Raw genomic sequence first — 230686 nt, 5'->3', positions numbered from 1 at the left:
TTGATATTTTTGGTGTAAAAAATCGGTGTCAATGAGTAGAAGATGAAAAAATAATAACCAAAGGTTACTAAATCAAGGATGTGCCGATGAAAGTTAGCTATGACGTTGTCATCAAAAGTGGTGATCAAGAAGTTGATATGGAGTATGGCCTTGATACCCTCTCTGGAACGGCTGAGGTGACATGCATACTAGCAGAGGCAATACTCAGAAAAAAAATTATTAAGCGCCGCACTCATGTTAACCCTGCGCGAGCGGTTCTCAAACAAAGCTTTAAAAGTTCTTATGGTCAAAACTTCGACTTGATTGTTAATGAGCCGGAATTAGCTGCCGAATTAAAAAAAATGACCCGTTCTGTGTTCTCGGAAGTCATGGGGTATTTTATTTCTGAATCTCTATATCTGGAAACTAAGGAGCTATCTCCAAAAGCTGCAGGAATTATTGAGGAGCTTGAGGAAATTGAAGATGAACTTATTGATCGTATCAGACAACCTTTGGTAAGGATGCATAGGATAAATCTTCAAAAAAACTTTGATGTTGAACTTAACTATAAAAAACCTGCTGGCGAACAAAGAATAGCAAAGTTAGACACAATGACTGCTACAAACTTGACACAATCAAAAATAAAGCCCGGTCAAGTTAATATTAACGCAGTTATTACTCGATTTAATGCGAGAACTGGAAATGGTAGGTTAGTTATCGAAGGTGAAGATGATACAGTAGCCTTTGGTTTTTACATGCCTTTAAAGTCTATACCCGCCGCTCAAAAAAGATTGGTCTCATTAAATTTACACAATAATAATGGCAGGCAAGATAACTACACATATCTAAAACTTACTGTTAGCAAAGTTGTAGTAAAAAGTGGTGATGTGGTGAAATATCTAATCCGTATGGTTGAAACTGTATGAGAAAGGTGTTGCTGTCTTCGGCTGGCGTGATTGTAGCTGTGTGCGCCTTGTATTACTTCAACTTCGGAGTAAACGGACATTTATCCAGCAAGACTGATGTTTGGGCGCAGTTTGGTGATTATTTGGGTGGTGTCGTCAATCCTATACTTTCATTTATTACAATTTACCTCCTTATAAATTCAATAAAACTTCAAAGGGAGGCTAATTCCAGCCTGATCGATGAAGTAAAAAGGCAAGAATCTTTAGAAGAGTATAAAAAATTTGAAGTGAGATTTTTCCATTTGGTTGAATGTCAGGATTCTAACTTTGAAAGGTTTTGTGTTCAAGTTGGTGATGTTGATGGACAAACTGACGGGGTGATCGAAGAATTTACAAGTGGTGCAGCCGTAACTTATCTTGAAGATAATATTGTAATTTTAGTTAAAGCCAAGGTAAAAAAAGAGGTAATAACAAAGTGGTTAAGTGAAGTGGATGCTAATGATTGCATTTTTTCAGTGGTGCGCCGCTTTTATTTGATTGTGAAGTTGATAGATAATTGCGGGGTTGAACGGGAAGATTATTATGAAACATTAGTTAACTTAACTGACATAAAAATAATATCTTTAGTTGCAATGGCTTGTACATACTACGAGTGGGATATCGTAAAGTATATCCATGACAGTAAAATACTTGAACGAGATGGAGTTAAAGAGTTTGTTTCGCAAATATCCACTCACGATTGAGAGCCGCCATGCTGGCGGCTAGAGTGGTGATTATTCCGGGTTATCGAGGGTGTACTCTTTGAACCTGATGACCTCCATGCCGAGCCAGTCGTTTACCTCCCTGAACCTGTCCTGTAGCGGCGACAGCTCATTGCGCACAAATACCTTTGCCACCTTCTCAACGTCACCGAGTGAGCCAATATTCTCGGGCTTGCCGCCCATTAGCTGGAACGGCACGCGGTGCGCATCCATCAGGTCAGCGGCACTGGCTTTCTTGATATTGAAAAAGTCATCCTTTGTGGCGACCTCGCTCAGTGGCACGATTTTGATGCCGTCCGGTTTTCCGCCGGGGGCGTAGAAAAACAGGTTCTTAAAGTTGCCGAGCCCTTTCGAGTTGCGCATCGCCTCGCGCAGCGATTCGACGTCGGTCGCGCTCTGCGCCGGGTCGGTCACATACATGATGTAACCCGCGTGTGCACCGTTCTGGTAATACTTGCGGCGGAACAGCGTTGCGGATTCATTCAGCCAGGCAGAATTAAGCGCGCTGAGATATTCCGGCAGGCCGTAAATCTCCTGATTAATGTCAGGCTCCAGCAGATGAAACACGGTATCAGGCGCGAACTCATGCGGCTGAGTGAAGTTTTCCACAAACCAGAAAATTGAATCATCGACCCCACGGCGGGTGTATTTTGCTGGTGATGTCAGCAACTTGATTAACTGGCCGGTGACGCTGTGGCGCTGCTCAAGAAAGGCGTTGCCGAAGACCAGATAGTCGAGCGCAAAACGGCTGAAATCCTGACGGGATAACAGCGGGTGCGGAATGTAGGTGCTCGCGAGTACGTTGCGTTTAACGTAAATCGGTGAGCTGTGATGTACGGCAGAGCGCAGGCTCTTTGCCAGCCCGGAAAAGCTGACCGGCGGCTCGTACCATTTGCCGTTACTGATGCACTCGACGTAATCCAGAATATCGCGCTTATCGAGCACCGGAACTGGCTCACCGAAGGTGAACGCTTCCATTTTTTGCGGTGCGCTGGCTTTCAGTTGCTGTGGTGCGCGTGTTTTCTGCGCGGCGGCTTTGCGGGATTTTTGCTTACCCATTAGTTGAACTCCAGAATAGATTTAGGCTGCATGCCGCTACCGGCAGAAAGCGGTTCGTTTAACAGGGCGTGCATGGTCGCCCATGCGATATCGGCGTGACTGGCTTCCTCGGTGCGGCTGGCCTCATAAGTTGCGCTGCGCCCGCTGCTGGTCATGGTTTTGCGAATCGACATAAACGACTGCGTGACGTCGGTTGCCCCGGCGTCGTACTCCAGACAGCCGCGGCGAATAGTGTCTTTTGCCTTGAGCACCATGGCGGTTTTCATTTCAGGTGTGTAACGGATGCCGCGTGCCGCCGGGTAGAATGAGCGCACCAACTGGAACACGCCGAGACCGAGGCCGGTTGCGTCAATGCCGATGTATTCGACGTTGTATTTCTCAGTCAGCTTGCGGATGCCCTCTGCCTGCGCGGCAAAGTCCATGCCTTTCCACTGGTGGCGCTCCAGCATGCGGAACTTGCCACCCGAGACCACCGGCGGTGCGAGCACGACGCACCCGGCACTGTCGCCAGTGTGCGACGGGTCGTAGCCAATCCAGACCGGGCGAGAGCCGAAAGGATGGTCGGCGAACGGGGCAAAATCCTCCCATTCTTCCATCACATCGACCATGCAGCGCTGCAGCTCCTCGAACGGGAATACCGATGCCTTATCGTCGACAAACTCGCACATAAACAGGTTTTTAAAATCATCATCACTGTTTTCGCGTTTGAGCTGGTCGAGGTCGAACAGGGTGCAGCCCCCGGCAAGGGCGTCCTCAATGGTGACAATCTGCCGCCACTGGCCATCATCGCAGAGCTGACCACCGGCGAGTGCGCGGTGACTGATGTCGATTTCGATGCGGTCAGCGGCACTGGCGCGCCCCTTGTTGAACAGCTCACCCGACCAGAAGGGGTAAGCCCCGTGCGCCAGCGTTGAGGGCGTCGAAAAGTAGGTTGAGCGCAGGTGCTTCTGCGATGCCATGCCCGAGGCGACTTTGCGCAGTTTCTGAAAGTTCGGGATCCAGAATATTTCATCGACATACAGGTCGCCGTTATGGCTCTGCGCGGTGTTGGAATTGGTACCGAGAAAAATCAGTTTTGCGCCGTTGTTGCCGATGACAATCGGGTCGCCGGTCAGGTCGACGTCGACCAGTCGCGCAAACTGGATGATGTATTCGCGGAACACGTAAGCCTGCGTTTTACTGGCTGACAGAAATATCTGGTTATGGCCGGTTTTGAGCGCGCGCAGCAGCGCCTCGCGGGAGAAATAGAACGTCGCGCCAATCTGGCGGGATTTGAGAATGTCGCGAATACGGTGTTCCAGCCCTGCGCGGTACCACTGCAACTGATACTCGAAAGACTGGTCGAAAAATAATTCTTCCAGTTTCTCGATAGCCTCGTCGCTGAAAAAATTCTTTTTCGGCTTTTTGCGCTCCCCTTTGTTGCGGTTGGCGACGTTGGGGTTAAGGTCGGCCTCGTTGCCGGTCTGGCTATAGCGGTTGACGCGCGCCAGCCGTTCAATCTGCCGTCCGAGCAGGTCAATCTCTTTGAAATCGCCGCCTGTCTTTTGCGGCTTGGCGATGAGCTGAATCAGCCTGGCCTCAAGGCTGCTTTCAACGCGGGAAATCGGCGCGATGCCGTCCCAGCCGTCGCGCTGCTTCCAGCTCTGCACGGTCGGGCGCTTGACCTGCAGCATTTCGGCAATCTGTGGCACGGAAAACCCCTGCCAGTAAAGCAGCGATGCCTGTCGTCGCGGGTCATGCAACAAGGTTGTATCGGTGGAAATGGTCATTGATGCCTCGCCGTAGTGGATTCAGGGCAAGGCTACTTAATGGCCGTCAGTGATTCGCTAAGGTGCTGTTGTGTGGGGGATTGTCCAGCCGTCATCGGTGGTCTGGTGTGCCCTGAGTCTGGAAACTGGCGTTGACCAGTAACCCTAACCTCAGGACTCCTGACAATGGCAAAAAAAGTCTCAAAATTCTTTCGCATCGGCGTCGAGGGTGATACCTGCGACGGGCGCATTATCAGCGCCAGTGATATTCAGGAAATGGCCGACACGTTTGACCCGCGCGTCTACGGTTGCCGCATCAATCTTGAGCACATCAAAAGCGTGTTTCCTGATAGCCCGTTCAAACGCTATGGCGATGTGGTCGAACTGAAAGCGGAGAAAATCGAAGATGACTCCGCGCTTAACGGAAAGCTGGCACTGTTCGCAAAAATCAGCCCATCTGACGATTTAGTCGCAATGAATAAGGCACTCCAGAAGGTTTATACCTCAATGGAAATCGCGCCGAATTTCAGCAACAGCGGCAAATGCTATCTCGTTGGTCTGGCCGTGACCGATGACCCGGCAAGCCTCGGCACCGAATACCTCGAATTCTGTCGCAATGCAAAACACAACCCGCTTAACCGCTTTAAGGCTAACCCTGAAAACCTGATTTCAGCGGCAACGCTTGCAGAGCTTGAGTTTGAAGACCAGCCGGAAACGGTATTTACCGCCCTGACTGACAAAGTGAAAGCCATTTTCAGCCGTAAGCAGGTCAGCGACGATGCGCGCATGAATGATGTGCATGAGGCGGTGACCGCCGTCAGCGAGCATGTGCAGACCAACCTCACTGCGCAGGATAAGCGTATTTCCGATATGGAAACCGCGCTTGCCACCTTCAAACAGGAACTGACCGGCAAGGTTGAGGAAACCAGCCAGGCATTTTCCGCCCTGAAAACCACCCTCGATAAAACCGAAAGTTTCAGCCAGCCGCGACGCACGAAAGCCAGCGGCGGTGGTGGCGATGAGCTGCTGACCGACTGCTGATAAGCCGCAAACCAGAAACCGGGCGGCAACCCCGCCCGATGCAGTGACTAACCGATAAATTCAAACAGGAAATACTATGCGCCCGGAAACCCGTTTTAAGTTCAATGCCTATCTGACCCGCGTCGCTGAGCTGAACGGCATCAGCACTGATGATGTCAGTAAAAAATTCACCGTCGAGCCGTCCGTCACGCAAACGCTGATGAACAAAGTGCAGGAGTCATCCGCGTTTCTGCAGACGATTAATATCCTGCCGGTCGCAGAAATGAAAGGTGAGAAAATCGGCGTTGGTGTGACCGGTACTATCGCCAGCACGACCGACACCTCGGGTGATGATGAGCGTAAGACCGCAGACTTTACCGCGCTTGAGTCCAACAAGTACGAGTGCGACCAGATTAACTTTGACTTCCACCTGAAATATAAAACCCTCGACCTGTGGGCGCGTTTTCAGGACTTCCAGCGCCGTATCCGTGACGCCATCGTCAAGCGTCAGGCGCTCGATTTCATCATGGCCGGTTTTAACGGTACCACCCGCGCCGCCACCTCTGACCGCACCAAAAATCCGATGCTGCAGGATGTGGCCGTCGGCTGGCTGCAGAAATACCGCAATGAAGCCCCGACGCGCGTGATGAGCAACATCACCGACGCTGACGGTAAGGTCGTTTCAGCAGTGATTCGTGTCGGTCGAAACGGCGACTATGAGAACCTCGACGCGCTGGTGATGGATGCGACCAACAACCTGATTGACGAGGTTTATCAGGATGACCCGAAACTCGTTGCCATCGTTGGCCGTAAGTTGCTGGCCGACAAATATTTCCCGCTGGTGAACAAGCCGCAGGAAAACAGCGAAGCGCTCGCGGCAGATATCATCATCAGCCAGAAGCGAATCGGCAACCTGCCTGCTGTGCGTGTGCCGTACTTCCCGGCGAATGCCGTGTTAGTGACCACGCTGGAAAACCTCTCTATCTATTTCATGGATGAGAGCCACCGCCGCAGCATTGATGAAAACCCGAAAAAAGACCGTGTGGAAAACTACGAGTCGATGAATATCGACTATGTGGTCGAGGCGTATGCCGCCGGGTGCCTGCTGGAAAACATCACCCTGGGCGATTTCACCGCACCTGCAGCACCGGAAAGCGGAGCCTAAACCATGACGAGTCCCGCACAGCGTCACATGATGCGGGTCTCGGCCTCTCAAGCCGCGCAGCGGGAGCAAGCCCCGCTGCGCCATGCAACCGCCTATGAGCAGATGCTGGTTAAGCTGGCCGATGACCGCCGCACGTTAAAAAACATCCGTTCAAACGAACGTAAAGCCGAGAAAAAGCGCGAGCTGCTGCCGTTCTATGCGCCGTGGGTCGCCGGTGTGCTGGCTGATGGCCGTGGTGCGCAGGATGACATTGTCATGACCGTCATGCTGTGGCGTCTCGATGCCGGTGATATCGCTGGCGCGCTGGAAATTGCCCCCTACGCGCTGAAATACGGCCTCACCTCTGACCATCGCCGCACAACACCTTACATGCTGGTTGAGGAAGTGGCGCTTGCCGCGCAGCGCCTGCGCGATGCCGGTGAGTCTGTCGACCTTTCCTGGCTGCAGACCACTATCGACCTGACCGACGGCGCTGACGTTCCCGACATGGTGCGCGCCCGTCTGCATAAGGTGACAGGCCTGACCCTGCGTGATGCCGGTATGAATGCAGAGGCGCTGGCGCAGTTTCAGCGCGCGATGCAGCTCGACCGCAATGCCGGTGTGCGCAAGGAGATTGAGCGACTGGAACGGGCATTGAAGCCAAAGCCAGAGACCGCACTCCGTAAAACGACTAAACCGCGCACGCGCAAACCTGCCAGCAAACCGGCAGCAAAGCGCGGGCGTCCACCAAAGGCGGCAAAAACCGCCGGTTAACTGAACGCTCCCCGAGCCGGGCGGCACGCCGGTCAAAGCAGGCAAAGACCTGACGGCGACCGGCGTCCACCGCCCAACCTGATGAGGTTGTCATGACGACAGTGATACTGAACCAGCCCGACGAGCCGCAGGACGTACCGGGCGTGGTGATTCCCGCACCGGAAACGGGCGGTGCAGTGATTAAAAACACATTCTTTTTCCCTGATGTGGATCCGAAGCGCGTGCGCGAACTGATGCGCCTTGAGCAGACGGTTTCCGATGCGCGCCTGCGCAATGCCATCAAGACCGGCATAGCCGAGACCAATGCGGAGCTTTACGACTACCGGCTGCGCCAGACTGCCGCAGGGTTTAAGCAACTGGCCGACGTGCCTGCCGAGGAAATCGACGGCGAGAATGTGCGTGTTTTCCACTATCTGAGTGCCGTGACGGCGATGGCAACCGCCACCCTGTATGAGCGCTATCGCGGTGTTGAGGCCACCGGCAAGGGTGACAAAAAAGCCGACAGTGTGGAAACCACCATTGATGACCTGTGGCGGGATATGCGCTGGTCAGTTGCGCGTCTGCAGGACAAGCCGCGCTGCATTGTGGGTCAGCTCTGATGAAAGTCAGGGCAATGCAGGGCGACACCCTCGATGCGATTTGCGCCCGGTATTACGGGCGCACTGAGGGCGTGGTCGAGACGGTGCTGCAGGCTAATCCGGGTCTGTCTGAGCTGGGAGTCATTCTGCCGCATGGTACCGAGATTGACCTGCCCGATGTGCCGTCTTCACCAGTAACTAACACTATCAATCTTTGGGAGTAAACCATGACAGAAGGGGAAAAAGGCGTCCTGTCACTGTTTGTGATTGGCGTGATGATTGTTGTCGGGAAAGTGCTGGCAGGTGGTGAGCCTATCACCCCGCGCCTGTTTGTCGGACGCATGCTGCTCGGCGGTTTCGTTTCGATGGTCGCCGGTGTTGTTCTGGTGCAGTTTCCTGATATGTCACTGCCTGCCGTGTGCGGGATTGGAGCCATGCTCGGCATTGCCGGTTATCAGGTGGTGGAAATCGCCATACAGCGCCGCTTTAAATCACAGAAGGGGGAAAACGATGCCGGTCATTAATACTCACCAGAATATCGCCGCCTTTCTGGACATGCTGGCGTATTCCGAAGGAACGGCGAACCATCCGCTGACGAAAAACCGTGGCTATGACGTCATTGTCACCGGCCTTGATGGTAAGCCAGAGATTTTCACCGATTACAGCGACCACCCTTTCGCACATGGCCGACCACCGAAAGTGTTTAATCGCCGTGGTGAGAAATCCACGGCATCGGGGCGTTACCAGCAGCTTTATCTGTTCTGGCCGCACTATAAAAAACAGCTCTCGTTGCCTGATTTCAGTCCACTGTCGCAGGACAAGCTCGCGATCCAGTTAATCCGGGAACGCGGTGCTATTGACGATATCCGGGCGGGGCGTATTGAGCGTGCTGTTTCCCGTTGTCGCAATATATGGGCGTCATTACCGGGTGCCGGTTACGGCCAGCGCGAGCACAGTCTCGAAAAGCTGGTCACTGTCTGGCGCACGGCTGGCGGGGTGGTGGCATGAAAGTCCTGATAACGCTGCTTGTGCTGGCTGTGCTCGGGTTGCTGTGGTTGCGCCATGAGAACGGCAATTTATCCCGCTCTTTTGAGGCGGCAAATCGTGTCGCGAGCGAGCAAAAGACGACGATTGGCATGCTGAAAAATCAGCTCAGTGTTGCCGGTCAGCTCGCCAGACGTAATGAATCCGCGCAGGTGGCACTGCGCGAACAGCTCGCAAAGGCAAGTGCAGAAGCCAGCCGCCGTGAGCAGACGATAACGAGGTTACTTAATGAAAATGAAGCCTTTCGCCGCTGGTATAACGCTGCTCTGCCTGATGTTGTGCGTCGGCTGCACACCCGCCCCGCCTGCGCCAGCGCCGGTGATTGTGGTCAACGGATGCCCGAGGGTGAGCCTTTGCCCGATGCCGGAAAGTGACCCGAAAACGAATGGTGACCTGAGCGCGGATATTCGCCGTCTTGAGGGCGCGCTGACTGCCTGTGCGCTGCAGGTCAAAACTGTCAAACACTGTCAGGATGAACTCGATGCAGAAGCACAAAAGCCTGCGCAAAGCGCTGATTAACGCCGTGCCGCAGCTCCGAAATAACCCCGATATGCTGCGCCTGTTTGCCGACAACGGCCATACCGATTCCCGACTGGCGAGCTCGCTGTCATTTGAAAAGGTGTATGTGCTTAACGTGGTGGTGACTGACTTCACCGGCGACCTCGACTTGATATTCGTGCCGGTGCAGGCGTGGCTGCGTGAACATCAGCCGGACATTATGACCACCGACGACGGGCGGGAGAAAGGATTCACCTGGATGATTGATATCAATAGCGACGATTCGCTTGATATCAGTATCAGCCTGAGACTCACCGAGCGCACGCTCGTCAGAGAGGTCGACGGCGCGCTGCATGTCAGTTATGCCCCTGAGCCGCCGCTGCCTGAGCCGGTGACGCGCCCGGTCGAGCTGTACGTTAACGGCGAACTGGTGAGTAAGTGGGATGAGTGAGTTAACCACGTTGCAGGAACGTCTTGCCGGTCTGATTGCCAGCCTGTCACCGGCGGCGCGTCGTCAAATGGCGGCTGAGATTGCGAAAAAGCTGCGTACCAGTCAGCAACAGCGCATTAAGCGCCAGCAGGCACCCGACGGCACCCCGTATGCCGCGCGAAAGCGCCAGCCTGTGCGGAGCAAAAAAGGCCGCATTAAGCGTGAAATGTTCACCAGACTGCGCACTAACCGCTTTATGAAAGCCAAAGGCAGCGACAGTGCGGCGGTGGTGGAATTTACCGGCAAAGTGCAGCGCATGGCGCGGGTGCATCAGTATGGCCTCAAAGACCGGCCAAACCGCAACAGCCGTGAGGTGCAGTACGAGGCGCGCCCGCTACTCGGTTTCACCCGCGACGATGAGCAGATGATTGAAGACGTCATTCTCAGTCACCTCGGCAAATAAATATTGTGTGAGCCATCACCGGAGCCGCGCGAATTGGCGCGGCTCCAGACCAGAGGCATCCTTGCACTATGAATACGTTATCCACTCTACAGGAGCTCGCGCGCGCAATTCGCAACCTCATCCGCTCAGGTGTGGTGACTGAGGTCGATATTGTGCAGGGGCTGTGCCGTGTACAAAGCGGCGGGATCCAGACTACATGGCTGAACTGGCTGACTACCCGCGCCGGTCGTTCGCGTACATGGTGGGCTCCCTCGGTCGGTGAACAGGTGCTGCTGCTGGCGATTGGTGGCGAGCTTGATACCGCTTTCGTGCTGCCGGGGATTTTCTCAGATGAGAACCCCGCCCCGTCTGCCTCGGCGGATGCGTGGCATGTGGTGTTCCCTGATGGCGCGGTTATGGAGTATGAACCGGAAACCGGTGCGCTGACGGTCAGCGGCATCAAAACTGCCGACGTGACGGCATCGGAGTCCATCACCGCCACCGTGCCGGTGGTGCTGGTGAAAGCAGAAACCCGCATCACCCTCGACACCCCGGAGGTGGTCTGCACCAACAAACTGACGACGGCGACGCTTGAGGTGCAGAAAGGCGGCACCATGCGTGGAAACATCGAACATACCGACGGTACGTTTAAATCAAACGGTGTGCAGGTTGATGACCACGGTCACGGCGGCGTGCAGCGGGGCGGGAGCTGGACGGAGGGAACCAAGTGACGGCGCGCTATATGGGGATGAACCGCAATTCCGGCCTCGCTATCCGTGACAGTGAGCATATCAGCCAGAGCATGCGCGACATTCTGCTGACGCCGGTCGGCTCGCGGGTAATGCGTCGTGAATATGGCTCGTTCCTGTCTGCGTTGATTGATATGCCGCAAACCCCGGCGCTAAGGCTGCAAATCATGGTGGCGTGCTATTCCGCGATCCAGAAGTGGGAACCACGCATCAGGCTTACATCCATCAGTTTTGAGCGCGGCGACACTGGCGAAATGTATGTCGATATTACCGGGATGCGTACCGATACCGGTGCGTCAGTTTCAACCACTGTTTCACTGAGTTAAACCACTATGGCAACTGTTGACCTGAGTCTGCTACCTGTTCCCGATGTGGTCGAGGAACTGGACTATGAAACTATCCTTGCGGAGCGCATTGCGACGTTGATTTCGCTCTATCCAGAAGACCAGCAGGAAGCCGTCGCCAGGACGCTCGCGCTTGAGTCTGAGCCGGTTGTTAAGCTGCTGCAGGAAAACGCCTACCGTGAGGTTATCTGGCGTCAGCGTGTCAATGAGGCTGCACGCGCGGTCATGCTGGCATATGCCATAGACAGTGACCTCGATAATATCGGGGCGAATTTCAATGTTGAGCGCCTTGTCGTCACGCCTGCTGATGACACCACCATTCCACCCACCCCGGCAGAGATGGAACTCGACGCCGATTATCGTCTGCGCATACAACAGTCATTTGAAGGAATGAGCGTGGCGGGCTCTACGGGTGCCTATGAATTTCATGGCCGCAGTGCTGACGGGCGTGTCGCTGATATTTCTGTTATCAGCCCCTCCCCCGCGTGCGTCACGATATCTGTGCTCTCGCGTGAAAATAACGGCGCGGCGTCTGATGAACTTCTGAGCATTGTACGCAATGCGCTTAACGGTGAAGACGTGAGGCCGGTTGCTGACCGTGTAACGGTGCAGTCAGCTCAGATTGTTGATTACCAGATACGCGCAACGCTTTTCATTTATCCGGGGCCGGAAAGTGAGCCGATTCGCGCAGCGGCTGAGGCGAAGCTCAAAGCCTATGCCAGCGCTCAACACCGGTTAGGGCGGGATATTCGCCTGTCGGCCATCTATGCCGCGTTACATGTTGAGGGGGTGCAGCGTGTCGAACTGGCGGCGCCAGTGGCTGACATTGTGCTTGATAAAACGCAGGCCTCCTTTTGCACTGACTATCAGATAGTGATTGGTGGCTCTGATGAGTGATGCGCGCCTGTTACCTGTAGGCTCATCACCTCTTGAGGTGGCTGCTGCCCGTGCCTGTGCAGATATTGAAAATACCCCCATTCCGTTACGCCGCCTGTGGAGCCCTGACTCCTGTCCTGCAAACCTTTTGCCGTGGCTGGCGTGGGCGTTTTCCGTTGACCGCTGGGATGAGAAATGGCCGGAAGAAACCAAGCGTGACGTTATTCGCAGTGCGTATTACATCCACTGCCACAAAGGGACGATAGGCGCAGTCCGGCGTGTGGTTGAGCCGCTCGGTTACGTCATTAACGTTACTGAGTGGTGGGAGAATGACGACCCGGCAGGCACTTTTCGTCTTGATATCGGTGTACTGGAAAGCGGTATCACCGAAGAAATGTATTTAGAAATGGAGCGGTTAATTGCGGATGCAAAACCCGCAAGCCGTCACCTGATTGGTCTGAATATTATCCAGGACATAGCTGGCTATATGTACACCGGCGGTGTGGCATATGACGGCGACATTATTACGGTTTACCCGGATGAGTGAGGAATAATGAGCAAAAAATTTAAAACAATTATTACCACTGCCGGTGCTGAGAAACTGGCAGCAGCCACTGTGCCAGGCGGTAAAAAAGTGAACCTTACTGCGATGGCTGTCGGTGATGGTGGCGGCACGCTGCCGGAGCCGAACGCCGGTCAGACAAAGCTCATTAATGAGGTCTGGCGTCATGCGCTGAATAAAATCAGCCAGGACAATAAAAATAAAAACTATATCGTGGCAGAGCTGGTCATCCCTCCTGATGTGGGAGGTTTCTGGATGCGCGAGCTGGGTCTGTATGATGATGCAGGCACACTGATTGCCGTTGCCAACATGGCCGAAAGTTACAAGCCGAAGCTGGCCGAGGGCTCGGGGCGTGCGCAGACCTGTCGCATGGTGATTATTGTCAGCAGCGTCGACTCGGTGGCGTTGTCCATTGATGCAACAACGGTGATGGCCACGCAGGATTATGTCGACGACAAACTCGCCGAGCATGAGCTGTCCCGCAATCATCCTGACGCCACGCTGAACGAAAAAGGTTTTGTGCAGCTCAGTAGTGCCACCGACAGCACGTCTGAGAGCCTTGCAGCGACGCCGAAAGCGGTTAAGGCGGCCTATGACCTTGCCGATGGTAAATATACGGCTCAGGACGCGAGCACAGCGCAAAAAGGTATTGTGCAACTGAGCAGCGCAACTGACAGCAGTGACGAGGCTCAGGCCGCGACGCCGAGGGCGGTTAAAATCGCGATGGATAATGCTAACGCGCGTCTTGCTAAAGAGCGTAACGGTGGAGATATTCCGAATAAACCTTTGTTTGTTCAGAATATTGGTTTGCAGGATACGGTTAACAAAGCTGCTGGCTCATTGCAAAAAGACCAGAACCTGAATGATATCCCGGATAAGACGAAAGCCCGTTCTGCGCTGCAACTTGGTACAGCCGCGACGCTCGACGCTACAACATCGAGAAATGATAATACTCTCGGCCATGTATTAAAGGTTGGCGACCGGAATTTGGGGGTGACTGTAATTCCCGCTTCGCGCGGCTTTAATTTTAATTCATATGAGTTTGCAGCAGGTGAAACCCTTTTCATTGAAGTAAATGCAGCAATCAATTTCCCCGCGGGAATGCCTGAGTTTGCAAATACGTTTGTGTATGTGAATGTTATCGGCATCCGTGATTCGGGTAATGATTGTGCGCTTTTGCTTTCCAGATACGATACAAATATAAGTTATCTGGCGTGGAGAGTTCACGAAGCAAACACTTCGATAAATTGGCGGGTACTAAAAATCCCGACAGCCGCCGCTGATATTCGTGCCATTCCTAAAGACCCCATTGGGACAATTGGAAATAACGGCAGGATGGCTTCTGCCGACACGCCGGGGTGGTGGTTAGTGAGTGTTGCAGATGCTGGTACGGTGGCTGATTTCCCCAAATACCCAAATGGTAACAAGCTGTATGGTTACGGTTTTATGTTCGTTGCGCGTTCAGGAGATGTATGGCTGCAGCAATATTTCAGCCATACCGGGGCGAGCGCCAGTCGTCAGACATGGAATGGAGATATGTCTGAACAGACTCCATGGGTTATAGACTACAACACGGCAAATAAGCCAACAGCCAGTGACGTAGGCGCATTGCCTATTACTGGTGGCGGGTTGAATGGCAATTTGGGTATCGGAACAAATAGCGCTCTCGGCGGTAACTCAATTGCTTTGGGCGACAACGACACTGGTTTTAAACAGAACGGTGACGGCATTCTGGATGTTTATGCCAACAATGTTCATGTTTTCCGTTTTCTCCCCGGCTCTATTGAAAGTGCGGTGCCGTTGAAAGTTGGTGGCAGTGAAGTTGCAACTCAGGCATGGGTATTACAGAACTTTGTCCAGAATATTGACCTGACAGCACCTGCTGAAGTTGGATTCCGGGATGGTTGGGGATATCCACGTGGGACAGATGGCGCAGCAATGTACAATTTTAATATGGTTGGCGGTAGCAGTAACGTTGGTAATTTTATTATTCGCTATACGCGAAAATGTGTGAATAACAACTGGTATGTCATTAACTAAAAGGAAATAAAATGCAGAGGTTTGGTAAATTCACTCCATATACTCCCGACACCACTGACAGACCCAAAATTATTGACGGTCAGAATGTTCTGTTTTTGCAGGATGATAAAGGTAATGACTGGTATGACGTTGTTGATTTATTTGATGAATCCACAACACTGAAAGTTGGTTATGACGAAGATGGCCGCGTAAGAACATTCACGACAAATATTCATGCGCTTTTTCCGGTTAATCTGAGTGTTGTTGAGCTTCCGGCAACAAAAGCTAACCTGCGCGTCACGCTTGGGGACGACTGGTTTTATAAAGACGGGAAATTGCAGCAAATTCGCGACTATCTGGCTGACGCTGAAACAGAACGCAACAGCCGCATGAATGAAGCGACAGTGCGTATAAACTGGCTGGAGGATGCTCAAAAGGATGGCGATATCTCTGCAGAGGAAGCGGCAGAGCTTACAGAATTACGTGCTTATCGTACTGCGTTACGTCGTCTGGATCTGAGCGCTGCCCCGAAAATTAACTGGCCTGACGCGCCGGTATGAAAGAAGCGGGTTAAACCCGCTTTCTTTTTACCCTGCTGTTGTACCACCCCTTACCCAACGCCGACAAATAGCCCACCGTTACAGCACAACAGAAAATACGCTCACCCCTTAACCATGGAGTTAACCGGATGAGTGATTTTCACCACGGCGTGCAGGTGCTTGAAATTAACGACGGCACCCGCGTCATTTCCACAGTTTCGACCGCTATCATCGGCATGGTCTGTACGGCCAGTGATGCGGATGCGAAGCTATTCCCCCTCAATGAGCCGGTACTGATTACCAATGTGCAAAGCGCCATTGCGAAAGCCGGTAAAAAAGGCACTCTGGCAGCCTCTCTGCAGGCCATCGCCGACCAGGCTAAACCTGTCACTATTGTTGTGCGCGTTGCCGAAGGTACCGGAGACGACGCAGAAGCGCAGACCGTTACCAACATCATCGGTGGCACGGATGAGAACGGCAAATACACCGGTATTAAAGCGCTGTTGACTGCCGAAGCGGTTACCGGCGTTAAGCCGCGTATTCTCGGCGTGCCGGGTCTCGATACACAGGAGGTGGCGGTCGCACTTGCGTCAGTCGCTATCAAACTACGCGCATTTTGCTATGCCAATGCGTGGGGCTGTAAAACCATTTCCGAGGCGATGGCCTATCGCGAGAATTTCAGCCAGCGCGAACTGATGCTTATCTGGCCTGACTTCCTCGCATGGGATACCACCGCGAACGCCACCGCCACGGCATATGCCACCGCCCGCGCGCTCGGTCTTCGTGCCTACATCGACCAGACTATCGGCTGGCACAAAACCCTGTCTAACGTTGGCGTGCAGGGCGTCACCGGCATCAGCGCCTCAGTCTTTTGGGATTTGCAGGCATCCGGCACCGATGCTGACCTGCTCAACGAGGCCGGAGTCACAACGCTGGTGCGCAAGGATGGTTTCCGCTTTTGGGGGAACCGCACCTGTTCTGATGACCCGCTTTTCCTGTTTGAGAACTACACCCGCACCGCGCAGGTACTGGCCGACACAATGGCTGAGGCGCACATGTGGGCGGTCGATAAGCCCATCACCGCATCGCTCATCCGTGACATTGTCGACGGCATTAACGCCAAATTCCGCGAGCTGAAATCTAACGGCTACATCGTGGACGGTGAATGCTGGTTCGATGAGGAATCGAACGACAAGGAAACCCTCAAGGCCGGGAAACTGTATATCGACTACGACTATACACCGGTTCCCCCACTGGAAAGCCTGACCCTGCGCCAGCGCATCACCGATAAATATCTGGTGAATCTGGCCGAATCGGTCAACAGCTAAGGAGCCTGAAACAACATGGCACTACCCCGCAAACTTAAATATCTGAACATGTTCAATGACGGCCTTAGCTACATGGGCGTTGTTGAGTCCGTGACGCTGCCGAAGCTGACCCGCAAGCTCGAAAACTATCGCGGCGGCGGCATGAATGGCGCGGCGGCGATTGACCTCGGTCTCGATGATGATGCCCTCACTGTTGAATGGTCTGTCGGTGGCCTGCCTGATGTGGCGCTGTGGGCGCAGTATGCCGCGCCGGGCGCTGATGCCGTGCCGCTGCGTTTTGCTGGCTCTTACCAGCGTGACGACACTGGCGAAATCGTTGCTGTCGAGGTGGTCATGCGTGGCCGTCATAAAGAAATCGACGGCGGCGAGAATAAGCAGGGTGAAAACACCTCGACCAAACTGTCGACCGTTTGCACCTATTACCGCCTCACGATTGATGGTAGCGACATTATCGAAATCGACACCGTCAACATGGTCGAGAAGGTGAACGGCGTCGACCGTCTGGAACAGCACCGCCGCGCAATCGGGCTGCTGTAATTCCCTGACCGGTCAGCACCGCTGGCCGGTTATTACTCCCATTCAAAGCAGAGAAAAAACATCATGGCAAAAGCACCACGCAAAACCCCTGAATTTGTTGATCCGGCTGGCAATGAAATTGACACCGTAAACCCGAACGTCGTGACCCTCGACAAGCCGATTAAGCGCGCCGGTCAGACGATTGAAAAGGTCACCCTGATTGAACCGAACGCAGGCACTTTGCGCGGCGTCAGTCTGGCGGCGGTGGCGCAGTCCGAGGTTGATGCGCTGATTAAGGTGCTGCCCCGCATGACCTACCCGGCACTCACCACGCAGGAACTCACCGCGATGAACCTGCCCGATATGCTGTCACTGGCCGCTAAGGTGATTGGTTTTTTGTCACCGGATTCGGCGGAATAGATTTCCCGCCCGGCCTGTCGACCGATGACCTGATGGCGGATATCGCAGTGATATTCCACTGGCCGCCATCAGAGCTCTATTCCCTGAGCCTGAGCGAGCTCATCACATGGCGCGAAAAGGCGCTGCAGCGTAGTGGAAACCACAATGAGTAATAACCTGAGGCTTGAGGTATTGCTGAAAGCGGTCGACCAGGCGACCCGACCGCTTAAATCTATCCAGACCGCGAGTAAAACCCTGTCGGGTGATATTCGTACCACACAAAAAGGGCTGCGTGACCTGAATGGTCAGGCGGCGAAAATCGACGGCTTTCGTAAGACAAGCGCGCAACTGGCCGTAACCGGTCAGGCACTTGAAAAAGCGAAACGTGAAGCCGAGGAGCTTGCCACCCAATTTAAAAATACCGAACGGCCAACGCGTGCGCAGGCGCAGGTGCTTGAATCGGCAAAACGTGCGGCTGATGGTCTGCAGGTCAAATACAACAGCCTCACCGAGTCGGTAAAACGCCAGCAACGCGAACTGGGTGCTGCCGGAATCAATACCCGCAACCTTGCTAATGACGAGCGAGGATTAAAAAACCGCATCAGTGAAACGACAGCACAACTCAACCGGCAGCGCGAGGCGCTGGCGAAGGTCAGCGCACAGCAGGCGCACTTAAACCGCGTGAAAGAACGATATAAATCAGGTAAGGAGCTTGCCGGTAACATGGCCGCAGCAGGCGCTGCCGGGGTGGGTATTGCGACAGCGGGAACGATGGCCGGGGTTAAATTGCTGATGCCCGGTTATGACTTTGCGCAGAAAAATTCCGAGCTGCAGGCTGTGCTCGGGGTCGATAAGCAGTCGCCAGAAATGGAGGCGTTACGCAAACAGGCTCGCCAGCTCGGCGACAATACTGCAGCCTCTGCAGATGACGCAGCGAGCGCGCAAATCATCATTGCGAAAAGCGGCGGTGACGCTGCTGCTATTCAGGCGGCGACGCCGGTCACACTGAATATGGCACTGTCAAACCGACGCTCGATGGAGGAAAACGCTGCGCTGCTGACCGGGATGAAATCAGCATTTCAGCTTTCAAACGACAAGATTGCGCACATTGGCGACGTTCTCTCGATGACGATGAACAAAACCGCCGCCGATTTTGACGGACTGAGCGACGCGTTGACTTATGCCGCGCCGGTGGCAAAAAATGCCGGGGTGAGCATCGAACAAACCGCCGCAATGGTCGGTGCGCTGCACGACGCCAAAATCACCGGGTCAATGGCGGGCACGGGTAGCCGCGCCATTCTCAGCCGCCTGCAGGCTCCCACCGGAAAAGCGTTTGAGGCCATTAAGGAGCTCGGCGTCAAAACGTCCGACAGCAAGGGGAACACGCGCCCGATATTCTCCATCCTGAAAGAAATGCAGCGCAGCTTTGAGAAAAATAACCTCGGGACAAGCCAGCGCGGCGAGTACATGAAAACCATTTTCGGCGAAGAGGCCAGCTCGGCGGCGGCGGTACTGATGGAAGCAGCCTCAAGCGGCAAACTTGACCGGCTCACCGAAGCGTTTAAAGCCTCGGACGGTAAAACCGAGGAACTGGTTAAGGTCATGCAGGATAACCTCGGCGGCGACTTTAAAGAGTTCCAGTCTGCTTATGAGGCAGTCGGTACCGACCTGTTTGACCAGCAAGAGGGCTCGCTGCGTAAACTCACCCAAACCGCCACGCAATACGTGTTAAAGCTCGACGGCTGGATCCAGAAGAACAAAGGGCTGGCGACAACCATCGGCATCATCGCCGGTGGCGCACTGGCTCTGATTGGTATCATCGGCGGTATTGGTCTCGTTGCGTGGCCGGTTGTTATGGGGATTAACGCCATTATCGCTGCTGCTGGCGTGCTGGGTACGGTATTTACTGTCACCGGTAGTGCCATTGTGACCGCGCTCGGCGCGATTACCTGGCCGATTGTCGCAGTTGGGGCGGCGATTGTGGCCGGGGCGCTGCTCATTCGTAAATATTGGGAGCCCATCAGCGCATTTTTCTCGGGGGTGATTGAGGGGGTCATGAGCGCCTTTACCCCTGTCGGAGAAATGTTCGCGCCACTGGCACCCATTTTTGACGGTCTCGGTGAGAAACTACGCGGTGTCTGGCAGTGGTTTAAAGACCTGATAGCACCGGTCAAGGCCACGCAGGAAACGCTCGATAGCTGCAAAAATGTTGGCGTCATATTTGGTCAGGCGCTGGCCTCTGCTTTGATGGCTCCGCTCAATGTATTTAACAAGTTGCGCAGCGGTGTCGACTGGCTTCTCGAAAAGCTCGGTATCATCAACAAAGAGTCAGACAGCCTCGACCAGACTGCCGCCAAAACCAACGCGGCCACGCAGAGTAATTCTTATATCCCGGCAACCAGTACATATGGCGGTTATCAGGCTTATCAGCCAGTAACCGCACCGGCGGGACGTTCTTACATCGACCAGAGCAAAAGTGAGTACAACATCACTTTACCGGGGGGTGTTGCGCCCGGGCATCAGCTTGACCGACAGCTACGCGACACACTCGAACAGATCGAGCGTGAGAAGCGTGCACGGCAGCGCGCCAGTATGAGCCATGACTGAGGGGGAATAAATAATGATGCTTGCACTTGGAATGTTTGTGTTTGAACGCCGCACCCTGCCTTATCAGTCGATGCAACAATCGAAGGATTACCGCTGGGTGTCTAATGACAGGGTTGGTAAACCTCCCGCTTATCAGTTTCTCGGTGAGGGGGAAACCTCTATCCAGCTTGCCGGTACGCTTTATCCTGCCATTACCGGAGGTCGTATATCACTGAGGGCAGTTGAACTGATGGCCGACGAGGGCAGAGCGTGGCCGCTGATTGAGGGTACCGGCAATATCCTCGGGATGTATATCGTCGATAAAGTCTCGACTACACACACCGAGTTTTTCAGTGATGGCGCGGCCAGAAAGATTGATTTCACACTTTCGCTGAAACGGGTCGACGAATCACTGGCGGCGATGTTTGGCGACCTGAATAAGCAGGCCAGCGAACTGCTTGACTCTGCCGGTAATCTGACCGATAAGCTGCAGGGTATGCTCGGAGGGCTGACCGCATGATGACGGGCATGACCATTGATGCCGGGGCGAGCCTTGCACCGGCATTTATGCTGACGCTGAACAGCCAGGACATTACCAGCAATTTTAGTGATCGGCTGATTTCTCTCACCATGACCGACAACCGGGGTTTTGAAGCTGACCAGCTCGACATTGAGCTCGACGATACTGACGGCAAAGTCGAGTTACCCCTGCGCGGGGCGGTGCTGACGCTGTGGCTTGGCTGGCAGGGTTCGGCACTTCTGAATAAGGGCGATTTCACGGTTGATGAGATTGAGCACCGGGGCGCGCCTGATACGCTGACCATTCGTGCGCGTAGTGCAGATTTTCGCGGAACACTCAATTCACGGCGTGAGGAATCATGGCACGACACCACTCTCGGTGAACTGGTCAGTGCCATTGCAAAACGCAATAAACTGACGGCCAGCGTCGCGGATTCGCTGAAAAAAATCCCGGTACCGCATATCGACCAGTCGCAGGAATCCGACGCAGTATTTCTGACCAGACTTGCTGAGCGGAACGGGGCAGCAGTATCAGTGAAAGCGGGGAAACTGTTGTTTCTGAAAGCAGGTAGCGCAGTGACGGCCAGCGGCAAACCCGTCCCACAAATGACACTGACCCGCAGTGATGGTGACCGCCATCAGTTTGCTATTGCCGACCGCGGGGCTTATACCGGCGTAACGGCAAAATGGCTACACACCAAAGACCCGAAACCGCAAAAGCAGAAGGTCACGCTGAAGCGTAAACCAAAAGAGAAGCACCTGCGCGCACTGGAACACCCGAAAGCAAAGCCAGTCAGCAAAAAGACAAAGGCTAAAAAAGAGCAGGAAGCGCGCGAGGGTGAGTATATGGCCGGTGAGGCTGATAACGTGCTGGCGCTGACGACGATTTACGCTTCAAAGGCTCAGGCGATGCGAGCTGCTCAGGCTAAGTGGGATAAGTTGCAGCGCGGTGTTGCGGAGTTTTCAATTACACTGGCGCTTGGTAGGGCTGATTTGTTCCCTGAAACACCGGTGCGCGTGTCGGGCTTTAAGCGCGTCATAGACGAGCAGTCTTGGTTAATCAGTAAGGTAACTCACAATCTGAATAATAATGGATTCACGACGGGCTTAGAGCTTGAGGTTAAGCTCTCCGATGTGGAGTACAGCTCAGAGGAAAGCAAGAACTGAAAAAGCAAATCAAAACTTGCAAATGCAACCTTAGGGTTTATTATTCCCTCAGATACGCCAGCAGGGGGAATAATTATGATGCACTGCCCGTTATGCCAAAACGCCGCACATGCTCGCACTAGCCGGTACCTTAGCACCGAAACAAAAGAACGTTATCACCAGTGCCAGAACATAAATTGCGGATGTACATTCATCACTTTTGAGACGCTATCAAGATTCATTGTGAAACCGGGTACTGTTGATCCTGCTCCGCCCCACCCCATCAGGAACCAACAACAGCAACTTTGGCTTTAAACCTGCTTCGGCAGGTTTTTTTATGTCTGTCGCCATCGCGCCAATCTCTGCCGCCAATTTGCCGCCACCGTCAATAAAAAAGGGGTCGGCAATTCGCCAACCCCTTGTTTTACAACACGCTTTGGATGTAGCGTGAATGCGTTATCAGTTAAGACGCTCTTTGATACGAGCAGACTTACCAGTGCGCTCACGCAGGTAGTACAGTTTAGCTTTACGAACAGCACCACGACGTTTAACAGCAATGCTGTCAACTACCGGAGAGTGAGTCTGGAAGACACGCTCAACGCCTTCGCCGTTGGAAATTTTACGAACAGTGAATGCAGAGTGCAGACCGCGGCTACGAATAGCGATAACCACGCCCTCAAATGCCTGCAGACGTTTTTTGGAACCTTCAACAACCCATACTTTCACTTCCACGGTATCACCCGGACGGAAGGAAGGTACGTCCTGCTTCATCTGTTCTTGTTCAAGTTGCTTAATAATGTTGCTCATAATTTAATCTCTTATCCTGGGTAAACTGATATTGGGGGCTTACGCCTGCCCATCATGTTTATGTTGCTGTTGTGCGTGTTCCTTTTTGAACTCCGCCAGCAACCTTGCTTGCTCTTCAGTCAGAGCCAGGTTTTCCAGAAGTTCAGGTCTTCTAAGCCAGGTCCGGCCCAGCGACTGCTTCAAACGCCAGCGACGTATCTCAGCGTGGTTCCCCGACAGTAACACTGCCGGTACTTCCATCTGCTCTAACACTTCAGGTCGGGTATAGTGTGGACAGTCCAGCAACCCGTCAGCAAACGAATCTTCGATTGCTGATGCTTCATGACCCAGAACCCCCGGAATAAACCGGGAAACGGAATCGATCAGCGTCATTGCCGGTAACTCACCACCGCTGAGGACGTAATCGCCGATTGACCATTCTTCATCAATTTCGGTTTGAATCACGCGCTCATCGATACCTTCATAGCGACCACACACCAGAATCAGCTTTTGATTCGTGGCCAGTTCGCTGACGCCCGCTTGATCAAGCTTGCGTCCCTGAGGTGACAGATAAATCACCTTTGCGCCTTCACCAGCCGCAGCTTTTGCCGCATGAATGGCGTCCCGTAAGGGTTGCACCATCATTAACATCCCCGGTCCGCCGCCGTAAGGACGATCGTCCACGGTACGGTGCCGGTCATGAGTAAAGTCTCGAGGACTCCAGCTCTGGATGTTCAGCAGGCCATTTTTTACTGCCCGGCCAGTTACCCCGTAATCGGTAATTGCGCGGAACATTTCAGGAAACAGGCTAACGATACCTATAAACACAAGCCAATCCCCATAACGCCGACTTTTACCGTTTATCCGGTGGTTTAAAAACCAGGATCCCAATCTACTTCGATAGTACGAGTAGCGAGATCGACTTTCTTGATAACCTGCCCATCGAGGAACGGTACAAGACGTTCCTTGATACCAAACGCATCTTTCAGGTTTGCCTTGATGACGATGACGTCATTCGAACCGGTTTCCATCATATCGACGACTTTACCGAGATCGTAGCCTTCAGTGGTCACTACCTGGCAGCCCATAAGGTCTTTCCAGTAGTAGGAACCATCTTCCAGCGCTGGCAACTGCGAGGAATCCACGACAATTTCGCAATTGGTCAGTAGATTCGCCGAATCACGATCGTCAACGCCTTTCAGCTTGATGATCAGATCCTGATTGTGGTGCTTCCAGCTTTCCAGCTGTACTTGCTGCCACTGACCCGCCTTCTGGATAAACCAGGGCTGATAGTCAAAAATGCTTTCGGCGTCTTCAGTGGAAGAAAACACTCTGAGCCAACCACGAATACCGTAAGAAGACCCCATTTTCCCCAAAACGATGGGTTCCACAGGAGCCTGCGCGGCGAGTTGCTTGCTCATCATGACCACCGTGACAGATTAAGCTGCTTTGTTTGCTGCTTTGATCAGCGTAGCTACGCGATCAGAAATAGTCGCGCCCTGGCCAACCCAGTGAGCGATGCGATCCAGATCCAGGCGAGTGCCTTCTTCTTTTTCGCTAGCGATTGGGTTAAAGAAGCCAACGCGCTCGATGAAGCGACCGTTGCGTGCATTACGGCTGTCGGTGACAACAACCTGGTAGAACGGACGCTTTTTAGCGCCGTGACGAGCTAAACGAATAGTAACCATAACATCCTCTTGTGTGAATAAAACACCGGGCCCCATCGAGGGAAGGGACCCGGTGTCATATTAAAAGCCCGAAAATTTTACTGATTTCTGGGAAAAAAGCAATCAACATGTGATGAAGCTTGATTCCAGGGCGTGACCGTTGCAGCCAGTTTGGCGTCGGCGTGCGCGCAGAAAGCGGAGCGTACACGCAGTACGTGAGCATTTCGAGCACACTCCGGCGTCAAAATGGCAAATAAGGTAGCCCGATATATTTATCTACCCGGGAAGCCTGGCGGCATCATCCCCTTCATACTCCGCATCATCTTCGCCATCCCGCCTTTCTTCATTTTCTTCATCATGCGCTGCATGTCGTCGAACTGTTTCAGAAGGCGGTTAACGTCCTGTACCTGCATACCGCAGCCGGTAGCAATACGGCGTTTACGGGAACCTTTGATGATTTCCGGCTTAGCGCGTTCTTTCATCGTCATCGAGTTGATGATGGCTTCCATACGCACCAGCACTTTATCGTCCATCTGCGATTTCACATTGTCAGGGATCTGCCCCATACCCGGCAGTTTGCCCATCAGGCTTGCCATACCGCCCATGTTTTTCATCTGCTTGAGCTGCTCAAGGAAATCGTTGAGATCGAAGCCGTCGCCTTTTTTCAGCTTGCTGGCTAATTTCTCTGCCTGCGCGCGGTCAACTTTGCTTTCGATATCTTCGATCAGCGACAGCACGTCGCCCATGCCGAGAATACGTGAAGCAATACGATCCGGGTGGAACGGCTCCAGCGCTTCGGTTTTCTCGCCGACGCCGAGGAATTTAATCGGCTTGCCGGTGATATGACGAATGGAAAGCGCCGCACCGCCACGAGCATCACCATCAACTTTGGTCAGCACCACGCCGGTTAATGGCAGCGCTTCGTTAAAGGCTTTTGCGGTATTGGCGGCATCCTGACCGGTCATCGCATCGACGACAAACAGCGTTTCTACCGGCTTGATAGAAGCGTGGACCTGTTTGATTTCGTCCATCATCGCTTCGTCAACGTGCAGACGACCGGCGGTATCCACCAGCAGCACGTCGTAGAATTTGAGTTTGGCTTCTTTCAGCGCGGCGTTGACGATATCGACCGGTTTTTGACCGACATCCGACGGGAAGAAGTCCACACCAACCTGCTCGGCCAGCGTTTCCAGCTGTTTAATCGCCGCCGGGCGATAAACGTCCGCGGAGACCACCAGCACTTTCTTCTTGTGCTTCTCTCGCAGGAATTTCCCCAGCTTACCCACGCTGGTGGTTTTACCTGCCCCCTGCAAGCCCGCCATCAGCACGACGGCAGGCGGCTGAGCAGCCAGATTCAGGGTCTGGTTTTCTTCGCCCATTGCCGCAACCAGCTCGTTACGGACAATCTTGACGAATTCCTGACCCGGCGTCAGGCTTTTGTTAACTTCATGACCAACCGCTTTCTCTTTTACGCGATTGATAAACTCACGCACTACCGGCAGCGCTACGTCAGCCTCCAGCAGCGCCATGCGCACTTCGCGCAGCGTCTCTTTAACGTTGTCTTCAGTAAGGCGTCCACGGCCACTGATATTGCGCAGCGTGCGCGACAAACGATCGGTTAAATTATCAAACATTGTCTCTCGCCTGGGGTGGAAACGGTCGGTCGCGACAGCGACACATCAACAGAAATTTGTCGCAGTATAACATGAAGCCGCCTTTGTTGTTATGCAACGGTTGGAGCAGCGGTCACGTAACGCTATACTGCTTTTCTTTATCACTGGCCAACTGTCGACACCTAATATGCCCGTTTTTGCTCTGCTCGCCCTTGTCGCCTACTCAGTCAGCCTCGCGCTGATTATTCCCGCTCTGCTGCAAAAAAACAGCGGCTGGCGGCGTATGGCTATTCTTTCTGCGGTCGTCGCGCTGGTAAGCCATGCTATCGCCCTGGAAGCGCGTATCCTGCCCGGCGGTGAAAGCGGACAAAACCTGAGCCTGTTGAACGTTGGCTCGCTGGTTAGCCTGATGATCTGCACGGTAATGACTATCGTCGCTTCACGCAACCGTGGCTGGCTATTACTGCCCATTGTCTACGCCTTTGCTCTGATCAACCTCGCCTTCGCGACGTTTATGCCTAACGAGTTCATCACCCATCTCGAAGCGACACCGGGCATGATGATTCACATCGGGCTATCGCTGTTTGCTTACGCCACGCTGATTATCGCCGCGCTGTATGCACTGCAGTTGGCCTGGATCGATTATCAATTGAAAAACAAAAAACTGGCGTTCAGTAATGAAATGCCACCACTGATGAGCATTGAGCGGAAAATGTTTCATATCACCCAGATCGGCGTGGTTCTGCTGACGCTCACTCTGTGTACTGGCCTGTTTTACATGCATAACCTGTTCAGTACTGAAAATATTGATAAAGCCGTTCTTTCTATCGTGGCATGGTTTGTCTATATCGTTCTGTTGTGGGGGCATTACCATGAAGGCTGGCGCGGACGTCGCGTCGTATGGTTTAACGTCGCAGGCGCAGTCATTCTGACGCTGGCCTATTTCGGCAGCCGTATACTGCAGCAGTTCGTGAGTTAAATCTTTAAGGAACCCTACGTGGAACACATCTCCACCACCACGCTCATTGTCACGCTTCTCATCATGGTGGTCATTTCCGCCTATTTTTCCGGTTCTGAAACCGGAATGATGACTCTGAATCGCTATCGTCTGCGGCATCGGGCCAAGCAAGGTAATCGTCAGGCAAAACGCGTTGAAAAGTTACTTCGCAAACCGGATCGCCTGATAAGCCTGGTACTGATCGGGAATAACCTGGTGAATATTCTGGCCTCCGCGCTTGGCACTATTGTCGGTATGCGCCTGTATGGCGATGCCGGCGTCGCCATCGCCACCGGGGTGCTAACGTTTGTGGTGCTGGTTTTTGCCGAAGTACTGCCAAAGACCATTGCCGCGCTGTATCCAGAAAAAGTCGCCTACCCGAGCAGTTTTTTGCTGGCCCCCCTGCAAATCATCATGATGCCGCTGGTCTGGTTGCTTAATACCATCACCCGTCTGCTGATGCGCATGATGGGTATCAAAACGGATATCGTGGTGAGCGGTTCGCTGAGTAAAGATGAACTGCGAACGCTGGTGAATGAATCACGCTCCCAAATCTCACGTCGTAATCAGGATATGCTGCTGTCCGTGCTGGATCTGGAAAAAGTCAGCGTCGATGACATCATGGTGCCGCGCAGTGAAATCATCGGCATTGATATTAACGACGACTGGAAATCAATCGTGCGCCAGCTTTCGCACTCCCCTCACGGTCGTATTGTGCTGTACCGCGACTCACTCGACGATGCCATCAGTATGCTGCGCGTACGCGAAGCCTGGCGATTAATGGCGGAGAAAAAAGAGTTCACCAAAGAGACCATGTTACGCGCGGCTGACGAAATTTATTACGTCCCGGAAGGTACGCCCCTCAGCACCCAGCTCATTAAATTTCAGCGCAATAAGAAGAAAGTGGGTCTAGTGGTCAATGAATATGGCGATATTCAGGGGCTGGTCACGGTCGAAGATATTCTGGAAGAGATTGTCGGCGATTTCACCACATCAATGTCACCGACGCTTGCCGAAGAGGTGACGCCGCAGAATGATGGCTCAGTGATCATTGACGGCAGCGCCAACGTTCGTGAAATCAATAAGGCGTTTAACTGGCACCTGCCGGAGGATGACGCACGTACCGTGAACGGTATTATTCTTGAAGCGCTGGAAGAGATCCCGGTTGCCGGCACGCGAGTGCGTATTGGGCAGTACGATATCGATATTCTCGACGTGCAGGACAATATGATCAAACAGGTACAGGTGTTGCCGGTTACACCGCTGCGCGAGAGCGTATCGGACCAGTGAGAGGAGTCCGGACCGGGTAGCGCATCAGCATTACCCGGCCCGAGGCTGATTAGCCTTTGGCTTTCGCCACGGAGACCATCGCCGCACGGATGGTACGTCCGTTCAGGGTATAGCCTTTCTGCATGACCATCAGCACATTACCGGCAGCAACGTCGTCAGACTCTACCATTGCAATGGCCTGATGCACGTTCGGGTCCATCGGCACATCGATATCCGCAACCACCTGCACACCAAACTTCGCCACCACATCCAGCATTGACTTACGCGTCAGCTCAATACCTTCAATCATCGGCGCCATCGCATCATTGTCTTTGTCCGCCACTTCCAGCGCACGATCCAGACTGTCCAGCACCGGCAGCAGCTCGTTGACGAATTTTTCCAGCGCAAATTTATGCGCTTTTTCTACGTCCAGTTCGGTACGACGACGCAGGTTTTCCATTTCCGCTTTGATACGCAACACGCTGTCGCGCTCGCGAGTTTCGGCCTCAGCAAGCTGAGCTTCCAGATTCGCAATTTTTTCATCGCGCGGATCCACCTGCTCAGCAGAAGCGTCTGGTTCAACCGCCTCAACTTCTTCGTGCTGATCCATGATAATTTCTTCCGGGGCTTGCCCCTCAGGCGTTTTCTGTTCTTTACTACTCATGAATTTCTCCGCGTTTTTTTCGCATTCATCTCGCTAACCTGGATTATTATGGGGATAAGATTCAGGGTTTCAAGGGAAGTACTCACATTGTCACTAATCTTCGTTACAAGGACCTCGAGAAAATGAACAATCATTTCAAGTGTATTGGCATTGTGGGGCATCCACGTCACCCCACTGCACTGACCACACATGAAATGCTCTACCGTTGGCTGTGCACCAAAGGTTATGAGGTTATCGTGGAGCAACAAATCGCTCACGAGCTACAGCTGAAAAATGTGAAAACCGGTACGCTCGCGGAGATTGGCCAGCAGGCAGACCTCGCCGTAGTCGTCGGTGGCGACGGCAATATGCTGGGCGCTGCGCGCACCCTGGCACGTTATGACATCAAGGTTATCGGCATTAACCGTGGTAACCTCGGTTTCCTCACCGACCTCGATCCAGACAATGCCCACCAACAATTAGCCGACGTGCTGGAAGGCCACTACATCAGCGAAAAACGCTTTTTACTCGAAGCCCAGGTATGCCAGCAGGATTGCCAGAAGCGCATCAGCACCGCAATCAACGAAGTGGTACTGCATCCAGGCAAAGTGGCGCACATGATTGAGTTCGAAGTGTATATCGATGAAATCTTTGCCTTCTCTCAGCGTTCCGACGGGCTAATTATCTCCACGCCTACCGGCTCTACCGCCTACTCCCTCTCTGCCGGAGGCCCAATTCTGACGCCATCTCTGGATGCTATTACGCTGGTACCGATGTTCCCGCATACGCTTTCTGCGCGTCCGTTGGTAATCAATAGCAGCAGCACCATTCGTCTACGTTTCTCGCATCGCCGTAGCGATCTGGAGATCAGCTGCGACAGCCAAATCGCCCTGCCGATACAGGAAGGGGAAGACGTATTGATCCGCCGCTGTGATTATCATCTGAACCTGATACATCCAAAAGATTACAGCTATTTCAATACATTAAGTACAAAACTGGGCTGGTCAAAAAAATTATTCTAATTTAACGCCAACCTCTTTACTGTATAGAAAACCAGTTTATACTGTATGTAATTACAGTTATGGTTTTTCATACAGGAAAACAGCTATGTTGGCACAACTGACCATCAGCAATTTTGCTATCGTTCGTGAACTTGAGATCGATTTCCAGAACGGCATGACCGTCATCACCGGTGAGACAGGTGCGGGTAAGTCCATTGCCATTGATGCTCTCGGTTTGTGCCTGGGCGGGCGCGCAGACGCTGACATGGTGCGCGCAGGCGCTGCGCGAGCCGACCTCTGCGCCCGTTTCGCCTTAAAAGACACCCCAGCAGCTCTGCGCTGGCTGGAAGAGAACCAGCTTGAAGATGGCCGTGAGTGCTTGCTGCGTCGCGTGATCAGCAGCGACGGCCGCTCCCGTGGCTTTATTAACGGTACCGCCGTTCCGCTGTCACAGCTTCGTGAGCTGGGCCAGCTGCTGATTCAAATCCACGGCCAGCACGCGCACCAGCTTCTGACGAAATCCGAACACCAAAAATTCCTGCTTGATGGTTACGCCAATGAAGCATCCCTGACCCAGGAAATGACCGCGCGCTATCAGCTATGGCACCAAAGCTGCCGCGATCTGGCGCATCATCAGCAACAAAGTCAGGAACGCGCAGCACGGGCGGAACTGTTGCAATATCAGCTAAAAGAATTGAACGAATTCAACCCGCAGCCGGGCGAGTTTGAGCAAATTGATGAAGAGTACAAGCGTCTGGCTAACAGCGGGCAATTGCTCACCACCAGCCAGCAGGCGCTGGCTATCCTCGCGGATGGCGAAGACATCAATCTGCAGAGCCACTTGTACACCGCAAAGCACCTGGTCACTGAACTCGCAGGCATGGACGGCAAACTTTCCGGTATCCTGGATATGCTGGAAGAGGCAACCATTCAGCTCAGCGAAGCCAGCGATGAACTGCGCCACTATTGCGATCGTCTGGATTTAGACCCTAACCGTTTGTTCGAACTTGAGCAGCGTATTTCAAAGCAAATCTCGTTGGCACGTAAGCATCACGTCTCCCCGGAAGCGTTGCCGCAGTTCTATCAGTCTTTGTTAGATGAGCAACAGCAACTTGACGATCAGGCCGACTCGCTCGAAACCTTAACCCTGGCGGTGAACAATCACCACCAGCAGGCGCTGGAAACAGCAAAAAGGTTGCACCAACAGCGCCAGCATTATGCGCAGGAACTGGGACAATTCATTACCGAGAGTATGCATACCCTTTCGATGCCGCATGGTCTCTTTTGCATTGATGTAAAATTTGATGAGCACCATCTTAGCGCGGACGGTGCCGATCGCGTGGAGTTTAAAGTTACCACTAACCCGGGTCAGCCGTTACAGCCGATCGCGAAAGTTGCTTCTGGCGGCGAGCTGTCGCGCATCGCTCTGGCTATTCAGGTTATTACCGCACGTAAAATGGAAACCCCGGCGCTGATTTTCGATGAGGTTGATGTGGGCATCAGCGGTCCGACGGCTGCGGTCGTGGGCAAAATGCTGCGTCAGTTGGGGGAATCAACCCAGGTTATGTGCGTAACTCACCTGCCGCAGGTTGCTGGTTGTGGTCATCAACATTTCTATGTCAGCAAGGAAACTGACGGCGCAATGACGGAAACACACATGCAGCCGCTTGATAAACGCGCGCGTCTGCAGGAGTTAGCCCGCTTACTTGGCGGAAGCGAAGTCACGCGCAATACCCTCGCAAACGCAAAAGAACTGCTGGCGGCATAAACTTTTTTCCCTTGTGAAGGTCTGAGTTCAACATAAAATCGCCGACCGACCCGACAGCAAAAGGTTTTAAAGTGGTGAAAGGTCTATTATCATCGGCATATTACATATGAGCCGCGTACTGCTCGGGCCCGAAAAGGAATCAAATCACTATGCGCTGTAAAACGCTGACTGCTGCTGCAGCAGTACTACTGATGTTGACTGCAGGCTGTTCCACTCTGGAGCGAGTGGTTTACCGTCCTGACATCAACCAGGGAAATTATCTGACACCGACCGATGTCGCCAAAGTGCGTACAGGCATGACGCAACAGCAGGTTGCTTATGCTCTGGGTACCCCGATGATGTCCGATCCTTTTGGCACAAACACCTGGTTCTATGTGTTCCGTCAGCAACCTGGACATGAAGGCGTAACTCAGCAAACGCTGACGCTGACCTTTAACAGCAGCGGCGTATTGACCAACATTGATAACAAACCTGCCCTGACCGACAACAAGTAGGTTTGAGAGATCAAAAAAAGGTGCTCAATGTGCACCTTTTTTATTGTCTGTTATTTTTTAGCGGATTTCTCTGCTCGCTGCCTGCGCAGCTCTTTGGGATCGGCAATCAGCGGCCGATAAATTTCCACCCGATCGCCGTCATGCAGAACATCCTCAAGCTTTACCGGACGGCTGTAGATGCCCACTTTATTTTTGCTGAGATCGATATCATTACGCAATTCCAGCAGCCCGGAAGCGCGGATAGCCTCTTCCACCGTTGCGCCCTGCTGCAGCGTTACGCGCTGTAAATACTGTTTTTCGGGCAGCGCATATGCCACTTCAACGACAATTTTAGCCGACGCTGACACTGTAAACCTCTTTCGCGCGAACCGTGAAAGCCTGCACCATATTCGAAGCCAGCTCTTTAAAGATGCGGCCAAACGCCAGCTCGATGAGTTTATTCGTGAACTCGAAATCGAGATGAAACTCAATGCGACACGCGTCCTGGCTTAACGGCGTAAACTTCCAGCCGCCAATCAGTTTTTTAAACGGTCCATCGACCAGATGCATCAGGATGCTCTGGTTACTGGTCAGTTGGTTACGCGTGGTGAACGTTTTGCTAATCCCTGCTTTGGAGACATCCACTGCGGCCGTCATTTGTCCCGGAGTCGACTCCAGTACGCGGCTACCGGTGCATCCCGGTAAAAACTGGGGATAGGATTTAACATCATTCACTAACTGATACATCTGCTCCGCACTGTAAGGTACTAAAGCGGTCCGGCTAATCTGAGGCATAACAATTTCCATCAATATCAATCACACAAATAATACCATTTATCACTCGCTAAAAAAAACGCTATAGCCCAACTCGTGCTAAGATAGCGCCTTGCGCCCCGCTGGATGAAATGGGGTGTTTTTCGATTCCAGATTACCTATACTGAGCGGCATTATGACGAAGAAAAAAGCACACAAACCTGGCTCAGCCACAATCGCGCTTAACAAACGCGCACGACACGAATACTTTATCGAAGAAGAGTTCGAAGCAGGACTCGCTCTGCAGGGCTGGGAAGTCAAATCCTTGCGCGCAGGTAAAGCTAACATCGGCGATAGCTACGTTATACTCAAAGACGGCGAAGCGTTCCTGTTTGGCGCCAACTTCACACCGATGGCCGTTGCCTCAACACACGTGGTATGCGATCCCACCCGTACCCGTAAGCTACTATTAAACCAGCGCGAACTCGACTCTTTGTATGGTCGTATGAATCGGGAGGGTTATACCGTAGTAGCACTGTCGCTGTACTGGAAGAACGCCTGGTGTAAAGTAAAAATTGGCGTCGCCAAAGGTAAGAAACAACACGACAAGCGCTCCGACGTAAAAGAACGCGAATGGCAGGTGGATAAAGCACGTATTATGAAAAATGCCGGGCGATAACCTTCTTTTCTCTGTGGCCAGTCTATCACCATGATGACTGGCCTTTATTTTTTAGTTATTGAAAGTCGCACAATACATTCATAGTAATTATAGATTCCATTGCTGAATCGTTCAGTTAAAAATACGAACCCCAGCCTGCAGGCAAGCAGTAGTCCAATAAAATAAAACTTCAAGTACTCCCGCGCGCTATTTTTCATCTTTCAAAATAGCATTATTATTACTGTTGTTTATTATTAACAATAAATAACAAAAAACAACAATTACAGCAACTTATAAATAAAACCTATTTATCGAAACGTTTAACTCATTTCGATGCAAAATATCACCATATGTTTTTAATATCTGGACATTGCAGAAAGTTTTCTTTCTGACTATATCATCTAATACGAAAGAACTATTTTGGTGCTCAGACTACGACTTAATTTTTTCAGAAACTGATACCAGTAAATCTTATCCATGAAATTACATGTGTAAGTTCATCATTATGATGAACGAGGCACCTGTCTGCTCATTTTCCCGGCACGCCGTTGCGGATTAATACTCCCGACCTGCCATCAGGAGTGAACATATGCGTCTACTCGCCGTTGTATCGAAGTTGACTGGTGTTTCTACCAATGTTGAAGCCTCTGAAATTACACTCAACTCACCTTCTATTGTGAAACTGTCCGTTTCACGTGAGGAGGTCAGCCAGTTGACTCGTGTTAATCAGGATCTGGTTGTCACACTCCGTTCAGGTGAAACCATCACCATTAAAAATTTTTACGTCGGAAAAGGTGATGCGCAAAACCAGCTCGTTCTGGAAGACAGCAATGGCGCGCTATGGTGGGTTCAGGATACGGATGGTGCTTTCCATTTTCAGCACCTGGACGATCTCACGCCGCTGATGACGGCCGAAGGCAGTCATGACGGAGGCGCAATCTGGCCCTGGGTCCTTGGCGGGGTTGCGGTCGCTGGCGGAATTGGCCTCGCTGCAGGAGGTGGCGGTGGTGGTGGTGGCGGCGGCGGGAGCGATTATAATGCCGGAAACGGTAATGGTAGCGGCGGCAACGGTAATGCCGGAAACGGCAATGGTAACGGCGGCAGTGGTAGTGGCGATGGCGATAACGGCGCGCCGCCAACAACAACCCCCAATATGCCAGACATGCCCGTCATCACCAGCGTAATTGACGACCAGGAGCTTATTACCGGCCTTGTCAATCAACAGGAGTCCACCAACGATAATACGCCCGAACTCCAGGGTACCGGCCCGGCAAATGCCACATTACATATTTTTGATAACGGCGTCGAAATAGGCCAGGTTACTATCGATGCCAACGGCCACTGGTCGTTTACCCCCTCATCCCCTCTTGCAGACGGCACTCACCAGTTTACCGTCAGCGCGTCAAATAATGCGGGTAGTAGTGGGATGTCAGACAGTTGGGTGATTATTGTCGATACGCTTGCCCCTGATGCCCCCGTGGTTACTCAGGAAATCGACAATGTCGGTTCCATTACCGGTCTTATCGCCAATGACGGTGAAACCGACGATGCCACGCCAACTCTCACTGGTACTGGCGAAGCAGGGAGTACCATCAGCATCTATGACAATGGCATCCTGATTGGTATGGAGCCAGTAGATGACAATGGTAACTGGACCTTTACGCCTGATACGCCACTCAGCGACGGCGTTCACAATCTGACGCTGACGCAAACTGACGCCGCAGGTAACGTGAGCGCGGAAACGAGCCTGCCGACATTTACCGTTGATACGACCGCGCCTGCAGGCGCGGTGATTTCCGCCGTAAACCTCGAAGGCACCACGGTAACGGGTAGAGCGGAAGCAGGAAGTCTGGTCACTATCATTGGTAATAATAGCCAGGTTTTAGGGGCAATAACGGTCGATCAAACCGGCAATTTCGTCATCGCGATTTCCCCCTCACAGACGCACGGCGAAGCGTTGCTCGCGAAGATTCAGGATAAGGCGGGCAACATCGGGCCAGATACCCCATTTTATGCCACAAATTCCGGCTATCCGGGCGTACCCGTTATCGTCAGCGTTATGGATGATGCCGCACCGTCAACCGGGTTATTGAGCAACAATCAGGCCACCAACGATCAAACGCCAACGCTCTCTGGCACTGCGGACGCTAACAGCACCGTTAACATTTATAACAATGGTGCGATTATCGAAAGCGTGGTTGCCGACGCCAATGGCAACTGGAGCTGGACATCCGCCACGCCGTTGCCGGAAGGGCCGCACGCTTTCAGCGCCACGGCAACAAACCAGCTAGGGACAGGCGGTATGTCGCCAACATTTAATATTAGTATCGACATACAGCCGCCGTCGCCACCAGACGAGCTCAGCGTCTCCGCAGACGGCAGCGTTGTCACCGGGACGGCCGAGCCGGGCAATACTGTCGTTATCACCGACAGTAATAACACTCCGATCGGCAGCGGCGTCGCCGGAGAAGATGGATCATTTACCATCCCCATTACCCCGCCACAGACCAATGGCGAAACGATTACCGCCATCGCGACCGATCCGGCAGGCAACCCAAGCCAGCCAGAAACCACGCTCGCGCCAGATATCACGGCCCCGCAGCCGCCTGCTAACCTGATGATTAATCCTACGGGCGATCAGGTTACCGGCACCGCAGAACCCAACAGTACGGTACATATTCTGGATCCAGATGGCGCGATCATTGGAACAGCAACTGCTGGCCCGAGCGGAGATTTCACCGCCACGCTGGTTCCGCCGCAGACTAACGGTGAACGCCTTAACGCGAATGCAACGGATGCAGCAGGCAATACCAGCGGTAACACTCCGATTACCGCACCAGATACCACAGCACCTGATGCGCCAACCGGCGTCATCGTCGCCGGGGACGGCGGTTCTGTAAGCGGACATGCCGAAGCGGGAAGCACCGTCACCGTCAAAGACAGCAACGGCAATCAGATTGGTGTTGGTCAGGCTGACAGCGGTGGCAACTTCACCGTGTCGATTACACCGTCACAAATGAACGGCGAAACGGTAAAAGTCACCGCAACTGACAGCAATAATAACGAAAGTCTGCCAACCTCGGCGCTGGCACCGGATATCACCGCACCAAACCAGCCGATTATCATTGCCGTGACGGATGATGTCGCGGATGTCATCGGCCCCATCAGTAACAACGGCTTAACTAACGACGATAAACCTAAACTCGAAGGCACTGCCGAGGCCGGAGCTCAGGTTAAAATTTACGATAACGGCGAACTGTTAACGACCGTCACCGCTGATCTCAACGGTAACTGGAACTACACGCCCACAACAGCGTTGACCCAAGGCGCGCACATATTTACGGTGACGGCAACCGATGCCGCCAGCAATACCAGTAGCGCTGCAAGCTGGAAAATAATTGTCGATAGTCTCGCTCCGACCGTCCCCGTGATTACGCTGATTAACGATGATGTCGGCAGCATCACAGGTAGCGTCGCGAACAACGGTTGGGTCACCAACGATAATACGCCAACCATATCAGGCACCGGTGAACCCGGTTCTTTGGTGAGCCTGTACGATGGCAGTTTGCTGATGACAGTCATGCTTGTCGATAGCACCGGAACCTGGAGTTATACCGTTCCGGCAAATCAGGCGCTCAGCGACCGCATCCACCAGTTTACAGTCTCTGCTACAGATGCCGCTGGTAACGTCGTCACCTCCTCCACCGTGGTCAGCGTTACCGTAGATACCCAACCGCCAGGCAATCCTGTCATTTTGACTGCCACCGACGACGTCGGGAATGCGCCGATTGATCTGTCCACCGGTAGCCGCTCAAACGATACTTTGCCGCTGCTGAAAGGGACCGGGACAGCCGGTTCTACCATCACCCTCTATGATGGCGCCACGTCGATTGGTAGCACAACGGTATTACTTGATGGCACCTGGAGTATTCAACTCAGCCAGCCGCTCAGTGAAGGTCCACATAGTTTGTCAGCAATTGCGACAGACGTTGCAGGCAACGCCAGTAACCCAGGTAATTTCACGCTGACCATTGATACCACCCCACCGCCAGCCCCGGTTATCAGCTCAGCAGAAGGTCTGATTGGCACAACCCTACAAACGTTGAGCAACGGTGGCAGTACCAAGAGCACGACCCCTGAACTGTCCGGAACCGGCGAGCCAGGCGCGACGATTACCCTTTACGATAACAACGTTTTTCTTGGTACCACCACCGTTCAGCCAAATGGAAGCTGGACATATACGCCGACAGGTCCACTGCCGGACGGTCCGCATAAATTTACGGCGACGGCGACCGATGTGGCTGGCAACACGGGGATCCCGTCAGCAGGTTTTACGCTGACGGTAGATAACCTGCCGCCAGCAAAACCAGAGCCGCCAACCATAACGGATGACGTCAACCCGATAACCGGCATCATCACTAACGGCATCACTAACGATACCACGCCAACCTTTAGCGGCACGGGCAACCCTGGCGATCTTATTTCTATCTACCTTGATGGCAACACTTCACCGCTGGGTACTGCGACCGTTGGCGCAGATGGCTCCTGGAGCTTTACGCCCACCAGCCCCATTAATCCGGACAATTATCAGGTCACCCTCACCGCAACCGATCCTGCTGGTAACGTCAGTCCACGTTCGGATGCTGTTGCCCTGGGGATTGATACGACACCTTCAGCGCCGCCGGTGATTATCGCCGCTAACGATAATGTCGGCGACGTCCAGGGCGATGTTGCGGCTAACGGCGTGACCGATGACACCACGCCAACCATTCGAGGTACTGGCACCGACGGGGATATCATTACGCTGTATAACGGCGGTACGGTGCTCGGCACAGCAACGGTGGCAGGCGGAACCTGGAGTATTACGCCCGGGACGGCACTGACCAACGGGAGCTACACGCTGATCGCCACCGCAACCGATCCGGCCGGTAACATCAGCGACAGCTCAAACAGCATTTCGTTTACGGTTAACAACACGAAGCTGACCCTACCGCTGGTCACGGATATTCAGGATAACGTCGGCGTCTTTACCGGTTCGCTAATCAGCGGCAGCGTGACGGACGATACAATGCCAACCATTAGTGGGACCGGCACGCCGGGCAGTACGGTGTTAATTTACGATGGCAACAATCCCATCGCCATTGCGACGGCTATCGTTGCCGCGAACGGCAGTTGGAGTGTCGAAGTTCCCCTTACGCCCAACGCTACTCACACATTGACCTTCGGTGCCCAGGATGGGGCCGGTAACGTACTGGCGGCAGATAATCCGCTAACGTTGATTATCGATACGCAGCCTCCTGCCATTCCAGTTGTTACCAGCGTAGATTCTGATGGGACGAAAGTAAGCGGCACGGCAGAAATTGGCAGCACGGTAATTATCCGTAGCGGCAACACCGTTCTTGGCCAGGGAGTGGCTGACGGTTCCGGGAACTTTACTGTCACGATCTCACCGGCACAAACAACGGGTCAGGCGCTCACCGCTATTGCCCAGGATCCTGCAGGCAATCAGAGCGATCCTGCGCCGTTTAACGCCGCCATCTCCAACGTGCCACATCCCCCGACTCTTGAGATTGTCGATGACATCGCGCCCATCATGGGGGTGATTGGCAACGGTAAAACCACTAACGACACCTTACCGCTGCTGCAAGGAACAGCCACCCCTGGGGCGACTGTTAATATTTATATAGATGGTGTGTCACCTGCCATTACAGTGACCGCCGATGCTGTTTCCGGTGCCTGGAGTTATCAGTTACCCACTGCGTTGACTAACGGCACAACCTATAACTTCACGGTGTCACAAACTGTAGGCGGCACCACCAGCGGTTTATCGCCCAACTACGCCATCACCATCGACACCACCGCTCCGCAGGTGCCAACTATCACCAGCATCATTGACGATGTTGCCCCAGGCACCGGATCGTTGGATAAAGGGCAAATTACCAACGACTCACGCCCGACATTCAACGGAACCGGCGAAGCAGGCGCAACCATCACCCTTTACGATAAGGGCGTTGCTTATGCCACAACCACGGTAAACAGCAACGGTTTCTGGAGCTTTACCCCGACCGATCCTCTGGGAGAAGGCGACCATCTCTTCACCGCTCGCGCAACAGATGCCGCAGGCAACCAGGGAGATCCGTCCAGTGATTTCCGAATCATTGTCGATACCCTGGCGCCGGATGCCCCCTCCATTGTGACGGTCACAGACAACGTTGGTACAACTCAGACCCTGACCTCTGGACAGTTGACCAACGATAATACCCCAACGCTCGCGGGCACCACTGAAGCGGATTCGGTTGTGACCATCCGCGATAATGGCGCAGTGATTGGCACAACCACCAGCGATGAAAACGGCAACTGGAGCTTTACGCCTGCGCCTGCTCTCGGTGAAGGCAGCCACTCACTGACCGCCTCCGTCACGGATGGCGCGGGCAACATCAGCCCGGCCACGCCACCGTTTGTGGTCGTCGTCGACACGCTTCCCCCTGCTGCGCCAGTCATCACCTCGGTGATTGACGATCAACCCGGTAATACGGCGCTAACTAACGGACAGTTGACCAACGATGCGCTGCCAACGCTGAACGGTAAAGGTGAGATCGGCGCCATCATCACGATCCGTGATAATGGTAGCGACTTAGGGACAACTCAGGTGGATGCGTCGGGCAACTGGAGCTTTACGCCAGAAACGCCCCTGGGCCAGGGTCAGCATATTTTCACCGCCGTTGCCACCGATCGGGCCGGAAATACGGGCGGAGTATCATCATCGTTTACGATTGAACTGGACTCTATTGCCCCGTCAATACCGGTCATCAGCACGGTGCAGGACAACACCGCCCCGACAACGGGCCCAATAACCAACGGCCAGACCACGAACGAATCCCGTCCGGCCCTGAGTGGCACCGGTGAAGTTGGCGCGACGATTACTGTCCTGAGCGACGGTCAGCCCATCGGCACTACGACCGTTGGCGCGAACGGTACCTGGAGCCTAACCCCAACGGCTGCACTCAGTAACGGGCCACATACGCTGACCGTCACCGCTACAGACAGCGCGGGTAATACCAGCCTTCCATCCAATGGCTTCGCACTTATCGTCGACACGGTGTTGCCGGGGACGCCGGTCATTACTCAGGTTGCGGATGATGTCGGTCCGGTAACCGGTAATCTGAACAACGGCCAGGCCACAAACGATACACAACCCACACTCAACGGCACAGCTGAAGCCAATTCGACGGTCAAAATTTACGATAACGGAACGTTTATCGGTTCAACCACAGCGGATGGGACGGGCGCCTGGAGCTTCACGCCGCCAGCTCTGGGCAATGGCAACCACGCGCTGACAGCAACCGCGACGGACGTTGCCGGAAACGTCAGCCCAGCGTCCGCTGGATTTAACATCGTTGTTGATACCGTCGATCCCCTGGCGCCAACCATTATCCAGGCTTTTGATGACGTGTTGCCGGGTACCGGAACGCTGTCAAACGGAGCCTTTACTAACGACACCCGTCCATTACTCAACGGCTCGGCGGAAGCGGGCGCCCGAGTGGCCATCTACGATAATGGCACGCTGCTGGCGACGGTGACTGCGGCGATAGACGGCACCTGGGAATATCTGCCCGCCACGCTGGGCAACGGTCAGCATGTGTTTACCGCCATTGCCACCGACGCCGCCGGCAACGTCAGCCCGGCGTCGAGTGGATTTACTATTAATGTCGACACGCTTGCGCCAACTACCCCGATACTGGTCTCGGTGGTCGATGACGTCGCAGGCGGCGTGTTCAATGCGGTGCTCAGCAACGGGCAACTCACTAACGATGCGCGCCCAACGCTGAACGGCACCGCTGAAGCAGGCAGCACCGTCAGTATCTATGACGGGAGCACCCTGCTGGGAACGGCACTGGTGCAGAGCAATAACAGTTGGTCGTTTACCCCAACCACGCCGTTGGCGAGTGGATCGCACACCTTCACCGTCACCGCCACCGACGCGGCGGGCAATACCAGCGGCGCGACGGCCGGTTTTAGCGTCGTGGTGGATACTACCGCCCCGACGCTGCCTGCAATCAGCAGCATTATTGATGATGTCGGACCAAACACCGGCGCGATTGGCAATAATCAGCCAACCAATGACGCACGCCCAACGTTAACCGGCACCACCGAAGCCAATGCGCGGATCGATATTTATGATAACGGCATCTTCGTCATCAGCGTGACGGCGGACGGCAGCGGCAACTGGAGTTACACCCCGCCCACCGAGCTGGCACAAGGTCCCCACTCCTTTACCATCACCGCAACGGACAGTGCAGGTAACACCAGCGGCACATCGGCTCCCGCAGCGATAGTGGTCGATACCGTCGCGCCAGGCATTCCTGGCGGACTTTCAGTAAACGCCACCGGCACGACGCTCACAGGCGTTGCCGAGCCCAACAGCACGGTCATCATTACCTCTAACGGCGGAACGGTGCTCGGTACGGCAACCGCGAACGCCTCCGGTAACTTCACCTTCACGCTGAACCCACCGCAAATCAGTGGGCAAACGCTGTTGGTTAGCGCACAGGATGCCGCGGGCAACATCGGTACAGCAGGCAACGTTCTGGCACCCTTTACCGGTGTACCGCCTGCGCCCGTTATTGCCAGCGTGTTCGATGACGTCGGCTCGGTCACTGGTCTGGTCACGGCGGGCAAAACCACCAATGACACCCTGCCAACGCTCAGCGGAACGGCGCAGGCTAGCGCCGTGGTCCGACTGTATAACAACGGGGTGTTCATGGGCGCCACGACCGCAGATGGCAATGGGCTCTGGAGCTTTACCCCAACCGGCGCGCTCAGCGAAGGTAACCACGCGTTTACCGCCACGGCAACAAATGCCAACGGCACCAGCGGATTGTCCGGTTCGTTCAGCGTGATTGTGGATACCACCCCGCCATCCGCGCCAACAATACTGATCAGCGCCGATGGCGGAACCGTGAGCGGCGTCGCCGAAGCGGGAAGCACGGTCACAATCTCTCTACCCGGCGGCACCAGCGTGACGGCCATCGCCAACAGCAGCGGTGTCTATAGCGTCAACCTGCCGGTTCGCCAGATTGAAGGTCAATCGCTGTCCGCCACGGCGACCGATGCAGCGGGTAATACATCATCGCCTACAAGCGTTATCGCCCCGGTATTGCCGTTGCTGGCCGAAGACAACATTACCCGTCTGCCGCTACAGACTGATGTGATCGTCAGCACCGAGCATAAAAGCGATTATGGTTTCCTGTTGGTCAACGCGCTGGGTAATGTGGCGAACGTGCTGGGAAACGATACGGCAACCGTCAATTTTAATATCGTCTCTGGCGGCAGCGGATCCATTACGATCAATGCAGCCGCGACCGGCGTGGTCCTGTCACTGCTAAACACGCTGGAGATCGTGATCCAGCGCTTTGACACTACGCAGAATGCCTGGGTGACGGTAGTGGATACCGGCCTACCCAACTTTGCCAGCCTTCTCACCTTAGGCGCTTCTGGCGTAACGCTTAATTACAGCGGACTGACGGGGGGTGATTACCGTGTCGTAAGCTATAACACCAACCTGCTGGCAACGGGCTCTTACACCAGCCTTGATGTCGCGGTGGTGAAAAGCAGCGCCGGGACCATCATCGGCGGTACGACGGAATCTGGCAACATCATCACGGATATCGATCCCACCAACGGGCAGGATAACGCGCCGTCTGGCACGCTGGTCACCTCCGTAACCGACGGTAACGGCAACATCGTGAGCGTCCCGGCGGGCGGTATTGATGTGCAGGGGAAATACGGCATCCTGCATATTAATCAGAACGGTAGCTATACCTACACCCTGACCAATACGTCAATTTCAGTGTATGGACGCTCCGAAAGTTTCACCTATACGCTGACGCATGGCGCAGATAGCTCATCGGCAAAACTGGTGGTAACGCTGGGCCAGCCCCCAGCGACCAGTACAGTCACAGCAGCAGATGATATTGCCGCGCTGACTTACGGGACACAGGTCATTGCGATCGATAATGGAACGTCAAAACAAACCGGCTTCACGCTCGTTAACGTTGGACTGGGTAATGTGCTGGACGTCAGTCTGGTTAACGGCCTGACCAACCCTATCAAATTCAACGTGGATGATGGCGCAACCCGCACGCTGACCGTGCAGGCGAATGTTCTCGGCGTGACGGTGGGCGGTTTTGATCTCTACATTTATCGCTTCAATGAGTCTATTCAACAATATGAACAGTTCCGTGTGAAGCCCAATTGGGTCACCGCGGTGTTAGCCGGCGGCTCTACGGAATACACCATTACGCTGCCTGGCGGAGACTATCTGTTCCTGCTTAACGCTTCCGGCGGTCTGGCTCTGGCAACCACCTATACACTGGACATTAAGGCGGATCATACCTACGCCGTAGACAGCCTGAGCGCGTCGACCAACGGAAATCTGTTGGTCAATGACTCGGCTCCGGCCAATACCGTTATTACCGAGGTGAACGGCGTCGCCGTTAATGGGACGGGCATCACAACCATAAACGGGCAGTACGGCACGCTGACTATTGATGCGAAGGGGAACTACACCTACACGTTAAAAAGCGGGCTGGGCGCGGACGGCATCAACATCCCTGACAGCTTCGTGTATAAGGTCCGGGCGCCAAACGGCGACACCGGCAGCGCGTCGCTGAACATTACGGCAACCCCGCAGGCACTGGATGCCGTCAATGACATCAGCCCCCTGATGGCGGTCACCACGCAGGCGGATACATCCCGGTCGTTCACCGATAATAGCGTCGGTAACGCCAGTTGGAACGCCCAACTCTTGTCAGCAACGTCACAAAATGGCACAGGAACTATTGAGGTTGCAGCGGGAACGGCGGTGCAAAATGCCATCCTGCATTTTAACGTCGCTTCAGGTCTGACGCTGGGCGGACTAACCGTCACCTGGACACTGTACGACAGTAATAACGTCAAGGTGACTAACGGCTCGTTCAACGGCGGATTGCTGGTTGGCGGCAATATTGATATTGCCCTGAGCGGGATTGTACTGCATAGCGGTAACTACCGCCTCGACTACACCGGCAGCGTCGGGGCTCTGGGCTTGGGGAATATCACCATCACCCCAAGCGTAAAAGGCACGATAATCGATCTGCAAAACTTCGAGACCTCCGCCGCAAACAGCGTCACGGGCAATATCTATGACGGAGACCATATTGCCAGCGTGCATACCCTGCTGACGGTGAACGGCACTGGCGGTAGCACTGCCACATTGGATCCGCTTGGCAACACGACCAGCGCTATCATTAACGGTCTGTACGGCAAACTGACCATCGGCATAGACGGCCATTACACCTATGCCCTCAACAGCGATGTATCACTGGCCTCCATCACGACCAAAGAGACGTTCAACTACACCCTCAACGACCAGCAAGGCCATACCGATACCGCCACGCTGACCATCGACATGAATCCGCAGGTCGTGAGCACCGCGGATGCCGATCGTCTGACCGGCAGCGCATACGGCGATACGCTGATTTATCACCTGCTTAATGCCAACAACGCAACCGGAGGGAACAACAGCGACAGTTGGACCAACTTCTCGATGGCCCAGGGCGACAAGATCGATATCCACGAACTGCTGAGCGGATGGAACCATCAGGCTTCTACGCTTGGGAACTACGTACAGGTCACCACCAACGGATCCAACACCGTGATTGCCATCGACCGCGACGGCACGGGGGGAACTTATCAATCCACCAACCTCATCACCCTGGAGAACGTCAACACCACGCTGAATGAACTGCTACAGAACAACCATCTCATCACGGGTGGTTAATCCATAAAGCTCCGGGCGCCATGACGCCCGGAGCAACTGCCGTAACGGTTGTATTTTGAAAGGGATGAGATATGGGAAAAGTCATGCCCGTGGCATTACTGCTGGCATTAACACTGTGTTCCATGCGGGTGAATGCCGAAGATGAGCCGCAAGTTATTACGCCGGAAGGGTTGGCGAACAGCCAGATGCTTCCAAGCCTTGACGGCTCCGTCGCCGATCTGCCGCTAAGCCCTGCCGCCCCCGGTACTCTGACGCTGAACGATGCCGTGAGTCGTGCCGTGAGCTGGCACCCTACCATTCGTGAATCTATCGGCAAACTACTCTCACAGAATGAGCAGATAGACGTGGCGAAATCGAAATATTACCCGCAGGTAACTGCCGGAATGAACAACGGCTACAGCAATACTTACACCGACCACGGTTTTAGCCCGGCCCTGGTTATTTCGGTGTCACAAATGCTGTATGACTTCGGCAAAGTGGCCAGCCAGGTCCGCGCTGAAACCGCAGGATCCGCGCAACAACAGGCTAATGTGTTACTCAGTATTGATACCATCGCCCACGCGACCGCCAACGCGATAGTCCAGGTGCAGACGTGGCAGCAAATGGTGGACGCCGCCGAGGAGCAACTCTCCGCTCTGAACGGCATTGGCCGATTGACCCGGCAACGCAATGATGAAGGCGCAACCTCACTATCAGACGTGGTGCAAACCGATGCGCGTATAGAGTCCGCGCGTTCGCAACTGGCGCAGTACCAGGCCAATCTCGACAGCAGCAAGGCAACGCTGATGAGTTTTCTCGGCTGGAACTCGCTCAACGGCATCAGCAATGAATTTCCCGGCAAACTGGACAGCAGTTGTGATGCCGTTAAACCCGACGATAAGCTGGTTCCTGCCGTGCTGGCGGCGTGGGCGCAGGCGAATGTGGCGCAGGCCAATCTCGACTACGCCAACGCGCAAATGACGCCGACTATCTCTCTGGAGCCGTCGGTTCAGCACTATCTCAACGACAAATACCCCAGCCATGAGGTGCTCGACAAAACCCAGTACTCCGCATGGGTAAAAGTTGAAATGCCGCTGTATCAGGGAGGCGGACTTACCGCCAGACGCAACGCCGCCAGTCATGCGGTTGAGTCAGCCCAGTATTCCATTCAACGAACCCGGCTTGAGGTACGGCAGAAATTACTGGAATCCCGCAGCCAGGCGATGAGTCTCGCCACCGCTCTGCAAATTCTGCGACGCCAGCAGCGACTGAGTGAACAAACGCGCGAGCTGTATCAACAGCAGTATCTGGATCTTGGCTCTCGCCCGTTGCTCGATGTGCTTAACGCCGAGCAGGAGGTGTATCAGGCGCGTTTTGCTGAACTCCAGACCCAAAACCAGCTACGCCAGTTACAGCTGAACTGCCTCTACAACACCGGCTCGCTACGCCAGGCATTCGCCTTAAATAACCGCAGCATTCAATCGGTGGAGATACAGCTATGAGCGACGTCGATTCACATGCGGAAGAGGCCATTGGCGAACAGGCCCTGAGCCAGTGGGCGCAGGCGATGACCTATATTGCCAGCCACTATCGCGTTGCCTGCTCCCCCGGCGCAATCCAGGCCAACGCTCCATGGTTTGCAGGAAAAAACCGCACCCTCGCGCTGACGCAACTGGCGCGCCAGGCAGGCCTGTCATTTCACGCACTGGATACCACAAAGCAGGCGTTCAGCCAGTGGCGTTTACCGGTAGTGGCTGAACTGCGCGACGGCCAAATCATGGTGCTAGAACATTTCAACGGTGACGATGCGCTGGATGTTTTTATCATCGCCGAAGAGGGGCAGCGTAACCGGCTGACGGTTGCAGAGCTTGTGCCGGAGATCGTAAGCATTACCGCGCTGCGTCCGCTTTCGGCGCTAAAAGACAGTCGGGTAGACCGCTATATTTCTCGCTTTAAGCCCGACTGGATGCGCGAACTGGTTTTACAGGATATCCGCCCTTACCTGCCGGTGATGGTTGCCGCTTTTCTGATTAACGTTCTGTCGCTCGCTGGGATTATCTTTTCGATGCAGGTCTACGATCGGGTGATTCCGGCCCAGTCGTATCCGACGCTGTATGTTCTCTCAACCGGCGTTCTGGTGGCGGTACTGTTTGGCTTTCTGCTGCGCGAAGCACGTACCCACATTATGGATCTGCTGGGTAAACGCGCCGATATGCGCATTTCCGATCGGGTGTTCAGTCATGCCCTGCGGCTGCGTAATAGCGCCGTACCTCGCTCTACGGGGAGCTTTATTTCTCAACTCCGCGAGCTGGAGCAGGTTCGCGAGATGATCACCTCCTCGACTATGTCGACTATTGTCGATCTGCCTTTTTTCTTTCTGTTTATCGTGGTATTGGCCTGCATTGCCCCGCCGCTGGCATGGATAGCGCCCGTCGCCGCCCTGCTGATGATCCTGCCAGGTTTACTGTTACAGAAGAAGCTGGCGGTGCTCGCCAACCAGGCCGCACATGAATCAACCCTGCGCAACGCGGTACTGGTTGAAAGCGTTCAGGGGCTGGAGGACATCAAGCTGATGCAGGCGGAAAACCGCTTTTTACAGCAGTGGAACAGCTACATCCGCATTACCGGAGAGTCCGGACTGCGCACGCGCAAGCTGACTCAGGGGCTGATTGGTTGGGGCATGTCGGTACAAAGCCTGGTCTACGCCGCCATTATTATGTTCGGCGCGCCGATGGTCATTGAAGGCACGATGACCACCGGGGCCGTGGTGGCCGCCTCCATGCTCGGTTCCAGAATGATTGCCCCAATGGCTAACCTGTGCGGCGTGCTGGCCCGCTGGCAGCAGGTCAAAGCAGCGAAGATGGGGTTGGACAGCATCATGCAGCTCCCCACCGAAACGCAGTACGATGAAGATCGGGTACATCAGGAGATTCTTCACGGTCATTATCTCTTTGAAAACGCGCACTTTCGCTACCACAGCGACGATCAGCGCGTGCCGCTGCGTATCTCACGTCTGGAGATCATGCCCGGGGAACGAATAGCGCTCCTCGGTCGTAACGGCGCGGGGAAATCAACGCTGCTGCAGGCCATGGCGGGCGGCGTGGAGATTATTCAGGGTGAGGTCCGACTCGATAACCTAAGCCTGGCGCAAATCGATATGGCCGATTTACGCCGCAACATCGGTTTTCTCAGCCAGAATGCGCGGCTGTTTTTCGGCACCCTGCGTGAGAACCTGACTCTTGGCGCGCCGCATGCCAGCGACGCGCAGATATTCGACGCGCTGGAGGTCAGCGGCGCAGCGGCTTTCGTTAAACAACTCGCCAAAGGACTGGCGCATCCGATTATGGAGGGCGGCAACGGTCTGTCCGGTGGACAGCGGCAGTCGATTTTGCTGGCAAGAATGCTGCTGCGCTCGCCCAATATCGTGCTACTCGATGAACCCAGCGCTTCACTGGATGAACATACCGAGCGGGAGTTTATTCAGCGGCTAAACCTCTGGCTGGGCAACCGTACACTGATTGTCGCCACCCATCGCGTGCCGGTTCTGGAGCTGGTCGAGCGCGTGGTGGTATTGAAAGAAGGCCAACTGGTGATGGATGCCCCGAAAGCGCAGGCGTTGAGTGCGAGTCGGGCACCTGTACCTACTCACGGTCGGGAGTGGAAAAATGAAAACCAATCCGCATGACGCCGCCATGGACGATCTGGATATCCGCCGCGAACACCATTTTTCCGGGGCCAGCCGCATTATTCTGCTCAGCACGCTGTTATTTGCCGTGCTGGGTATATGGGCGTATTTCGGTAAACTTGATGAAGTCTCGACCGGCAGCGGGAAAGTGATCCCCAGCTCACGTGAGCAGGTATTGCAGTCGCTGGATGGCGGGATCCTCGCCGAGCTGACGGTACGCGAGGGCGATAAGGTGCAGGCCAATCAAATCGTAGCGCGCCTCGATCCTACCCGCTTAGAGTCCAACGTTGGGGAAAGCGCCGCCCGTTATCGCGCCTCGTTGGCTTCCAGCGCGCGGCTTAATGCTGAAGTTAACGATCTGCCGCTGACCTTTCCCGATTCACTACGCGCCTGGCCGGATCTCATCGCCTCCGAAACACGTCTGTATAAAAGCCGCCGCGCGCAGCTTGCTGATTCCATGGCGGAACTGCAGGACGCGCTGGTCTCAGTCAATAAAGAGCTGGCCATTACCCAACGTCTGGAGAAAAGCGGCGCCGCCAGCCATGTGGAAGTGCTGCGCCTGCAACGACAAAAAAGCGATCTGGGATTAAAAATCACTGACCTGCGTTCCCAATACTTTGTGCAGGCGCGTGAAGCGCTGTCTAAAGCCAACGCCGAAGTGGATATGCTGGCGGCCATTTTGAAAGGACGTGAGGATTCCGTCACCCGGTTGACCGTGCGCGCGCCCATGCGCGGCATCGTGAAAAATATCCAGGTCACCACCATTGGCGGGGTTATCCCACCCAATGGCGAAATGATGGAAATCGTGCCAATAGACGATCATCTACTCATTGAAACCCGTCTGTCGCCGCGTGATATCGCATTTATTCACCCTGGCCAGCGTGCGCTGGTCAAGATAACCGCTTATGACTACGCCATTTATGGCGGTCTGGAAGGCGTAGTTGAAACCATCTCTCCGGACACTATTCAGGATAAAGTGAAACCGGAAATCTTCTACTACCGCGTGTTTATCCGTACCCATCAGGACTACCTGGAGAACAAACTGGGTCGCCAGTTCTCCATCGTACCGGGCATGATTGCCACAGTGGATATAAAAACAGGTGAAAAAACCATCGCCGACTATTTAATCAAACCGTTTAATCGGGCTAAAGAAGCGCTACGCGAGCGGTAAATCCTTGAGGATTAGGGGTTGCGGGGGCTGGTCACGCGTGTCACAAGTCTGTTATACTTGCTCTAACACATTGGGGCTGATTCTGGATTCGACGGGATTCGCGAAACCCAAGGTGCATGCCGAGGGGCGGTTGGCCTCGTAAAAAGCCGCAAAAAAATAGTCGCAAACGACGAAAACTACGCTTTAGCAGCTTAATAACCTGCTCTGAGCCCTCTCTCCCTAGCTTCCGCTCTTAAGACGGGGATCAAAGAGAGGTCAAACCCAAAAGAGATCGCGTGGATGCCCTGCCTGGGGTTGAAGCGTTAAAACTAATCAGGCTAGTCTGGTAGTGGCGTGTCCGTCCGCAGGTGCCAGGCGAATGTAAAGACGAACTAAGCATGTAGTACCGAGGATGTAGGAATTTCGGACGCGGGTTCAACTCCCGCCAGCTCCACCAAACATTCATTCATGATGCATCATGAACCTTAAAAAAGCCTGTAACTTCAACGAGTTGCAGGCTTTTTTGTTGCATGTGTGGTCATGATCTCTGTATGAATCTTGAGCATTATGTATCTTGTTTTGCACCGCGTTGCCTGAACGCTAAAAAAACAAGGTGCAAAAACATGCCTAAGGTATTGAAATCCCTAACCAATACCGAGATCGCTGCCGCCAAGCCGCAGAAGACTGAGTATATGCTGCGCGATGGCGACGGACTGGCGTTGTTGATTAAGCCATCCGGCAGAAAGATCTGGTACTTCGAATACACTCCCCCGGCGCTGAAAAAACGGACCAAAATCAGCATTGGCCCCTACCCGGTAGTCACCCTCGCCATGGCGCGAGATTTCAGGTTGCAATACCGGCGTTTACTCGTGCAGGGCATTGACCCGCAGGCCCATCTGGAGCAGGTTGCAGAGGAGCAACGACTCCAGAATGAATGCACGCTGGAAAAAGTGGCAGAACAGTGGCTCAAAGAGAAAAAACGGACCAGCGATCTTAGCGAAGATCACGCCAAAGATGTCTGGCGCTCGCTGGAAATGCACGTCTTCCCCTCTCTGGGTAACACACCCGTTACCGAGATCCGCCCGAAGATGCTCAAGGAACACCTCACACCGCTGGAAGAACAGGGCATCCTCGAAACGCTGCGGCGAGTTATCTCACGACTCAATGAAATCTTCCGCTTCGCCATCTCCGAAGAGCTCATCGAGTTCAATCCGGCTGACAACCTGGTCGCCCGCTTCAAGAAACCGAAAAAGCAGAATATGCCCGCCCTTCACCCCAGCGAACTGGGGAGGCTAATGCTGGCGCTACAGAACGCCTCTATCCGCAAGGAAACCCGCTGCCTTATCGAATGGGAGCTACTGACCTGGGTTCGCCCCGGCGAGGCCGTCAGCGCCCGCTGGTGCGACATCGATATGAAAAAAGCGGAATGGCGCATCCCTGACACCTTTATGAAGATGAACCGCTCGCACACGGTGCCGCTTAGCAAACAGGCGCTGCGCGTTCTTCAGATCATGGAGCCCGTCAGCCGCCATCGCCCGTGGGTGTTTCCCAGTATCCGTAAACCGCTGGAGCATATGCACCAGCAGACCGCTAACGCCGCGCTTATCCGTATGGGGTTTGGCGGTGAACTGGTCGCCCACGGCATGCGCAGCATCGCCAGGACCGCAGGCGCAGGTCATTTCCCCCGTGAAGTCCTGGAATCTGCACTGGCGCACCAGAAAGAAGACGAGATCGAAGCGGCCTACAACCGCAGCGATTACCTGGAACAAAGGCGACCGCTCATGCAGTGGTGGGGAAACTACGTTGATGCCGCCAGACGGCAGGCGCTGCTCGGTGCAGAAGAACCGCTGCAGATCGTGGAAGGAGAATAATGTGATCAGTCCCATTCGTCAGAATCTGTTTGAACGGGAATGTGATATGCCGCTGCTGGAAGCGCGGCATCTCGCTCTTCTGCTTCTCGGCCTCGATGCTTCCCAACCTGCAAACGCCCTGCCGGAAGAACATCAGGAAAATTACCGTATCCTGCACGACGCCATCAGCCGCACCATCAAAGCCACTGGCATGGTTAGCGCCCCGGCGAACAAGCGCATGTTCTATGCCGATGAAATGTTCGCGCTGGCCTGGCGGCTTATTGATGATGAACTCACGCCGCCAGAAATTAAGGCCCGCAGCCTGAAGGCGGTGATGAAACTGTCGCGTAACAGCCGTGGCCGCAAGTGGCTGAAGACGCTCGGCGACGATGCGCTGCCGGATCTCACGGCTTCAGCACAACCTTCCCTGCGTGGAATGCATAAACGCGACAAGGCTCGGGAGAATACTGCTCGACTCTGCTGGCTGCTTGTTCAGCTTCTGGTTGAAGAGACTGACGGGCGTTATGGGACGACTGATAAACCGGCTTCGGATCGGATACTTCGTAAGCTGAAAACGTTGGCGCAAGAACGGGAAGCCCCATCAGACGGGCTTGGGAGAGGAACGTTTTATGAGGTGTTGAAGATGGGGCGGGAGAAGAGAACGTAGGTAGGCGCTCCCAGTGTCGGATGTAGAGAACCGATTAAGCTCTGAAACTTCAGGCGTATAGTCGGCTTCGTGCCAAAAGCAGATGCCTAATCTTTATATAACAGTTAAAAGGGGGGAGGTGATTGATTTCAAATTAATTGAAAGTTATATTTTCAGGCACCTAGTTTTTTTGGTGGGATGACATTTACTTTGATCTCGAGGCTAAAGTATAACTTATGGTTTCGATAAATATAAACTTGTTAAATAAATAGGATTGAGGCATGAGTACTTATGGGTGTAGGATGATTTCTGAAATAGATGATGCTTTAAATTTGATAAATCGCCATACAATTAATGGCTATAGCGACTCCGATATTAAAAATATACTCTCAGCAGTGGCGTCAGCGACTGAGTTATTTCTAAAGCGTGATATTTATCCAAATAAAAGTGATAGAGATAATTTTCACTCATTCATTGAAGAGTTAAAAAACAATGGTATTAGTCAGGATAGAGTGAATTTCATTCATGATATTAGGGTGGAATACAATAATGCCAAACACAATCCAAATAAACTAGCAAGTATAGTTGAAGTAAAAAAAATATTATTAAATCTCAGGTTAGCTATCGTTGACATTGCAGCTTTATCAATAGGTCGTGTTGCATCACCTATACGAGTTGCGACAACAAGAGCTTTTTGGATATGTGCTTGGGACCATTATACAGGTGGAGTCACAGAAGTTACAATATTCTTACCCAGTGAATATGATGGATGGCTTGGTGCGCACTCAATAGACCAAGTATTTATTCATGGGATGAAATGGGATGAATTCAAAAACGATCTTCCAAATTTTGGGGGAGTCCATAAACATGAAGATCTTATAAGTAAAGAACAGGTGGACTTCTGGTTTTCGCAAGGTGATTGCTTAACCCCTTTTGTATTTGAAGGTGAGTATAAATCTTTGATAGTTTGTCTTTCGAAGTATTTAAAAGATGTTGATTTACTTCCTGGATTGGCTAGAGAAGATGATAAAGTTAAGTTATTACAGACCGCCGTAATGGCTGTTAGTGATGCTTACGCTAATAACTCAATTGATTCTAAGGAAAATCAAGCGATCTACGCGCTTACTTTAGCAAATTCTCAGTATGCTATTTTACCAAAATTTAATAATCGCATTCTGTTTTTCATTCAAAAAGTGATTAATTTAGTTGACAAGACACCAATTGATATCAAATCTTCTTTAACTGGGCCAATCTGGGTCTCAAAAGAGACCTATGAAAGGAATAAATCAATCTATCGTGATGACACAATTAGAACTCTTATTGACTCAAGTAATCGCATTGTTCTTGGCATTCAAAATACATAGAAAGAGAATTATAAAATAATAAGATTACTGTGAAAATAACTTAAATCCATAGCGGGCCTATCTCACTTATTGTAAGATACTTGTCTGAGGTGGCCTGTTGATGGATGTTACACCTTCCAATTTATTAAGATATCTCGCCGTAAGTACGAACTCGCAATTTCCGCTCCTCGCACAAGACAGCCTAGCATGAAAACTCAACGTAAGATATTTTTCGTTCTCCAGACAGGTGTTCCTATAGGATAACAGGCAACTCGAAGCTTGAGGCAAGACTGATACTCTTCCCGATCCACCAATATAATTGGTTGGCTCGCTAGATTTGGCTTCAGGTGAACTGTAAATAGACCCGTTTTAGTTCCATGCATTTTTTGAGATCCCGGCCAAATAATGGTGCTGTCGGTATTCCTCCGGTGTCATATTGTTCAGTGATTCATGAGGGCGTTCACAGTTATATTCTGACACCCATCTTTCCGTGATTTCCCGCACTTCATTCAGCGTTCTGAACAGATAAAAATCGAGTATTTCTGTACGGTATGTTCGGTTAAAGCGCTCAATAAAAGCGTTCTGTGTCGGCTTACCCGACTGGATAAACTCCAGTTTTACTGCATGTTGCTCTGCCCATTCAGCCAGTGCAAGTGAGATAAATTCCGGACCATTATCCATGCGTAGCATGACAGGATAGCCGCGATTTGCCGCGATCCTGTCAAGCACACGGACCACGCGCAGAGCTGGCAGATTCAGATCGATTTCAATCGATAACGCCTCACGGTTAAAGTCATCAACGACATTGAACGTGCGAAAACGACGTCCACAGACCAGGGCATCATGCATAAAGTCGACAGACCAGCTCTGGTTCAGCGCTTCCGGTGTGGCCAGTGGCGAGGGATTACGCACCGGCAACCGCTGTTTGCCTTTACGACGAAAATTCAGCTTCAGCAGACAATAAATACGATGGATCCTTTTGTGATTCCACGGGTATCCTTGCCGCCGCAAAACCTGGAAAAGTTTTGGAAAACCGTATCGTGGGTATCGCTCTGCCACTGCCTGCAACGCGACAATAACAGGTTCGTCACGCGTGGTATCCGGACGGTAATGGTAAACCGTTCTGCTCAGGTTCAGACTCCGGCAGGCCTGACGGATACTGAGTCCAAATGTCGTTATCAGATGAGTGACCAGCTCACGCTTAAAGGCTGGTTTTAAAGCTTTTTTTCGATAACGTCTTTCAGCGCCCGGTTCTCAAGGCTCAGGTCGGCAAACATCTGTTTGAGACGCCGGTTCTCGTCCTCAAGGTCCTTGATCTTTTTAATATCAGAAGCCTCCATGCCGCCATATCTGGACTTCCAGTTGTAGTAGGTGGCTTCAGAGATACCAGCCTCCCGGCAGACATCTTTAACGGTTCGTCCGGCTTCAACCGACTTAATCACAGCGATGATCTGATTCTCAGTAAAACGGGCTTTACGCATCGCGATCTCCTTCGTTGGAAGATTGATTATGCCGGATGATCTCTAAATATGAATGGCACGATTATGCGGGATACTTACATTATCACGGGTAAATAACACCGCTGGCTCCTCAACGCGTTGAGTGAGCATATCCAGGGTGACGAATTTCAGATCAACATGAAGGAGTTCAGGGCCATACAGGCATATAAGCAGACGAGGCTCTCCGACATGTTCCCCGGTGAAAGCATGCAGCAGATGGCCTAATGTTCCGGCGAGTGCCCTACGCTGCGCCATGATTTCGTTGTAGTAGAGGGGATCTACGACAACGACAAAATCGAGATCGGAGTATTTATCAAATCCGCCGTGAACAATCGAGCCACCAGCAAGAAGGGAATGGATTCGCGAATCCGACTGAAATTTAAGCTTGAGTTGCTCTGCAAAACTTCTGTGTAAATCGGGTAACGTACTAAGCATACTTTTTCCTGTTCACAAAAAATACAAAGCATTTCAGAATATCGAGTAGTTTATATTCAGGCCAGATATTTTTTGCAGGAACAGTCATGTCCTTTGAAGACGCTCACTTAGCCGCATGCCCACTATTGGTGGGGAAGACCAGGGAGCGAAGTGCAGCGTTTAGCTGGGGGAACGTTTGATCGTCTGCATTGGCAACGTCCTCAGATTCCATCGAATGGTGAAATCCAGCCCACCTTTCAGTCGTATTGCTAGCACAGTTTTAGTACGTCCTGTCAGAACGAGTAGCGGATATGCAAGCCAGGATAAAATGTAGTTAGTCAAACCATCAACAAGTAATCTGCCGACACGGGAAAATACGCCATAAGAATTGCTACTTCATCGCGTCTATAAATGTTCAGGAGGGTTCAATGTCTTCATCTTTTCAACATCGTTTCATTCTTACAGGTGGCCCTGGGTCAGGCAAAAGCACGATAATTGATACCATTAAAAAAAGAGGTTTTTGGTGTTCTAAAGAAGCTGGACGAGGTGTTATACAAGACCAGGTTAACATCGGCGGTGATGCATTGCCATGGGCCAATCAAACTGCGTTCGCAGAGCTCATGCTATCCTGGGAAATGCGTTCATGGCACGAAGCAGAAGGGCAAACAAGACCCTGCTTCTTCGACCGCGGTGTTCCTGATGTTGTAGGTTATTTACGTCTTTCAGAGCTTACCATACCGAAGCATTTGGAAAACGCCATCGAGAGATTTCGCTATAACCGAACAGTATTTATAGCCCCCCCCTGGCGTGACATATATGTACAGGATACCGAGCGCAAGCAATCTTTCGATGTCGCCGTCGCGACCTATCACGCAATGGTGCAAACATACCGTATGTATGACTATCAGTTGATTGAATTGCCATGCCTTTCTGTTGAGGAGCGTGTGGATTTTATCCTTTCCAGGATAGTATGCTGATAAAACAGCAACTACGCGTAATGGTGAATCCCCCTGCCTGAATCGGCCATCGTGACATGAAAATACATTCTCTATGCGCGCGCTTGCAGACTGCAATTTATGTTTGTATGAAAATCCGCAATGAGGGTTTAAATTTTATTTAAGAGGGAATAAATGCGTACTCGTCCATCCTCTCGATTGATAGTCCTTTCACCTGAAAATCACGTTCTGCTCTTTAGGTTCTGCCATAAAGATGATGCTCTGGATGGAAAAACTTACTGGGCAACGCCAGGGGGAGGAGTTGAGCACAACGAGTCTTTTGAGCAGGCGGCGTTACGTGAATTATTTGAAGAAACGGGCCTGACAAGAAAAACGGCGGGACCACAAATCGCCTCCAGAACCTTTCCTATGATGTTGCCAGGTGGTGAGAACGTTCTTGCTGAAGAACGTTTCTTTATTATTACTGCAGATAAATCAGATATTGACCGCTCAGGTTGGAGTAACAACGAAAAAGAAGTCATTCGCGAGCACTACTGGTGGAGCTTAGAAGAGCTCAGACAAACTAATGAAATCATCTTCCCACTCGATTTGATAATTAACATACTCGAAGGTTCCCCCTGCACTTAACTCTCTGAAACGGCTTAGATGTCCACTTCTGACACGAAGTGGACAAGTTACCTGAGCTGAAGGTCCGCTGTGAGCGAGGAACGGACATTTGCGATTCCCTGGCTAGCGCGTTAACTAACGCTGTTAGTATTATTTCAATAATTTTGCCATCAACTCAAAAAACATAGGCAGGTCGCGGCTGAAAGAGAAGGATGCGTTTATAGCCTTACGCGCGATTAAACCGTCAATAAAGGCAAAAAGAATAATCGTGACTTCCTCAAGGCTAATGTCCCGACGAAACTCTCCCGCTGCAATTCCGTCTACGATAATTCCCGCAATACTTTGCCGCATGATGGTATCACTGGATATATACGTTTTCTGCAATTCAGGGTTCCGCGCAGACTCCGCCATGATTTCAACCCACAGTTGATGCGTAACTGGGTAACCTACATCGCTTATGCACGATGTAACCTGCGCGCAAAGGCGCTCGAAATAAGTACCGTTAGACGGAGCATTGTGAGCGGTCAACGCTGAATTCTGCTCTTCAAGAACGATTGCCTTGATGAGGTCATCCTTGCTTTTGAAATACGTGTACATCGCTCCCTGGCTGATCCCTGCCCGGTTAGAAATTTCACGCACGCTTGTCGCACTAAAGCCTTTTTCTGCAAAACAGGCAGCGGCAGCGGTAATCAGCTTATGGTAGGTTTCGGTTTTCTTTAACATGTTGACTATTATGTTTAATCCAGGGCCCAGACTTTAGCGCGCTTTTTATCCTGGAGCCAGTATTGAACTCTGACCCCAGAATCAGACCTTACTTCATAAGCGGCAATGCATTGAGCATGTTCTTCAGATTCAGCATATCCCAGGGTAAATGTTCAGCAAGTGTAAGGCCGACAGGTTCCGCTTTTGAGGTTGCCTGATCTACCAGATTTAGAACATCTGCAATAGATAGTTTACCTTCGGCGACATCACCAAAGTCATGTTCTCCTCTGCCAGGCCTGGCGAAAAGAACCGAACGGAAAAGTGACGGATCGAGAACGTCCAGATCAATGTGTATTGCCAGATGTTCAATATTTTCTCTCTCTACCCATTCCGCGACATCTTTCGCGTCGTTTTTAACCTTTTCAGGACCTATTGTCTCAATGCGATGACTAGCCAGATACTCAGCTTCATAAGGCAGCGGATCGTGGATACCTGCAATCATTATTTTTGAAGGGTTGAGTCTGGTGGATACATGAGCAACTAAATCTTTATCACCTGTCCCAATTAGCGCGCCAAGAACATGGGCATGGGCGTTTGGATATTGTTTGGAAGTCTGCACATCAGGATGAGAGTCAATCCAGAGCACCCCCAGTTTATCACCGTATTTATTGAGCAGATGGGCAAAAGGAGCCAGTGATACCAGGCAATCGCCACCAAAAACGACGATTGAATCAGGATCATATTTCTTAATCAGAGCGCCTGCATCGGTAAGCTGACTGATAATTTGAGGTTTGGCTGTGATGCCATCCACTTCGGCCTGTGGCTCCGTTGTGGGCTCATCAACCGGAACAGACTCAAAAGGGCCATCTGATTCGGGGGAAAGATACGAGAGAAGCAGCGAGCCAAGATGATAGGCTGGATTATTGCCACCTTGCCATTGAGGGAATAAAAGTCTGAGCGTTTTACTGGTCATAATTTGCCTGTGCCTATTTATAAACGAAATGATTTGCGTGAAGTAATTACCCGCAAAATGAATGAACGTTCATTCATTTTTGATCAGTCGTTGATCCTTCGCAAGCAGGGCAGCACGTTTAGTAAATTAAAAAAGGGAAAGAATCTTTGCAGTCTTATTTCAACCAAAGTCCACTTCTGGCACTAAGCTGACGACCAACAGAATCATGGGCCGTGACAAGCAACGCGCGAACATAGTTTACATCTCTACTGTTTATAGTAACGCTGAGTGGATGCTGGGTGCCGCAGGAGGGATGCTTCGGGGCGTATTGGACGTCGCACCAGCTCCCCACCGCAGTTCGGGCACTGGCCATTAAGTCGTTGGGTCACGCAATCTACGCAAAATGTGCATTCGAATGAACAGATGTAGGCCCCTTTTGATTCAGGTGGCAGATCTTTATCACAGCATTCGAAATTAGGACGGAGTTCAAGCATGGTGCTCTCTTATTGTTAAAGGCACATCATTGGACATACCAAAAGCCCTCTATCGGTATCACTTTTGTGATAAACGACGTTATTGTTTATGCCCGTATTAAATAAGCATGGTCTACAGGCCGGAAAAATCAAGAGAGTGAATTATTTGATAGAAACGCTCACCTCCGGAAACGAACGACAAGCCTATAACGCCCCAATCAATCACATAAAAATCAAACAGATAACACTTTTTATATCAACATTATCACTACGCTTTTTGCACCTTTCCTATCGCGCAAAAAAACAAAACCCGCAACAAAAATAACCGTATTAATTGCTCACAGCTGCACTAAATGGATAAATAACGTTATCAGCACTTACAGTTTTTTCCTAAAGTCAGCGCTTCGTTTGTATGCCATGCTTCATTACGCTAATAACTTATAACGCTAAGCGAGGATATTATGAAAAAGACAATTATCGCATTATCTGCCATTCTGCTGGCTTCTCCTGTTATTGCCGCAACAACACACGCAACCGATAATGATGTAGCCGCCGCGCACGAAAACGCGAATACTGCAAAAGAAAAACTGCATCAGGCGCAGAATCAGGGCGAAGAGCAAAAATTAAAAGCAAAACATGCTGCTGAAGGTAAGCAAGATGACCTGAGCAGCAAGGTGAGTGAAGGTTCACAAAAAGCCTGGAATGATACCAAAGAAGGTACAGAAAAAGGCTGGAATGCAACAAAAGAAGGTGCAGAAAAAGGCTGGAATGCAACAAAAGAAGGTGCAGAGAAAGGTTGGAATAAGACCAAAGAAGGTGCAGCCTCCGTTGAGAAAAAAATCAGCGAATAATCCTCCAGCCATTCAATAATAATAAAGCCGCGAAAGCGGCTTTTTATTAGTAGCATGATCCATCCTGCACAGCGTTGACACGTTCCTGACTTAAATCCGCAGAATGTGATGATGACAGCGTTCAAACGGACCCAACATGATGCCATGATCGTCACCGGGTGATAACCTTGTGGCGCCATCACCATCACGGTTGTAGACTGTCATACACTCATCCAGCGCCCGCTAAAATACTGTCTGTTATTACCATAAGCTACAATTATATTAATTTTAGATAATCAGCCTCGCGCCTGCTGACAATAATGAGTAAAGGTTTACTATAGACCTGTCTTTTTTTAGCAGGAAAGTAAAATGAAAAAAACAAAAGGGTTGCTGATTATTGCCCTTGCTTTCACTCTGGCATCATGTGCTTCAATTCCTGAAAATATCAAAGGTAATAATCAACCAGATATACAAAAAAACTTTATCTCCGTGCATAACCAACCGGGGTTATATACAGGCCAACAGGCTCGATTTGGGGGTAAAGTCATCAATGTAATTAACACCAAAACGGATACGTTACTGGAAATCGCCGTTCTGCCGCTGAACAACAACGCTAAACCACAAATAGACGCCAGCTATCAGGGACGTATTATTGCCCAACAGAAAGGTTTTCTCGACCCGGTAAACTACAGAAACCACTTCGTGACTATTTTAGGGACAATTCAAGGGGGTGAACAAGGATTCATCAACAAAATCCCGTACAACTTTGTTAAAGTTGATTTACAAGGTATTCAGGTTTGGCATTTAACTGAGTCCGTCAATACGACCTATAATATGTGGGATTACGGTTATGGCGCGTTCTGGCCAGGACCGATGTGGGGAATGCCCTACTCCGCAAATACCGTAACCGAGGTTACTCCAGAGCTAGTGAAATAATCTCTGTAGTACGATGACGCGAATAGACTCAGGAGCCGAGTGTTTGCCAACACGCTTTCTAATCACTCCGCGTTTAGCTTATTGCGTCATCGTGCTCCATGCGATCCTTCGCTAAATATTCATTGTTTCTGTTACATATAATTTTAACCGCTAACTTTTAGCGCGGAAATGGGCGTTACTCTTCTCATGCCTGACCATCTTCTGTTATTTACCGATAACTCCCCCACCCTGCATGCCATAAAAAACATTTGTGCTTACGAATTCTTCAGGGATTACTATGAACAGAAAATGCTTACTGTTGATACCACTATTTTTTAGCAGCGTCATTATTACCGCCTGCGATAATAAACCTGCAGTAAAAACCACTACGATGGAACCCGAGGTCGGCGTTGTGACCTTAGCGCCTTCCTCGGTGAATATTAAAAGTGAACTTCCTGGCCGCGCGGTTTCATTTGAGATCGCCGAAATCCGCCCTCAGGTTGGTGGGATCATCATTAAACGTAATTTTATTGAAGGTGACAAAGTCAGCAAAGGAGAGTCACTGTATCAAATTGATCCCGCCCCGTTGCAGGCCAGGCTGGATGTAGCCAGAGGCGCACTGGCAAAGGCGCAGGCGGCGGCCAATAATGTGCGACTGACATTAAATCGGCAGTCAGCATTAATAAAATCCAATTACGTCAGCCGCCAGGACTACGACACGACGCGCTCACAGCTTAATGAAGCAGAGGCCAATGTCGCCGTCGCAAAAGCGGATCTTGAGCAGGCTACCATCAACCTTCGTTACGCCAATGTCACCTCGCCAATTGAGGGTATCAGCGGTAAATCCTCCGTAACCGTGGGCGCGCTGGTCACCGCGAATCAGGGAAACGCGCTGGTTACCGTGCAAAGACTGGATCCAATTTATGTTGATTTAACGCAGTCAGTACAAGACTTCTTACGCCTGAAAGAAGAAAAAGCCAGTGGGAAGATTGCCCAGCAGAAGGGCAAAATTCCGGTTGAACTGATGCTGGAAAATGGCAAGCCCTATCGCTATACCGGCACGCTTGAGTTTTCCGATCCAGCCGTCGATGAGACTACCGGTTCCGTGACCTTGCGCGCCGTATTCCCCAATCCGCAGGGTGAAATTTTACCCGGAATGTACGTCACTGCATTGCTGGATGAGGGCAACCAACAAAATGTTTTAATGGTCCCACAGCAAGGGATTACGCATAACGCGCAGGGAAAGGCCACTGCATTAACCCTCGATCAAGAAAACGTGGTGCAACTGCGCGAAATAAACGCGGTGAAGGCTGTAGGCAATCAATGGTTGGTGACGACAGGATTACATCCCGGCGATCGGGTCATTGTGTCCGGATTACAAAGAATCCGTCCGGGAATCAAAGCCAGAATCCTCGCTGCAAAACCAAACACACCTGACACGGTAACTGAACAGTAATATTTCAGGTATTAAGGACACTTTCTTCATGGCTAACTTTTTTATTGAGCGCCCGGTTTTCGCCTGGGTGCTCGCTATTATCATGATGTTTACCGGCGGTATCGCGATAATGAACTTGCCCATCGCGCAATATCCGCAAATTGCTCCCCCCACCATTACCATTAGCGCAGCCTACCCCGGTGCAGACGCCAAGACCGTTGAAGACTCGGTGACTCAGGTGATTGAACAGAATATGAACGGGCTTGATGGCCTGATGTATATGTCATCCACCAGCGATGCGGCCGGTAATGCGTCGATTATCCTGACCTTTAAAACGGGGACCTCACCTGATATAGCGCAGGTTCAGGTACAGAATAAGCTACAGCTGGCGATGCCTTCCTTGCCACAAGAAGTCCAGCAGCAAGGGATCAGCGTTGATAAATCCAGCAGCAATATCTTAATGGTTGCGGGTTTTATCTCTGATAATAACAGTCTGAGCCAATATGATATTGCTGACTATGTGGCGTCGAATATTAAAGACCCACTGAGCCGCACCCCCGGGGTCGGGAGCGTACAGTTATTCGGTTCGCAATACGCCATGCGTATCTGGCTGGATCCGCAAAAGCTCGACAAATATAACCTTACGCCGCAGGACGTTATTACCCAGCTCAAAGTACAGAATAACCAGATATCGGGCGGACAGCTGGGAGGAATGCCGCAATCAGCCGACCAGCAGTTAAATGCGTCGATCATTGTTCAGACACGCCTGCAAACTACCGATGAATTTGGCAAGATCTTCCTTAAGGTTCAGCAGGATGGCTCCCAGGTTCTGCTGCGGGATGTCGCTCGTATTGAGCTGGGTGCGGAAAATTATGCCACGGTGGCACGTTACAACGGAAAACCCGCCGCCGGGATTGCAATTAAACTTGCCGCTGGCGCCAATGCCCTTGAAACATCCCAGGCCGTTAAACAAGAGCTGAACAGGTTATCAGCCTGGTTTCCGGCCAGCATGAAAACCGTTTATCCCTATGACACTACCCCCTTTATCGAGATTTCAATTCAGGGTGTGTTTCATACATTGATCGAGGCAATCATCCTGGTATTCCTCGTCATGTACCTGTTTTTGCAAAGTTTTCGCGCGACGCTTATCCCCACTATCGCGGTTCCGGTTGTTATTCTCGGAACCTTTGCGATACTCGACGTCGCCGGTTTTTCGATCAATACGCTCACGATGTTTGGCATGGTGCTGGCAATAGGACTGCTAGTTGATGATGCCATCGTGGTGGTTGAGAACGTAGAACGTATTATTGCCGAAGAGCATTTGTCACCCAAAGCGGCGACGCATAAAGCGATGGGGCAGCTCCAGAGAGCGCTGGTTGGTATTGCCGTCGTTTTATCCGCCGTGTTTATGCCAATGGCATTTATGAGCGGGGCTACGGGTGAAATTTTCCGTCAGTTTTCCATCACCTTAATTTCCTCCATGCTGCTGTCGGTATTTGTGGCGATGAGCCTGACGCCCGCACTCTGCGCTATGCTGTTGAAATCCCACGAGGGAGAAAAAGAAAACACCCATTTTCTGTTTACCCGTTTCAATCACTTCATGGAGAAATGCACCCATCACTACACTGACAGCACCCGTAGGCTATTACGTTGCACCGGCCGCTATATGGTAGTCTATTTAGTGATTGGCGCTGGCATGATGGTGCTGTTTCTCCGTACTCCCACCTCCTTTTTGCCTGAAGAAGATCAGGGCGTGTTCATGACCACGGCACAATTACCTTCCGGTTCAACGATGGTAAATACCAGCAAAGTGCTTGGGGAAATAACGGATTACTATCTGACAAAAGAACAGAAAAATGTTGCGTCTGTTTTTACCGTTGGCGGATTTGGCTTCAGCGGACAGGGGCAAAATAACGGTCTGGCATTTATCAGCCTGAAACCGTGGTCAGAACGCGTTGGCGAAGAAAACTCGGTTACCGCCATCATTCGACGGGCAATGATGGCCTTAAGCACCATTAATAATGCCGTCGTTTATCCGTTCAATTTACCCGCAGTCGCCGAATTGGGTACCGCTTCAGGTTTTGATATGGAATTGCTGGATAACGGTAACCTTGGGCATGAAAAGATGATGCAGGCCCGCAACCAGCTCCTGGCTTTGGCCAGCCAGTCACCCGATGAAGTTAACGGGGTGCGCCCAAATGGGCTGGAAGATACGCCGATGTTTCGCATTCACGTCAACGCGACAAAAGCAGAGGCGATGGGTGTGGCATTGTCGGATATCAACCAGACCATCTCTACGGCGTTTGGTAGCCGCTACGTCAATGATTTCCTTAACCAGGGGCGTGTTAAAAAAGTGTATGTCCAGGCCGATACGCCGTTCCGTATGTTGCCGGACAATATCAACCACTGGTATGTACGTAACGCCTCCGGCGCGATGACGCCGCTTTCAGCCTACTCATCAACCGAATGGACCTACGGCTCTCCCCGTCTTGAACGCTACAACGGACAGCCTGCAATGGAAATTCTCGGCCAACCGGTCGCAGGGAAAAGCAGCGGCGATGCGATGAAATTTATGGCATCACTGATTAATAAACTGCCCGCGGGCGTCGGTTATGCCTGGACGGGGCTGTCGTATCAGGAGGCGCTGTCCACCCACCAGGCACCAATGCTGTACGGCATTTCTCTGATCGTCGTATTTCTGGCGCTGGCGGCATTGTATGAAAGCTGGTCAATACCATTTTCCGTAATGCTGGTTGTACCAATTGGGGTGGTCGGTGCTTTGCTGGCGACCGATCTGCGTGGCCTGAGCAATGATGTTTACTTTCAGGTTGGCCTGCTCACCACCATGGGACTTTCAGCTAAAAACGCTATTCTGATCGTCGAGTTTGCTGTCGAGATTATGCAAAAAGAAGGAAAAACGCCGCTTGAAGCCGCGGTGGAAGCTGCGCAAATGCGTTTACGTCCTATTTTGATGACGTCATTGGCCTTCATTCTGGGGGTTATCCCACTGGCAATAAGTGACGGCGCTGGCTCTGGCGCGCAAAACGCCGTCGGTACGGGCGTTATCGGTGGAATGCTGGCCGCGACCGTGCTGGCGATCTACTTTGTTCCGGTCTTCTTTGTTCTTGTCGAAAACATGCTGGCGCGATTTAAAACCCGACATTGATTCCCTGCCCTTGTAAGTGCTTATCCCTGGGATCGGGTAATAAGATCCCAGGATGGCGCTTCGCTTATCAGACCTACAGTAGTTAGCAGACACAGCTATCCAGCGAGTTTCCTCGTGGATAGCTGAGCGAGTTATTTTATTGTGAGGGGAAATGTGGGTGTGGGGACAGAGGTTGTCAATTCTAACTAAAGCCAGGCTATCGAAACGGTTAATCAGTAGTGCAGACCGGCCCCCTTCAGATTTACGGTCAGTTCGCCTAATTTCGTATCCGGGTGTTGATGACACATGTTAATCATTTTCGGAACAGCGACAGTTTCCACCTCATGCAGCGGAACATAATCATCGCCTTTAAAGTCAGAATTTTTATTAACGATCACAAAGGCAATTGCCGTCATGTATTGCCGACTCATATCAGCAAACTCTTTACAGGTCATATCTTGTGGCGCAGCTTCGGTTGCCTGAGTAGCAAACGCACAGCTCATCGGTGCCAAAACAGAGGTCATAATAACAACAGCTGAAACCATCATTTTAATATTCACGATACACTCCAGAGGCAGTATTAATGGTTATTGGCAAGTTTGTCTGTTGCTACCAACTTCGTATTCCTGCGCAGACTGATAAAAGCCAAAGAACTGAAGATCATCTCGACCCCAATAAAAATCGAGGTAAACACGTAAGACTTGTCGGGATCCATATTCAGCCATACGCCAGCAATAAGCAGATCTAAAATGCCGATAAAAATGTTCCAGCCATAACCCGGACTGCGGAACATTTGAACTCCGGAAGCCACACGAAAAATACCGCCAAGAATAAACAAGCAGCAAAAAACCATAGCCAACGAATTCATGCCAATCACCGGGTTAACAAGGAAACAATACCCCAGCAGTAACCATGCGATAGCAAAAAACGCATAGGTAAATTTGGCTTTCAACTGCTTCTTCCCAGCGCTAAACAGGCTATAAATAGAATAAAAACCGCACACCAGGAACATAAAACCTGTCGCATAGCTTAAATAAACGCCAGCAGCGATAGGATAGATTAAGCAGCAAATACCACATACCAACAAAAGCACCGCCATAATTGTTGCGTGTCTTTTATAATGAGAAAGTGTTTTTTCATTAAACGTTCTCAGGGCTTGCTGATTAAAAATGAACATACATCCTCCGTTACATGTAAACGTAATGTAACCTACTAATAAAAGAGTTAATACTCACACAATACATATCACTTACAATGAAATAATAAGACTTCAGATAAGGATGCGTATATAAGAAGAAAGGAATGTTGTTATCCGTTTAATCCTACACATGTCAGACGTCTGACACCTGTAAGATTAAGCGCTCATTATTCTATCCTGGCTCTGATTCCTCTCTTTAAACTTATTTAATATGATTATTGCGTTTGGTGAACAATACCAACTTTATTCAGGAGAACGTAATGAAAAAGATTATTCTTGCAGGTCTGCTTGCAACTATGATGGGCTCAGCTCCGGTAATGGCATCTGCCACTACTACCACTGCGGCACAAACAGCCACAGCCAATGTACAAAAAGAAGCAGCCGATATTATGCAGGTCGCCGTAAAAGGTGCCAATGCGATGCGCGATATTCAACTGGCTCGTCTGGCTCTGTTTCACGGACAGCCTGACAGCGCAAAAAAATTAACCAATGACGCCGCTTCCCTGTTGGCAGGCGACAGCAGCGACTGGGCGAAATTTGTCAAAGCAGCGCCTAAGGCGAAGATGATTGACGATCAGTACGTAATTATTAACGCTACGATCGCATTATCAGAAGACTATATTGCTACGCCGGAAAAAGAATCTGCTATCAAAACCGCGAATGGCAAAATGGCCAAAGGTGACTGGAAAGGTGCAGTGGATACCTTGCAACTGGCTGGGATCAGCGTGCTTCAGACCCAATACCTGATGCCTTTGAATCAGACGCGTAAAGCCGTTGCCAGCGCCCAAAAACTGCTGTCCACGGGTAAATTTTATGAGGCTAACCTTGTGTTAAAAGGTGCTGAAGAAGGCATTGTTATTGATAGCGAAATGGTGGGTGCAGGCCAGTAATACTCTGTACTAACGAGTGATGAATCAAGACATTTCTCTCCGGATCGGGCTGCTACGGCTACCCGATCCGGGGGGATTAATGGCTCATCAGACTGTCGATCTCAATTTCAATTTCTCGCATGACAGCAACAATTTTCTGTAATGCCTGCTGCCGTACAGCCAGCGGAAGATCGTCATGTCGCATAGACTCAAAAGGTTCGCACAGCGTCTGAAGCGCGGTGATACCCAGAATTTGCGCCGAACCATGCAACCGATGAAGCGCCCGTAAAAACAGCTGCGGCTCATCTTGCGCAACGGCTTTCTCAGCCGCTTGTAAATCACTCAGCGTTGCTTCGCGGAATGTTTCGAGTATCTCGTTCATTAATACGCGATCGCCACCGGTATTTTCAGTCAGTACATTGAATTTTAAATGCCGGATTGCACAAGGTGACGCATAGCCCGTGTCGATTTTGCTCAGTTCATGCGTCAGCGTCTGGATTGACACCGGCTTAAACAGACACAAATTCATACCGTTTTGCAGACATCGATCGCGTGACTGCGGGAGCGCACTGGCCGTCAGCCCCCATATTTGCAAATGAGGTTGTTGACGACGTAGTGAAGCCGCGAGATCAAAACCGTCTTTCTTCGGCATATTCACGTCGGTTATCAACAGGTCGTATGATTTTTTGGCCAGTTTGGCTTCGGCTTCCTCGCCATCACAGGCCTCATCCACGCTGTAGCCAATGGTATTCAACTGGCGTTTAAGCAGCAGGCGATTAGTTGGGTTATCGTCTGCGATCAGAATCGACAGACACGGTAGCGGTAGCACAGCGCCAGGGGTATCCCCATCCGCTACTATCGACTGTCGGGCAGTTTCAACCGGCAGCGTAATCGTGAACGTGGTTCCCTGAGCCGGAATACTCCTCAGTTCCAGCGTACCGCCCATCAGCGTTACCAATTCTTTGCAGATAAATAACCCCAGACCAGACCCCGTTTGTTGACGTCCGCAACGCCCCTGAGCATAACGATGGAACAGTCCAGCCTGCTCTTCTTCGCTAATGCCACAACCGGTATCACTGATGGCGATTGTCAGGGTGCCGTGATTATCTGTGTCCGGAGTCAGTCGGGCCGTAACATGAATACTGCCCTGCGCCGTAAACTTCAGCGCATTTCCCAGCAGATTGGTGAGAATTTGCCGCAAAGCCTGCTGATCGACAAATACCCGCTCATTTACTGGCAACTGGCTGACACAGGCAAGCGATATACCTTTCTGCCTGGCCAGGGCATCGAAAGAGTGGCACTGCAATTCAATAAGCTGCGAGAGATCGGTCCACTGGGGAACAACCTCATATTTTCCGGATTCAATCTTATCAACGTCCAGAATCTTACCAATCAGTCCCAGCAATGATTGAGCCGTCGCCCCAGTCAATGCAATGGCCTCTTTGCGTTGTGCCGGACTGAGCTCAGAGCTTGAGAGTAATTCCACAAAACCAACAATCGAGCTTACCGGGGTACGTAACTCATGACTCATGCTCGCCAGAAAACGGCTTTTGGCTTTTGTAGCGGCAATCGCTTTATTCTTTTCGCTCTCCAGCTCTTGAGATAAGACCTCTTTGAGATGTAACTGTTCTTCCAGTAACCGCTGCGATTGCTTTCTTTTACGGACTTCACGGGAGAGTGATATCCCCCAGATCAGGCTAATAGCAATAAGTACCAGCGCAAATACCACCAGTTGATAGAACTGTTTGCTATATCGGCTCCAGATATCAACCTGGGTATTGGAAATCTTCGACCACTTCTCCGTCATCTGTAAAATTTCACGCGGAGGTATGGCTTGCAGGGCCTTATCAATGACAGACTTCAGCATCGGCTCATGAGAAGAAATAGCAAAACTCACCGCTGCACCTGGCATATCAGGAAGCCGGAAGAAGTGCATATTATTCTGGTAGTAATGATCGGTAATGAACTTTGCCGACAATTCGGTCGCGATTGCCGCATCAACGTCGCCCTCCTTGACCATAGCCATTGCAGCGCTACCGGTATCCGCATTCACCCAGGTCACCTGCGGATACTGTTGTTTGAGGCCACGTTCCAGAATATGTCCGGCAGGCAGAGCAATACGTATCGGTTTTCCCAGCAGCGAGTCGGCTGTTTCCTGGCGCGATGTGATAACCACGAATGCAACATTCATCAGCGGATCGCTCAATGCCGAATCGTCCTGGTTTTGGTTAGTCGGGGCGATCGTCGGATACATATCCCACTGCCCACCACTGATGAGTTTGGTCTGTTCACTTCTGGACGTGGCCAAAACAGGTTCAAAATTAAGACCCGTTTGCAGATGAATAATATTCAGCAAATCGCCAAGAATACCACGTAACTCGCCGCTGCTATCTACCAGCGTATAGGGTGGGTAATCCGGGTTGATCAAAATGCGGATAGTATGTTTATTCTTCAGCCATTCTTTTTCCTGATGACTGAAAGGAATGGGCGCATTCAGATAAGCAAGATTACCGCGATTTAACCAGTTCTGCATCACCTGCATATGGATTTCATTACTTATTGACGTAATAAAACCATCAAGAATATTTCTTAATAGCGGTTGATTTTCATTAACCACAAAATAATTATATTGTTCCTGCTTATCAAAATAATGCGTAATAACCAGGGATTGCGAGAAATACCGCGAGATACAATGACTAGTGGTAATATTGTTACCAATATAATATTGGTTATCATCGTTCACCACCGACGCCATTGCCTGATACTCGTCGTCATAAAATGAGACTTTAGCATCAGGAAAAGCGTCCTGGATAACGTTAAGAAAAGGGCAATCCCGCACACAGGCGACGCTGACCTTATGGTTCGTCATCAGCGGTAGCATCGTGTTTTTTAATGACGTCACAAGCGTCGGCCACGTTGTGAGTAATGCCGATGTGCGCAGTAAATGCCCGCCGACATCCTGCCGCCGGGAAAGCTGGGTTATCAACGTATCAACATCATTACTGGCGAGTGCGGCAAGCGCCTGCTGCTCGTTATCGTATTGCTTTATAACAATTTTTACATTGAGACTTTTTTGCATTAGCGCAAGGTAGTCCGCGTTAACGCCCCGATAATTTTCCCCGCTGTTTTGATAGACAATAGGTGAGACTTCCGGTAACCAGGTGCCAACCACTAATGTTTTTTTATGCGCCAACCAGTTTGTTTCTTCCCTGTTTAAGCTGATATTTTGCACCGCAGTATTATAGTTACTTTTTAGTTCAACCTGGCGCGCTGAACTCACATCCGTAGATAATCCGATGGTAAATATGACCATCAAAAAAATAAATAAGCGTTCCAGCATTACTCTACCCTATTTTATTTCTTTGCGCGTAATCATAAATTTCCATTAATGAAGAACAATCTAATTTTTCCATTAAACGACTTTTATAAGTACTGACCGTTTTATTACTGATATTCATTTTACTGGCAATCGTACTGTAATCCATACCATTAAGGATATAACGCAACACTCTCATTTCCTGTGTTGATAACGTATCAAGTTTATCCTGTTCGCTGGCCGATGAACCAGTAAAGTGTTCAAGGGAGAAAGGGAAATAACTATAACCATTTTTGGCGGCTTCGATGGCGGCAAGAATATTATTCATGCCTTCTTTTTTACTCACAAATCCGTTAGCACCGTATTCAGCACTACGTTTACCATAAAAATATTCATTTTTTGCTGAAATGATAATGATCACACCAGCATAGTGCCGCTTGCGTAATTGTTCCAGCACCTCGATGCCACTGATACCAGGAATATCCACATCAATAATTAGCAGTTCAGGTTTGTTTTTTTCAACCACCTGTACGACTTGCTCGCCACTGTCGAGTTCAGTGGTCACAGTGATACCATTAGTATCGAGTAAGTTGCGAATGGCAATGCGGGCCAAAGGGTGATCATCAACGATTATCGCGTTCATTGCGTATAAGAATCCCGATAAATAAAGAGAGGCGATGGCTATAGTGCAGGTGAGTCTTCAATATTACTGATTTATAAGTGCAAGACCCAGGACGCAAATTCTAACATAGTCACGTGTATATTTTATGATTTTTTCATAATCAAGATGAATAAATCATAAAAATAACATTTAGATTTACAAGAATTAAACCTTGAGCCTTTCTGTAGATCAAATCATTAACACATTATAGAGGGAATATTCCTACACATGTAGGACTGGTCTTTCATTTATTATGCTTAATTCTTAATAAGGAGAGGAATAGAATTGCAGTGGTAACTGTACATCTGGCGGGAAATTCAGTTATTGCGTGTTATTAAACGTTGATGCCCGTCAATCCCTGTGGCTCTGAAACAGCAGAGCCACAGGAGACAGACATTAATCAAGCCTGACTGGGTAATGCTCCAACCGCGCGCGAGTTTTTCACGGTCAGCGTAACGACGGCAGAACATAACAGTGCGGCAATCATAAAGATAAAGGCGCTGTTATAGCTTCCTGCGCTGCTTTGGATCAGCCAGCCGATGATAGGTGCAGAAACAACGCCCGCCATCTGACCGCCAAAGTTAACGATCCCCGACGCCCGTCCCATAATGTTGCTGGGGATGGTATCCATCAAAATTCCCCAGAACGTCGCCATAGCGAAGAACATGAACAGGGCTGAAATACACTGATAAACCACCGCCATATCTGCGCTGCTCACGCTGAAGGTCAGGTACAGGAAGCCTGCGGCAATGACTGAGGTTACGACGTACAACGTTTTACGCATCGGTTTGAATTTATCTGAACAGTATCCGCCTAACAATGTGCCTCCTGCGCCAAACAGAAAGGGAATTGCCGCCATTACGCCGGTCTTGGCCAGAGAAAATTCACGTACGGTGATCAGATAACTGGGCAACCAGGTTGAAAATCCCCAGAAGGTGATATCAAACAAAAACCAGATACTTGCCATTTGCCAGAGCACCGGCATTTTGAGTACGTCTTTAAACGCGATAGCGCTGGTATTTTGCAGCCCACCCTGATCGTCAACGGCCAGTTCCGCCAGATCCTGCTGCGTAATGGCGGGGTGATCTTTCGGGTTGTCACGCGTAAATAAGTAGATCCCTGCGGCAATAAACAGTCCAGGAATACCCAGCACGATAAAAACCATATGCCAGCCAAAAGCCCCAATAATGCTGGCTGCGACCACAACCGCCAGCGCCGGGCCTAAGGTGTTCACCGTTGATTGAATCGCCGTCGCGCGCCCGCGCTCTTTCGACGGGAAATAGGTCGAAATCATCTTCCAGGAGGCCGACGGGAAGCACCCTTCGCCGATACCAAAGAAGAAGCGCACTGCCAGCATTAGCGGTAGCGTCAGCACAGCGCCGGTTAAGCTGGTGAAAACAGACCACCAGGCAATACCAATAGCCATGATTTTACGCGAGCCAAACTTATCCGCCAGTAAACCACCGGGAATTTGAAACGCGGCATAACCAATAAAAAAGGCGCTAATAATTAAACCTTGTTGGGTGGTATCCAGATTTAAATCTTTGCCGATATAAGGGAGCGAAACGCTCATGACCATTCTGTCGAGAAAAGAGAGGAGCCACGCCAGCCAGATCAATGTCAGGACGGTATATCTTGCTTTCCAGGTCTTTGGTTTACCTGAAGGTAAAGATGTTTGTAGGTTCATTGTGATGTCCTTAGGGTGTAGTGATCTACCGCGGCCATAAATAGTCGCGATAGATCAATGCGTGTTTAGCGTTATTTATTAATATTGTTTTCTTATAACCGTACCGCTACAGGCATAACTTTCCGTGCCATTAATTAAGGCAATGCGCCCATTAACCATGACAATTTCAATCCCTTGCGGATACTGATTAGGTTCAACAAACGTGCCCCTATCAGCGATAGTGTTCGGATCGAACATCACAATATCCGCCGCGTAACCCACCTTCAGCAGCCCGCGATCCTGCAGGCCCAGCACCTCAGCAGGTTTACCCGTCATTTTGCGAATTGCCGCTTCCCAGCTCAGACATCCCTCTTCACGCACGTATTTACCGAGCACACGTGGGAATGCGCCGAACACGCGAGGGTGCGGTTTTCCGGCCCCCATTAAACCGTCGGTACAAACGTTTTGCTCTGGCCGACAGAGAAACTTAATCACATGCTCTTCAGTGCCGTAGAAGTCGACCATTCCGACGGCGTTTTCTTCTTCATAAAGCAGGTCGAAGGTGGCGTTGTAGGGGTCTTTCCCGCGCAATTCACCCAACTGGACGAGGTTCAGACCAACGGCATCCTGATTTTTGGCCGTTTTCACGCTGGTAACAAAAATCTGGTCCAGACCGGCAAAATCGATAAAGTTATCCCAGCCAGGGATGCCCTGCTGAATATCCTCGATCATTTTGGCGCGCAGTTCAGGTGAGGCCAGGCGTTCCAGTAATTTGTCTGTTCCACCGGAGTGGACCCATGGCGGCAGGATCACGCCGAGCATCGTGCTGCCCGCCACATAGGGATACTGGTCGAAAGAGATGCGGATCCCCTCTTCCTGCGCCTGCTCCAGCATCCCCAGCATTTGGTCGATCAGTCCCCAGTTTTTCTTTCCGCAAACCTTCATATGTGAAATATGTAGCCAGACGCCTGTGGCTTTGGCGATATCAATCAGCTCCTGCGTTGAGTTGATAATATCGTCAGCTTCACTGCGCTGATGTACCACAAAGATCCCGTTATATTTCGCCGTGACCTTGCACAGTTCAATCATTTCGGCAGTATCGCCAAAGGCGCAAGGCATATAGATAAGCCCGGTGGAAAGACCAAACGCGCCCGCTTTTAATTCCCGCTCAAGAACTTCGCACATCTTCGCCACATCTTCACGGGTCGAAGGCCGCCCATCCAGCCCCATCGCCTCCATGCGCACGTTGCCATGCGGAACTAAATAGGCAAGGTTTGTCGCCGGATGTCGTGATGCCAACAGATTGAGATAACCGTCCGTATTTTTATATTTCCAGTCTATTTTGTCGGTATCGCCGTCCAGTCCGGCGATATTTTTACGCCACGCCGGAATATATTCTTCCGGCAACGGTGCTAACGCGACGCCATCCTGCCCCAGCAATTCAGTGGTAATTCCCTGGCGAATTTTTGCCGACAGCGCGGGGTTAATAATCGCCGACAGGTCAGAGTGCGTATGGGTATCAATAAAGCCAGGACAAATAATTTTTCCCGTGGCATCAATAACCTGTTCATTGACGCCAACTTCTATTTGACCGATTGCGACAATACGTCCGTCATCAACGACCACATCAGCAATTCTGCCTTCACTGCCCGTCCCATCGATCACATTTCCGTTTTTGAAAATGGTTTTCATCGTTATTCTCCATTGCGGCGGCGCTGCGCGGCACCGCCTGTAAGGTAAGAGGATTTTTATCGTTCTTTTATTGGCGATAGAGTGTCTGGATGATGCTGTAATAGCCGCTGGCCGAACCGGTTAACTGATCGATCTCGATATACTCATCAATGGTGTGCGCCAGATTTTCACGCGAAGGTCCGAAGCCGATAGTTTTAATTCCCGCTTCGCCCGCATAGTGACTACCGTTGGTGCAAAATGAGTATTGCGTGATGGTCGGATTAAACCCGGCCTCGCGGACGCCAGCCAGAGCGGCTTGCACGAATTCGTCCGACTCGTCATACACCCAGCCCGGGAAGAAGCGCTCCCCCTCAATGGTGGCACCGGTATAGCAAGACTCCTGGCCCACAGCGTAGGAGACACGGGCCTTAAACTGCGGATCCTGCGTGATGAATTCTGCCAGGACATTTTCCAGCGGGGCAATGACGCTTTCTTTGGTTTCGCCCACCAGCAAACGGCGATCGTAGGTTGCGCGGCAGTAATCCGGCACGACCGAGGCACCCGGGTACGGCGAAGATTTAATGTCGGTCAGTTCGAGAATGCCAGGCCCGAGTACTGGGTGCGTTGGCGGGGTAATGGTGCGAATTTTGTCGATCAATTGCGCCATTTTATACACCGCATTAATCCCTGCCTGCGGGTTGGCGGAGTGCGCAGGTTTACCAAACGTTTCAACCACAATTTCAGCACGTCCACGCTGGCCAATTTTCAGGTTTAGCTCGGAAGCTTCACCGATGATTACGTAGTCTGGCTTATAGCGCTCGCTGACCAGACGAGCGGCAATGCCTTCAAAGCACTCTTCATGCACGATACAGGCAACGTAGATTTTCCCGGCGAAATTACGCTGGTTGTCCTGGCCGAAAAAACCCACGGCAGAGATCATTGCCGCCACGGCGCCTTTCATATCGGTCGTACCGCGACCATAAATCTTGCCATCTTCGATATCACCGCCGTACGGGTTGCGGGTCCACTTCTCTTCGTTCACCGGTACAGTATCAATATGTCCATCAAGGACCAGCGTTTTCCCTGGCTGATTACCCACGATACCGCCAACAATGTTGCCGTACTTATCAACATGGATGTCATCGAACTGGTAATGCTGCATCATTGTTTTTATGGCATTAACCACTTCCCCTTCCTGACCGGAATAACTTTTTTGTTGGATTAGCGCCTGACAGTTTTTAATCACTTCTTCAATACGGTTTGCAGATAACATGGGTTTCTCCGTTCTTATTCTCAATCAGGAAATTATTTGTTGATGCCCGGGTACTGACCGCCCCAGACAATATCCAGATACTGTTGTGGGTCAGTGTCACCCTCAGTACTTATCAACAACACGCGGGAATGCTCATCCAGTCCCAGTTGCGTACGCGTTTGCGCCAGTTCAGGCGAGGACATCAGCAGTGACAGCAGGCCGGTCGTCACCGCCCCGGACTCACCAGAAACGATCTGTGGATCGCCTGCCAGCGGATTACCCAACATGCGCATGCCAAGCGCCGCAACCTCATCCGGGCAGGAGGCAAATGCAGTGGCATAATCACGCAACAGCTTCCAACCAATGCTATTTGCCTCACCGCAGGCGAGACCAGCCATCACGGTTTGCAAATCTCCGCCCACCGCTATGGCATCACCCTCTTTCGAGCGGGCGGAGCGGTAGAGACAATCGGCAATTAACGCCTCGGCGACGATCACTTTCGGGCGATTTTCTCCCCATGCCGCCGTCACCATTCCCTGAACCATGCCGGCAAACGAGCCAACGCCTGCCTGAACAAAAATATGCGTCGGCGCAACCTGATGCAGCTGGTCGATCGCCTCCAGCATCAGCGTGCCGTAACCCTGCATAATCCACTGCGGGATCTTTTCATACCCTTCCCAGGCGGTATCCTGCACCACTATCCAGCCATGCTTTTCCGCCTGTTCCGCGGTCATGCGAACCGCATCGTCATAGTTCATATCGACGATTTCGGCGGTAGCGCCTTCGTTACGGATCGACGTCAGACGTTGCTGTGAAGAACCTTTTGGCATGTAAACCACGGCATTTTGCTTCAACTGTCGCGCCATCCAGGCAACGCCACGACCGTGATTGCCATCGGTGGTGGTAGCAAACGTAACGGTTTGCAGATCGCGGCGCACCTCTTCGCTGGTCATCACATCAAACGGTAATTCGCTGATATCTTTACCGACTAATTCAGCGATATGGCACGCCATCGCATAGGAACCGCCCAGCGCTTTAAAGGCTTTCAGGCCAAAACGCTGCGACTCATCTTTGAGGTAGATATTTTTTACGCCCAGTTTTTGTGAAAGTGCCGGCAGCGTATACAACGGCGTTGGGGAATATCCCGGAATAGACCGATGAAAATTCAACGCTTTGACCAACTCCTGGCGGCTAAACGGAGCCAACGGCGCGTTCGGATGTTCGGTAAACGGTGTCTGGTTGATAAAAAATGATAAGTTTTCCTGCATCATAAAACCTCATTGTGCTGGTAATCCATTCCCTGCAATTGATGTCATACAGAGATATTTCCGCTATCGGTAATGCCAATAGAGCAAAATGCTTACCAGCTTTTTATTAATTGAGTAAAATCTTATGAATAATTTAATAAACACTTAAATTTCAATTAAATAGACAGAATTCAAGATTTGCAGCCAAAAATATCATCGCGTTAGTTTATCGTTTCATTTTGATAAATTCTCACAATTGATAAATAGTGTGATCGCGGAAGATAAAATAAAAAAAACATACTAAAACAGAGCGGTAGATTGATTTTTCGCAAATCATTTTTGGATTAGTTCGCCTATTTATCATTTTCCATGAGAAATGCGATACGCGCCGGAGAAGTAGCATGATTTCAGTACTCAGCAATATTCAGGATGATATATGCAATTATGCCGATGCTATTTCTGGCATCACCGGAACGGATGTTGAGATCATTGATGAATCTTTAATGCGCATCGCTGGCACCGGTAAATACCGGCATATGCTCAATGAAAACGTGGCAAAAAATGGCTACATCTACCGCCACGTTTTGCAGGTGCGGGAAACGGTGCTGATCAAAAATCCTGGCGAACATCCACTGTGTCAGTTATGTGAAAAACACCACTATTGTTCTGAAATGCTGGATTTGAACGCACCAATTTTTCTCAACAATCGCGTCATTGGGGTGATCGGGATTATTTGCTCAACCCAGGCGCAGCGCGACACCCTCCTGAGCCAGATTGAGAAATTTGTTACTTTCATTGAGCAAATAGCCGTGATGATCTCCAGTAAGGTTTTTGAATGTCTGGAACGTTTACGCGCGCAAGAAAGGCTGGGCGCATTTCGCCGTCTGATCGATGCCATGGACCGCGGCGTCGTGGCAATCGATGGTGATGGTCTTGTCTGGCATGCCAACCATTCAGCCGATCGCATTCTCAATCGCGAGGTTCAGGGATTACCGTTGACCATTGAAACAACCGGGGACAGTTTGTATGGCGATGAGGAGGCCTGGCTGACGCTCGAAGGTCAGAAATACCATGTACTGTGCAAGCAAATTTCGCTCTCGTCTTTGGATAACGATCGCTTAACCATGATTATCTTTCGTGACGCGCACGACTACCTGAGTACCCTTCTTCCATCGTCTTATGAGGCCGACACCCAGGTGCGGTTGATTGGTCACTCCCCCTTGATGGAACAGCTCAGAAGCACCATCGGTAAAATCGCCAACAGCTATGCCAGTGTGCTTATTACCGGCGAAAGTGGCTCAGGAAAAGAGGTCGTGGCATTTGCCATTCACCAGAGCAGCCCCCGTAAAGCCGCCCCCTTCGTAACAATCAACTGTGCTGCCATTCCCGAACAGTTGCTGGAAAGCGAACTGTTTGGTTATGTGCGCGGCGCATTCAGCGGGGCCGACCCCAAAGGCCGCGTGGGAAAATTTGAACTGGCCAACGGCGGCAGTCTGTTTCTGGATGAGATCGGCGATATGCCGCTTCATCTGCAGGCTAAGCTGCTCAGGGTTCTGCAGGAAAAAGCGATCACCCGCGTCGGGTCTAACAACACCATCAATATTGATGTACGAATTATTGCCGCGACTAACAAAAACATTAACGCGATGGTGGAGAGTAATCAGTTTCGCGAAGATCTTTTCTATCGCCTGAACGTGGTCCCTTTGGTTCTTCCCTCGTTGCGCGAACGGCGGGCAGATATTGCGGTCCTCGCGCAATATTTTGCCGATGAGTTTTCGGTCAGTTATCAGCGACCATCACAAAAACTTCCCGATGACGTCATCAACCGCCTCTACGCCTGGCACTGGCCTGGCAACATTCGTGAATTACGTAACGTTATCGAATATATTTTCGTGATGCGCGGGGAAGCCGCTGGAATCAACGCCAGCCATCTGCCTCCTTACCTGCTCACCGCAGCTGACAGCAGAAAAACGTCGATGACAGCCCAGCCTCAGCAGCTTGCTAATAAGGGAAAACAAGCGGAAAGGGAGGCCATAGAAAATGTCATCCAGCGTTTTGGCGCAAGCGTGGAGGGGAAAAAACAGGCAGCGACCGAACTGGGGATCAGCATTGCCACGCTTTATCGAAAAATAAAGCTGTACGGGTTATGAAGCTGACCTTACTTAACGAAAAAGCCCGCGTAATGCGGGCGTCCAGCAGGCACAACAGAACCAATTAATTCCGTGGCGAATCAATCAAACACGCCATTAATAACGGCAGTGACAATCGCCGTGCTCAGTGCAATCAACACCAGATTGTCGCCAACGACCTGCCATTCATAACCAGGATAATACGGCAGTTGATTCAACATAGAAGGTGGGACGCTTTTTTTAGCGATCCCCGGAGGAAGCGGTTTTCCTCGCGCCAGATTTTTGGCAATGCCTGGCGGCAGTGATTTATACCCCGTCAAACCATATCTGACAGCATACTGCCTGGCCACGTTATAGCTGATGTCGCTATCCACATGATCCGGCTTGCCATAATTTTTACGCTGTTCTGTATGTGCATTATTTTTTTGGCCGGCGTTTCCTTTCTGGCTGTTACCACTATTACCCTTGTTTCCGCTATTACCATGGTTGCCACTATTACCATTGCCGTTACCGTTACCGGGGTTTGCGAATACAGGGGTGGCGCACATCGTCATCGCGGCAACGGCGACTAAAGCCGTTGCTAAAGTACGGAGTCTGGACATGATGATTCCTTGAGGTGTGGATACATATAAAAATGTAAGGTATTCCATGATGACTGGCTATCGCTATAACTCCGATTTATTGGCAAAAAAGCGATGTCATTTTGCCAGGCGTAGGCTTGCGAATGTCCCCATTTGCAGTCTACCCCCGCCATCTGTTAACTCAGAACGGCAGAACGCATATCACATTTCACCCTCGCTACGGTGGAGAAAAATTAGTCAAAAATGTTGCGAAACTGCTATAAACTCTTTCGCTTCTGTCGGCTGGTGTTAAACTGGAAAGTGTGATCTTCATCATAACCTGCTCAAACAGAGAAAAGAGACACTGCTATGCAACATATCATTGAGGGCTTCCTCAACTTCCAAAAAGAGATTTTCCCTCAACGTAAGGAACTCTTCCGCAGCCTGGCATCCAGCCAGAATCCAAAAGCGCTTTTCATCTCCTGTTCCGATAGCCGTCTGGTGCCAGAACTGGTGACTCAGCAAGAGCCCGGGCAGTTGTTCGTTATCCGCAACGCCGGCAATATCGTCCCCTCTTTCGGACCGGAACCCGGTGGTGTCTCCGCCACCATCGAATATGCGGTAGTCGCACTCGGTGTGACGGATATTGTCATCTGTGGCCATTCCAATTGTGGCGCGATGAAAGCCATTGCTGATAGCCAGCCCCTCGATCCAATGCCCGCAGTGGCGCACTGGCTGCACTATGCCGATGCAGCTAAGGCCGTGGTCGAGAAGAAAACCTGGGATAATCCCATCGATAAAGTTAACGCCATGGTGGAAGAGAACGTTATCGCTCAGTTGAACAATATTAAAACGCACCCTTCCGTTGCTGTTGGACTGCGAAATAATGCGCTGCGTCTGCATGGCTGGGTGTATGACATCGAAAGCGGTGAAATTCGTACCCTGGATAAAAACAGCAAAACCTACGTTTCCCTTGCTGACAATCCGCAGGTGCATTTCGAGTAAACCCTCCACTGGAGCAAGGATGCTCTGGATAATTATTTCCTACTTTTGTGCTATAGACAAAAAACACACCCGGACCTAATTTTTAAAAATAGCCTTTGATGTTTCTGCATTAGTTTTCGCGCATTCATTCAACATTACGACAGATATCATGTACGCAGCAGCAAATTAGCTGTTCGTATGAGATTTTTGTTAAGATGCAGGTAATTAAAGGAGTAGGCGCGAATGCAAACGAAAATAAAAAAAATAATTAAAACATTTTTCTATCATGAGTCGTGGGACATCATGATTCTAAAGGATCATGGCTCACACTTATTCCCCGATAACACTCTGGAAATACTGAGTAAAACTACTGCCCAGCAGTTAAAAAAGAAATATACGTTTCAGGCCGACCCTTTTATTGTTGAAAAGGCCGATAAACTGTATGTTTTTTATGAAGCCTTTAGCTTTCGAAATTCGAAAGGTGCGCTAAGATGCCGCGTCCTGGATCGTGAACTGACTGAAATCGATGATGTTAAACTTGAGGGCTTTGACGACTTAAAATGTCATTTGTCATTCCCTTTCCTGATTCATATCAACGATCAGCTTTTCATGATCCCTGAGTCTTCAGAAAGAAAAGAAGTCATACTGTTTCAGTCGGTAGAATTCCCGGCTCGCTGGAAGAAAATCAAAGTCTTAATATCGGATACTGAATTAACAGATAATGTGTTTCTCACAATTAATGAAACCTGCTATCTTTTATCCACCACAATGGATAATGAAATCATTATTCACTCTGCTGAGAATATCTTTGGGGAGTGGCAGCGGATTGCCCCCTCACTGAAGGTGAGCAACCATCACCACCGGGGAGCCGGCGCGCCTTACCTTGTCGATAACAAAATGTACTTCCTCACCCAGGAGTGCACACCTGAAACCTACGGAAAATCCATCTACATCAAAGAATTAGTTACATTGAACGATACTGTTTTCGATGAAAGCCTGATCGAGAAAATCAATTCCTCGATCAACCACAGTGATGGTGTCCATACACTAAACTTCTCAAATAACTATATTGTTTATGACTCAAAAATAAACAAGTTCAGTTTTTTATCTATACTTAAAAAAATATCTTATAAATGTATGGTGAGATATCGTAACTACAACCTTACCAGACTTCACCAATAGCATGTTTTCTATGGTAGTGGCGTGAATCAATGCCCGTTTTGATAGCATAAATCTGGAGTCTGTATGGCAATTCTTGTCACTGGTGGCGCAGGTTATATTGGTTCACATACGGTTTTAACACTACTGGAAAGAGGCGATGATGTCGTTGTCATTGATAATCTGTCGAACTCTTGTCAAGTCTCGCTGGACAGAGTCGCGGAACTCGCCGGAAGGAAACCGACTGTCTATATCGCCGATATTTTGGATCGGCAGGCGTTAAAGAACATTTTCACCCGCCATAACATCACTGATGTCATTCATTTTGCGGGACTCAAATCGGTTTCGGAGTCGATAAAAGAACCCCTCGCCTACTATGAAAACAACGTCACGGGTACGCTGGTATTACTTGATGAGATGCGGGCCGCAGGCGTGAATCGTTTTATTTTTAGCTCATCGGCCACGGTATACGGTAATCCGGAAAGCGTGCCGCTAAGCGAGCAGTCGCGCACGGGCGGTACGACCAATCCGTACGGCACGTCTAAATTAATGGTCGAACAGATTCTGGCCGATTTTTCACGCGCACAGCCCGATTTTCGCATCACCTGCCTGCGCTATTTTAACCCGGCCGGTGCCCATCCATCGGGTCGAATTGGCGAAGATCCTAACGGTATTCCCAATAATCTGGTCCCGTATATCTCCCAGGTCGCGATTGGTAAACTTGAGACCGTGTCGGTATACGGTAATGACTACCCAACCTCCGACGGTACTGGCGTTCGTGATTATATACACGTCATGGATCTGGCGACCGGCCACTTAGCCGCGTTGGATTCCCAGAACAAAGGCGCCGCTTACAAGGTGATTAATCTTGGTACCGGAGTCGGGTACTCCGTACTTGACCTCATTGAGGCGTTTGAAAAAGCGGCGCAGACAAAAATTAATTATCAGTTTGTCGCCAGAAGACCCGGAGACATCGCCGAGTGTTGGTCAGACCCTTCTCTGGCGCGAAAAGAGTTAGGCTGGCAGGCTATCTATAGCCTTGATGAAATGATGCGCGACACGTGGAACTGGCAAAAAAATAACCCGAATGGTTATAACCTGTGATGTTCTCAGCCACGAGCCTGGTCGCCAGGCTCGTGGCTTTACCAGGCTAGCGTGACGTTATTGTTGATACACGATACCAGCCGTTGCTCTGCTTCCCTTCATTGGCCAGGTTGATTCTCGCGGTACCAGATTTATCCAGCATCGCAACCTCAATCGCATATTGCCCTTTCGCCAACTGCTCCGGCATAGGCAGCGCATAACTAACCTGATGAATTCCAGGGAGCCAATGTCGTATATCATCCGCCGCATTGCCCTGCGCCACCACCTTATTCGCACTGTCTACTACACGAAATGCCAGCGTATAGGACAGGTAGATCGGTGCCACTCCATCGTTATACCAGGTACTGTTCAACGTCAGAGTTTGTCCACTGTTCCACACTGACTCATGGCTCAGGGACGCTAAGCGAAATCGGTAGCCCAGTTTGGTCAGTGCATCGTCGACAATCGGTCGATAATCGCTGGGTATCGCTCTCGATTTCAGGTTGATGGTACTGGCATGCTGCTTGAGCGCCCAGTCAAAAATCCCCTGCACTTCGGCGCGCGTATAATGAAAAGAATTCTTCCAGTCCTGCATATACGAACAGATTTCCAGACTCACCGGCGCGCGTTTCCAGGCATCGTTAAAGCCTGCATAACTTTGCTGCGCTGCCAGTAATCGCTGAGGATAGTCATCTTGCATATGATTCCACGAGTCTGAAAACACGCGCAGGTCGCCCCAACAGTCCGCTCGCCACCCGGCCCCACGCGCCACCGCATTTGCCAGGCTTTGCCCACCGCTTATCAGCATAATTTTGGGCGTTTTGGGAAAGGCAGAAAAGTGCATCGCAACGTAGCGATCCAACTGTCCGGTGGTGTATCGCTGCATGAGTGGCTGCAGGTCGGGGAAGTTGCTGTTATGCCACTCTCCCCACGAACCCACCATGCCGATATCAACAAAAGCGAGATTCTCATTACCATCGTAGCGCTGACCCAATGCGTTGAGCAGTCGCTGGCTGTATTCGATAAACAGAGGGTCATCTAAATCTGGCACAAAAGCCTTATTATCAGACGTCCAGGTCCCTTTTACGCCTTTTTTAATCAGCCAGTCGGGAATTTTAGTACCGTCCGCCGGGTCGGCAAGCGCCATAAATCGTAGCCCGACATTCATCGCGGGACGCTGCGCCGCTGCGTATTTAAAGGCATCATCCACCAGCGCAAAATTGTACTGGCCCTCAACAGGTTCCAGATCTCGCCAGTAAAATCGCTCATACTCGAACCCGGTATTGGGATAATCCGCCAGACTCAGCGTTTCACCGTATCCCTGATGAAAACTGGCAACGCCAATCCCCGGATTAGTTAACGGCCCTGTCAATGCTTTGGGAGTTACGGTCGTTAATGCGGCCATGACCGACAGCGGGAGGAACATACCCAATAGCGCAGAAACCCATTTACTCTTCATCGCAGTAACGCCCCCCACTGGTTTAATCACGCTAGTGGTTTTTCTGATTTAACCACCAGTCCCAAATACCGACGTGAAAATTTTGGAATACATCAATACCTAACGCTGATTTGATCATATACAACGTCAGCAATACGCAGCAGGTGACGAACAGCACGGCGATCAACAGCAAAAAAGTGAGCAAGATCCGCGACAAGGTCGATTCCTGGCGATGCTGGCGGCGTAAATCTCTGCCAAACAAAAAAACCAGATAAAAACGTTTACTGAAAAAAGGAAAACTCCGGCGAATATCAATCTGATGCCGTGACGCCAATGTCGAGGCCAGGATCGCGTTTTCTACCCCTGCTTTTTGTTCCGGGGTCAACCCCGCCGCTATTTGCTCATCAAGGTGAGCGTAGAATCGCTCGATGACGGGAGGACGATTTTGAGGACTGGTCAAAATTAACCTATATCTTTATCAATTGAGTGATAGACGTTGACTGTCTTTTTGGCGATTTCATACCAATTATAGTTTTGCAAATATACACGATAGTCCACGCGATTGGCTGTCACCCACTGGGTTAATTTCTCGGCCAGACTGTTCACATCCCCGACCTTAAAATAGGCTGCGGCAGGTAGCTGAACTTCCAGGTTCGCCGGAATATCACTGACCACGGCAGGAAGAGAAAAGGACATCGCTTCCAGCAACGCAATAGGCAGACCTTCGTGATATGAAGGCATCACAAACAGTTTCGCCTGTGAAAATACCGCCTGCAGCTCATCACCGCGTAAAAATCCGGTCATCACGACGCCTGGCGTGTCGGCGGCCTGCTTTTTGAGGCGAATGCTGTATTCAGTCGGATGATCCGCATCGCCAATTAACACCAGCGGCATGGTCAAACCGCTTTGTTGATAAGCGGCGATGGCGTCATGCATCCCTTTTTCTTCGACAAATCGTCCAACCACCACAAGATAATTTTTCGGCTGTAGCCTAAAGCGGGAGAGCGTATTTTCGATAGTCAGCTCAGATAATAACCGCGGATCGTTCACGCCATTGTGAATTAAATGCGCGTCATAGCGACCATGTTTTTTCTGGATCAGTTGATTAATCACCTCAGAAATCACAATCACCTCGTTGGCGTATCTCACCGCCCAGCGTTCACCCAGCAACAGTATTTTTTTGGCAATGAAACCCCATTTCTGACGATCGTAGTCAGGCCCATGGTGGGTAAAAACGACCTTTTTGCCTAAAACACGTAATAATGGGATCACAAGGCCTGGTCCGATAGCATGCACATGCACAATATCCGAATGGTCGAAAACTGTCCTCAATGCCGCCAAAACGGAATGAACAATCGCTTCCAGCGAACGTTTTTTGGGCGCCCACAGCGCATAGGTTTCGACTTTCTTATACGTTGACCGTTTGTAATTCACATACGGTGAGCGAGCGATAACACAAATATCAACATCGAGCTGCTGCTTTATAGCAGGATAAAGATTCTGGCAGTGAGTCTCCACGCCACCCAACACATCCGGAATACCTCGTGTGCCAAAAACCGTTATTTTTTTCATACTATGGCCTGCTCAGCAGTTCTTTATACAGCGCCAGTAAGGTATCCATATGTTTGCTTAGCGCATATTTTTCACTTAACCGCGCACGACCATGTAACCCCATAACCCGCGCTTTCTCTGGTGCGTCAGCCAGCGTATCCATCGCATTCGCCAACGCTTGCGCATTGCCCGGCTCGAATAAAATCCCTTCGATACCGTCACGAATTTGTTCCGGGATCCCGCCAATGCGCGAACCAATCACCGGCTTGCCTAAAGCCATCGCTTCTAATATCGCCATGGAACAGTTTTCATAACATTCAGAAGGAAGGATCACCGCCCGCGCATGCTTAATAAGCTTATCGAGAGCCTCCCCTTGCTGCACATAACCTAAAAACTCGACATCCGGGTATTGGGCGACTAACTCGTCATGTAGCGGACCGTGGCCCACAATTTTTAAGGGTGCCTTGTTCTGCATTTTCTTATGTGCCGCCAGCAGCGTTGCCACCCCTTTTTCACGGCTCAGGCGACCAAAGAACAACATATAGCCTTCATCGCTTGTCTCATCCAGAGGACGGCTGTCATCGACCCCATTAACGATCACATCAATGCGGGAATTCGGCAGCGTACGCAACAACACGCCGCGTAAAAAAACGCTCGGCGAAACAATCACATCCAGCACCTGGTAATTTTGCGCAATGTATTGCCAGGTTGCCTCCAGAGAGAGCAATAAGCTTTTTGAGGCGGAACCTTCCTGACAACGATACCTGAAGGCATTAAAAACCGTGCCGGTGATACAGGCATCACACACTTTGCCGTCGCGCAGCATGGAATATGCAGGACATACAATCTTATAGTCATGCGCAGTCAGTACCGTTTTGCAGCCAAAATTGCGCGCAACTTTAATTATCGCTGGCGTTAACTGGTGGTAGATATTATGAAAATGCACGATATCCGGGCGCTCTTTTTGCAATAACGCCAGCATTTTTTTGCAGGCCTGCGAATTATGAATAAAGTTAACCGCCGTTTTGAGCCCGCCCAACAAATTACTTTCTTTGTGGTAGTCCACATTGCTGACAAAATAATCCGCATAGTCCGAAGGGAAATTTTTCTCATGCTGCATCGAGAAATCAATCACCTGCACTCCGGCCTGTTTCAGCATATCGCGCTCTTGAAAATAAACTGTTTCCGCGCCGCCTTTGATGAAAAAAAACTTATTTACTAATAAAACTTTCATGGCGTCTGCCTTAGTTATTCATGAATGATTTTACTGTCAGGCGGAGTCAACGGATCGCGTAGCGGATGTGTCAGCCCTATAACAAGTCCCGCAGAAAGCACAGCTAAGTTCATCACGCTTTGCAGGCCGTTCAATAACGACCGATTCTGCACGGTTTTCAGTATGACAAAGGCAAGCAATGGCAGAAATGCGATATCGAAAAGCTCGAGATTAAAGGTCACCGCCGCAATGAACAAAGCGACCAGGTAAACAGCAAAAATCGCCTCATTTTTAACCATCTTTAACGCGTTGATGAAATAGGGTTTTCCCCAGGCGCAGCGTAAAAATTCGCCCGGCGCCTGATAGTATTTGCTTTTCCAGCGATGCTTCAGCATCTGAAAGGTCGGCATGGTATGCGAAGTATGAATGAAATACGGAATATTCAGACGACGTAGTTTATAACCCGCATCAAGTAAACGCAGGCCGAGTTCGGCTTCTTCATAAGCGTGCAGATTACGGTTGGTAAGATAACCAACTTTCTCAATGGCGGAGCGGCGATATAGCCCCCCGCCGCCTAAATGGTCGCTGTCCCCTACGGGATAGATTTTATTAATGCGTTGCTTACGCGATTTAAATTCATAGTTAACGGCATCGTCCATTTCGACGGTTCCCGCTACGCCTGCATATTCCGGTTCAGCCTGCAAAAACGCGACAGCCTGATCCACAAACCCTTCTTCCAGTTCCATGTCGCCATCCATCAGCAACAGATATTCCCCCTCACTATAAAGGTAACCCAACTGATGTCCGACGCCACAGCAACGATCGCCAGGATCGGTTAATGACACCACAGTCACCCCTTTATCAATCGCCAACTGCTGGGTGTTATCCGTTGACAGACTATCTGCCACAATAATTTTATGTGGATAATCAACAAGCTGTTTCCGGATACTATCAATTGTTTTCTCAATACATTCAGATTCATTGAGCGTTTTAATACTCACTGAAATAAACGGTTTATTGTCCATACAATTACCCTACGCAGCGAAGGACGGTTCGACGAATCACTAAACTTGATCCTAGTGATAAATAGAACAGGAATTGTAACATCGGTATAATCATCAGTATCTGGCTGTAAGGTAAGCTAATTAAGCAAGCAATCGCAAAAGCATTAAATGCCGGAGCAAAGCTCAACAACTGAAGATCCTGCTGGTCCAGTTGTTCAAGCATCAGTAAAGGCTTGGGCTGACATATTTTCAGGATATAAATGAATAAGCTAATGAAGAGTAACGTGCCAATCACCCCCACTTCCCACAGCAGCATACTCAGAGAAGTCGAGTCGAGGATTAAGTTATAAATAATATTCAGAAAGCCTGGCGAAACCGTACTACCACTGTTAGTGGCGTTGAGTCCATAGCCAAATAACGTTCCTGAAAGTCCCCACAGATCGTTATTTTTTAGCCAGAACAGGAAGGTCGTAAAGCGCCCTAACTCCCCGGTAGACATAATGTAGTTTGGGTCAAAAATATAGCTCAAAGAGTCGATGAAAATACTCAACGAGCTTTTCGACGGATCGCCGCCAAACGCAGTAGAATAATAATACGCAAGGATCACTATCGACAGGCTAATCAGCAGCAACATCCCTGCCACAATAACCAATAACGTCTTCAGATTAACCTTGCTAACGTCTTTAACGTAGCTCGGTGAGATCCACACCCACGCCAGGAACAGCGGCGATAGCAGGATAACGAACTTTACTTCGCCAATAATACATAGCCCGATCCCGAGAACAATGTGTAACGCCATGGATTTAAACGTGGTCAGTCCGTGCTTATACTCAGAGACCTTTAACAACATAATCAGCAGGCAAAACAGGCCCATCGCAGCAGTGTTACCGCCCCCCATCGGGTCGCCGCCAAACGTACCCACCACGGAATCCCATTTTTCATCTTCACCACGCACCGCGACACGCTGGGGAACAACCAGTAAAACCTGATAAATCATTACCGGGATCTGCGCGTAGAACACCCAGTACAAATAGCGAGTCACGCGATAAATCTGCGACTCCCGGCAAAATCCCAGTAGTAAACAGATCATCACCAGCGACAGTGCGATTTCATTTTTAAAGGCCACAATCGCGACGGTGATCCCGCCCTGAATCAGAGTTGAAGCCCCGGCCAGTATCAGGAATGAGAAATACAGCGCCAGCACAATCGTCTCCTGCGCATCCAGACGCAGCGAGCCATCCCGCGTCTGCATCACCAGTAATCCCACCATCAACAGGGTCAGAAAAAAGGGGATCCATAGCACCGACTGTATGCCGGTAAAGTATTGCACCAGGCCACACAGGATCAGGGTAACGAAGGTATAACCTTGTAAATAATATCCGGTATTCAGCGTCATAGTATCACCGGCCTGTCTTTCAGCAGATTAGCCCGCTTGTTCATTTTCAAATAAATAAAGGCGTAGCGAATAAATGTCAGTGAAGAAAACAAAATCACCGACGTTGCATAGTCTTTATAAAAATAGGGCGTCACGACAAAAGCGAATAGCACAATCGCCAGTTGCTCCAACTGGATGCGCAGAAAATAGCGATGTGAGCCAAAAATAAGCTCTATGACCGTCAGGGGGCTTATCGCCAGCGCCGGGAACAGGTAGGGTAGCATGTAGCGTGACGTTTCAATGGAGTTAATCCAGTCTTCGCTAAAACCAAGGCGCATCACAATCGGGTAGAAAATAAACACGCCAAGAGTACAGATAACCCCCAGCACCAACAGCAGCATCCGTACCCGGGTATATTCCTGATAATTAAAGGTGTTATTTCTAAAATCGATAGACCACTTGGAAAAAATAGTATTACGCACCGCGTTCCCGATGATCACCACCGGCGCCAGGCAGAAGCGGCTGACCACGGAAAAATAACCGGCTGTCAGCGCCGAAAACCAGAAGTTAATCAGCATAATCGGCAGATTGCTGCTGGCCATCGCCAACACCTCAGCGCTGCCAACTTTAGTGATGTGATGAATATTCTGTTTAAAAAAATGCCAATTGCTGGCGGGTCGCAAATGTTGGGCCGCCACCAAACGAATATCAAACGAATGCAAAATACAGCTGATGGTCAGTACCATCGTCGCGCAGGCCCATGACCAGTAGAACAGTTGCACATGGTGCGTAACCAGTATCGAAAGTAATACCACCACAGAAACAGAAATGCGCTGGAAGATCAGAAAACGAAAGTTAGCTGTGCGCAGCGACAGGTTTTCCGAGATCAGAACCCATGCCGTAGCAAGCGTCAGTAAATAGAGAAACAGTATGCTCTGGTGAAACAACCACGCGGTCAGTACAGCGTAGGGTAAGGCGATAATCGTGCTTTGTATCAGGCAAAACACAACATTCTGTACCAGTTCGTCGTCCTGCTGTTTAGGAATTAACAGCTGTGACGCAAAAGTACAGACCTGAGCGCCCACCACGGCAATACTGTAGTTGAGCGCATAAAGCCCCACTTCAGCCATATCGTACTTGTGTGAGATCAACCAGATAGACAGCGCACCAATCAACTGCGAGATGACTGATGAACCGGCTATCGTGGAGGCGCTCTTCAGTAGACTCATACGCGGCCTGGCGTTGTCATCAGTTGATCGGTGCTGAAGTTCAGTGAACGCAGGCCCTCTTGCGTTTCAAGGTCCTTTTCTTCAACCGCATTCAGCACAGCGCCAATCACAACGCCATCATTTTCCTCGATCTTATCCAGCGCGTTGGCTATATGTCCCGCCGAACCCGAGCCGGCTTTCACGATGAAAATAACGCCATCAACGGCGCGTTTGATCAATTGCACGTCCTGACTCTGATTTACCGCAGCCACATCGATAATGATGCGTTGATAGTGGGATTTCAGTTCGTGCATTAAAGGCTCAAGGTGCCCGGACGACAACATCAGCAGAGAAGAGATGGTGGTCTTCCCGTGCGGGATAAAATCGAGATTATCACTGAGCTTGATCCGCGCCTGTTCAAGCTGGGTCTCCCCACGCAGCAGTTCCGCTACGCCTGCGGACGTTGCCGATGCCAGCTCGGATGAGAGTCCGTCAGTATTGAAGAAATCCGCATCAATAAGCAGCGTTTTCTGATCGAAACTAAAGGAATTTGCTAACAGACTCGCCAGCAAAGAGCGCCCTTCACGGTGCTCCGTCGACGCCACGGCGAGCGTCTGTAACGGTCGATTATCCAACATAATCCGGGTACGGATACCGTGCACAATATCGGCATTCAGCGGGTTCTTCAGGATCATGTCCCGCACCTGCGCGCGCCCTGAGGTTCCGCTAAAACGACGGATTTCGCCCAGCGGAGCAACGTTCAGGCGTTTTTTCATACGACTCAACGTACCGATTGAGTTGTCCATCGCCGCTTTGACAATGAAATACATGATACTGAACACCACCACCAGCAGGACCACCATCACCAACAAGAGGGATTTATTCGGCTTCGCTGGTTTTAGTGCGGGAACGGCAGGATCATATAACACCGCGTCGGCATTTACGCCGGACAGCGACAGTTCCTGAGTACGTTGATACAGCGATTTATACAGATCTTCCATTTTATCTAACGACAGCTTTTGGCTATTCCAGGCATCACGTTTTGAGGCCATTTTCTGGAAGATCTCTTTCTGTTGCTCCACCTGCTGCTGATAGTTCTTTTCATCCGCCAGCGCCGCCAGATATTGCTGACGTAACCCCACTTTCAGCTCACCCAGAACCCGTCCGGTTTGGCTTTGGATCGACTGGACATCAGCTTCTGCTTTTAAAATAGCGGGATTTTTTGGCCCGTATACTTTGCGCAGTTCAGACAACGTGCGCTGCGCCTGAATTAACGCGATACGTAAATCCTGAATCTGGGCGTGGTTAGAGACCGAAGGTAGTGAGATAACGCTCTCTACCGACCGCCCTCCGCTGTTCACCTCGTTATAGACAGATTCTGCGGCAACGCGACGCTGGGTCGCATCAGCCAGACGATTGGTGACAATACTTAACTGCTCGGTTTCAAAACCATCGATACCGCGAAAAGTCAGCAGCCCGGCGTTTTTCAGATAGCTGTCCATTTCCTCTTTTTGTTTCGCTATCGACTTCTGAATCTCTTCCATTTTTTCAAAATTCAGTTCGCGGGCTTTCTCTACTTTCAGGCGCTTTTGCTCAACCGTATAGTTGATGAACGCCTGCGCGACGCCGTTGGCAACGTCAGCAGCCATCAGCGGCGAGGGGGATTCATAGGTGATAGACGCCAGGTTCGTTGTACGAATACCGATGACATTCAGGTTTTTCGACAACGTTTTCAGCGCTTGCTCCATCCTCAACTCCCGGCTCTCATTGCTTTCCGCTCCCTGGGTACCGACTTTTTCCCCGGTAAATTCCGGGTTTTCATCCAGTTTCATATCGCGGACGGCTTGCTCAAGCACAATACGCGAATGCATCAACGCATATTGCGTTTCATAGTAACCACTGCGCGTTGAATCGAAACCATCAACCTGTGGGAATGGAGAAACGTTATCGGCCTGGGCTTTAATCAGTACCGTCGCCGTTGAGACATACTTTGAGGACATCATGCTGATTAATGGGTATGCCACGACCCCGGCAACGATACCGGCCAGTGCGATTTTCCAGGCGTTCTTTTTCAGCTCTTTGGCAAAGCGGGAGAATTCAACCGTACTTTCTCGTTTTTTGCCGTTTTCCACTATAGATAGTTTCATCGTCAGAAGAACCCCATGCCAATAATCACGACATCCCCAGGATGAACAGAGTGCGTTAAATCGACATTCTCAAGCAGCTGATTGCTCCCCGACAGGCGAATGTTGATATCTTTTCGGTCAGCACGATCTGTAAATCCGCCCGCCTGCGCAATTGATTTCTCGACGGTAAGACCTGGCTCCCAGGCAAATCCGTTCGGGCTTTTCACTTCGCCCGAAACATAGTATTTACGGAATTCGGCAATACTTACCGTCACCATCGGCGTGGTAAAGTAATCTCCCGTCAGCCGTTGAGTTAATTCGTTAGTCACCTGTTCGACAGTTTTATCTTTTAATTTAAGAGCGCCCACAAACGGGAAATTAATCTCCCCGCTCTTATCCAAAATAAACCGCATCGTCATATCAGGTTGACCGTGAACAGCGATATTGACAGTATCCCCCGCCCCAAGCCGGTAATCCTGCTGAACAGTAGCAGGATCATCCATTAATCTCGGGCTGGACGTTGTGCATCCGACCACCAGGATACTGAATAGCAAAAACGCGCACAGTTCTATTATTTTCATTTTAGATCTGAACCTTAGCTTTAAGCATAATCATAGAATTATCATAACCCAACGTTCTAATAACTTCCTGGTTGTCGTTGGGACCGATATAAAACGAGTCAGTATCCTTATTCGAATTCAATGTATCTAATTGATATTTAATCTCAAAATTAACCGATGGCGTATAGTCGTAGCTCATGGTTACACTAAATACCCCATCTTTATCATGCCGATCCTTGTTCTGTTTTTTATAGTCTTCCGCAGTGTATGAATAATCCAGCAAAGTCGAAAAACGATTCCCTAACCAGAAATGCTGGTAAGAAATGCCATACTGGGTCACTAAAATGTATCCCCCAACCTCCGACGGGTCTTTAATACTTTGTGCCGAGTGGGCTGTGAAAACCGACTGTTGCAGCGGCTTCCACTCTGCTTTTATGTCCCAGTTGAGGCCATTAAAATCATGCGAATTTGTGCTGTTTTCAAATGTTTTGTACAACCATGAAATATTCATGTCGACGTTAGTTTTTCCGGTCAACTGCGACTTCATGCCGTACAGCAAATAGTACTCATTAGTATCTTTTTCTGAGTTGTTGTCATAGCGACGCTGGTTAGTAATAAAGCTATAGCGAAAGCGTGTTCTGGATGTGTATTGGTCAAAAATTTCCGCTACCAGACTATTTTCGTGCCATTCCTGTTCCTGAATGTAATGGTAGAAATCCTCACTGGTATCCTGCACATCAGAAGTATTACCGAAAGTCAGTTTTTTGTATAACAACGCCAGTTCCGCTTTGCCACGCCCCTCTGGCGCGCCGTAGCTGTAGCGTAATTCACTGTTGATGAAATTTGTCGTCAACGGTGATTTAATCCCATACTGCTCGAACTGGCCCGGTAAAAAGCCCTCGGTAATGCCGCGGCCACGGGATTCATGTCCAAGCGAATCCTCCAGATTGAGGGTTAAGCCATGCTTGAGTCCATAACGCCAGGCCCCGTTAAAACGGAAAAAATGATCGGTGTAGTTATCAGCAGAATCGCTCGAGTAGTTACGGTAATCCCCAGAGTACATCAGTAAATACTTATCCTGACCGCGCTCGCCGATCATACTCAGCACTGGCGCTGCGCTCTGAAACGAGGAACCGACAGCATCGCTGTTATGTGGCTGATAGGTCACGTTATCATTATAACCATAATCCACAGCAACCTTGCCCTGGAAGTCGATCCCCGCAAAGCCTATGTGTGATTTCGGTGTTAAATCAGCCCATGCGGACTGCGTTATCACGATTCCGGCAATAACGATTAATTTAGTATGCATTCTTACCGACAAATCCTTTGAAAATGGTTTTAATGATAATTTTTATATCCAGCCATAATGACCAGTTTTGAATGTACTCAATATCGTACTGAACCCGTTTTTCCATCTTATAAAGCGCATCGATTTCCCCACGAAAACCGTTAATCTGCGCAAGTCCGGTGATGCCAGGCTTTACCTTATGGCGGATCATGTAATTTTCGACCTGTTTACGATACTGCTCATTATGCGTAACCGCATGGGGTCTGGGACCCACAATCGACATACTTCCCTGCAATACGTTAATAAATTGCGGAAGTTCATCCAACGATGTACGACGTAAGAAGCTACCGAATTTCGTCACCCGCGGATCGTTTTTCGTGGCCTGAATTACCGTCCCGGAATTCTCCATAACGCGCATAGTGCGAAATTTCCAGACCTTAATTTTTTGCCCACTCAGGCCATACCTGTCTTGTTTAAAAAAAACCGGCCCACGAGAAGTGAGTTTGATACCAATAGCAATAACCAACATCAGCGACGAAATCATCAGCATAATGATACTGCCAAGCACCAAATCTTCCGCCCGCTTAATAAACGAACCCGCCCCTTCAAACGGTGAGCTAAAGATACCGATGGTTTGCAGGTTGTGGATAGAGCGTAGCTTGGACATATTGTTGCTGTAGGTATAAAAGTCAGGAACAATATAGGTATCTACGGTGGTGTCTGACATCATAGCCAGGAAATGGCGGATGCGGTGCAGCGCCACCATCGGTAAAGCGATATATATTTCGTCAATATTTCCCAGTCGGGCTTCCTCAACCAGATTAATCACCGGGCCACGAAAGGGGCTTTTGATCTTATCAACGATGTCGCCACAGCGCGATAACGCCCGCTCATCATAAAAAGCCAGATCCAATTTGATATTGGCGTACTCATACAGTAACGCACTTTCCGCGGCCAGACCATTATCGGTCAAACCAATAATCGCCACGCGCATACTCTTTTTCGTTGAATATTTAAAAATAAAAAAGCGAATGTAATAAAGAAAAGGTAATGGAATGAAGTACCAGTAAATAATGGCAGAATAAAAAGGCGAAGGTAAGCGGTCTAAGTAACCGAGGGACGCCGGTTCTGCCACTGTCATACTCACCAACTCGTTAAAAAAAATAGCCAGCAGCGTACAAAAAAGTAACCGTTTTTGATTACGTAAACCAATCGTTTTAATTTTTTGCTGATAAATCTTGATATATTCAGCAAACAGCAAAAAAAAGACTGAAAACAGAATGCTCAGAATAGCAATGGTGTTAAATGGCATCAACCCCAGCAGATGGGCACTAAAAATTAGCGTCACATTAATAACGATAAAATCAACCAGTTTTAAAAAGACTGGATATCCTTGACTGCTAATCTTTAGCGATTTTTTTAGCATATCTCAGCCCATTATCTATTGATATTTAATTATTTTTTTCTCATTTCATGTTGCTAATTATATCACAAGTCTAAAAAACGCAATGACCCATTGTCAGTAAATGTAAAAAATAATGTTTATTAGTGTGATGCAAACCACTCATTCATTCTCATCATTATGATTTTAAAGAAAATTAATGCAACATAAGTTTTAACCACCAAATCAAAAAAGTTCATTTTTTACAACAAAATCATCATTGACAATTAACAAAACATGGTCTATGAAAAAAAATTTTATGTATGACAAATTTCACTACGGCTTTGCTTGATTTATTCTGAACCCACCTTTCATTGTGGCTAAACGCTGTAATTAAATAACAACAAATACCTTATAGTGATATTTAAAAACGCAACAATAACAAAGTTAATTACTTTTAATTATATTTGAGTGCCGGCGCCACAATAAAAACATATCAGGCAGCAACGCTTAAAAAGCGCACCCGCACGCTTAACCCACCTAATGTTTCGCTGCGTGCCAGCTGCGGATGCGTCCGGTGTAAGCGAGCAATGTCGTTAACCAGCGCCAGACCAATTCCTGCGCCAGGGACATTGCCAACGTTATCAAGTCGATGAAACGGTAGCATCGCCTGATGAACCATCTGGTCATCTATACCTGGCCCGCTATCCTCAATCATCAGCACCACGGCTTCGCCTTCACGCTGCAGTCGGGCAGTCACCACCCCATGCGCAGGGGTGTATTTCAGGGCGTTATCCAGTAGATTTCCACACAGCTCGCCGAGCAGGACTTCATCGCCCTCAATCCACACCGCGCCCTGTTCCCCCTCATAACCCAGATCGATAGCTTTACTGCGCGCCTGCGCCAGCCGGGTAAAACAGCTGCTTTGCACCACCTCATACAAATTAACCGGTGAGAAGTGCTTTTCTTCCTGCTCTTTGCGCTTAACAGCCGACAGTTGAAGCAGCCTTTCCGTCAGCTGAATAGTGTTATCCAGAGTCACGCTCATGGCCTGTAAACTCTCGAACCATTGCTGAGGCTGCGGGCTGGCGAGGGCTACCGCCGCCTGAGTTTTCAGTACCGCTAACGGCGTTTTTAGCTGATGGGATGCGTCCGCGCTGAAGCGTTCCTGACGAGAGATAAGGCCACGAAGTCGGTCCAGATAGCGGTTGAATGCCACAATCAGCAGACGGGTTTCCGACCACGGCAACAGCTCCGGCAACGGCGTCAGCAGCCCAGGCTCACGACGCACCATCAGCGATGACAACTGGCGCATCGGACGTAGCACCCGACGCAGCAGCCAGCCAACCAGCACCAGCGTGAGCATTACCAGCAGTCCTTGCGAAACCCACGAGGAGAACAGCAGCTGTCGCGCCAGATACCGCCGCGATTGTAGCGTTTCAGCGACATAAATTTCCGCCATACCGGTAATGCCGCCCTCGTTGACTGGCTGAAGAAGACGTGCCACGCGGATTGCCTCGCCGCGATATTCAGTGTGATAAAACCACGCCAGCGCCGGATAAAGCCGGGTGCGCGAGGTTGCAGGCGGCATCGCAGGTAAATCGTCATAACCTGATATCACCTTCCCCGCCGGGTCGACCACTTTGTAATACAGCCTGTCATTCATATTCAGTTCAAAACTGTCCAACACCACCCACGGCACATTCACTTCCAGTCGTTTATTACGTACCACTAACCGCTCAGAGACGGTTCTGGCGGACGAGAGCAGGGTCCGATCATACGCCTGCGTCGCCGCCTGTAACGCGCTGACATAGCTGTTAAATGCCGACAGTCCCCACAGCAACAGCAGCGGTAATCCCAGAAACATCAGCAGTTGCAGATACAACGACTGGGGCTTAACCCATTTCATCGCTACGCTCCAGCACATAGCCCAGACCACGTAACGTGGCGATGCGCACATCGCTTCCCTGAAGTTTTTTACGCAGACGATGGATGTACAGTTCGATACTTTCGGGGCTGACCTCATCGCTTAGACTGAAAACCTGTTCAAACAACTGCTGGCGCGAAACCGGACGCAGGCGACGGTACATCAGCACCGTCAGCAGAGCCTGTTCACGCGGCGTAAGCGCCAACGGCTGTCCCTGTAACATAAAATAGCCTTCATCGTGAAACGCCAGCTCCCCCAGTTGCTGTATGCCTTGCACCTGCCCCGCGCTGCGACGAAGCAAAGCCCGCAGGCGGGCATCAAGCTCTTCGATTTCAAACGGTTTTGCCAGATAGTCATCGGCCCCGACGTTTAACCCTTTCACCCTGTCGGCCACCGCGCTGCGCGCCGTCAACAGCAGAACGGGGAGCGTCTGACCGCGCTTGCGCAGCCGTTGGACGACTTCAAGACCGTCCAGCCCCGGCATATTGATGTCCAGCACCGCCAGCGCATACGTTTCGCTATGTAAAAGATGGTCGGCCGCCAGGCCATCAAAAACGCAGTCGACGGCAAAACCGTTTTGCACCAGCGCTTTCTCCAGCCAGTGAGCTAACTCACGGTTATCTTCCGCTAATAAGAGACGCATATCACATCCTGTAAAGTTTCTGCCGCATTGAAAGGGAATTGAAAGGTTAATGTTTTAACAATCACGCAACCGAACTGCTACACATCGGCTCACATAATCACAAAAATCTTCTTCCGTACCCGAAAATCCGGTTTTCCGGTGTGAGGATAAACAATGAAAAAACAATTACTTCGTACCCTTACTGCAAGCATTTTACTGATGAGTACCTCTGTTCTGGCAGAACAAGCGCCATCGCGCACCGAATGTATCGCCCCGGCGAAACCCGGCGGTGGCTTCGATCTCACCTGCAAGCTGATTCAGGTGAGCATGATGGAAACCGGCGCTATCGAAAAACCGATGCGCGTAACCTACATGCCCGGCGGCGTTGGCGCTGTGGCCTATAACGCAATCGTCGCTCAACGCCCGGCTGAAGCGGGTACCGTGGTGGCTTTCTCCGGCGGCTCCCTGTTGAACCTGTCACAAGGTAAATTTGGTCGCTATGGCGTGGATGACGTGCGCTGGTTGGCAAGCGTGGGCACGGATTACGGCATGATAGCAGTACGCCAGGACTCACCATGGAAGACGCTGAAAGATCTGCTGACGGCAATGGAAAAAGATCCTAACAGCGTAGTTATTGGCGCGGGTGCCTCAATCGGTAGTCAGGACTGGATGAAGTCGGCGCTGCTGGCGCAAAAAGCCAACGTCGATCCGCACAAGATGCGCTATGTGGCCTTTGAGGGCGGCGGCGAACCGGTTACCGCGCTGATGGGCAATCACGTGCAGGTAGTTTCCGGCGATCTCAGCGAGATGGTGCCTTATCTCAGCGGCGACAAAATCCGCGTGCTCGCGGTGTTCTCTGAAGAACGCCTGCCGGGTCAGTTAGCCAATGTGCCAACGGCCAAAGAGCAGGGTTACGACCTGGTGTGGCCGATCATTCGCGGCTTCTACGTTGGACCAAAAGTCAGCGATGCCGAATACCAGTGGTGGGTCGATGCCTTTAACAAACTCCAGCAGACTGAGGAATTTAAAAAGCAGCGCGATCTCCGCGGCCTGTTCGAGTTCAACATGAGCGGTAAGCAGCTCGACGAGTACGTGAAGAAGCAGGTCACGGATTATCGTGAGCAGGCGAAAGCCTTCGGTCTGGCGAAATAAGCGCAGAGGCAAAGATGATGAGCGATCGTATTTTTGCAGGTATCTGGCTGTTGCTCTGTATAGCCGGGCTGTTCGTGGCCTGGCAAATCACCAGCGAATACAGCTATGAGCCGGTTGGCCCGCGTCCCTTTCCGCTGGGCATTATCAGTCTGATGCTGTTATGCGCCGTGGCGCTGCTGTTGCGCCACCCGGACACCATCAGTTGGCCTCGCCGCCATGTGCTGCAAAAGCTGCTGACGATGGTGATTGTTCTGTTGATGTACGCCTGGGGTTTTGAATGGCTCGGTTTTCCCATCGCCACCGCCATTCTCACCGTGGTGATTGGCATGCTGTTCGGCGCAACCATTCCGGCTGCGGGTATTTCCGGCGCGGTACTCGGCATTCTGTTGTGGTATGCCTTCGACCGGCTGCTTGACGTCACCTTACCACTCGGCGCCTGGCTGGGTTAACGGAGAAACGATGGATACCTGGATTTATCTTTCTCAGGGTTTCGCGGTGGCGATGACGCCGGAAAACCTGGTTATCGCCTTGATTGGCTGCTTTGTCGGCACCATCGTCGGGCTGCTGCCCGGCCTCGGGCCGATTAACGGCGTGGCGATCCTGCTGCCGCTGGCTTTCGCTTTGCACCTGCCGGCTGAATCTGCGTTGATCCTGCTGGCGACGGTCTACATTGGTTGTGAATACGGCGGGCGTATCTCCTCGATCCTGCTGAACGTGCCCGGCGATGCGGCAGCGATTATGACCGCGCTGGATGGCTACCCGATGGCGCAGCAAGGGCGTGGCGGCGTTGCGCTCTCTATCTCGGCGGTCAGCTCATTCTTTGGTTCGCTTATCGCTATTGGCGGCATCATTTTGTTTGCCCCAGCGTTAGCCCAATGGTCGCTGTCCTTTGGCCCGGCCGAATACTTCGCCTTAATGGTTTTCGCCATTGCCTGCCTCGGCAGCATGATGGCGCAAAATCCGCTGAAATCATTTCTGGCAGCGCTTATCGGTCTCGGCCTCGCGACCGTCGGCGTGGACGCCAACACCGGGGTTTATCGCTTTACCTTTGACAGCGTTCATCTCTCCGACGGTGTGCAGTTTATCGTGGTGGTGATTGGGTTGTTCTCTGTCTCAGAAATACTGTTAATGCTGGAACATACCAGCAGCGGCCAGACGCTGGTGCGTAAAACGGGCCGCATGTTGTTCAACGCCAAAGAAGGCGCACAGTGCGTAGGCGCAACCCTGCGTTCATCGGTGATTGGCTTTTTCGTCGGCGTTCTGCCTGGCGCAGGCGCCACCATTGCCAGCGCTATCACATACATGACCGAGAAAAAGCTCAGCGGCAACAGCGACAGCTTCGGCAAGGGTGATATTCGCGGTGTGGCGGCACCTGAGGCCGCGAACAATGCCTCGGCCTGTGGCTCTTTTATTCCGATGCTGACGCTCGGCGTTCCAGGCTCCGGCACCACGGCAGTGATGATGGGCGCGCTGACCCTGTACAACATCACCCCTGGCCCGGCGATGTTCACCGAGCAGCCGGATATCGTTTGGGGACTGATTGCGGCGCTGCTGATTGCCAACGTGATGCTGCTGGTGATGAACATCCCGCTGATCGGTCTGTTTACTCGTATGCTGACTATCCCGCTGTGGTTTTTGGTACCGGCTATCGCGGCAGTCTCCGCGGTTGGCGTGTACGCCGTTCACAGCACAACCTTTGATCTGGTGTTGATGGTCGCCCTTGGCGTACTGGGCTACATTCTGCGTAAGATGCACTTCCCGATGTCGCCGCTGATTTTAGGCTTCGTTCTCGGGGAAATGCTGGAACAGAACCTGCGACGGGCGTTGTCTATCAGTAACGGCAGCATGGATATTCTGTGGGCCAGCGGCGTAGCGAAAGTGCTGCTGGTGATGGCGGTACTGGTTATCGTTATCCCGCCGGTGCTGCGCCTGATCCGTAAGCGTAACAGCAAACCGCAGGTGGATATCGGTTAGTAATATGCCGGATGGCGCTGGCCATCCGGCATTTTCATCTTAATTCCTGAACTGCACTAAGAACGTGCTCGACAAACCGCGTCAGCTTCGGCAACGCACGCAAATCTTGCCGCCACAGCAGATGAATGGGTCGTGGCTGCGGCGTAAACGCCTCCAGCACCCGCACCAGCCTGCCAGTAGCTAACTCTTCCGCCAACAGCACCTCCGGTTGTAACAACAGCCCCGCCCCCGCCACTGCCGCCATACGCAGGCCATGACCATCGTTACAGCGCAGGATCGCATCGCGTTTCCATCGAACTTCGCCCCCCGCGCCCGGTAGCATCCATTCGTTGCGGGCCGTCCACACGGTGTGGGACAGGCACAAATGATCCACCAGATCCGCGGGCGTGAAGGGGGTGCCATGACGAGCGAGATAATCCGGTGACGCGCAAATCGCCATACGGTACGGACACAGGTATTTCGCCACTACATCAGTCTGATGGATATCGCCAATGCGGATCGCCAGGTCAACCCCTTCATTCACCAGATCGACCATCCGATTGGTCAGATCCAGTTCAATGCGCACTTCCGGCCAGGCCTGTAAAAACGAGGCGGCCAACGGCGAGATAACGCAGGCGCCAAAAGAGGTTGGCGCGCTGATGCGCAGCGTCCCCGCAGGCGCCAGCCGCAGACGCTCCACTGAGCGTTCGGCTATCGACACCTGTTCCAGCACACGCCGGGCTTCTTCAAAATAGACACGACCGGCATCGGTCAGACTCTGGCGACGTGTGTTGCGCTCCAGCAGGCGCGTACCGAGTTGCGCTTCAAGGTGGGTGATATACTTCCCTACCATCACCGCAGACATTCCCAGTCGCGTGGCCGCGGTGGTAAAGCTCCCGCTCTCCACCACCGCGATAAACGTTTCCATGCCGCGCAGTTTATCCATATTGCAAACCTCTGGTTAGTAATCATCTAACTTTTGGCCAGTTTATCCGATTTCATTTTCATTAAAGAATAGCGGCTCACACTATTGCGGAGGTGGTTATGAAAATCGTTATTGTTGGTGCCAGCGGTACGGTGGGTCGCGCAGTTACGGAAGCATTAAGCCGTAAACATGAAGTGATCCGTGTGGGCCGCACGCAGGGAGATTACCAGGTTGATATCACCTCCCAGGAAAGTGTCGTGGCATTGTTTGAAAAAGTCGGACGGGTAGATGCGATCGTTTCCGCCACCGGCAATTTGTTCTTTGGGCCGCTGTCGACGATGACCGACGAGGACTTCAACCAGGGGTTACAGGATAAGCTGTTAGGCCAGATTCGTCTGGCATTAACCGGGCAGCATTTTCTCAATGATGGCGGCTCAATTACGCTCATTAGCGGCATCATCGCCCATGAACCCATCGCGCAGGGGGTGAATGCGGCAACGATCAATGCCGGTCTGGAAGGATTTGTTCGCGCGGCGGCCTGTGAGCTGGGGCGTGGGCTGCGTATCAACCTGATTAGCCCAACCGTGCTCAGTGAATCCGCCGCAGCCTACGACGATTTCTTTCCGGGTTTTGAAAGCGTCCCGGCCGCTACCGTTGCCAACGCCTATCGCCGCAGCGTGGAAGGCATCCAAACCGGGCGTACTTATAAAGTAGGTTACTAATAAAAGCATGACCTCGCCTCTTACGTCATCAGTAAGAGGCAAGCCACTGCCTATTTTCAGACACCCGTTTCGTTTCTTATTCGCGCATTAATATATTCCACGGCCTGAGTGACATCCATAATGCCGTTAATTGCATTCGTCACACCTTGCCCGATAATAATCTCTGCCTGGCGCAGGTTGAAAGGTTCACCTTTACTTCCCTCAGACTCCCTTATTCCCGTCATGCCTTTTTCATTCAATAAATTAAACCACGGGTAGAGATTGAGAACGTTTTGATCGTGACATATTCCAGACCAGGCGCTATTTCCTCCCAGCAAAACCAGATGGCGCGCAATTTCATCGGAATAAAGCCAATGAAAGAACTGCTCAACCTGTTTTTTCTTTTTACTGTAGCGGGACATTCCAATGGAACCGCCCCCCAATTGTGGAAGTTGCCCCGGAACGGGAGCATAGCCAATAGTGGGCGCTATGGCCGTGTGCGCCACATCGTTGAACAAATTGAGATACATGATCAGCATGGCAAGATTTCCACGCTCAAACTGTTTTACCGCGTCACTCCACCACTCACCGGGCAGATTCACGGCGATAGAAAGCTGTTGTAGATATTGTTCGAGTGCAGTTGCGGCAAGTGAAGGCTCGAGTTGTACCGGCTCGCCTTCGCGCACCAAACGCCCACCGAGCGCGTAGTAACGCAGCAGATACTCGGTAGCAATAAGCCCCGAGCTTCCCAGCGTCACCGCTGTTCCCATCGGGCGCTGTCTGTTTTCTGGCTGATGTAATTGACTAAAGAAAGCCGCTATCTCATCAAATTGCGCAAAGCTCTCTGGCAGCGTTAACTCTTTTCCCGTTGCTTCATAAAACATCCGTTTAATCGTCGCGTCTTCAAACAGATCTCGTCGATAAAACAAAAGCTGCATACTGGCATCAAAGGGTATTGCCCATGCGGTCCCATTCACCATGCTGAAGTGCTGTTGAATTTGCTCAGAGAAATTTTCCAACAGCAATGGAAGCTCAGAAGAGACGGATTCCAGCGGCAAGAGAGCTTTCTCTGCAAACCACGGAAAACACGCCATATCGATTCGCAGTAAATCGTAATAAGGATGTAGATGAAGGTGGGAAAGGATTTCAAAAACTTCATCATAGGGATAAACCGCAAGATTTACCTTAATACCGGTCTGGCGATAAAAGTGGGGTAACAGTTTCTTCAACGCATCAGTCGAAGGACTCGGTAAAATTAACATATTCAGCGTCGCCTCTGTTTCAGGCGGCGGCACGTACTGTCCATTCCAGGAAAAACCGCAATTTGTCAGAATACGATGCTTTTCTTTACTTTTAGGCAGGCGAATACTGGAGGCAATAGTTGTCCCCAGGCGACCATAATCCATCTGGTAGCTGGTGATCCCGTCGAAGGATGCAGGGAGATTATCACTCAGTTGCAATATCGGCGGGCAGGACTGGGAGCTACCAAACCAGGCTGCTTGCGTCAGTGCTCGCGTTCTCTCAGAGTCCTGGACAATAAACAGATCGGGAATTGCCCCGCGAAAAAAGTCAAAAGCGACGGTGTTAGCTTCACTGGCATGTGCAGGTAAAATCGTAAGCTTCGTATGCGGACTTAATTCCCGGCAGGTTTCCTGTATCGCCTGAGTAAAGCTCGCGCTATGGGAAAATTCCAGACGTTCGCAAAAAACACCAATATGGCCCGGCTGCTGCGCCAGCGCCCTCCTCGCTATTTCTTCGCCTGCAGTGACATAGTCAAGGCTAAAATAACAAACTGCGCCGACAGGCTGGCGATATGCAAACAAAATATTTTCCGGGGAAAGCCTGAGCAAGTCGTAATAGGGCTGACTGTCATTCAGGCAACTGACCGAGACAACAGCCTGATAAGACTTTGCCGCCAGCGTTTGCAGAATCTCGAGCTCAAGATTAGGCAGATCGTTGGTCAGGTAAAGGTCGATCGGTTCGCTTAATGAAGGCTGCCAAACCTGATGCAATCCCCGATAGAGTTGAAAGTACTGTTCGGCATTGATGTCGGGCAGAATCAATGCCACTCCCTGACTTTTGCTGGCTCTCAACGATTGCGCCTGCGCATTCAACTGATAGCCAACTTCTCGGGCTGCACGTTGAACCGCTTCAATCTTCTCGACGCTTACATTCCCTCTGCCATTGAGCACATTCGAGACAGTCCCATGCGACACACCGGCAATTCTTGCTATGTCTTTGATAGTTGGCATTTTTACATCCTTCCCCTGATGCTTTGATGCTAGCACGGCGCTCATCAGGAAACTATCTTCAGCACTAAAATTTGAACGTTACAATATTAAAAAGTGCATTTTATAAGCATGTCAAAATAAAAGCCTGACGCTATTGATAGACACACCTCATTCACGTAAAAACATTAACACAATGAAATATATGTATAAATTTTATAATTTTTGAAGAGGATCACTTCTGAGGCAAAAGATCGTTGTTCATATAAAATACTGGAACCATAATTGACACGTTCCAATTACGTTTTATTACATAAACGTCTAAAAAAACAACAATCACATTTGTCATTAAGAGGGAAACATGAAGATTCATTTTCTGGGTACCGCTGCATCTGAAGGGATCCCCAATCCTTTTTGCCGTTGTGAGCACTGCCAGCAAGCCCGCATTCGTAAAAGTAAAGACTTACGCACACACTCTTCAGCGATTATCGACGATGAACTGCTCATTGACGTGGCGCCTGAATTCAGCCAACAACTGCTGCGAGATGGCCTGGATGCAACAGAGATCAGATCGCTATTGTTCACACATACTCATCCCGATCATTTCAACGTCGGCGATCTTTTTAGCCGTATGGAAGGGTATGGATTTGAAATTACTCATCCGTTGCACATTTTCGGTAATGACCGTGCAATTAACGGTGCTGCGGAAGTATTACCAGGCTACAGCGCTGAAAGATTTGCTTTTCATTGCCTGGTGCCCTTCGTGACCGTTGAAACTCGCGGATACCGCATCACTCCGCTGCTGGCTAACCATGCCAAGTGGGAGCTTTGTTATACCTGGTTTATTGAAAAAGAAGGCCAGTCAATTTTCTACGGACATGATTCAGGCTGGTTTCCTGAGCTCACATGGCAGTGGCTGAAAGGGAAAAAAATCGATCTGGCTGTCCTGGAGTGCACCTACGGTTTTAATGGTGATAATCGTACAAATAACCACATGAGTCTGGAAACCGTCTTCGCCGCCAGAGACAGGCTTGCGGAACTCGGTTGCCTTGAGAAAAATAGCCAACTTATCGTCTCGCATATATCACACAGCGGAGGTCTGCTGCACGACGATCTCGTTGCGGCATGCGACAAAGAGAACATTCTTGTCGCCTGGGACGGGCTTAACCTGAGCATCAACCAGTAAGGATATGCAATATGGACCTTAATAAAACACCACGCCTGTTGATTATGATGTTCATACAATATTTCATGCAGGGTGCCTGGAATATGACCATGGGGCTGGTATTGAGCACCTATGGTATGGCAACAATTATTGGCTCATCCTATGCTTTGCTTGGCCTGGCGACTATTCTTTCCCCGCTATTTATTGGCATGGTCGCCGACCGCTTCTTTGCGTCACAAAAAGTCATGGCGATCCTGCATTTAATTAATGCAGGTGTACTGTTGTTTGTTCCGCAATTTATTGAGGCACAAAACACAGGTATGACGTTAACCATGATTTTCCTGGTTGGTCTGCTGTTTTATCCAACAACTGCGCTGGCGAACAGTATCAGTTTCAGCCACATTAACGGAGTAAAATATTTCCCATTTATTCGTGTATTCGGCACATTTGGCTTTATGGTCATCGGCTTTATCATTGGTGAAATGGGTTATTCTGGAAATACCATCACCTGGTATATTGCGTCGGCCTCCGGTGTTGTTCTCGGCCTGTACTGTTTTACGTTGCCAAATACCCCGCCGAAAGCAAAAGGAAGCGTGTTTACGCTTCGCGATCTGTTATGTCTGGATGCTCTGGCGCTCTTCAAAGACCGCAGCTTCTCGGTTTTGATGCTCAGTATTTTTGTCCTGATGATCCCCAAAACGGCTTATTCCGCCTATATCCCGGTCTTTTTAAAAGCGCTTGGATTCGATAACGCCGCCTCAATGATGCAGGTTGGCATCGCCTGTGAAGTCATTTTCATGTTCCTGCTGTCGTTCTTCTTACTGAAAGCTGGCTTCAAAATCACGCTGATGTTAGGCGCCGTCTGCTGGATCATCCGCACACTATTATTTGCTAATGCCTCGCTGGATGCCAACATGATGTTTGTGCTGATCGGCCTGATGTTACAAGGATTCTGCTGGGACTTTTTCTTTACCGTGGGCGACATTTATGTTGACCGTAAAGCAGCGCCAGAGATTAAAGCACAAGCCCAAAGCTTGCGATTTATCGTCTCCAACGGCGTTGGTCTGCTATTTGCCTCCACCGTATGCGGGCAAATCTTTAACAACACCGTGACGGAACAAGGTCCAGAGGCGTTGCCACAATGGGAAACATTCTGGCTAGTTTCAGCAGGCGTTGCCGCAGTGGTCAGCGTATTCTTCCTGATTTTCTTCCGGGACGATATTTCGAAACGCAAAACGGACCTCACATTGAAAAAAGCAAACTCCTGATCGTTAAAGACTCTCTCATTAAGGTAATTGCATGAATAATCTGGCCGCCATCATCAATGAGCAAGGATTGTTGCCTTTAACTACGATCATCAAAATCAGTATTGCATTTATTCTGGGTGGCATTATTGGCCTGGAAAGAGAATCGAAAGGGAAACCGGTCGGCTTCAAAACCTGCGTTATTTTATCCGTAGCCAGCTGTGTATTAACTGTCGTATCAATACAATCTGCTGAATACTATGCAGAAATTTCGATGAATATCCGTAGCGATCCTATGCGCCTGGCGGCGCAGATTATCAGCGGCGTTGGTTTTCTCGGTGCGGGAGTCATTCTGCACCGACATGACGATGCTATCTCTGGTCTCACGACTGCGGCAATTGTCTGGGCATCTGCAGGGGTGGGAATCACCTGCGGAGCCGGTTTTTATTTTCATGCTGTTTTTGCCACGGCTTTATTTTTATTAGCGATCAAACTAAGCCCATTCATTATCTTCTTACAGACCAGAAACCAGTTTCCCGGAAAAGTGAAAGTGCGGGTTATTCTTGATGAACGAAACGCTGTGGAAAGTCTGATAACCCGCATTCATCAACAGAAAAACATTATCGAAAACATCACTATCAGGGATATCAAGAAGGGCAAAATTGAAGTTAATCTCAAAATCGTAATTCGTCAAAAGATGACCTTGCCCGACTTATATCACGATCTGACTCATGTGGAACACGTCTGCGCCATCGCCCTGGAACATTAATACACCTTATCTTCCTCTTTAAAATCAGGGGCTTTTGCCCCTGAAATAGCCACTCAGTATCCATCCAGCTTCTAAATCCTCACCTTTTGCAATGTTAAATAATTGTTGTTTTTGATCACAAATAAGAAACAAACAAGCTCATTGTGTGCGCGTTTTTCAAAAATGTAGATATTTTTAATTTATGGCTACGAAACGAGCTGCGCCATATCTCCCTGACAATCTACTGAGAGGATCGATTTGATGAACGCACTGACTGCCGTACAACCGAACGCTGAAGATCCAGCCCAGCACTACAGAGGTTTCACACTGAAACCATCAGTCCAGTCTCCACGTCTGCTGGAGCTGACTTTTTCTGCCGAGACCACTGAGCAATTTCTACAGGCCGTCGCGCAGTGGCCGGTGCAGGCCCTGGAATACAAATCTTTCCTGCGCTTCAAAGTGGGCAAGATCCTCGATGATTTATGCGGCAACCAGTTGCAGCCCCTGCTGCTGAAAACGCTGCTCGATCGTGCCGAAGGCGCGCTGCTGATTAACGCCGTCGGCGTGGATGATGTGGCCCAGGCTGAAGAAATGGTCAAACTGGCGACGGCGGTCGCGCATCTGATCGGACGCTCCAATTTTGATGCGATGAGCGGTCAATACTATGCCCGTTTTGTGGTGAAAAACGTCGATAACTCAGACAGCTACCTGCGCCAGCCGCACCGTGTTATGGAGCTACATAACGACGGAACCTACCTTGAAGAAATCACCGATTACGTGCTGATGATGAAGATCGACGAGCAGAACATGACCGGCGGTAATTCGCTGCTGCTGCACCTCGACGACTGGGAACATCTGGAGCAGTACTTTACCCATCCGATGGCGCGTCGCGCGATGCGCTTTGCCGCGCCGCCAAGCAAAAACGTCAGCAAGGATGTGTTCCATCCGGTATTTGACGTTGACCAGCAGGGCCGCCCGGTAATGCGCTACATCGACCAGTTCGTCCAGCCGAAAGACTATGAAGAAGGCGTCTGGCTGAGCGACTTGTCCGATGCGCTGGAAACCAGCAAGAACATTATTTCCGTTCCGGTTCCCGTGGGTAAATTCCTGCTGATCAACAACCTGTTCTGGCTGCACGGCCGCGATCGCTTCACCTCGCATCCTGACCTGCGCCGCGAACTGATGCGCCAGCGTGGTTATTTCGCTTACGCGAGCAACCACTACCAGACCCATCAGTAAGGGCGAAGGAAAAAAGCGGATGTATGATTTTGTGATTATTGGCGGCGGCATTATCGGCATGTCGACCGCCATGCAACTGATTGATGTCTATCCGGACGCCAGAATCGCGCTGCTGGAAAAAGAGTCCGACCCGGCCTGTCACCAGACGGGCCATAACAGCGGCGTGATTCATGCCGGGGTTTATTACACGCCCGGCAGCCTGAAGGCGCAGTTTTGCCTGGCCGGAAATCGCGCCACCAAAGCCTTTTGCGACCAAAACGGCATCCGCTACGACGTCTGCGGGAAAATGCTGGTTGCCACCTCCCCTCTGGAAATGGAGCGTATGCGCGCGCTATGGGATCGCACCGCTGCTAACGGCCTGGAGCGCGAATGGCTGAATGCGCAGGAGCTACGCGAGCGTGAACCCAACATTACCGGACTGGGCGGCATTTTCGTCCCGTCGAGCGGGATCGTCAGCTACCGCGAAGTAACCGCCGCGATGGCGAAGATTTTCCAGGCCAAGGGCGGTGAGATTATTTACAACGCCGAGGTCAGCGCGCTGAGAGAACACGCCGCGGGCGTGATCGTCCATACCCGTCAGGGGCACGAATATGAAGGCGCAACGCTGATAAGCTGTTCCGGCCTGATGGCCGATCGACTGGTGAAAATGCTCGGCGTTGAACCCGGTTTTATCATCTGTCCGTTCCGTGGCGAATACTTCCGTCTGGCGTCAGAACATAATCAGATAGTCAATCATCTGATCTACCCGATCCCCGATCCGGCGATGCCGTTTCTCGGTGTGCATCTCACCCGCATGATTGATGGCAGCGTCACGGTGGGCCCCAACGCGGTACTGGCATTTAAACGCGAAGGTTACCGTAAACGCGATTTCTCACTCAGCGATACGCTGGAGATCTTCGGCTCTTCCGGCATCCGCCGCGTGCTGCAAAACAACCTGCGCTCCGGGCTTGGCGAAATGAAGAATTCGCTGTGCAAAAGCGGCTATCTACGGCTGGTGCAAAAGTACTGTCCGAGTCTGACGCAGAAAGATCTGCAACCGTGGCCTGCGGGCGTGCGGGCGCAGGCGGTGTCGCCGGACGGCAAGCTGATCGACGATTTCTTGTTTGTCACAACGCCACGCTCCATTCATACCTGCAACGCCCCTTCTCCGGCAGCAACGTCAGCGCTCCCTATCGGCGCGCATATTGTCGGCAAAGTACATGCGCTGCTGGAGAGCCAGAGTAATCCCGGACGCACGCTGCGTGCGGCACGTAGCGTGGAGACATTACACGCCGCATTCACCCGTTAACATGATTAAGACAGGAAGTAATTATGCAACTAAACGATCCAACCTTATTTCGCCAACAGGCGTTGATTGACGGCAACTGGCGTGACGCCAACAACGGCGAGACCATCGCAGTAACGAATCCCGCCAATGGTCAGCAATTGGGTAGCGTACCGAAAATGGGGGCGGATGAAACCCGTGAAGCCATTAACGCCGCGAACCGCGCTCTACCCGCCTGGCGTGCGCTGACCGCCAAAGAACGGGCCAATATTCTGCGTCGCTGGTTCAACCTGATGATTGAACATCAGGACGATCTTGCTCGTCTGATGACCCTGGAACAGGGTAAGCCGCTGGCGGAAGCCAAAGGCGAAATCACCTATGCCGCCTCATTTATTGAGTGGTTTGCCGAAGAGGGCAAACGCATTTATGGCGACACGATCCCCGGCCATCAGGCTGATAAGCGTCTGATCGTCATCAAGCAGCCGATCGGCGTTACCGCCGCGATTACGCCGTGGAACTTCCCGGCGGCGATGATCACTCGCAAAGCCGGTCCGGCACTGGCGGCGGGTTGCACCATGGTGCTTAAACCGGCCAGCCAGACCCCCTATTCCGCGCTGGCGCTGGCAGAGCTGGCTAATCGCGCCGGCATCCCGGCTGGCGTATTCAGCGTGGTGACCGGTTCAGCAAGCGCGGTCGGCAACGAACTGACCGGCAACCCGCTGGTGCGCAAACTGTCATTTACCGGCTCCACCGAAATTGGCCGTCAGCTGATGGAACAGTGTGCCAAAGACATCAAGAAGGTGTCGCTGGAGCTGGGCGGCAATGCGCCGTTTATCGTCTTTGATGATGCCGATCTCGACAAAGCCGTGGAAGGCGCGCTGGCGTCGAAGTTCCGTAACGCGGGGCAAACCTGCGTCTGCGCCAACCGTCTGTACGTGCAGGACGGCGTATATGACCAGTTTGCCGAAAAACTCGAGCAGGCGGTGAGCAAGCTGCGCCTCGGTGATGGTCTGCAACCAGATGTCACCACCGGGCCGCTGATCGACGAGAAAGCGGTTGCCAAAGTGCAGGAGCATATCGCCGATGCCCTGGATAAAGGCGCACGCATTATCGCTGGCGGTAAACCTCATGCGCTGGGCGGGAACTTCTTCCAGCCCACCATTCTGGTCGATGTACCTGCCAACGCGAAGGTCGCCAAAGAAGAGACATTCGGCCCGCTGGCGCCGCTGTTTCGCTTTAAAGACGAAGCTGACGTCATCGCCCAGGCCAATGACACCGAGTTTGGCCTGGCAGCCTATTTCTACGCCCGTGATTTAAGCCGCGTCTTCCGCGTTGGCGAAGCGCTGGAGTACGGCATCGTCGGGATTAACACCGGCATCATCTCCAACGAAGTCGCCCCATTTGGTGGGATCAAAGCCTCCGGTCTTGGCCGTGAAGGATCGAAATACGGCATCGAAGACTACTTAGAAATCAAATATATGTGTATCGGCCTTTAATAAAACAAATACTGGAGAACACCTGATGAGCACCAACAAAGAACTCATGCAACGTCGCAGCAACGCCGTTCCCCGTGGCGTAGGACAGATCCACCCTATTTTTGCCGAGCGGGCAGAAAACTGCCGGGTCTGGGACGTTGAAGGCCGCGAATTCCTCGATTTTGCTGGCGGTATTGCGGTGCTGAATACCGGTCACCTGCACCCGCAGATTGTCTCTGCGGTAGAAGCGCAGTTGAAAAAACTGTCGCATACCTGCTTCCAGGTGCTGGCCTATGAGCCCTACCTGGAGCTGTGCGAAATCATGAACAAGAAAGTGCCGGGCGATTTCGCCAAGAAAACCCTGCTGGTGACCACCGGTTCTGAAGCCGTGGAAAACGCGGTGAAAATTGCCCGCGCCGCCACCAAACGTACAGGTACGATCGCCTTCAGCGGCGCTTATCATGGCCGTACCCACTACACCCTGTCGCTGACCGGGAAAGTCAACCCGTACTCCGCCGGAATGGGGCTGATGCCGGGCCATGTTTATCGCGCACTTTTTCCTTGCCCGCTGCATGGCATCAGTGAAGATGATGCTATCGCCAGTATTCACCGCATCTTCAAAAATGATGCCGCGCCGGAAGACGTTGCCGCCATCGTCATTGAACCCGTCCAGGGCGAAGGCGGTTTTTACGCGGTCACCCCGGCATTTATGCAGCGTCTGCGCGCCATTTGTGACGAACACGGGATCATGCTGATTGCCGATGAAGTGCAGAGCGGCGCGGGCCGCACCGGTACGCTGTTCGCCATGGAGCAGATGGGCGTTGCGCCCGATCTTACCACCTTCGCCAAATCTATCGCTGGCGGCTTCCCGCTGGCAGGGGTAACCGGTCGCGCCGACGTCATGGACGCTATCCCGCCGGGTGGCCTGGGCGGTACCTATGCCGGTAACCCGATTGCCTGTGCCGCCGCGCTGGCGGTGCTGAACATTTTCGAGCAGGAAAATCTGCTGCAAAAGGCCAACGAACTGGGGCAAACCCTGCGCGAAGGCCTGCTGGCTATCGCCGAAACGCATCGCGAAATTGGCGACGTGCGTGGGCTGGGGGCGATGATCGCCATCGAACTGTTCGAAGACGGCGACCATACGAAACCAGACGCCAAGCTGACCGCAGAAGTGGTGGCGCGCGCACGTGATAAAGGGCTGATCCTGCTCTCCTGCGGGCCTTACTACAACGTGCTGCGCATCCTTGTCCCGCTGACCATTGAAGATGCGCAAATTCGCCAGGGGCTGGATATCATCGCCCAGTGTTTTGCTGAGGCGAAGCAGGGCTAACTATACAAAAAAGCAATCCGTAGGCCGGATAAGGCGGAGCCGCCATCCGGCACATAGGGTCAATAACAATAATACGCGTGCCCCGGCGCGGGAATGCCGGGGTGCTCTCCCAAGTGAAATACTTTCGAGAGGTTTACAAGATGGGGCAAGTGTCACAATCACATGATTTAGGGGGCGGGCTGAAATCACGCCACGTCACCATGCTGTCTATTGCCGGGGTTATCGGCGCGAGTTTATTCGTAGGTTCAAGCGTGGCGATTGCAGAAGCCGGTCCCGCGGTATTATTAGCTTATCTGTTTGCCGGACTGTTGGTGGTGATGATTATGCGCATGCTGGCCGAAATGGCCGTCGCCACCCCGGATACCGGCTCCTTCTCCACCTACGCCGATAAAGCCATTGGCCCATGGGCAGGTTATACCATCGGCTGGTTGTACTGGTGGTTCTGGGTGTTGGTTATCCCACTGGAGGCCAATATTGCCGCCATCATTCTGCATTCCTGGATCCCAGGCATACCTGTCTGGTTATTTTCTCTGGTTATCACGCTGGCATTAACCGGCAGTAATTTGCTGAGCGTCAAAAATTACGGTGAATTCGAATTCTGGCTGGCGCTGTGCAAAGTGATTGCCATTCTGGCGTTTATTGTCCTCGGCGCGGTGGCGATTAGCGGTTTCTATCCTTATGCTGAGGTTAGCGGCGTTTCACGCCTGTGGGATCAGGGCGGCTTTATGCCGAACGGTTTTGGCGCCGTACTCAGCGCGATGCTGATCACCATGTTCTCCTTTATGGGTGCAGAGATTGTTACCATCGCCGCCGCCGAGTCCGATACCCCGGATAAACACATCGTCCGCGCCACCAACTCGGTTATCTGGCGTATCTCCATCTTCTATCTGTGCTCCATTTTCGTGGTGGTGGCGCTGATCCCATGGAACATGCCGGGGCTAAAAGAAGTGGGTTCTTACCGCTCGGTACTGGAGTTATTGCATATCCCACACGCGAAGTTGATCATGGACTTCGTCATTTTGTTGTCGGTGACCAGTTGCCTGAACTCCGCGCTGTATACCTCATCCCGTATGCTCTATTCCCTGAGCCGTCGTGGCGATGCCCCCGCCTTTATGGGGAAAACTAACCGCAGTAAAACGCCTTACGTGGCGGTGTTGCTGTCTACGGGGGCGGCATTCCTCACCGTGGTGGTCAACTATTACGCCCCGGCCAAAGTGTTTAAATTCCTGATCGACAGCTCCGGCGCCATCGCCCTGTTGGTTTATCTGGTGATCGCGATTTCCCAACTGCGGATGCGCAAAATTCTGCTGGCGCGAGGCGGTGAAATTAAACTGAAAATGTGGCTTTATCCGTGGCTGACCTGGCTGGTTATCGCCTTTATTATCTTTGTGCTGGTGGTTATGCTCTTTCGCCCGGCGCAACAGTTGGAGGTTATCTCTACCGGGTTGTTAGCCATAGGAATTATTTGCACGGTGCCCATTATGGCACGCTGGAAAAAACTGCTATCGTGGCAAAAAGCACCCTTGCAAAATACGCATTAAATCTGTTCCCGGCACACGCCGGGACATTTATTCAGGAGTAAGACCATGACCGCCATTCCCCAACCGACGGCCATTGATGGATACCGCTGGCTCAAGAACGACATCATCCGCGGTATTTATCAGCCTGATGAGAAACTGCGTATGAGCCTGCTGACCTCGCGCTATGAGCTTGGCGTGGGACCGCTGCGCGAAGCGCTTTCACAGCTGGTGGCGGAGCGACTGGTCACGGTGGTTAATCAGAAAGGATATCGTGTCGCCCCGATGTCCGCGCAGGAATTGCTCGATATTTTCGATGCCCGCGCCAATATGGAGGCCATGCTGGTTGCACTGGCCATCGAACGCGGCGACGACGCCTGGGAAGCGGAGATTCTGGCACGGGCGCATATGCTCAGTAAGCTTGAAGCTGTGGACGCCAGTGAACAGATGCTTGATGAATGGGATCAGCGCCATCAGGCCTTTCACTCGGCGATTGTCGCCGGCTGCGGTTCCCAATATCTGCTGCAAATGCGCGAACGATTGTTTGATTTAGCGGCACGTTACCGGTTTATCTGGCTACGTAAAACGGTGCTGTCAGTCGAGATGCTGGAAGATAAACACGATCAGCATCAAACGCTGACCGAAGCGATTCTGGCACGCGATGCCGTGCGCGCCAGCGAATTAATGCGCCAGCACCTGCTGACGCCGATTCCAATTATTCAACAGGCGATGTCCGGCAAGCTGCTGACGGAATAAGCCCGCACATCATTATTCTTCCGGAATACGTAACACCTGCCCGGGATAAATTTTATCCGGGCTTTTCAGCATCGGTTTATTCGCTTCGAATATTTTATTGTACAGGTTAGCGTTACCGTAAACCTGTTTGGCAATAGCGCTCAGGGTATCGCCCGCTTTCACGGTATAAAACTGGCTTTCACTCGCGGGTGCAGAGGTTTTAACCTGATCGTCCACGCTGGCGATACCGGAGATATTACCAATCGCAATCAGGATTTTCTCTTTCGCTTCCTGGCTTAATCCATCGCCAGAAACGGTGGCCTTGCCTTCGTTAATTTGCACGTTCACCTTATCTGCATCAGGGATGCCGGTTTTATTCAGGTGTTCCTGCACCTTCTTCACCAGATCGGCCGTGTCATGATTTCCGGTGACCGCATCCCAAAGTTTTTCACCTGCATCTTTCACAAAATTGAAGAGTCCCATATCCACCTCGGTTATTAACAAGCAACACCAGGAAGTGTAGCAGAGGAGAGAGGACGGCAAAGAAAACGGCGCAAATGCGCCGTTTATGAAAGGAAGTATTAATTACGCGTCTGTACCCAGAAGGCGTGGATCAAACCAGGAATGTAGCCCAGCAGCGTCAGAACGATATTAAGGATAAACGCCCAGCCGAATCCTTTTCCCAGCAGTACGCCAAGCGGGGGCAGAATAATAGTAAAAACGATTCTCCAGAAACCCATACACACTCCCTACAAGCAAAAAGTTAATCATTGTTTAAAAAGAGATTTTATCTCTAAGAGTAGCCATTCTACTCAAATCCGCCAGCCTTCCCCTGCTGTTTTACCCTCCTTTACGCTCTTTACGCTGGCGTACGTTGGCTTTTTATTTTAGAATTTGCTTAATTTAGATTATGCTTAAATACATATGACTGAACTTGAACAACTCCAGGCCAGCGCTGAACAGGCTGCCGCTTTGCTTAAAGCGATGAGTAACCCGAAGCGGTTGCTGATTTTGTGCATGCTCTGCGGTTCGCCCGGTACCAGCGCGGGCGAGTTAGCACGCGCTACCGGACTGAGTCCTTCCGCCACGTCCCAGCATCTGGCACGTATGCGTGAAGAAGGTCTGATAGACAGCCAGCGCGATGCCCAGCGCATCCTTTATTCCATTAAAAATGCGGCTGTGAATTCGCTGATCGCCACATTAAAAACACTGTATTGCCCATAAGGAGCCATCATGACCATTGGGAAGATTTCCCCGCGCGAGGCGCAGACGCTGGTCGCGCAAGGCGCGAAACTGATTGATATCCGCGATGCCGACGAGTATCTGCACGAGCATATTCCTGAGGCGCATCTGGCACCGTTACCCACGCTTGAGCAGGGATCGTTGCCTGCGAATTTACGCGCCGAGCAGGTGATTTTTCACTGCCAGTCAGGCAAACGCACACAAAATGCAGCGAACAAACTCAGCGCCATTGCCGCGCCTGCGCAGGTCTGGTTGCTGGAAGGTGGAATTGATGGCTGGAAAGCCGCAGGTTTACCGGTGGCAAAAGACAGTTCACAACCACTGCCGCTGATGCGTCAGGTGCAGATAGCCGCAGGTAGCCTTGCCTTACTCGGCGTCATTCTCGGATACGCCGTCAACAGCGCCTTCTTCCTGCTGAGCGGTTTTGTGGGTGCCGGGCTGATACTCGCTGGCCTCACCGGCTTTTGCGGCATGGCGCGATTGCTGGACAAAATGCCCTGGAACCGGCGTACTCATTAAGCGGTAATACCTGAAACAGCGCTGTACCCGTCGATTGACGTGATCTATGGTGAGTTGTGCGATAAATAAAGGAGCGCAATATGTTTAAACCTGGCGATCTGGTTCAACCACGCATGGGCGGACCTAAACTGAAAGTAGTCGAAGTCAACGAAGATCAAATTGTGGCGGTACAAGCCAGTAATGAAAGCGGTGAAAAATTCACACTGAAAGCAGCTGACGTGACGCGATATACCGAAGACGGTGATTTCGGCGTTTGCTGAAAACAGGCGGTGAGGTCACCCTCACCGCATTTATAATTAGATTAAAAAGTCATCAAGAGATTTACCGGCAGCCAGCGCCTGGGCAATTGGCTTTGGTGTCCGACCTTGTCCGGTCCATGTTTTTGTTTCACCGTCGAAATCGGTAAAACGATATTTCGCCGGGCGTGGTTGACGTTTTTTGACTGCCCGCGATGTCGCTGGGGTCATACTCAGCAGCTCTTCCGGATTGATCCCATCGGCCTGCATCAGGGCCAGCAAATTATTAATTTTTTCCTGCTGTTCTGCACGCTGGCGCTGTAGCTGTTCTTCTTCATCGCGGCGTTCTTTAGTCACTACTCTGAATTTTTCGAGCATATCTTCCAGCACATCAACGGAAAATTCACGTGCCATTACACGCAGCGAGCGGATATTATTTAAGTTTTTTAACATTGAACTCATATTAACAAAACCTCTTTAACGTAAAAATGGTATCACGCTAAATATTGTATGCAACTGATTATTATTTTTCCAGTCTAATTTTTTCGAAGATTATAAAACAAATAGCCAATCCCGTTATTTAAATGGCTATCCTGAAACCTGACATCAAATATTTTATATTCCCAGGATAGTCACTGTAAATATACTCGCATGACGTCTCAGCACATCGTCTGATAAACACATCACTTTATTGCCCGGGGCCGGCACGCGCACATTCTGAACATCAGTCAACTTTCAGAAAAGGAGCGCAAAAAATTCAGAAAAACAAGTCTTCATAACCTATTGATATAAAATACTTTTAATCAGCAGAACAACGAAAACACCAAAACGAACAAAAATCAAACCAATGCAGAGCATTTTATCGACAAAAAGACAATAAATAAAAATTTTAAGCTAGTTGCTAGTTATTATCCAGGCAGATATCCTATTGAAACGCGAAAGCAGCAAGACAAATCACTAGCATTAAAGGTATTCAAAACCTTTTTTCCCCTTTTTACAAGGAGCATTAACATGTTCTCTCCGCAGTCACGCTTGCGTCATGCTGTAGCAGACACGTTCGCGATGGTTGTTTATTGTTCTGTCGTGAACATGTTGATCGAGATATTCCTTTCTGGAATGAGCTTTGAACAGTCACTGTACTCCAGACTGGTGGCCATCCCTGTCAATATTCTGATCGCCTGGCCATACGGCATGTACCGTGATTTGTTTATGCGCGCGGCACGTAAAGCCACGCAGGCAGGATGGGCAAAAAACCTGGCGGACGTGCTGGCTTATGTCACCTTCCAGTCGCCGGTTTACGTGATTATTCTGTTGACGGTTGGCGCGGACTGGCACCAGATTACGGCTGCGGTAAGTTCGAACATCGTGGTATCGATGCTGATGGGCGCAGTATACGGCTACTTCCTTGATTATTGCCGCCGCCTGTTTAAGGTCAGCAGCTATCACCAGGCTAAAGCCTGACACGCCTCTTCGCGACTGGCCCTGCCAGTCGCGTTATTAGTTAGCGTTAACGTCGCCAAATAACCCACTCAGATAACGCTCAAGTGCAATACGCGAACTGAAGCCGTGCGGAATACCATAATGCTCATGGGTCTCTCCGGCTAAATACAACGGGAATTGCTGGTAGTGATCGCAGGTTTTAATGTCTGTCGCAGGTTCCGCCAGTGAAGAGCTGCGCTCTTTAAGCGTGGGATGGATGACTAATGCGGTACGTCCCATACGTGCTTCCCGGTTAACGTACACATAATTTTCACCACGTCGATAGCCGTACGTTTTCGGCGTCACTACATCAACGGTAAAGCCCACTTTTTCAAGTACGCGCGCCACCTCATCAGGTCGTAAATACATATTATTTTCCTCGTTATCTTTTACTGCGGGCTTACCTTACCTGATTCAGCATTAGCAACGCTTTCAGAAAAGTCCATAAACGAGTGAAGACGGTGGGACTAATATCTTAAGAACCGTGCAGATTTATGTCAGCGCCTGCCGCAATTGATAGGCCGCCTGCTGCGCCATTTCCGCTGAGCTAATATTGGTAAATGACAATAATATTCCCCCTTGTCCGTTCGGCGTTATACGCCACTGGCTCAAGGCCTGTACGGCCAGACCTGCCCGATTCGCTTTACGTACTAACGCAACATCGTCTGCGTCTACACTCATCACCAGTTGGATCCCACCCTCTTGCGGGAGCACGCTAAAACCGTGTTCGGTCAGAGCATTTACCATCCACTGACGTCGCTGGGCATAATGTTGACGCATGCGTTTTAAGTGCCGCCAGAAGTGCCCCTCGCGCATAAAATCCGCCAGCGTTTGTTGCCATAAAACCGGAACGCTACAGGCCGCCAGCGCCACCTGCTGGCGAAAATGCTCGACCTGAGTCATGGGCACCACCAGCCATGCCGTGCGTAGCGCAGGAAACATTGATTTGCTGAACGTTCCGGCATAAATCACCCGCTGCGGCGCATCCAGGCTTTTCAACGGCGGCAACGGTTTACCGTGGTAGCGAAATTCACTGTCATAGTCATCTTCAATAATCCATGCCTGGGTGCGGGCCGCCCACTCCAGCAACTGATGGCGACGCTCCAATGAAAGGGCCACACCCAGCGGGCTTTGATGCGCGGGTGTAAGCAAAACAAAGCGCGCCTGCGGGTAATCGCGGATCCCAGCGCAGACATCCAGACCATTGGCATCAACAGGAACCGGCATCAGCGCAATTCGCTCCTGAGCCACCACCGGTCGGATCAACGGAAACCCGGGATCTTCGACCCACATCCCTTCACCGGGTTGAGACAGCGCGCGCAGAATTAACGTCATCGATGCCGCATAGCCAGAGGTGATAAAAACCTGCTCCGGCTGGCACTCAATGCTGCGTGAAACGCGCAGGTAATCAACAATCGCCTGACGCAGCACCCTTTCGCCGCAAACCTCCCCCACCGCCAGATCAAAACGCGTTTGGGTGCGTAAACGTCGGCCCATCACCCGCGCCCATACTTCACGCGGGAAGAGATCGAGTGCGGGTAGCCCCATCTGAAAAGGTTGGGGTCTGGGATTTTCTCCTGCGAAGATAGCGGGAGCCGCAGGCGCGGTCTCTGGTCGCAATTGCTCACTGACAAAAGTTCCCGCCTGCCCACGTCGAGCCAGCCAGCCCTGCGCCACCAGCTCGGCATAGGCATGTTCCACCGTCGAACGCGAAACACCGAGTTCCTGGGACCACGTCCGGCTGGAGGGCAATCTTGCGCCTGGTTTGAGTTCACCTGTCTCAATGGCATTTTTTAACTGGCGGGCGATTTGTTGATAGCGCGGCATTTATGGTCTGCTTTTTTTGCAAAAATATGGCCCTCTGTAGCAGTCCATTATAGTGCTACATTGCAGGTTATCCAAACGAGGAGAAATACCATGACAATGTTACGCCAGCCCTATTATGAACTCAGTCCTGAAATCTATAACGCTCTGGTTCAGGCCAGCAAAGCGCTGGAAAATTGCGCACTGGAACCTACGCTGACGGAACTGGTTTACCTGCGGGTCTCGCAAATCAACGGCTGCGCATTTTGCCTGGAAATGCACAGTAAGGCGCTACGCAAAGCAGGCGTTGCGCAGGCCAAACTCGACGCGCTGGCAGGTTGGCGAGTGAGCCACCACTTCAGTGAACAGGAACGTGCGGCGCTGGCGTGGGCCGAATCGGTCACTCATATCGCCAGCACCCACGCGGAAGATGATGTTTATCTGCCGCTGCTCGACCATTTTAGCGCGAAAGAAATCAGCGATCTGACGTTTGCCATCAGCCTGATGAACTGCTTCAACCGCCTGGCGGTTGGGATGCGCATGTAATTCTGCCCTGCCGGATGGCGGCAAAAATGCTTTCTCCGGCCTGGGATGTGTTCTCCTGTAGGCCGGATAAGACGCGACGTGTCGCTGTCCGACACCCCGTCATGCTACACAACCCGGCCCCCGTCACGCTCATCACCCTGCCCTTCATCAATCTAAAATTACCATATCTTGTATGGTTGAATATTTTTAAGACTACATCTAGTATCACTCCTATCAAGACACCTACAATCCGACGCTATCAATCGCGTCGATCTTTTATCTATAAATGGAAATACGAATCATGCGTATTATTGTTTACACTCGTAATAACTGTGTTCAGTGCCACGCCACTAAGCGTGCAATGGAAAGCCGCGGGTTTGACTTTGAGATGGTAAATATTGATTTGCAGCCCGCTCTGGCTGACAGCCTGCGCGATCAAGGCTTTCGTCAGTTACCGGTCGTTGTCGCCGGGGAAACCAGTTGGTCCGGGTTTCGCCCGGACATGATCAACCGTCTGCGCCCACAACCCCATATGGCCAGCGCATGAGTCAGCTCGTCTACTTCTCCAGCAGCTCCGAAAATACGCACCGCTTTATCCAGCGTCTGGGGCTGCCTGCCATCCGCATTCCGCTTAATGAACGCGAGCGGATCCGGGTCGACGAACCTTACATCTTAATCGTGCCGTCCTACGGCGGCGGCGGAACGGCAGGCGCGGTTCCGAGACAGGTGATCCGCTTTTTAAACGATCCGCACAACCGGGCGTTAATCCGTGGGGTGATTGCTTTCGGCAATCGCAATTTCGGTGAAGCCTATGGCCGCGCGGGTGAAGTCATCTCACAAAAATGCGGCGTGCCGTGGCTCTGGCGCTTTGAGCTGATGGGCACCCAAAGCGATATCGACAACGTTCGACAAGGAGTGAGTGAATTTTGGCAACGACAACCGCAGAACGCATAACCCAGCCAACGCTGGATTATCACGCCCTGAACGCCATGCTGAATCTGTACGATAAAGCTGGACGCATTCAGTTCGACAAAGACCATCAGGCGGTGGAGGCTTTCTTTGCCGCCCACGTCCGCCCCAACTCGCTGACGTTTGCCAGCCAGCAGGAGCGCCTGGAAACGCTGGTTGCTGAAGGCTACTACGACGAAAGCGTATTAAGCCGTTACGATCGCGCATTTGTAATAAAGCTCTTTGCTCACGCCCACGCCAGCGGATTCCGGTTCCAGACGTTCCTCGGCGCATGGAAGTTCTACACCAGCTATACGCTGAAAACGTTCGACGGTAAGCGCTATCTCGAAGATTTTGAGGATCGGGTCACGATGGTGGCGCTCACGCTGGCGCAAGGCGATGAAATGCTCGCCATGCAGCTTAGCGATGAAATGCTCTCCGGGCGCTTTCAGCCCGCCACGCCAACCTTCTTAAACTGCGGCAAACAGCAGCGCGGCGAGCTGGTTTCCTGCTTCCTGTTACGCATTGAAGACAACATGGAGTCCATTGGCCGGGCGGTTAACTCTGCGCTGCAACTTTCCAAACGCGGCGGCGGCGTAGCGTTTTTGCTCTCTAACCTGCGCGAAGCAGGTGCACCGATTAAACGCATTGAAAACCAGTCATCCGGCGTGATCCCGGTAATGAAAATGCTGGAAGATGCGTTTTCTTATGCCAATCAACTCGGCGCGCGTCAGGGCGCGGGCGCGGTGTATTTGCACGCGCATCATCCGGACATTTTGCGTTTTCTGGATACCAAACGTGAAAACGCCGACGAGAAAATCCGTATCAAAACCCTGTCGCTTGGCGTGGTGATCCCGGACATTACCTTTAAACTGGCCAAAGAGAATGCCGACATGGCGCTGTTCTCGCCCTATGACGTGGAACGCATTTACGGCAAAGCGTTCGGCGATATCGCCGTCAGTGAACGCTATGACGAACTGCTTGCCGATGGACGCGTGCGCAAAAAATACATTAACGCCCGCGATTTCTTCCAGCGGCTGGCTGAGATCCAGTTTGAGTCCGGCTACCCTTACATCATGTTTGAAGATACGGTGAATCGCGCGAATCCGATTGCTGGTCGTATTAACATGAGCAATCTGTGCTCCGAAATTTTGCAGGTTAACAGCGCCTCCACCTACGATGAAAATCTCAACTACGCGCAGACCGGACACGATATCTCCTGCAACCTCGGCTCGCTGAATATCGCCCATACCATGGATTCCCCGGATTTTGGTCGTACCGTGGAAACGGCGGTTCGCGGCTTAACCGCCGTTTCGGACATGAGTCATATTCGCAGCGTGCCCTCGATTGCAGCCGGAAACAGCGCATCGCACGCGATTGGTCTTGGTCAGATGAACCTGCATGGCTATCTGGCGCGGGAAGGCATCGCCTATGGCTCGCCGGAAGGGCTGGATTTCACCAATATCTACTTTTACACCATCACCTGGCATGCGCTGAATACGTCAATGAAGCTCGCCCGCGAACGTGGTAAAGCCTTTGCTGGATTCAGGCAGTCTCGCTACGCCAGCGGCGAGTATTTTAGCCAGTATCTGCAGGGTGACTGGCAGCCAAAAACCGACAAAGTTCGCGCACTGTTTGCCGCCAGCGGCATTACGCTGCCGACGCGTGAGATGTGGGCGCAGTTGCGTGAAGATGTCATGCGCTACGGCATTTATAACCAGAATTTACAGGCAGTTCCGCCAACCGGCTCTATTTCCTACATCAACCATGCGACGTCAAGTATTCACCCGATCGTGTCAAAAGTGGAAATTCGCAAAGAGGGCAAAACCGGGCGCGTGTACTACCCTGCTCCTTTTATGACCAATGAGAATCTGGCCTTGTATCAGGATGCCTACGAGATTGGCCCACAAAAAATTATCGATACCTATGCTGAAGCGACGCGCCATGTCGATCAGGGACTGTCGCTGACGCTCTTTTTCCCCGATACCGCCACTACCCGCGATATTAACAAAGCGCAGATCTACGCCTGGCGTAAGGGCATTAAATCGCTGTACTACATCCGACTGCGTCAGCTGGCGCTGGAAGGGACCGAAATCGAAGGTTGCGTGTCATGCGCGCTGTAAGGAGGAGATCATGACATTATCCCGCGTGAGCGCCATCAACTGGAACAAGATTGAAGATGATAAAGACCTGGAGGTATGGAATCGCCTGACCAGTAACTTCTGGCTACCGGAAAAAGTCCCGCTTTCTAACGACGTCCCGTCCTGGCAAACGCTGAGCGCTGCCGAGCAGCAGTTAACTATCCGCGTTTTTACCGGGCTAACGCTACTCGACACCATTCAGAATGTTGCCGGTGCGCCAGCGCTAATGGCGGATTCATTAACACCACACGAAGAAGCGGTGCTGTCGAATATCAGCTTTATGGAAGCCGTTCACGCCCGCTCATACAGCTCTATTTTCTCCACGCTTTGCCAGACCAAAGATGTGGATGCCGCCTACGCCTGGAGTGAGGAAAATATCCCGCTCCAACGTAAGGCGCAGATTATTCTGGCCCATTACGCCAGCGATAATCCGTTGCACAAGAAGATTGCCAGCGTGTTTCTGGAATCATTCCTGTTCTATTCCGGCTTCTGGTTGCCGATGTATTTCTCCAGCCGCGGCAAACTGACTAATACCGCCGATCTCATTCGTCTGATCATTCGTGATGAAGCGGTCCATGGGTATTACATTGGTTATAAATTTCAAAAAAGCCTGGAGCATATTTCCGAATCCGCACGCGAGGAGTTAAAGAATTTTGCCCTCGACCTGCTCATGGAGTTGTATGATAACGAAGCGCGTTATACAGAAGAATTGTATGCAGAAACCGGTTGGGTGGATGACGTCAAAGCCTTCCTTTGTTACAACGCCAATAAGGCATTAATGAATTTGGGTTATGAGGCGTTATTCCCGTCAGAAATGGCGGAGGTTAACCCGGCAATCCTTGCCGCGCTGTCGCCCAACGCAGACGAAAACCACGATTTCTTCTCAGGTTCTGGCTCATCTTATGTGATGGGTAAAGCTATCGAAACCGAAGACGACGACTGGAATTTTTAACTCTCATTTTCACGGGAAATACCGTACATTTTTCGCGGTAATATTTTAACAGGATCACACTTTTATCGTGCAATTATAATTGTGTGATCTACACTCAATATCAGCCGCATTATTCGCCTGCATTACACCAATTCAGGCGCTTTTTCATTGGCGTTTACAAAAAATATCAGTTAACGCACATTCACGCTCAGCCCTTATATCACGGGAAATTCCGCCGACTGACCTTCGGCAATATTCATGCCACAACTAAATTCAGGGTTGTCTCAGATTCTCAGTATGTTAGGGTAGAAAAAGGTCACTATTTCCATCAGGTAACATATCGATATAAACAAATAACAGGAATCATTCTATTGCATGGCAATTAAATTAGAAGTGAAGAACCTCTATAAGATATTTGGCGAGCATCCTCAGAGAGCGTTCAAATATATTGAAAAAGGACTTACAAAAGAGCAAATTCTGGAGAAAACAGGGCTATCGCTTGGCGTTAAAGACGCCAGTCTGGCCATTGAAGAAGGCGAGATATTTGTCATCATGGGATTATCCGGCTCGGGTAAATCCACAATGGTACGCCTTCTCAATCGCCTGATTGAACCCACCCGCGGACAGGTACTGATCGACGGCGTAGATATCGCCCGGATCTCCGATGCCGAACTCCGCGAGGTGCGCAGAAAAAAGATTGCGATGGTCTTTCAGTCCTTTGCCCTGATGCCGCATATGACGGTGCTGGACAATACGGCATTTGGCATGGAATTAGCCGGCGTCGCCGCGGATGAACGTCGCGAAAAGGCGCTGGATGCGCTACGTCAGGTCGGTCTGGAGAATTACGCTCACAGCTACCCGGATGAACTTTCCGGGGGGATGCGCCAGCGTGTAGGCCTTGCCCGCGCATTAGCCATTAATCCTGACATCTTATTAATGGATGAGGCCTTCTCAGCCCTCGATCCATTAATTCGTACCGAGATGCAGGATGAACTGGTAAAACTCCAGGCGAAGCATCAACGCACCGTGGTCTTTATTTCCCATGATCTCGACGAAGCTATGCGTATTGGCGACAGAATTGCCATTATGCAAAACGGTGAAGTAGTACAGGTCGGTACACCGGATGAAATCCTGAATAATCCGGCTAATGATTATGTACGCACCTTCTTCCGCGGCGTTGATATTAGCCAGGTGTTCAGCGCGAAAGATATTTCCCGCCGTAGCCCCGAAGGTTTAATTCGTAAAACACCCGGTGTAGGCCCTCGTTCGGCGCTGCAATTATTGCAGGACAAAGATCGCGAATATGGTTACGTGATCGAACGTGGCAATAAATTCGTCGGCGTCGTCTCTATCGACTCACTAAAAACCGCGCTTAGTCAGGCGCAAGGTATTGAAGCGGCGTTGATCAATGAACCGCTGGCTGTCGATGCACAAACTCCTCTCAGCGAGTTGCTTTCTCATGTCGGCCAGGCACCGTGCGCGGTACCGGTAGTTGACGAGGAACAGCAGTATGTGGGCGTTATTTCAAAACGCATGCTGTTACAGGCTTTAGATCGTGAGGGGGCAAACAATGGCTGATCAAACTAATCCGTGGGATACCACACCAGCGGCCGATAGCGCCGCACAAACCGCCGATGCGTGGAGCACACCATCCTCCGCGCCTACTGACGGCGGTAGCGCAGACTGGCTGACCAGCGCGCCCGCGCCGGCACCAGAGCATTTTAATATTATGGATCCGTTCCATAAGACGCTGATCCCATTGGACAGTTGGGTCACCGAGGGGATCGACTGGGTGGTTACCCATTTTCGTCCGGTCTTCCAGGGCATCCGTGTACCGGTGGATTACATTCTCAACGGCTTCCAGCAAATGCTGTTAGGTATGCCAGCCCCCGTGGCGATTATCCTGTTCGCCCTGATCGCCTGGCAGATTTCCGGCGTTGGAATGGGTGTCGCGACGCTGATTTCGTTGATTGCTATCGGCGCCATTGGCGCGTGGTCGCAAGCGATGATCACGCTGGCGCTGGTGCTGACCGCGTTACTGTTCTGTGTGGTGATCGGTCTGCCGATGGGCATCTGGTTGGCGCGCAGCCCTCGGGCGGCAAAGATTGTTCGTCCGCTGCTGGATGCGATGCAAACCACCCCCGCTTTCGTGTATTTGGTGCCGATTGTCATGCTGTTCGGTATTGGTAACGTCCCGGGCGTAGTGGTGACGATTATCTTCGCCCTGCCGCCAATCGTCCGTCTGACCATTCTGGGGATTAACCAGGTGCCGGCCGACCTGATTGAAGCCTCGCGCTCGTTTGGCGCCAGCCCGCGTCAGATGCTGTTTAAAGTGCAGCTCCCGCTGGCGATGCCCACAATTATGGCCGGGGTTAACCAAACGCTGATGCTGGCGCTCTCGATGGTTGTCATCGCCTCGATGATTGCCGTTGGCGGATTGGGTCAGATGGTTCTGCGCGGAATTGGTCGTCTGGATATGGGATTAGCCACGGTTGGTGGCGTTGGGATTGTGATCCTCGCCATCATCCTGGATCGCCTGACGCAGGCCGTTGGTCGCGATTCGCGTAGCCGGGGTAACCGTCGCTGGTACACCACCGGTCCCGTTGGACTTATCACTCGCCCTTTCACGAAGTAATACACCCGTTGCCCGGTGGCGCTGCGCTTACCGGGCCTACACGTCCCTCCAATAATTAAGGAACAACGATGCGACAGAAAGTTATTATTGCCACAGCGTTTGCCACCCTTGCCTCCACCAGCGCTTTCGCTGCCGACCTGCCGGGCAAAGGCATTACCGTCCAGCCAATCCAGAGCACTATCTCTGAAGAATCCTTCCAGACGCAGCTGGTCGCCCGCGCGCTGGAGAAACTGGGTTACACCGTTAACAAAACCAGCGAAGTTGACTATAACGTCGGCTATACCTCCATTGCCTCTGGCGATGCAACTTTTACCGCCGTGAACTGGCAGCCGCTGCATGATGATATGTACGCCGCGGCGGGCGGAGACAAAAAGTTTTATCGCGAGGGGGTATTCGTTACGGGTGCCGCACAGGGTTATCTGATCGACAAAAAAACCGCTGAGCAGTACAAAATCACCAACATCGCCCAGTTAAAAGATCCCAAGATCGCTAAAATTTTTGACACCAACGGCGACGGCAAAGCCGATATGATGGGCTGTTCGCCAGGCTGGGGCTGTGAAGCGGTGATCAACCACCAGAACAAAGCCTTCGATCTGGAAAAAACGGTCGAGGTCAGCCACGGTAACTATGCGGCGATGATGGCAGACACCATCACCCGCTTTAAAGAAGGCAAACCCATTCTTTACTACACCTGGACGCCGTACTGGGTCAGCGACGTGATGAAGCCGGGCAAAGATGTGGTCTGGTTGCAGGTACCGTTCTCTTCCCTGCCGGGTGAGCAGAAAGATATCGATACCAAATTGCCAAACGGCGCTAACTACGGCTTCCCGGTGAACACCATGCACATCGTCGCCAACAAAGCCTGGGCGGAGAAAAACCCGGCGGCAGCGAAACTGTTCGCTATCATGAAATTACCGTTGGCGGATATCAACGCACAGAACGCGATGATGCATGATGGTAAAGCGTCTGAAGCCGATGTTCAGGGTCACGTAGACGGCTGGATCAAAGCCCACCAGCAGCAGTTTGACGGCTGGGTGAACGAAGCGCTGGCTGCGCAGAAATAACCCACTCGCAGGTCTGATAAGCATAGCGCCATCAGGCACAGTAACCGCACCATTGCCGGATACGCTAACGCTTATCCGGCCTGTTTCCCTCTATCCCACCTAAACCGCACAATCCATCACCCAACAAATCAGCAACAGTTAATCACTTCCGTTATGATTGTTTTCTGCAACCCATTATTCAGTTGAAAACCATGACGAAAACCACTCAGGGACTTAGCCCTTCGCTGATCCTGTTAATGTCTATCGCCACCGGCCTTGCCGTCGCCAGTAACTATTACGCGCAACCGCTGCTCGACACCATCGCCCGCAACTTCTCACTGTCAGCCAGTACAGCAGGATTTATCGTCACCGCGGCCCAGCTCGGCTATGCCGCAGGTTTGCTATTCCTGGTACCGCTTGGCGATATGTTTGAGCGACGGATGTTGATTGTCTCCATGACGCTGCTGGCGGCTGGCGGCATGCTGATTACCGCCAGCAGCCAGTCGTTGGGCATGCTTATCCTCGGCACCGCCCTGACCGGACTGTTCTCGGTAGTGGCGCAGATCCTGGTTCCACTGGCGGCAACGCTTGCCACCCCGGACAAGCGCGGGAAAGTCGTCGGGACGATTATGAGCGGCCTGTTGCTGGGTATTCTGCTGGCGCGTACCGTAGCCGGGTTACTGGCGAACCTTGGCGGTTGGCGCACCGTATTTTGGGTGGCATCGATACTGATGGCATTGATGGCGATTGCGCTGTGGCGCGGTCTGCCGAAGATGAAATCAGATACCCATCTTAACTATCCGCAGCTGTTAGGTTCCGTATTCAGCCTGTTTACCCATGATAAATTGCTGCGTACCCGCGCAATGCTGGGTTGCCTGACTTTCGCCAACTTCAGCATTCTGTGGACCTCAATGGCATTTTTGCTCGCCGCGCCGCCGTTTAACTATTCTGAAGGGATGATCGGTCTGTTCGGTCTGGCGGGAGCCGCGGGGGCGTTAGGCGCACGCCCGGCGGGTGGTTTTGCCGATAAAGGAAAATCACATCTCACCACTACCGTCGGCCTGTTGTTACTGTTGCTCTCGTGGCTGGCTATCTGGCTCGGACATACTTCGGTGCCAATGCTGATTATCGGTATTCTGGTTCTGGATCTCACCGTTCAGGGGGTGCATATCACTAACCAGACGGTTATCTATCGCATTCATCCGGATGCGCGTAACCGTCTGACCGCCGGCTACATGACCAGCTATTTTATTGGCGGGGCCGCTGGTTCGTTGATTTCGGCCTCCGCCTGGCAACATGCCGGTTGGGCTGGCGTTTGTCTGGCGGGTACGACCGTTGCCGTACTCAACCTGTTGGTCTGGTGGCGAGGTTTTCACCGTCAGGAAGCCGTAAATTAAGCGTATAGCGCTTGTTTACCGCTGATTGGGCTCCTCAGGGTGTTAAGGAGCCCATCAGTCTGCTAAGGTTATAACTCATTGAACCAAGTTATATTAATTTCGGTAATGAAACCTATAACCCTATGGAAAGCCCTATACCCCAGTCCGGATCCCGTTCGGCGACGTTAACGGAAGGATTCAAAGACAGTCTGCCGATAGTTATCAGCTATATTCCGGTCGCTTTTGCATTTGGTCTAAATGCTACTCGCCTTGGCTTTACGCCGGTCGAAAGCGTCTTTTTCTCCTGCATTATCTATGCGGGAGCCAGCCAGTTTGTCATTACCACCATGCTTGCCGCAGGCAGTTCTCTGTGGGTCGCCGCACTGACCGTTATGGCTATGGATATCCGCCATGTTTTATACGGTCCCTCCCTGCGCAGTCGCATCACACAGCGCCTGAACAAACCCAAAAGCGCGCTGTGGGCCTTTGGCCTCACCGATGAAGTCTTTGCCGCCGCAACGGCTAAACTGGTCCGGGATAATCGGCGCTGGAGTGAAAACTGGATGATTGGCATTGCGCTATGCTCCTGGGCTTCCTGGGTATTCGGCACAGTGATCGGCGCGTTTTCCGGTAGTGGTTTACTCAAAGATTATCCCGCGGTTGAAGCGGCACTGGGCTTCATGCTTCCGGCGCTATTTATGAGTTTCCTGCTCGCCTCTTTCCAGCGTCAACAGGCGCTCTGCGTGACTGCCGCACTGGCAGGCGCGCTGGCCGGGGTAATACTCTTTTCTATCCCTGCTGCCATCCTTTTGGGCATCATCTGTGGATGCCTGACCGCGCTGCTCCAGTCATTTTGGCAGGGAGGACCTGATGAGCTATGAAGTTTTACTGCTCGGCCTGCTGGTCGGCTGCGTGAATTATTGCTTTCGCTATTTACCGCTCCGTCTTGGGGTAGGGAATGTTCGCCCGACAAGACGCGGTGCGACGGGCATATTACTTGACACCATTGGCATTGCATCAATTTGCGCCCTGTTGGTGGTGTCTACCGCGCCAGAAGTGATGCACGATGCTCGTCGGTTCGTGCCTACGCTGGTAGGGTTTGTCATACTGGGCGCAAGCTTCTATAAGACCCGCAGCATCATCATTCCGACCTTACTGAGTGCTCTGGGCTACGGATTAGCCTGGAAAATGCTGGTTGGCTTATAGACAAAAACAATCATTTTAAATAAATAATACATTTACTTTATTTGTCACTGTCGTTACTATATCGGCTGAAATTAATGAGGTTATACCCAAATGGATAGTTCGTTTACGCCCATTGAACAAATGCTAAAATTTCGCGCCAGCCGCTACGAAGAGTTCCCTTATCAGGAAGTGCTTCTGACTCGTCTTTGCATGCACATGCAGGGCAAGCTGCTGGAAAATCGCAATAAGATGCTGAAAGCTCAAGGGATTAACGAGACATTGTTTATGGCGTTGATTACGCTGGAGTCTCAGGAAAACCACAGTATTCAGCCTTCTGAACTGAGTTGCGCGCTCGGCTCGTCACGGACTAACGCTACCCGCATTGCGGATGAGTTAGAAAAACGTGGCTGGATTGAACGTCGCGAAAGCGATAACGATCGCCGCTGTCTGCATCTGCAATTGACCGAAAAAGGCCATGCTTTTTTGCAAGAGGTGTTACCACCTCAGCACAACTGCCTGCATCAACTCTGGTCATCTCTTAGCACCACCGAAAAAGATCAGCTTGAGCAAATCACCCGTAAACTTCTGACCCGTCTTGACCAGATGGAGCAGGATGGCACGGTATTAGAAGCGCTGCGCTAACGCGCCGACTCGCTCAGAAATCCAGATTTATAAATGAAAACCGACAGGCCAGCACGCATACTGCTGGCCTTTCTGATGAACAGGTCGGCTCAGCCGATGTGAAAAAAATAAGATCGTGGAGAACAACATGAGCGCAAATGCGGAGACTCAAACCCCGCAGCAACCGGTTAAGAAGAATGGCAAACGTAAAAGTATGCTGCTCCTTCTGACCTTGCTCTTTATTATCATTGCCGTGGCATATGGGATTTATTGGTTTTTAGTACTACGTCATTACGAAGATACTGACGATGCGTACGTGGCAGGGAACCAGGTTCAAATCATGGCGCAGGTATCAGGCAGCGTGACGAAAGTCTGGGCTGATAACACTGACTTTGTTAAACAAGGCGATGTGCTGGTTACTCTCGATCAGACGGATGCTAAGCAGGCATTCGAAAAAGCCAAAACGGCATTGGCTTCCAGCGTGCGCCAGACGCACCAACTGATGATCAACAGTAAGCAGTTACAGGCTAGCATTGAAGTGCAGAGAACCGCGCTGGCGCAGGCACAAAGCGACTTTAATCGCCGCGTCCCGCTGGGCAACGCCAACCTGATTGGCCGCGAAGAGCTGCAACATGCGCGAGATGCCGTTGCCAGCGCTCAGGCGCAGCTTGATGTCGCTATCCAGCAATATAATGCTAACCAGGCAATGATTCTCGGCAGCAAGCTGGAAGATCAGCCCGCCGTACAACAGGCCGCCACCGAAGTGCGCAACGCCTGGCTGGCGTTGGAACGTACCAGAATCGTCAGTCCAATGACCGGCTATGTTTCCCGTCGTGCCGTACAGCCTGGCGCGCAAATCAGCCCAACCACGCCGCTGATGGCAGTTGTTCCGGCCACCAACCTGTGGGTCGATGCTAACTTTAAAGAAACGCAGCTAGCGCACATGCGTATCGGCCAGCCTGCGACGGTTATCAGTGATATTTACGGCGATGATGTGAAATACACCGGTAAAATTGTTGGCCTTGATATGGGTACGGGCAGCGCCTTCTCCCTGCTGCCTGCGCAAAACGCAACCGGTAACTGGATCAAAGTCGTCCAGCGTCTGCCGGTACGTATCGAACTGGATGCGCAGCAGCTGGCGCAACATCCGTTGCGGATCGGTTTGTCCACGCTGGTTACGGTAGATACCTCCAATCGTGACGGACAGATTCTGGCAAGCCAGGTCCGCACCACGCCGGTATCAGAAAGTAATGCACGTGAAATCAACCTTGCTCCGGTCAATAAAATGATCGAAGAGATCGTGCGGGCCAACGCGGGCTAATTCAAAGGTGCGTGTGATGCAACAGCAAAAACCGCTGGAAGGCGCGCAGCTCGTCATTATGACGATCGCGCTGTCTCTGGCGACATTCATGCAGGTGCTGGACTCCACCATTGCTAACGTGGCGATCCCTACTATCGCCGGGAACCTGGGCTCTTCGCTGAGCCAGGGAACCTGGGTGATCACCTCATTCGGGGTGGCGAACGCTATCTCAATTCCAATCACCGGTTGGTTGGCAAAGCGCTTTGGCGAAGTAAGGCTATTCATGTGGTCAACGACTGCCTTCGTCATTGCGTCATGGGCATGCGGGATGTCCACCAGCCTGAACATGCTGATTTTCTTCCGCGTGGTACAAGGGATTGTCGCCGGTCCACTAATTCCGCTTTCGCAAAGCCTGCTGCTGAATAATTATCCTCCCGCCAAGCGTTCCATTGCCCTCGCGCTGTGGTCGATGACGGTGATTGTCGCCCCAATATGCGGCCCTATTCTTGGGGGCTATATCAGCGACAACTATCACTGGGGTTGGATATTCTTCATCAACGTGCCAATCGGCGCGGCGGTGGTATTGATGACTCTGCAAACTCTACGCGGGCGAGAAACCAAAACCGAGCAGCGACGCATTGACGCCATTGGTTTGGCATTGCTGGTCATTGGTATCGGTAGCTTGCAGATTATGCTCGACCGCGGCAAAGAGCTGGACTGGTTTGCCTCACAGGAGATTATCATCCTGACGGTGGTCGCCGTTGTCGCTATCAGCTTCCTGATCGTCTGGGAGCTTACCGACGAGCACCCGATTGTCGATCTCTCGCTGTTTAAGTCGCGAAACTTTACCATCGGCTGCTTGTGTATCAGTCTGGCCTATATGCTCTACTTCGGCGCAATCGTCCTGCTGCCGCAGCTATTGCAGGAGGTTTACGGATATACGGCAACCTGGGCCGGTCTGGCCTCCGCCCCGGTTGGGGTGATCCCGGTGATCCTGTCGCCGATAATCGGCCGCTTCGCGCATAAGCTGGATATGCGTCGTCTGGTCACGTTCAGTTTTATTATGTACGCCGTCTGTTTCTACTGGCGCGCATGGACGTTCGAACCGGGTATGGATTTTGGCGCATCGGCCTGGCCGCAGTTTATTCAGGGATTCGCGGTAGCCTGCTTCTTTATGCCGCTGACGACCATTACGCTGTCCGGTTTACCGCCTGAACGTCTGGCGGCGGCGTCCAGCTTGTCTAACTTTACGCGAACGCTGGCAGGTTCTATCGGAACCTCCATCACCACGACAATGTGGACTAACCGTGAGTCGCTACACCATGCGCAGTTAACGGAGTCCGTTAATCCCTACAACCCAAATGCACAGGCTATGTATAACCAACTGCAGGGATTAGGGATGAGCAAGGAGCAAGCATCTGGCTGGCTGGCCCAACAGATAACCAATCAAGGGCTGATCATTTCCGCCAACGAAATCTTCTGGATGTCAGCAGGGATCTTCCTGGTGCTGCTTGGTCTTGTCTGGTTCGCTAAACCGCCGTTTGGCGCGGGCGGCGGCGCGGGCGGCGCACATTGATCAAAAAAGCCAGTTCATCTGAACTGGCTTTTTTATACCGGCTGGCGCCTATTATTTGTCGACCAGATGAGAAGCGTGAGCTTCACCATCCAGCATGACAACTAAATATGCAGTTCCTGCAGCTTCTCTTTCGGCAGTGCCAGCTCTTCATTACTGTTCACACGAACATCGTGCTCAAGGATATGACGGGCAATGTCCTGCGCTTCACTGAGAGAGTGCATCTGATACGTGCCGCACTGGTAAATGTTCAGTTCTGGGATCTGGTTTTGATCCTGCACTTTCAGTACGTCAGCCATCGCCGCTTTCCACGCGTCGGCAACACGCTGCTCGTCCGGCGTGCCAATCAGGCTCATGTAGAAGCCGGTTCGGCATCCCATCGGAGAGATATCAATAATCTCAACGCCGTTACCGTTGAGATGGTTACGCATAAAACCTGCAAACAGGTGTTCCAGCGTATGGATACCTTTCTCAGGCATCACTTCTTTGTTCGGAATGCAGAAACGCAGATCAAACACGGTGATTGCGTCGCCATGCGGGGTGTTCATCGTTTTTGCAACCCGGACCGCGGGAGCTTCCATCCGGGTGTGATCGACAGTAAAACTATCTAACAACGGCATTTAGCCACCTCCGATAAATTTTTTAAAAATAATCTGAACTCTTTGTTCCGGGGCGAGTCTGAGTATATGAAAGACGCGCATTTGTTATCATCATCCCTGTTTTCAGAGATGAAATTTTGGCCACTCCCGAGTGGCCTTTTTCTTTTGTATCAAGCGTGCTTTTCCAGCCACACGCTAAACGGCTCGGTATCAGCCGCTTCGATCTCCTGCTGACGACGCTTTGACGCTTCGGTTTCAGCAATAAACTCTTCTTCCTGCAATATTTCCAACGGCTCTTCGCGCAGCAGGTTTCGGTATGCCTCACCCAACGCTTTGCCCGTACCGCCAATGCCTTCATCAATCATAGACCGTAGGATCCGGGCAGAGAATGTCAGTTCAGGATTATCAAAGCAGGCGACCAACTCGTCGCATACCTTTTGATACTCCTCTCCCCCGTGGATGCTGTCCAGCGTTTGTGCTACGCGTTTCAGGTCGCGGAACAAATCTTTACCCACTTCAGGCAGTGGGAACTGCGCTGTCTCACAGCCAATGCCTAAGGTCAGGCCAGGCTTACGCCCTTCCAGAATAACGCGATTCCAGTTAGTACGCGTACATAACAGCTCATCGCTACTCATTTCCGGCGCATCGGCCAATGCGCACCAGACCATAAACAGATCGAGGAAGCGTACCTGTTGCTCGTCTACGCCGATTGGTGAGAACGGGTTAATATCCAGTGAACGTACTTCGATGTACTCAATACCGCCACGCAGAAGCGCGTCAGAAGGCGTTTCACCACGACGAGTGACGCGTTTCGGACGAATAGGCGCATACAGTTCATTTTCAATCTGCAAAACGTTGCTGTTAATTTGCAGACGCTTACCGTCCTTCTCCAGACCGATCGCCGCGTACTCCTCGGAAGGGGTTTTAATCGCGCGCTTTAATCCTGCCACATACTCATGCAAATCGTTAAACGTAATTCCGAGATTGCTTTGCGACTTATTGGTATAGCCCAAATCGCTCAAACGCAGCGACGTCGCGTACGGCAGGTAATACATCCCACAGTCGGTTTTTTCAAACGGCAGGGTGGTCGGTTTTCCTTGCAGGAAGGAGGAACAAATGGCCGGAGAAGCGCCAAACAGATACGGGATGACCCAGCCAAAACGGTAATAGTTACGGATCAGACGGAAGTAACCCGCAGAGATCTTCTCTTTAGCATCTTCACCGTCCGTTACGCCGCATTTCGCCTGCCAGAAAGCCATCGGCAGCGAGAAGTTGTAATGTACGCCGGAGATGGTCTGCATCAACGCGCCATAACGGTTTTTGAGACCTTCGCGATAAAGCGTTTTCAAACGACCGGTATTCGACGTACCGTACTGCGCCAGCTCAATATCCTGACCGTCGGCAATATAGCAAGGCATGCTCAACGGCCACATACGCTCGTCGCCCAGGTTTCTGGCGGTATAACGATGCAGGTCGCGCATGAACGTCAGCATTTTATGAATATCGTCGCCAGGTGGAGTAATAAACTCCAGCAGCGCTTCGGCAAAGTCCGTGGTTATCCACTTATGTGTTAGCGCTGAGCCTAACACCTCAGGATGGCCTGTCGTCGCCAATGACCCATCAGCATTGACGCGCAGCGTTTCACGCTCCAGCCCACGTTGAATCCCCTTTAACGCCTGAGGATGGTTTTCCAGCCAGGCCAGCGCCTGTGATACGTTCGGGATCAAATTGACCTCCCGCCTGTCAAAATCGTTTTAATTAGCATAATGGTATTGGTTACCCTGAAGGCTATCTCACAACACAATTAGTGCCACCACATAATGCCTTGCGTCGTAACCGCTGCGACAACAACATAGCGCAACGCCTTGCCAAGGCATAAGAAAAAGAGAACTGGGCCCCACGAGATGCGCATCCATCCAGCTAACAGGCACAGTAAATCACCCACAACCGGCATCCAGCTTAATAATAGTGTGACAGCGCCATAGCGCCGCAGCCAGCCAGTGGCTTTCTCTTGCCAGCGCGATGTTTTACGCAATGGAAAGAAACGCCCAAGGATAACGTTAGTTAACCCTCCAAGGCTATTACCCATTGTTGCTGTTAAGACTAAGACCCAGGGATGACTTACCCCAGAAATCAGCAAAGCAACCAGAACAACTTCAGAATTGCCGGGTAATAGCGTGGCGCTGAGAAAACTGCTGGCAAACAGTGACAGGAGCGATAGTCCATCACTCACAATAACCGAACATCCACGGCGTCCATCCCCGCTGCGCTCGCCGCCTGCAGTCCAAAATCGGCATCTTCAAACACGACGCAGCGCGCCGGAACAACCCCCATTCGCTCAGCACAAAGCAAGAACGTATCAGGAGCAGGCTTATGGCGTTGTACGTGATCGGCGGCTACCACAGCATCAAAATAGCGACGCAGACCAAGGTGAGCGAGCAGAGCCTCTGCAATTGCGCTTTCACTCCCCGTCCCTACCGACATAGGACGGCGGCCATGCCAGGCTTTCACCACTTCAACCAACGGTAAAGGCTGGACGCTATCCAGCAGCATGCTTTTTACCTTGTCCGTTTTTTCTCGTGCCAAAACATGGGGGTCAAGATCGGCATGATTCAATTCAATCACCGCCTGGGCAATACGCCACGTTGGAGAGCCGTTGAGGGCAACCATGGCTTGTTCATCAAACCGTAGCCCATAATGGCCCAATACCTCATGCCACGCCTTACGGTGCGTAGGTTCGGTATCCAGGATGGTGCCATCCATATCAAAAATCAAACCCGCATAACGTTCGTACATCGTCTTCTCACAAGCCGAATGACCAGACGTTATTTTATCGTAATTGATTGATTTTGTCGCTGACAGCGAATTGAGGGATGTTCAGGGAGTATGTGGAAATGATTCATGAGGGGGAAAGTGCTGGCGATCATCTCGCAGACCATGAAGAAACAGTTTCGCTGTTATTCAGGAGAAGATGGTGCATCCGGGAGGATTCGAACCTCCGACCGCTCGGTTCGTAGCCGAGTACTCTATCCAGCTGAGCTACGGATGCATCGGGAATTGCTGATTACTACTGATACGGCAAGAAGATGGTGCATCCGGGAGGATTACTCGGCTGCGCCTCGCCCTGCGGGCCGTTGCTGAAGCAACGTTATCCTCCCTGGTGCTGGCGATTATCTCGCAGACCATGCAACAACAGTTTCGCTGTTATTCAGGAGAAGATGGTGCATCCGGGAGGATTCGAACCTCCGACCGCTCGGTTCGTAGCCGAGTACTCTATCCAGCTGAGCTACGGATGCATCGGAAAACTTGCTTTACTGCCGATATTGATATCGAAATAAACGATATCAAGTAAGAGATGGTGCATCCGGGAGGATTCGAACCTCCGACCGCTCGGTTCGTAGCCGAGTACTCTATCCAGCTGAGCTACGGATGCATCGGAAAACTTGCTTTACTGCCGATATTGATATCGAAATAAACGATATCAAGTAAGAGATGGTGCATCCGGGAGGATTCGAACCTCCGACCGCTCGGTTCGTAGCCGAGTACTCTATCCAGCTGAGCTACGGATGCATCGGGAAACTTACTTTACTGCAGATTTGATGTCGCTACTAAAGCGCTATCAAGTAATATGGTGCATCCGGGAGGATTCGAACCTCCGACCGCTCGGTTCGTAGCCGAGTACTCTATCCAGCTGAGCTACGGATGCAAATGGCGGTGAGGCGGGGATTCGAACCCCGGATGCAGCTTTTGACCGCATACTCCCTTAGCAGGGGAGCGCCTTCAGCCTCTCGGCCACCTCACCAACACGCCTCTTACGAGTGCTTCGAAGAACTTGTTTCTGCTCATCGTCGCTGCGTGGCGCACATATTACTTTCTGGGACTTATAAGTCAAACAATTTTTCCAGAGCTTTTATCGTTTGCACATTTCACGCGCAATTAGTCTGCAAAAACGGCAAAAAGAGTGTTTTATCAACAGATAAATTGGCAGTTTCCGCAGACAATGAACAAACAGAAAATTCGCCGGGAACGACAATGTGCGTATGGGAAAAGAGAAAATGGGGGGAGTGAAGCAGAAAAGCGAAGAAAGAGGACAACTCAATCAGGTTGCGCCTCACCAGAATGGTGAGACGCGAAAACCTTAATAACTGGACTGCTGGGATTTTTCAGCCTGGATACGCTGGTAGATCTCTTCACGATGGACAGAAACTTCTTTCGGGGCGTTTACGCCAATGCGTACCTGGTTGCCCTTCACCCCTAAAACTGTCACGGTGACCTCATCGCCTATCATGAGGGTCTCACCAACTCGACGAGTCAGAATCAGCATTCTTTGCTCCTTGAAAGATTAAAAGAGTCGGGTCTCTCTGTATCCCGGCATTATCCATCATATAACGCCAAAAAGTAAGCGATGACAAACACCTAAGTGTAAGCAGTCACGGCATCACATTCTGTTAAACCTAAGTTTAGCCGATATACACAACTTCAACCTGACTTTATCGTTGTCGATAGCGTTGATGCAAACGCTGCGGATTGAAGCCCGCAGCGTCGACTTACGCTTATAATTATTACAGTTTTGCGCTGACCCAGCCTTTCACACTGGCTAACGCTGCAGGCAGAGCCGCTGCATCCGTACCACCGGCTTGCGCCATGTCCGGACGACCACCACCCTTACCGCCTACCTGCTGAGCGACCATACCAACCAGTTCCCCTGCTTTCACTCGGTCTGTCACATCCTTAGACACACCAGCAATCAGAGAAACCTTACCTTCAACTACCGTTGCCAGAACGATAACAGTAGACCCCAGTTGATTTTTCAGATCATCAACCATGGTACGCAACATTTTCGGCTCAACGTCCGCAAGTTCACTGACCAGCAGCTTCACGCCGTTGATATCAACCGCTTTGCTGGAGAGATTTGCACTCTCCTGCGCCGCAGCCTGTTCCTTCAATTGCTGCAATTCTTTTTCGAGTTGACGCGTACGTTCCAGTACAGAACGCACTTTATCACCGATATTCTGGCTATCGCCTTTCAGCAGCTGCGCGATATCGCTTAAGCGGTCGCTCTCAGCATGCACGGTTTGGATAGCGCCTTCACCGGTTACGGCTTCGATACGACGAACGCCCGCCGCCGTGCCTGACTCAGACACAATGCGGAACAGACCGATATCCCCCGTACGGCTGGCGTGAGTACCGCCACACAGTTCGGTGGAGAAATCGCCCATACTCAGAACGCGCACGTGGTCATCATATTTCTCGCCAAACAGCGCCATTGCGCCTTTGGCTTTCGCCGCTTCCAGATCCATGATGTTCGTTTCAATCGGCAGGTTGCGACGAATTTGCGCATTCACCAGATCTTCAACGGCACGGATTTCAGCAGGCTTCATGGCTTCGGTATGAGAGAAGTCGAAACGCAGCACTTTATCGTTAACCAGCGAGCCTTTCTGTGCCACATGCGTGCCCAATACCTGGCGCAGCGCCGCGTGCATCAGGTGCGTTGCGGAGTGATTCAAGCGGATACGCGCACGACGCGCTTCATCCACATCAGCCTGTACTGCATCGCCTATTTTCAGAGAACCCGCAGACAGTTTGCCGATATGACCAATCGCCTGGCCATATTTTTGCGTGTCACTCACGGCAAACGCAAAGCCCGCACCTTTCAGTTCGCCCTTGTCTCCAACCTGACCACCAGATTCCGCATAGAACGGCGTCTGATCCAGTACAACAACAGCGTCCTGACCGGCGTTAATGGCGTCTACCGCTTTACCATCGACAAACAGCGCAGTCACTTTGCCGTTCAGCTCAAGATGCTCATACCCTTTAAATTCTGAAGCGCCATCAACGCGAATCATCGCATTGTAGTCTGCGCCAAAACCGCTGGCTTCACGCGCACGACGGCGCTGTTCTTCCATTGCGGCTTCAAAGCCCGCCTCGTCAACCTTGATGTTGCGCTCGCGGCAAACGTCTGCCGTCAGGTCAACCGGGAAGCCGTATGTGTCATACAGACGGAAGGCGGTTTCGCCATCCAGCGTATCACCCGTCAGTTTTGCCAGCTCTTCGTCCAGCAGTGCCAGACCACGTTCCAGCGTACGAGCGAACTGTTCTTCTTCGGTTTTCAGAACCTGTTCAACCATTGCCTGTTGACGCTTCAGCTCTTCACCTGCAGACCCCATGACTTCCACCAACGGACCAACCAGCTTGTAGAAGAAGGTATCCTTCGCGCCCAGCATGTTGCCATGACGTACCGCGCGGCGAATGATACGGCGCAGCACATAGCCACGGTTTTCATTCGACGGGACAACGCCATCGGCAATCAGGAATGCACAAGAACGGATATGGTCGGCGATAACGCGCAGCGACTTGTTGCTCAGATCGGTCGCACCAGTAACTTTCGCGACGGATTCAATCAGTGAGCGGAACAGGTCAATTTCATAGTTGGAGTTAACGTGTTGCAGCACGGCCGCAATACGCTCCAGCCCCATACCGGTATCCACGGACGGCTTCGGCAGCGGTTCCATGGTGCCGTCAGCCTGACGGTTGAACTGCATGAAGACGATGTTCCAGATCTCAATGTAGCGATCGCCATCTTCTTCTGCGCTTCCCGGAGGGCCGCCCCAAATGTGGTCGCCGTGGTCGTAGAAAATTTCGGTGCACGGACCGCAAGGACCGGTATCACCCATTTGCCAGAAGTTGTCGGAAGCATAGGCCGCGCCTTTGTTATCACCAATGCGGATGATACGCTCGCGCGGAATACCAACTTCTTTTTCCCAAATTTCATAGGCTTCATCGTCAGTTTCATAGACGGTGACCCACAGACGTTCTTTTGGCAGGGCAAACCAGTTTTCACCGGTCAGCAGTTCCCATGCAAATTGAATGGCGTCGTGTTTGAAATAATCGCCGAAGCTGAAGTTGCCCAGCATTTCGAAGAAGGTATGGTGACGTGCAGTGTAACCGACGTTTTCCAGGTCGTTGTGCTTACCGCCCGCACGTACACAACGCTGCGAGGTGGTTGCGCGGGAATAATTACGCTTGTCGAGGCCAAGGAAAACATCCTTGAACTGGTTCATCCCGGCGTTGGTAAACAACAAAGTAGGGTCATTGTTTGGTACCAGGGAGCTGCTGGCAACTACCTGATGTCCTTTACTATGGAAAAAATCGAGAAACGCCTGACGGATCTCAGCGGTGCTCTTGCTCATAATTATCCTGAAGAAATCAAGCTAACGAAATGTCATTACCAGCATCGGCAGCAAACTGCGCCTCTGGCAATCGAAAAGTGGGAATAAGATAAGTTTTCTTTACTGGGAAGTAAAATCCCGTATGCGCTCAATCGTCAAAATTTCGCCATATTGCCTGAATATCTTCCATCAGATAGCCACGATAGAGCAAAAAACGCTGGACCTTTACCTTATCTGAAAAATCGACTGGTAAAGGTTCACCGTATTTCCTGATTGCCTGCTCGCGCGCAAGCACTGCCCAGTCAATTTCACACTCACGCATGGCGCGCTCAATAGCCTCACGCGAGATTCCTTTCTGGCTGAGTTCCTGCCGCACTCGCGCAGGCCCATAACCTTTGCGGCTACGGCTGGCAATAAACTGCTGAACGAAGCGGTCATCATCCAGATAATGACTTTCAATGCACCAGGCAATGACCTTGTCGTAATCTTCCGGGGAAGCATCAATGTCTTCCGGCCCTTGTTTGCCCATCACCGGCGCGGCCAGCTTCCGCCGTAGTTCCTGCTCGCTGTGATCGCGCATTGCCAGAATACGCACGGCGCGGTCAAGCAGTCGGGAATAAGCGGATCGGCGGGAAGTTGCATCTGTCATAGTGAACCTTCAGAAATGCAAAAGGGCTGCATGATATGCAGCCCTTTACTGTATGCGATGTAAAACAGATTATCAGAAATCTTCGTTCGTTTCTGCTACGTCTGCACCACCGTCATCAACGGAGAAATCTGGCGTTGAATCCTGGTTATTGAGCAGTAACTCGCGCAATTTCTTCTCAATCTCTTTTGCGGTTGCCGGGTTTTCTTTCAGCCAGTTGGTCGCATTCGCTTTACCCTGACCGATTTTCTCACCGTTATAGCTGTACCATGCACCGGCTTTTTCAATCAGCTTCTCTTTCACGCCCAGGTCAACCAGTTCGCCATAGAAGTTGATACCTTCACCATACAGAATCTGGAATTCAGCCTGTTTAAACGGCGCGGCGATTTTGTTTTTCACGACCTTAACGCGGGTTTCGCTACCAACCACGTTGTCGCCCTCTTTCACTGCGCCGATACGGCGAATGTCCAGGCGCACGGAGGCATAGAATTTCAGCGCGTTACCACCGGTAGTGGTTTCCGGGTTACCGAACATAACGCCAATTTTCATACGGATCTGGTTGATGAAAATCAGTAGCGTGTTGGACTGCTTCAGGTTACCGGCCAGCTTACGCATCGCCTGGCTCATCATACGCGCCGCAAGACCCATGTGAGAGTCGCCAATCTCGCCTTCGATTTCCGCTTTCGGCGTCAGCGCCGCCACGGAGTCGACAACGATAACGTCAACCGCACCGGAACGCGCCAGCGCATCACAGATTTCCAGCGCTTGTTCACCGGTATCCGGCTGGGAACACAGCAGGTTGTCGATATCAACGCCAAGCTTACGGGCATAGACGGGATCCAGCGCGTGTTCCGCATCAATGAACGCACAGGTTTTACCTTCGCGCTGAGCGGCGGCAATAACCTGCAGCGTCAGCGTCGTTTTACCGGAAGATTCAGGCCCGTAGATTTCGACGATACGGCCCATTGGCAAACCGCCCGCGCCCAATGCGATGTCCAGAGAAAGCGAACCGGTGGAGATGGTTTCCACATCCATGGAACGGTCTTCACCCAGGCGCATGATGGAGCCTTTACCGAATTGCTTTTCGATCTGACCCAGCGCTGCCGCCAACGCTTTCTGTTTGTTTTCGTCGATAGCCATTAATTACTCCTGTCATGCCGCTTTCGGGGTAAACCGCGAAACGTGAAAGATAATGTTCTGTTGAGGCAATTATACTGTATGCTCATACAGTATCAAGTATTTTGTAGAAATTGTTGCCACAGGGTTTGTAACGCATAGGCAGTCGCCTGCCGACGTACCGCATCGCGGTCACCGCTGAAACATTCCCGGCGGGTAATCCCCTCGCCGCTTGCGCTGGCAAAGGCAAACCATACCGTACCCACAGGCTTTTCCTCACTGCCGCCATCCGGCCCCGCAATACCGCTGATCGAGACCGCGAAATGCGCGCGGGCCGCTTTTAGAGCACCAATCGCCATTTCCACGACGACAGGCTCACTCACCGCGCCATGCTGGGCCAGCGTCTCTTCGCACACGCCAATCATCTGCGCTTTGGCTTCATTGCTGTAGGTCACGAACCCGCGTTCAAACCAGGCGGAACTGCCGGCAATATCCGTAATGGCTTTGGCCACCCAACCGCCGGTGCAGGATTCCGCCGTCGTAACGGTCGCCCCGCGCGCTTTCAGCGCCAGGCCAACCTGCTCGCTTAACTGCATCAGTTCACTGTCGGTCATTTCAGCCTCTGTCAGTTAAAAAAATATGCCGCACAAGATAGCACTTTCACAACCAATGTGGGGATGGGGAGAACGTTTTACGAGGGGGATTCCAAAAATTGATCCGTTGCAAAATAAGACCCGCCGGATGGCGATGTCAGAGCATCTTATCCGGCCTACAAGCAATATCTTATCTGTAGGCCGGTTGGAGCGATTACTGTACGCGCGCCAGCGCTACCGCCTGACCCAATTGCCACACCGCCATCGCGTAGTGGGTACTGTGGTTGTAGCGGGTGATGGTGTAGAAGTTTGGCAGCCCGTACCAGTACTGATAACCGGTGCCAATATCCAGGCGCAGCAGGCTGGCCTGCTGATGATTCCCCAACGACTGCTGCGGCGTCAGACCCGCGGCGGCAAGCTGTGAAATGCTGTACTGGGTTTTAAAGCCGTTCGCCAGCCCAGGCGCCTGACCATTCGCCGGCACCGCGACCGTATCGCCTTTCACCCAGCCGTGGCCTTTGAAATAGTTCGCCACGCTACCGATGGCGTCAACCGGATCCCACAGATTAATGTGCCCATCGCCATTGAAATCGACCGCATATTTTTTATAGGAAGACGGCATAAACTGGCCGTAGCCCATCGCACCGGCGAAGGAACCTTTCAAATCGAGCGGATCATCACTTTCATCTCGCGCCATCAACAGGAAAGTTTCCAGTTCGCCAGAGAAGTATTCCGCACGACGAGGATAATTAAAGGACAGCGTCGCCAGCGCATCCAGAATTCGCGTTTTGCCCATCACGCGGCCCCAGCGCGTCTCTACGCCAATAATACCGACGATGATTTCCGGTGGTACGCCGTAGACCTGCCACGCACGGTTCAGGGCATCTTCATATTGATTCCAGAAGGCCACGCCGTTTTGCACGTTATCCGGCGTGATGAACTGCTTGCGATAACGCAGCCACGCGCCGTTAGGTCCGGCTGGAGGTTGAGTCGTCGGCGCCTGACGGTCCATCAAACGCAATACCGAGTCCAGCCGCTTGGCCTGCGACAGGATCTCCTGCAACTGCTGGCGATCAAAGCCATGCTTGTTCACCATCTTCTCGATGAACTGTTGCGCGTTCGGGTTATTGGCAAAATCGCCGCCCGTTAGCATGACATTGTGCTGTGGCTCAAGCAGGAAACCGCCGGATGGCGTACCCGTAGTCGTTTGAGTCTCTGAAGGTTTAGGTTTGCTGCTACAGGCAGCAAGCAATACGAAAAGGGGAAGTAACGCTACATAACGACGCTTGAACATGAGACATCCATTAAACAAATTCAGCCTGGGAGAAGTATGGTAAAGCATCCTCAGCCATACAAGGAAGCAGTAGTCGCTCTGCTTCACAGAATTTCCCCCCTCTTGCACTTCCGACCGTCATATTTGCGAGCGCTTACGCAATAACTTTCAAAATAAAATATTTACCTTTCATTTTGAGATCAAAATAACACTTTTAAATCTTTCGATCTGATTAAAATTAGTTTCCGTTTGGCAAGATAACTAAAAAACCCTACAGGAGAGAATAATGATCGACACCATCACACTCGGTGCTGAGTGGTTTATCGGGCTGTTCCAGAAAGGCGGAGAGGTGTTTACCGGCATGGTGACCGGTATTCTTCCCCTGCTGATTAGCCTGCTGGTCATCATGAATGCGCTGATTAACTTTATCGGCCAGCAGCGTATTGAACGTTTTGCTCAGCGCTGCGCCGGAAACCCACTGTCCCGCTATCTGCTGCTGCCGTGCATCGGCACATTTGTGTTTTGTAATCCGATGACGCTAAGCCTGGGCCGCTTTATGCCAGAAAAGTACAAGCCCAGCTACTACGCTGCGGCCTCTTATAGCTGCCATTCCATGAATGGCTTATTCCCGCACATCAACCCCGGCGAGCTGTTTGTCTATCTCGGTATCGCCAGCGGCCTGACGACGCTGGGCCTACCGCTTGGCCCGCTGGCGGTGAGCTATTTGCTGGTCGGTCTGGTCACCAACTTCTTCCGCGGCTGGGTAACCGATTTCACCACCGCCATTTTCGAGAAAAAAATGGGCATTCAACTTGAGCAGAAAGTTCATCTGGCGGGAGCAACATCATGACGCGTATTCGTATTGAAAAAGGCACCGGCGGCTGGGGCGGCCCGCTTGAACTGGATGCCGTACCGGGCAAGAAAATTGTCTATATCACTGCAGGGACTCGCCCTGCAATTGTCGACACGCTGGCGAATCTGACCGGTTGGCAGGCCGTTGATGGTTTCAAAGAGGGTGAACCGCCGGAGAGTGAAATTGGCGTGGCGATCATCGACTGCGGCGGCACGCTGCGCTGTGGGATCTATCCCAAACGTCGCATACCCACGGTAAATATTCACGCCACGGGGAAATCCGGTCCACTGGCCCAGTACATTGTCGAAGATATCTATGTCTCTGGCGTGAAAGAAGAAAACATTACTGTTGTCGGTGAAGCATCCATTGCGCCGCAACCTGCAAGCAGCACGATTGGTCGCGATTACGACGCCAGTAAAAAGATTACTGAACAAAGCGATGGTCTGTTGGCGAAAGTCGGGATGGGCATGGGGTCAGCCGTTGCTGTCCTGTTCCAGGCTGGTCGCGACACTATTGATACCGTTCTGAAAACCATTCTGCCATTTATGGCGTTCGTCTCGGCGCTGATCGGCATCATCATGGCTTCTGGTCTGGGAGACTGGATAGCCCATGGACTCGCACCGCTCGCCAGCCACCCGCTGGGACTGGTGACGCTGGCGCTGATTTGCTCTTTCCCGCTGCTGTCGCCTTTCCTCGGCCCTGGTGCGGTCATCGCCCAGGTTATCGGGGTGCTGATCGGCGTACAGATTGGCCTGGGGAACATCCCTCCCCATCTGGCGCTACCGGCCTTGTTTGCCATTAATGCGCAAGCCGCATGCGACTTTATTCCTGTGGGGTTATCGCTGGCCGAAGCGCGTCAGGACACGGTCCGCGTCGGCGTGCCATCCGTCCTGGTAAGCCGCTTCCTGACCGGCGCGCCTACCGTTCTCATCGCCTGGTTTGTATCCGGCTTTATTTACCAATAAGAGGCACTCAAAAATGACCGTGATTTATCAAACCACCATCACCCGCATCGGCCAAAGCGCCCCGGACGCACTTTGCGACCAGATGTTAATTACCTTTCGTGAAGGCGCGCCAGCGGATATTGAAGAGTTTTGCTTCATCCATTGCCACGGCGATCTGAACGGTTCTTTGCACGCCGGGATCCAGTTTGAACTGGGCCAGCATCACTACCCGGTCACCGCCGTTGGCAGCGTGGCGGAACAAAACTTACGTGAACTGGGGCATATCACCCTACGTTTTGACGGACTCAGCGAAGCGGAATTCCCTGGCACCGTACATGTGGCGGGCCCTGTACCGGACGATATCGCGCCGGGCTGTATTTTGAAGTTTGTTGCTTAAGATTGAAGGAGAAAAAGATGAATCAGGTTGCCGTTGTCATTGGTGGAGGCCAGACCCTGGGAGCGTTCCTTTGCCGTGGGCTTGCGACAGAAGGATACCGCGTCGCGGTGGTGGATATTCAAAGCGATAAAGCCGCCAACGTCGCGCAGGAGATTAACGCCGAGTTTGGCGCAGGCACAGCGTACGGTTTTGGCGCTGATGCCACCAGCGAACAGAGCGTGCTGGCACTGTCACGCGGAGTGGATGAAATATTTGGTCGCGTCGACCTGCTGGTTTACAGCGCGGGTATCGCTAAAGCCGCGTTTATCAGCGACTTTCAGCTTGGGGATTTCGACCGCTCGCTGCAGGTGAATCTGGTCGGTTACTTCCTCTGCGCCCGTGAATTCTCGCGCCTGATGATCCGCGATGGCGTTCAGGGACGCATTATCCAGATCAACTCCAAATCAGGGAAAGTAGGCAGTAAACACAATTCGGGCTACAGCGCGGCAAAATTTGGCGGCGTGGGTTTAACCCAGTCGCTGGCGCTGGATCTGGCGGAATACGGGATTACCGTCCATTCGCTGATGCTCGGCAACCTGTTGAAATCACCGATGTTCCAGTCATTATTACCGCAGTACGCTACCAAACTGGGCCTTAAGCCGGATGAAGTAGAGCAGTATTACATTGATAAGGTTCCGCTCAAACGCGGCTGCGATTATCAGGACGTGCTGAACATGCTGCTGTTTTATGCCAGTTCGAAAGCCTCTTACTGCACTGGACAATCGATTAACGTCACCGGCGGTCAGGTGATGTTCTAAGAGGTATGACTGCCCGGTGGCGCTGTGCTTACCGGGCCTACGAATATTATGTAGGCCGGATTAGGCGCAGCCGTCATCCGGCAAAATCAAAGGAGCGCATTATGGTTTCCGCACTGATTACCGTCGCCGCCATCGCCTGGTGCCTGCAACTGGCGCTTGGTGGCTGGCAAATATCCCGCTTTAACCGCGCGTTCGATAAACTTTGTCAGCGGGGTCGGGTGGGCGTGGGGCGTTCCGGCGGACGGTTTAAACCGCGCGTGGTCGTCGCCATCGCGCTTGATGAGCAACAGCGGGTTACCGATACGTTATTTATGAAAGGTCTTACCGTATTCGCCAGACCCGGCAAAATTGCCACCATAATGGGCAAACATCTTGATGATTTACAGCCTGATGTGATCTTTCCCTATGATCCGTTAGCGCAGAATGCACTATCATTGGCGCTTAAACTGAAACATGGGTAATTTCGTTGTGAATGCTAATAGCTTGCGAAATTATCATTTTGCAACCTAAATAAGTCAGGGTAATCACGCCTATGAAACCTCGTCAGCGTCAGGCTGCCATACTGGAGCACCTGCAAAAGCAGGGAAAATGCTCGGTTGAAGAACTGGCCCACTACTTTGACACGACCGGCACAACCATTCGCAAAGACCTGGTCATTCTGGAAAATGCTGGAACCGTCATTCGTACCTATGGCGGCGTAGTGTTGAACAAAGATGAATCTGACCCGCCCATCGATCACAAAACCCTAATTAACACGCATAAAAAAGAGCAGATCGCTGAAGCCGCCGTCCGTTATATCCATGATGGCGACTCCATCATTCTGGATGCGGGCAGCACCGTATTGCAGATGGTGCCGATGCTTACCCGCTTTAGCAACATCACCGTCATGACCAACAGTCTGCACATTGTTAATGCCCTTTCGGAGCTGGACAACGAGCAAACCATCCTGATGCCTGGCGGGACCTTTCGCAAAAAATCTGCGTCATTTCACGGTCAGCTGGCAGAAAACGCCTTTGAGCAATTCAGCTTTGATAAACTCTTCATGGGGACCGACGGTATTGACCTCAATGCCGGCGTGACCACCTTTAATGAGGTCTTTAGCGTCAGTAAAGCGATGTGCAATGCCGCTCGCGAAGTGATTCTGATGGCTGACTCCTCAAAATTTGGGCGTAAAAGCCCTAATGTTGTGTGCAGTCTGGAAAGCGTTGACAAGCTGATTACCGATGCGGGTATTGACCCTGCATTTCGTCAGGCGCTGGAAGCAAAAGGGATTGAAGTAATCATAACCGGAGAAACCAATGAGTGATGCACTACTGAACGCGGGCCGTCAGACGTTAATGCTGGAACTGCAGGAAGCCAGTCGACTGCCGGAGCGACTGGGCGATGATTTTGTCCGCGCCGCCAATACTATCATCCACTGTGAAGGCAAAGTCATTGTCTCCGGGATTGGCAAATCAGGCCATATTGGCAAAAAAATTGCTGCGACCCTCGCCAGTACCGGCACCCCTGCCTTTTTTGTGCATCCGGCGGAAGCGCTGCATGGCGACTTAGGCATGATTGAAAGCCGCGACGTGATGCTGTTTATCTCTTACTCCGGCGGCGCGAAAGAGCTGGATCTCATCATTCCGCGCCTGGAAGACAAATCCGTCGCCCTGCTGGCCATGACCGGAAAACCAACCTCGCCGCTGGGCCTGGCGGCCAAAGCCGTGCTGGATATTTCTGTTGAACGTGAAGCCTGCCCGATGCGCCTGGCGCCGACCTCCAGCACCGTCAACACGCTGATGATGGGCGACGCGCTGGCAATCGCCGTGATGCAGGCGCGCGGCTTTAACGAAGAAGATTTTGCCCGCTCGCATCCGGCCGGCGCGCTGGGCGCTCGTCTGTTAAATAAAGTGCATCACCTGATGCGCCGTGACGATGCCATTCCGCAGGTAACGCTGACCACCAGCGTCATGGACGCGATGCTGGAACTCAGCCGCACGGGTCTTGGTCTGGTGGCTGTCTGTGATGACGCGTCACTGGTGAAAGGCGTCTTCACTGACGGCGACCTGCGCCGCTGGCTGGTTGGCGGCGGCGCGCTCACCACGCAGGTTAGCGAAGCAATGACCCATAATGGCATTACGCTGCAGGCACAGAGCCGCGCGATTGACGCCAAAGAGATCCTGATGAAACGCAAAATCACTGCCGCACCGGTGGTAGATGAAAACGGGAAACTCACCGGCGCTATCAACCTGCAGGATTTCTATCAGGCCGGTATTATCTAATCCTTCAGCCCCAGGCGTTTCGCCAGCCGGTGCAGGTTGGCGACGTCTGTTTCCAGCGCCCGCGCGCTTGCCGCCCAATTGTGGTTATTTTGCGCCAAGGCCCGGCGGATCATCTCGCGCTGAAATGACTCCGTTGCCTCACGCAAATTGTGATGCTGCGGGATCTCTGCCACGACGTCCGGCTGCGGTACAGGGCTTTCATCCTGCAAGGCAAAATGCTGTGCCTCCAGCACCACCTCATCCCCTGCCCGGGTAGCCCTTGCCAGCACAACCGCCCGATGAATGGCATGTTCCAGCTCGCGCACGTTTCCGGGCCAGCCGTAACTCAGCAGATGATTACGCGCGCCGGGGCTTAACACAACGCGGGAAAGTCCCAGCCGCAGCCGACATTGCTCGCAAAAATAGCCTGCCAGCAGCACTACATCTTCGCCTCGCTCACGCAGTGGCGGCACGGAAAGGGGAAAAACGCTCAGACGATGAAACAGATCCGCGCGAAAATTCCCCGCCAGCACCTCTTCGCGTAAATCACGATTGGTCGCCGCCAGTACGCGCACGTCAACGCGCAGGCTGCGATCGTCCCCTACGCGCTGAATATCGCCATACTGCAATACGCGCAGCAGCTTGGCCTGCAACGCCAGCGAGAGTTCGCCAATCTCGTCGAGAAACAGCGTGCCGTTATCCGCCATTTCAAATTTACCGCTACGATTACTGATAGCCCCGGTAAAAGCCCCTTTTACGTGACCAAAAAGTTCACTTTCCGCCACGCTTTCAGGCAACGCCGCGCAGTTGAGATACACCAGCGGATTCACCGCACGCGGCGAACCTTCATGAATCGCTTTGGCTACCAACTCCTTCCCGGTCCCGGTTTCGCCGCTGATCAGTACGTTGAGATCGGACCCTGCCACAATCTCAATCTCTTTTTTCAACTGCATCATATTGGGCGACAGGCCAATCATCTGGGTTTCCGTCACCTGCTCGAAAGCCGTCGACGAACCCGGCAGCATATTCTGGCTTTCCAGTTGTTCAATCAGCAACGCATTACTCAGCGCCCCCGCAGCCAGAGCGGCAATTAGCCTAAGCTCTTCATCGCTGAAGACATCGAACTGATCGGGCTCCATGCCATCCAGCGTTAACGCACCAATCAGATTTTGTCCGGCAAACAGCGGCAACCCGATGCAGGCATGCACTTTCAGGCTCTCCTGACCCGGGATTAATCCGTCATAAGGATCGGGCAGATCGCTGTCGGCAGGAAAACGTACCACGTCCCCGGCGCGGGCAATCGCCTCCAGCCGCGGATGTCCCTCCAGCGTGAAGCGGCGGCCGAGGACATCCTGCGCCAGGCCATCGATAGCCAGCGGGATAAACTGTCGCGACTCGTAGCGCAGCAGTGCCGATGCGTCGCACTCCAGCACCTGGCGCAAGGTCGTGATCAGGCGCTGAAAACGGTCCTGATGACCGATACCGCTTTGTAATTCAATGGCGATACCCGCCAGCACATCTACTGAAAAGCTCATGGCAACCTCATTGTCATTTTGACAATTCATATTGTCATATTGACAATAAAATAAACAGTCATTTTGACTACTACTTTATAGGCAATAAATAATAAATCATTAAAAATCAAATAATTAAAAAGTTGGCACACAACCTGCAATTAACAAAATATCTTTTTAGAAAAACGCTGAATTAATTGAGGTTGCTATGTCTATTCTGGTTAAAAATAATATTCATTGGGTTGGCCAACGTGACTGGGAAGTGCGAGATTTCCACGGCACTGAATACAAAACGCTGCGCGGTAGCAGCTACAACAGCTATCTCATCCGTGAAGAAAAAAACGTGCTGATCGATACAGTAGACCATAAGTTTAGCCGTGAATTCGTGCAGAACCTGCGCAGTGAAATTGACCTCGCGGATATCGACTACATCATCATTAACCACGCGGAAGAAGATCACGCCGGTGCGCTGACCGAACTGATGTCCTGCATCCCGGACACGCCAATTTACTGCACCGCTAACGCGATTGATTCCATCACCGGCCACCACCATCATCCGGAGTGGAACTTCAACGTGGTGAAAACCGGTGATTCTCTGGACATCGGCAACGGCAAACAACTGATTTTTGTTGAAACGCCGATGCTGCACTGGCCTGACAGCATGATGACCTACATGACCGGCGATGCGGTACTGTTCAGTAACGATGCCTTCGGCCAGCATTACTGCGACGAACGTCTGTTCAATGATGAAGTTGACCAGACCGAACTGTTCGAACAATGCCAACGCTACTACGCCAACATCCTGACCCCGTTCAGCCGTCTGGTGACGCCGAAAATCACTGAGATCCTCGGCTTCAACCTGCCGGTCGATATGATTGCCACCTCCCACGGTGTGGTATGGCGCGACAACCCAACGCAGATCGTTGAGCTGTACCTGAAATGGGCGGCCGATTATCAGGAAGACCGCATCACCATCTTCTACGACACCATGTCCAACAACACCCGCATGATGGCGGACGCCATTGCCCAGGGCATCAATGAAGTTGACCCGAACGTGGCGGTGAAAATCTTTAACGTCGCCCGTAGCGACAAAAACGACGTCCTGACCAACGTCTTCCGTTCTAAAGGCGTACTGGTCGGTACTTCCACCATGAACAACGTGATGATGCCGAAAATCGCCGGACTGGTGGAAGAGATGACCGGCCTGCGTTTTCGTAACAAACGCGCCAGCGCCTTTGGTTCTCACGGCTGGAGCGGCGGCGCAGTTGACCGCCTGTCCACCCGTTTACAAGATGCCGGTTTTGAGATGTCGCTTAGCCTGAAGGCGAAATGGCGTCCGGATCTGGATGCGCTGGAACTGTGTCGTCAGCACGGTCGTGAAATTGCACGTCAGTGGGCGCTTGCTCCGCTACCGGAAACGACCGTCAAAGCGACAACCAAAGAAGAAGAGTGCGCTTGTGCCGCTGCGGCTGCGGCTGACCTCGGCCCAAGCATGCAGTGCAGCGTGTGCCAGTGGATTTACGATCCAGCAAAAGGCGAACCGTTGCAGGATGTCGCGCCAGGTACCCCATGGAGCGATGTGCCGGATAACTTCCTGTGCCCGGAATGTTCATTAGGTAAAGACGTCTTCGACGTACTGGCAACGGAGGCAAAATGAGCCACGGAATTGTCATTATTGGTTCGGGCTTCGCCGCCCGCCAGTTAGTCAAAAATATCCGTAAACAGGATGCAACTGTTCCGTTGACCCTGATTGCCGCTGACAGCATGGATGAGTACAACAAGCCCGATCTCAGCCACGTTATCAGTCAGGCACAGCGTGCAGACGACCTCACCCGCCAGTCGGCGGGGGAGTTTGCCGAACAGTTTAATTTGCGCCTGTTCCCCTACACCTGGGTGACCGACATCGACACCGATGCCCACATCGTGAAAAGTCAGGACCAACAGTGGCAGTACGACAAGTTGGTGCTGGCGACGGGGGCTTCAGCCTTTGTGCCTCCAGTCACCGGACGTGAGTTAATGCTCACATTGAACAGTCAGCAAGAATACCGCGCCTGTGAAACGCAACTGCGTGATGCCCAGCGGGTACTCATTGTCGGCGGCGGTCTGATTGGCAGTGAGCTGGCGATGGATTTTTGTCGTGCCGGTAAAGCGGTAACACTTATCGACAACGCCGCCAGCATTCTGGCCTCGCTGATGCCACCGGAAGTCAGCAGTCGCTTACAGCATCGTCTGACCGATATGGGTGTGCATCTGCTGCTGAAATCACAGCTTCAGGGTCTGGAAAAAACTGAATCGGGTATTCGCGCCACGCTCGATCGTAGTCGCCGCGTAGAAGTCGATGCGGTGATCGCCGCCACCGGTCTGCGCCCGGAAACGGCGCTGGCGCGTCGTGCCGGATTGAGCATTAATCGTGGCGTCTGCGTCGACAGCTATCTGCAAACCAGCCACCCGGACATTTATGCCCTCGGCGACTGCGCGGAAATTAACGGTCAGGTGCTGCCGTTCCTGCAGCCGATTCAACTGAGCGCCATGTATCTGGCGAAAAACCTGCTCGGCGGCAATGCTCCGCTGAAGCTACCTGCCATGCTGGTAAAAGTTAAAACGCCGGAACTGCCATTGCATCTGGCGGGGGAAACCCAGCGGCGCGATCTGAACTGGCATATTGCCGCGGAAGCGCAAGGTATGGTGGCCAGAGGAATGAACGACGAAGGCCAGCTATGTGCGTTTGTGGTCAGTGAAGACCGGATGAAAGAGGCCTTTGCGCTGCTGAAAACATTGCCCTTGTAAGTCTGTGGTGCCGGATGGCGCCGCGCCTTATCCGGCAATGCTGCTACTGATTTATTAACCTCACGCACATGGACGTGCGTTGCCACTTGTCGGTATGCCCCGACATGTTTTTCTTGCCCCGCCAGTCCCGGGGCTTTTTTTTATTTTTGCGCCAACCAGCGCGCCGCGGCAATCACGCCCTGCCCCAGCGATAATCCCCCATCACCCGCCGGTAAACGCTGCGGGAACAGTAAGGTGAAATCAGCCAGATAAAATGCCAGCCGCGATGACAACAAACGGTTATGCATCACGCCACCGCTGAATACTAACGTCTTAACGCCACGCGCTTCAGCCTGCTCACGCATCAGCGTGGCAAACCCACACGCCAGCGCATCATGAAACGCCCACGCTCTTGCTGCAGGCGCCCCCTGCCAGTTCAGCCATTGCTGCCAAAAAACAGCCAGGTCAAGCTCATTACCTTGCAAGGGGATTGTTACCGGATGCTCAACGCCTTCACATTGCGATGCCAGTGCCTCCAGCGCGCAGGCAGCCTCGCCTTCATAGCTCAGCGAAGTCGGTGCGCACTGGAGCGCGGCGGCAACGGCATCAAACAGCCGTCCGCACGATGACGCCAGCGGCGCATTGATCCCCCGCTCAATGGCGCATGTCAGCACGTTCCAGTTTTGCTGTTGCAGCGCCGATGTTTCCGGGAATCGCTGCCAGTCAGGGACAAAACGCAGACACTGCGCGAGCAGGTTACGCCACGGCTGCTTTGCTGCCAGATCACCGCCCGCCAGCGCGACCGCGGGTAAGCCGCCCAGGTGTTCGCATTCACGATAGTTGACCCGCAAACACTCTCCGCCCCACAGTGCGCTGTTTGCTCCCATGCCGATACCGTCTACCGTCAGAGCGATAACGTCTCCACAGTCCAGCGGCCAACCGTGCTCAGCCATACACGCAGCGGCATGCGCATGGTGATGCAGCACCGTTTCGGTCGGCAGATTCATCTCACTGGCCCACTGGCTGGAAACATAGCCGGGGTGAGCGTCATGCACGATACGCTGTGGCGTAAAGTCATAAATATTCTGGATCAGGCGCAGCGCATCACGCCACTGCTGCTGGATGCCGTCATCGCTGAGATCCCCCAAATGCTGACTGATAACCGCCTGTTCGCCACGTACCAGACAGAAGGTATTTTTTAGATCCGCACCTAAACACAGCATCGGCGGCACGTCACGAAAACCCGGCGGCAACGCGACCGCATCCGGCACGTAACCCCGCGAGCGGCGCAGCATTTCCCCGCTTTCACGCACCACGGAGTCATCCATGCGCTGCACAATTTCGCGGTTATGCAGCAGGAAACCGTCGGCAATTTCGCGTAAATCTTCCAGCGCCTGCGCGTTGGTAATGGCTGGCGGCCTGCCGCTGAGGTTGCCGGAGGTCATTACCAGCGGGCACTGCATCTCTTGTAACAGGAGATGCTGCAACGGATTCGCTGGCAGCATAACGCCAACTTCCGTTAACCCTGGCGCTATTCCCTCGCTCAATGCCGCTACATAGCGTTTTTGCACCAATACGATCGGCGCGGCAGGGGTGGTTAACAGACGACACGCAGCTTCAGGCAGTCCGTCGTCAGCAGGCAACATCACCGCCAACGGTTTAGCCGGGCGATGTTTACGCAACCGGAGCAGCGCCACAGCATTATCATTTTGCGCATCGCAGACCAGATGAAAACCGCCAATGCCTTTCACAGCGACAATGCCGCCCGCTTTTAGCAACGCTACTGCCGCCTGCAGCGCCTCTTCTTTTTCCGCTCGCTCACCCGCGCTTAGCCACTCAAGATGTGGACCGCATTGCGGGCAGGCAACGGGTTGGGCGTGAAAGCGACGGTCATAGGGATCGCGATACTCTGTATCGCATTGCGCACAGAGAGGGAAGGACGCCATCACGGTAAACGGACGGTCGTACGGCATGGCGCGGATAATCGTAAAACGCGGACCACAATGGGTACAGTTGATGAAGGGGTAGCGATAGCGACGTTCGCCGGGGGTGTTCATTTCAACAAGGCATTCGGGACAGGTCGCCGCGTCCGGGACAATTTGCGTATTCATCGTACCGCCTGCACTTTGGCGAATCGAGAAATCGGCAGGCTGCTGCGTCCAGGCGAATGGCTCGCTCTCAATGCTATCAATGCGCGCCAGCGGCGGACAATATTGATGCAATTGCGCAATAAACTCCGCCGGATCTTCCTGTAAGCGCACCACCACACCGTCACCGTCGTTGCACACGTCGCCATGCAGTTGCAGGCGCTGCGCCAGTTGCCAGACGAAGGGGCGAAACCCGACGCCCTGTACCTTGCCGCGAATACGCAGTTGTACGCCGGAGTGGTTGTTGATTGTCATTATGTCCTTCCCGCAGTCATCTATCCCGGTTTGCCGGATGGCGCTACGCTTATCAGGCCTACGTGAATGCGAAAAGTAGGCCGGATAAGGCGAAGCCGCCATCCGGCATAAGTACTACCGTATTTTACGCGGATTTTTAGCGATCAGAACAGCAAAGATGCGGTGGAGTCCAGCGCCGCGCGGCGGCGTTTTTCAGCGCTCAGTTGCTCAAGCTTATTGCGATCCACATAAATCAGCGCGTGAGTCGGGCAGACTTCCATACAGGCAGGACCCGCTTCGCGGTGGTGGCACAGGTCGCACTTGTTGGCTTCGGCTTTTTCTGCACGAACGTTCAGGCCCGCGCCGCTGTTACGCACAACCGGACGCACGACAACTTCCATTGCCCCATAAGGACACGCCACCACGCAGGTTTTACAGCCAATGCAGCGTTCCTGCATCACATGGACAAAGCCTTTATCACGGCTGATTGCACCGTTTGGACAGACGTTAGCGCACGGCGCGTCTTCACACTGGCGGCACAGCGTCGCCGTGGAGACGTTAACGCCTTTGATGACGTGAATGCGGGGTAAAAAGGTTTCAGGGGTCAGCGATGCGCAGTCCTGGTTATCCTGATGGGATACTACGCAGGCCACTTCACAGGTACGGCAACCAATGCATTTATTGGCGTCTGCAATGATGAAACGGTTCATCAATTTCTCCAGCAATGACAGATTATCTGCCGAAGCATTCACGAATCGTGCCAAATTTTAATGCACTGTTATTAAAGGGTTTTTATTTTGATGGATGTGAGAATGGTGTGTCATCGTCACTAGTGACGATGACAAATGACAGCCGTCAGCGCGAAACGTATGGCGCAACAGAATCGCGCTGAATGAGTTCCCCGGTGAAGATTTTTGGCGGCGTAAATGCCCCGTCACCCAGCATAAATATCAGGCGACCAATCGTTTCCTGGATCATTTCCGTCACCGGAATTTTGACGCTGGAAAGCGCCGGAATAGTGTATGGCGCGATGGCGATATCATCGAAACCAATCACCGACACCTGGGCAGGCACACGGATACCCTGATCATGCAACTGCTTCATCGCGCCTATCGCCATATCATCATTGCTGGCCACCAGCGCGGTAAAATTGACCTTGCGTGAAAGCAGCGTATCAACGCCCGCGGCACCGCAGGCTGGCGTCCACTTTCCTTTGACAATCAAATCATTATTTAGCGAAATGCCATGCGCAGCCAGCGCGTCTTTATAGCCTGAGAGTCGTTCCACGCCGGTAGGCGAATCCATCGAGCCGGTAATAAAACCAATCTCCTGGTGCCCGGCGGCAATCAACTGCGCAACGGCGTTAAAGCTGGTTTGTTTTTGATCGCACCAGACGCTGTGGCTACTGTTTTTACGCAGCCGTCGATTAAGCACCATAATCGGCTGGGCGTGCGCGTCAATGATCTCGTCTATTTCATCCACGCTGAGAAAACGCGGATAGATCATAATCGCGTCACAGCGCAGGTCGAGTAAGTACTGGATCGCCTGACGCTCTTCCTCTGCGCTATGCTTACCATCAGCCAGCAACAACTGGCGCCCCTTATCCTCCGCCATCCGCGCGGTGTGAAACAGCAGCTCGCTGAAATAGACGCCATGATAAAGAGTATTGGTCACCACCAGACCCAGCGTCTGCGTGGTCTTCGCCGCCAGGCTGCGCGCCAGTAAATTAGGGCGGTAACCACTCTCTTCAATGGCCTGAAACACACGGTCTTTGGTTTCCTGGCTGACGTAACCGTTCCCGGAAAGCACCCGGGAGACCGTCGCTTTCGACACCCCGGCACGCTTCGCCACCTCCAGCATCGTGGTCATAGTACTCATCCCTTTGCTCTTAATGTGACGCAGTGTACTGCACCGTTTCGCCGCTGTCCTCGCTGCTAAAACGCGGCGCCTGACATCTGGTGATCATCATCACAATTATAAAAACAATAAAAATTAATCCTTGTTTAAAGAATATAAATTAAACATGATTTTGTGGAACCGGTTTCCTATCTGAGTTTCATCAACTCAGAAACGTGACCTGCGCAAACGGATAAAACATAACGTACCCTACTGATAAAACAGGATTAAATCCGATGTCCAAGAATTATGCAGCGCTGGCGCGCTCCGTTGTGACGGCTCTGGGAGGCGTCGACAACATCACAGCAGTGACCCACTGTATGACCCGTTTGCGTTTCGTTATCAAAGATGATGCGCAGGTCGATAGCGCGACGCTGAAAACGCTTCCTGGCGTGCTGGGCGTAGTACGTAACGATAATCAGTGTCAGGTGATCATCGGCAACACCGTTTCACAGGCGTATCGCGAAGTTGTCAGCCTGCTACATGCCAACATGCAACCTGCTGAGCCGCAAACCAAACCCCGGCTGACGCTGAAACGGATTGGCGCGGGGATCCTCGATGCGCTGATCGGCACGATGTCACCGCTGATCCCGGCAATTATCGGTGGATCAATGCTCAAGCTGCTGGCAATGGTTCTGGAAATGACCGGCGTGCTGGTGAAAGGATCGTCCACCCTCACCATTCTGACCGTTATCGGCGACGGCGCATTTTTCTTCCTGCCGCTGATGGTCGCCGCTTCGGCAGCCATCAAATTCAAAACCAACATGTCGCTGGCAATTGCTATTGCGGGTGTGCTGGTCCATCCCAGTTTTATCGATCTGATGGCAAAAGCCGCGCAGGGTGAGCACGTTGAGTTCGCCCTGATCCCGGTGACGGCGGTCAAATACACCTACACTGTGATCCCGGCACTGGTCATGACCTGGTGTCTGTCATATATCGAACGTTGGGTGGATCGTATCACGCCGGCAGTGACCAAAAACTTCCTCAAACCGATGCTGATCGTGCTGATCGCCGCCCCGCTCGCGATCGTTTTAATCGGCCCGATTGGTATCTGGATCGGTAGCGCAATTTCAGCGCTGGTCTATACCATTCACGGCTATCTCGGCTGGCTGTCGGTCGCCATTATGGGCGCATTGTGGCCGCTGTTGGTGATGACGGGTATGCACCGCGTGTTTACGCCCACCATTATCCAGACCATTGCCGAAACCGGTAAAGAAGGCATGGTGATGCCCTCTGAAATCGGCGCCAATCTGTCGCTGGGCGGTTCATCGCTGGCGGTGGCATGGAAAACCAAAAACCCGGAACTGCGTCAGACAGCGTTAGCGGCCGCCGCTTCAGCCATCATGGCAGGCATTTCCGAACCCGCGCTGTACGGCGTGGCGATCCGTCTGAAACGCCCACTGATTGCGAGCCTAATCAGCGGGTTTATCTGCGGTGCCGTTGCCGGTATGGCTGGACTGGCGAGTCATTCCATGGCGGCCCCTGGCCTGTTCACCAGCGTCCAGTTTTTCGATCCGGCTAATCCGATGACCATTGTCTGGGTGTTTGGCGTGATGGCGCTGGCGGTCGTGCTTTCCTTTGTATTAACACTGATTCTCGGCTTTGAAGATATTCCTGTCGAAGATACTGCCGCGCAGGCCAGAAAAAATCAGGCCGCACAAGCGGGCAATATCAATGGAGCCAGCATTTGACTGGCATGAACTGAGGTTAACTATGTCTGTTTTTCCGCAAGGATTTTTATGGGGCGGCGCGCTGGCCGCCAACCAGTCTGAAGGGGCATACCGGGAAGGCGGCAAAGGGCTGACCACCGTCGATATGATCCCCCATGGCGAACACCGGATGCCGGTTAAACTGGGTCAGGAGAAGCGCTATACGCTTCAGGACGACGAATTTTATCCCAGCCATCAGGCGATCGACTTTTATCATCGCTACAAGGAAGATATTGCGCTGATGGCGGAAATGGGGTTTACGGTTTTTCGCACCTCAATAGCCTGGAGTCGTCTCTACCCTAACGGCGACGAACTGGCGCCTAATGAAGAAGGTATCGCTTTTTACCGGGACGTTTTTGCCGAGTGTAAAAAATACGGTATTGAGCCGTTAGTCACGCTATGTCACTTCGATGTGCCCATGCATCTGGTTACCGAGTACGGCTCCTGGCGGAACCGCAAAATGGTGGAGTTCTTTACCCGTTACGCCCGCACCTGCTTCGAAGCCTTTGACGGTCTGGTGAAATACTGGCTGACGTTCAACGAAATCAACATCATGCTGCACAGCCCTTTTTCAGGGGCCGGGCTGGTATTTGAAGAGGGTGAAAATCAGGATCAGGTGAAATATCAGTCCGCCCACCACGAACTGGTTGCCAGTGCCCTGGCGACGAAAATCGCCCATGAAGTGAATCCGCAAAACCGGGTCGGTTGCATGCTGGCGGGCGGTAATTTTTATCCTTATTCCTGTAAACCAGAAGATGTGTGGACCGCGCTGGAAAAAGACCGCGAAAACCTGTTCTTTATTGATGTGCAGGCGCGCGGGGCTTATCCCGCCTACTCCGCCCGGGTGTTTCGCGAAAAGGGCGTGACGATAGAAAAAGCCGCAGAAGATGACGACATCCTGAAGAACACCGTCGATTTCGTCTCGTTTAGCTATTACGCATCACGCTGCGCCTCCGCTGACATGAACACGGGCAACACCAGCGCTGCCAACGTAGTGAAATCACTGCGTAATCCGTACATTGCCGCCAGCGAATGGGGCTGGGGTATCGATCCGCTTGGCCTGCGCATCACGATGAATATGATGTATGACCGTTATCAGAAGCCGCTGTTTCTGGTGGAAAACGGGCTGGGGGCGAAAGATGAAATGGATGCCAACGGCGAGATCAATGACGACTATCGCATTCGCTATTTACGCGAACACATCCGCGCCATGGCTGACGCCATTGAAGATGGTGTGCCGCTAATGGGTTACACCACCTGGGGCTGCATCGATCTGGTTTCCGCCTCAACCGGCGAGATGAGCAAGCGTTACGGTTTTGTGTATGTAGACCGGGACGATGCGGGCCAAGGCACGCTGACGCGTACCCGCAAAAAATCATTCTGGTGGTACAAAAAAGTGATCGCCAGTAACGGGGCCGATCTGGCGTAATTCCTCAGCCGGAGGGTTTTGTAATCCTCCGGCAGAATCACCTATTTTCATTTCATGAATTGCATTCCAAATGTGGAATCTTCCTTCCAGTTTCCGGTTTGCCCTTGCGCATTTTTACTGGCATTTTATTCAGTAGTTTTGCTCTTATCCGTTCACCACAAGGAAGCGTTCATGTCTGATGAAAATGGCACAACAGCAGTGGTTATCACCAAACCCGTACGTCGTTTGAAAGTGGGCTATGTCAGAAAACGCCATGAAGATCGTAATACGGGTTTCACGCTCCGTATCAGTCGGCATGCCTCGCTAACGCTGAACGGCGACTGGCTGGAACAAGCGGGATTCCCTACCGGGACGGCAGTGAATGTTTCGGTGATGCAGGGGAAATTAATTATCGAGCAGGCAAGTGAAGAACAGAGTGTGTGAGGCTCAAAACAGGCCGGATGCCACTGGCATCCGGCGTTGGTAAGATTACTCTTCTGGCGCTTCTAACCCGGAAAATCCACCGTGGCCTTCCCATCCGGCTAATCGTTGATAGACAGTCTCGACCGCATCTTTGATCGGCTGCGTCATCGGGTAATAAAAACCGACAATATCCGGCTGAATACCGAGGAAGATCACCTCGCCAACATCCTCTTTTAGCTGATCGACCAGATAGTTCAGCGGCATGTTGTGGGTGGTCATCATGAACATTTCAGCAATATCATCCGGGTCGATAATGCGGATTTCACCCGGGTTTAACCCCATGTCGGTGGCATCCACAATCAACAGACGCTGCGGGCGCAGTTCACGGATAGCGACGATATCGTTTTCCGGCGCGCTGCCGCCGTCGATGACAACCCAGTTGCCCTGAGGATTGGCAGCGCACATTTCCGCCAGTAGCGGACCCGCGCCGTCATCGCCCATCATGCTGTTGCCGACACAAAGTAAAACGTCAGTCACGGTGTCTCCTCACCATCAGATAGATGGCGCTTTCCTGGTGAATATCATGCAGCATGCTGAGCATCAGCTTGCTCCACTCCTGCTGCTGCGGAGTCTGCACGGCGCGCGCATCATCAAACGCGCGCGCCAGCATTTGCACATGGTTGAAATCGATGACGATCTCGCCATACTTCGGCACGCCTTCCATTTTCCGCCGGGCTTCGCTGCCCTCGGCAAGGGTGGCTATCCACGCCAGATATTCATCCCACGGACAGGTTAACGCCGCTTCCAGGCAATCGATGATCCCAAGGTGGTGACCAATCGCCAGGCTGTAATAGACAACCTGCTGCGCCTCTGCGGGCGTCGCATCGTTCTCATCAATAAACTTACGGCTCAGTTGACTGAACACCACCGTTTCACTCATCGGATACGCGCCTCTTCGACTACATGGTTAAGATGCGTGACGATTTCGGTCAGACGCGGATCGTTTTCCGCTTCCAGCCAGCGCGCCACCTGATGTTCACCCTGCCCTAACTGCGTCATATAGTCATCAGCAATCTGGCGACCGTAGCGGTAACCCGCCAGACGGCGAGCTTCGCGGTCCACCTTCACACGCAGCGGTTGAACCATATCCGGATGCAGAATTTCAGCGGGCTGTTCGTCCAGTTCACCTGGCGCACGCGCATGAATTTTCTGTTCCAGCAGACCCAGCGCCATCGCAAAACCGTACAGCGTTGCCGCAGGCGTCGGCGGACAGCCAGGAATATACACGTCCACCGGAACGATTTTATCCGTGCCGCCCCATACGCAGTATAAGTCGTGGAAGATACCGCCGCTGTTACCGCAGGCGCCGTAAGAGATACAAATTTTCGGATCCGGCGCAGACTGCCAGGCGCGCAGCGCCGGAGAACGCATCGCGCGGGTTACCGCGCCGGTAAACAGCAGGATATCCGCATGACGCGGCGACGGTACCACTTTGATACCAAAGCGTTCGGCATCAAACAGCGGAGAGAGCGTGGCGAAAATTTCGATTTCGCAGCCGTTGCAGCCGCCGCAGTCCACACGATAAACATACGCTGAACGCTTGATGCTTTTCAGCAGCGATGCTTTCATGCTGGCAATGGATTCATCCACCGTCATCGGTACCGGAATACCGTTGGCGTCACGTGGGCCTAATAAATTGCTCATCAGCTGGCCTCTTTCATATGGCGAGTCAGTTCAATACGGTCAGACGGCACCAGACATTTCTGGCGCTTACAATCCGGGCAGGTCTCAAAGCTTTCACGGTGGTTTTCCGCGCGGCTGTCACCGTTGTGTTTGAGCAGCGCAATGGCGTAATCAATCTCTTTTTGTACCGCGAACGGGCGGTTACAGACGCGGCAGTTACACAGCGAAAAGCGAGACTGCTGCAGGAAATCTTCTTTCTTCCATACCGCCAGCTCATATTCCTGCGACAGCTTGATCGCCGCCGTCGGGCAAACTTCTTCGCAGCGGGCGCAGAAGATGCAGCGACCGAGGTTGAACTGCCACGCCAGCTCATTGGTAACCAGATCGGTTTCAACCGTCAGCGCATTGGATGGACACGCATTGACACAGGCCGCGCAGCCAATGCACTGCTGCGGATTGTGCTCGGGTTTACCGCGGAAATTTTTATCGACCGCAATCGGCTCCAGCGGATACGACGACGTCGGCGCCCCGGTTTTGATGACTTTTTTGATAAAGGTAAACATGGCGATTCCTTATTTCAGCGGCGAGTTTTTACGCTCGATGCTGTAGCGCTCAAGTTCTTTGTACGGTACGACTTTGCTCTTCTTCTTACGCACATCGACCACGGTCATACGGTCAGTACAGGAGTAGCAAGGATCGAGGCTACCGATAATCAGCGGGGCATCGGAAACAGTGTTGCCACGCAGCATGTAACGCAGCGTTGGCCAGTTGGCGTAGGTCGCCGCACGGCAGCGCCAGCGATACAGTTTCTGGTTATCGCCGGTCATGCTCCAGTGGATGTCATCGCCGCGCGGCGCTTCGGCAAAGCCCAGCGCGAAGCGGTGAGGAATATAGGTAAAGCCTTCCACCGCCAGCGGGCCGCCCGGCAGGTTGTCCAGACCAAAGTCGATCATGTTCAGTGCGGTATAGACTTCATTGATACGGACTTTAAGACGAGAAATAACGTCGCACCCCTGCTCGCTGTGCACTTCCATCGGCAGCAAACCATAACCCACAAATGGGTGATCGGCGCGGGTGTCACGCGCGTGACCGCTGGCGCGAACCATCGGACCGACGTTACTAAAGTCGCGGGCGATCTCCGGATCCAGACGACCAATACCCACGGTACGCTGTTCCATGTTCGGCGTGCTGAGCAGCATATCGACCAGTTCCTGCACCTCACGACGCATCTGCTGCGCCAGTTGACGGGTCTGGATCATATCGTCTTTCAGCAGGTCACGACGGATACCGCCGATCAGGTTCATACCGTAAGTTTTACGCGCCCCGGTGAGGATCTCCGCCATCTTCATCGACGTTTCACGCACGCGGAAGAACTGCATAAAGCCGGAATCAAAACCGGTGAAGTGACAGGCCAGGCCGAGGTTCAGCAGGTGCGAGTGCAAGCGCTCCACCTCCAGCAGAATGGCGCGGATCATCTGCGCGCGTTCCGGCACCACGATACCCATCGCATTCTCTACGGAGGTAGTATAGGCGGTGCTGTGGGCAAAACCGCAGATGCCGCACACGCGGTCCGACAGGAACGTCACTTCGTTGTAACCCATACGGGTTTCCGCCAGTTTCTCCATGCCGCGGTGGACATAGAACAGACGATAGTCGGCGTCGATGATGTTCTCGCCGTCAACAAACAGACGGAAGTGACCGGGTTCATCGGAGGTCACGTGCAGCGGGCCAATCGGCACCACGTTATTTTTCTTGTCGCCCAGTTCGTTGATGAACTCGTAGGTTTCAGCATCGGTGGTCGGCGCCGGGCGCTGACGATAATCCATACTGTCTTTACGCAGCGGATACAGCTCGTCCGGCCAATCATCCGGCAGCACCAGACGACGTTCATCCGGCAAACCGACCGGAATCAAACCGTACATGTCGCGCACTTCACGCTCGCCCCAGACGGCTGCCGGAACGCGTGGCGTCACGGATGGGAATTCCAGCTTATTGGCATCCACTTCAACGCGGACGGTAATCCAGCACTTGGTACCCTGCTCCATCGACATCACGTAATAAACGGCGTAATGGCCGCATAGCTGACGTTCGTCGTTACCAAACAGCACGGACAACCAGCCGCCCTGTTTGTAGTACAGGAACTCAACCACTTCCGGCAGGTAGTTCACCTTGACGGTGATCGTCAGCTGATCTTTGGTCTGCCAGGCTTCATCCAGCACCACGCCCGGAAAGGCCTGGTGCAGAGCGGCGAGATAGTGTTGACCTAATTTTTCTTCAGACATGCTCAAACTCTCTTAAATCACGCCACCAGCAAGGAGACGAACGCTAAAAACGCAAACCCAAAACCGGCCCAGGTCACGCGTGAAGTGGCGCAAAAACGCAGACGCGCCATGCTGTTTTCGAACAAGGCAATGACCAGCACGCCGAGGACCAGCTTGACGACGGCAATCACCAGCGCCAGCAGCAGCCCACCCGCGGTGAAGGTCTCCATCTGTCCCCACGGCAGGAACACGCCGACGAACATTTGCAGTACGACCAATTGTTTGAGGCTAATACCCCATTTCAGCACCGCAAAACCGCTGCCGCTGTATTCGGTCAATGGACCTTCCTGCAGTTCCTGCTCTGCTTCCGCCAGATCGAACGGCAGTTTGCCCATTTCGATAAAGGTGGCGAAAGCACAGGCGCACAGGGCCAGAATCAGCGGGATGCTGCGCGCAGCAGGCCAGTGGTAAACGGTATCGGCGATATTGCTGATATGGGTTGAACCCGCAACCTGCGCCGCCACCCACAGTCCCAGCAGCAGGATAGGTTCAACCAGCACGCCGAGCATCGCTTCGCGGCTGGCGCCAATAGCAGTAAACGGGCTACCAGTATCCAGGCCCGCGATAGAGAAAAAGAAACGGGCGATGGCGAACAGGTAAATTAAGGTGATCAGATCGCCCAATTGCGGCAGCGGTGAACCAACGGTCACTACCGGCAACGCGGTGGCAATAGTCAGCATCACGCCCACCATCACAAACGGCGTCAGGCGGAAAACCCAGCTGGAATCCGCAGGCGCAATGCTTTGACGGCCCAGCAGTTTGATAATGTCGCGGTATTCCTGCAAAACGCCTGGACCTCGACGATTATGCAAACGCGCACGCGCCACGCGGGTCACACCGGACAGCAGCGGCGCCACGGCAAACAGCACCAGCGCCTGAATTAACGGATATAAAACACTCATTTTCAGGCTCCTCGTGAAACCACAATCACCACCAGCACCGCCAGCTCAATCAACGCCAGGCGACGAAACAGTACCGGGGCGGCCGCATTCTGCCAGCCCGGAACCAGTGATACCGGGTTCAGCCATTTACGCAATTTGAGTACCGGGGCAAAGGCTTCTTTCACCGGCATGGCAAAACCGTGGGCGGTAATGACCATTGACTGCTCGTGATCGTAACCACACACCCATGCCGCACCGCGTGAACGCGACGGCAGACGGTTGCCTTTGAAAATTGCCATGATGATGAACGGCAGCAGCGGACACGCGATCAGCAGCAGCGTGATCATTGGCTGAGAAACGGTGGTGTTCGCGGTTTCCAGCGGCAGTGGAACGGCAGAGGAAATCATCGGCAGCAGCCACGGCGCAGCAACGCCGCCAATCACGCAGCAGATAGCCAGCGCAACCACGCTCACGCCCATCAGGATTGGCGCGCAGCAGGCATTTTCAGCTTCCTTCGTGCGCGGCGTGCCAAGGAACGTAACGCCGTACACTTTCGCCATACACATCACCGCCAGCGCGCCAGTAATCGCCAGTCCTACCGCCAGCAACGGCCCTAACAGACGACCGACAAACGCGCCGCTGTTGCCAAGCTTAAAGAAGGACTGATAGATGACCCACTCACCGGCAAAACCGTTCAGCGGCGGCAGTGCGGCCATCGCCATCAGGCCAACCAGCATCGCCAGAGAGATAATCGGCATACGTTTACCGATACCGCCCAACTTCTCGATATCACGATGACCGGTACGGAACCAGATGCTGCCAGCACCGAGGAACAGAACGCTTTTGAACAGGCTGTGGTTGACCAGATGATACAGACCACCGGTCAAACCCAACGCAATCAGCGCCGGTTGATTCAGTGAAATCCCGGTTACGCCAGCGCCCAGCCCCAGCAGAATAATGCCGATGTTTTCCAGCGTGTGGTACGCCAGCAAACGCTGGATGTTATGTTCCATTAGCGCATACAGACCGCCGACAAATGCGGTGATCATACCCAGCACCAACAGCGTAATGCCCCACCACAGCGGCGCGTTACCGCCCAGCAGCGACAGGGAGAGAATACCCAGCAGACCGACCTTCATGACCACGGTAGAAAACAGTGCCGCAGCCGGCGCGCTGGCGTTGGCGTGTGCCTGCGGCACCCAACCGTGCAGTGGGATAATCCCGGCCAGCAGGCCAAAACCAGCCACGCCCAGCAGCCAGATGTCAGACCCAAGCGGCAGCTCCTGGGTGCGCAGATCGAGCAGACGCAGTTCCAGCGTACCGTAGCGCTGCCACACCAGGTAGCAGGCAATCGCCAACAGCAGCGTGCCGATGCGCCCCAGCGCAAACCACAGCTTGCCTTCTTTACTGCAACCGGTCAGGAACACCGCGCACAGCGCCATGATTTCCGCCATCACCACCAGCGTACCGAGGTTGCTGGCAACCACCGCACATACCGCTGCGGCCATCAGCAGATTCACCAGCAGGCCGTTGGCTTTCACCTGTGGATGGCGATGCCAGTCAATGTTGTACAGGCTGACAAACAGACCGCACAGGCCCAGAGTAATCAGCCAGATAGCGTTCAACGGGGTAATTTGCAGGCTGTGACCAATAAACGGCATCACACCGCTTACCGCCAGCGCGTTGGTCAGCACCATAAAACCCGCGCCAGCCGTACACAAACTGCCAACCGCGCCGCCAACCCCTGCAATCCAGCCGCTCAGCGGTTTATGAAATGAAAACAGAAATGCCAGAACCGCAGCCGCTGTAAACCAGGCCACGCCGCTGTTAATCAGTGAAATTGCGCTCATTTTGCATCTCCACTTTGAGCCTGCTGAAACAAGGTGAGATCGCCGAAGTCGGTATTGAAAGTCAGCTCACGCTTACGTTTGCTGGCGCGGGCGATATCCATGTTGCTCACCAGATGCAGGGCTTTGGTCGGACACATGCGTACACAGGCCGGACCTTGCTCGTCAAAACTACACAGATCGCATTTCACCGCGATGGCACGAATGCCCGGAACCCAGTCCAGCAGCGTGCTTACGCGAGCTGGAGCTGGCGGGGCCGGCGGCGCTTTTGATGTATTGGCGTTTGCCGGGATATGCAGCGGACGGCTACCGGAAAACTCAATAGCGCCGAACGGACAGGCGATCCCGCACAGTTTGCAGCTTACGCACAGGCTTTCATTCAGCTGTACGGCGCCGTCAACGCGATTAATCGCATTAACCGGACAAACGGTAGCGCAAGGCGCATCTTCACACTGGTGGCAAAGCTGCGGCGCGGATTCTTTTTCATTTAACATCACTTTCAGGCGCGGCATTGACTGCAGGCCATGCTGGCGATGTGTCTCTGAGCAGGCGGCTTCACAGGTGTGGCAGCCAATACAAAGAGTGGAGTCAGCAATTACAAAACGATTCACCAGGCATTCCTCAGGTGATAGTCATTTTTGACGAAAACATGTCAGGCAAATGTCATTTCGACATTTTTCGACATGCCCATTCCCTAAACTGTCGTGACGCAGTAGTAACGCCGCGTCATGACAAACGTGGGCAGCCCCCGAGGCTTACGCCGGGCTATGTCCCGCAACCAGCTGGCTTAAATTCACCGGCATATTGTTCTCAACCGCGGTGTACAGGCTGTCGTAGACACTGGCGATTTTTTCGAGATAGTGCTCCAGCACCTGCTCGCGATCGCGGTTGCTGATACGCTCATCAACTTTACCGTCGATGGTCAACTGTGCCTGTGCAATCAGTTGCTTATCATCACCCTCTTTCGTTTCGACGTAATACTCGATGGTGTGACTGTTGAAGCCATCCGCCAGCGTGACGTAGATAACGAAGTGTTCAAAAAGGACAAAGCACAGATCTTTGTCCGGCGCGCAGCTCATCGCATGATGCAAACGCGCTTTCGACAGGGTGATCCCCTGAACCAGCGAGTTGCAGTAAATACGCCACTGGTCCTGTAGGCGACGATGCCGTTCAGCGATGTAATCGGCTTTTTCGCTTATTTCCCAAATAGTCATGTCAGGTTACCCGTTTAGCAGAGATGAACAGCCTTAAGCACATTTCATGCCAAAATTAATTTCCTTTATTTTCAAATATATAAAAAATCAAAGACGGGTGACGACGTGTCATTTCGTCATTGTCGTCATTGTCACGGATGAAAAAATTCAACCTGGCATGTTTATTGCTTTTAATACGGCAACTTCATAGGAGGCGGTATGCACGAAATAACCCTCTGCCAAAGAGCACTGGAATTGATTGAACAACAAGCCACGCAACACGGTGCCAAGCGAGTAACTGGGGTCTGGCTCAAAATTGGCGCATTTTCTTGCGTAGAAACCAGCGCTCTCGCCTTTTGTTTTGATCTGGTATGCCGTGGGACCCTTGCAGAAGGTTGTAAACTCCACCTCGAAGAACAAGAAGCAGAATGTTGGTGCGAATCTTGTCAGCAATACGTCACGTTACTGACGCAACGCGTGCGTCGGTGTCCGCAATGCAACAGCGATACGCTGAGAATTGTGGCCGATGATGGTCTACAGATTCGACGAATTGAAATAGGCGACGCCGAAGACTAATTCCGGTGGCACCTGCCAGGCCGGAGAAGACGCTTGCGTCGCCATCCGGCAAAAAGCCTGTAACAAAAAAGAGATCAGGAGTGAGCGATGTGTACGACATGTGGTTGCGCTGAAGGCAACCTTTATATAGAGGGTGATGAGCATAATCCCCACTCGGCGTTTCGCAGCGCGCCATTTGCCCCGGCGGCTCGCCCGGCGCTGAATATTACCGGTGTGAAAACCTCTAATTTCGCACCGAGCCAGACCGCAGAAGGCGACCTGCACTACGGTCATGGCGAGGCGGGTACCCATGCGCCAGGCATGAGCCAGCGCCGTATGCTGGAAGTCGAAATTGACGTGCTGGACAAAAATAACCGTCTGGCCGAACGTAACCGCGCCCGTTTTGCCGCTCGTCAGCATCTGGTATTAAACCTCGTCTCAAGCCCGGGCTCAGGTAAAACGACGCTACTGACCGAAACGCTGATCAAGCTGAAAGACAGCGTTCCGTGCGCCGTGATTGAAGGCGACCAACAGACGGTCAACGATGCCGCCCGTATTCGCGCCACCGGCACCCCCGCCATCCAGGTCAACACGGGTAAAGGTTGCCACCTTGACGCGCAAATGATTGCTGACGCCGCGCCGCGTTTGCCGCTTGATGACAACGGCATTCTGTTTATTGAAAACGTCGGTAACCTGGTCTGCCCGGCCAGCTTCGACCTCGGCGAACGTCATAAAGTGGCGGTGCTGTCCGTCACCGAAGGCGAAGATAAGCCGCTGAAATATCCGCATATGTTTGCCGCCGCATCGCTGATGCTGCTCAATAAAGTGGATCTGCTGCCGTACCTCAATTTTGATGTTGAAAAGTGCATCGCCAGCGCCCGGGAAGTGAACCCGGACATTGAGATCATCCTGATTTCCGCCACCAGCGGCGAAGGGATGGACCAATGGCTCTCCTGGCTGGAGACGCAGCGATGTGCATAGGTGTTCCGGGTCAAATCCGCACCATTGATGGCAACCAGGCCAAAGTCGACGTTTGCGGTATTCAGCGCGACGTCGACCTGACGCTGGTCGGTAGCTGTGATGAAAATGGTCAGCCGCGTCTGGGTCAGTGGGTACTGGTCCACGTCGGCTTTGCGATGAGCATCATTAATGAAGCAGAAGCGCGCGACACGCTCGACGCGCTGCAAAATATGTTTGACGTTGAGCCGGATGTCGGCGCGTTGCTGTACGGCGAGGAAAAATAAATGCGTTTTGTTGACGAATACCGCGCGCCAGAACAGGTGATGCAGTTGATAGAGCACCTGCGTGAACGTGCCGCTCTCCTCCCCTATACCGCTGAACGACCGCTGCGCATCATGGAAGTTTGTGGTGGCCATACCCACGCTATTTTCAAATTCGGACTCGACCAACTGCTGCCCGAAAACGTGGAGTTCATTCACGGCCCTGGCTGCCCGGTTTGCGTTCTGCCGATGGGCAGAATCGACAGCTGTGTTGAAATCGCCAGCCATCCGGAAGTGATTTTCTGCACCTTTGGCGACGCCATGCGCGTGCCGGGAAAACAAGGCTCACTACTACAGGCCAAAGCGCGCGGCGCGGATATCCGCATCGTCTATTCGCCGATGGATGCGCTGAAGCTGGCGCAGGAAAACCCAACGCGTAAGGTTGTGTTCTTTGGTCTGGGTTTTGAAACCACCATGCCAACCACCGCCATTACCCTGCAGCAGGCCAAACAACGCGATGTGCAGAACTTTTACTTTTTCTGTCAGCACATTACGCTTATCCCCACGCTGCGCAGCCTGCTGGAACAGCCGGACAACGGCATCGATGCCTTTTTAGCACCGGGGCACGTCAGCATGGTGATAGGCACCGACGCCTATAATTTCATTGCCTCAGATTTCCATCGCCCGTTAGTGGTCGCCGGCTTTGAGCCGCTCGACCTGCTGCAAGGCGTGGTGATGCTGATTGAACAGAAAATCGCCGCCCAAAGCCAGGTCGAAAACCAGTACCGCCGCGTGGTACCGGATGCCGGTAACGCCTTGGCGCAACAGGCCATCGCTGAGGTATTTTGCGTCAACGGCGACAGCGAATGGCGCGGTCTGGGCGTGATCGAATCGTCTGGCGTTCACCTGACGCCGGACTATCAACGTTTTGATGCCGAAGCGCATTTTCAGCCAGCGCCACAGCAGGTATATGACGATCCGCGCGCGCGTTGCGGAGAGGTGTTGACCGGTAGATGTAAACCGCATCAGTGCCCGTTATTTGGTAAAACCTGTAACCCGGAGACCGCCTTTGGCGCACTGATGGTCTCCTCAGAAGGCGCATGTGCCGCCTGGTATCAGTATCGTCAGCAGGAGTGTGAAGCATGAACAGCGTACAACTCGCCCACGGTAGCGGCGGTCAGGCTATGCAGCAGTTGATCAACAGTCTGTTTATGGAGGCTTTTGCTAATCCGTGGCTGGCGGAACAGGAAGATCAGGCGCGTCTGGAACTGGCGCAGTTGGTTGCAGAGGGCGATCGTCTGGCGTTCTCTACCGACAGCTATGTTATCGATCCGTTGTTCTTCCCCGGCGGTAATATCGGCAAGCTGGCTATCTGCGGTACGGCTAACGATGTCGCCGTCAGCGGCGCGATTCCGCGTTATCTCTCCTGCGGGTTTATCCTTGAAGAAGGTCTGCCGATGGAGACGCTGAAAACCGTCGTCACCAGCATGGCGGCAACCGCACGCGAAGCGGGCATCGCCATCGTGACCGGTGATACCAAAGTCGTGCAGCGTGGCGCCGCAGATAAGTTGTTCATCAACACCGCCGGTATGGGCGCGATCCCCGCCAACATTCACTGGGGTGCGCAAACTCTCGGCCCTGGCGATGTATTGCTGGTTAGCGGTACGCTCGGCGACCATGGCGCAACCATTCTTAATCTGCGCGAGCAATTGGGTCTTGATGGCGAACTGGTTAGCGACTGTGCGGTGCTCACGCCGCTTATCCAGACGATACGTGATATACCCGGCGTGAAGGCGCTGCGTGACGCCACCCGTGGCGGCGTGAATGCGGTGACGCATGAGTTTGCCGCATCATGTGGATTTGGTATTGAGCTGTCTGAAGCGGCCCTGCCCATGAAGCCTGCGGTGCGTGGCGTTTGCGAGCTGCTGGGCCTTGATGCGCTCAACTTTGCCAACGAAGGCAAACTGGTGATTGCCGTTGAGCGTCAGGCTGCTGAAAGCGTGCTTGCTGCGCTGCGCGCGCATCCGTTAGGACGCGACGCGGCAATGATTGGCGAAGTAGTTGAACGTAAAGGTGTACGTCTTGCCGGACTGTATGGCGTGAAACGAACCCTCGATTTACCACACGCTGAACCTTTACCTCGTATATGCTAGCAGGCAGTTGGCAGCATGCTGTAAGCCGGATAAGACGCATTGGCGTCGACATCCGGCATTAACGCTGCATTATCGCCTGATGGCTTTGCTTATCAGGCCTACGGATTGCGTGACCAGCGAGTTTGCGGTCAGCCATCCGGCAATAATTTACGACTTATACCTATAATTCATTTACCGTTTTCGCACCGTTTTGCGGTGCTTTCCCTGGAAAAGCAATATGTCGTATACACCGATGAGTGACCTCGGACAGCAAGGCCTGTTCGATATTACTCGTACATTATTACAGCAGCCCGATCTTCAGTCTCTCAGCGAGGCGCTTTCACAGCTGGCCAGGCATTCCGGACTGGCCGACTGCGCGGCTATTGTCTTATGGCAGGCACAAACGCAACGTGCGCGTTATTTTGCGACGCGCGAAAATAGTAAACCTATCGATTATGAAGACGAAACGGTGCTGGCGCATGGGCCGATACGCCGTATCCTGTCGCGCCCCGACGCGCTGCACTGCAACTATCATGAGTTCACGGAAACCTGGCCGCAGCTGGCATCCGGCGGATTGTATTCTGAATTTGGTCACTACTGTCTGCTGCCGCTGGCGGCGGATGGGCGCATCTTTGGCGGTTGCGAATTCATCCGCAACGAAGACCGGTCATGGAGCGAAAAAGAGTACAATCGGCTCCAGACCTTCACCCAGATTGTCGGTGTCGTGGCTGAACAAATTCAGAGCAGAGTCAGCAATAACGTCGATTACGATCTGCTGTGCCGTGAGCGTGACAACTTTCGCATCCTGGTCGCCATCACCAATGCGGTGCTTTCCCGACTGGACATAGATGAACTGGTCAGCGAAGTCGCCAAAGAGATCCACCATTATTTCGACATCGATGCTATCAGTATCGTGTTACGCAGCAGTCGCAAAAATAAGCTGAGCATCTACTCCACCCACTATCTGGATGAGCATCATCCGGCGCACGAACAGAGCGAAGTGGACGAAGCAGGCACACTCTCTGAGCGGGTCTTCAAAAGCAAAGAGATGCTGCTGATTAACCTGAGCGAACGCGACGCCCTTGCTCCTTATGAACGGATGCTGTTCGAGACCTGGGGCAACCAATTACAGACGCTGTGCCTGCTGCCGTTGATGTCCGGCAATAACATGCTTGGCGTACTGAAGCTGGCGCAGTGCGAAGAGAAAGTCTTCACCACCGCCAATCTCAAACTGCTACGCCAGATTGCCGAGCGTGTGGCGATTGCCGTGGATAACGCCCTCGCCTACCAGGAAATTCACCGTCTGAAAGAACGTCTGGTCGATGAAAACCTGGCGCTGACAGAACAGCTCAACAACGTTGACAGCGAGTTCGGCGAAATCATTGGCCGCAGCGAAGCGATGTACAGTGTGCTCAAACAGGTCGAGATGGTGGCGCAAAGTGACAGCACCGTATTGATTCTCGGCGAGACCGGGACAGGCAAAGAGCTGATCGCCAGAGCGATTCATAACCTGAGCGGCCGTAACGCCCGCAGGATGGTAAAAATGAACTGTGCGGCAATGCCTGCCGGATTGCTGGAAAGCGATCTGTTTGGTCATGAGCGCGGTGCGTTTACCGGAGCCAGCACGCAACGTATTGGGCGTTTCGAACTGGCGGACAAAAGCTCACTGTTCCTTGATGAAGTGGGCGATATGCCGCTTGAGCTTCAGCCGAAGCTATTGCGCGTTTTGCAGGAACAGGAGTTTGAGCGTCTGGGCAGCAATAAGCTGATCCAGACCGATGTCCGTTTGATCGCCGCCACCAACCGCGATCTGAAAAAGATGGTCGCCGATCGCGAGTTTCGCAACGATCTCTACTATCGGCTGAACGTCTTCCCGATCCATCTGCCGCCGCTGCGCGAACGCCCGGAAGATATTCCGCTATTGGTAAAAGCTTTCACCTTTAAAATTGCCCGCCGAATGGGGCGCAATATCGACAGTATTCCCGCTGAAGCGCTGCGTACGCTGAGCAGTATGGAATGGCCGGGTAACGTGCGTGAACTGGAAAATGTGGTAGAACGCGCGGTGCTGCTCACAAGGGGCAATGTACTGCAACTGTCTCTGCCGGATGTTGTCGCTTTGACGCCTTCCACGCCGCCAGTGGCGACCGAAGTCGCACAAGATGGCGAAGATGAATACCAGTTGATCATGCGCGTGCTGAAAGAGACTAACGGCGTGGTTGCCGGCCCCAAAGGCGCGGCGCAACGACTGGGACTGAAGCGCACGACGTTGCTGTCACGCATGAAGCGCCTGGGTATTGATAAGGATGCGCTGGTTTAACGGTTCGCCCGATGGCGCTTTGCTTATCGGGTCTACCCACTGGTGCGTTTATATTTGTAGGCCGGATAAGGCGCAACCGCCATCCGGCATAGAATTGCTACATTACTTCTTCCGCTGGTACTTTTCGGGCAATTCCGGGACAGGACGTTTGTCATCAATCAGATGACGTACGGTCAGGATCGGATGACGCCAGAGCATTCTTGGCCCAGCCCAGCGCATAATCTGCTTCATCTCTTCACGTTTGGCGGGTTGATAACAGTGTACCGGGCACTGTTTGCAGGCCGGTTTTTCCTCACCAAATACGCACTTATCCAGACGCTTTTGCGCATAGGCAAACAACGCATCGTAATGCCCCGGCTCGTCTGAGGCCTGCGGACACTGGCGCTCGTACAGCGAGATCATTCTCTGGATCGTCATTTTTTCACGTGCAATACGTTTGCCGGACATGGTGCCTCCCAATTAAGTTGCATAAATAATACACCTTAAAAGTGAAGGCAACCATCATATGAGTTCGCTTACCCGGAAAATGACTAAATTGCCCGTCGTTTATAAGGGCGGTAGTGCGGTAGCCAAAAGTTATCTTTAATGCTCCGCAACAAGGCATCGTCGCTCATTTTTTCCGCCACACCTGATTGCCACGCCGCCTTGCCGACCTCAAACGCAATGTTGCGAGTCACCTCGCATATTGTGCCAATCTCTGGTAACAGCGCGCCTTCACCGTCACGCACCAGCGGAGAAGCTTCCGCCAGCGCACGGCTTGCCGCCATCAACATTGCCTCTGTTATCCGCGTCGCGCCGCTGGCGATAGCCCCCAGACCGATCGCCGGGAAAACATACACGTTATTACACTGTGAAACAGGAATGACACGTCCATACATCTCTACCGGCTCGCATGGGCTACCGGTTGCGATAATGGCCTGTCCCTCGGTCCAGTGAAGAATATCTTCTGGCCGTGCTTCCATTTTCGAGGTGGGGTTCGACAACGGCATCACAACAGGACGATCGCAGTATTGGTACATCGTGCTAATCACTTCCTGCGAGAACAATCCTGCCTGGCCCGAAACGCCCAGCATTACCGCAGGTTTGGCATTGCGGATCACCTCCAGTAACGACGGAGTCTGCATCTCGTATTGCCAGCCAAATAACGCATCGGGCGACTGCGCCAGCGGTTGCTGGAAAACAGCTAATGCCTCATTGGTCGTCATCACCAGACCGTCGCGATCCACCATAAAAATGGTCCGTCGGGCTTCAGCCTGGCTCATTCCCTCAGACATACGACAAGCAATAATATGCCGGGCGATCCCACATCCCGCAGCCCCCGCCCCTACAATCACGATCGATTGCTGACGGAAGTCCCGGCCGCTGCCACGGCAGGCAGCGAGTATGGTGGCCAGAGCCACCGACGCCGTGCCCTGGATATCATCATTAAAGCAGCACAATTCATCGCGATAACGTTCCAGCAAAGGCACGGCTGTATGTTGGGCGAAATCTTCAAACTGCAGCAGTACGTTGGGCCAGCGCCGTTTTACGGCAGCAATAAACATTCCAATAAACGCGAAGTAATCTTCACCGGTTACGCGCGGATGACGCCAGCCGATATAGCGCGGATCGTCCAGTAGTCGCGTATTGTTCGTGCCGACATCCAGTAATATCGGCAGCGTATTCGCCGGATTAACTCCGCCGCAGACGGTATAGAGAGACAACTTCCCGATAGGAATGCCCATACCACCAACCCCCTGGTCGCCCAATCCCAGAATACGCTCGCCGTCGGTGACGACGATCACCTTGATATCGTGCCGTGGAATATCATGCAATATATCGTCAATACGTTCGCGATCGGGCCAGGAAATAAAGACGCCGCGCGCTCGTCGGTATATCCAGGAAAATTTTTCGCAGGCAGCACCTACCACCGGGGTATAAACGATTGGCAGCATCTCAGGCAGATATTTTTTCAGCAGGTAATAAAATAACGTTTCGTTGGTATCCTGAATATTTCTCAGATAAATATGTCGGGCATTATGTGATTCTGCTTCGAGGTACTGTTGATAAGCTCGCTCGGCTTGTTCATCAATATTCTCAATAGCGCATGGCAGTAATCCACCAAGGTTAAAGTCATGCCTTTCTTGCTGAGTGAAACTGCTTCCTTTATTTAATAACGGAGACTCAAGCAGTAACTTTCCCGTAAACGGAACGTATAAAACATCGTTTGTCACGTTGACATCCATAAATTACAACCAGATAAAAAATAAGAGCCTGCATTAACAGGCTCCCGGGATTCAAATCAGGACATAGTTGGCAATCAGCATCGCCGCGATACCGGCCAGCGCGGGAAGCAGCGTTCTTCTAACGATCATAAACGGTGAACATTCCCCCGCTTTACTTACCGCAATAATGATGCCAGCCACTGGAGACATCGAGCGCCCCATACCCGCCATCAGCTGCATAGGGAGGATCATATTGACGGCGCTTTCACCAAATTTTGCCGCAATCGAGGGCGCCAGGCCGGAGAAGGAGAAAAAGGCCGCAACGCCAGAGCCTGTCAGCACAGCGGTTACGCCCACCAGCGCAGTCATCACCAGCGTCATGCTGGTAAAGCCCAGACCGGCGTTTTGTACGGACTGCAGTAAGTAATCCACCGCGCCAATTTTCTGCAGCCCCTGAGCATAGATGTCCGCACATACCAGTAAAGAAACGATGCTGGTAAACATGCTGCCCATCCCTTTGAAAAAGACCTGTATTCCTTTGCAGCAACTTTTAAAATCCCGCGTGGTCGCCAGTTCGAAGAAAAAAGCGACCACTGCGCCAAGAATCATCGCCGTGACCACGTCAATTTTGATGGATTTGATCACTAGCGGACTAAAGACCAGCACCAGTAGCACGGGTAATACCGGCAACAACGCGTAAACAGCAGGGACTTTACGCCCCTCTTCTTCGGCCTCAACCACGCTTTGTGCGCCAGGTACGAAGCCATCTTTCTTGTCGAAATATTTTGCGGTGAAATAAATCACCACCGCCACAGCCAGCATGACTACCACAGCCACCGGCATCTGATAATGGGCAAAGTAGATAGCACTTTCCATACCGGCATGCTTCGCCGCCAGATTCGCCGTACCAACCGCAGGCCCTAAATCCATAAACGCGCACAGGCCAATCATCGCGGCCGCAGAAGCTTTACTGACACCCAGGCGAACCAGAACCGGGAAGAATGTCACCAGTAGCAACATCGCCAGACCCGCCGCACTTGAAATTGCCACATGCAGAAGCTGCGCACAGATATACCCTAACGCAAGGATTAAATAAGGCGCTTTAATCACCTGCAGCGGTCGAATGCACATATTAACCATCGCATTCGACGCTTTGATGTGATCCATATAGCTGGCGAATCCTCCCGCAGCCATAATGATAAGACCAATGCCCGCAATTTGTGTGGTAAGCGATTCTTTTGCAAAGCTAAAGATGTCCAGCCAAGTTGCCCCGGTGGATTTCGCTTTATCATAGAGAATGCTGTTTTCTGGATAAAACAGTACGGTAATGGTCAATAATGCCAGTCCAGCGAGTAATAAAACAGTTTGCGGCTGATAATTTTTCACAATTAACCATGCAGCAATAACTGTTATCACTATTGCTATAATAAACGCCGTCATAATAACAATTCCTATGCCATACAAATCGGGTAGGGTTACCTGTCATATCATCATAGCTTATGTAGGATAGTAAAAAATCACACCTATATATAAGCAGCTATAATATGTACGTTAATTTATCGTATTACATACTCAAATATTGAGCCTTAATTGTAATGGTTTGTGTGAGCGTAAAATACGGGAAAGGTGTTTTCCCACCCCTTTTTGTGAGTAAGATCGCAACTCATCTGAATGTGTCCGCGCTCTGCAGAAATAGATGGATACGGGTTTCCAACATATTCACTCTATGATTGACGTCGAAAGCGTATTACCCTATAACAACGTTGATATACAACAGCCATCGGGTATTATCCATGTACAAAAAAAACACATTAAGTCTGGATGAATATAATTCTCTTACTCTTAATATGGGTGATTTAACTGAATCTGAGTGCCGACTCAATGAGTACATAAATAAACACTTCAATGAACTCCCCTATCATGGCATTGTCGACCTCTCACAAAATGCGATGGTAAGCAAAGCGACCATTGGCCGATTTTTGAATAAAATAGGGTTTACGGGCTATGCTGCTTTCCGCAAAGCATTAGACATTACGCTGTCAAAAAATAAAATCTCTGCACCTTTTGAGAAAAACACCATACAGCGTAACAATCCTGACATTACCACTGAAAGTATCGTTACCGATTTCACCCACAAAGTAGCAGAATTATTTAATCAATTTAAGAATAATATCGATATTACAAGCCTGAATGCTTTTATCGATCTGGTACTGAACAATCAACGTCATATTTATGTTGTTGGTCCTTCGTCTTCTCATGCCATGGCGACACATTTTTGTACCTTGTTAAAGTACTTTCGCAGTGACATCACTCTGTTACCGACGGATATCAGCGAACTCCCTAAATGTCTCATCAATATTAAGGAGGACGACGTACTGATTGTGTTCTCCTACTATCGATTTAATCGGGTAGCCCTCAATATTGCAAAGTGGTTCAGAAAAAAGAATGCTGCCGTGGTGCTGGTGACCAACTCAGAGGCAAACCCATACGGTAAATTTTGCGATCTGCAATTTGTTCTCCCCAGCGACGTACAATCCATTTTTCAAAGCCGTATTCTCGGCTTCTTCTTCATCGAACTGATTTTGCATCTGGCTTATGAGAAAGGAGATAACGAGGGGAATTTTGCCCAACTGGAAGAATTGTTCGTCTTCTTTGAAACATTTTCGGCCTCAGCACACAACACGTAATGCCGCCAGGAGGATTCTCTCTCCAGGCAGCATTACGATTCAGGCCATCTCTGTCGTTTTCACACGATCGAATTCAGCAACCGTTTCTGCAATTAGCGCATCGTTAGCCCCAATATATGACAGCGGTTCGCAGGCGGCGGCAATTTCCGCCACAGACAATGACGCGCGGATTACCGAACTGGACTGCACGATCTCCATGAAGCTTTGCTCGCCTGTTGCATGCTTCAGCAGGTTTTTCACTAAGTTATAGGCAGATTCCCTGCCAATTTTAGCGGCAAGCTTCATCGTCAGCGATTCCGACATAATAAAGTGCTTCGAGCAGTCAAAATTAGCGCGCATCTTCTCTTCATTAATAATGAGATGAGAAAGCAAATTTTTTGCACGTGTAAGACTGGTCGATAAGGCATTAGAGGCCTCCGGAAGGATCGTCCAGTTCAGGACCCTCATAGAGGCGGCTCGCACATCCTGTTGATCCAGCATGGACGGTGCGCCGGAAGCATACATCCAGCCCATTCTGGCCAGCGTTTGCATCATGTTACTGGCGCGCGGATTGACTTTGTGCGGCATCGTGCTGGATCCGCCGCCGCCTTCGCCCTCAAACACTTCAGCAATCGGCGTGCGCCCCATGGTTTCGACATCGTTAGCCAGTCGACACAGCGTGCCGTGAACAAGCGCAAAAAACTGCACAACTTCAACGACCGCATCCTGACTGGCGTTGTTAATACCACAGGGCACGTTCAGACCTAACGCCTGCATCAGTCGTTCACGCGTTTCCATTCCCTTCTCGCCCACGGAAGCCAGATTCCCCACCGCACCGCCAAAGAGTCCGGTCACCGCACGCGGATACAACTGCTGGAGTCTTGCCAGATGGCGGTTAACCTCTGCCAGATAACTGCAAACATGAAGCCCCCATGTTGTGGCGGAGGCATCCACCGAATTGGTGCGCGCAACCATAACCGTACGGGTGTGACGTATTGCCATCGCTTTCATCGCTTCACCCACATCACACAATTGCTCACGCAGCAACTGCAGCGTTTGCTGCAATCTCATCGCCATTCCTGAATCCAGTAGGTCCTGAGTGGTACATCCCCAGTGCAAAAACTGGCTTACCAAAGGTGTGCCAGAAGCAGAGATCTGATCAATTAGCGGTTTTATCGCCATCCCCACCGTTTGTGTATCCTTGGCCAGAGCAGGCCAGTCTATCTGTATTTCCTGGCAGGCTTGCGCAATTTCTGCTGCCGCCTGCTCAGGGATAATCCCTAACTCACTTTGAATGCGTGCGACAGTGGCCTCAAAACGCAGCCAGCAACGCATCAGATTGTCGTCAGACCATATTTCCCGCATCCGACCGTGGGTGAACAATGAAGAATAAAGATCAGAATCAAATACCGTTGTTTGCTTACCGAACATACAGCGCCTCTCCGGCCAATGAATGCGTCATAATCGAAAATGTGATTAATCAATTTTGCGGGATCTGTCCTGCAAATTACAGGGGAAAATAGTATTCCCACCCCAAAACCGACTATGAGAATGCACTATTCCCATTTTCAGTTTTTACATCCGTTAGAAATGGGATGCACTTCACAGTAATTTTCGCATTACATTTTAAACAGTCGTAATATTTCAATAAAATCGCTCATTAAATATAAGAACCATTAATACAATAGCGCAATCGGAGATATTTATGCGTGAATAATCACATTTCATTACGAGAAAAAATGTTTCCCATATCGCTGCCATTCCTTTTCCACAAACAATTATCCCGCTGTGAACTTTCTTTTTATGGTCAGGAAATTAATGCTGTTTTGAGGGATGACATGAAGCTAAAAAATTATTCACTAATATTACTAATGGGTATGAGCTCCTCGGCGTTCGCCTTAAACGTCTATAATAAGGATGGAAATACTCTGGATATCTATGGTCGCGTTGAGGGCAAAATTGCCAGTGGCCAGAATTCATTTGCTGGTAGTGAAAGCCGAAGCGATCTGGGTGGCCGTGTAGGTATTTATCTCACCCGAGATCTGGATCTTCTGCCAGATACCAAAATCGTGGGTCGCCTGGAATGGCAGGTGCGTACCGAAAAAAATGATAACAATACCGGTGAAAGCGATATGGAGGCCCGCTATTCCTATGTCGGCCTGTCGAATAAAACATGGGGTGAACTGATCACCGGGAGAACCAAAAACCCGCTGTATCAGGTAATGAAAATGACCGATAAGTACAAAAACTTTACCCCCAATATCTACAGCTATGGCATTACAACCATTGATGATTCGTACCAGTTCAACCGCCAGGACGGCACCGTACAGTGGAACGCCAAATTTGCGGGCAATGAGATTCAGTTGGCATGGGTCTCTGGTAATGGCAACAGCGATAACGAAGCCCTGGACTACGGCGCGATGGCCAGCTATCGCAAGTCTTTCAAATTTGGCGATTTTAGAATTACACCTGCGATTGCTGCCAGTCGTTATAAACGACAGGATGGGGTAGAGACTACCGATGGACGTAATCAAAACGATCAAATTATGGGAGGGTTACAACTCAACTATAAAGCCTATGAAGTCGCGGTAACCGCGTTACGGACTTCTATTTCCCGCGATAACAAAAGTGATAATAATTATAAAGGAATGGATTCACTTATTTCCTACAACTTTGGCACCGTCAAGGTTCTCACTGGATATAGTTTTTTAAATGAAGATGGTAAAGATATCGCTGAAAAAGAAGACTGGCGTGCTGAAGCGCAATTAACATTGGCTGAAGATACGTGGTTATCATTTACTTATGATAAAGAATTCGCCAGTAAGAACAAAAAAACCAATGATGATGCGCTCATCGTTGGACTCCGTTATGATTTCTAAGAGATAACCGATGAAAAAAATAACCTTGTTTACCGCTGCAATGACCCTTGCACTGAGCAGCATTTGCTCTCACGCGGATACATTATTAGCGCCTTCCGCCCATGCCAAAATGGATGGTGAGAATAAAATTGTCGCGCTTTATGGTAACTCGTTCACTTTCTATAACAATAATATCAATACCCGATTGCGGGATTTGACGCAGTCTTTACTGCCGGACCATGCCAAAGGCTATAAATATCGGGGGATCACGATTTCCAGCGGTCATTTAGGCTGGCAAATTGAGAATATGCGCTACCAGAACACGCTACAGAAATGGGATGTGGTGGTATTGCAGGGGAACTCCACAGAAACGATCTCAAAGAAAGAAAGCACCCGGCAAAACTTCGTTGACTCCGCAACCCAAATGGCCGAAATGGCGCATAAAGCAGGTGCAAAAGTCGTCTATTTCATGACCTGGGCGAAGAAAGCTCAACCCGAAGATAGCCAAAAACTGGCGGATGCTTATATCTCCATTGCGCAAAAAACGGGGGGATATGTCGCTCCGGTAGGTCTGGCTTTCGAGAAAGCGCGCAAAACCCATCCGGAAATAAACCTGTATTATCATGATGGCGTACACCCTTCGATTTCTGGAACGTATCTCGCAGCCTGCGTATTTTTCGCTACCCTGTATAACCAGTCTCCGGTCGGCGGCGCGCTTCCTGTTGATACGGATATGACCCCAGCTGCCGCCAAAGCGTTACAACAGGTAGCATGGGAAACCGTCACTGAGTTCCAGAAGTCATAATCATCAGGTTATTCATCCGCTGCGCGGCGACAATCGTGTCGGCGCGCAACGCGTTATCCCCGTCAATTCCTTAGCACCCTACGCAAATAAGAATTATTTTCATTTGTTTATACCTTGTGCTATATAACATAGCAAAGGCTATATTCGTTGATAAATTAACCACTTTGTTGTGAGGGATACTATGCCGCAGTTGCCCCATCTGAAGTCATTTCTCCTTGCTGGCGCGTTAACGGCGCTGACGTTGTCGCCTGCCTGGGCGCAAGAAAAGTTCAAAGTGATAACCACTTTTACGGTGATTGCGGATATGGCAAGTAACGTGGCAGGTGACGCTGCGGACGTCAGTTCCATCACCAAACCTGGGGCAGAAATTCATGAATATCAACCCACGCCGGGCGATATCAAGCGGGCGCAAGGCGCACAGCTTATCCTTTCGAACGGGCTCAACCTCGAGCTGTGGTTTGCCCGTTTCTACCAGCATTTATCCGGCGTGCCGGAGGTAATGGTATCCAACGGTGTGCAGCCAATGGGTATCAGCGAAGGGCCGTACAACGGCAAACCGAATCCGCACGCCTGGATGTCGGCAGAGAACGCACTTATCTACGTGGATAATATTCGCGATGCGCTGATGAAATACGATCCGCAGAATGCCGCAATCTACCAGAAAAATGCGCAGAGCTATAAAGCCAAAATCCAGCAGACGCTGGCACCACTACATGCAGAACTGGCGAAGCTCCCTGCCGATAAACGCTGGCTGGTCACCAGTGAAGGCGCGTTTTCTTATCTGGCACGCGATAACGGCCTGAAAGAGTTGTATCTGTGGCCGATCAACGCCGATCAGCAGGGCACCCCCAAACAGGTACGCAAAGTGATCGATGCGATCAGAGCGCATCATATCCCAACGGTATTTAGCGAAAGCACTGTCTCCGACAAGCCTGCGCGTCAGGTCGCCCGTGAATCCGGCGCGCATTACGGCGGTGTGCTGTATGTCGATTCGCTCAGCGCTGCTGATGGCCCGGTACCGACCTATCTGGATTTACTGCGCGTCACAACACAAACCATTGTTAACGGCATCAACAAAGGTCTGGAGAGCCAACCATGAGTCACTCTGCGATTACCGTAAATCAGGTTACGGTGACGTATCGCAACGGTCACACCGCATTGCGGGACGCCACTTTTCAGGTTCCGGGCGGTTCGATTGCCGCCCTGGTCGGCGTAAACGGTTCGGGAAAATCAACGCTTTTTAAAGCGCTGATGGGTTTTGTTCGCCTGGCGCAGGGGGAAATATCTATTCTGCAACAGCCAGTTAATCAGGCGCTGAAACAGAATCTGATTGCCTATGTTCCTCAGTCGGAAGAGGTGGACTGGTCGTTTCCGGTACTGGTGGAAGATGTGGTAATGATGGGTCGCTTTGGCCACATGGGCTGGCTGCGTCGGCCAAAACAGATCGACCGCGCCTGTGTTGATGCGGCGCTGGCACGGGTCGATATGCTGGACTATCGCCATCGCCAGATAGGTGAACTGTCCGGCGGGCAGAAAAAACGCGTTTTTCTGGCGAGGGCTATTGCCCAGGATGGACAGGTGATTTTGCTGGATGAACCCTTCACCGGCGTGGATGTGAAAACCGAGGCGCGCATCATCGACCTGCTACGCGAACTGCGCGATGAGGGGCGGACCATGCTGGTCTCTACCCATAATCTGGGGTCCGTTACCGAGTTTTGTGATTACACGGTAATGATTAAAGGTACGGTGCTGGCAAGTGGCCCGACCGAAACCACCTTTACGACTGAGAATCTCGAGCAGGCATTCAGCGGCGTTCTGCGCCATGTGGCGCTGAGCGGCGGTGAGCAACATGTGATTACCGATGATGAACGCCCGTTTATTTCGCGACGTGCGGCCAACGAGGGGGAATAATCATGAACTGGCTGACAGAACCGTTTGGTTACCAGTACATGCTCAACGCGATGTGGGTCTCGGCGATGGTCGGCGGCCTGTGTGCGTTTCTCTCCTGCTATCTGATGCTCAAAGGCTGGTCGCTGATTGGCGACGCGCTGTCGCACTCTATCGTTCCGGGCGTTGCTGGCGCTTATATGTTAGGGCTTCCCTTCGCGCTTGGCGCATTTCTTTCCGGTGGACTTGCAGCGGGCAGCATGCTGTTTCTCAATCAGCGCTCGCGCCTGAAGGAAGATGCGATTATCGGACTGATTTTTTCCTCTTTTTTCGGTATCGGGCTGTTTATGGTGTCGCTCAATCCGATGTCGGTCAACATCCAGACCATTATTCTGGGAAACGTGCTGGCGATTGCACCGGAAGATATTGTGCAACTGGCCATCATCGGCGTCATCTCGCTGACTATTCTGTTGTTGAAGTGGAAAGATCTGATGGTGGTTTTTTTTGATGAAAACCACGCGCGCTCCATCGGTCTGAATCCTGGCTGGCTAAAGCTGTTATTTTTTACGCTGCTCTCCGTTTCCACGGTTGCCGCTCTGCAAACCGTCGGTGCATTTCTGGTGATTTGTCTGGTGGTCACACCCGGCGCCACCGCCTGGCTGCTGACGGATCGTTTTCCACGTCTACTTACTATCGCCGTAGCTATCGGCAGCCTGACCAGCTTTTTTGGCGCCTGGCTGAGCTACTGGCTGGACGGCGCAACCGGCGGAATTATTGTGGTTCTACAAACGCTGCTGTTCCTGCTGGCGTTTGTCTTTGCGCCAAAACACGGTCTGCTGGCGAATCGCCGTCGTGCCCGTCAGGTAAACAAGGAGTCCGTATGAGCTTAACGACGCTGCTGGAACCCTTTCAGTTTAGCTTTATGGTCAATGCGCTGGTCATCTCCACCATTGTCGCCATCCCCTGTGCGCTGTTGTCGGTGTTTTTGGTGCTTAAAGGCTGGGCGCTGATGGGCGATGCCATGAGCCACGCGGTTTTCCCCGGCATTGTGCTGGCGTGGATTGCAGGTATTCCACTGGCGATTGGCGCGTTTATCGCCGGACTGTTTTGCGCAGTGGCGACGGGCTATCTCGACGACAATAGCCGAATTAAGCGTGACACCCTGATGGGGATCGTCTTTTCCGGTATGTTTGGCGCGGGCCTGGTGCTATACGTTTCGATCCAGTCGGAGGTCCATCTCGATCATATTCTGTTTGGCGATATGCTGGGCGTATCGTTTAGCGATATTGTGCAAACCTCCGTTATCACGCTGGGGATTGCGCTTATCATCGGTCTAAAGTGGAAAGATCTACTACTGCACGCATTCGATCCGCATCAGGCAAAGGCCAGCGGTCTTAACACGACGCTGCTGCATTATGGTCTGTTATGTATGATTGCCCTGACGATCGTCGCCACGCTGAAATCGGTAGGCATTATTTTGTCGATTTCCTTACTAATTGCCCCGGGCGCCATCGCGATATTAATGACACGGAAATTTTTCCATGCCTTGTGGCTGGCAGTGGTTGTCTCAGTCGTTACCTCGTTTATGGGCGTGTATCTGTCATTTTTCATCGACAGCGCACCGGCCCCCACCATCGTCGTACTATTTTCTCTGCTGTTTGTGATTACTTTTATTTATTCCGGCCTGCGCGATCGCCGTTTCGAACGGCGACGCCAACAATACGACCGTTAACGGCGTGGGCAGTGATATGTCCACTATCGTTATTAGAATACGTAATGACAATATTCCCAGCGCCCTGAACAAATGTCCCGCTCTGAAAGCATGCCATATTGAATAACGCTATTTATTAATCAAATAGCCGCAATCGCATTAGATAAAAATACAGCTAAATTTCAGCCAGCGGGGAGCTTTGCTATGAATGTTAAGTTAAAGGTTATTTCGGCATGTGTGTTACTTTCCATGTCAGTCTCAGCCACCCAGGCGCTAGCCGCATCTGATACCAACGGGACAACTTACTTAGTTAATCGTGGTAACCCACAGTTAAAAGCCAACGGCAAATATATCGACCAAATGATTGCCGAGGTAATGGCAAAAAATAATCTGCCGGGTTTATCCATGGCTATCGTCCAGGCCCCCTATATTCCGCGTTCTGCAGGATACGGCCTGGCAACGGCAGCCAATGATGAACTCGCGTCCACCAAGACTATGTGGGGGATTGGGCCAATCACTCAGGCTTTTACCGCCGTTGCGGTGATGCAACTGGTAGAACAAGGTAAATTAAGCCTTAATACCCCGGTGAGCAATTATTTACCGGACCTGCCGCAAAGCTGGTATGACATTACGATTCTGGAGTTAATGCAACATTCATCCGGGATCCCGGACTTCAGATTATTCGGCTATAAGCAGACGCAAAAATATACGCCTGCGCAGCTGGTTGATCTCGTCAAAAATAAACCGCTCGAATTTAAAAGCGGTACGGATATCAACTCCAGCGCGACCGATTTTATTCTGTTAGGGATGGTTATTGAAAAGGTCAGTGGAATGAGTTACGCAGACTTTATCGACAAATACCAAATCGAGCCGTTAGGCCTGCAAAGCACCATGTTCGCGAAAGACATGCCAACGAAAGTGTTTCTCGATCGCCCCACGCCTGATAAGCAACACAATCAGCACGCAAAATTTAAATCTGAAATCCCCTGGATAAACCCCGTTGAGCCCGCGACAGGTTATGTCTCATCGGGTGACAAACTGGAGCCGGTAAGCGCAACCGCCACTGATAACCTGTACGCCTACGGCGGCCTGTGGTCATCTGCAGAAGATATCAGTAAGTGGGATATCGGTCTGGCAGGCAGTACGCTGGTTAAAGACAAAACGCTGCGTGACATCATCTATAGCCCGGCAAAACTGAAAAACGGTAAAGTTGTGCCTGCCATGGCTGGCTGGGAATTTACCCATCATCCTGGTTTCCTTGAAATTAAAGGCACCACGGGCGGATTTAGCGCCTATCTGAGCCGCTTTACCGCCGGTGATGAGCTGGTTTGCGTGACCCTATTGACCAACAAAGAAGGTGTGGACCTGACTCAGGTGGCGCGTGATATCGCTGAGGCCTATAAAACCGGTCTGGGCTCTGGATTAAATTCAGAGAAGATCAAAAATCAGGAGAGTAAATTTTCTGTCGATGAGACGATCTTCCGTCTAAAAGCCCTTCTGAAGAGTGAAGGAGTTCCGGTCTTCACTGAAATTGATCATGAGAAAAATGCTAAGGATGTAGGCATGAACCTCAGGCCCACCAAAGTCCTGGTATTTGGTAACCCGAAAGTCGGCACAAAACTCATGCAAGATAAACAGGGGATCGCGCTGGCTCTGCCACTACGAGTTTCGGTATGGCAGGATAAGATTGGACGGGTTTGGGTGGGCTATGAAAATCTGGATGATGTGGCAAAAACCTACGATCTTCATGATCAGCAGACCGTTGATAAAATTGACAACTTTATGACTAAACTGGTCAGCCGGGCTGTAGATGTTTATAACCAGTAACCGGAGAAGACTTCCCGGTCATCACCTGTAGCGGGAGCGTGACGTCTCCCGCTACGCATGGGCGTTCACTATTCAGCGCCAGCTTAACAACGGGCTGAACGCTTCGCTGCCCACCAGCGCACGCAGCGCTGGTAGATGGCAATTACGCGCCAGAAGCGGCGGTACGGCAAAAATCGTATCTCCAGGTAAGATGACATTCTCCAGTTGCCCCCACAGGTACCAGCCGGTCTCAACCCCGCTATCCGGGACAAACAAATGCAAATGCCTGCCCTGTTGCGGCTCATCGGCAATGCCCAGCCACTGGCTAAAACGCGGGATATCCGGCGCAACCCCTGTCACCAGCGAACAGCGCCCAACCTGGTTTGCCGGAATATAAAAATTGAGCGTCCCGAGGGTAATACGCACCGCAGCCAGATTAATGAGAGTCGGCATAACCACTGGTCTCCTGATAACGCGCAAAAACCAGATTCAGATCGAGCAGCGTGAACCAGGTTTCCGCCACGTTAACCACACCCACGGCGATAGTCTGCAGCGCCGGAGGCAGCGAGTCTCCCGGTAAGTGGATCTGGCTTTCGGCGACTTCCAGCACATCAATCAGCTTATCTATCAGGATCCCGCTTTGCATTTTTTCGGCACAACCAATCAGGATGGTACGTTTACCTGCCGGGTTAACGTCAGGTTTGTCGATCAGGCTGTCCAGCCTCATCACCGACTCCACGCGACCACGGTAGTTGATGACGCCTTCCAGCATCGGCGCACAGCAGGGAACCCAGGATATAGGACGCTCCGCGAGGATCTCTTTTATCTGCGCCCCGTAGAACGCAAAATTCTTACCCGCCAGCTGAAATAGCACCAGCGTGCGCTGCGGTTCATCTACGTTTTCACACTCCGGCTTTTCACCGTGATTTAGGGCGAGAATTTGCTCCAGCTGTTGGCTCATGTTTTCTCCTTTTACTCAGCAATGCAGAAGGTGTTACGGCCATTTTGCTTCGCGGCATACAGCGCCTGATCGGCGCGTTCGCGCAGCGTTTCAACACGATCGCCAAACTGCCACTGCGCGATACCCGCGCTGAAGGTACTGTGAAAACTGGCGTCATTGACGGCGAAGGTGACCTGTTCATAGTCCCTGCGCAATCGTTCGACCACCCGAGCCGCCTTTTCGCTACTGGTATTGGGCATAATGATGACAAACTCTTCGCCCCCGTAACGCCCAACAATATCGGTGCTGCGTAAGCGATGGGAAAACAGCTGCGAAATCCCAACAATCACCTGGTCGCCAACCGCATGGCCGTAGGTGTCGTTAATGCTTTTGAAATGATCCAGATCCACCATCACCATGCAGAACGGATTACTACTGTAATTCGACTCGGCAATCGCGCTTTTCAGAAAATGGGTCGTCGTCGAGTGGTTATATAACCCACTCAGACTGTCCTGCGACATACGCGCGCGCAGAGCGCGCATTCTTTCGGCACGGATAGACACGGCACGGATGAGCTCCTCAGGATCGGCTTGTTTGAGAATAAAATCCTCCGCGCCGATGCTCATTGCCCCAAGCTGCGCATGCTTGTTGGTCTCGCTGGAGAGATAGGCGATCGGCAGACCAATATGCTGTGGTATTTGACGAATAAGTTTCGTTAACTCCTCACCGCTAAATTCCGGCATATGGTAGTCCATCAGTACCAGATCGATGGGTTGCGCGTTCAGCACATGCAGTAAATAGTGAGGTTTCTCCAGCACATGTACCTCCATGCCCGCCATGCGCAGCCTTTCAGCGTTGTATTCCGCCACCGCGGGCTCGTCATCGATCAACAGCACCTGATACGGTTTTTTCAGCGAAGGCTGCGTCAGGCGGTGTAGTTCCTGTACCAAATCAGTGATAGAAGCCGGTTTCACGTAGTAGCCATCACAGCCGGATTTAATGGCGTTGATGCGGGCGTTAAAATCGCTGTGGCAGGAGAGAAATAGTACCGGGAAAGGTTTGCCCACTTTCTGCTTCAGATCCGCCATCGCCAACGGTCCACCGTAGGCGTTGTCCGGAAAGCTGACATCCATAATCACCACGGCTGGCGGTTGTGCCAGTACGGCTTGCGTAAAATCCTCAGTATTGGCAAATACATGACAGGTAAAGCCGAAACAACGCAACTGGGTAGCAAGCAACTCAACCTGGTCGACGTCATCATCACACAGGTAGATAGGCTTACTGGCCCGCCGGACATATCCCTCTTCCGGACGCTGCGAGGAGACAGGAAAGGTGAACTCCGTGTCGCTAATACGATGCTCAAGATTGAGCTGCTCCTGGGTGAGGGTATACAGCCAGCGAATAATTCTCCGCAGCTCATCATAATGAAGTATGCTTTGCTCTGTTTCCGGTTCTGTTAGTAAACGCTCACCTTCTGCTGAGGCATTCGCCAGCGGGCTAAAACCAAAAGACCCCGCTGAACCGTGAATACTGTGCAGCAGAATGTGCAGTTGTTTACGACAGGTTTCGCTGGGTTCAGCGACTAATTGAACGAGCAGCCTTTCTGCCTGTGCCAGCATATCGGGGATGCGACGTAAAAATCCCTGACGCAGACGCGCTATTTTTTCCTGCGCCGCCGCCATCGCTATGTGCTTATTTTCTGGTTTCATCAAACGCCCAGGCTTATTCAGTAACGGCGGACGGTAGCAGGAGTGCATTTACTGCCGCCCCCAGATTTTCCGCCAGGTTTTCATCTTTTTTTACCCACCGGTCGTACAGGAGATCGCTGGCCGTCACTTCGTTTGCACTGAGTAATATAAAGGGCTTAGACCAGGCCTGAGCGCGTAACAGCGCCAACAAATCCAGACCACTGATCTCAGGCATATGCAGATCGCTAATCACCAGGTCAATGTTTTTATCCGAGTCCAGGCACGCCAGGGCAGAAATAGCGCTTTCCACAATCACCACGTCGTAGCCATCCATCTGCAGAAAAATAGAGGCCAGTTCAGCCGCAAAAAGATCATCATCAACTAATAAAATTCGCATCTTCTCTCTCGATTTTGCGCCATCAGCACAAAAGCATTTTTAATGTTTTTATTAAACTGTCCTGCTCGAAATCGCCTTTGGCGATGTAGGCATCCGCCCCTACCTGAATGCCCCGTCGTCGGTCTTCTTCCTTCGCGCGGGACGTCACGATGATGATTGGCGTGTGCTGGTAATTTTTCTCTGCGCGCAACGATTTGGTGAAGGTAAAACCATCCATAAACGGCATTTCGACATCCGTCAGTACGGCATCGAATTGGGTCAGTTTCGCTTTTTGCAGCCCTGACAGCCCATCTTCAGCCAACGTGACCTGATAGCCATGCGCCTCCAGCACATTTTTTTCTATCTCGCGGGTATTGAGGGAATCATCAACCACCAGCACGTGCCAGGCATCTTGCGCCACGCTCGTCGCGGGCGCCGGGGCGCTGGTTTGCCGTGACTGTTGCGCCATCGCCATCAGCGCAGGCACTTGCAGGATGCTGACCAGTTGGTTATCCGGCGTCTGTACCATCCCGGAGACCAGCGACTGCTGCTGCATATGCTTTGGTAAGGGTTTGATCATCATCTTGCGTTCATCGAGCAGCTTATCTACCCGCAGCGCCATTTTGCTGTACTGGTTCTGCACGACGATTAAACGTTGTCCCGCCGATGAGAGATTGCCCTGGCGATCGTGAATGCCCAGCAGAGCGCCTGCGCATACCACGGGAATAAACTCGTTATGCAAAATAATGGCTGGTCGCCCGGCGATATCACTAATCCCCTCCGGGGTACATTCCACCACCTCGACCACATACTGTGCCGCCAGTCCGAACAGGTGTCCCTGCTCCTCAAATTGCATAATTCGCATCATCGTGAGCGAGACAGGCAGGCGCAGGCTAAAGCTGGTTCCGACGCCCGGGCGACTGTATACCTGCAAATCACCTTGCAGGTCGGTCACCACCGTTTTGCGCACCACATCGAGACCCACACCGCGCCCTGAAAGCTCAGAGACTATCTTGCTGGTGGAAAAGCCGGGATGAAAAATCAGCTCATTACACTCCTGCTCGGAGAGTTGTCCGGCCATTGATGCGGGAACCAGGCCTTTACTGACCGCCTTCGCGCTGATGGCCTCATAATTCAGACCGCGACCGTCATCTTCGATGCGCAGTAATATTCCGCTGCCGTCCTGCTGAGTGGTGATGGTAATGGTGCCGCGGGTCGATTTCCCCAGCGCCAGGCGTTCGTCGATCTCGCCAATACCGTGATCGACCGCATTACGCAGCAAATGCGTCAGGGATTCCGATAGCCGGTCAATGAGCTGGCGGTCAATTTCCACTTCACCGCCGACGAAGCGGCACACCACCTGTTTGTTCAGCGTGGACGCCAGTTCACTGACCTGGAGGGAGATCGGCTCAAACAGCGTCGATAGCGGAAGCATGCGGATCCGCGCCGCCACATCGTACAGTTCAAACATCTGCAAATGCTGGATCTGAACGCTTTCTTTTAGTTGAGCGCTAAAATCATGGATCTGCTGGCGAAGCTGCTCGGCGCTCAGGCCCGGCAATCGGGGGACCAACTGACTCAGGTTTTGGATCTGCTGTTCAAGGCGATCATGTCCGGCGAGCACTTCCCCGAGGATGTCGATCAGGCCATCCAGCTTGTTCAGCTTTACTCGTACGAAATCGGCCTGCTTGATACCGGAGTCCAGGGAGGGGGTTGCGGCAGAAGCCGAAACACCAGGTTTGTCCGTAGCCGCTGGCGACTCCAGCGCCACAGTAACGGTTTCTCCCCGGCTGGCGGAGGCCAGGCGTTCGCACAGCCCGGCATCCGCCGGTGGCAACTGATTATCGCCCTCGCTGACAAAAAGCTGGGTCAACTGGCCCGAAAGATACTCCACGGACTCATGAATCAGATTACCCAGCGCCCTGTCCGGCGTCAGTTTGTTATCACGCAGCTCACTTAATACATCTTCAAGATGATGAGTGACATCAGCGATACTCTGCAATTTCAGCATCCGCGCGCCCCCTTTCAGGGTATGCGCGGCGCGAAACATCTCACCTATCCAGGCTTCAGTATGTTCATCAGCGGAAAGGAGGAACGCCCCTTCGCTGATCGTCTGCAAATGACCTCTCCCTTCATCAATAAAGCGCAGAACGAATTTTTTCAGATCGATAGCCATAATCGCTCTTATTTGCCACTTCGGTGGGCAAATTGCGCCAGTTGATGTTCACAAAGAAAACGAAACGTATTGCCAGGAAACACCATCGGCAAACGCAGACGACAAACCGCAGAAGGGTTGTTCATTTCGTCGTTCAGTAATTGCATCACCACGCGATACGTACGCTGCGCAGGCTGGCGTAACTCGCTTTGACGGTACATTTCGGCCAGATAATAGTGCGCCGGCCAGTAACCCGGCTCCTGATAAACCACCTGTTTAAACCAGGCGATAGCCTGCTGCGTCTGGCGCTGCCACATCATCGCCAGGCCGAGCAGCATTTTGGCCTCTGCCGACCACTCATCCTGGGCGAGGATCTTCTGCGCGTTTCCGGCAGTCTGAGAAAACTGACGCTGTTCGAGGGCAATGACGCCCTGAATCAGCAGCGCATCCGGATTACGGGGATCGTCGCGCAATACGCAGGCGATACACTTTTCGGCCTCAGAAAAACATTTATCATCGAGACAGGCACGCGCCTTTTTTAGCCAGTCATCATTTTTCTGAACCATGGGCATGGAAGATTCATCCTCCACTACCGTTCTCGGCCGTGGAGCGCGTACCGCTACCCTGGGTACTGGTGCGATTGTTGGCGTTTCACGATGATGGCAAAAATAAAAAATGCCCTCTTCCTGCTCCAGCTTCAGGATGTCGAAATTGTTGGCTAACGTTTCCGCGTTGCCAAAAAATAAGGCCCCCTGAGGCTGTAGCATTTTCGACAAATTACCGTGCAGTTCACGACGCGTTGGCGTGTCGAAATAGATAGAGACGTTGCGCAGCAAAATGATGTCCACTTCCGGCAACAGCTGCTCTTTTATAATGTTGGTGCGGTGAAACGAGACTTTCTCGCGGATCGAATCATGCAGTCGGTAGAGATTTCCTGAGCGGGTAAAGTAGCGCTGCTGAATGTCTGGGTCGACGCCGCGAAACGAGTAGCTTGAATAGCTGGCATTTCTGGCTTTTGCCAGGATGACCGGGTCAATATCGCAACCGTAAATTTCAATCCGCTGGGCCATTTCGCCCTGGTATTTCTCATGCAGTTTAATCGCCAGCGAGTAGGCTTCTTCTCCGGAAGAACATCCGGCGCTGAGAATACGTACCGGGCCGCTGCGCTGTTGCAGCAGACGCGGGACCCACTTATCGCAGATCAGATCCAGCGTCTCGTTTTCGCGGAAAAAATAGGTTTCGTTAATGGTTATCAGCGTAATGAAGCGATCAAACTCGTCCTGCGAAATACGCAGTTGTTCATAATATTCATAGTAATTACTGATGTTTCGTTCGCTCATACGCCGTTTCAGCGCCGATTTCAGCAACGCTTCCATTGCGTTATCAAAGTGCAAACCCACCCGGTCTTTGATCAGGCGGGCGTAATCAGGAAGATTGGGGATCATGGCAATTTACTCTCAAAATGCCCGTGAAAGGCCATCGATAGCAGCACCTTCGCGAGACCGTCCAGCGGGATCGTGCGGTGTATCAGTTGCCTGTCGATCGCGTTCTTATTCATACCGAACACCACCGAGCTCTCTTCATCCTGCGCCAACGTTCGCCCTCCCCGGCGGAAAATAAGCTCAATGCCGCGACAGCCATCGCTACCCATACCCGTCATAATCAGCCCGACGGCCTTTTCGCGAAATACCTCAGCCACCGACTCCAGCAACAGATTGCAACTGGGATGATAGACATCGCTTTCCTGTCTGGGGATTGCCGCCAGGCGTTGATTGCTCTTGACGATCAGATGCTGCTCCGGCGGTAAAATATAGACGTATCCCGCTTCAACCCGATCGTCTTCCTGCGCCAGCCGCACCTTCAGTTCGGTCACGCTGTCCAACCAGTGCACCATATTTTTTGCGAAGCCATCGGCAATATGTTGGGCAATGAGCACCGGGCATGGAAACGTACCGGGGAGATCCTGTAATAGCTTGCTCAGTGCCTGCGGCCCCCCCGTCGAACAGGCAATCGCCAGCACAAAAGGCCAGTCCTGCGGGGTCTTTACTGTGTCCGTCGTCGGGCGCGCGGCGGGCATTACGGGTTCGGTTGGATGGCGTAATCCCTTGATATGACGGATCACTTTCACACCGACTAACAATTCCACTTTGCGATGCAGCGCATCGGTCGAGAGCGGGAAATCGCTGCTATGGTGCAGCACCGCCAGAGCACCACGGGAAATATAATCTTCATCCCATTGTTTTTCTGGGCAAAACCGCATCACAAGGATGGGAATAGCGCTGGTCGCCATGATCGTTTCCACAACCTCAACGTTATCGGGTCTTGAGGTATCCAGCGTCAGAATCAGCAGATCGGGCATCAGTTGTTGTAATAATCTCATCGCTTGTCTGCGATGGGCGGCTTGCCCCACCACTTTAATGTGCGGATGATCTTCCAGTTGCCTGACCAGTTCATTACGCGATGCGCTGTCCAGGTCAAGGATCAGCACCCGTATATTGCCGCTGTTCATACATCCGTTTCCGTCAAGGTGAATGACGTCGACGCCTCTTTCAGCGCTTTCGACAGTTGCGTCATATCCTGACTGACAACCAAAATGTCTTTGATCGATTGCGAGGTATAGTTACTGGCCACGACGATCTCACGCAGCGCCATGACCACCTGATTGCTCGCCGTTTTCTGCTGCTGGGTCGATAGTGAAATTTGTAGCGCCGCCGTAGAGGTTTGCTCGGCGGTAACGACGATGTCGTTCAGATGTTCAGCACTGACTTTACAGGCCCTGGCTCCCGCTTTAATGCTCTCGCCGCCTTTCTCCGCGTTCAGCACCAGACGATTGATCGCGTTTTGGATCTCGCTGATCTTATTCTCGATCTCAACCGTCGATTCCGTTACTGAATCGGCCAGACGACGAATTTCAGCCGCCACCACCGAGAAACGCTTACCGGCTTCTCCAGCGCTGGCAGCCTCCAGCGCGGCGTTAAAGGCGATAAGTTTCGTTTGATCGGCAACGCTATTGATGATCACCATCACGCGACTGATTTCCGTCGACTTATTGCCGAGCATCATAATTTCACGCATGTTTTGCTGATTATCGGTATCAATATCCGTCATCCGCATCAGCAATTGTGACATCGACTCTGAACCTTTATTGCAATCCTCAAGCGTCTGGTTGGCAATATCCACCACCGCCCGCGAGTGCTCAGCAATTTGCGTAGAAGAGGCCGACAGCTCTTCCATCGTGGAAGTAATTTCGGCCACCGAAGATGACGTTTCCACGCTGGTTGACGCCTGACCATCTACCGCCTCGGTGATATGCAGTGACGCCTGATGTACCGAATCCGCGTGAGAAACCATATCGCCGACTAGCGAGTGCAGACGCTGACGCATCATCTCTACCGCACTCAGCAGTTCGCCAATTTCATCGTGATGATCGATCTCCACGTCAACCGTTAAATCTCCTTTTGCGATGGTCTGCGCAATCCCGAGTACGCGGTTTAAACGGCGTGAAATCAGAAAACGACTGGCAACGGCAATCAGCAGTAAAATGACCGGTAACAGGAAAGCCGTGAACAACAACAGGCCATTGCGTACCAGGTTACTGCTTCTGGATACATCATCAACGTAGCTGGTGGTGGCAATGATCCAGTCGATCCCGTCGATATATTCATAGACGGCAACCTTAGTCCTCGGCGGCGTACCGTAGCGACTTACCCAGTTGTAGTAAGTGATGCCATTTTTATGTTCGAGGATATCGGCAAACAGCTTATAGCCATTGGCATCGGTGATATTAATCGCCTGTTGATTGCTCAACGATGGATGGACCAACATACGACCCGGTTCGAATCCGGCATCCAGCACGTAGGCGTAACCCTCTTTACCAATATGCACATTCAACAAACGTTGAATAATCGGTTGCAGACTTTGTTTAACATCGAATCCCACCGCAACCGCGCCAACGACCTGACCATATTTATCGGCTATCGGCTCATAGTGGCTAATAAACTGCTTTCCGAACAGCGTGACCACACCCGAAAATGGTTTGTTTTTCAGCAGTAGCGGCAATGCCGGGTTATCGTGCCCCAATGCCGTTGCGGTGGCCGTATTGCCAGAGCTTGCCAATAACGTGCTGCTAACGCGCACAAACTGCTCGCCTTGCAAAATAAATGTGCTGGCAAATACGCTGGTTAATTCGGTGAAATGCGCGTTAGTATTGGGATTGCTCAGTATCGCTTTTAATTCAGTTGCATCCATATAACGCAGCGGTTTATCGGCAACGTTTTGGTAATTATTAATATAAACATTACTGTAATGCTCTGCATCGCGGGTGACACGCTGGAATTCATTAGAAATACTATTGTGGAAAATACGCGTGTTGGTTTTAATCATCTCCAGGGCATTAGCCTGCAATTCACGGGAAAGGTAAGAAGATAATATAAAAGAGGCACCGATCAGCAGCGTTGCAATACAAAAAACCAGAATCATACCGAGCTTCATCGCCACACCGGGATGGATATTGTGTAGCCATGAGAGCAGCCGGGCGCGCAGTCCCATACCGGCAGCGCCCACCGTTCGATTCTTCACTTTACTAATGTCACTCATGATTTTTATTCTCTACCTGAGAAGAAGTTACTTTTTTGGCCATCAGGCGTTAGCGCCCTGCTATTCCAACGTGAGCAATGGCGTAGGTTTGCCAATGTGATATCCCTGTAACCACCCAACATTCATTTTTTCCAGACATGCCTGAATATTGGCGTTTTCGACAAATTCGGCGACGACCTGCATATTTTTCATTTCAGCGACACGGCAGAATGACTCGACGATGTAGTAGCTGATCTCGCTTTCGGTGATCCGTCGAATAAAAGAACCGTCTATTTTCAGAATGTCTGCTTCGATATTCATCAAGCGCGCATGACTGGCAAATCCGGTACCAAAGTCATCAATCGCCACGCGACATCCCAACTGACGTATTAAGCTCAGGGTTTCCACGGTTTGTTCTTTATCTGATAATGTATCCGCTTCGGTTATTTCAAAAATAATCCGCTGCGGCTCCACAGCGTAATCGTGCAGAAGCTGAGTGATTCTGGACACGATATTTGAACGACATACCGTGACTGGTGCCAGGTTAATGGCAAAACAGCGCTGCGGATGGGTGCGCATGAACTTTAGGGTGTTTTCGATAACCCAGAGATCGATATCCGGCGCCAGCCCCGCATCATGGGCAACCGGCAGAAAGCTGTTTGGTGGAATAAATTCCCCCCGTTCGTTGAGCATACGGATCAATATTTCATGATACGGCGCTTCGCCATGGGTACTGACTATCGGCTGGGCCATCAGAACGAAGGCATTATTATCCAGCGCATTTTGCAATGCGGTACGGATTTCAGTTTTATCAACGATGTGGTTGCCAAGGACCCGGCTATGCTGCGCTTCGAGGTTTTCCGGCCTGCCGTTGGTCAGGGATAAGCCGGCGACCATGCCGAGCTTACCCACCAGCTGGTAGATATCATCGCTATGATCGTTAATCAGGCAGTAGCCCAAACCACTGCGAAAACCCAGCCGGTGATTGTTGTAGAAGAGGCGAAAACTATTGGCAGCCTGGTACAGGTCGCATAACCGCTCGCAGGTCCCATTTTCCAGGCGGATAAGCAGATCATAACCCGCGTGATAATAGACCTTCTCGCTTTTGATCAGATGACTCCTGAGATGCTCAGCAAGGATCTTCTGGTAGCGGGCGCGAAAATGAAAACCATAGCGGCGCGAAAAGAGCTCCAGCTCGGGGATCTGTATCAGGCATACCGTCGCCCCCTCAGTGGTAAACAACTCCGTCTTCAGAGCACGCAGGTTCGCCATGCCCGTCATCGGGTCAGTCAGACCCAACAGCAGGACCTGGTTAAACCGCTGACGGGTAAATTTTGCCAGCGCTCCCATGATCACAATAGTGAGTGAAAAGACAAAAATAAGGGTGGAAACCAGCGCCTGATGCAGCATGAAATTGATGTCGCTGGCGATATAGCTGTCGTTATGTTTGCCTAAAATAATCAGTACGACTGTCCACACCAGCATGGTGAACGAGTGACCAATCTTAATCGCCCCCCACAGCATCAATGGAAATAACAGGATCAGGCTATAGAAAGAAAAAAAGATGTTCGGACTGTGCGGTGACGTCAAACAGAACATCAGTGAAATCAGCAAAATACACCAGATGCTGACGCCAAAGGCGGTGATATTCCCTTTACACTGAAAGACAATCGCTCTGATAAAGGTCAACAGGTAAGACGGTCGACGAATGATGCGATAAATTTTGTAGAAAAAGGGGATACCCGTCAGGCAACCGTTGATGATTCCCTGAATACGTACCAGCATCTCCAGGCTCATAACCGGAATATTGTCCACATCCGGGCGATGACCATGGGTGACGAACGCGGCAAAAATCCTGCTGAATAACAGATAGAGCAGGATGTTAAAGCCGCATAGCCAAATCAGGCGGCTCAGGCTGATTTTTATACGGCCAAAACTGGCGCAGCTGCGTCTGCCCGTAACGTTGCGATAAGCGGCATAGCTAAAGGTTGAGGCCATAACCAGACACAGCGCATCCACCCGCTCGCTTTGTGGCCCCACTACGAACATCAAGGCGAGAAACAGAATAAATCCCGGCAATACCCGAAAACCAAACAGAACCAATGCGGCGGAAAATACGGCGAGTTTGAGATCGTAAACTGTTAAAATATTATTATTGAGAAGACAATAGCCGTTAAGATATTGTGCCAGTGGATATAACAGGCCAGGCAAAGCAAGTGGCAGGCACCATTTTTGAATGCTTTTTGCTGTGTGAGTATTTATTATCGCGTCCAAATCAATTTATCCGCTATGCACTATACCAATAGGACTTTAATCCAGACTCGAATGTCACAAACAAATCCTTTTGGGTCAGTCGCTGAACCATAGCAAAATTGTCAACATTGACCGCGCACTGAGAAAATAAAGTTAGGCTCTATATTGAAGCGAGCATCTTATTCATATCAGATCAGGAAATAAATACTCATTAATAGACAAAAATGGACATCCCGGCGGGATGAAACTACAGCACACTCACTTAATAGCATAGCTAATTCATTGATGCTAAATATAAAAACCACACCTTACTGACAACTTCACCACACCTCCAACCAGTACAAACAAAAAACACGCCTTGTCGTTTTAATGTCAACATTAATATCCTGGATGAGGCATAATGAAAAATGTATTTTTATGAACACTTTTGCCTGTTGACGATAAGCACAGCGTTATCTATATTCGCATACCGTTATTGTTGTCATTACTCATCCTGGTTCAATGTTAGTTATTTGTTACGTCATTACGTTTCACATCTTTCATCTACTTATTTGCAACAATAATATCCCATTAAGAAATAACAGAAATAAATTTAGCATCGCATAATCAATTCAGGAATTAACATAATCCGTGGCAAAGTCTCTGTTTTCCCTTAAAGCAATAAAAGGGTGGCAACATTCCATCACTGGCAAAATAACGCAATTCTTGCTGGTGGGTATCGTTATTGCTTTTAGCGCTGGCGCCTTTACCAACTGGAGCCTGATAGACAGCTTTTCTTATCAACAGTGGGTGCAGCGCGCTGAGGCGAATGCGCAGATTATGACCTACATTATCCGCAGCGTGTACACCACCGTTTCGGTTGAAACCAGCGATGCCGGGCAGATCTCACGCATCGTCTCCGACAGACAACTTGGCGACACCGACTCCATTCTGCAAACGGGTTATAACCCGGTAGACGTCCTGGCGTTGGCATCAGTGCAGACGCACAGCCCCACCTGGCTGTTTCTCTATACGCCGGAAAAAGGGTATGTTGGGATTAACAACAAGTCTGAAAATGGCGAAGGAATTATCTCCTTCTCTGGTCGTTTGCCGCGCGATGTGCTGGTCAATTACTATGTTGGCTTCGCCCAGATCAATGGCGAAGAGTGTTTCATCAGCGCCGTCCCGATATTGACGCCTTCCGGCGAGATCCTCGGGAGCCTGATAAGCAGCATCGGTAAAAAAAGTGAGTTGTACGCTACCTACGATGCGATGCTGAAAAAGAGCTGTATCATTTTCGTCCTGATTTTGCTGGTGACGCTGGCGCTGGTTACGCTGTTTATGCGCCGCTTATTCCGACCGGTTCCGCTGCTGATCAACTCCCTCACCCGTATTGCCCATGAAGAGACCGACTGCATTACCCCTTATCTTGATCAGGACGATGAAATTGGGCATCTCGCAGGAGCGATTGAGAAATTGCGCGTCGCCATGAAAGAGCGCGGTTATCTGCAACGCATGCATGAAATGTCGCAAAAGATGGAGCATATGGCCCATCATGATTCGCTAACCGGCTTACCCAACCGCGTTTCGTTTGGCCAGGCGCTAGATAAGCGCGTCAGTGAAATTCATCTGGATGAAAAACCGTTCAACCTGCTATTGATTGACCTCGACAATTTCAAACCGGTCAACGATACCTTCGGCCATAAAGCCGGGGATGAACTGTTAATTAGCGTGGCCCAGCGCCTGCAATTGCTGCTCGGCCCTGACGACATCGCGGCGCGTCTGGGCGGTGATGAGTTCGCCATCCTGCAACATGTCAGCGACAACGCCATCAGAGAGGCGAATCGCCTGGCAAAACGCATTATTCGTGCGCTGAGTACCCCATTCACCTGGAGCACGCATACTTTTTCCATCAGCTGTAGCATCGGTATCACCACCGCGCCATATCAGGGCAACAATACCTCGACACTGATGATCAATGCCGATCTTGCTATGTATGCCTCTAAGCATCATGGCCGCGGCTGCTTCCATTTCTTTGAAGACGGCATGGTGATGAAGCAGACCCACAGCCTGTTTATTAATCAGGAAATTATTGATGGTATTGATAACAAGGAGTTCGAACTTCACTACCAGCCAATCATAAACCTGGCAGATGAAAGCGTGTATGGGTATGAATCGCTGATCCGCTGGAATCATCCCAGCAAGGGACTGATTTACCCAGATTATTTTATCAGCATAGCCGAAAGTTCCGGCCTGATTGTACGTTTAGGCGAATGGATTATTCGTCAATCCTGTGAAGCGGCGGCTAAATGGCCGGAGCGCACCAGAATTGCCGTCAATATATCGGCCTACCAGTTGCACAGTCCGGGGCTGGTGGATGTGATCAAAGACGCCTTACGCATCAGCCAACTCGCGGCAGATCGCCTTGAAATAGAAATCACCGAATCCGAGAAACTGGATAGATCAATCGCCTTACCCGTACTGCAAGAGATCCGCGCTATGGGCATCGAAATCGCCATGGACGATCTGGGAACCGGGTATGCGGCGCTGGATTACCTGCTGATTTATCCTTTCACCCGCATCAAGATCGCCCGCACGTTGGTCGATAAGCTGCAGCAGGATAATGCCAGCCAGTATTTGATTGTGATGCTGATTCAGTTTGCCCATAAGTACAATATGTCGGTCACTGCTGAAGGGGTGGAGACCACGCAGCAGCGTGACATCCTGCGCGACATAGAGTGCCAGAATGTTCAGGGCTATTTCTTTAGCTATCCGCTTCGCGAACATGAGGTGCTTTCCGCGTTTGCCGAAGAGGTTATTGAAGAAGGTCTGAGCAATGCCTGACATCTTTCGCCTGGCAAAACGCCTGCTCATGATGGTGGTGCTGCTGGCAGTGGCCACGCCATGCATGGCAGATAAGCAACTGCATACGCTGGAACAGATCGCCAGCAAGAAAACCATTACCCTTGGCTATCAGGATGATGCGTTTCCCTTCTCCTGGCAAAATGGAAATACCCCTGCGGGCTACTCCATTGATATCTGCAACAGTATCGTCAGCGCGCTCAAGACCAAACTCCAGCTAAAAAACCTGAAAATAGAGTGGGTAAAAGCCAATTCAGCATCGCAGTTTGTGCTGATTAAAAACCACATGGCAGACATCATGTGCATACCTGCCTTTTATTCACAAAGCCGCCACAGCATGAGCGAGTTCTCCCTGCCGTTTTATTTTTCGAGCACCCGCTTTGTGATGCGTAAAACCGAAAGCAGCGACAACCTGGCTAAGCTTTCTGGACATAGCGTACTGGTAAAAAGCGGTACGATTTACGTTGAGCAACTGCAAAAAGTGAATGCCGCGAATGATCTGGATATTAATATTCAACTCGACACCAATAATATTACGGCCTTCAACGAACTGAAGAACGGGGAGTATTCAGCACTGATCTCCAGCACGGTATTACTCAAAGGGATGATTGCTCAAACACCAAACCCTGAGGAGTATGCGCTGTCAGATATTGCACTCAGCGCCCCGCTACCAGCGGGCCTGTTGCTCCCGTTACATGATAAAGAATTTAAAGAGTTTGTTGATGGCACGTTGTCTTCTCTGATGACCAGCAACGACTTTACTGCGCTGTACAATAAATGGTTTCAGTCACCGATTCCGCCGAAATCCATCAATTTAAACATTCCCATGTCAGATAACCTGAAAGCACTAACGGCTGCTAAAAAGAAGATCAGTTTTGATTATGAAAAATATAATTAATCGTGAAATGGCAAGGGTGAAACGTACGGTGCAATGGCTGATCCTACTGGCAGGTATCGTCATCTCCCCTGCGCTGATGGCTCAGCAAAATGCCGCGACGCTCGACCATATTCAGAACAGCAGCGTGCTAAACGTGGGATATCGCCAGTTACCGCCATTTTCATTTACCGACCACAATGGCAAGGTGACGGGTTATACCATTGCGGTATGTAACATAATTGCCGATAAGTTGCGCCAGTATCTTAAGCTCAATAGCTTAACTATTCATTATATTCCCGTGAGCTTTGGGGAACGCTTTACCGCATTAAACACGCGCAAAATTGATATGGACTGTAGCGTAAATACCAATGCGCCGGAGCGGATATCCAGCGTCTCATTTTCTCTCAACTATTACATCGCAAAAATGCGCATCATTGCGTTACGTAAAAATAATATCCACTCGATTGTCGATCTTAAAGGCCGCACGGTGAGCCTGCCTGGAAGCTCAAAAGATTTGCTGGAGTTTAATAAAGCCAACAGAGAGCAGCATCTTAATATTTCGACAATTACTACCACCACGATAAACGGTGCGTTTGACAAGATGGCGCATAATGAAGCCGCCGCCTTATTCCTTGATGATGTTCTGGCCTGGCCGTTGATTAAGGATAGCGAGCAACCGGAACTGTTCAGCGTGTCGGCACAGAGCATCGGCAATGATATGCACTATGCCATTATGATGAGGAAAAACGATCCGCAGTTCGTGACGTTTGTTAACAGCACGCTGAAAGATTTCTTCGCCTCACCGATCAACGCGCAGTTACGCAAAAAGTGGCTGTCTCCCTGGTCCTGCGAAAAGATGAAAATCCCATCGCCAGGCAGCTGTCAGCATAGTAATTGAACACTATCAGCCGCTCTTTACACCACCGCCTGCTGCGCCTGTGGAAAATCCCCGGGGTGCTGCTGTTGCTATTGACCGTCCATTCGCTGCGCGCCGCCTGGGATTTTGCCAGCATCCAGCAGAAATCCGATGCGCTTTACGGCCCCGCAAGCCCGCAAGCGCAACGGCGGATCAACGCCTGGCAGCAGTTGTTGCTCCAGTTGCGTAATGCAGACGAACAAACACAATTACACGCCGTAAACCAATTTTTTAACGATAAGCTCCGTTATACCGAAGATATTGACGCCTGGCATGACGTCGATTACTGGGCAACCCCCATTGAATCACTGCGCAAAGGTGAGGCGGATTGTGAAGACTACGCGATCGCTAAATATTTCACTCTTCGCCAGTTGGGCATCTCCGAAGACAAACTGCGTATTACCTATGTTAAGGCCATGCGCTATAACCGGGCGCATATGGTGCTGACCTGGTACCTCACACCTGAAGCGATTCCTCTGGTACTCGACAGCCTGACCAATACCATTTCACCGGCCACCCAGCGTATGGATTTATTACCCGTTTACTCCTTTAACAACACTGGCCTTTGGCTTCCGGGCAATCAGAACAATAAGCGCGTTGGCGACAGCAAGAGACTTTCTCGCTGGCAGCAAGTTTTCATCAAAATGCGGGAAGAGGGCTTCCCGATGGATAAATAGGAATCACCTGTGTCTCTTTTTAAACAGTTACTCCTGACAATCTCTCTCTTTATGATGGTTGTGTTTAGCGGCAATTTTATCGTGACGTTAGAAAGCTCTCGCGATCAGTCCAATAACCAACTCCTTTCACATGCCCAGGATGCAGCAACCGCGCTGGGCGTTTCGCTGACCCCCAACGTCAACGATCCGGCGATGATCGAGCTAATGGTTAGCTCCATTTTCGATAGCGGTTACTACAAAAAAATCCGTATTGTCGATCTGCAAAACGGCAAAACGATGCTTGAGCGCCGCGCGGCGGCGTCGATTCCCAATGTTCCCGGCTGGTTTGTTGATCTGGTGGATGTGACTCCGCAAACCGGCGAGGCGACAATTATGCGCGGCTGGCAGCAGGCCGCTCGTGTGGAAGTGACCAGCGATCCGATCTTTGCCGTACAGCGTCTGTGGGACAACACCCTGGGCAATCTGCTGTGGATGCTGTCCTGTAGTCTCGTCTGTTTAATCGCTGGCATTCTGCTGCTGCGCAAACTGCTGCGCCCGCTCAATTATCTGGCAAAACAGTCAGAAGCCATTGCCCGCCGCGAATTTCTGACGCTACAGGAACTGCCAAAAACACCGGAATTACGCCGCGTCGTTAACGCCATGAATTTGATGGCAGCGAAGCTCAAGTCGTTATTTGAAGAGCAAGCTGTCTATAGCGAACGTCTGCACAATGAAGCTTATCTCGACAGCCAGACCGGAATTGCCAACCGCCGCGCGTTCGATATGCAGTTTCAGGCGCGGCTAAGTGATGCCGATACGGCGCCAGGGTATCTGATGCTGGTTCGCGTTCAGGACTTAGGCGGTCTGAATCAGCGTTTTGGCGGCCCGCATACCGATAAGCTGTTGCTCAATATCGCCAACCTGCTGAACGCGCATAAAGAAAAATATGCCTCTCTCGACAGTACCCTCGCGCGCATTCGCGGCGGCGAGTTCGCCCTGCTCTGTCCGGGGGTTACGCACGGTGAAATGCTGGACATGGGCAATTCGCTGTGTCAGAAGCTGACGGCCTTTTATGCCACCGGTATGTCAGACCAACAGCCGGTCGCCTATACCAGCATGGTGCCATTCAGCGCCGGAGATAACGCCCAGTCATTGCTGATCCAGGCCGATCGCCTGCTGGTGGAAGCAGAAACGCATACCGACCATCAGGTGGTTCCCACCACCGAGGTGCCAGCGGCTACCGAAGATCAGCATTTGTGGTTTGTTCGCCTTGAGCATGCGCTGGAAAATCAGCAATTCCAGTTGGTTTATCAACCCGTAGTGGATTGCCGCTCGCCCGACAAAATCCTGCATTACAAAGTGCTGTCGCGCATTATCGACGAACAGGGCAACACCATTACCGCCGGTCGTTTCCTGCCGTGGATCCACCGCTTTGGCTGGAGCCATCGCCTCGATAAAGTGATGCTGAAACTGACGTTGAACCAACTAAAAACTGCACCGGGGAAATTAGCGCTGAGTATTTCAGGCAGTTCTGTCGCCAGTGCGAACGCCATTGCTGACCTGCTCAATCCGCTGCGCTATTCACCGAAATTAGCCCATCAGTTGATTCTGGAGCTGGATGAAAATCAGCTCCCGGGACCACATCAGATGGCGGCATTTGTCAAAGCTGTAGGCCAGCATCGCTGCGCGCTCGGTCTGCAACACTTCGGCAGTCGCTTCAACATGATCGGTCATCTGTCGCAGTGGGGGCTTGCTTATCTGAAAATCGACAGCAGCTATATCCGCAATATTGATGAAGAAAACGATAAACGTTTGTTTATTGAAGTGTTGTGCAGCGCCACGCGCAGTATTGATTTGCCGCTGATTGCCGAACGTGTTGAAACGGAAGGTGAGCTTAAGGTACTGCAGGAATTAGGGATTGATGGCGCAATGGGTCAATTATTAGGTGAACCCGCGCCGTTGTGATAACAGCAGGCAGCCTGTATATCGCCGGATGGCGCTTCGCTTATCCGGCCTACAAGCCGGCTGCCTGCATCAGCTAAAAAATACGGTCATCACTCCCAAGCAGTTGTTCTAACCCGCCAAGCTCCTGACGCGCGTTCGCGCGATTCATTAATTTAACCTGCGCCATCGGCGGAAGATCGGTAATGGCAATCACGCCTTTACGGATCAGCAGGTAAATCAGATCGTCGAGCACGCGAACCATCTCCAGGTCGCTTTTTTGCAGCATCTCTAACGTCTGTTGGGTGTCATTTTCAGCGTTTTTACCAGCGCCTGCTGCCTGCGCGTGTGGTCCAGAATTCATATCAGTGTCTTTCATTTCGTATACCCTGATGCCGCTGCCCTGTTCACACAGGGCAGCAAGCAACGGTTAGTGAGTCGGGTTGTGATCGGGTTTGGCTATCAGGTGATCCAACGAGTAGGTCGCAGAATGCAGATCGCCGCTTGCATGAGTAGACAGCGCAGTATCAATGCCATGCGCGACCTTCGCCGGACTGGCTATTTGATGGTGATCGCCGCCGCTTTGAATGTACTTCGCAATATCCACGCCTTCGTGCAGTTCACGCGCCAGATCGCTGAGATCGACTTTATCGAGCACAGCCTTCGCCCTATCGTCAGCGCTCAACACGGCAGTTGCCTGCCCGTGTCCGGTCGCGGCTGGCGCATAAGACAGAGATAATGCGTTGTCATCGAACAGGTTGTGCAGCGCGTGCTGCATCGCGGCATGATTTCCTTTATCCGCCGTATGCCCTTTGTGTGGTGCCGGATCATCCATCGTCACATTCAGCGTTTGCGTATACGGCGTAATATTGCCGTGGTCATCATGCGCCTCAACCAATACGCTTACGCGGTTATGGCCTGCCCGGAACGCTGAGGTCTCGGCCTCAATGTCATAGGTCAGCCCATTGTTGCCCTGATGAAGAATCGCATCGTACTGATGCCCATTTACCAGCGCTTTAATATGCTCCCCATCATGCACATCACCGCTCACGCTGCCGGTGATATGGGTGATAGTCCCCTGTGCTTCCGCACGTGAAATATGGTTGTCCCCGGTGAGTTTATCCACGATAAGCGTGGCGTCTGCTTGTTGATCCACAGCATAGGTGTGGGATGTTGTCTTTGAATACGGGTTGCCTGGCGCATCATGACCGTTGACCTCAACCGAGAACGCGGTGTTCGCTTTCATGACATCGCTGTCTACATCGACATGATAAACCCGCTCACCATTCCCCAACGTATCTACCGAACCAGTATATTCATGACCACCAATCTTTAATTTGATCGAATCCCATACATCCACATCGCCGCCAAGATGCCCGGTTACCCTCACCGTCGTTCCCTGAAGTTCCTGCTGGTTCAGGACGTTATCCTGGGTGACGCTATCAATATCCATCGTTCCTGCAGCGGTCCTGTCGATCGTGATGGTCTTATCGGTATGGATCTCATCACGGTTACCTGCATCATCATGGGCGGTGACGTGAGCGGTTATTTTTTGATCGTGAATCAGGTCAACCGTACTGGCATCTACGCTAAATACCTTCTGCCCGCCGCTGTCTTTTACATCAGCCACCAGATCTTTACCGTTAACCGTGATGGTCACCCGATCGCCAACATCCACGTCCCCGGTCACATAACCGCTGATAGTGGTTTTCGCATGCTGAGTTTCCTCGTTATTCAGCACATCATCGACTGACACTTTATCCAGCACGATGCTGGCATCAACCTGCGTATCGATAGTGACCGTTTTGTCGTTCACGGCATGCATTGGGTTCAATGCCGAATCCTGCCCTTCTACGCTGACGTGAATATTCGGGTCATTTTGCAGCCCGACCGTACTCACCATCGCTTTGTAGCCCAGTTGCCCGTTCATATGCGGCAGCTCAATGACACGCGTATGTACTGTGACGCCATCGACGAGAATGGCGACTTTATCACCGAGATGCACGTCGCCATCCACCGTACCACTCACCTCAACGCTACCCGCTTTCACTTCATCAGCATTGATAATATCGTCGCCGCCGACGGTGTTGATGGTCACGCTGCCGCTTGCCGACTTATCAATCGCGTAGCCCTGCGTAAAGCTGGCGGACTGCACGTTGCCGTGATCGTCATATCCTGAGACTGTCGCGACAATCGCGCGATCGGCCAACAGGTCTTTGGTGTAGATATCGACGCAGTAGCGATGGTTATTATCGACAGTCGCCGCATAAGGGTTTCCGTTAACCGTCAGCGTTACCTTATCGCCCGGGTGCACATCTCCGGATACCGACCCCGTTACTGTCATCTTAGGTTGCAGCGATTCCCGCGCGTTCAGCACATTGTCACCGGCAATGTTATCTATCGTCACGCCAGCATTAGCGCTCAGATCGACCACGACATGGCTGCTGGCAGAGGCGCTACCCAGGTTGCCGTTATCATCCGTTGCCATGACCGTCGCGATAATATCCGGGTTATTGTGCAGATCGTTGATACTGACCTTCGTCGACCAGGCCAGGTGACCATGTTTATCATCATGCACGACCGCAGTCAGCGTATTGCCATTAACCTGCAGACTCACCACGCTGCCATCGTGGATCCCTTCGCCGCTGACCGTGCCGCTGACGGTCGTTTTCCCGCTTTGCGCCTCAGCAGCATTGATAACATCATCACCGGCTACCTTATCCATCGTTATCTGCAGCGGGTTCTCCGTATCGACGGTGATGGTTTTCTGCACCGTATCTGTCGCTGTCCCGGCCGTGATGGAGACATCAAACGTCGGATGCGCCTGCAGTTCGCTGGTCGGCACATCCACTTCGTATGCCAGCTGTCCCGGCATCGTCGGGAGGCTCATAACGTGTCCGGTGTACTGCACATGATTGATGGTGACAATCACTTCGTCCCCGGACTGAACGTCGCCGCTGACCAGGCCACGGATTGCCGTTGTCGCCTTTTGCGCTTCATCGTGGTTGAGAACGTCATCGCCCGCCACCTTATCAACGGTAAGATGCACGGTCGGTTGGTGAGGTTGCGTGGTTCCTGTTCCCGTTGTCGTCGGGGTGTGCATACTAAAAGGCGTATTGGCAGGCGTATAAGTCTGGGTTACCCACGGGAGATCGATAAATTTATGCTCTACCGCTGTCGCCGTGTTGCCGTGATCGTCATGGGTGGTGATGGACACGGTGATATTGCCGTTGTTATTCCAATCCTGAGAAAGAATATCCAGCGTGTAACCCAGTTGCCCATCAGGGAGGGTAATAACATGCGTTTCCAGATGCGTGTTGTTACCCACATCAACGGTAACCAAATCATTAAGCTTCGCGTCCGGGGTAACATGCCCGGTTACCGTCACAAATTCCGGGCGGTTTCCAGCGGGTAGCGCCCAGCCTCGCCAGCTCAACGCAGAATCAATCGTAATCCCGGCATCGGCAACGGTATCAACCAGCACCGGCATGCCATCGTGCCCGTGAGCAATATTGCCGGCGTCATCTTTCGCCGTCACTTCGGCATGAATATGCGGATCCATTAGTAGATCCAGAGTCGACACCTTAGTGCTGAAAGCCCGCTGGCCGTTGTGATCTTCCACCTGCGCATAATAGATCTGATGATTGATGGTGAGTTCAACGGTATCACCGATTTTGACATCGCCTCCCACCGTACCCGTAACCGTCGTTTGCGGCTTAAGGGCTTCGTCGTGGTTAATCACCGCATCACCACTGCCAGTGACGATCGGATCGATATGAACTATCGCGTCAATCTGGTCGTCGATAATCACGGTGCTGTGCGCATCTGCCGTGGCGTTATTTCCTGCCGCATCAGTGGTGGTGATGGTTGCGGTGATATGCGGATCGTTTTGCAGCCATTGCGTATCCACGCCAATGGAATACCCCAGGGTTCCCAGATTGGGCAGGTTCGTCACCGTCGCATCAACTATATGGCCGCCGATATTCAGGTGCACCACATCATTAACCCTGGCATCGCCGCCCACCGTACCGCTGACGATCGTCGTCGTTTGCCCCAATTCGATCTTATTCAATACATCGTCGCCCGTTACCGGATCGATGGTGATTGAGGCCAGCGCTTGCGCGTCGAGATTGACGTCATGATGCGCCACAATATGGGCATGGTTCTGCGCCGCGTCGGTGACATCCATTGAGACTTCAATGTGCGGGCTGGCGACCAGATCGGCCGTCGCAACGGGAACGTGGAATCCCATTTGTTGATTACCGCGATCCTCTACCACACCGGAATAGGTATGGCCGTTGATGGTCATAACCAACGGATCGCCGGGGTGAACTTCCCCGCTCACCGTCCCGCTCACCATCGTATAGCCATGCATCTGCTCAGCAAGGTTCAGGGTATTATCCGGCGTCACGGCATCAATGGTTATCTGCGCATCCACACGGGTATCGATAATCACTGTGGTTTCTGCATTGGCCGTCGCCGGGTTGCCCGCGCCATCGGTGGTGCTGACCGTCGCGGTCAGATGCGGATCGGAGATCAGATCGGCGGTACTGACTTTAATGCTATAGCCGAGAACGCCGCCTCCGGTATCGCTCACTTTTCCCGTCAGGACGTGGCCATTCACGGTGAGATAAACGACGTCATTTACATGAACATCCCCAGCCACTTTCCCGGTTACATACGTGAATGGTTGTTTTGATTCATCACCATTAATCATATTGTCGCCAGTGACGGGATCAATCGTCAGCATGGCTTTGGCATGTAAATCAACCAGCAGGTCGTGCGTTATCTCCGCTTGCTGGAAATTATGCACATTATCTTCACCGACTACACGAGCAACGATATGCGGGTCTTTGACCAGATCGCGGCTCAGAACGTCCAGCTTATATCCCAGCGCATTGTTATGTTCCGGGAGTGCCTGCGCGGTTGTTTCGTAGGTATGACCGTTGACGATGACCTGAACTTTAGCGCCCGCGTGTACATCGCCGGACACCGTGCCCATCACCTCAGTGAGATGTTTTGCTGCTTCTGCGCCGTTGAGCTTGTCATCGCCCGCTACCGTATCAACGGTGATTCCCGCCCCGGCATGATTATCAATATGCACCACACGGGTTGCGGTGGTTATAACCTCATTTTCCACCGCATCGTGAGAGGTAACCGTGACCTTAACGGACACATTTTTATCCTGGAGCCCCTTATTATCACTGAACGCCGTTGAATCAACGGGGACTTGATAGCCCAGATGTCCGCCACCAAGGTCGATGACCTTGCCGTTAAACGTCTGGTGATTGATCTCAACGATCACCGCATCGCCAGGCTGCGCGTCTCCTCCCACCTTGCCGCTGATGAGTTGCATCGGCGTATCCAGCTCCTGGTGGTTAAGGTTGTTGTCGTCAGTAACGTTATCAATAGCCACGGTGCTGTGCGCCTGGGTATCCAGCGTGACGGTTCGATGCTCCACCGCAACCGCCTGATTGCCCGCAGCGTCGTGGCTGACCAGCGTGACCATTACGTCGTTGCTGCCTTCCTGCAGCACACCCGTTGGTACAAACACGTCGTAGCGCAGAACGCCGTGATCGTTAACCACTGTGCCACTAAAGTCCTGATTTTGCCCCTGCACGTGAACAGTCACCACGTCACCCGCTTTGGCATCCAGACCTTTCGCGATACCGCTAATCAGCGTCGGCATGCGGTTTTCAATGGCGTTTACCACATCATCGGACGCCACCACTGCGGTCGTCACCACGTTTTTAGCAAAATTATCAATATGCACTTTATGGCTGTCAGTCGCGATGGCAAGGTTACCCGCCGCATCATGCGAGGTGACCGTGACGTGTACGTCGACATCCGTCAGCACATGAACGCTGTTGTTCGCAAACGCTGATGAGTTCACATCAATACGGTAACCCAGCTTCCCCTGACCAAGGTCAATGACCTGACTCTCGTACTGATGACCATTAACCACCAGTTGGATCGGGTCGCCGACCTTCGCATCTTCCCCCTCGACACTGCCCGTAATGCGCTGTGTCGCCGCGGACAGTTCCTGGTAATTGATGACATTGTCCGTGGCAATGTTATCCAACGAGATAGCGTTATGCGCATGCGTATCGAGGGTGATAATACGGTGCGATTCACTGGTCACCGCGTTGCCCAGCGCGTCATGGCTGAGCAGTGTTGCGACCACCGCATTCTTACCTTCATGCAGAGTTCCATGCGGCAAAACCACTGCGTAGCGTAACTGACCATTATCGTTGATCACCGTGCCGCTAAAGTCCTGTCCTCGTACGCTGATGGTCACCGCATCGCCAACTCTGGCATCGCCCCCCGCCACAATACTCACAATGGTGGGCATGCGATTTTCGTTGGCATTCACCACATTGTCCGTCGCTACCGCATCAATTTTGAGCGTGTTTTCCGCATAGTTATCGATATGAACTTTATGCGTATCGGTGGCGATGGCCAGGTTTCCCGCCGCATCATGAGAGGTGACCATCGCGGTAATATTCACATTCGTCAGAACATGGCCGCTGTTATCGGCAAATGCAGAAGAGTCCACATCGATGCGATAACCCAGCTTACCGCGGCCAAAATCAACCACCTTACCGCTGTACTGATGCCCATTTATCTCCAGTAAGACCGGATCGTTGACCTTCGCATCCTCACCGCCAACAAAACCGGTAATCGTCTGTTTAGCCGCAAGCAGTTCCTGGTAATTCAGCGCATTGTCTGCAGTGAGGTCATGTATGCGGATAGTATTATGCGCCTGCGTGTCTAACGTGATGGTGCGGTGTGCCAGCGCGGTAACTTCATTTCCCACCGGGTCATGACTGACCAACGTCACCACTACGTCGTTTTTACCTTCCTGCAAGGCAGTCTTCGGCAACGCGACTTCGTAGCGCAACTGGCCGTTATCATCAACGATTGTTCCGGCATAGTTTTGCCCATGTACGCTGACGGTGACCGCATCGCCCGCTTTAGCATCACCACCAGCGTCCCCGCTAATTAGCGTTACCATACGGTTTTCAATGGCGTTCACCACATCATCGCCCGCCACTGTGTCGATGCTGACCTGATTGGTGGCGAAGTTATCAATGTGCACGCTGTGAGTGCCGGTGGCGATAGCCAGGTTACCCGCCGCATCATGAGAGGTGACCGTGACCTTCACGTCCACGTTACCGTCGACCTTCACGTCCACGTTACCGTCGACCGGCACGCTGTTGTCAGCAAAGTCTGCAGTGTTTACCGTGATACGGTAGCCCAGCGCATTGTGGCCTAAATCGATAACCTCCCCGCGGTACTGGTGACCGTTGATCTCCAGTTGTACCGGATCGCCAGGTTTAGCATCTTCATTGCTGCCAATGGTGCCGGAGATGACCTGGTTACGTGTGTACAACTCACTACGATTCAGGGTGTTATCACTATCTACATCATTGATTGTCAGCGAGTTATGCGCCTGAGTGTCGAGCGTGACGGTACGGTGCGCGAGCGCGGTGACTTCGTTACCCGCCGCATCGTGGCTGACCAGCGTTACCACCACATCGTTTTTACCTTCCAGCAACGTTCCTTTCGGTAATGCCACTTCATAGCGCAACTGACCGTTATCATTGACTACCGTTCCGGCATAGTTTTGCCCCTGTACGCTGACGGTGACCGCATCGCCCACTTTGGCATCACCGCCTGCCACACCGCTAATCAGCGTGGTCATGCGGTTTTCAATGGCGTTGACCACATCATCCGTCGCCACCGCGTCAATGTTGACCTGATTGGTCGCAAGATTATCAATGCGCACGCTGTGGGTGTCGGTGACGATCGCCAGGTTGCCCGCCGCATCGTGAGAGGTAACCATGACCTTCACTTCCACGTTACCATCAACCGGCGTGCTGTTATTGGCAAAGTCGGAAGCGTTAACCGCAATGCGATATCCCAGGCTGCCGTTGCCAAGATCAATCACCTGCCCGCTGTACTGATGATGATTAACCACCAGCTGTACCGGGTCGCCCACTCTGGCGTCTTCTCCGCTGACGGTTCCGGAAATCACCTGGTTGCACTTATACAGTTCGCTGCGGTTCAGGACGTTATCATCTGTCACGTTATCGATAGTCAGCGCGTTATGTGCCTGGGTATCCAGTACCACGGTACGGTGCGTCACGGCGATGGCCTCATTGCCTGGCGCGTCGTGGCTGACCAGCGTCACCTGCACCTCATTCGCGCCCTCTTTCAGGGTGGCTGAAGGCACCACGATCTCATAGCGTAGCTGCCCATGGTCGTCGAAAATCGTGCCATGAAACTCTTTGCCCTGAAGGGTCAGGATGACCGGGTCGCCCGCTTGCGCATCGCCGCTGGCGACGCCAGAAATGACGGTCGGCATACGAAACTCATTGGCATTGACGACATCATCATTCGCCACCGCGTCAATAGTCACGGCGTTTTGCGCGGATAAGTCGGTATCAACATGATGCTCGGTGGAAACCGTTGTGCGATTGCCGGCATCGTCGAAAGAGGTCAGCGTGGCGTGAATATTCGGGTCGTTCAGCAATCCCTGAGTCTGTACCGGAATGGTATAAATCAGAGCGCCATTACCCGGGTCAGTAACGACGCCGGTATATTCTTTACCATCAACCAATAAGGTAACGATATCACCTGGTTTGGCATCTCCGCCTGCACTCCCATGGATCATCGTCTGCGGCTGGCGTGACTCTGCGTAGTTGATGAGATTATCAGGGGTAACGCTATCGACCGTAATATCAATATGTGGTCCGGTGATATCAATCAGCGCATGATCGACACTTTCTGCCGTTCGTCCTGTGACATCGGTCGCTATTGCCACTACGGTTACATTTCCTGGCACTAATCCGCTAAGGTCGGTATTAATATTCCAGTGACCGTTATTCACCGGAACCTCAACGGTGAATGTGTTTTTTTGGCTATCTGTGAAGGTAATCGTGACGTGACTTTGATTACTGGTGCCGCTTAAATGGGTCTGGTGAAATTCACTGTTGTTAATAAATCCGTCATTACCGGCAAACTCGGTAATTTGCACTTCAGGCGGGAAAACGCTCGCCGAGCCTGCTCCCACTCCTCCAACCGGCAAATTGATCTCCCAGTTCGGGCTACCCAGACCTTTAGTATTAAAACCCGCTGTAGGATCAACCACCTGTCCGGTTAATTCAAGCTGAACCAGGGTGTGACCACCGCCACCGCCCTCAAGCTGTACCGGCGCGTCATTACCCGCCGCGGTGGCTTCCAGCACCTGCGTCGGGTCAGCGCCGTCGGCAATGGCTTTTTGTACGGCGGCAATATCCTGGGCATCATGCTCCGGATTATGGTTGACCTGTAGCCCGTGTTCGCCCCAATGGCTGTTACGGCCAATATCCAGCGTCTTCCCGTCTGGTAAAGAGAGACTCACCGCGCCGCTGGCGCCGGTCACAATTTCCTCACCGCTATATACTCTGTCGCCCTCATGAACAAGTCGTTGTGTGCCATTAGCATCGACAACGTATACCTGCCCAATGATTGCTTTGATCACACCGAGTAATTTGCTCACCGTAACCTCACTTAATTACCATCATTATTTTTATAAAATCGTTAATATATTAACGAACAAATATCACATTCATTTAATGTAAACATTAATATCTCAATGTAGAAAAAAACACATTTTAAAGAATGCAATTACATGAGACTTGACTGGCAAATGAATATAATAAAAAATAACCAAAAATAAAACACGATGTGACAAAACATGTCTGAGAATAGCTGACCACAGGCTTCAATTAAGACAATTTACCTTTGTTAATTAATATAACGTGTTTGTAAAAATGGATGATAGCGACGACAGCAGGATGTCATAACCGTGTCATATAAGGCATTCATGTCATGAAGAAGTTTTTAGTTTTTCTGCTTTCATGCTTTTCAATATCCTCAGTAAATGCAGAAGACTTACAAAATACCGTTAAAAACGCTTTAGCTAATCATCCTGAAGTTAATGCCGCAATAAATAGCCGTTATTCTTCAGAGCAAGAACTGCGGGCCGCTCAAGGTGGCTATTTACCCTCACTCAATTTAAATGCAGAGGCCGGACGCAAAAATGTTGATGATGCAACGACTCGCGCGGCAGGACGCAATAACGGTCTGACCCAGTCACCTAACGAAGCGACGCTGAGTCTTGAGCAAAATGTGTTTAATGGTTTTGCCACCTCCAGCGAAGTTGCACGGCAAAAAGCGACCGTTGACTCGCGCGCATGGAGCGTGATGAACACCAGCGAAAGTACCGCTTATGCGGTCATTCAGGCCTATTTCGACGTGCTACAACGCGAAGAGTTTGTTCGCCTTGCTGAGGACGATCTGGCGAACCACGAACGCATTTACGACCAGATAAAACTGCGTACCGATCAGGGGGTTGGGCGCTCCGGGGACTTTATGCAAGCCGAAGCGCGTCTGGCGCAGGCGCGTAATAACTTGCTGACCGAGCAGACGAATCTTGAAGACGCGAAAACCACCTTTGTCAGCGTGACGGGCATGGATCCGCAAGGTTTAAGCCTGCCCGAGAGTATTGACTCTCAGTTGCCCACCTCGCTGGAAGACGCCAAAAGTCGGATGGAAAAAAACAGTCCATTACTGAAATCCGCCAATGCGGATATCGACGCCGCGCATCAGCAGTATGAGGCCTCGAAATCAACCTTCTATCCGCGCGTGGACGTTGAGCTTTCCCGCGGGATTAGTAATAACACCGACACCACCCGCGCCCATACTGAAGAGTGGGAAGCAATGGTAAAACTGCATTACAACCTGTACCAGGGCGGTAGCGACAAAGCCAATATGAACTCCCGCGCGTATCTGCATAAACAGGCGCAGGACGTACGCAATAACACGCTACGCCAGCTGAATCAGGAGCTGCGCCTGGCCTGGACGGCGTTACAAAACGCACGCGCTCAGCTTCCTTCAGCGGAAGAATATGCCGACCGTAGCGTCAAAGTGCGCACCGCTTATCAGGATCAATTCAGTCTTGGCGAACGTACGCTGCTGGATTTGCTCGACAGTGAAAATGAAGTTTTTTCTTCTAAACGTCGCCTTGTTGAACTGCGTTATCTGGCGATGACCAGCGGCTACCGTATTAGCGAACGCACGGGTGAATTAATGAATATTCTAAAAATCACACCGCCGCCATCAGGGCAACCGGTCGATTCACAACAAGAAAATAGCTTACCGGATCTGCATTAATAATTATTAATCCAAAATAAATCTCTGACCTGCACGCTGATAATTAGCTTGCTATTATTTTAACGTGCACGGTCAGAAATGGTTGCGAAAATGAGTGCACAAGCTGAATTATTAAATGAAGTATCCGGGAATTATGCTTCTCCTAATTCTCAACATCACGACCCCCGCAGTTATAATGACGATCCGCTATTAGATAGCTTACTCATTCTGTGTGCGTTGCACGGTAAACCGGCGAGCCGTTCAACATTAAGCAGTGGGTTGCCATTAGAAAACGATCGGCTCACGCTGAATATATTTCCACGCGCGGCGGCAAGGGCCGGTTTAAAGGCGCGGATTGTCACGCGCGCGCTCGATAAAATTCCGGCCATGTCTCTGCCTGCAGTCCTGTTACTGCGTTCTGGCGGAACCGGAGTATTACTGGCATGGAACGACGACGGCAGCGCCCGCTTTATGCCCAGCGAAAGCGAAGGTGGGGAGATTTGCGTCGATGTCGCCACGCTTGAACAAAGCTATGCCGGTAAAGTGATTTTTGCTCATCCGCGCCACGAATTCGATTTGCAGGCGGAAGCTTTTCTGCCACGTACCAAATCCTGGTTTAAAGACACCCTGAAGCTGTCACGTTTCCTGTATATGGATGCGGTGCTGGCCAGCCTGCTGATCAACCTGATTGCGCTCGGCACGCCGCTCTTCACCATGAACGTCTATGACCGGGTCGTACCTAACCAGGCAACGGTCACGCTGTGGGTGTTGGCGGTCGGTATCTGCCTGGCTTTTGTTTTTGATCTGATATTGAAAATGCTGCGCGGTATCTGCCTTGATATTGCGGGCAAAAAAAGCGATCTCATCATCTCCTCAACGCTGTTTGAGCGCATTATCGGCATGGAGATGAAAGAACGTCCGGCGCGGGTGGGCAGCTTTGCGCAGAATATTCACGAGTTTCAGTCGCTGCGTGATTTCCTCTCATCACTTACGCTGACGACGATTATCGATCTGCCCTTCACCCTGCTGCTGCTGATCGTTATCGGGATTATCGGCGGTGCGCTGGCCTGGATCCCGCTCCTGACGCTGCCGATTGCTTTGTTGTGCAGTTGGGCGTTACAAAAACCGGTCAACGCGGCAGTCACTAAAACCATGAGTCTCGCCAGCGAACGCCAGGCATTGCTGATTGAAACCCTGAGCAGCCTGGATGCCATCAAAGTGAACAATGCCCAGAGCGAACGCCAGTTTCAGTGGGAACAAACGCTGGGCAGCCTGAGTCGCCTCGAGCTACGGGTGAAAACCTTGTCCAGCCTGGCGAGCAACCTGACCGGCTGGTTCCAGCAAATCTCCGGGGTGGTGATGATTATCGTCGGGGTGTACATGATTATCGGCGGCAAACTGAGTATGGGGGGACTTATCGCCTGCTACATGCTCAACGGCCGGGCATTAATGCCGCTGGGTCAGTTAACCGGCCTTATCGCCCGTTATCAGCAGGCGAAGCTCACCATCAAAAATACCGAGAAAATGATGTCGCTGGCGCAGGAGCGTCGCGCGGATGAAAATCCGCTCAAACGTGAGCAGCTACAGGGCAGCATAGAATTTCGCGATGTCGATTTCAGCTACCCCGAACAACAGAACCTGTCGCTGCAAAAAATTAATCTGACCATTCAGCCCGGGGAACGAATCGGCATCATCGGACGCAGTGGTTCCGGTAAAAGTTCGCTCAGCAAACTGCTGGTCAATCTGTACCAGCCCAGCGCCGGAAATCTTCTGATCGACGGTATCGATTCTCGTCAGTTGGATGTGAACGATCTGCGCCACAGCATCGGCTACGTGCCGCAGGATATCCAGTTGTTCAATGGCACGCTACGCGACAATTTGCTGTGCGGGGCGCGTTATATCGATGACGAAACCATGCTGCGGGCAGCAGAACTGGCCGGCGTCAACGATTTTGCGCGCTTGCATCCTGACGGCTATAACCTGCAGGTTGGCGAGCGCGGCTCCCGACTTTCCGGTGGACAGCGGCAGGCGGTAGCGCTGGCACGCGCGCTTTTGCTGGATCCGCCTCTTCTGTTACTGGATGAACCCACCAGCTCGATGGACAACACCAGCGAGGAGAAGATCAAACACGCGCTGGTCCCCTGCATCGCGGGCAAAACGTTATTACTGGTTACGCACCGCGCTTCCATGCTGTCGCTGGTTGACCGCCTGATTATTGTCGATAAAGGACGCATCATCGCGGATGGCCCGAAAGCTGTGGTGATGGATGCGTTGAAAAAGGGGCAGATTAATGCATCTCGCTGATTTCCTGGCTCGTGCCCGCCGCGCTATGCAGCACTATTTTCATGGCCGTGATGAAAATCAAACTGACAGTATCAATGAAGTCAGCCAGGCCATTATTGATGACTCCCCGAGAGTGATTCGACTGACGCTGTGGACGATCCTCGCGCTGGTGGTGTTGTCTTTCGTGTGGGCTGGCTTTGCAAAAATCGATGAAGTCACCCGCGGGGAAGGTAAAGCGATCCCGTCATCCAAACTGCAAAAAATCCAGAACCTGGAAGGTGGGATCGTCACCGAACTGTATGTACACGAAGGGCAAATTGTTAACCCCGGAACGCCGTTGCTGCATCTGGATGATACGCGCTTTGCCTCTAACGTCGGCGAAACAGAAGCGGATAAACTCGGCCTGCGGGCAAAAGTTGAGCGCCTGACGGCGGAAGTTGAAAACCGGGACTTTGTTATTTCCCCAGAGATTGCCAGCAAAGCGCCGGATGTCGCGCGGGGAGAAACTGAACTGTACAACAGCCGCCGGGAGCAGTTTCACAACGAAATATCCGGGCTTGAAGAACAATTGGTGCAGAAAAAACAGGAGTTGCGCGACTTTGAATCGAAAGAAGAGCAGTTTAAGCACAGCCTCGGGTTAATACGCCAGGAAATCAAAATGTCCGAGCCGCTGCTCGCCTCGGGCGCCATTTCGAAAGTGGAATTACTGCGCCTGCGTCGTACCGAAGTGGAAACCGCCGGGCAGCTCAACTCTATTAGTTTGTCGCTGCCCAAAGCCGCGTCAGAAATTAAAGAGATTGAGAATAAAATCGGCGAGAGTCGAGGCCGCTTCCAGAGCGATGCGCTGGCTCAACTCAACGAGGCCCGTACCAATCTGAGCAAAACCCAGGCCAGCGTAAAAGCGCTGGAAGACCGGGTGAATCGTACCATGGTCACTTCACCGGTGCGCGGTATCGTCCAGCAGGTGATGGTGAATACCATCGGCGGCGTCATCCAGCCTGGCAGCGATCTGGTAGAAATCGTTCCGTTGGATGACAAGCTGTTAATCGAAGCCAAAATACAGCCGCGCGATATTGCCTTTCTCCATCCGGGTCAGCATGCAATGGTGAAATTTACGGCCTACGATTACACCATCTATGGCGGTCTGCAGGGCGAGGTGGTGCAGATAAGTCCGGACACCGTCACCGATAAACAGGGGCGAAGCTTTTACATTGTTCGCCTGCAAACGGACAAAAACTACCTGGGAACGAAAGAGCATCCGATGCTGATAATCCCAGGCATGGTAGCAAGTGTCGATATTCTCACTGGCAGGAAAACGATTCTCAGCTATCTGTTAAAACCGATTATTCGCGCTCGCGCGGAGGCACTCAGAGAACGTTAAGCGTCTGCGCTCCCTTTTATCATGTCAGGGAGCGCATAAATTTATAACGGAGTACAGAAGGAGAGTTTTCCCCGGTTTAACGTGATTTTCCCGTCATTAACCAGTTCCTGTAAAACCTTGTGGATGGCGCTGCGGGAGATATGATTACGGGTCAAAATAAAGGTATACACGGACGTTTTCTCACGCACCTCAGGTTCCATCGACCAAATATATTTTACGTGTTCAATAATCTGCTCACGAATGGTGCGATGCGACTGCAACGCTTCACGCTGGAAATAGCGTTGCAGGTGATGCGTTAAGATATCAAACGCCTGCTTCCATAAGTTTTTAGCGGTAAACAAATGATCGGCGTTCTGCACGCTCATTGCCCACATTTCACAATCGGTATCGCAACGTAAATAGTGTCCGGCGACTTCAGTGCGCATTTGCGGCAAACCGAGTATGGCCGGAGCAGAAATACTCACGGTTACGAGATCATTTTCCACACGATAAACAGAGACGGTCCCTTTCTCCAGAAACAAGATATTTCCATCAACCTTCAGATCAATACGCTGGCGTTTTTTGCGTAACGACAGCCAGGCATTATCTGACTTCTTCATTTCATCACCCACAAGTACTACAGCATTTTCAATTTCTTTCTGGAACATGGGACTCTCTACCGCAAATTATGGCTTTATCAAAATTCACTTAGCATCAAAAATAAATGTCAGCCCTCAAGAAAGCTGACATTTATCCCTCTTCTACATCTGCCACCGGCATTCCCTGGTGCCGTGGGCGCGTTCAGACACATGCTGTTTTCGCGTGGTGGCGTCAGGCAGTATATTGCGCTGTCCATAAAGAATTAATGGCAATCATCTTTGCCGCCATTATTTCATCTTTCTCTTCTTTGCAAGGTAGCCAAAAAGACACAATCCATTGATTTATATATGGTTTATTTTTATTAAAAAAGTTATCATTGTTGTTATATTATGATACTAATTTGAAACACTTCGCGATTTTCGTTGTAGGATCGGGGCCATGCTGGTAGCTATTATGGGCTAAGTGGTATCATGGCTTACCAGCCACCTGGCGCATTATCAAGAGTAGAGACTACTATGTCTGAGACTGGCAATGTCAGTTATCTGATTGAAAATAAAATAATATTTACGCCAGCCACACAATGTCTGGCGCGAGTAGCTCAACCCAATCAGCAGATAAAACTCAAACACTCAGCGTCATTATGTCTTTTATTACTTATTCAGCATCGCGGCCAGGTGGTTTCACAAAACGAACTGCTGGAGTTCGGCTGGGGTAAAAACCATCGTCAGGTTAGTTTCAATGCCTTTTATCAAAGCATTCTCTCCCTGCGTAAAAGTTTGCTACAGCTTGATCTGGAGCAACCGCTAATCACAACCATCCCTCGCAAGGGGTTGATTATCCAGGAATCGTTTGACATTCAGACGATTGAGACGCCAGAGGGGATCTCTTCTTCAGGTGAAGAGTCCGTGGCCCCGGATACCGTTATAGAAGATCTGTTACCTGGGACACCGCGTCAATCTTTGTTCACCACCGCAGAAATAATCATGGCGACGCTGACGCTTATAATTTGCGCGCTTATATTATACCCATGGCAGGCCAGCGATGATTATTTTTCCAACTATATCACGGCCAGCAAAACGCCCACTGACTGTCAGTATTACTTTAACAATGATGCCAGTAATTTCTCCCGGCATACGGCGTTTATCAACAACAATCCGGGATTGTGTCAGAGCAATAAATTCATTTATATTACGACCTATCCTGAGTCAAAGAAATTGTCCGTGCTTGTATGTCGCTCACCGATGAAAGCCAGGCAAGACAACGCCTGTCAGTCGGTTTATTACCCCCGGTATGATAGCTAATGAATTTATATCCCCGAACGTCCCGCATCCGGACAGGTGTAATCCTGCTGATCTGTTTTGCTGCGCTCATGGTTACTGCCGTCTATCGGTTCAGTAAAAACACAGGTGAACTTCATAATCTGACCTGTCGTTCAGCCATCGAAATAGTACGTAATACAAGCTCATTTCGTGGGATTATTGATATTAAAATCGGCGGGAGTAAAGGCATTGTGAATGTTGATGGTATCATCAAAGATGCCAGAAATAATGAGCAAACTGTGCAACGCATGGTCCTGTTTACACAATCCAGCTACGGCTCAAGTCCGGTCTGGATTTCACAGAAAATACAAATATCCAATCGCGAAACGGCCCCCGCCAGCCTTATTCAGGAACTGCTCCCCGACTTTTTCCTGACCAATACCAGCGTATCCAACGTCGATTATTTTGCGCTAAATAGCAAGACGTATCTGATTACCAAAGAAGGGATCCCCTACCTGTACTGCCAGAATTATGCGTTGCCGCAAAATGAATAATAAGTAAGCGTTCTGGCGGCCAAACCTACGGGGGAATGTCAGTGGCCAGGTTTATCGTTCCCCCTCTCCGGTAAGATGGCCGTAGACACCACGCTATCCTACGGCCTCTGTACGCGAATTATGGTCTGGAGGCCGTGCCATCAGGAGTCCGCGCCATCGTCCAGGACGGAATCCCCCCTTCACTGGGGTATTTCGCCGCTTCCGCTTCGTTAATATCGATGCCGAGACCGGGCTTATCATTCAGGTATGCATAGCCCCGATCAATCTCCGGGCAGCCAGGAAAGACGTCGCGCAACGCGTCATTCATCGGCGTATATTCCTGAATGCCAAAGTTGGGTGAACTCATATCCAGGTGCATGTTTGCGCAGACGCCAACGGGAGAAATATCACCCGGTCCATGCCATGCCGTACGAATACCATTTAGCTCACTATATACCGCCAATTTCTTCGCAGGCGTAATTCCACCAATAGTACTGACATGGCAGCGAATGTAATCAATAAGTTTGTTGTCGATAAGAGGTTTCCATTCGTTAACGTTAACGAACAACTCCCCCATAGAGATAGGCGTGGAGGATTGCTGGCGCAACATTTTCAGCCAGCCGATATTTTCTGGCGCCACCGGATCTTCAAGATAAAAGAGCTGAAATGGTTCTAGCGTTTTAGCCAGATTAACCGCAGTAACTGGC

Annotated in this window: 201 protein-coding genes, 6 tRNA genes, 1 other RNA gene and 1 pseudogene (1 of these 209 only partly in view); 119 read left to right on the top strand and 90 right to left on the bottom strand. The window is 51.8% G+C overall.

Features of this window, described 5'->3' with window-relative positions; translation table 11 throughout:
• Nucleotides 1-86 precede the first annotated feature (86 nt).
• The gene (locus tag M4I31_RS06015) at nucleotides 87-905 is read left to right on the top strand and encodes a hypothetical protein (RefSeq protein ID WP_094963287.1); all 819 of its coding nucleotides are present in this window, start codon (nucleotides 87-89) and stop codon (nucleotides 903-905) included.
• Nucleotides 902-1627, top strand: a complete 726-nt coding sequence (locus M4I31_RS06010; RefSeq protein WP_213199231.1) for a hypothetical protein — start codon at nucleotides 902-904, stop codon at nucleotides 1625-1627. The genes M4I31_RS06015 and M4I31_RS06010 overlap by 4 nt, the downstream gene beginning before the upstream one ends.
• Before the next feature lie 30 nt (nucleotides 1628-1657).
• Here M4I31_RS06010 and M4I31_RS06005 read toward each other — a convergent pair whose 3' ends face one another.
• A complete protein-coding gene (locus tag M4I31_RS06005; protein WP_023135270.1) occupies nucleotides 1658-2704 on the bottom strand; it encodes a phage portal protein in 1047 nt (348 codons plus the stop codon).
• Entirely contained in the window at nucleotides 2704-4473 is a 1770-nt protein-coding gene (locus M4I31_RS06000; protein WP_001550190.1) for a terminase ATPase subunit family protein, read from the bottom strand. The genes M4I31_RS06005 and M4I31_RS06000 overlap by 1 nt, the downstream gene beginning before the upstream one ends.
• A gap of 165 nt (nucleotides 4474-4638) precedes the next feature.
• Between M4I31_RS06000 and M4I31_RS05995 the strand changes: the two genes are divergently transcribed.
• From M4I31_RS05995 to M4I31_RS05875, 25 genes are all read left to right on the top strand, one after another.
• Nucleotides 4639-5493 (top strand): GPO family capsid scaffolding protein, encoded by an 855-nt coding sequence (locus M4I31_RS05995; protein WP_052946311.1) that lies wholly within the window; start codon nucleotides 4639-4641, stop codon nucleotides 5491-5493.
• Between the two features lie 76 nt (nucleotides 5494-5569).
• Nucleotides 5570-6637: a phage major capsid protein, P2 family gene (locus M4I31_RS05990; RefSeq protein ID WP_001247243.1), complete on the top strand. Its 1068-nt coding sequence runs from the start codon at nucleotides 5570-5572 to the stop codon at nucleotides 6635-6637.
• Between the two features lie 3 nt (nucleotides 6638-6640).
• Nucleotides 6641-7390 (top strand): terminase endonuclease subunit, encoded by a 750-nt coding sequence (locus M4I31_RS05985; protein WP_087856843.1) that lies wholly within the window; start codon nucleotides 6641-6643, stop codon nucleotides 7388-7390.
• 92 nt (nucleotides 7391-7482) lie between these two features.
• Complete coding sequence (locus M4I31_RS05980; RefSeq protein WP_213199233.1) at nucleotides 7483-7989, top strand: head completion/stabilization protein; 507 nt, start codon at nucleotides 7483-7485, stop codon at nucleotides 7987-7989.
• Nucleotides 7989-8192 carry a tail protein X gene (locus tag M4I31_RS05975; RefSeq protein ID WP_023135265.1) on the top strand — a complete coding sequence of 68 codons (204 nt, stop codon included), beginning with the start codon at nucleotides 7989-7991 and terminating at the stop codon, nucleotides 8190-8192. The genes M4I31_RS05980 and M4I31_RS05975 overlap by 1 nt, the downstream gene beginning before the upstream one ends.
• Nucleotides 8193-8195: 3 nt before the next feature.
• On the top strand, nucleotides 8196-8492 hold the full coding sequence (locus M4I31_RS05970) for a phage holin family protein (protein ID WP_213199234.1): 297 nt from the start codon (nucleotides 8196-8198) through the stop codon (nucleotides 8490-8492).
• Entirely contained in the window at nucleotides 8479-8976 is a 498-nt protein-coding gene (locus M4I31_RS05965; protein ID WP_023135263.1) for a glycoside hydrolase family 104 protein, read from the top strand. Before M4I31_RS05970 ends, M4I31_RS05965 begins: the two co-directional genes overlap by 14 nt.
• The gene (gene lysB / locus M4I31_RS05960) at nucleotides 8973-9386 is read left to right on the top strand and encodes an Rz-like lysis system protein LysB (protein ID WP_001550198.1); all 414 of its coding nucleotides are present in this window, start codon (nucleotides 8973-8975) and stop codon (nucleotides 9384-9386) included. Before M4I31_RS05965 ends, lysB begins: the two co-directional genes overlap by 4 nt.
• A complete protein-coding gene (gene lysC / locus M4I31_RS05955) occupies nucleotides 9286-9531 on the top strand; it encodes an Rz1-like lysis system protein LysC (protein ID WP_110916055.1) in 246 nt (81 codons plus the stop codon). Before lysB ends, lysC begins: the two co-directional genes overlap by 101 nt.
• Nucleotides 9494-9961 (top strand): phage tail protein, encoded by a 468-nt coding sequence (locus tag M4I31_RS05950; protein ID WP_213199240.1) that lies wholly within the window; start codon nucleotides 9494-9496, stop codon nucleotides 9959-9961. The genes lysC and M4I31_RS05950 overlap by 38 nt, the downstream gene beginning before the upstream one ends.
• Nucleotides 9954-10403 (top strand): phage virion morphogenesis protein, encoded by a 450-nt coding sequence (locus tag M4I31_RS05945; RefSeq protein WP_213199241.1) that lies wholly within the window; start codon nucleotides 9954-9956, stop codon nucleotides 10401-10403. Before M4I31_RS05950 ends, M4I31_RS05945 begins: the two co-directional genes overlap by 8 nt.
• 68 nt (nucleotides 10404-10471) lie before the next feature.
• On the top strand, nucleotides 10472-11113 hold the full coding sequence (locus M4I31_RS05940; RefSeq protein ID WP_213199243.1) for a phage baseplate assembly protein V: 642 nt from the start codon (nucleotides 10472-10474) through the stop codon (nucleotides 11111-11113).
• Nucleotides 11110-11457 (top strand): GPW/gp25 family protein, encoded by a 348-nt coding sequence (locus M4I31_RS05935; RefSeq protein WP_213199244.1) that lies wholly within the window; start codon nucleotides 11110-11112, stop codon nucleotides 11455-11457. The genes M4I31_RS05940 and M4I31_RS05935 overlap by 4 nt, the downstream gene beginning before the upstream one ends.
• A 6-nt stretch (nucleotides 11458-11463) precedes the next feature.
• Nucleotides 11464-12372, top strand: coding sequence for a baseplate assembly protein (locus M4I31_RS05930; protein WP_171858523.1), 909 nt, complete (start codon nucleotides 11464-11466; stop codon nucleotides 12370-12372).
• Nucleotides 12365-12898, top strand: coding sequence for a phage tail protein I (locus M4I31_RS05925; RefSeq protein ID WP_213199245.1), 534 nt, complete (start codon nucleotides 12365-12367; stop codon nucleotides 12896-12898). Before M4I31_RS05930 ends, M4I31_RS05925 begins: the two co-directional genes overlap by 8 nt.
• A gap of 6 nt (nucleotides 12899-12904) precedes the next feature.
• The gene (locus M4I31_RS05920) at nucleotides 12905-14953 is read left to right on the top strand and encodes a phage tail protein (protein ID WP_247753166.1); all 2049 of its coding nucleotides are present in this window, start codon (nucleotides 12905-12907) and stop codon (nucleotides 14951-14953) included.
• 11 nt (nucleotides 14954-14964) lie between these two features.
• Nucleotides 14965-15492 (top strand): tail fiber assembly protein, encoded by a 528-nt coding sequence (locus M4I31_RS05915; protein ID WP_213199246.1) that lies wholly within the window; start codon nucleotides 14965-14967, stop codon nucleotides 15490-15492.
• A gap of 128 nt (nucleotides 15493-15620) precedes the next feature.
• Complete coding sequence (locus M4I31_RS05910) at nucleotides 15621-16799, top strand: phage tail sheath protein (protein WP_023136332.1); 1179 nt, start codon at nucleotides 15621-15623, stop codon at nucleotides 16797-16799.
• Nucleotides 16800-16814: 15 nt separating this feature from the next.
• Nucleotides 16815-17336 (top strand): phage major tail tube protein, encoded by a 522-nt coding sequence (locus tag M4I31_RS05905; protein ID WP_001550210.1) that lies wholly within the window; start codon nucleotides 16815-16817, stop codon nucleotides 17334-17336.
• A gap of 63 nt (nucleotides 17337-17399) precedes the next feature.
• Nucleotides 17400-17735 carry a phage tail assembly protein gene (locus M4I31_RS05900; RefSeq protein ID WP_213199247.1) on the top strand — a complete coding sequence of 112 codons (336 nt, stop codon included), beginning with the start codon at nucleotides 17400-17402 and terminating at the stop codon, nucleotides 17733-17735.
• 14 nt (nucleotides 17736-17749) lie between these two features.
• Nucleotides 17750-17887 (top strand): GpE family phage tail protein, encoded by a 138-nt coding sequence (locus M4I31_RS05895; protein ID WP_077910118.1) that lies wholly within the window; start codon nucleotides 17750-17752, stop codon nucleotides 17885-17887.
• Nucleotides 17880-20321, top strand: coding sequence for a phage tail tape measure protein (locus M4I31_RS05890; protein ID WP_213199248.1), 2442 nt, complete (start codon nucleotides 17880-17882; stop codon nucleotides 20319-20321). The genes M4I31_RS05895 and M4I31_RS05890 overlap by 8 nt, the downstream gene beginning before the upstream one ends.
• 13 nt (nucleotides 20322-20334) lie before the next feature.
• Nucleotides 20335-20820 carry a phage tail protein gene (locus M4I31_RS05885; RefSeq protein WP_103014777.1) on the top strand — a complete coding sequence of 162 codons (486 nt, stop codon included), beginning with the start codon at nucleotides 20335-20337 and terminating at the stop codon, nucleotides 20818-20820.
• Nucleotides 20817-21986, top strand: a complete 1170-nt coding sequence (locus M4I31_RS05880) for a phage late control D family protein (RefSeq protein ID WP_213199250.1) — start codon at nucleotides 20817-20819, stop codon at nucleotides 21984-21986. The genes M4I31_RS05885 and M4I31_RS05880 overlap by 4 nt, the downstream gene beginning before the upstream one ends.
• 75 nt (nucleotides 21987-22061) lie before the next feature.
• A complete protein-coding gene (locus M4I31_RS05875; RefSeq protein WP_000972010.1) occupies nucleotides 22062-22280 on the top strand; it encodes a DNA-binding transcriptional regulator in 219 nt (72 codons plus the stop codon).
• Nucleotides 22281-22424: 144 nt separating this feature from the next.
• On the opposite strand, the gene rplS is transcribed toward M4I31_RS05875, so the two are convergent.
• The 5 genes from rplS to ffh form a co-directional block, all read right to left on the bottom strand.
• Nucleotides 22425-22772 (bottom strand): 50S ribosomal protein L19, encoded by a 348-nt coding sequence (gene rplS, locus M4I31_RS05870; RefSeq protein ID WP_006687325.1) that lies wholly within the window; start codon nucleotides 22770-22772, stop codon nucleotides 22425-22427.
• A 39-nt stretch (nucleotides 22773-22811) separates the two neighbouring features.
• Complete coding sequence (gene trmD / locus M4I31_RS05865) at nucleotides 22812-23579, bottom strand: tRNA (guanosine(37)-N1)-methyltransferase TrmD (protein ID WP_003031232.1); 768 nt, start codon at nucleotides 23577-23579, stop codon at nucleotides 22812-22814.
• A gap of 44 nt (nucleotides 23580-23623) precedes the next feature.
• Entirely contained in the window at nucleotides 23624-24172 is a 549-nt protein-coding gene (rimM, locus tag M4I31_RS05860) for a ribosome maturation factor RimM (protein WP_003031230.1), read from the bottom strand.
• Nucleotides 24173-24190: 18 nt separating this feature from the next.
• A complete protein-coding gene (gene rpsP / locus M4I31_RS05855) occupies nucleotides 24191-24439 on the bottom strand; it encodes a 30S ribosomal protein S16 (protein WP_003031228.1) in 249 nt (82 codons plus the stop codon).
• A 251-nt stretch (nucleotides 24440-24690) separates the two neighbouring features.
• The gene (gene ffh / locus M4I31_RS05850; protein ID WP_006687321.1) at nucleotides 24691-26052 is read right to left on the bottom strand and encodes a signal recognition particle protein; all 1362 of its coding nucleotides are present in this window, start codon (nucleotides 26050-26052) and stop codon (nucleotides 24691-24693) included.
• Nucleotides 26053-26218: 166 nt separating this feature from the next.
• On the opposite strand from ffh, the gene M4I31_RS05845 reads away from it, so the two are divergent.
• Both M4I31_RS05845 and M4I31_RS05840 read left to right on the top strand, forming a co-directional pair.
• Nucleotides 26219-27010 carry an inner membrane protein YpjD gene (locus M4I31_RS05845; RefSeq protein WP_042313291.1) on the top strand — a complete coding sequence of 264 codons (792 nt, stop codon included), beginning with the start codon at nucleotides 26219-26221 and terminating at the stop codon, nucleotides 27008-27010.
• A gap of 18 nt (nucleotides 27011-27028) precedes the next feature.
• The gene (locus tag M4I31_RS05840; RefSeq protein ID WP_038642758.1) at nucleotides 27029-28318 is read left to right on the top strand and encodes an HlyC/CorC family transporter; all 1290 of its coding nucleotides are present in this window, start codon (nucleotides 27029-27031) and stop codon (nucleotides 28316-28318) included.
• Nucleotides 28319-28367: 49 nt separating this feature from the next.
• On the opposite strand, the gene grpE is transcribed toward M4I31_RS05840, so the two are convergent.
• Nucleotides 28368-28961, bottom strand: a complete 594-nt coding sequence (gene grpE / locus M4I31_RS05835) for a nucleotide exchange factor GrpE (RefSeq protein ID WP_038642760.1) — start codon at nucleotides 28959-28961, stop codon at nucleotides 28368-28370.
• Nucleotides 28962-29083: 122 nt separating this feature from the next.
• On the opposite strand from grpE, the gene nadK reads away from it, so the two are divergent.
• The 3 genes from nadK to bamE all read left to right on the top strand — a co-directional run bounded on the left by nadK (nucleotide 29084) and on the right by bamE (nucleotide 32203).
• Nucleotides 29084-29962 carry an NAD(+) kinase gene (gene nadK / locus M4I31_RS05830; protein WP_038642764.1) on the top strand — a complete coding sequence of 293 codons (879 nt, stop codon included), beginning with the start codon at nucleotides 29084-29086 and terminating at the stop codon, nucleotides 29960-29962.
• A gap of 85 nt (nucleotides 29963-30047) precedes the next feature.
• Nucleotides 30048-31709 (top strand): DNA repair protein RecN, encoded by a 1662-nt coding sequence (gene recN / locus M4I31_RS05825; RefSeq protein WP_085048918.1) that lies wholly within the window; start codon nucleotides 30048-30050, stop codon nucleotides 31707-31709.
• Between the two features lie 149 nt (nucleotides 31710-31858).
• On the top strand, nucleotides 31859-32203 hold the full coding sequence (gene bamE / locus M4I31_RS05820) for an outer membrane protein assembly factor BamE (protein WP_003826401.1): 345 nt from the start codon (nucleotides 31859-31861) through the stop codon (nucleotides 32201-32203).
• Nucleotides 32204-32253: 50 nt separating this feature from the next.
• Here the strand turns inward: bamE and M4I31_RS05815 are convergent, their stop codons facing one another.
• A complete protein-coding gene (locus tag M4I31_RS05815; protein WP_085048917.1) occupies nucleotides 32254-32550 on the bottom strand; it encodes an RnfH family protein in 297 nt (98 codons plus the stop codon).
• The gene (ratA, locus tag M4I31_RS05810; protein ID WP_038642770.1) at nucleotides 32534-32977 is read right to left on the bottom strand and encodes a type II toxin-antitoxin system toxin RatA; all 444 of its coding nucleotides are present in this window, start codon (nucleotides 32975-32977) and stop codon (nucleotides 32534-32536) included. Before ratA ends, M4I31_RS05815 begins: the two co-directional genes overlap by 17 nt.
• Before the next feature lie 154 nt (nucleotides 32978-33131).
• Here ratA and smpB point away from each other — a divergent pair, with 154 nt between their 5' ends.
• The 9 genes from smpB to M4I31_RS05765 all read left to right on the top strand — a co-directional run bounded on the left by smpB (nucleotide 33132) and on the right by M4I31_RS05765 (nucleotide 54088).
• Complete coding sequence (gene smpB / locus M4I31_RS05805; protein WP_038643314.1) at nucleotides 33132-33614, top strand: SsrA-binding protein SmpB; 483 nt, start codon at nucleotides 33132-33134, stop codon at nucleotides 33612-33614.
• A 568-nt stretch (nucleotides 33615-34182) separates the two neighbouring features.
• The gene (locus M4I31_RS05800) at nucleotides 34183-45414 is read left to right on the top strand and encodes a BapA/Bap/LapF family large adhesin (protein WP_085048916.1); all 11232 of its coding nucleotides are present in this window, start codon (nucleotides 34183-34185) and stop codon (nucleotides 45412-45414) included.
• Between the two features lie 71 nt (nucleotides 45415-45485).
• Nucleotides 45486-46895 carry a TolC family outer membrane protein gene (locus tag M4I31_RS05795; protein WP_085048915.1) on the top strand — a complete coding sequence of 470 codons (1410 nt, stop codon included), beginning with the start codon at nucleotides 45486-45488 and terminating at the stop codon, nucleotides 46893-46895.
• Nucleotides 46892-49078: a type I secretion system permease/ATPase gene (locus M4I31_RS05790; RefSeq protein WP_085048914.1), complete on the top strand. Its 2187-nt coding sequence runs from the start codon at nucleotides 46892-46894 to the stop codon at nucleotides 49076-49078. The genes M4I31_RS05795 and M4I31_RS05790 overlap by 4 nt, the downstream gene beginning before the upstream one ends.
• Nucleotides 49079-49085: 7 nt before the next feature.
• Complete coding sequence (locus tag M4I31_RS05785) at nucleotides 49086-50249, top strand: HlyD family efflux transporter periplasmic adaptor subunit (protein ID WP_137351692.1); 1164 nt, start codon at nucleotides 49086-49088, stop codon at nucleotides 50247-50249.
• 72 nt (nucleotides 50250-50321) lie between these two features.
• Nucleotides 50322-50685: a transfer-messenger RNA gene (gene ssrA / locus M4I31_RS05780) on the top strand.
• A 166-nt stretch (nucleotides 50686-50851) separates the two neighbouring features.
• The gene (locus M4I31_RS05775) at nucleotides 50852-52099 is read left to right on the top strand and encodes an integrase domain-containing protein (RefSeq protein ID WP_049080045.1); all 1248 of its coding nucleotides are present in this window, start codon (nucleotides 50852-50854) and stop codon (nucleotides 52097-52099) included.
• Nucleotide 52100: 1 nt separating this feature from the next.
• Nucleotides 52101-52745, top strand: coding sequence for a hypothetical protein (locus M4I31_RS05770; protein WP_085048912.1), 645 nt, complete (start codon nucleotides 52101-52103; stop codon nucleotides 52743-52745).
• 260 nt (nucleotides 52746-53005) lie between these two features.
• Nucleotides 53006-54088: a hypothetical protein gene (locus tag M4I31_RS05765; protein WP_139815574.1), complete on the top strand. Its 1083-nt coding sequence runs from the start codon at nucleotides 53006-53008 to the stop codon at nucleotides 54086-54088.
• A gap of 348 nt (nucleotides 54089-54436) precedes the next feature.
• Here M4I31_RS05765 and M4I31_RS05760 read toward each other — a convergent pair.
• Nucleotides 54437-55548 (bottom strand): IS3 family transposase gene (locus M4I31_RS05760; RefSeq protein WP_139815573.1). Its coding sequence is split into 2 segments (ribosomal slippage): nucleotides 54437-55287 and nucleotides 55287-55548, totalling 1113 coding nucleotides; the frame shifts between segments, so codons are not numbered across the junction.
• A 54-nt stretch (nucleotides 55549-55602) separates the two neighbouring features.
• Nucleotides 55603-56001: pseudogene (locus M4I31_RS05755) on the bottom strand (nucleotidyltransferase domain-containing protein); the annotation flags it as partial.
• A 407-nt stretch (nucleotides 56002-56408) separates the two neighbouring features.
• Here M4I31_RS05755 and M4I31_RS05750 point away from each other — a divergent pair.
• Both M4I31_RS05750 and M4I31_RS05745 read left to right on the top strand, forming a co-directional pair.
• Entirely contained in the window at nucleotides 56409-56957 is a 549-nt protein-coding gene (locus tag M4I31_RS05750) for an AAA family ATPase (protein WP_079893830.1), read from the top strand.
• Nucleotides 56958-57110: 153 nt separating this feature from the next.
• On the top strand, nucleotides 57111-57563 hold the full coding sequence (locus M4I31_RS05745) for an NUDIX hydrolase (protein WP_079893831.1): 453 nt from the start codon (nucleotides 57111-57113) through the stop codon (nucleotides 57561-57563).
• A 129-nt stretch (nucleotides 57564-57692) separates the two neighbouring features.
• Here the strand turns inward: M4I31_RS05745 and M4I31_RS05740 are convergent, their stop codons facing one another.
• The 3 genes from M4I31_RS05740 to M4I31_RS05730 all read right to left on the bottom strand — a co-directional run bounded on the left by M4I31_RS05740 (nucleotide 57693) and on the right by M4I31_RS05730 (nucleotide 59690).
• The gene (locus M4I31_RS05740) at nucleotides 57693-58265 is read right to left on the bottom strand and encodes a TetR/AcrR family transcriptional regulator (RefSeq protein WP_085048910.1); all 573 of its coding nucleotides are present in this window, start codon (nucleotides 58263-58265) and stop codon (nucleotides 57693-57695) included.
• 88 nt (nucleotides 58266-58353) lie between these two features.
• Nucleotides 58354-59217: an arginase family protein gene (locus tag M4I31_RS05735; RefSeq protein ID WP_069324614.1), complete on the bottom strand. Its 864-nt coding sequence runs from the start codon at nucleotides 59215-59217 to the stop codon at nucleotides 58354-58356.
• Between the two features lie 245 nt (nucleotides 59218-59462).
• Nucleotides 59463-59690 (bottom strand): DUF1272 domain-containing protein, encoded by a 228-nt coding sequence (locus M4I31_RS05730; protein WP_085048909.1) that lies wholly within the window; start codon nucleotides 59688-59690, stop codon nucleotides 59463-59465.
• A 440-nt stretch (nucleotides 59691-60130) separates the two neighbouring features.
• On the opposite strand from M4I31_RS05730, the gene M4I31_RS05725 reads away from it, so the two are divergent.
• From M4I31_RS05725 to M4I31_RS05710, 4 genes are all read left to right on the top strand, one after another.
• Nucleotides 60131-60520 carry a hypothetical protein gene (locus M4I31_RS05725; protein ID WP_085048908.1) on the top strand — a complete coding sequence of 130 codons (390 nt, stop codon included), beginning with the start codon at nucleotides 60131-60133 and terminating at the stop codon, nucleotides 60518-60520.
• A 348-nt stretch (nucleotides 60521-60868) separates the two neighbouring features.
• Nucleotides 60869-61435 (top strand): Slp family lipoprotein, encoded by a 567-nt coding sequence (locus tag M4I31_RS05720; RefSeq protein WP_085048907.1) that lies wholly within the window; start codon nucleotides 60869-60871, stop codon nucleotides 61433-61435.
• Between the two features lie 277 nt (nucleotides 61436-61712).
• Nucleotides 61713-62870, top strand: a complete 1158-nt coding sequence (locus tag M4I31_RS05715; protein ID WP_085048906.1) for an efflux RND transporter periplasmic adaptor subunit — start codon at nucleotides 61713-61715, stop codon at nucleotides 62868-62870.
• Nucleotides 62871-62898: 28 nt separating this feature from the next.
• Nucleotides 62899-66015, top strand: a complete 3117-nt coding sequence (locus M4I31_RS05710) for an efflux RND transporter permease subunit (protein ID WP_085048905.1) — start codon at nucleotides 62899-62901, stop codon at nucleotides 66013-66015.
• 212 nt (nucleotides 66016-66227) lie between these two features.
• On the opposite strand, the gene M4I31_RS05705 is transcribed toward M4I31_RS05710, so the two are convergent.
• Both M4I31_RS05705 and M4I31_RS05700 read right to left on the bottom strand, forming a co-directional pair.
• Nucleotides 66228-66575 carry an HdeA/HdeB family chaperone gene (locus M4I31_RS05705; protein ID WP_038632832.1) on the bottom strand — a complete coding sequence of 116 codons (348 nt, stop codon included), beginning with the start codon at nucleotides 66573-66575 and terminating at the stop codon, nucleotides 66228-66230.
• Nucleotides 66575-67171 (bottom strand): DUF308 domain-containing protein, encoded by a 597-nt coding sequence (locus M4I31_RS05700; protein WP_085048904.1) that lies wholly within the window; start codon nucleotides 67169-67171, stop codon nucleotides 66575-66577. The genes M4I31_RS05705 and M4I31_RS05700 overlap by 1 nt, the downstream gene beginning before the upstream one ends.
• A 281-nt stretch (nucleotides 67172-67452) precedes the next feature.
• Here M4I31_RS05700 and M4I31_RS05695 point away from each other — a divergent pair, with 281 nt between their 5' ends.
• The gene (locus M4I31_RS05695; protein WP_042313237.1) at nucleotides 67453-68082 is read left to right on the top strand and encodes a YfdX family protein; all 630 of its coding nucleotides are present in this window, start codon (nucleotides 67453-67455) and stop codon (nucleotides 68080-68082) included.
• Nucleotides 68083-68158: 76 nt separating this feature from the next.
• Here the strand turns inward: M4I31_RS05695 and M4I31_RS05690 are convergent, their stop codons facing one another.
• From M4I31_RS05690 to dpaL, 6 genes are all read right to left on the bottom strand, one after another.
• Entirely contained in the window at nucleotides 68159-71401 is a 3243-nt protein-coding gene (locus M4I31_RS05690) for a response regulator (RefSeq protein WP_085048903.1), read from the bottom strand.
• Between the two features lie 4 nt (nucleotides 71402-71405).
• Complete coding sequence (gene evgA / locus M4I31_RS05685; RefSeq protein WP_038632843.1) at nucleotides 71406-72020, bottom strand: acid-sensing system DNA-binding response regulator EvgA; 615 nt, start codon at nucleotides 72018-72020, stop codon at nucleotides 71406-71408.
• 418 nt (nucleotides 72021-72438) lie between these two features.
• On the bottom strand, nucleotides 72439-73725 hold the full coding sequence (locus tag M4I31_RS05680; protein ID WP_042313230.1) for an MFS transporter: 1287 nt from the start codon (nucleotides 73723-73725) through the stop codon (nucleotides 72439-72441).
• 78 nt (nucleotides 73726-73803) lie between these two features.
• Nucleotides 73804-75396, bottom strand: a complete 1593-nt coding sequence (locus tag M4I31_RS05675; protein WP_085048902.1) for an amidohydrolase family protein — start codon at nucleotides 75394-75396, stop codon at nucleotides 73804-73806.
• Nucleotides 75397-75463: 67 nt separating this feature from the next.
• Nucleotides 75464-76648: a YgeY family selenium metabolism-linked hydrolase gene (locus M4I31_RS05670; protein ID WP_038632852.1), complete on the bottom strand. Its 1185-nt coding sequence runs from the start codon at nucleotides 76646-76648 to the stop codon at nucleotides 75464-75466.
• A gap of 32 nt (nucleotides 76649-76680) precedes the next feature.
• Nucleotides 76681-77895 (bottom strand): diaminopropionate ammonia-lyase, encoded by a 1215-nt coding sequence (gene dpaL / locus M4I31_RS05665; protein WP_038642834.1) that lies wholly within the window; start codon nucleotides 77893-77895, stop codon nucleotides 76681-76683.
• A gap of 380 nt (nucleotides 77896-78275) precedes the next feature.
• Here dpaL and M4I31_RS05660 point away from each other — a divergent pair, with 380 nt between their 5' ends.
• Nucleotides 78276-80024, top strand: coding sequence for a sigma-54-dependent Fis family transcriptional regulator (locus M4I31_RS05660; RefSeq protein ID WP_085048901.1), 1749 nt, complete (start codon nucleotides 78276-78278; stop codon nucleotides 80022-80024).
• Nucleotides 80025-80104: 80 nt separating this feature from the next.
• Here M4I31_RS05660 and M4I31_RS05655 read toward each other — a convergent pair whose 3' ends face one another.
• The gene (locus M4I31_RS05655) at nucleotides 80105-80605 is read right to left on the bottom strand and encodes an anti-virulence regulator CigR family protein (protein WP_038632857.1); all 501 of its coding nucleotides are present in this window, start codon (nucleotides 80603-80605) and stop codon (nucleotides 80105-80107) included.
• A 327-nt stretch (nucleotides 80606-80932) separates the two neighbouring features.
• Here M4I31_RS05655 and M4I31_RS05650 point away from each other — a divergent pair, with 327 nt between their 5' ends.
• The 3 genes from M4I31_RS05650 to galE all read left to right on the top strand — a co-directional run bounded on the left by M4I31_RS05650 (nucleotide 80933) and on the right by galE (nucleotide 83809).
• Nucleotides 80933-81568 carry a carbonic anhydrase gene (locus M4I31_RS05650; protein WP_038632863.1) on the top strand — a complete coding sequence of 212 codons (636 nt, stop codon included), beginning with the start codon at nucleotides 80933-80935 and terminating at the stop codon, nucleotides 81566-81568.
• A 222-nt stretch (nucleotides 81569-81790) separates the two neighbouring features.
• Nucleotides 81791-82729, top strand: a complete 939-nt coding sequence (locus tag M4I31_RS05645) for a hypothetical protein (RefSeq protein ID WP_085048900.1) — start codon at nucleotides 81791-81793, stop codon at nucleotides 82727-82729.
• A 63-nt stretch (nucleotides 82730-82792) separates the two neighbouring features.
• The gene (galE, locus tag M4I31_RS05640) at nucleotides 82793-83809 is read left to right on the top strand and encodes a UDP-glucose 4-epimerase GalE (protein WP_038632871.1); all 1017 of its coding nucleotides are present in this window, start codon (nucleotides 82793-82795) and stop codon (nucleotides 83807-83809) included.
• A gap of 46 nt (nucleotides 83810-83855) precedes the next feature.
• Here galE and M4I31_RS05635 read toward each other — a convergent pair whose 3' ends face one another.
• The 13 genes from M4I31_RS05635 to tctD all read right to left on the bottom strand — a co-directional run bounded on the left by M4I31_RS05635 (nucleotide 83856) and on the right by tctD (nucleotide 99502).
• Nucleotides 83856-85247, bottom strand: a complete 1392-nt coding sequence (locus M4I31_RS05635; protein ID WP_085048933.1) for a DUF4832 domain-containing protein — start codon at nucleotides 85245-85247, stop codon at nucleotides 83856-83858.
• Nucleotides 85248-85278: 31 nt separating this feature from the next.
• A complete protein-coding gene (locus M4I31_RS05630; RefSeq protein WP_085048899.1) occupies nucleotides 85279-85686 on the bottom strand; it encodes a hypothetical protein in 408 nt (135 codons plus the stop codon).
• A gap of 2 nt (nucleotides 85687-85688) precedes the next feature.
• Entirely contained in the window at nucleotides 85689-86798 is a 1110-nt protein-coding gene (locus M4I31_RS05625) for a glycosyltransferase family 4 protein (RefSeq protein WP_085048898.1), read from the bottom strand.
• Between the two features lies 1 nt (nucleotide 86799).
• Nucleotides 86800-88011, bottom strand: coding sequence for a glycosyltransferase family 4 protein (locus M4I31_RS05620; RefSeq protein ID WP_085048897.1), 1212 nt, complete (start codon nucleotides 88009-88011; stop codon nucleotides 86800-86802).
• Between the two features lie 14 nt (nucleotides 88012-88025).
• Nucleotides 88026-89015, bottom strand: coding sequence for a glycosyltransferase family 2 protein (locus M4I31_RS05615; RefSeq protein WP_085048896.1), 990 nt, complete (start codon nucleotides 89013-89015; stop codon nucleotides 88026-88028).
• A gap of 4 nt (nucleotides 89016-89019) precedes the next feature.
• Complete coding sequence (locus M4I31_RS05610; protein WP_038632883.1) at nucleotides 89020-90390, bottom strand: hypothetical protein; 1371 nt, start codon at nucleotides 90388-90390, stop codon at nucleotides 89020-89022.
• Complete coding sequence (locus M4I31_RS05605) at nucleotides 90387-91598, bottom strand: lipopolysaccharide biosynthesis protein (protein ID WP_085048895.1); 1212 nt, start codon at nucleotides 91596-91598, stop codon at nucleotides 90387-90389. The genes M4I31_RS05610 and M4I31_RS05605 overlap by 4 nt, the downstream gene beginning before the upstream one ends.
• Nucleotides 91595-93724, bottom strand: coding sequence for a tyrosine-protein kinase domain-containing protein (locus tag M4I31_RS05600; RefSeq protein WP_085048894.1), 2130 nt, complete (start codon nucleotides 93722-93724; stop codon nucleotides 91595-91597). The genes M4I31_RS05605 and M4I31_RS05600 overlap by 4 nt, the downstream gene beginning before the upstream one ends.
• Nucleotides 93725-93726: 2 nt before the next feature.
• On the bottom strand, nucleotides 93727-94284 hold the full coding sequence (locus tag M4I31_RS05595) for a polysaccharide biosynthesis/export family protein (protein ID WP_038632893.1): 558 nt from the start codon (nucleotides 94282-94284) through the stop codon (nucleotides 93727-93729).
• Between the two features lies 1 nt (nucleotide 94285).
• Nucleotides 94286-95572 (bottom strand): outer membrane beta-barrel protein, encoded by a 1287-nt coding sequence (locus M4I31_RS05590; protein ID WP_038632896.1) that lies wholly within the window; start codon nucleotides 95570-95572, stop codon nucleotides 94286-94288.
• On the bottom strand, nucleotides 95562-96977 hold the full coding sequence (locus M4I31_RS05585; RefSeq protein WP_038632899.1) for an undecaprenyl-phosphate glucose phosphotransferase: 1416 nt from the start codon (nucleotides 96975-96977) through the stop codon (nucleotides 95562-95564). The genes M4I31_RS05590 and M4I31_RS05585 overlap by 11 nt, the downstream gene beginning before the upstream one ends.
• A 451-nt stretch (nucleotides 96978-97428) precedes the next feature.
• Nucleotides 97429-98841, bottom strand: a complete 1413-nt coding sequence (locus tag M4I31_RS05580) for a sensor histidine kinase (RefSeq protein WP_085048893.1) — start codon at nucleotides 98839-98841, stop codon at nucleotides 97429-97431.
• Complete coding sequence (gene tctD, locus M4I31_RS05575) at nucleotides 98828-99502, bottom strand: transcriptional regulator TctD (protein ID WP_069324600.1); 675 nt, start codon at nucleotides 99500-99502, stop codon at nucleotides 98828-98830. Before tctD ends, M4I31_RS05580 begins: the two co-directional genes overlap by 14 nt.
• A gap of 153 nt (nucleotides 99503-99655) precedes the next feature.
• Between tctD and M4I31_RS05570 the strand changes: the two genes are divergently transcribed.
• The 3 genes from M4I31_RS05570 to M4I31_RS05560 are packed head-to-tail and all read left to right on the top strand — an operon-like array spanning nucleotide 99656 to nucleotide 102607.
• Complete coding sequence (locus tag M4I31_RS05570; protein WP_038632908.1) at nucleotides 99656-100633, top strand: tripartite tricarboxylate transporter substrate binding protein; 978 nt, start codon at nucleotides 99656-99658, stop codon at nucleotides 100631-100633.
• Between the two features lie 14 nt (nucleotides 100634-100647).
• Nucleotides 100648-101082 carry a tripartite tricarboxylate transporter TctB family protein gene (locus M4I31_RS05565; protein ID WP_087856208.1) on the top strand — a complete coding sequence of 145 codons (435 nt, stop codon included), beginning with the start codon at nucleotides 100648-100650 and terminating at the stop codon, nucleotides 101080-101082.
• Between the two features lie 10 nt (nucleotides 101083-101092).
• Complete coding sequence (locus M4I31_RS05560) at nucleotides 101093-102607, top strand: tripartite tricarboxylate transporter permease (RefSeq protein ID WP_069324599.1); 1515 nt, start codon at nucleotides 101093-101095, stop codon at nucleotides 102605-102607.
• Between the two features lie 34 nt (nucleotides 102608-102641).
• On the opposite strand, the gene M4I31_RS05555 is transcribed toward M4I31_RS05560, so the two are convergent.
• The gene (locus tag M4I31_RS05555; RefSeq protein ID WP_085048892.1) at nucleotides 102642-103532 is read right to left on the bottom strand and encodes a LysR family transcriptional regulator; all 891 of its coding nucleotides are present in this window, start codon (nucleotides 103530-103532) and stop codon (nucleotides 102642-102644) included.
• Between the two features lie 98 nt (nucleotides 103533-103630).
• Between M4I31_RS05555 and M4I31_RS05550 the strand changes: the two genes are divergently transcribed.
• Nucleotides 103631-104233, top strand: a complete 603-nt coding sequence (locus M4I31_RS05550) for a short chain dehydrogenase (RefSeq protein WP_085048891.1) — start codon at nucleotides 103631-103633, stop codon at nucleotides 104231-104233.
• A gap of 56 nt (nucleotides 104234-104289) precedes the next feature.
• Here M4I31_RS05550 and M4I31_RS05545 read toward each other — a convergent pair whose 3' ends face one another.
• Nucleotides 104290-106464: an extracellular solute-binding protein gene (locus M4I31_RS05545; RefSeq protein WP_176281238.1), complete on the bottom strand. Its 2175-nt coding sequence runs from the start codon at nucleotides 106462-106464 to the stop codon at nucleotides 104290-104292.
• A gap of 337 nt (nucleotides 106465-106801) precedes the next feature.
• Here M4I31_RS05545 and M4I31_RS05540 point away from each other — a divergent pair, with 337 nt between their 5' ends.
• From M4I31_RS05540 to csiR, 9 genes are all read left to right on the top strand, one after another.
• Nucleotides 106802-107626 (top strand): MBL fold metallo-hydrolase, encoded by an 825-nt coding sequence (locus M4I31_RS05540; protein WP_069324595.1) that lies wholly within the window; start codon nucleotides 106802-106804, stop codon nucleotides 107624-107626.
• 11 nt (nucleotides 107627-107637) lie between these two features.
• A complete protein-coding gene (locus tag M4I31_RS05535; RefSeq protein ID WP_038632926.1) occupies nucleotides 107638-108873 on the top strand; it encodes an MFS transporter in 1236 nt (411 codons plus the stop codon).
• A gap of 31 nt (nucleotides 108874-108904) precedes the next feature.
• Entirely contained in the window at nucleotides 108905-109618 is a 714-nt protein-coding gene (locus tag M4I31_RS05530) for an MgtC/SapB family protein (RefSeq protein WP_038632928.1), read from the top strand.
• A 240-nt stretch (nucleotides 109619-109858) separates the two neighbouring features.
• Entirely contained in the window at nucleotides 109859-110836 is a 978-nt protein-coding gene (gene glaH, locus M4I31_RS05525; RefSeq protein ID WP_085048889.1) for a glutarate dioxygenase GlaH, read from the top strand.
• A 19-nt stretch (nucleotides 110837-110855) separates the two neighbouring features.
• Entirely contained in the window at nucleotides 110856-112124 is a 1269-nt protein-coding gene (gene lhgO / locus M4I31_RS05520) for an L-2-hydroxyglutarate oxidase (RefSeq protein ID WP_085048888.1), read from the top strand.
• Between the two features lie 23 nt (nucleotides 112125-112147).
• Entirely contained in the window at nucleotides 112148-113596 is a 1449-nt protein-coding gene (gabD, locus tag M4I31_RS05515) for an NADP-dependent succinate-semialdehyde dehydrogenase (protein WP_069324593.1), read from the top strand.
• Between the two features lie 25 nt (nucleotides 113597-113621).
• Nucleotides 113622-114905 (top strand): 4-aminobutyrate--2-oxoglutarate transaminase, encoded by a 1284-nt coding sequence (gabT, locus tag M4I31_RS05510; RefSeq protein WP_038632940.1) that lies wholly within the window; start codon nucleotides 113622-113624, stop codon nucleotides 114903-114905.
• Nucleotides 114906-115045: 140 nt separating this feature from the next.
• The gene (gabP, locus tag M4I31_RS05505; RefSeq protein ID WP_069324592.1) at nucleotides 115046-116446 is read left to right on the top strand and encodes a GABA permease; all 1401 of its coding nucleotides are present in this window, start codon (nucleotides 115046-115048) and stop codon (nucleotides 116444-116446) included.
• A 45-nt stretch (nucleotides 116447-116491) separates the two neighbouring features.
• The gene (csiR, locus tag M4I31_RS05500) at nucleotides 116492-117178 is read left to right on the top strand and encodes a DNA-binding transcriptional regulator CsiR (RefSeq protein WP_085048887.1); all 687 of its coding nucleotides are present in this window, start codon (nucleotides 116492-116494) and stop codon (nucleotides 117176-117178) included.
• A gap of 12 nt (nucleotides 117179-117190) precedes the next feature.
• On the opposite strand, the gene lysM is transcribed toward csiR, so the two are convergent.
• Together lysM and M4I31_RS05490 are read right to left on the bottom strand one after the other, a co-directional pair.
• Entirely contained in the window at nucleotides 117191-117640 is a 450-nt protein-coding gene (gene lysM / locus M4I31_RS05495; protein WP_085048886.1) for a peptidoglycan-binding protein LysM, read from the bottom strand.
• Nucleotides 117641-117738: 98 nt separating this feature from the next.
• Nucleotides 117739-117897, bottom strand: coding sequence for a YqaE/Pmp3 family membrane protein (locus tag M4I31_RS05490; protein WP_038632951.1), 159 nt, complete (start codon nucleotides 117895-117897; stop codon nucleotides 117739-117741).
• 184 nt (nucleotides 117898-118081) lie between these two features.
• Between M4I31_RS05490 and M4I31_RS05485 the strand changes: the two genes are divergently transcribed.
• From M4I31_RS05485 to M4I31_RS05475, 3 genes are all read left to right on the top strand, one after another.
• On the top strand, nucleotides 118082-118381 hold the full coding sequence (locus M4I31_RS05485; protein WP_006687216.1) for a helix-turn-helix transcriptional regulator: 300 nt from the start codon (nucleotides 118082-118084) through the stop codon (nucleotides 118379-118381).
• 9 nt (nucleotides 118382-118390) lie between these two features.
• A complete protein-coding gene (locus tag M4I31_RS05480; RefSeq protein ID WP_038632958.1) occupies nucleotides 118391-118918 on the top strand; it encodes a rhodanese family protein in 528 nt (175 codons plus the stop codon).
• A gap of 80 nt (nucleotides 118919-118998) precedes the next feature.
• Nucleotides 118999-119178, top strand: coding sequence for a hypothetical protein (locus M4I31_RS05475; RefSeq protein WP_038632960.1), 180 nt, complete (start codon nucleotides 118999-119001; stop codon nucleotides 119176-119178).
• 36 nt (nucleotides 119179-119214) lie between these two features.
• On the opposite strand, the gene stpA is transcribed toward M4I31_RS05475, so the two are convergent.
• Complete coding sequence (stpA, locus tag M4I31_RS05470; RefSeq protein WP_038632963.1) at nucleotides 119215-119616, bottom strand: DNA-binding protein StpA; 402 nt, start codon at nucleotides 119614-119616, stop codon at nucleotides 119215-119217.
• Nucleotides 119617-120165: 549 nt separating this feature from the next.
• Here stpA and alaE point away from each other — a divergent pair.
• Entirely contained in the window at nucleotides 120166-120615 is a 450-nt protein-coding gene (alaE, locus tag M4I31_RS05465; RefSeq protein ID WP_003037259.1) for an L-alanine exporter AlaE, read from the top strand.
• Nucleotides 120616-120651: 36 nt separating this feature from the next.
• On the opposite strand, the gene M4I31_RS05460 is transcribed toward alaE, so the two are convergent.
• Nucleotides 120652-121002: a DUF2002 family protein gene (locus tag M4I31_RS05460; RefSeq protein ID WP_038632969.1), complete on the bottom strand. Its 351-nt coding sequence runs from the start codon at nucleotides 121000-121002 to the stop codon at nucleotides 120652-120654.
• A gap of 123 nt (nucleotides 121003-121125) precedes the next feature.
• A complete protein-coding gene (locus tag M4I31_RS05455) occupies nucleotides 121126-122460 on the bottom strand; it encodes a PLP-dependent aminotransferase family protein (protein ID WP_085048885.1) in 1335 nt (444 codons plus the stop codon).
• A 90-nt stretch (nucleotides 122461-122550) separates the two neighbouring features.
• On the opposite strand from M4I31_RS05455, the gene M4I31_RS05450 reads away from it, so the two are divergent.
• The 14 genes from M4I31_RS05450 (at nucleotide 122551) to emrB (ending at nucleotide 136717) form a co-directional block, all read left to right on the top strand.
• Nucleotides 122551-122982, top strand: a complete 432-nt coding sequence (locus M4I31_RS05450) for a carboxymuconolactone decarboxylase family protein (protein ID WP_038632976.1) — start codon at nucleotides 122551-122553, stop codon at nucleotides 122980-122982.
• Between the two features lie 280 nt (nucleotides 122983-123262).
• Complete coding sequence (gene nrdH, locus M4I31_RS05445; RefSeq protein ID WP_085048884.1) at nucleotides 123263-123508, top strand: glutaredoxin-like protein NrdH; 246 nt, start codon at nucleotides 123263-123265, stop codon at nucleotides 123506-123508.
• The gene (nrdI, locus tag M4I31_RS05440; protein WP_085048883.1) at nucleotides 123505-123915 is read left to right on the top strand and encodes a class Ib ribonucleoside-diphosphate reductase assembly flavoprotein NrdI; all 411 of its coding nucleotides are present in this window, start codon (nucleotides 123505-123507) and stop codon (nucleotides 123913-123915) included. Before nrdH ends, nrdI begins: the two co-directional genes overlap by 4 nt.
• Nucleotides 123888-126032 (top strand): class 1b ribonucleoside-diphosphate reductase subunit alpha, encoded by a 2145-nt coding sequence (gene nrdE, locus M4I31_RS05435; protein ID WP_085048882.1) that lies wholly within the window; start codon nucleotides 123888-123890, stop codon nucleotides 126030-126032. The genes nrdI and nrdE overlap by 28 nt, the downstream gene beginning before the upstream one ends.
• Before the next feature lie 10 nt (nucleotides 126033-126042).
• Nucleotides 126043-127002: a class 1b ribonucleoside-diphosphate reductase subunit beta gene (nrdF, locus tag M4I31_RS05430; protein ID WP_085048881.1), complete on the top strand. Its 960-nt coding sequence runs from the start codon at nucleotides 126043-126045 to the stop codon at nucleotides 127000-127002.
• A 354-nt stretch (nucleotides 127003-127356) separates the two neighbouring features.
• Nucleotides 127357-128559, top strand: coding sequence for a glycine betaine/L-proline ABC transporter ATP-binding protein ProV (proV, locus tag M4I31_RS05425; RefSeq protein ID WP_038632990.1), 1203 nt, complete (start codon nucleotides 127357-127359; stop codon nucleotides 128557-128559).
• Nucleotides 128552-129616 carry a glycine betaine/L-proline ABC transporter permease ProW gene (gene proW / locus M4I31_RS05420; RefSeq protein ID WP_038632993.1) on the top strand — a complete coding sequence of 355 codons (1065 nt, stop codon included), beginning with the start codon at nucleotides 128552-128554 and terminating at the stop codon, nucleotides 129614-129616. Before proV ends, proW begins: the two co-directional genes overlap by 8 nt.
• Nucleotides 129617-129684: 68 nt before the next feature.
• Complete coding sequence (gene proX / locus M4I31_RS05415; RefSeq protein ID WP_085048880.1) at nucleotides 129685-130680, top strand: glycine betaine/L-proline ABC transporter substrate-binding protein ProX; 996 nt, start codon at nucleotides 129685-129687, stop codon at nucleotides 130678-130680.
• 191 nt (nucleotides 130681-130871) lie between these two features.
• A complete protein-coding gene (locus M4I31_RS05410; protein WP_038633000.1) occupies nucleotides 130872-132056 on the top strand; it encodes an MFS transporter in 1185 nt (394 codons plus the stop codon).
• Nucleotides 132057-132178: 122 nt separating this feature from the next.
• The gene (locus tag M4I31_RS05405) at nucleotides 132179-132916 is read left to right on the top strand and encodes an AzlC family ABC transporter permease (protein WP_069324583.1); all 738 of its coding nucleotides are present in this window, start codon (nucleotides 132179-132181) and stop codon (nucleotides 132914-132916) included.
• On the top strand, nucleotides 132906-133241 hold the full coding sequence (gene ygaH, locus M4I31_RS05400) for an L-valine transporter subunit YgaH (protein WP_042313111.1): 336 nt from the start codon (nucleotides 132906-132908) through the stop codon (nucleotides 133239-133241). Before M4I31_RS05405 ends, ygaH begins: the two co-directional genes overlap by 11 nt.
• A 90-nt stretch (nucleotides 133242-133331) precedes the next feature.
• Entirely contained in the window at nucleotides 133332-133862 is a 531-nt protein-coding gene (emrR, locus tag M4I31_RS05395; RefSeq protein WP_042313109.1) for a multidrug efflux transporter EmrAB transcriptional repressor EmrR, read from the top strand.
• A 127-nt stretch (nucleotides 133863-133989) separates the two neighbouring features.
• Nucleotides 133990-135162: a multidrug efflux MFS transporter periplasmic adaptor subunit EmrA gene (emrA, locus tag M4I31_RS05390; protein ID WP_085048879.1), complete on the top strand. Its 1173-nt coding sequence runs from the start codon at nucleotides 133990-133992 to the stop codon at nucleotides 135160-135162.
• 16 nt (nucleotides 135163-135178) lie between these two features.
• Nucleotides 135179-136717 (top strand): multidrug efflux MFS transporter permease subunit EmrB, encoded by a 1539-nt coding sequence (emrB, locus tag M4I31_RS05385; RefSeq protein ID WP_069324580.1) that lies wholly within the window; start codon nucleotides 135179-135181, stop codon nucleotides 136715-136717.
• Between the two features lie 101 nt (nucleotides 136718-136818).
• On the opposite strand, the gene luxS is transcribed toward emrB, so the two are convergent.
• The 16 genes from luxS to mltB all read right to left on the bottom strand — a co-directional run bounded on the left by luxS (nucleotide 136819) and on the right by mltB (nucleotide 148131).
• Nucleotides 136819-137334: an S-ribosylhomocysteine lyase gene (luxS, locus tag M4I31_RS05380; protein ID WP_006687194.1), complete on the bottom strand. Its 516-nt coding sequence runs from the start codon at nucleotides 137332-137334 to the stop codon at nucleotides 136819-136821.
• Nucleotides 137335-137483: 149 nt separating this feature from the next.
• The gene (gshA, locus tag M4I31_RS05375; RefSeq protein WP_038633015.1) at nucleotides 137484-139040 is read right to left on the bottom strand and encodes a glutamate--cysteine ligase; all 1557 of its coding nucleotides are present in this window, start codon (nucleotides 139038-139040) and stop codon (nucleotides 137484-137486) included.
• Nucleotides 139041-139117: 77 nt separating this feature from the next.
• On the bottom strand, nucleotides 139118-139546 hold the full coding sequence (locus M4I31_RS05370) for a YqaA family protein (protein ID WP_038633018.1): 429 nt from the start codon (nucleotides 139544-139546) through the stop codon (nucleotides 139118-139120).
• Nucleotides 139543-140109, bottom strand: a complete 567-nt coding sequence (gene yqaB / locus M4I31_RS05365; protein WP_085048878.1) for a fructose-1-phosphate/6-phosphogluconate phosphatase — start codon at nucleotides 140107-140109, stop codon at nucleotides 139543-139545. The genes M4I31_RS05370 and yqaB overlap by 4 nt, the downstream gene beginning before the upstream one ends.
• Before the next feature lie 176 nt (nucleotides 140110-140285).
• Nucleotides 140286-140362, bottom strand: a tRNA-Arg gene (locus tag M4I31_RS05360).
• Nucleotides 140363-140532: 170 nt separating this feature from the next.
• Nucleotides 140533-140609 (bottom strand) — tRNA-Arg (locus tag M4I31_RS05355).
• A 60-nt stretch (nucleotides 140610-140669) separates the two neighbouring features.
• Nucleotides 140670-140746: transfer RNA gene (locus M4I31_RS05350), tRNA-Arg, on the bottom strand.
• 60 nt (nucleotides 140747-140806) lie between these two features.
• Nucleotides 140807-140883 (bottom strand) — tRNA-Arg (locus M4I31_RS05345).
• Between the two features lie 59 nt (nucleotides 140884-140942).
• A tRNA-Arg gene (locus tag M4I31_RS05340) sits at nucleotides 140943-141019 on the bottom strand.
• Nucleotides 141020-141022: 3 nt separating this feature from the next.
• Nucleotides 141023-141115, bottom strand: a tRNA-Ser gene (locus M4I31_RS05335).
• A gap of 336 nt (nucleotides 141116-141451) precedes the next feature.
• Nucleotides 141452-141637, bottom strand: coding sequence for a carbon storage regulator CsrA (gene csrA, locus M4I31_RS05330; protein ID WP_000906486.1), 186 nt, complete (start codon nucleotides 141635-141637; stop codon nucleotides 141452-141454).
• 238 nt (nucleotides 141638-141875) lie between these two features.
• A complete protein-coding gene (alaS, locus tag M4I31_RS05325; RefSeq protein WP_061382320.1) occupies nucleotides 141876-144503 on the bottom strand; it encodes an alanine--tRNA ligase in 2628 nt (875 codons plus the stop codon).
• Nucleotides 144504-144630: 127 nt separating this feature from the next.
• Nucleotides 144631-145131, bottom strand: coding sequence for a recombination regulator RecX (gene recX, locus M4I31_RS05320; RefSeq protein ID WP_085048877.1), 501 nt, complete (start codon nucleotides 145129-145131; stop codon nucleotides 144631-144633).
• A gap of 72 nt (nucleotides 145132-145203) precedes the next feature.
• Entirely contained in the window at nucleotides 145204-146268 is a 1065-nt protein-coding gene (recA, locus tag M4I31_RS05315; protein WP_042310549.1) for a recombinase RecA, read from the bottom strand.
• A 92-nt stretch (nucleotides 146269-146360) separates the two neighbouring features.
• On the bottom strand, nucleotides 146361-146858 hold the full coding sequence (pncC, locus tag M4I31_RS05310) for a nicotinamide-nucleotide amidase (RefSeq protein WP_085048876.1): 498 nt from the start codon (nucleotides 146856-146858) through the stop codon (nucleotides 146361-146363).
• 193 nt (nucleotides 146859-147051) lie between these two features.
• Nucleotides 147052-148131: a lytic murein transglycosylase B gene (mltB, locus tag M4I31_RS05305; RefSeq protein WP_085048875.1), complete on the bottom strand. Its 1080-nt coding sequence runs from the start codon at nucleotides 148129-148131 to the stop codon at nucleotides 147052-147054.
• A 265-nt stretch (nucleotides 148132-148396) separates the two neighbouring features.
• On the opposite strand from mltB, the gene srlA reads away from it, so the two are divergent.
• From srlA to gutQ, 7 genes are all read left to right on the top strand, one after another.
• Nucleotides 148397-148960: a PTS glucitol/sorbitol transporter subunit IIC gene (gene srlA / locus M4I31_RS05300; protein WP_003825953.1), complete on the top strand. Its 564-nt coding sequence runs from the start codon at nucleotides 148397-148399 to the stop codon at nucleotides 148958-148960.
• On the top strand, nucleotides 148957-149928 hold the full coding sequence (locus M4I31_RS05295) for a PTS glucitol/sorbitol transporter subunit IIB (RefSeq protein ID WP_085048874.1): 972 nt from the start codon (nucleotides 148957-148959) through the stop codon (nucleotides 149926-149928). Before srlA ends, M4I31_RS05295 begins: the two co-directional genes overlap by 4 nt.
• Before the next feature lie 13 nt (nucleotides 149929-149941).
• Nucleotides 149942-150304, top strand: coding sequence for a PTS glucitol/sorbitol transporter subunit IIA (srlB, locus tag M4I31_RS05290; protein WP_038633050.1), 363 nt, complete (start codon nucleotides 149942-149944; stop codon nucleotides 150302-150304).
• Between the two features lie 17 nt (nucleotides 150305-150321).
• Nucleotides 150322-151101 carry a sorbitol-6-phosphate dehydrogenase gene (gene srlD / locus M4I31_RS05285; RefSeq protein ID WP_006687183.1) on the top strand — a complete coding sequence of 260 codons (780 nt, stop codon included), beginning with the start codon at nucleotides 150322-150324 and terminating at the stop codon, nucleotides 151099-151101.
• Between the two features lie 101 nt (nucleotides 151102-151202).
• On the top strand, nucleotides 151203-151562 hold the full coding sequence (gene gutM, locus M4I31_RS05280; protein ID WP_085048873.1) for a transcriptional regulator GutM: 360 nt from the start codon (nucleotides 151203-151205) through the stop codon (nucleotides 151560-151562).
• A 71-nt stretch (nucleotides 151563-151633) separates the two neighbouring features.
• Complete coding sequence (locus tag M4I31_RS05275) at nucleotides 151634-152407, top strand: DNA-binding transcriptional repressor (RefSeq protein WP_006687181.1); 774 nt, start codon at nucleotides 151634-151636, stop codon at nucleotides 152405-152407.
• Entirely contained in the window at nucleotides 152400-153365 is a 966-nt protein-coding gene (gene gutQ, locus M4I31_RS05270) for an arabinose-5-phosphate isomerase GutQ (RefSeq protein WP_038633059.1), read from the top strand. The genes M4I31_RS05275 and gutQ overlap by 8 nt, the downstream gene beginning before the upstream one ends.
• Here gutQ and norR read toward each other — a convergent pair.
• Complete coding sequence (gene norR, locus M4I31_RS05265) at nucleotides 153362-154879, bottom strand: nitric oxide reductase transcriptional regulator NorR (RefSeq protein ID WP_085048872.1); 1518 nt, start codon at nucleotides 154877-154879, stop codon at nucleotides 153362-153364. The genes gutQ and norR overlap by 4 nt on opposite strands.
• A gap of 187 nt (nucleotides 154880-155066) precedes the next feature.
• On the opposite strand from norR, the gene norV reads away from it, so the two are divergent.
• Nucleotides 155067-156515, top strand: coding sequence for an anaerobic nitric oxide reductase flavorubredoxin (gene norV / locus M4I31_RS05260; protein ID WP_085048871.1), 1449 nt, complete (start codon nucleotides 155067-155069; stop codon nucleotides 156513-156515).
• Nucleotides 156512-157645 carry an NADH:flavorubredoxin reductase NorW gene (norW, locus tag M4I31_RS05255; protein ID WP_069324571.1) on the top strand — a complete coding sequence of 378 codons (1134 nt, stop codon included), beginning with the start codon at nucleotides 156512-156514 and terminating at the stop codon, nucleotides 157643-157645. The genes norV and norW overlap by 4 nt, the downstream gene beginning before the upstream one ends.
• Before the next feature lie 140 nt (nucleotides 157646-157785).
• On the opposite strand, the gene hypF is transcribed toward norW, so the two are convergent.
• The 3 genes from hypF to M4I31_RS05240 form a co-directional block, all read right to left on the bottom strand.
• Nucleotides 157786-160026 (bottom strand): carbamoyltransferase HypF, encoded by a 2241-nt coding sequence (hypF, locus tag M4I31_RS05250; RefSeq protein WP_085048870.1) that lies wholly within the window; start codon nucleotides 160024-160026, stop codon nucleotides 157786-157788.
• 143 nt (nucleotides 160027-160169) lie between these two features.
• Complete coding sequence (gene hydN, locus M4I31_RS05245) at nucleotides 160170-160715, bottom strand: electron transport protein HydN (RefSeq protein WP_003037366.1); 546 nt, start codon at nucleotides 160713-160715, stop codon at nucleotides 160170-160172.
• 145 nt (nucleotides 160716-160860) lie between these two features.
• Nucleotides 160861-161874, bottom strand: coding sequence for a LacI family DNA-binding transcriptional regulator (locus M4I31_RS05240; RefSeq protein ID WP_085048869.1), 1014 nt, complete (start codon nucleotides 161872-161874; stop codon nucleotides 160861-160863).
• A gap of 263 nt (nucleotides 161875-162137) precedes the next feature.
• Between M4I31_RS05240 and ascF the strand changes: the two genes are divergently transcribed.
• The 3 genes from ascF to M4I31_RS05225 all read left to right on the top strand — a co-directional run bounded on the left by ascF (nucleotide 162138) and on the right by M4I31_RS05225 (nucleotide 165462).
• Nucleotides 162138-163592 (top strand): PTS cellobiose/arbutin/salicin transporter subunit IIBC, encoded by a 1455-nt coding sequence (gene ascF, locus M4I31_RS05235; protein ID WP_085048868.1) that lies wholly within the window; start codon nucleotides 162138-162140, stop codon nucleotides 163590-163592.
• Between the two features lie 22 nt (nucleotides 163593-163614).
• The gene (locus tag M4I31_RS05230; protein WP_085048867.1) at nucleotides 163615-165039 is read left to right on the top strand and encodes a 6-phospho-beta-glucosidase; all 1425 of its coding nucleotides are present in this window, start codon (nucleotides 163615-163617) and stop codon (nucleotides 165037-165039) included.
• A gap of 171 nt (nucleotides 165040-165210) precedes the next feature.
• Complete coding sequence (locus M4I31_RS05225) at nucleotides 165211-165462, top strand: SymE family type I addiction module toxin (protein WP_038633077.1); 252 nt, start codon at nucleotides 165211-165213, stop codon at nucleotides 165460-165462.
• A 45-nt stretch (nucleotides 165463-165507) separates the two neighbouring features.
• Here M4I31_RS05225 and hycI read toward each other — a convergent pair whose 3' ends face one another.
• From hycI to hycA, 9 genes are all read right to left on the bottom strand, one after another.
• Nucleotides 165508-165978: a hydrogenase maturation peptidase HycI gene (gene hycI, locus M4I31_RS05220; protein WP_038633079.1), complete on the bottom strand. Its 471-nt coding sequence runs from the start codon at nucleotides 165976-165978 to the stop codon at nucleotides 165508-165510.
• Nucleotides 165971-166381 (bottom strand): formate hydrogenlyase maturation HycH family protein, encoded by a 411-nt coding sequence (locus M4I31_RS05215; RefSeq protein ID WP_003037385.1) that lies wholly within the window; start codon nucleotides 166379-166381, stop codon nucleotides 165971-165973. The genes hycI and M4I31_RS05215 overlap by 8 nt, the downstream gene beginning before the upstream one ends.
• The gene (hycG, locus tag M4I31_RS05210) at nucleotides 166378-167145 is read right to left on the bottom strand and encodes a formate hydrogenlyase subunit HycG (RefSeq protein WP_003037388.1); all 768 of its coding nucleotides are present in this window, start codon (nucleotides 167143-167145) and stop codon (nucleotides 166378-166380) included. The genes M4I31_RS05215 and hycG overlap by 4 nt, the downstream gene beginning before the upstream one ends.
• The gene (gene hycF / locus M4I31_RS05205; protein ID WP_038633082.1) at nucleotides 167145-167687 is read right to left on the bottom strand and encodes a formate hydrogenlyase subunit HycF; all 543 of its coding nucleotides are present in this window, start codon (nucleotides 167685-167687) and stop codon (nucleotides 167145-167147) included. Before hycF ends, hycG begins: the two co-directional genes overlap by 1 nt.
• A 9-nt stretch (nucleotides 167688-167696) precedes the next feature.
• Nucleotides 167697-169406 (bottom strand): formate hydrogenlyase subunit HycE, encoded by a 1710-nt coding sequence (hycE, locus tag M4I31_RS05200; RefSeq protein WP_006687169.1) that lies wholly within the window; start codon nucleotides 169404-169406, stop codon nucleotides 167697-167699.
• A gap of 17 nt (nucleotides 169407-169423) precedes the next feature.
• Nucleotides 169424-170347: a respiratory chain complex I subunit 1 family protein gene (locus tag M4I31_RS05195; protein WP_042310580.1), complete on the bottom strand. Its 924-nt coding sequence runs from the start codon at nucleotides 170345-170347 to the stop codon at nucleotides 169424-169426.
• 2 nt (nucleotides 170348-170349) lie between these two features.
• Nucleotides 170350-172176 (bottom strand): formate hydrogenlyase subunit 3, encoded by a 1827-nt coding sequence (gene hycC, locus M4I31_RS05190; RefSeq protein ID WP_085048866.1) that lies wholly within the window; start codon nucleotides 172174-172176, stop codon nucleotides 170350-170352.
• Nucleotides 172173-172784: a formate hydrogenlyase subunit HycB gene (gene hycB / locus M4I31_RS05185; RefSeq protein WP_038633091.1), complete on the bottom strand. Its 612-nt coding sequence runs from the start codon at nucleotides 172782-172784 to the stop codon at nucleotides 172173-172175. Before hycB ends, hycC begins: the two co-directional genes overlap by 4 nt.
• A gap of 144 nt (nucleotides 172785-172928) precedes the next feature.
• Entirely contained in the window at nucleotides 172929-173387 is a 459-nt protein-coding gene (hycA, locus tag M4I31_RS05180) for a formate hydrogenlyase regulator HycA (RefSeq protein ID WP_038633094.1), read from the bottom strand.
• Nucleotides 173388-173585: 198 nt separating this feature from the next.
• Between hycA and hypA the strand changes: the two genes are divergently transcribed.
• The 6 genes from hypA (at nucleotide 173586) to flhA (ending at nucleotide 179590) form a co-directional block, all read left to right on the top strand.
• Nucleotides 173586-173942, top strand: a complete 357-nt coding sequence (gene hypA, locus M4I31_RS05175; RefSeq protein WP_042310587.1) for a hydrogenase maturation nickel metallochaperone HypA — start codon at nucleotides 173586-173588, stop codon at nucleotides 173940-173942.
• 87 nt (nucleotides 173943-174029) lie between these two features.
• On the top strand, nucleotides 174030-174902 hold the full coding sequence (hypB, locus tag M4I31_RS05170) for a hydrogenase nickel incorporation protein HypB (protein WP_038633101.1): 873 nt from the start codon (nucleotides 174030-174032) through the stop codon (nucleotides 174900-174902).
• Nucleotides 174893-175165: a hydrogenase 3 maturation protein HypC gene (hypC, locus tag M4I31_RS05165; protein WP_038633103.1), complete on the top strand. Its 273-nt coding sequence runs from the start codon at nucleotides 174893-174895 to the stop codon at nucleotides 175163-175165. The genes hypB and hypC overlap by 10 nt, the downstream gene beginning before the upstream one ends.
• Complete coding sequence (hypD, locus tag M4I31_RS05160; protein ID WP_038633106.1) at nucleotides 175166-176287, top strand: hydrogenase formation protein HypD; 1122 nt, start codon at nucleotides 175166-175168, stop codon at nucleotides 176285-176287.
• Nucleotides 176284-177294: a hydrogenase maturation carbamoyl dehydratase HypE gene (hypE, locus tag M4I31_RS05155; RefSeq protein ID WP_069324562.1), complete on the top strand. Its 1011-nt coding sequence runs from the start codon at nucleotides 176284-176286 to the stop codon at nucleotides 177292-177294. Before hypD ends, hypE begins: the two co-directional genes overlap by 4 nt.
• A 217-nt stretch (nucleotides 177295-177511) precedes the next feature.
• Nucleotides 177512-179590, top strand: coding sequence for a formate hydrogenlyase transcriptional activator FlhA (gene flhA, locus M4I31_RS05150; protein ID WP_085048865.1), 2079 nt, complete (start codon nucleotides 177512-177514; stop codon nucleotides 179588-179590).
• A 102-nt stretch (nucleotides 179591-179692) separates the two neighbouring features.
• On the opposite strand, the gene M4I31_RS05145 is transcribed toward flhA, so the two are convergent.
• The 3 genes from M4I31_RS05145 to dcuC form a co-directional block, all read right to left on the bottom strand.
• On the bottom strand, nucleotides 179693-180037 hold the full coding sequence (locus tag M4I31_RS05145; RefSeq protein ID WP_044699707.1) for a nitrous oxide-stimulated promoter family protein: 345 nt from the start codon (nucleotides 180035-180037) through the stop codon (nucleotides 179693-179695).
• Between the two features lie 83 nt (nucleotides 180038-180120).
• Entirely contained in the window at nucleotides 180121-181815 is a 1695-nt protein-coding gene (locus M4I31_RS05140) for an NAD-dependent malic enzyme (RefSeq protein ID WP_085048864.1), read from the bottom strand.
• Nucleotides 181816-181866: 51 nt separating this feature from the next.
• Nucleotides 181867-183234 carry a C4-dicarboxylate transporter DcuC gene (gene dcuC, locus M4I31_RS05135; RefSeq protein WP_085048863.1) on the bottom strand — a complete coding sequence of 456 codons (1368 nt, stop codon included), beginning with the start codon at nucleotides 183232-183234 and terminating at the stop codon, nucleotides 181867-181869.
• A gap of 353 nt (nucleotides 183235-183587) precedes the next feature.
• Here dcuC and M4I31_RS05130 point away from each other — a divergent pair, with 353 nt between their 5' ends.
• Nucleotides 183588-184481: a MurR/RpiR family transcriptional regulator gene (locus M4I31_RS05130; RefSeq protein WP_085048862.1), complete on the top strand. Its 894-nt coding sequence runs from the start codon at nucleotides 183588-183590 to the stop codon at nucleotides 184479-184481.
• Nucleotides 184482-184520: 39 nt separating this feature from the next.
• On the opposite strand, the gene M4I31_RS05125 is transcribed toward M4I31_RS05130, so the two are convergent.
• Nucleotides 184521-185891, bottom strand: coding sequence for an adenylosuccinate lyase family protein (locus tag M4I31_RS05125; RefSeq protein WP_085048861.1), 1371 nt, complete (start codon nucleotides 185889-185891; stop codon nucleotides 184521-184523).
• A gap of 407 nt (nucleotides 185892-186298) precedes the next feature.
• Between M4I31_RS05125 and M4I31_RS05120 the strand changes: the two genes are divergently transcribed.
• The 7 genes from M4I31_RS05120 (at nucleotide 186299) to M4I31_RS05090 (ending at nucleotide 193548) form a co-directional block, all read left to right on the top strand.
• Nucleotides 186299-187339, top strand: a complete 1041-nt coding sequence (locus tag M4I31_RS05120; RefSeq protein ID WP_085048860.1) for a porin — start codon at nucleotides 186299-186301, stop codon at nucleotides 187337-187339.
• 10 nt (nucleotides 187340-187349) lie between these two features.
• Complete coding sequence (locus tag M4I31_RS05115) at nucleotides 187350-188123, top strand: DUF4886 domain-containing protein (RefSeq protein ID WP_085048859.1); 774 nt, start codon at nucleotides 187350-187352, stop codon at nucleotides 188121-188123.
• Between the two features lie 181 nt (nucleotides 188124-188304).
• Nucleotides 188305-189222 carry a metal ABC transporter substrate-binding protein gene (locus tag M4I31_RS05110; protein ID WP_085048858.1) on the top strand — a complete coding sequence of 306 codons (918 nt, stop codon included), beginning with the start codon at nucleotides 188305-188307 and terminating at the stop codon, nucleotides 189220-189222.
• Nucleotides 189219-190034: an iron/manganese ABC transporter ATP-binding protein SitB gene (gene sitB, locus M4I31_RS05105; protein ID WP_069324560.1), complete on the top strand. Its 816-nt coding sequence runs from the start codon at nucleotides 189219-189221 to the stop codon at nucleotides 190032-190034. The genes M4I31_RS05110 and sitB overlap by 4 nt, the downstream gene beginning before the upstream one ends.
• Nucleotides 190035-190036: 2 nt before the next feature.
• A complete protein-coding gene (gene sitC, locus M4I31_RS05100) occupies nucleotides 190037-190894 on the top strand; it encodes an iron/manganese ABC transporter permease subunit SitC (protein ID WP_085048857.1) in 858 nt (285 codons plus the stop codon).
• Nucleotides 190891-191742, top strand: coding sequence for an iron/manganese ABC transporter permease subunit SitD (gene sitD, locus M4I31_RS05095; RefSeq protein WP_085048856.1), 852 nt, complete (start codon nucleotides 190891-190893; stop codon nucleotides 191740-191742). Before sitC ends, sitD begins: the two co-directional genes overlap by 4 nt.
• 183 nt (nucleotides 191743-191925) lie before the next feature.
• Complete coding sequence (locus tag M4I31_RS05090) at nucleotides 191926-193548, top strand: serine hydrolase (RefSeq protein WP_085048855.1); 1623 nt, start codon at nucleotides 191926-191928, stop codon at nucleotides 193546-193548.
• Between the two features lie 72 nt (nucleotides 193549-193620).
• On the opposite strand, the gene M4I31_RS05085 is transcribed toward M4I31_RS05090, so the two are convergent.
• The 9 genes from M4I31_RS05085 to M4I31_RS05045 are packed head-to-tail and all read right to left on the bottom strand — an operon-like array spanning nucleotide 193621 to nucleotide 205472.
• The gene (locus tag M4I31_RS05085; RefSeq protein ID WP_085048854.1) at nucleotides 193621-193980 is read right to left on the bottom strand and encodes a hypothetical protein; all 360 of its coding nucleotides are present in this window, start codon (nucleotides 193978-193980) and stop codon (nucleotides 193621-193623) included.
• On the bottom strand, nucleotides 193964-194488 hold the full coding sequence (locus M4I31_RS05080; protein ID WP_085048853.1) for a chemotaxis protein CheW: 525 nt from the start codon (nucleotides 194486-194488) through the stop codon (nucleotides 193964-193966). The genes M4I31_RS05085 and M4I31_RS05080 overlap by 17 nt, the downstream gene beginning before the upstream one ends.
• An 11-nt stretch (nucleotides 194489-194499) precedes the next feature.
• Complete coding sequence (locus tag M4I31_RS05075; protein ID WP_085048932.1) at nucleotides 194500-196176, bottom strand: diguanylate cyclase; 1677 nt, start codon at nucleotides 196174-196176, stop codon at nucleotides 194500-194502.
• Between the two features lie 13 nt (nucleotides 196177-196189).
• Nucleotides 196190-196552: a response regulator gene (locus tag M4I31_RS05070; protein ID WP_085048852.1), complete on the bottom strand. Its 363-nt coding sequence runs from the start codon at nucleotides 196550-196552 to the stop codon at nucleotides 196190-196192.
• A gap of 22 nt (nucleotides 196553-196574) precedes the next feature.
• Nucleotides 196575-198707, bottom strand: coding sequence for a response regulator (locus M4I31_RS05065; RefSeq protein ID WP_085048851.1), 2133 nt, complete (start codon nucleotides 198705-198707; stop codon nucleotides 196575-196577).
• An 8-nt stretch (nucleotides 198708-198715) separates the two neighbouring features.
• On the bottom strand, nucleotides 198716-200131 hold the full coding sequence (locus M4I31_RS05060; protein ID WP_085048850.1) for a protein-glutamate O-methyltransferase CheR: 1416 nt from the start codon (nucleotides 200129-200131) through the stop codon (nucleotides 198716-198718).
• Nucleotides 200128-201195 carry a chemotaxis protein CheB gene (locus M4I31_RS05055; RefSeq protein ID WP_085048849.1) on the bottom strand — a complete coding sequence of 356 codons (1068 nt, stop codon included), beginning with the start codon at nucleotides 201193-201195 and terminating at the stop codon, nucleotides 200128-200130. The genes M4I31_RS05060 and M4I31_RS05055 overlap by 4 nt, the downstream gene beginning before the upstream one ends.
• The gene (locus M4I31_RS05050; RefSeq protein WP_085048848.1) at nucleotides 201192-203282 is read right to left on the bottom strand and encodes a Cache 3/Cache 2 fusion domain-containing protein; all 2091 of its coding nucleotides are present in this window, start codon (nucleotides 203280-203282) and stop codon (nucleotides 201192-201194) included. Before M4I31_RS05050 ends, M4I31_RS05055 begins: the two co-directional genes overlap by 4 nt.
• A gap of 60 nt (nucleotides 203283-203342) precedes the next feature.
• Nucleotides 203343-205472 carry an EAL domain-containing protein gene (locus M4I31_RS05045; protein WP_233638780.1) on the bottom strand — a complete coding sequence of 710 codons (2130 nt, stop codon included), beginning with the start codon at nucleotides 205470-205472 and terminating at the stop codon, nucleotides 203343-203345.
• 672 nt (nucleotides 205473-206144) lie between these two features.
• Here M4I31_RS05045 and M4I31_RS05040 point away from each other — a divergent pair.
• Genes M4I31_RS05040 through lapD form a run of 5 tightly spaced genes read left to right on the top strand, consistent with a single transcriptional unit; the run spans nucleotide 206145 to nucleotide 212769 of the window.
• Entirely contained in the window at nucleotides 206145-208337 is a 2193-nt protein-coding gene (locus M4I31_RS05040; protein ID WP_085048846.1) for a bifunctional diguanylate cyclase/phosphodiesterase, read from the top strand.
• A complete protein-coding gene (locus M4I31_RS05035; protein ID WP_085048845.1) occupies nucleotides 208330-209253 on the top strand; it encodes an amino acid ABC transporter substrate-binding protein in 924 nt (307 codons plus the stop codon). The genes M4I31_RS05040 and M4I31_RS05035 overlap by 8 nt, the downstream gene beginning before the upstream one ends.
• Nucleotides 209237-210130, top strand: a complete 894-nt coding sequence (locus M4I31_RS05030; protein WP_085048844.1) for a transporter substrate-binding domain-containing protein — start codon at nucleotides 209237-209239, stop codon at nucleotides 210128-210130. Before M4I31_RS05035 ends, M4I31_RS05030 begins: the two co-directional genes overlap by 17 nt.
• 5 nt (nucleotides 210131-210135) lie before the next feature.
• A complete protein-coding gene (gene lapG, locus M4I31_RS05025) occupies nucleotides 210136-210825 on the top strand; it encodes a cysteine protease LapG (protein WP_369711622.1) in 690 nt (229 codons plus the stop codon).
• A 9-nt stretch (nucleotides 210826-210834) separates the two neighbouring features.
• A complete protein-coding gene (gene lapD, locus M4I31_RS05020; RefSeq protein WP_085048842.1) occupies nucleotides 210835-212769 on the top strand; it encodes a cyclic di-GMP receptor LapD in 1935 nt (644 codons plus the stop codon).
• 73 nt (nucleotides 212770-212842) lie between these two features.
• Here the strand turns inward: lapD and M4I31_RS05015 are convergent, their stop codons facing one another.
• On the bottom strand, nucleotides 212843-213109 hold the full coding sequence (locus M4I31_RS05015) for a hypothetical protein (RefSeq protein ID WP_042311152.1): 267 nt from the start codon (nucleotides 213107-213109) through the stop codon (nucleotides 212843-212845).
• A 66-nt stretch (nucleotides 213110-213175) separates the two neighbouring features.
• Nucleotides 213176-222289 carry a retention module-containing protein gene (locus M4I31_RS05010; protein WP_085048841.1) on the bottom strand — a complete coding sequence of 3038 codons (9114 nt, stop codon included), beginning with the start codon at nucleotides 222287-222289 and terminating at the stop codon, nucleotides 213176-213178.
• 332 nt (nucleotides 222290-222621) lie between these two features.
• Between M4I31_RS05010 and M4I31_RS05005 the strand changes: the two genes are divergently transcribed.
• The 3 genes from M4I31_RS05005 (at nucleotide 222622) to M4I31_RS04995 (ending at nucleotide 227608) form a co-directional block, all read left to right on the top strand.
• Nucleotides 222622-223965: a TolC family outer membrane protein gene (locus tag M4I31_RS05005; protein ID WP_085048840.1), complete on the top strand. Its 1344-nt coding sequence runs from the start codon at nucleotides 222622-222624 to the stop codon at nucleotides 223963-223965.
• Nucleotides 223966-224055: 90 nt separating this feature from the next.
• Nucleotides 224056-226248, top strand: a complete 2193-nt coding sequence (locus M4I31_RS05000; protein ID WP_233638863.1) for a type I secretion system permease/ATPase — start codon at nucleotides 224056-224058, stop codon at nucleotides 226246-226248.
• Nucleotides 226235-227608, top strand: a complete 1374-nt coding sequence (locus tag M4I31_RS04995; RefSeq protein ID WP_085048838.1) for an HlyD family type I secretion periplasmic adaptor subunit — start codon at nucleotides 226235-226237, stop codon at nucleotides 227606-227608. Before M4I31_RS05000 ends, M4I31_RS04995 begins: the two co-directional genes overlap by 14 nt.
• Before the next feature lie 41 nt (nucleotides 227609-227649).
• Here the strand turns inward: M4I31_RS04995 and M4I31_RS04990 are convergent, their stop codons facing one another.
• On the bottom strand, nucleotides 227650-228255 hold the full coding sequence (locus tag M4I31_RS04990; protein WP_085048837.1) for a helix-turn-helix domain-containing protein: 606 nt from the start codon (nucleotides 228253-228255) through the stop codon (nucleotides 227650-227652).
• Nucleotides 228256-228702: 447 nt separating this feature from the next.
• Here M4I31_RS04990 and M4I31_RS04985 point away from each other — a divergent pair, with 447 nt between their 5' ends.
• Together M4I31_RS04985 and M4I31_RS04980 are read left to right on the top strand one after the other, a co-directional pair.
• Nucleotides 228703-229488 (top strand): winged helix-turn-helix domain-containing protein, encoded by a 786-nt coding sequence (locus tag M4I31_RS04985; protein ID WP_085048836.1) that lies wholly within the window; start codon nucleotides 228703-228705, stop codon nucleotides 229486-229488.
• 209 nt (nucleotides 229489-229697) lie between these two features.
• Nucleotides 229698-230000 carry a hypothetical protein gene (locus M4I31_RS04980; protein WP_250856860.1) on the top strand — a complete coding sequence of 101 codons (303 nt, stop codon included), beginning with the start codon at nucleotides 229698-229700 and terminating at the stop codon, nucleotides 229998-230000.
• 118 nt (nucleotides 230001-230118) lie between these two features.
• Here the strand turns inward: M4I31_RS04980 and M4I31_RS04975 are convergent, their stop codons facing one another.
• Nucleotides 230119-230686 carry the final stretch of an enolase C-terminal domain-like protein gene (locus M4I31_RS04975; protein WP_085048834.1) on the bottom strand. The gene runs 686 nt beyond the window's last position, so 568 of the gene's 1254 nt are visible here — the last part of the coding sequence; the start codon falls outside the window, past its right edge — the gene reads right to left on this strand; its stop codon occupies nucleotides 230119-230121.

Origin of the sequence: Citrobacter sp. XT1-2-2 (assembly GCF_023516235.1) — a bacterium.
GTDB lineage: Bacteria > Pseudomonadota > Gammaproteobacteria > Enterobacterales > Enterobacteriaceae > Citrobacter > Citrobacter werkmanii.
The sequence above is the reverse complement of the archived record's forward strand: the minus strand, read 5'-3'. Positions and strand labels throughout refer to the sequence as shown.

Coding starts and splice junctions, on each gene's coding strand:
- M4I31_RS04995 (WP_085048838.1), top strand. CDS start 226,235: ATGCATCTCGCTGATTTCCTGGCTCGTGCCCGCCGCGCTATGCAGCAC.
- M4I31_RS05545 (WP_176281238.1), bottom strand. CDS start 106,464: ATGCCAACTATCAAAGACATAGCAAGAATTGCCGGTGTGTCGCATGGG.
- lysC (WP_110916055.1), top strand. CDS start 9,286: ATGTTGTGCGTCGGCTGCACACCCGCCCCGCCTGCGCCAGCGCCGGTG.
- csiR (WP_085048887.1), top strand. CDS start 116,492: ATGACCGCCATTCCCCAACCGACGGCCATTGATGGATACCGCTGGCTC.
- M4I31_RS05725 (WP_085048908.1), top strand. CDS start 60,131: ATGAAAAAGACAATTATCGCATTATCTGCCATTCTGCTGGCTTCTCCT.
- M4I31_RS05885 (WP_103014777.1), top strand. CDS start 20,335: ATGATGCTTGCACTTGGAATGTTTGTGTTTGAACGCCGCACCCTGCCT.
- M4I31_RS05915 (WP_213199246.1), top strand. CDS start 14,965: ATGCAGAGGTTTGGTAAATTCACTCCATATACTCCCGACACCACTGAC.
- M4I31_RS05530 (WP_038632928.1), top strand. CDS start 108,905: ATGAATAATCTGGCCGCCATCATCAATGAGCAAGGATTGTTGCCTTTA.
- M4I31_RS05680 (WP_042313230.1), bottom strand. CDS start 73,725: ATGAACCTACAAACATCTTTACCTTCAGGTAAACCAAAGACCTGGAAA.
- flhA (WP_085048865.1), top strand. CDS start 177,512: ATGTCGTATACACCGATGAGTGACCTCGGACAGCAAGGCCTGTTCGAT.
- M4I31_RS05715 (WP_085048906.1), top strand. CDS start 61,713: ATGAACAGAAAATGCTTACTGTTGATACCACTATTTTTTAGCAGCGTC.
- gabP (WP_069324592.1), top strand. CDS start 115,046: ATGGGGCAAGTGTCACAATCACATGATTTAGGGGGCGGGCTGAAATCA.
- M4I31_RS05595 (WP_038632893.1), bottom strand. CDS start 94,284: ATGAAAATAATAGAACTGTGCGCGTTTTTGCTATTCAGTATCCTGGTG.
- M4I31_RS05785 (WP_137351692.1), top strand. CDS start 49,086: ATGGACGATCTGGATATCCGCCGCGAACACCATTTTTCCGGGGCCAGC.
- M4I31_RS05410 (WP_038633000.1), top strand. CDS start 130,872: ATGACGAAAACCACTCAGGGACTTAGCCCTTCGCTGATCCTGTTAATG.
- hycC (WP_085048866.1), bottom strand. CDS start 172,176: ATGAGCGCAATTTCACTGATTAACAGCGGCGTGGCCTGGTTTACAGCG.
- recA (WP_042310549.1), bottom strand. CDS start 146,268: ATGGCTATCGACGAAAACAAACAGAAAGCGTTGGCGGCAGCGCTGGGT.
- M4I31_RS06015 (WP_094963287.1), top strand. CDS start 87: ATGAAAGTTAGCTATGACGTTGTCATCAAAAGTGGTGATCAAGAAGTT.
- M4I31_RS05710 (WP_085048905.1), top strand. CDS start 62,899: ATGGCTAACTTTTTTATTGAGCGCCCGGTTTTCGCCTGGGTGCTCGCT.
- M4I31_RS05480 (WP_038632958.1), top strand. CDS start 118,391: ATGACCATTGGGAAGATTTCCCCGCGCGAGGCGCAGACGCTGGTCGCG.
- M4I31_RS05015 (WP_042311152.1), bottom strand. CDS start 213,109: ATGAATTCTGGACCACACGCGCAGGCAGCAGGCGCTGGTAAAAACGCT.
- M4I31_RS05900 (WP_213199247.1), top strand. CDS start 17,400: ATGGCAAAAGCACCACGCAAAACCCCTGAATTTGTTGATCCGGCTGGC.
- M4I31_RS05060 (WP_085048850.1), bottom strand. CDS start 200,131: ATGATCCCCAATCTTCCTGATTACGCCCGCCTGATCAAAGACCGGGTG.
- M4I31_RS05295 (WP_085048874.1), top strand. CDS start 148,957: ATGACGCGTATTCGTATTGAAAAAGGCACCGGCGGCTGGGGCGGCCCG.
- rplS (WP_006687325.1), bottom strand. CDS start 22,772: ATGAGCAACATTATTAAGCAACTTGAACAAGAACAGATGAAGCAGGAC.
- ratA (WP_038642770.1), bottom strand. CDS start 32,977: ATGCCTCAGATTAGCCGGACCGCTTTAGTACCTTACAGTGCGGAGCAG.
- M4I31_RS05970 (WP_213199234.1), top strand. CDS start 8,196: ATGACAGAAGGGGAAAAAGGCGTCCTGTCACTGTTTGTGATTGGCGTG.
- srlD (WP_006687183.1), top strand. CDS start 150,322: ATGAATCAGGTTGCCGTTGTCATTGGTGGAGGCCAGACCCTGGGAGCG.
- M4I31_RS05005 (WP_085048840.1), top strand. CDS start 222,622: ATGAAGAAGTTTTTAGTTTTTCTGCTTTCATGCTTTTCAATATCCTCA.
- glaH (WP_085048889.1), top strand. CDS start 109,859: ATGAACGCACTGACTGCCGTACAACCGAACGCTGAAGATCCAGCCCAG.
- M4I31_RS05965 (WP_023135263.1), top strand. CDS start 8,479: ATGCCGGTCATTAATACTCACCAGAATATCGCCGCCTTTCTGGACATG.
- M4I31_RS05675 (WP_085048902.1), bottom strand. CDS start 75,396: ATGAAAACCATTTTCAAAAACGGAAATGTGATCGATGGGACGGGCAGT.
- proX (WP_085048880.1), top strand. CDS start 129,685: ATGCGACAGAAAGTTATTATTGCCACAGCGTTTGCCACCCTTGCCTCC.
- M4I31_RS05660 (WP_085048901.1), top strand. CDS start 78,276: ATGATTTCAGTACTCAGCAATATTCAGGATGATATATGCAATTATGCC.
- hypF (WP_085048870.1), bottom strand. CDS start 160,026: ATGACAATCAACAACCACTCCGGCGTACAACTGCGTATTCGCGGCAAG.
- gabT (WP_038632940.1), top strand. CDS start 113,622: ATGAGCACCAACAAAGAACTCATGCAACGTCGCAGCAACGCCGTTCCC.
- M4I31_RS05790 (WP_085048914.1), top strand. CDS start 46,892: ATGAGCGACGTCGATTCACATGCGGAAGAGGCCATTGGCGAACAGGCC.
- M4I31_RS05485 (WP_006687216.1), top strand. CDS start 118,082: ATGACTGAACTTGAACAACTCCAGGCCAGCGCTGAACAGGCTGCCGCT.
- M4I31_RS05605 (WP_085048895.1), bottom strand. CDS start 91,598: ATGAGTCTACTGAAGAGCGCCTCCACGATAGCCGGTTCATCAGTCATC.
- M4I31_RS05890 (WP_213199248.1), top strand. CDS start 17,880: ATGAGTAATAACCTGAGGCTTGAGGTATTGCTGAAAGCGGTCGACCAG.
- M4I31_RS05910 (WP_023136332.1), top strand. CDS start 15,621: ATGAGTGATTTTCACCACGGCGTGCAGGTGCTTGAAATTAACGACGGC.
- hypA (WP_042310587.1), top strand. CDS start 173,586: ATGCACGAAATAACCCTCTGCCAAAGAGCACTGGAATTGATTGAACAA.
- hypD (WP_038633106.1), top strand. CDS start 175,166: ATGCGTTTTGTTGACGAATACCGCGCGCCAGAACAGGTGATGCAGTTG.
- M4I31_RS05875 (WP_000972010.1), top strand. CDS start 22,062: ATGATGCACTGCCCGTTATGCCAAAACGCCGCACATGCTCGCACTAGC.
- dcuC (WP_085048863.1), bottom strand. CDS start 183,234: ATGACGGCGTTTATTATAGCAATAGTGATAACAGTTATTGCTGCATGG.
- hydN (WP_003037366.1), bottom strand. CDS start 160,715: ATGAACCGTTTCATCATTGCAGACGCCAATAAATGCATTGGTTGCCGT.
- M4I31_RS05625 (WP_085048898.1), bottom strand. CDS start 86,798: ATGAAAAAAATAACGGTTTTTGGCACACGAGGTATTCCGGATGTGTTG.
- nrdH (WP_085048884.1), top strand. CDS start 123,263: ATGCGTATTATTGTTTACACTCGTAATAACTGTGTTCAGTGCCACGCC.
- M4I31_RS05880 (WP_213199250.1), top strand. CDS start 20,817: ATGATGACGGGCATGACCATTGATGCCGGGGCGAGCCTTGCACCGGCA.
- norV (WP_085048871.1), top strand. CDS start 155,067: ATGTCTATTCTGGTTAAAAATAATATTCATTGGGTTGGCCAACGTGAC.
- M4I31_RS05195 (WP_042310580.1), bottom strand. CDS start 170,347: ATGAGTGTTTTATATCCGTTAATTCAGGCGCTGGTGCTGTTTGCCGTG.
- M4I31_RS05730 (WP_085048909.1), bottom strand. CDS start 59,690: ATGCTTGAACTCCGTCCTAATTTCGAATGCTGTGATAAAGATCTGCCA.
- stpA (WP_038632963.1), bottom strand. CDS start 119,616: ATGAGTTCAATGTTAAAAAACTTAAATAATATCCGCTCGCTGCGTGTA.
- M4I31_RS05990 (WP_001247243.1), top strand. CDS start 5,570: ATGCGCCCGGAAACCCGTTTTAAGTTCAATGCCTATCTGACCCGCGTC.
- M4I31_RS05085 (WP_085048854.1), bottom strand. CDS start 193,980: ATGCCGACTCTCATTAATCTGGCTGCGGTGCGTATTACCCTCGGGACG.
- hypB (WP_038633101.1), top strand. CDS start 174,030: ATGTGTACGACATGTGGTTGCGCTGAAGGCAACCTTTATATAGAGGGT.
- M4I31_RS05985 (WP_087856843.1), top strand. CDS start 6,641: ATGACGAGTCCCGCACAGCGTCACATGATGCGGGTCTCGGCCTCTCAA.
- emrB (WP_069324580.1), top strand. CDS start 135,179: ATGCAACAGCAAAAACCGCTGGAAGGCGCGCAGCTCGTCATTATGACG.
- M4I31_RS05975 (WP_023135265.1), top strand. CDS start 7,989: ATGAAAGTCAGGGCAATGCAGGGCGACACCCTCGATGCGATTTGCGCC.
- lhgO (WP_085048888.1), top strand. CDS start 110,856: ATGTATGATTTTGTGATTATTGGCGGCGGCATTATCGGCATGTCGACC.
- M4I31_RS06005 (WP_023135270.1), bottom strand. CDS start 2,704: ATGGGTAAGCAAAAATCCCGCAAAGCCGCCGCGCAGAAAACACGCGCA.
- sitC (WP_085048857.1), top strand. CDS start 190,037: ATGAACTGGCTGACAGAACCGTTTGGTTACCAGTACATGCTCAACGCG.
- M4I31_RS05460 (WP_038632969.1), bottom strand. CDS start 121,002: ATGTATTTACGACCTGATGAGGTGGCGCGCGTACTTGAAAAAGTGGGC.
- srlB (WP_038633050.1), top strand. CDS start 149,942: ATGACCGTGATTTATCAAACCACCATCACCCGCATCGGCCAAAGCGCC.
- emrR (WP_042313109.1), top strand. CDS start 133,332: ATGGATAGTTCGTTTACGCCCATTGAACAAATGCTAAAATTTCGCGCC.
- ascF (WP_085048868.1), top strand. CDS start 162,138: ATGTCCAAGAATTATGCAGCGCTGGCGCGCTCCGTTGTGACGGCTCTG.
- M4I31_RS05945 (WP_213199241.1), top strand. CDS start 9,954: ATGAGTGAGTTAACCACGTTGCAGGAACGTCTTGCCGGTCTGATTGCC.
- M4I31_RS05645 (WP_085048900.1), top strand. CDS start 81,791: ATGCAAACGAAAATAAAAAAAATAATTAAAACATTTTTCTATCATGAG.
- alaE (WP_003037259.1), top strand. CDS start 120,166: ATGTTCTCTCCGCAGTCACGCTTGCGTCATGCTGTAGCAGACACGTTC.
- M4I31_RS05600 (WP_085048894.1), bottom strand. CDS start 93,724: ATGAAACTATCTATAGTGGAAAACGGCAAAAAACGAGAAAGTACGGTT.
- mltB (WP_085048875.1), bottom strand. CDS start 148,131: ATGTTCAAGCGTCGTTATGTAGCGTTACTTCCCCTTTTCGTATTGCTT.
- recX (WP_085048877.1), bottom strand. CDS start 145,131: ATGACAGATGCAACTTCCCGCCGATCCGCTTATTCCCGACTGCTTGAC.
- hycE (WP_006687169.1), bottom strand. CDS start 169,406: ATGTCTGAAGAAAAATTAGGTCAACACTATCTCGCCGCTCTGCACCAG.
- M4I31_RS05555 (WP_085048892.1), bottom strand. CDS start 103,532: ATGGATAAACTGCGCGGCATGGAAACGTTTATCGCGGTGGTGGAGAGC.
- M4I31_RS05565 (WP_087856208.1), top strand. CDS start 100,648: ATGATGAGCGATCGTATTTTTGCAGGTATCTGGCTGTTGCTCTGTATA.
- alaS (WP_061382320.1), bottom strand. CDS start 144,503: ATGAGCAAGAGCACCGCTGAGATCCGTCAGGCGTTTCTCGATTTTTTC.
- M4I31_RS05550 (WP_085048891.1), top strand. CDS start 103,631: ATGAAAATCGTTATTGTTGGTGCCAGCGGTACGGTGGGTCGCGCAGTT.
- M4I31_RS05450 (WP_038632976.1), top strand. CDS start 122,551: ATGACAATGTTACGCCAGCCCTATTATGAACTCAGTCCTGAAATCTAT.
- proW (WP_038632993.1), top strand. CDS start 128,552: ATGGCTGATCAAACTAATCCGTGGGATACCACACCAGCGGCCGATAGC.
- M4I31_RS05920 (WP_247753166.1), top strand. CDS start 12,905: ATGAGCAAAAAATTTAAAACAATTATTACCACTGCCGGTGCTGAGAAA.
- M4I31_RS05140 (WP_085048864.1), bottom strand. CDS start 181,815: ATGGATGTCAACGTGACAAACGATGTTTTATACGTTCCGTTTACGGGA.
- M4I31_RS05065 (WP_085048851.1), bottom strand. CDS start 198,707: ATGGCTATCGATCTGAAAAAATTCGTTCTGCGCTTTATTGATGAAGGG.
- M4I31_RS05080 (WP_085048853.1), bottom strand. CDS start 194,488: ATGAGCCAACAGCTGGAGCAAATTCTCGCCCTAAATCACGGTGAAAAG.
- nadK (WP_038642764.1), top strand. CDS start 29,084: ATGAACAATCATTTCAAGTGTATTGGCATTGTGGGGCATCCACGTCAC.
- M4I31_RS05750 (WP_079893830.1), top strand. CDS start 56,409: ATGTCTTCATCTTTTCAACATCGTTTCATTCTTACAGGTGGCCCTGGG.
- pncC (WP_085048876.1), bottom strand. CDS start 146,858: ATGACCGACAGTGAACTGATGCAGTTAAGCGAGCAGGTTGGCCTGGCG.
- gutQ (WP_038633059.1), top strand. CDS start 152,400: ATGAGTGATGCACTACTGAACGCGGGCCGTCAGACGTTAATGCTGGAA.
- srlA (WP_003825953.1), top strand. CDS start 148,397: ATGATCGACACCATCACACTCGGTGCTGAGTGGTTTATCGGGCTGTTC.
- M4I31_RS05930 (WP_171858523.1), top strand. CDS start 11,464: ATGGCAACTGTTGACCTGAGTCTGCTACCTGTTCCCGATGTGGTCGAG.
- proV (WP_038632990.1), top strand. CDS start 127,357: ATGGCAATTAAATTAGAAGTGAAGAACCTCTATAAGATATTTGGCGAG.
- M4I31_RS05075 (WP_085048932.1), bottom strand. CDS start 196,176: ATGAAACCAGAAAATAAGCACATAGCGATGGCGGCGGCGCAGGAAAAA.
- M4I31_RS05800 (WP_085048916.1), top strand. CDS start 34,183: ATGCGTCTACTCGCCGTTGTATCGAAGTTGACTGGTGTTTCTACCAAT.
- M4I31_RS05115 (WP_085048859.1), top strand. CDS start 187,350: ATGAAAAAAATAACCTTGTTTACCGCTGCAATGACCCTTGCACTGAGC.
- M4I31_RS05740 (WP_085048910.1), bottom strand. CDS start 58,265: ATGTTAAAGAAAACCGAAACCTACCATAAGCTGATTACCGCTGCCGCT.
- recN (WP_085048918.1), top strand. CDS start 30,048: ATGTTGGCACAACTGACCATCAGCAATTTTGCTATCGTTCGTGAACTT.
- M4I31_RS05905 (WP_001550210.1), top strand. CDS start 16,815: ATGGCACTACCCCGCAAACTTAAATATCTGAACATGTTCAATGACGGC.
- bamE (WP_003826401.1), top strand. CDS start 31,859: ATGCGCTGTAAAACGCTGACTGCTGCTGCAGCAGTACTACTGATGTTG.
- M4I31_RS05610 (WP_038632883.1), bottom strand. CDS start 90,390: ATGACGCTGAATACCGGATATTATTTACAAGGTTATACCTTCGTTACC.
- norW (WP_069324571.1), top strand. CDS start 156,512: ATGAGCCACGGAATTGTCATTATTGGTTCGGGCTTCGCCGCCCGCCAG.
- M4I31_RS05650 (WP_038632863.1), top strand. CDS start 80,933: ATGCAACATATCATTGAGGGCTTCCTCAACTTCCAAAAAGAGATTTTC.
- M4I31_RS05745 (WP_079893831.1), top strand. CDS start 57,111: ATGCGTACTCGTCCATCCTCTCGATTGATAGTCCTTTCACCTGAAAAT.
- norR (WP_085048872.1), bottom strand. CDS start 154,879: ATGAGCTTTTCAGTAGATGTGCTGGCGGGTATCGCCATTGAATTACAA.
- M4I31_RS05535 (WP_038632926.1), top strand. CDS start 107,638: ATGGACCTTAATAAAACACCACGCCTGTTGATTATGATGTTCATACAA.
- M4I31_RS05240 (WP_085048869.1), bottom strand. CDS start 161,874: ATGACCACGATGCTGGAGGTGGCGAAGCGTGCCGGGGTGTCGAAAGCG.
- M4I31_RS05775 (WP_049080045.1), top strand. CDS start 50,852: ATGCCTAAGGTATTGAAATCCCTAACCAATACCGAGATCGCTGCCGCC.
- M4I31_RS05980 (WP_213199233.1), top strand. CDS start 7,483: ATGACGACAGTGATACTGAACCAGCCCGACGAGCCGCAGGACGTACCG.
- hypC (WP_038633103.1), top strand. CDS start 174,893: ATGTGCATAGGTGTTCCGGGTCAAATCCGCACCATTGATGGCAACCAG.
- M4I31_RS05620 (WP_085048897.1), bottom strand. CDS start 88,011: ATGAAAGTTTTATTAGTAAATAAGTTTTTTTTCATCAAAGGCGGCGCG.
- M4I31_RS05845 (WP_042313291.1), top strand. CDS start 26,219: ATGCCCGTTTTTGCTCTGCTCGCCCTTGTCGCCTACTCAGTCAGCCTC.
- M4I31_RS05695 (WP_042313237.1), top strand. CDS start 67,453: ATGAAAAAGATTATTCTTGCAGGTCTGCTTGCAACTATGATGGGCTCA.
- M4I31_RS05560 (WP_069324599.1), top strand. CDS start 101,093: ATGGATACCTGGATTTATCTTTCTCAGGGTTTCGCGGTGGCGATGACG.
- M4I31_RS05145 (WP_044699707.1), bottom strand. CDS start 180,037: ATGTCCGGCAAACGTATTGCACGTGAAAAAATGACGATCCAGAGAATG.
- M4I31_RS05690 (WP_085048903.1), bottom strand. CDS start 71,401: ATGCTGGAACGCTTATTTATTTTTTTGATGGTCATATTTACCATCGGA.
- M4I31_RS05055 (WP_085048849.1), bottom strand. CDS start 201,195: ATGAACAGCGGCAATATACGGGTGCTGATCCTTGACCTGGACAGCGCA.
- M4I31_RS05940 (WP_213199243.1), top strand. CDS start 10,472: ATGAATACGTTATCCACTCTACAGGAGCTCGCGCGCGCAATTCGCAAC.
- luxS (WP_006687194.1), bottom strand. CDS start 137,334: ATGCCGTTGTTAGATAGTTTTACTGTCGATCACACCCGGATGGAAGCT.
- M4I31_RS05090 (WP_085048855.1), top strand. CDS start 191,926: ATGAATGTTAAGTTAAAGGTTATTTCGGCATGTGTGTTACTTTCCATG.
- M4I31_RS05230 (WP_085048867.1), top strand. CDS start 163,615: ATGTCTGTTTTTCCGCAAGGATTTTTATGGGGCGGCGCGCTGGCCGCC.
- M4I31_RS04985 (WP_085048836.1), top strand. CDS start 228,703: ATGTCTGAGACTGGCAATGTCAGTTATCTGATTGAAAATAAAATAATA.
- evgA (WP_038632843.1), bottom strand. CDS start 72,020: ATGAACGCGATAATCGTTGATGATCACCCTTTGGCCCGCATTGCCATT.
- gabD (WP_069324593.1), top strand. CDS start 112,148: ATGCAACTAAACGATCCAACCTTATTTCGCCAACAGGCGTTGATTGAC.
- M4I31_RS05030 (WP_085048844.1), top strand. CDS start 209,237: ATGAAAAATATAATTAATCGTGAAATGGCAAGGGTGAAACGTACGGTG.
- M4I31_RS05000 (WP_233638863.1), top strand. CDS start 224,056: ATGAGTGCACAAGCTGAATTATTAAATGAAGTATCCGGGAATTATGCT.
- hycF (WP_038633082.1), bottom strand. CDS start 167,687: ATGTTTACCTTTATCAAAAAAGTCATCAAAACCGGGGCGCCGACGTCG.
- ygaH (WP_042313111.1), top strand. CDS start 132,906: ATGAGCTATGAAGTTTTACTGCTCGGCCTGCTGGTCGGCTGCGTGAAT.
- M4I31_RS05720 (WP_085048907.1), top strand. CDS start 60,869: ATGAAAAAAACAAAAGGGTTGCTGATTATTGCCCTTGCTTTCACTCTG.
- sitB (WP_069324560.1), top strand. CDS start 189,219: ATGAGTCACTCTGCGATTACCGTAAATCAGGTTACGGTGACGTATCGC.
- M4I31_RS06010 (WP_213199231.1), top strand. CDS start 902: ATGAGAAAGGTGTTGCTGTCTTCGGCTGGCGTGATTGTAGCTGTGTGC.
- nrdI (WP_085048883.1), top strand. CDS start 123,505: ATGAGTCAGCTCGTCTACTTCTCCAGCAGCTCCGAAAATACGCACCGC.
- nrdF (WP_085048881.1), top strand. CDS start 126,043: ATGACATTATCCCGCGTGAGCGCCATCAACTGGAACAAGATTGAAGAT.
- sitD (WP_085048856.1), top strand. CDS start 190,891: ATGAGCTTAACGACGCTGCTGGAACCCTTTCAGTTTAGCTTTATGGTC.
- M4I31_RS05615 (WP_085048896.1), bottom strand. CDS start 89,015: ATGGACAATAAACCGTTTATTTCAGTGAGTATTAAAACGCTCAATGAA.
- galE (WP_038632871.1), top strand. CDS start 82,793: ATGGCAATTCTTGTCACTGGTGGCGCAGGTTATATTGGTTCACATACG.
- M4I31_RS05215 (WP_003037385.1), bottom strand. CDS start 166,381: ATGAGTGAAACGGTGGTGTTCAGTCAACTGAGCCGTAAGTTTATTGAT.
- M4I31_RS05925 (WP_213199245.1), top strand. CDS start 12,365: ATGAGTGATGCGCGCCTGTTACCTGTAGGCTCATCACCTCTTGAGGTG.
- M4I31_RS05765 (WP_139815574.1), top strand. CDS start 53,006: ATGAGTACTTATGGGTGTAGGATGATTTCTGAAATAGATGATGCTTTA.
- M4I31_RS05035 (WP_085048845.1), top strand. CDS start 208,330: ATGCCTGACATCTTTCGCCTGGCAAAACGCCTGCTCATGATGGTGGTG.
- M4I31_RS05635 (WP_085048933.1), bottom strand. CDS start 85,247: ATGAAGAGTAAATGGGTTTCTGCGCTATTGGGTATGTTCCTCCCGCTG.
- M4I31_RS05540 (WP_069324595.1), top strand. CDS start 106,802: ATGAAGATTCATTTTCTGGGTACCGCTGCATCTGAAGGGATCCCCAAT.
- tctD (WP_069324600.1), bottom strand. CDS start 99,502: ATGCGTCTCTTATTAGCGGAAGATAACCGTGAGTTAGCTCACTGGCTG.
- lysM (WP_085048886.1), bottom strand. CDS start 117,640: ATGGGACTCTTCAATTTTGTGAAAGATGCAGGTGAAAAACTTTGGGAT.
- ffh (WP_006687321.1), bottom strand. CDS start 26,052: ATGTTTGATAATTTAACCGATCGTTTGTCGCGCACGCTGCGCAATATC.
- rpsP (WP_003031228.1), bottom strand. CDS start 24,439: ATGGTTACTATTCGTTTAGCTCGTCACGGCGCTAAAAAGCGTCCGTTC.
- dpaL (WP_038642834.1), bottom strand. CDS start 77,895: ATGCAGGAAAACTTATCATTTTTTATCAACCAGACACCGTTTACCGAA.
- M4I31_RS05225 (WP_038633077.1), top strand. CDS start 165,211: ATGTCTGATGAAAATGGCACAACAGCAGTGGTTATCACCAAACCCGTA.
- M4I31_RS05275 (WP_006687181.1), top strand. CDS start 151,634: ATGAAACCTCGTCAGCGTCAGGCTGCCATACTGGAGCACCTGCAAAAG.
- rimM (WP_003031230.1), bottom strand. CDS start 24,172: ATGAGCAAGCAACTCGCCGCGCAGGCTCCTGTGGAACCCATCGTTTTG.
- M4I31_RS05995 (WP_052946311.1), top strand. CDS start 4,639: ATGGCAAAAAAAGTCTCAAAATTCTTTCGCATCGGCGTCGAGGGTGAT.
- M4I31_RS05570 (WP_038632908.1), top strand. CDS start 99,656: ATGAAAAAACAATTACTTCGTACCCTTACTGCAAGCATTTTACTGATG.
- M4I31_RS04990 (WP_085048837.1), bottom strand. CDS start 228,255: ATGTTCCAGAAAGAAATTGAAAATGCTGTAGTACTTGTGGGTGATGAA.
- M4I31_RS05125 (WP_085048861.1), bottom strand. CDS start 185,891: ATGTTCGGTAAGCAAACAACGGTATTTGATTCTGATCTTTATTCTTCA.
- smpB (WP_038643314.1), top strand. CDS start 33,132: ATGACGAAGAAAAAAGCACACAAACCTGGCTCAGCCACAATCGCGCTT.
- M4I31_RS05950 (WP_213199240.1), top strand. CDS start 9,494: ATGCAGAAGCACAAAAGCCTGCGCAAAGCGCTGATTAACGCCGTGCCG.
- M4I31_RS05490 (WP_038632951.1), bottom strand. CDS start 117,897: ATGGGTTTCTGGAGAATCGTTTTTACTATTATTCTGCCCCCGCTTGGC.
- M4I31_RS05110 (WP_085048858.1), top strand. CDS start 188,305: ATGCCGCAGTTGCCCCATCTGAAGTCATTTCTCCTTGCTGGCGCGTTA.
- M4I31_RS05405 (WP_069324583.1), top strand. CDS start 132,179: ATGGAAAGCCCTATACCCCAGTCCGGATCCCGTTCGGCGACGTTAACG.
- M4I31_RS05795 (WP_085048915.1), top strand. CDS start 45,486: ATGGGAAAAGTCATGCCCGTGGCATTACTGCTGGCATTAACACTGTGT.
- emrA (WP_085048879.1), top strand. CDS start 133,990: ATGAGCGCAAATGCGGAGACTCAAACCCCGCAGCAACCGGTTAAGAAG.
- M4I31_RS05455 (WP_085048885.1), bottom strand. CDS start 122,460: ATGCCGCGCTATCAACAAATCGCCCGCCAGTTAAAAAATGCCATTGAG.
- M4I31_RS05130 (WP_085048862.1), top strand. CDS start 183,588: ATGTACAAAAAAAACACATTAAGTCTGGATGAATATAATTCTCTTACT.
- M4I31_RS05670 (WP_038632852.1), bottom strand. CDS start 76,648: ATGTTATCTGCAAACCGTATTGAAGAAGTGATTAAAAACTGTCAGGCG.
- gutM (WP_085048873.1), top strand. CDS start 151,203: ATGGTTTCCGCACTGATTACCGTCGCCGCCATCGCCTGGTGCCTGCAA.
- M4I31_RS05655 (WP_038632857.1), bottom strand. CDS start 80,605: ATGTCCAGACTCCGTACTTTAGCAACGGCTTTAGTCGCCGTTGCCGCG.
- lysB (WP_001550198.1), top strand. CDS start 8,973: ATGAAAGTCCTGATAACGCTGCTTGTGCTGGCTGTGCTCGGGTTGCTG.
- M4I31_RS06000 (WP_001550190.1), bottom strand. CDS start 4,473: ATGACCATTTCCACCGATACAACCTTGTTGCATGACCCGCGACGACAG.
- M4I31_RS05050 (WP_085048848.1), bottom strand. CDS start 203,282: ATGAGTGACATTAGTAAAGTGAAGAATCGAACGGTGGGCGCTGCCGGT.
- M4I31_RS05590 (WP_038632896.1), bottom strand. CDS start 95,572: ATGCATACTAAATTAATCGTTATTGCCGGAATCGTGATAACGCAGTCC.
- M4I31_RS05700 (WP_085048904.1), bottom strand. CDS start 67,171: ATGTTCATTTTTAATCAGCAAGCCCTGAGAACGTTTAATGAAAAAACA.
- M4I31_RS05475 (WP_038632960.1), top strand. CDS start 118,999: ATGTTTAAACCTGGCGATCTGGTTCAACCACGCATGGGCGGACCTAAA.
- M4I31_RS05585 (WP_038632899.1), bottom strand. CDS start 96,977: ATGCTAAAAAAATCGCTAAAGATTAGCAGTCAAGGATATCCAGTCTTT.
- grpE (WP_038642760.1), bottom strand. CDS start 28,961: ATGAGTAGTAAAGAACAGAAAACGCCTGAGGGGCAAGCCCCGGAAGAA.
- M4I31_RS05120 (WP_085048860.1), top strand. CDS start 186,299: ATGAAGCTAAAAAATTATTCACTAATATTACTAATGGGTATGAGCTCC.
- hycA (WP_038633094.1), bottom strand. CDS start 173,387: ATGACTATTTGGGAAATAAGCGAAAAAGCCGATTACATCGCTGAACGG.
- csrA (WP_000906486.1), bottom strand. CDS start 141,637: ATGCTGATTCTGACTCGTCGAGTTGGTGAGACCCTCATGATAGGCGAT.
- M4I31_RS05735 (WP_069324614.1), bottom strand. CDS start 59,217: ATGACCAGTAAAACGCTCAGACTTTTATTCCCTCAATGGCAAGGTGGC.
- hypE (WP_069324562.1), top strand. CDS start 176,284: ATGAACAGCGTACAACTCGCCCACGGTAGCGGCGGTCAGGCTATGCAG.
- hycG (WP_003037388.1), bottom strand. CDS start 167,145: ATGAGCAATTTATTAGGCCCACGTGACGCCAACGGTATTCCGGTACCG.
- M4I31_RS05580 (WP_085048893.1), bottom strand. CDS start 98,841: ATGAAATGGGTTAAGCCCCAGTCGTTGTATCTGCAACTGCTGATGTTT.
- M4I31_RS05070 (WP_085048852.1), bottom strand. CDS start 196,552: ATGCGAATTTTATTAGTTGATGATGATCTTTTTGCGGCTGAACTGGCC.
- yqaB (WP_085048878.1), bottom strand. CDS start 140,109: ATGTACGAACGTTATGCGGGTTTGATTTTTGATATGGATGGCACCATC.